Source organism: Nocardioides panacisoli (assembly GCF_019448235.1).
In the GTDB taxonomy this organism is placed as follows: domain Bacteria; phylum Actinomycetota; class Actinomycetes; order Propionibacteriales; family Nocardioidaceae; genus Nocardioides; species Nocardioides panacisoli_A.
In genome coordinates this window covers 1,015,519-1,242,468 of record NZ_CP080409.1, presented here as the reverse complement: position 1 = coordinate 1,242,468, position 226,950 = coordinate 1,015,519, and the positions used below count along the sequence as shown (strand labels likewise).

At 71.1% G+C, this 226,950-nt stretch carries 215 protein-coding genes, 5 tRNA genes, 3 rRNA genes and 2 riboswitches (1 of these 225 only partly in view); of the genes, 164 read left to right on the top strand and 59 right to left on the bottom strand.

Annotation, left to right across the window (positions count from 1 at the left end; genetic code table 11):
• Positions 1-104 precede the first annotated feature (104 nt).
• Together KUV85_RS06100 and KUV85_RS06095 are read right to left on the bottom strand one after the other, a co-directional pair.
• Positions 105-719 (bottom strand): recombinase family protein, encoded by a 615-nt coding sequence (locus KUV85_RS06100; RefSeq protein ID WP_219962319.1) that lies wholly within the window; start codon positions 717-719, stop codon positions 105-107.
• A gap of 292 nt (positions 720-1,011) precedes the next feature.
• Positions 1,012-1,335 carry a DUF2511 domain-containing protein gene (locus KUV85_RS06095; RefSeq protein WP_219962318.1) on the bottom strand — a complete coding sequence of 108 codons (324 nt, stop codon included), beginning with the start codon at positions 1,333-1,335 and terminating at the stop codon, positions 1,012-1,014.
• Positions 1,336-1,643: 308 nt separating this feature from the next.
• Here KUV85_RS06095 and nhaA point away from each other — a divergent pair, with 308 nt between their 5' ends.
• The 6 genes from nhaA to KUV85_RS06065 all read left to right on the top strand — a co-directional run bounded on the left by nhaA (position 1,644) and on the right by KUV85_RS06065 (position 8,182).
• Positions 1,644-2,864, top strand: a complete 1,221-nt coding sequence (gene nhaA, locus KUV85_RS06090; RefSeq protein WP_219962317.1) for a Na+/H+ antiporter NhaA — start codon at positions 1,644-1,646, stop codon at positions 2,862-2,864.
• 309 nt (positions 2,865-3,173) lie between these two features.
• The gene (locus KUV85_RS06085) at positions 3,174-3,764 is read left to right on the top strand and encodes a hypothetical protein (RefSeq protein WP_219962316.1); all 591 of its coding nucleotides are present in this window, start codon (positions 3,174-3,176) and stop codon (positions 3,762-3,764) included.
• On the top strand, positions 3,764-4,474 hold the full coding sequence (locus KUV85_RS06080; protein ID WP_219962315.1) for a hypothetical protein: 711 nt from the start codon (positions 3,764-3,766) through the stop codon (positions 4,472-4,474). The genes KUV85_RS06085 and KUV85_RS06080 overlap by 1 nt, the downstream gene beginning before the upstream one ends.
• Positions 4,475-4,959: 485 nt before the next feature.
• Positions 4,960-7,620 carry a MobF family relaxase gene (mobF, locus tag KUV85_RS06075; protein WP_219962314.1) on the top strand — a complete coding sequence of 887 codons (2,661 nt, stop codon included), beginning with the start codon at positions 4,960-4,962 and terminating at the stop codon, positions 7,618-7,620.
• Positions 7,621-7,752: 132 nt separating this feature from the next.
• Positions 7,753-7,959 carry a hypothetical protein gene (locus KUV85_RS06070; protein WP_219962313.1) on the top strand — a complete coding sequence of 69 codons (207 nt, stop codon included), beginning with the start codon at positions 7,753-7,755 and terminating at the stop codon, positions 7,957-7,959.
• A gap of 1 nt (position 7,960) precedes the next feature.
• Complete coding sequence (locus KUV85_RS06065) at positions 7,961-8,182, top strand: helix-turn-helix domain-containing protein (RefSeq protein ID WP_219962312.1); 222 nt, start codon at positions 7,961-7,963, stop codon at positions 8,180-8,182.
• A 174-nt stretch (positions 8,183-8,356) separates the two neighbouring features.
• Here KUV85_RS06065 and KUV85_RS06060 read toward each other — a convergent pair.
• From KUV85_RS06060 to KUV85_RS06050, 3 genes are all read right to left on the bottom strand, one after another.
• Positions 8,357-8,431 (bottom strand) — tRNA-Val (locus KUV85_RS06060).
• A 32-nt stretch (positions 8,432-8,463) separates the two neighbouring features.
• Positions 8,464-8,534, bottom strand: a tRNA-Cys gene (locus KUV85_RS06055).
• Positions 8,535-8,594: 60 nt separating this feature from the next.
• A tRNA-Gly gene (locus tag KUV85_RS06050) sits at positions 8,595-8,667 on the bottom strand.
• 126 nt (positions 8,668-8,793) lie between these two features.
• On the opposite strand from KUV85_RS06050, the gene KUV85_RS06045 reads away from it, so the two are divergent.
• On the top strand, positions 8,794-9,612 hold the full coding sequence (locus KUV85_RS06045; protein WP_219962311.1) for an aminotransferase class IV: 819 nt from the start codon (positions 8,794-8,796) through the stop codon (positions 9,610-9,612).
• Here the strand turns inward: KUV85_RS06045 and KUV85_RS06040 are convergent.
• Entirely contained in the window at positions 9,601-10,776 is a 1,176-nt protein-coding gene (locus KUV85_RS06040) for a GAF domain-containing protein (RefSeq protein ID WP_219962310.1), read from the bottom strand. The two genes, KUV85_RS06045 and KUV85_RS06040, sit on opposite strands and share 12 nt — an antisense overlap.
• 120 nt (positions 10,777-10,896) lie before the next feature.
• On the opposite strand from KUV85_RS06040, the gene KUV85_RS06035 reads away from it, so the two are divergent.
• From KUV85_RS06035 to pdxS, 8 genes are all read left to right on the top strand, one after another.
• Positions 10,897-12,714 carry a flavin-containing monooxygenase gene (locus KUV85_RS06035; RefSeq protein ID WP_219962309.1) on the top strand — a complete coding sequence of 606 codons (1,818 nt, stop codon included), beginning with the start codon at positions 10,897-10,899 and terminating at the stop codon, positions 12,712-12,714.
• A 66-nt stretch (positions 12,715-12,780) separates the two neighbouring features.
• A tRNA-Val gene (locus KUV85_RS06030) sits at positions 12,781-12,852 on the top strand.
• 93 nt (positions 12,853-12,945) lie between these two features.
• Positions 12,946-15,006, top strand: a complete 2,061-nt coding sequence (thrS, locus tag KUV85_RS06025; protein ID WP_237690216.1) for a threonine--tRNA ligase — start codon at positions 12,946-12,948, stop codon at positions 15,004-15,006.
• Position 15,007: 1 nt separating this feature from the next.
• Positions 15,008-15,976: a hypothetical protein gene (locus KUV85_RS06020; RefSeq protein WP_219962308.1), complete on the top strand. Its 969-nt coding sequence runs from the start codon at positions 15,008-15,010 to the stop codon at positions 15,974-15,976.
• Positions 15,977-16,053: 77 nt separating this feature from the next.
• Entirely contained in the window at positions 16,054-16,770 is a 717-nt protein-coding gene (locus tag KUV85_RS06015; RefSeq protein ID WP_219962307.1) for a TetR/AcrR family transcriptional regulator, read from the top strand.
• Positions 16,763-17,284, top strand: a complete 522-nt coding sequence (locus tag KUV85_RS06010; protein ID WP_219962306.1) for an HIT family protein — start codon at positions 16,763-16,765, stop codon at positions 17,282-17,284. The genes KUV85_RS06015 and KUV85_RS06010 overlap by 8 nt, the downstream gene beginning before the upstream one ends.
• A 53-nt stretch (positions 17,285-17,337) precedes the next feature.
• On the top strand, positions 17,338-17,976 hold the full coding sequence (gene pgsA / locus KUV85_RS06005) for a phosphatidylinositol phosphate synthase (protein ID WP_219962305.1): 639 nt from the start codon (positions 17,338-17,340) through the stop codon (positions 17,974-17,976).
• Between the two features lie 31 nt (positions 17,977-18,007).
• The gene (pdxS, locus tag KUV85_RS06000) at positions 18,008-18,901 is read left to right on the top strand and encodes a pyridoxal 5'-phosphate synthase lyase subunit PdxS (protein ID WP_219962304.1); all 894 of its coding nucleotides are present in this window, start codon (positions 18,008-18,010) and stop codon (positions 18,899-18,901) included.
• On the opposite strand, the gene KUV85_RS05995 is transcribed toward pdxS, so the two are convergent.
• Positions 18,902-19,681 carry a hypothetical protein gene (locus tag KUV85_RS05995; protein WP_219962303.1) on the bottom strand — a complete coding sequence of 260 codons (780 nt, stop codon included), beginning with the start codon at positions 19,679-19,681 and terminating at the stop codon, positions 18,902-18,904.
• On the opposite strand from KUV85_RS05995, the gene KUV85_RS05990 reads away from it, so the two are divergent.
• From KUV85_RS05990 to KUV85_RS05935, 12 genes are all read left to right on the top strand, one after another.
• Positions 19,680-20,435: a class I SAM-dependent methyltransferase gene (locus KUV85_RS05990; protein WP_219962302.1), complete on the top strand. Its 756-nt coding sequence runs from the start codon at positions 19,680-19,682 to the stop codon at positions 20,433-20,435. The two genes, KUV85_RS05995 and KUV85_RS05990, sit on opposite strands and share 2 nt — an antisense overlap.
• A gap of 46 nt (positions 20,436-20,481) precedes the next feature.
• Complete coding sequence (pdxT, locus tag KUV85_RS05985) at positions 20,482-21,060, top strand: pyridoxal 5'-phosphate synthase glutaminase subunit PdxT (RefSeq protein WP_219962301.1); 579 nt, start codon at positions 20,482-20,484, stop codon at positions 21,058-21,060.
• Positions 21,061-21,095: 35 nt separating this feature from the next.
• Positions 21,096-21,869 (top strand): YebC/PmpR family DNA-binding transcriptional regulator, encoded by a 774-nt coding sequence (locus KUV85_RS05980; RefSeq protein WP_219962300.1) that lies wholly within the window; start codon positions 21,096-21,098, stop codon positions 21,867-21,869.
• 87 nt (positions 21,870-21,956) lie between these two features.
• Positions 21,957-22,532 carry a crossover junction endodeoxyribonuclease RuvC gene (ruvC, locus tag KUV85_RS05975; protein ID WP_219962299.1) on the top strand — a complete coding sequence of 192 codons (576 nt, stop codon included), beginning with the start codon at positions 21,957-21,959 and terminating at the stop codon, positions 22,530-22,532.
• Positions 22,529-23,131 (top strand): Holliday junction branch migration protein RuvA, encoded by a 603-nt coding sequence (gene ruvA / locus KUV85_RS05970; protein ID WP_219962298.1) that lies wholly within the window; start codon positions 22,529-22,531, stop codon positions 23,129-23,131. Before ruvC ends, ruvA begins: the two co-directional genes overlap by 4 nt.
• Before the next feature lie 17 nt (positions 23,132-23,148).
• Complete coding sequence (gene ruvB / locus KUV85_RS05965; protein ID WP_219962297.1) at positions 23,149-24,213, top strand: Holliday junction branch migration DNA helicase RuvB; 1,065 nt, start codon at positions 23,149-23,151, stop codon at positions 24,211-24,213.
• 124 nt (positions 24,214-24,337) lie between these two features.
• Positions 24,338-24,631, top strand: coding sequence for a preprotein translocase subunit YajC (gene yajC, locus KUV85_RS05960; RefSeq protein WP_219962296.1), 294 nt, complete (start codon positions 24,338-24,340; stop codon positions 24,629-24,631).
• On the top strand, positions 24,631-26,394 hold the full coding sequence (gene secD / locus KUV85_RS05955; protein WP_219962295.1) for a protein translocase subunit SecD: 1,764 nt from the start codon (positions 24,631-24,633) through the stop codon (positions 26,392-26,394). The genes yajC and secD overlap by 1 nt, the downstream gene beginning before the upstream one ends.
• Positions 26,394-27,641, top strand: coding sequence for a protein translocase subunit SecF (secF, locus tag KUV85_RS05950; RefSeq protein ID WP_219962294.1), 1,248 nt, complete (start codon positions 26,394-26,396; stop codon positions 27,639-27,641). Before secD ends, secF begins: the two co-directional genes overlap by 1 nt.
• Positions 27,638-28,192 carry an adenine phosphoribosyltransferase gene (locus tag KUV85_RS05945; protein ID WP_237690215.1) on the top strand — a complete coding sequence of 185 codons (555 nt, stop codon included), beginning with the start codon at positions 27,638-27,640 and terminating at the stop codon, positions 28,190-28,192. The genes secF and KUV85_RS05945 overlap by 4 nt, the downstream gene beginning before the upstream one ends.
• 55 nt (positions 28,193-28,247) lie before the next feature.
• Positions 28,248-30,572, top strand: a complete 2,325-nt coding sequence (locus KUV85_RS05940; protein ID WP_219962293.1) for a RelA/SpoT family protein — start codon at positions 28,248-28,250, stop codon at positions 30,570-30,572.
• A gap of 206 nt (positions 30,573-30,778) precedes the next feature.
• Positions 30,779-31,738 (top strand): hypothetical protein, encoded by a 960-nt coding sequence (locus tag KUV85_RS05935; RefSeq protein WP_219962292.1) that lies wholly within the window; start codon positions 30,779-30,781, stop codon positions 31,736-31,738.
• Between the two features lie 104 nt (positions 31,739-31,842).
• Here the strand turns inward: KUV85_RS05935 and KUV85_RS05930 are convergent, their stop codons facing one another.
• Positions 31,843-33,069, bottom strand: a complete 1,227-nt coding sequence (locus KUV85_RS05930) for a DUF349 domain-containing protein (RefSeq protein ID WP_219962291.1) — start codon at positions 33,067-33,069, stop codon at positions 31,843-31,845.
• A 147-nt stretch (positions 33,070-33,216) separates the two neighbouring features.
• Here KUV85_RS05930 and KUV85_RS05925 point away from each other — a divergent pair, with 147 nt between their 5' ends.
• The 22 genes from KUV85_RS05925 (at position 33,217) to nusB (ending at position 55,978) form a co-directional block, all read left to right on the top strand.
• Positions 33,217-33,930, top strand: coding sequence for an MBL fold metallo-hydrolase (locus KUV85_RS05925; protein WP_219962290.1), 714 nt, complete (start codon positions 33,217-33,219; stop codon positions 33,928-33,930).
• Positions 33,931-33,933: 3 nt separating this feature from the next.
• Positions 33,934-35,229, top strand: a complete 1,296-nt coding sequence (gene hisS / locus KUV85_RS05920) for a histidine--tRNA ligase (protein ID WP_219962289.1) — start codon at positions 33,934-33,936, stop codon at positions 35,227-35,229.
• Positions 35,226-37,007: an aspartate--tRNA ligase gene (gene aspS, locus KUV85_RS05915; protein WP_237690214.1), complete on the top strand. Its 1,782-nt coding sequence runs from the start codon at positions 35,226-35,228 to the stop codon at positions 37,005-37,007. The genes hisS and aspS overlap by 4 nt, the downstream gene beginning before the upstream one ends.
• A 104-nt stretch (positions 37,008-37,111) precedes the next feature.
• Positions 37,112-38,122, top strand: coding sequence for an ABC transporter permease (locus tag KUV85_RS05910; RefSeq protein ID WP_219962288.1), 1,011 nt, complete (start codon positions 37,112-37,114; stop codon positions 38,120-38,122).
• A gap of 154 nt (positions 38,123-38,276) precedes the next feature.
• Entirely contained in the window at positions 38,277-39,965 is a 1,689-nt protein-coding gene (locus KUV85_RS05905; RefSeq protein WP_219962287.1) for an ABC transporter substrate-binding protein, read from the top strand.
• Between the two features lie 157 nt (positions 39,966-40,122).
• Positions 40,123-41,139: an ABC transporter permease gene (locus tag KUV85_RS05900; protein ID WP_219962286.1), complete on the top strand. Its 1,017-nt coding sequence runs from the start codon at positions 40,123-40,125 to the stop codon at positions 41,137-41,139.
• A gap of 14 nt (positions 41,140-41,153) precedes the next feature.
• Positions 41,154-42,173 carry an ABC transporter ATP-binding protein gene (locus tag KUV85_RS05895; protein ID WP_219962285.1) on the top strand — a complete coding sequence of 340 codons (1,020 nt, stop codon included), beginning with the start codon at positions 41,154-41,156 and terminating at the stop codon, positions 42,171-42,173.
• A complete protein-coding gene (locus KUV85_RS05890) occupies positions 42,170-43,372 on the top strand; it encodes an ABC transporter ATP-binding protein (RefSeq protein ID WP_219962284.1) in 1,203 nt (400 codons plus the stop codon). The genes KUV85_RS05895 and KUV85_RS05890 overlap by 4 nt, the downstream gene beginning before the upstream one ends.
• 40 nt (positions 43,373-43,412) lie before the next feature.
• Positions 43,413-44,777, top strand: coding sequence for a replication-associated recombination protein A (locus tag KUV85_RS05885; RefSeq protein WP_237690257.1), 1,365 nt, complete (start codon positions 43,413-43,415; stop codon positions 44,775-44,777).
• Between the two features lie 10 nt (positions 44,778-44,787).
• Positions 44,788-45,300, top strand: a complete 513-nt coding sequence (locus tag KUV85_RS05880) for a hypothetical protein (protein ID WP_219962282.1) — start codon at positions 44,788-44,790, stop codon at positions 45,298-45,300.
• 103 nt (positions 45,301-45,403) lie between these two features.
• Positions 45,404-45,694 carry a DUF6167 family protein gene (locus KUV85_RS05875; RefSeq protein ID WP_219962281.1) on the top strand — a complete coding sequence of 97 codons (291 nt, stop codon included), beginning with the start codon at positions 45,404-45,406 and terminating at the stop codon, positions 45,692-45,694.
• Between the two features lie 8 nt (positions 45,695-45,702).
• On the top strand, positions 45,703-48,396 hold the full coding sequence (gene alaS / locus KUV85_RS05870; RefSeq protein WP_237690256.1) for an alanine--tRNA ligase: 2,694 nt from the start codon (positions 45,703-45,705) through the stop codon (positions 48,394-48,396).
• The gene (ruvX, locus tag KUV85_RS05865; RefSeq protein ID WP_219962279.1) at positions 48,393-48,869 is read left to right on the top strand and encodes a Holliday junction resolvase RuvX; all 477 of its coding nucleotides are present in this window, start codon (positions 48,393-48,395) and stop codon (positions 48,867-48,869) included. Before alaS ends, ruvX begins: the two co-directional genes overlap by 4 nt.
• 4 nt (positions 48,870-48,873) lie before the next feature.
• On the top strand, positions 48,874-50,043 hold the full coding sequence (gene mltG, locus KUV85_RS05860) for an endolytic transglycosylase MltG (RefSeq protein WP_219962278.1): 1,170 nt from the start codon (positions 48,874-48,876) through the stop codon (positions 50,041-50,043).
• 9 nt (positions 50,044-50,052) lie between these two features.
• Positions 50,053-50,862 carry a shikimate dehydrogenase gene (locus KUV85_RS05855; RefSeq protein WP_219962277.1) on the top strand — a complete coding sequence of 270 codons (810 nt, stop codon included), beginning with the start codon at positions 50,053-50,055 and terminating at the stop codon, positions 50,860-50,862.
• Entirely contained in the window at positions 50,859-51,572 is a 714-nt protein-coding gene (locus KUV85_RS05850) for a prepilin peptidase (RefSeq protein WP_219962276.1), read from the top strand. The genes KUV85_RS05855 and KUV85_RS05850 overlap by 4 nt, the downstream gene beginning before the upstream one ends.
• Positions 51,573-51,648: 76 nt before the next feature.
• A complete protein-coding gene (gene aroC, locus KUV85_RS05845; protein WP_237690213.1) occupies positions 51,649-52,827 on the top strand; it encodes a chorismate synthase in 1,179 nt (392 codons plus the stop codon).
• Positions 52,824-53,333, top strand: coding sequence for a shikimate kinase (locus KUV85_RS05840; protein WP_219962275.1), 510 nt, complete (start codon positions 52,824-52,826; stop codon positions 53,331-53,333). Before aroC ends, KUV85_RS05840 begins: the two co-directional genes overlap by 4 nt.
• Complete coding sequence (aroB, locus tag KUV85_RS05835) at positions 53,330-54,448, top strand: 3-dehydroquinate synthase (RefSeq protein ID WP_219962274.1); 1,119 nt, start codon at positions 53,330-53,332, stop codon at positions 54,446-54,448. Before KUV85_RS05840 ends, aroB begins: the two co-directional genes overlap by 4 nt.
• Positions 54,445-54,876: a type II 3-dehydroquinate dehydratase gene (locus KUV85_RS05830; protein WP_219962273.1), complete on the top strand. Its 432-nt coding sequence runs from the start codon at positions 54,445-54,447 to the stop codon at positions 54,874-54,876. Before aroB ends, KUV85_RS05830 begins: the two co-directional genes overlap by 4 nt.
• A 116-nt stretch (positions 54,877-54,992) precedes the next feature.
• On the top strand, positions 54,993-55,556 hold the full coding sequence (efp, locus tag KUV85_RS05825; RefSeq protein WP_219962272.1) for an elongation factor P: 564 nt from the start codon (positions 54,993-54,995) through the stop codon (positions 55,554-55,556).
• On the top strand, positions 55,553-55,978 hold the full coding sequence (gene nusB / locus KUV85_RS05820) for a transcription antitermination factor NusB (protein WP_219962271.1): 426 nt from the start codon (positions 55,553-55,555) through the stop codon (positions 55,976-55,978). The genes efp and nusB overlap by 4 nt, the downstream gene beginning before the upstream one ends.
• 13 nt (positions 55,979-55,991) lie before the next feature.
• On the opposite strand, the gene KUV85_RS05815 is transcribed toward nusB, so the two are convergent.
• Positions 55,992-56,885 carry a hypothetical protein gene (locus tag KUV85_RS05815; RefSeq protein WP_219962270.1) on the bottom strand — a complete coding sequence of 298 codons (894 nt, stop codon included), beginning with the start codon at positions 56,883-56,885 and terminating at the stop codon, positions 55,992-55,994.
• 298 nt (positions 56,886-57,183) lie between these two features.
• Here KUV85_RS05815 and pyrR point away from each other — a divergent pair, with 298 nt between their 5' ends.
• The 18 genes from pyrR to ligD all read left to right on the top strand — a co-directional run bounded on the left by pyrR (position 57,184) and on the right by ligD (position 76,844).
• On the top strand, positions 57,184-57,771 hold the full coding sequence (gene pyrR, locus KUV85_RS05810; protein WP_219962269.1) for a bifunctional pyr operon transcriptional regulator/uracil phosphoribosyltransferase PyrR: 588 nt from the start codon (positions 57,184-57,186) through the stop codon (positions 57,769-57,771).
• Positions 57,768-58,706 carry an aspartate carbamoyltransferase catalytic subunit gene (locus KUV85_RS05805; protein ID WP_219962268.1) on the top strand — a complete coding sequence of 313 codons (939 nt, stop codon included), beginning with the start codon at positions 57,768-57,770 and terminating at the stop codon, positions 58,704-58,706. The genes pyrR and KUV85_RS05805 overlap by 4 nt, the downstream gene beginning before the upstream one ends.
• Positions 58,703-60,007, top strand: a complete 1,305-nt coding sequence (locus KUV85_RS05800) for a dihydroorotase (RefSeq protein WP_219962267.1) — start codon at positions 58,703-58,705, stop codon at positions 60,005-60,007. Before KUV85_RS05805 ends, KUV85_RS05800 begins: the two co-directional genes overlap by 4 nt.
• Positions 60,004-61,131 (top strand): glutamine-hydrolyzing carbamoyl-phosphate synthase small subunit, encoded by a 1,128-nt coding sequence (gene carA, locus KUV85_RS05795; protein ID WP_219962266.1) that lies wholly within the window; start codon positions 60,004-60,006, stop codon positions 61,129-61,131. The genes KUV85_RS05800 and carA overlap by 4 nt, the downstream gene beginning before the upstream one ends.
• On the top strand, positions 61,131-64,421 hold the full coding sequence (gene carB, locus KUV85_RS05790; RefSeq protein ID WP_219962265.1) for a carbamoyl-phosphate synthase large subunit: 3,291 nt from the start codon (positions 61,131-61,133) through the stop codon (positions 64,419-64,421). Before carA ends, carB begins: the two co-directional genes overlap by 1 nt.
• Complete coding sequence (locus tag KUV85_RS05785) at positions 64,418-65,497, top strand: quinone-dependent dihydroorotate dehydrogenase (RefSeq protein WP_237690212.1); 1,080 nt, start codon at positions 64,418-64,420, stop codon at positions 65,495-65,497. The genes carB and KUV85_RS05785 overlap by 4 nt, the downstream gene beginning before the upstream one ends.
• An 8-nt stretch (positions 65,498-65,505) precedes the next feature.
• Positions 65,506-66,339: an orotidine-5'-phosphate decarboxylase gene (gene pyrF, locus KUV85_RS05780; protein WP_219962264.1), complete on the top strand. Its 834-nt coding sequence runs from the start codon at positions 65,506-65,508 to the stop codon at positions 66,337-66,339.
• Positions 66,336-66,806 carry a hypothetical protein gene (locus tag KUV85_RS05775; RefSeq protein WP_219962263.1) on the top strand — a complete coding sequence of 157 codons (471 nt, stop codon included), beginning with the start codon at positions 66,336-66,338 and terminating at the stop codon, positions 66,804-66,806. The genes pyrF and KUV85_RS05775 overlap by 4 nt, the downstream gene beginning before the upstream one ends.
• Before the next feature lie 113 nt (positions 66,807-66,919).
• Positions 66,920-67,240: an integration host factor, actinobacterial type gene (gene mihF / locus KUV85_RS05770; RefSeq protein ID WP_219962262.1), complete on the top strand. Its 321-nt coding sequence runs from the start codon at positions 66,920-66,922 to the stop codon at positions 67,238-67,240.
• Positions 67,241-67,263: 23 nt separating this feature from the next.
• Positions 67,264-67,818 (top strand): guanylate kinase, encoded by a 555-nt coding sequence (gene gmk, locus KUV85_RS05765; protein WP_237690254.1) that lies wholly within the window; start codon positions 67,264-67,266, stop codon positions 67,816-67,818.
• A 50-nt stretch (positions 67,819-67,868) separates the two neighbouring features.
• A complete protein-coding gene (rpoZ, locus tag KUV85_RS05760; protein WP_219962260.1) occupies positions 67,869-68,219 on the top strand; it encodes a DNA-directed RNA polymerase subunit omega in 351 nt (116 codons plus the stop codon).
• A 24-nt stretch (positions 68,220-68,243) separates the two neighbouring features.
• A complete protein-coding gene (gene coaBC / locus KUV85_RS05755) occupies positions 68,244-69,494 on the top strand; it encodes a bifunctional phosphopantothenoylcysteine decarboxylase/phosphopantothenate--cysteine ligase CoaBC (RefSeq protein WP_219962259.1) in 1,251 nt (416 codons plus the stop codon).
• Between the two features lie 96 nt (positions 69,495-69,590).
• Positions 69,591-70,787: a methionine adenosyltransferase gene (metK, locus tag KUV85_RS05750; RefSeq protein WP_219962258.1), complete on the top strand. Its 1,197-nt coding sequence runs from the start codon at positions 69,591-69,593 to the stop codon at positions 70,785-70,787.
• Between the two features lie 135 nt (positions 70,788-70,922).
• Entirely contained in the window at positions 70,923-72,971 is a 2,049-nt protein-coding gene (locus tag KUV85_RS05745; RefSeq protein WP_219962257.1) for a primosomal protein N', read from the top strand.
• A gap of 48 nt (positions 72,972-73,019) precedes the next feature.
• Positions 73,020-73,565: a peptide deformylase gene (def, locus tag KUV85_RS05740; protein ID WP_219962256.1), complete on the top strand. Its 546-nt coding sequence runs from the start codon at positions 73,020-73,022 to the stop codon at positions 73,563-73,565.
• A gap of 74 nt (positions 73,566-73,639) precedes the next feature.
• Positions 73,640-74,566, top strand: coding sequence for a methionyl-tRNA formyltransferase (fmt, locus tag KUV85_RS05735; RefSeq protein WP_219962255.1), 927 nt, complete (start codon positions 73,640-73,642; stop codon positions 74,564-74,566).
• 1 nt (position 74,567) lies between these two features.
• Complete coding sequence (locus KUV85_RS05730; protein WP_219962254.1) at positions 74,568-75,902, top strand: RsmB/NOP family class I SAM-dependent RNA methyltransferase; 1,335 nt, start codon at positions 74,568-74,570, stop codon at positions 75,900-75,902.
• A 9-nt stretch (positions 75,903-75,911) separates the two neighbouring features.
• Positions 75,912-76,844 carry a non-homologous end-joining DNA ligase gene (gene ligD / locus KUV85_RS05725; protein WP_219962253.1) on the top strand — a complete coding sequence of 311 codons (933 nt, stop codon included), beginning with the start codon at positions 75,912-75,914 and terminating at the stop codon, positions 76,842-76,844.
• A gap of 1 nt (position 76,845) precedes the next feature.
• Here ligD and KUV85_RS05720 read toward each other — a convergent pair whose 3' ends face one another.
• Positions 76,846-78,003, bottom strand: coding sequence for a hypothetical protein (locus KUV85_RS05720; protein WP_219962252.1), 1,158 nt, complete (start codon positions 78,001-78,003; stop codon positions 76,846-76,848).
• Entirely contained in the window at positions 78,000-78,512 is a 513-nt protein-coding gene (locus KUV85_RS05715; protein ID WP_219962251.1) for a SigE family RNA polymerase sigma factor, read from the bottom strand. The genes KUV85_RS05720 and KUV85_RS05715 overlap by 4 nt, the downstream gene beginning before the upstream one ends.
• Positions 78,513-78,622: 110 nt before the next feature.
• Here KUV85_RS05715 and rpe point away from each other — a divergent pair, with 110 nt between their 5' ends.
• From rpe to KUV85_RS05675, 8 genes are all read left to right on the top strand, one after another.
• Positions 78,623-79,276, top strand: a complete 654-nt coding sequence (gene rpe / locus KUV85_RS05710; protein ID WP_219962250.1) for a ribulose-phosphate 3-epimerase — start codon at positions 78,623-78,625, stop codon at positions 79,274-79,276.
• Between the two features lie 66 nt (positions 79,277-79,342).
• A riboswitch (FMN riboswitch) is annotated at positions 79,343-79,472 on the top strand.
• Between the two features lie 108 nt (positions 79,473-79,580).
• The gene (gene ribD, locus KUV85_RS05705; protein ID WP_237690253.1) at positions 79,581-80,588 is read left to right on the top strand and encodes a bifunctional diaminohydroxyphosphoribosylaminopyrimidine deaminase/5-amino-6-(5-phosphoribosylamino)uracil reductase RibD; all 1,008 of its coding nucleotides are present in this window, start codon (positions 79,581-79,583) and stop codon (positions 80,586-80,588) included.
• Positions 80,588-81,244 (top strand): riboflavin synthase, encoded by a 657-nt coding sequence (locus tag KUV85_RS05700; protein ID WP_219962248.1) that lies wholly within the window; start codon positions 80,588-80,590, stop codon positions 81,242-81,244. Before ribD ends, KUV85_RS05700 begins: the two co-directional genes overlap by 1 nt.
• Complete coding sequence (locus KUV85_RS05695) at positions 81,241-82,488, top strand: bifunctional 3,4-dihydroxy-2-butanone-4-phosphate synthase/GTP cyclohydrolase II (RefSeq protein ID WP_219962247.1); 1,248 nt, start codon at positions 81,241-81,243, stop codon at positions 82,486-82,488. Before KUV85_RS05700 ends, KUV85_RS05695 begins: the two co-directional genes overlap by 4 nt.
• 1 nt (position 82,489) lies before the next feature.
• On the top strand, positions 82,490-83,005 hold the full coding sequence (gene ribH / locus KUV85_RS05690; protein ID WP_219962246.1) for a 6,7-dimethyl-8-ribityllumazine synthase: 516 nt from the start codon (positions 82,490-82,492) through the stop codon (positions 83,003-83,005).
• Entirely contained in the window at positions 82,989-83,252 is a 264-nt protein-coding gene (locus KUV85_RS05685) for a phosphoribosyl-ATP diphosphatase (RefSeq protein WP_219962245.1), read from the top strand. The genes ribH and KUV85_RS05685 overlap by 17 nt, the downstream gene beginning before the upstream one ends.
• Before the next feature lie 10 nt (positions 83,253-83,262).
• A complete protein-coding gene (hisG, locus tag KUV85_RS05680; RefSeq protein ID WP_219962244.1) occupies positions 83,263-84,111 on the top strand; it encodes an ATP phosphoribosyltransferase in 849 nt (282 codons plus the stop codon).
• Entirely contained in the window at positions 84,099-84,536 is a 438-nt protein-coding gene (locus tag KUV85_RS05675) for a PH domain-containing protein (protein ID WP_219962243.1), read from the top strand. The genes hisG and KUV85_RS05675 overlap by 13 nt, the downstream gene beginning before the upstream one ends.
• Before the next feature lie 7 nt (positions 84,537-84,543).
• On the opposite strand, the gene KUV85_RS05670 is transcribed toward KUV85_RS05675, so the two are convergent.
• Together KUV85_RS05670 and KUV85_RS05665 are read right to left on the bottom strand one after the other, a co-directional pair.
• The gene (locus tag KUV85_RS05670; RefSeq protein WP_219962242.1) at positions 84,544-85,086 is read right to left on the bottom strand and encodes a uridine kinase family protein; all 543 of its coding nucleotides are present in this window, start codon (positions 85,084-85,086) and stop codon (positions 84,544-84,546) included.
• Positions 85,070-86,296, bottom strand: a complete 1,227-nt coding sequence (locus tag KUV85_RS05665) for an amino acid deaminase/aldolase (RefSeq protein WP_219962241.1) — start codon at positions 86,294-86,296, stop codon at positions 85,070-85,072. The genes KUV85_RS05670 and KUV85_RS05665 overlap by 17 nt, the downstream gene beginning before the upstream one ends.
• Before the next feature lie 68 nt (positions 86,297-86,364).
• Between KUV85_RS05665 and KUV85_RS05660 the strand changes: the two genes are divergently transcribed.
• The 7 genes from KUV85_RS05660 (at position 86,365) to pheT (ending at position 93,030) form a co-directional block, all read left to right on the top strand.
• Positions 86,365-86,886, top strand: coding sequence for an SseB family protein (locus KUV85_RS05660; RefSeq protein WP_219962240.1), 522 nt, complete (start codon positions 86,365-86,367; stop codon positions 86,884-86,886).
• A 316-nt stretch (positions 86,887-87,202) separates the two neighbouring features.
• Positions 87,203-87,844 carry a translation initiation factor IF-3 gene (infC, locus tag KUV85_RS05655; RefSeq protein ID WP_237690211.1) on the top strand — a complete coding sequence of 214 codons (642 nt, stop codon included), beginning with the start codon at positions 87,203-87,205 and terminating at the stop codon, positions 87,842-87,844.
• Positions 87,845-87,865: 21 nt separating this feature from the next.
• Entirely contained in the window at positions 87,866-88,060 is a 195-nt protein-coding gene (gene rpmI, locus KUV85_RS05650; protein ID WP_219962239.1) for a 50S ribosomal protein L35, read from the top strand.
• Between the two features lie 44 nt (positions 88,061-88,104).
• Complete coding sequence (rplT, locus tag KUV85_RS05645; protein WP_219962238.1) at positions 88,105-88,494, top strand: 50S ribosomal protein L20; 390 nt, start codon at positions 88,105-88,107, stop codon at positions 88,492-88,494.
• A gap of 19 nt (positions 88,495-88,513) precedes the next feature.
• Positions 88,514-89,305: a TrmH family RNA methyltransferase gene (locus tag KUV85_RS05640; protein WP_219962237.1), complete on the top strand. Its 792-nt coding sequence runs from the start codon at positions 88,514-88,516 to the stop codon at positions 89,303-89,305.
• Positions 89,306-89,407: 102 nt separating this feature from the next.
• Positions 89,408-90,532, top strand: a complete 1,125-nt coding sequence (pheS, locus tag KUV85_RS05635) for a phenylalanine--tRNA ligase subunit alpha (protein ID WP_219962236.1) — start codon at positions 89,408-89,410, stop codon at positions 90,530-90,532.
• Entirely contained in the window at positions 90,529-93,030 is a 2,502-nt protein-coding gene (gene pheT / locus KUV85_RS05630) for a phenylalanine--tRNA ligase subunit beta (protein ID WP_219962235.1), read from the top strand. Before pheS ends, pheT begins: the two co-directional genes overlap by 4 nt.
• Before the next feature lie 4 nt (positions 93,031-93,034).
• Here the strand turns inward: pheT and KUV85_RS05625 are convergent, their stop codons facing one another.
• A complete protein-coding gene (locus KUV85_RS05625) occupies positions 93,035-93,598 on the bottom strand; it encodes a TIGR00730 family Rossman fold protein (protein WP_237690210.1) in 564 nt (187 codons plus the stop codon).
• Positions 93,599-93,617: 19 nt separating this feature from the next.
• Entirely contained in the window at positions 93,618-94,415 is a 798-nt protein-coding gene (locus tag KUV85_RS05620) for a maleylpyruvate isomerase family mycothiol-dependent enzyme (protein WP_219962234.1), read from the bottom strand.
• A gap of 83 nt (positions 94,416-94,498) precedes the next feature.
• Here KUV85_RS05620 and argC point away from each other — a divergent pair, with 83 nt between their 5' ends.
• The 15 genes from argC (at position 94,499) to KUV85_RS05545 (ending at position 110,961) form a co-directional block, all read left to right on the top strand.
• Entirely contained in the window at positions 94,499-95,536 is a 1,038-nt protein-coding gene (gene argC, locus KUV85_RS05615; protein WP_237690209.1) for an N-acetyl-gamma-glutamyl-phosphate reductase, read from the top strand.
• Positions 95,533-95,943: an ACT domain-containing protein gene (locus KUV85_RS05610; RefSeq protein ID WP_219962232.1), complete on the top strand. Its 411-nt coding sequence runs from the start codon at positions 95,533-95,535 to the stop codon at positions 95,941-95,943. The genes argC and KUV85_RS05610 overlap by 4 nt, the downstream gene beginning before the upstream one ends.
• 16 nt (positions 95,944-95,959) lie before the next feature.
• Complete coding sequence (gene argJ, locus KUV85_RS05605; RefSeq protein WP_219962231.1) at positions 95,960-97,111, top strand: bifunctional glutamate N-acetyltransferase/amino-acid acetyltransferase ArgJ; 1,152 nt, start codon at positions 95,960-95,962, stop codon at positions 97,109-97,111.
• The gene (gene argB / locus KUV85_RS05600) at positions 97,108-98,070 is read left to right on the top strand and encodes an acetylglutamate kinase (protein ID WP_219962230.1); all 963 of its coding nucleotides are present in this window, start codon (positions 97,108-97,110) and stop codon (positions 98,068-98,070) included. The genes argJ and argB overlap by 4 nt, the downstream gene beginning before the upstream one ends.
• Entirely contained in the window at positions 98,057-99,274 is a 1,218-nt protein-coding gene (locus KUV85_RS05595; protein ID WP_219962229.1) for an acetylornithine transaminase, read from the top strand. Before argB ends, KUV85_RS05595 begins: the two co-directional genes overlap by 14 nt.
• Entirely contained in the window at positions 99,271-100,203 is a 933-nt protein-coding gene (gene argF, locus KUV85_RS05590) for an ornithine carbamoyltransferase (RefSeq protein WP_219962228.1), read from the top strand. The genes KUV85_RS05595 and argF overlap by 4 nt, the downstream gene beginning before the upstream one ends.
• Positions 100,200-100,724: an arginine repressor gene (locus tag KUV85_RS05585; protein ID WP_219962227.1), complete on the top strand. Its 525-nt coding sequence runs from the start codon at positions 100,200-100,202 to the stop codon at positions 100,722-100,724. Before argF ends, KUV85_RS05585 begins: the two co-directional genes overlap by 4 nt.
• Before the next feature lie 29 nt (positions 100,725-100,753).
• Positions 100,754-102,184 (top strand): argininosuccinate synthase, encoded by a 1,431-nt coding sequence (argG, locus tag KUV85_RS05580; protein ID WP_219962226.1) that lies wholly within the window; start codon positions 100,754-100,756, stop codon positions 102,182-102,184.
• Positions 102,185-102,197: 13 nt separating this feature from the next.
• Positions 102,198-102,671 (top strand): NUDIX hydrolase, encoded by a 474-nt coding sequence (locus tag KUV85_RS05575; protein WP_219962225.1) that lies wholly within the window; start codon positions 102,198-102,200, stop codon positions 102,669-102,671.
• Positions 102,668-104,095, top strand: a complete 1,428-nt coding sequence (gene argH / locus KUV85_RS05570) for an argininosuccinate lyase (protein ID WP_237690208.1) — start codon at positions 102,668-102,670, stop codon at positions 104,093-104,095. Before KUV85_RS05575 ends, argH begins: the two co-directional genes overlap by 4 nt.
• A complete protein-coding gene (locus KUV85_RS05565) occupies positions 104,079-104,684 on the top strand; it encodes a DNA-3-methyladenine glycosylase (protein ID WP_219962223.1) in 606 nt (201 codons plus the stop codon). The genes argH and KUV85_RS05565 overlap by 17 nt, the downstream gene beginning before the upstream one ends.
• A gap of 400 nt (positions 104,685-105,084) precedes the next feature.
• Positions 105,085-106,614: ribosomal RNA gene (locus KUV85_RS05560) — 16S ribosomal RNA — on the top strand.
• A 372-nt stretch (positions 106,615-106,986) separates the two neighbouring features.
• Positions 106,987-110,110: ribosomal RNA gene (locus KUV85_RS05555) — 23S ribosomal RNA — on the top strand.
• 184 nt (positions 110,111-110,294) lie between these two features.
• A 5S ribosomal RNA gene (gene rrf / locus KUV85_RS05550) occupies positions 110,295-110,412 on the top strand.
• Together the 16S, 23S and 5S rRNA genes form the textbook arrangement of a ribosomal RNA operon.
• A 207-nt stretch (positions 110,413-110,619) precedes the next feature.
• Positions 110,620-110,961, top strand: a complete 342-nt coding sequence (locus KUV85_RS05545) for a single-stranded DNA-binding protein (protein WP_219962222.1) — start codon at positions 110,620-110,622, stop codon at positions 110,959-110,961.
• Here the strand turns inward: KUV85_RS05545 and KUV85_RS05540 are convergent.
• On the bottom strand, positions 110,921-112,060 hold the full coding sequence (locus tag KUV85_RS05540; RefSeq protein ID WP_219962221.1) for a DUF1015 family protein: 1,140 nt from the start codon (positions 112,058-112,060) through the stop codon (positions 110,921-110,923). The genes KUV85_RS05545 and KUV85_RS05540 overlap by 41 nt on opposite strands.
• Before the next feature lie 50 nt (positions 112,061-112,110).
• On the opposite strand from KUV85_RS05540, the gene KUV85_RS05535 reads away from it, so the two are divergent.
• From KUV85_RS05535 to gcvP, 39 genes are all read left to right on the top strand, one after another.
• Positions 112,111-113,124 carry an HAD-IIA family hydrolase gene (locus tag KUV85_RS05535; RefSeq protein ID WP_219962220.1) on the top strand — a complete coding sequence of 338 codons (1,014 nt, stop codon included), beginning with the start codon at positions 112,111-112,113 and terminating at the stop codon, positions 113,122-113,124.
• 9 nt (positions 113,125-113,133) lie between these two features.
• Positions 113,134-113,346: a hypothetical protein gene (locus KUV85_RS05530; protein WP_219962219.1), complete on the top strand. Its 213-nt coding sequence runs from the start codon at positions 113,134-113,136 to the stop codon at positions 113,344-113,346.
• Positions 113,347-113,363: 17 nt separating this feature from the next.
• The gene (locus KUV85_RS05525) at positions 113,364-114,182 is read left to right on the top strand and encodes a TlyA family RNA methyltransferase (protein ID WP_273544000.1); all 819 of its coding nucleotides are present in this window, start codon (positions 113,364-113,366) and stop codon (positions 114,180-114,182) included.
• Positions 114,179-115,147 (top strand): NAD kinase, encoded by a 969-nt coding sequence (locus KUV85_RS05520; protein WP_219962217.1) that lies wholly within the window; start codon positions 114,179-114,181, stop codon positions 115,145-115,147. Before KUV85_RS05525 ends, KUV85_RS05520 begins: the two co-directional genes overlap by 4 nt.
• Positions 115,144-116,910: a DNA repair protein RecN gene (recN, locus tag KUV85_RS05515; RefSeq protein WP_219962216.1), complete on the top strand. Its 1,767-nt coding sequence runs from the start codon at positions 115,144-115,146 to the stop codon at positions 116,908-116,910. The genes KUV85_RS05520 and recN overlap by 4 nt, the downstream gene beginning before the upstream one ends.
• 42 nt (positions 116,911-116,952) lie before the next feature.
• The gene (locus tag KUV85_RS05510; protein WP_219962864.1) at positions 116,953-118,674 is read left to right on the top strand and encodes a CTP synthase; all 1,722 of its coding nucleotides are present in this window, start codon (positions 116,953-116,955) and stop codon (positions 118,672-118,674) included.
• Complete coding sequence (locus KUV85_RS05505) at positions 118,671-119,255, top strand: NUDIX domain-containing protein (RefSeq protein WP_219962215.1); 585 nt, start codon at positions 118,671-118,673, stop codon at positions 119,253-119,255. Before KUV85_RS05510 ends, KUV85_RS05505 begins: the two co-directional genes overlap by 4 nt.
• A gap of 33 nt (positions 119,256-119,288) precedes the next feature.
• Positions 119,289-120,410, top strand: coding sequence for an alanine dehydrogenase (gene ald / locus KUV85_RS05500; protein ID WP_219962214.1), 1,122 nt, complete (start codon positions 119,289-119,291; stop codon positions 120,408-120,410).
• Positions 120,407-121,390 (top strand): site-specific tyrosine recombinase XerD, encoded by a 984-nt coding sequence (xerD, locus tag KUV85_RS05495; RefSeq protein ID WP_219962213.1) that lies wholly within the window; start codon positions 120,407-120,409, stop codon positions 121,388-121,390. The genes ald and xerD overlap by 4 nt, the downstream gene beginning before the upstream one ends.
• A complete protein-coding gene (locus KUV85_RS05490; protein WP_219962212.1) occupies positions 121,390-123,903 on the top strand; it encodes a DEAD/DEAH box helicase in 2,514 nt (837 codons plus the stop codon). Before xerD ends, KUV85_RS05490 begins: the two co-directional genes overlap by 1 nt.
• A gap of 445 nt (positions 123,904-124,348) precedes the next feature.
• The gene (locus KUV85_RS05485; protein ID WP_219962863.1) at positions 124,349-125,164 is read left to right on the top strand and encodes a ParA family protein; all 816 of its coding nucleotides are present in this window, start codon (positions 124,349-124,351) and stop codon (positions 125,162-125,164) included.
• Between the two features lie 2 nt (positions 125,165-125,166).
• Entirely contained in the window at positions 125,167-125,511 is a 345-nt protein-coding gene (locus KUV85_RS05480) for a hypothetical protein (protein WP_237690252.1), read from the top strand.
• Positions 125,501-126,427, top strand: a complete 927-nt coding sequence (locus KUV85_RS05475) for a segregation and condensation protein A (protein ID WP_219962210.1) — start codon at positions 125,501-125,503, stop codon at positions 126,425-126,427. Before KUV85_RS05480 ends, KUV85_RS05475 begins: the two co-directional genes overlap by 11 nt.
• Entirely contained in the window at positions 126,420-127,007 is a 588-nt protein-coding gene (scpB, locus tag KUV85_RS05470) for an SMC-Scp complex subunit ScpB (protein WP_219962209.1), read from the top strand. The genes KUV85_RS05475 and scpB overlap by 8 nt, the downstream gene beginning before the upstream one ends.
• Positions 127,004-127,756: a pseudouridine synthase gene (locus tag KUV85_RS05465; protein ID WP_237690207.1), complete on the top strand. Its 753-nt coding sequence runs from the start codon at positions 127,004-127,006 to the stop codon at positions 127,754-127,756. Before scpB ends, KUV85_RS05465 begins: the two co-directional genes overlap by 4 nt.
• Before the next feature lie 58 nt (positions 127,757-127,814).
• Positions 127,815-128,879 carry a prephenate dehydrogenase gene (locus tag KUV85_RS05460; RefSeq protein ID WP_219962208.1) on the top strand — a complete coding sequence of 355 codons (1,065 nt, stop codon included), beginning with the start codon at positions 127,815-127,817 and terminating at the stop codon, positions 128,877-128,879.
• 11 nt (positions 128,880-128,890) lie between these two features.
• Positions 128,891-129,571 carry a (d)CMP kinase gene (gene cmk / locus KUV85_RS05455; RefSeq protein ID WP_219962207.1) on the top strand — a complete coding sequence of 227 codons (681 nt, stop codon included), beginning with the start codon at positions 128,891-128,893 and terminating at the stop codon, positions 129,569-129,571.
• Entirely contained in the window at positions 129,568-130,326 is a 759-nt protein-coding gene (locus KUV85_RS05450) for a lysophospholipid acyltransferase family protein (protein ID WP_219962206.1), read from the top strand. The genes cmk and KUV85_RS05450 overlap by 4 nt, the downstream gene beginning before the upstream one ends.
• On the top strand, positions 130,326-131,681 hold the full coding sequence (gene der / locus KUV85_RS05445) for a ribosome biogenesis GTPase Der (RefSeq protein WP_219962205.1): 1,356 nt from the start codon (positions 130,326-130,328) through the stop codon (positions 131,679-131,681). The genes KUV85_RS05450 and der overlap by 1 nt, the downstream gene beginning before the upstream one ends.
• 46 nt (positions 131,682-131,727) lie before the next feature.
• Positions 131,728-132,309 carry a hypothetical protein gene (locus KUV85_RS05440; RefSeq protein WP_219962204.1) on the top strand — a complete coding sequence of 194 codons (582 nt, stop codon included), beginning with the start codon at positions 131,728-131,730 and terminating at the stop codon, positions 132,307-132,309.
• A complete protein-coding gene (locus tag KUV85_RS05435; RefSeq protein ID WP_219962203.1) occupies positions 132,306-133,898 on the top strand; it encodes a DNA polymerase Y family protein in 1,593 nt (530 codons plus the stop codon). Before KUV85_RS05440 ends, KUV85_RS05435 begins: the two co-directional genes overlap by 4 nt.
• A gap of 80 nt (positions 133,899-133,978) precedes the next feature.
• Positions 133,979-134,563 (top strand): GTPase domain-containing protein, encoded by a 585-nt coding sequence (locus KUV85_RS05430; protein WP_219962202.1) that lies wholly within the window; start codon positions 133,979-133,981, stop codon positions 134,561-134,563.
• Between the two features lie 52 nt (positions 134,564-134,615).
• Positions 134,616-135,992 (top strand): hypothetical protein, encoded by a 1,377-nt coding sequence (locus KUV85_RS05425; protein ID WP_219962201.1) that lies wholly within the window; start codon positions 134,616-134,618, stop codon positions 135,990-135,992.
• 2 nt (positions 135,993-135,994) lie between these two features.
• Positions 135,995-139,264, top strand: a complete 3,270-nt coding sequence (locus tag KUV85_RS05420; protein ID WP_219962200.1) for an error-prone DNA polymerase — start codon at positions 135,995-135,997, stop codon at positions 139,262-139,264.
• A gap of 82 nt (positions 139,265-139,346) precedes the next feature.
• Positions 139,347-139,420, top strand: a tRNA-Pro gene (locus tag KUV85_RS05415).
• 114 nt (positions 139,421-139,534) lie between these two features.
• Positions 139,535-140,962, top strand: a complete 1,428-nt coding sequence (locus KUV85_RS05410; protein WP_219962199.1) for a phytoene desaturase family protein — start codon at positions 139,535-139,537, stop codon at positions 140,960-140,962.
• Positions 140,963-140,986: 24 nt separating this feature from the next.
• Positions 140,987-142,924, top strand: a complete 1,938-nt coding sequence (locus tag KUV85_RS05405; RefSeq protein ID WP_219962198.1) for an acetoacetate--CoA ligase — start codon at positions 140,987-140,989, stop codon at positions 142,922-142,924.
• 17 nt (positions 142,925-142,941) lie between these two features.
• Complete coding sequence (locus KUV85_RS05400) at positions 142,942-144,288, top strand: hemolysin family protein (protein ID WP_219962197.1); 1,347 nt, start codon at positions 142,942-142,944, stop codon at positions 144,286-144,288.
• A complete protein-coding gene (locus KUV85_RS05395; RefSeq protein ID WP_219962196.1) occupies positions 144,281-145,324 on the top strand; it encodes a hemolysin family protein in 1,044 nt (347 codons plus the stop codon). The genes KUV85_RS05400 and KUV85_RS05395 overlap by 8 nt, the downstream gene beginning before the upstream one ends.
• Positions 145,325-145,382: 58 nt before the next feature.
• The gene (locus tag KUV85_RS05390) at positions 145,383-145,982 is read left to right on the top strand and encodes a CDP-alcohol phosphatidyltransferase family protein (protein WP_219962195.1); all 600 of its coding nucleotides are present in this window, start codon (positions 145,383-145,385) and stop codon (positions 145,980-145,982) included.
• Positions 145,975-146,823 carry a DUF881 domain-containing protein gene (locus KUV85_RS05385; RefSeq protein ID WP_219962194.1) on the top strand — a complete coding sequence of 283 codons (849 nt, stop codon included), beginning with the start codon at positions 145,975-145,977 and terminating at the stop codon, positions 146,821-146,823. The genes KUV85_RS05390 and KUV85_RS05385 overlap by 8 nt, the downstream gene beginning before the upstream one ends.
• Positions 146,820-147,152, top strand: coding sequence for a small basic family protein (locus KUV85_RS05380; protein ID WP_219962193.1), 333 nt, complete (start codon positions 146,820-146,822; stop codon positions 147,150-147,152). The genes KUV85_RS05385 and KUV85_RS05380 overlap by 4 nt, the downstream gene beginning before the upstream one ends.
• Complete coding sequence (locus tag KUV85_RS05375; RefSeq protein WP_219962192.1) at positions 147,145-147,906, top strand: DUF881 domain-containing protein; 762 nt, start codon at positions 147,145-147,147, stop codon at positions 147,904-147,906. Before KUV85_RS05380 ends, KUV85_RS05375 begins: the two co-directional genes overlap by 8 nt.
• 38 nt (positions 147,907-147,944) lie before the next feature.
• The gene (gene gcvH, locus KUV85_RS05370) at positions 147,945-148,334 is read left to right on the top strand and encodes a glycine cleavage system protein GcvH (protein WP_219962191.1); all 390 of its coding nucleotides are present in this window, start codon (positions 147,945-147,947) and stop codon (positions 148,332-148,334) included.
• 91 nt (positions 148,335-148,425) lie between these two features.
• Positions 148,426-148,926 carry an FHA domain-containing protein gene (locus KUV85_RS05365; protein ID WP_219962190.1) on the top strand — a complete coding sequence of 167 codons (501 nt, stop codon included), beginning with the start codon at positions 148,426-148,428 and terminating at the stop codon, positions 148,924-148,926.
• A gap of 52 nt (positions 148,927-148,978) precedes the next feature.
• A complete protein-coding gene (locus KUV85_RS05360; RefSeq protein ID WP_219962189.1) occupies positions 148,979-149,674 on the top strand; it encodes a MerR family transcriptional regulator in 696 nt (231 codons plus the stop codon).
• A gap of 55 nt (positions 149,675-149,729) precedes the next feature.
• The gene (locus KUV85_RS05355) at positions 149,730-150,197 is read left to right on the top strand and encodes a bifunctional nuclease family protein (RefSeq protein WP_219962188.1); all 468 of its coding nucleotides are present in this window, start codon (positions 149,730-149,732) and stop codon (positions 150,195-150,197) included.
• A gap of 182 nt (positions 150,198-150,379) precedes the next feature.
• The gene (locus KUV85_RS05350; protein ID WP_219962187.1) at positions 150,380-150,964 is read left to right on the top strand and encodes a MerR family transcriptional regulator; all 585 of its coding nucleotides are present in this window, start codon (positions 150,380-150,382) and stop codon (positions 150,962-150,964) included.
• 29 nt (positions 150,965-150,993) lie between these two features.
• Positions 150,994-151,093, top strand: a riboswitch (glycine riboswitch).
• 67 nt (positions 151,094-151,160) lie between these two features.
• On the top strand, positions 151,161-153,980 hold the full coding sequence (gene gcvP, locus KUV85_RS05345) for an aminomethyl-transferring glycine dehydrogenase (protein WP_219962186.1): 2,820 nt from the start codon (positions 151,161-151,163) through the stop codon (positions 153,978-153,980).
• A gap of 17 nt (positions 153,981-153,997) precedes the next feature.
• Here gcvP and KUV85_RS05340 read toward each other — a convergent pair whose 3' ends face one another.
• Positions 153,998-155,344 carry a DNA recombination protein RmuC gene (locus tag KUV85_RS05340; RefSeq protein ID WP_219962185.1) on the bottom strand — a complete coding sequence of 449 codons (1,347 nt, stop codon included), beginning with the start codon at positions 155,342-155,344 and terminating at the stop codon, positions 153,998-154,000.
• A 61-nt stretch (positions 155,345-155,405) separates the two neighbouring features.
• Positions 155,406-156,155, bottom strand: a complete 750-nt coding sequence (locus tag KUV85_RS05335) for a peptidylprolyl isomerase (protein WP_219962184.1) — start codon at positions 156,153-156,155, stop codon at positions 155,406-155,408.
• A gap of 177 nt (positions 156,156-156,332) precedes the next feature.
• Between KUV85_RS05335 and KUV85_RS05330 the strand changes: the two genes are divergently transcribed.
• From KUV85_RS05330 to KUV85_RS05310, 5 genes are read left to right on the top strand one after another with little or no spacing between them, the layout of a single operon-like run.
• Entirely contained in the window at positions 156,333-157,757 is a 1,425-nt protein-coding gene (locus KUV85_RS05330; RefSeq protein WP_219962183.1) for a pyridoxal phosphate-dependent decarboxylase family protein, read from the top strand.
• Positions 157,754-159,070, top strand: coding sequence for a lysine N(6)-hydroxylase/L-ornithine N(5)-oxygenase family protein (locus tag KUV85_RS05325; RefSeq protein WP_219962182.1), 1,317 nt, complete (start codon positions 157,754-157,756; stop codon positions 159,068-159,070). Before KUV85_RS05330 ends, KUV85_RS05325 begins: the two co-directional genes overlap by 4 nt.
• Entirely contained in the window at positions 159,067-161,355 is a 2,289-nt protein-coding gene (locus KUV85_RS05320) for a GNAT family N-acetyltransferase (protein WP_219962181.1), read from the top strand. Before KUV85_RS05325 ends, KUV85_RS05320 begins: the two co-directional genes overlap by 4 nt.
• Positions 161,352-163,349, top strand: coding sequence for a penicillin acylase family protein (locus tag KUV85_RS05315; protein WP_219962180.1), 1,998 nt, complete (start codon positions 161,352-161,354; stop codon positions 163,347-163,349). The genes KUV85_RS05320 and KUV85_RS05315 overlap by 4 nt, the downstream gene beginning before the upstream one ends.
• On the top strand, positions 163,346-163,918 hold the full coding sequence (locus KUV85_RS05310; RefSeq protein ID WP_219962179.1) for a GNAT family N-acetyltransferase: 573 nt from the start codon (positions 163,346-163,348) through the stop codon (positions 163,916-163,918). The genes KUV85_RS05315 and KUV85_RS05310 overlap by 4 nt, the downstream gene beginning before the upstream one ends.
• On the opposite strand, the gene KUV85_RS05305 is transcribed toward KUV85_RS05310, so the two are convergent.
• On the bottom strand, positions 163,851-164,654 hold the full coding sequence (locus KUV85_RS05305; protein WP_219962178.1) for a thioesterase family protein: 804 nt from the start codon (positions 164,652-164,654) through the stop codon (positions 163,851-163,853). The two genes, KUV85_RS05310 and KUV85_RS05305, sit on opposite strands and share 68 nt — an antisense overlap.
• Before the next feature lie 120 nt (positions 164,655-164,774).
• Between KUV85_RS05305 and KUV85_RS05300 the strand changes: the two genes are divergently transcribed.
• Both KUV85_RS05300 and KUV85_RS05295 read left to right on the top strand, forming a co-directional pair.
• On the top strand, positions 164,775-166,160 hold the full coding sequence (locus KUV85_RS05300) for a cytochrome ubiquinol oxidase subunit I (protein WP_219962177.1): 1,386 nt from the start codon (positions 164,775-164,777) through the stop codon (positions 166,158-166,160).
• Positions 166,157-167,158 carry a cytochrome d ubiquinol oxidase subunit II gene (locus KUV85_RS05295; protein WP_219962176.1) on the top strand — a complete coding sequence of 334 codons (1,002 nt, stop codon included), beginning with the start codon at positions 166,157-166,159 and terminating at the stop codon, positions 167,156-167,158. The genes KUV85_RS05300 and KUV85_RS05295 overlap by 4 nt, the downstream gene beginning before the upstream one ends.
• On the opposite strand, the gene KUV85_RS05290 is transcribed toward KUV85_RS05295, so the two are convergent.
• Positions 167,127-168,131, bottom strand: coding sequence for an asparaginase domain-containing protein (locus KUV85_RS05290; protein WP_219962175.1), 1,005 nt, complete (start codon positions 168,129-168,131; stop codon positions 167,127-167,129). The genes KUV85_RS05295 and KUV85_RS05290 overlap by 32 nt on opposite strands.
• A gap of 57 nt (positions 168,132-168,188) precedes the next feature.
• On the opposite strand from KUV85_RS05290, the gene KUV85_RS05285 reads away from it, so the two are divergent.
• Genes KUV85_RS05285 through KUV85_RS05275 form a run of 3 tightly spaced genes read left to right on the top strand, consistent with a single transcriptional unit; the run spans position 168,189 to position 170,268 of the window.
• Entirely contained in the window at positions 168,189-168,929 is a 741-nt protein-coding gene (locus KUV85_RS05285; RefSeq protein WP_219962174.1) for a sortase domain-containing protein, read from the top strand.
• A gap of 10 nt (positions 168,930-168,939) precedes the next feature.
• Positions 168,940-169,380 (top strand): SRPBCC family protein, encoded by a 441-nt coding sequence (locus KUV85_RS05280; protein ID WP_219962173.1) that lies wholly within the window; start codon positions 168,940-168,942, stop codon positions 169,378-169,380.
• Positions 169,381-169,389: 9 nt separating this feature from the next.
• Complete coding sequence (locus tag KUV85_RS05275) at positions 169,390-170,268, top strand: LLM class F420-dependent oxidoreductase (protein WP_219962172.1); 879 nt, start codon at positions 169,390-169,392, stop codon at positions 170,266-170,268.
• A 6-nt stretch (positions 170,269-170,274) separates the two neighbouring features.
• On the opposite strand, the gene KUV85_RS05270 is transcribed toward KUV85_RS05275, so the two are convergent.
• Genes KUV85_RS05270 through KUV85_RS05255 form a run of 4 tightly spaced genes read right to left on the bottom strand, consistent with a single transcriptional unit; the run spans position 170,275 to position 173,793 of the window.
• Positions 170,275-171,150, bottom strand: a complete 876-nt coding sequence (locus KUV85_RS05270) for a biotin-dependent carboxyltransferase family protein (RefSeq protein ID WP_219962171.1) — start codon at positions 171,148-171,150, stop codon at positions 170,275-170,277.
• The gene (gene pxpB / locus KUV85_RS05265) at positions 171,147-171,758 is read right to left on the bottom strand and encodes a 5-oxoprolinase subunit PxpB (RefSeq protein ID WP_219962170.1); all 612 of its coding nucleotides are present in this window, start codon (positions 171,756-171,758) and stop codon (positions 171,147-171,149) included. Before pxpB ends, KUV85_RS05270 begins: the two co-directional genes overlap by 4 nt.
• Complete coding sequence (locus tag KUV85_RS05260) at positions 171,758-172,522, bottom strand: LamB/YcsF family protein (protein ID WP_219962169.1); 765 nt, start codon at positions 172,520-172,522, stop codon at positions 171,758-171,760. The genes pxpB and KUV85_RS05260 overlap by 1 nt, the downstream gene beginning before the upstream one ends.
• 32 nt (positions 172,523-172,554) lie before the next feature.
• On the bottom strand, positions 172,555-173,793 hold the full coding sequence (locus tag KUV85_RS05255) for an NRAMP family divalent metal transporter (RefSeq protein WP_219962168.1): 1,239 nt from the start codon (positions 173,791-173,793) through the stop codon (positions 172,555-172,557).
• Positions 173,794-173,933: 140 nt separating this feature from the next.
• Here KUV85_RS05255 and KUV85_RS05250 point away from each other — a divergent pair, with 140 nt between their 5' ends.
• Complete coding sequence (locus KUV85_RS05250) at positions 173,934-174,635, top strand: GntR family transcriptional regulator (RefSeq protein ID WP_219962167.1); 702 nt, start codon at positions 173,934-173,936, stop codon at positions 174,633-174,635.
• A gap of 26 nt (positions 174,636-174,661) precedes the next feature.
• Positions 174,662-175,144: a DoxX family membrane protein gene (locus tag KUV85_RS05245; protein WP_219962166.1), complete on the top strand. Its 483-nt coding sequence runs from the start codon at positions 174,662-174,664 to the stop codon at positions 175,142-175,144.
• Between the two features lie 65 nt (positions 175,145-175,209).
• Here KUV85_RS05245 and KUV85_RS05240 read toward each other — a convergent pair whose 3' ends face one another.
• Positions 175,210-175,713 carry a hypothetical protein gene (locus KUV85_RS05240; protein ID WP_219962165.1) on the bottom strand — a complete coding sequence of 168 codons (504 nt, stop codon included), beginning with the start codon at positions 175,711-175,713 and terminating at the stop codon, positions 175,210-175,212.
• Between the two features lie 202 nt (positions 175,714-175,915).
• On the opposite strand from KUV85_RS05240, the gene KUV85_RS05235 reads away from it, so the two are divergent.
• Entirely contained in the window at positions 175,916-177,565 is a 1,650-nt protein-coding gene (locus KUV85_RS05235; protein ID WP_219962164.1) for a hypothetical protein, read from the top strand.
• A gap of 68 nt (positions 177,566-177,633) precedes the next feature.
• Positions 177,634-178,101 (top strand): VanZ family protein, encoded by a 468-nt coding sequence (locus KUV85_RS05230; RefSeq protein ID WP_219962163.1) that lies wholly within the window; start codon positions 177,634-177,636, stop codon positions 178,099-178,101.
• A 21-nt stretch (positions 178,102-178,122) separates the two neighbouring features.
• On the opposite strand, the gene KUV85_RS05225 is transcribed toward KUV85_RS05230, so the two are convergent.
• The 5 genes from KUV85_RS05225 to KUV85_RS05205 all read right to left on the bottom strand — a co-directional run bounded on the left by KUV85_RS05225 (position 178,123) and on the right by KUV85_RS05205 (position 185,690).
• On the bottom strand, positions 178,123-178,353 hold the full coding sequence (locus KUV85_RS05225) for a hypothetical protein (protein WP_219962162.1): 231 nt from the start codon (positions 178,351-178,353) through the stop codon (positions 178,123-178,125).
• 1 nt (position 178,354) lies between these two features.
• Entirely contained in the window at positions 178,355-179,869 is a 1,515-nt protein-coding gene (locus KUV85_RS05220) for a glycosyltransferase family 2 protein (RefSeq protein WP_219962161.1), read from the bottom strand.
• Positions 179,866-182,898 (bottom strand): sensor domain-containing protein, encoded by a 3,033-nt coding sequence (locus KUV85_RS05215; RefSeq protein WP_219962160.1) that lies wholly within the window; start codon positions 182,896-182,898, stop codon positions 179,866-179,868. The genes KUV85_RS05220 and KUV85_RS05215 overlap by 4 nt, the downstream gene beginning before the upstream one ends.
• 110 nt (positions 182,899-183,008) lie before the next feature.
• Entirely contained in the window at positions 183,009-185,363 is a 2,355-nt protein-coding gene (locus KUV85_RS05210; RefSeq protein WP_219962159.1) for an ATP-binding cassette domain-containing protein, read from the bottom strand.
• A 48-nt stretch (positions 185,364-185,411) separates the two neighbouring features.
• Complete coding sequence (locus KUV85_RS05205; RefSeq protein ID WP_219962158.1) at positions 185,412-185,690, bottom strand: hypothetical protein; 279 nt, start codon at positions 185,688-185,690, stop codon at positions 185,412-185,414.
• 200 nt (positions 185,691-185,890) lie between these two features.
• Between KUV85_RS05205 and KUV85_RS05200 the strand changes: the two genes are divergently transcribed.
• A complete protein-coding gene (locus KUV85_RS05200) occupies positions 185,891-186,055 on the top strand; it encodes a hypothetical protein (RefSeq protein ID WP_219962157.1) in 165 nt (54 codons plus the stop codon).
• Between the two features lie 48 nt (positions 186,056-186,103).
• Positions 186,104-187,060, top strand: coding sequence for a 2-hydroxyacid dehydrogenase (locus KUV85_RS05195; RefSeq protein ID WP_219962156.1), 957 nt, complete (start codon positions 186,104-186,106; stop codon positions 187,058-187,060).
• Positions 187,061-187,063: 3 nt separating this feature from the next.
• Here the strand turns inward: KUV85_RS05195 and KUV85_RS05190 are convergent, their stop codons facing one another.
• A complete protein-coding gene (locus tag KUV85_RS05190) occupies positions 187,064-188,008 on the bottom strand; it encodes a succinylglutamate desuccinylase/aspartoacylase family protein (protein WP_219962155.1) in 945 nt (314 codons plus the stop codon).
• Positions 188,009-188,021: 13 nt separating this feature from the next.
• Positions 188,022-188,513 (bottom strand): ATP-dependent zinc protease family protein, encoded by a 492-nt coding sequence (locus tag KUV85_RS05185; RefSeq protein WP_219962154.1) that lies wholly within the window; start codon positions 188,511-188,513, stop codon positions 188,022-188,024.
• Between the two features lie 20 nt (positions 188,514-188,533).
• Here KUV85_RS05185 and rimK point away from each other — a divergent pair, with 20 nt between their 5' ends.
• The gene (gene rimK / locus KUV85_RS05180) at positions 188,534-189,727 is read left to right on the top strand and encodes a 30S ribosomal protein S6--L-glutamate ligase (protein WP_219962153.1); all 1,194 of its coding nucleotides are present in this window, start codon (positions 188,534-188,536) and stop codon (positions 189,725-189,727) included.
• Between the two features lie 29 nt (positions 189,728-189,756).
• On the opposite strand, the gene KUV85_RS05175 is transcribed toward rimK, so the two are convergent.
• From KUV85_RS05175 to KUV85_RS05165, 3 genes are read right to left on the bottom strand one after another with little or no spacing between them, the layout of a single operon-like run.
• Positions 189,757-191,334, bottom strand: coding sequence for a cation:proton antiporter family protein (locus KUV85_RS05175; RefSeq protein ID WP_219962152.1), 1,578 nt, complete (start codon positions 191,332-191,334; stop codon positions 189,757-189,759).
• 7 nt (positions 191,335-191,341) lie between these two features.
• Positions 191,342-192,388, bottom strand: coding sequence for an alpha/beta hydrolase (locus tag KUV85_RS05170; protein ID WP_219962151.1), 1,047 nt, complete (start codon positions 192,386-192,388; stop codon positions 191,342-191,344).
• Positions 192,385-192,861 carry an SRPBCC family protein gene (locus KUV85_RS05165; protein WP_219962150.1) on the bottom strand — a complete coding sequence of 159 codons (477 nt, stop codon included), beginning with the start codon at positions 192,859-192,861 and terminating at the stop codon, positions 192,385-192,387. The genes KUV85_RS05170 and KUV85_RS05165 overlap by 4 nt, the downstream gene beginning before the upstream one ends.
• Before the next feature lie 101 nt (positions 192,862-192,962).
• Between KUV85_RS05165 and ectA the strand changes: the two genes are divergently transcribed.
• Genes ectA through KUV85_RS05150 form a run of 3 tightly spaced genes read left to right on the top strand, consistent with a single transcriptional unit; the run spans position 192,963 to position 195,215 of the window.
• Positions 192,963-193,484, top strand: coding sequence for a diaminobutyrate acetyltransferase (ectA, locus tag KUV85_RS05160; RefSeq protein ID WP_219962149.1), 522 nt, complete (start codon positions 192,963-192,965; stop codon positions 193,482-193,484).
• Positions 193,485-193,535: 51 nt separating this feature from the next.
• On the top strand, positions 193,536-194,786 hold the full coding sequence (gene ectB / locus KUV85_RS05155; RefSeq protein ID WP_219962148.1) for a diaminobutyrate--2-oxoglutarate transaminase: 1,251 nt from the start codon (positions 193,536-193,538) through the stop codon (positions 194,784-194,786).
• 33 nt (positions 194,787-194,819) lie between these two features.
• On the top strand, positions 194,820-195,215 hold the full coding sequence (locus tag KUV85_RS05150; protein ID WP_219962147.1) for an ectoine synthase: 396 nt from the start codon (positions 194,820-194,822) through the stop codon (positions 195,213-195,215).
• Positions 195,216-195,314: 99 nt separating this feature from the next.
• Here KUV85_RS05150 and KUV85_RS05145 read toward each other — a convergent pair whose 3' ends face one another.
• Positions 195,315-196,331 carry a zinc-dependent alcohol dehydrogenase family protein gene (locus KUV85_RS05145; RefSeq protein WP_219962146.1) on the bottom strand — a complete coding sequence of 339 codons (1,017 nt, stop codon included), beginning with the start codon at positions 196,329-196,331 and terminating at the stop codon, positions 195,315-195,317.
• 101 nt (positions 196,332-196,432) lie between these two features.
• Here KUV85_RS05145 and KUV85_RS05140 point away from each other — a divergent pair, with 101 nt between their 5' ends.
• The 4 genes from KUV85_RS05140 to KUV85_RS05125 are packed head-to-tail and all read left to right on the top strand — an operon-like array spanning position 196,433 to position 200,639.
• Entirely contained in the window at positions 196,433-197,968 is a 1,536-nt protein-coding gene (locus KUV85_RS05140) for a UDP-N-acetylglucosamine 1-carboxyvinyltransferase (RefSeq protein ID WP_237690250.1), read from the top strand.
• A gap of 41 nt (positions 197,969-198,009) precedes the next feature.
• Positions 198,010-198,810, top strand: coding sequence for a glycerophosphodiester phosphodiesterase (locus KUV85_RS05135; RefSeq protein ID WP_219962144.1), 801 nt, complete (start codon positions 198,010-198,012; stop codon positions 198,808-198,810).
• 9 nt (positions 198,811-198,819) lie between these two features.
• On the top strand, positions 198,820-200,193 hold the full coding sequence (locus tag KUV85_RS05130; RefSeq protein WP_219962143.1) for an MFS transporter: 1,374 nt from the start codon (positions 198,820-198,822) through the stop codon (positions 200,191-200,193).
• A gap of 56 nt (positions 200,194-200,249) precedes the next feature.
• A complete protein-coding gene (locus KUV85_RS05125) occupies positions 200,250-200,639 on the top strand; it encodes an RNA polymerase-binding protein RbpA (RefSeq protein ID WP_219962142.1) in 390 nt (129 codons plus the stop codon).
• A 6-nt stretch (positions 200,640-200,645) separates the two neighbouring features.
• Here KUV85_RS05125 and KUV85_RS05120 read toward each other — a convergent pair whose 3' ends face one another.
• From KUV85_RS05120 to lnt, 3 genes are read right to left on the bottom strand one after another with little or no spacing between them, the layout of a single operon-like run.
• On the bottom strand, positions 200,646-201,155 hold the full coding sequence (locus KUV85_RS05120; protein ID WP_219962141.1) for an FxsA family protein: 510 nt from the start codon (positions 201,153-201,155) through the stop codon (positions 200,646-200,648).
• Between the two features lie 29 nt (positions 201,156-201,184).
• Positions 201,185-201,907, bottom strand: a complete 723-nt coding sequence (locus tag KUV85_RS05115) for a polyprenol monophosphomannose synthase (protein WP_219962140.1) — start codon at positions 201,905-201,907, stop codon at positions 201,185-201,187.
• Between the two features lie 31 nt (positions 201,908-201,938).
• A complete protein-coding gene (lnt, locus tag KUV85_RS05110) occupies positions 201,939-203,540 on the bottom strand; it encodes an apolipoprotein N-acyltransferase (protein ID WP_219962139.1) in 1,602 nt (533 codons plus the stop codon).
• A gap of 436 nt (positions 203,541-203,976) precedes the next feature.
• On the opposite strand from lnt, the gene KUV85_RS05105 reads away from it, so the two are divergent.
• Positions 203,977-204,906: a 5'-3' exonuclease gene (locus KUV85_RS05105; RefSeq protein ID WP_219962138.1), complete on the top strand. Its 930-nt coding sequence runs from the start codon at positions 203,977-203,979 to the stop codon at positions 204,904-204,906.
• Here the strand turns inward: KUV85_RS05105 and KUV85_RS05100 are convergent, their stop codons facing one another.
• Together KUV85_RS05100 and KUV85_RS05095 are read right to left on the bottom strand one after the other, a co-directional pair.
• The gene (locus KUV85_RS05100; RefSeq protein WP_219962137.1) at positions 204,907-207,327 is read right to left on the bottom strand and encodes a DEAD/DEAH box helicase; all 2,421 of its coding nucleotides are present in this window, start codon (positions 207,325-207,327) and stop codon (positions 204,907-204,909) included.
• Positions 207,324-208,196 carry a diacylglycerol/lipid kinase family protein gene (locus KUV85_RS05095; protein WP_219962136.1) on the bottom strand — a complete coding sequence of 291 codons (873 nt, stop codon included), beginning with the start codon at positions 208,194-208,196 and terminating at the stop codon, positions 207,324-207,326. Before KUV85_RS05095 ends, KUV85_RS05100 begins: the two co-directional genes overlap by 4 nt.
• Positions 208,197-208,229: 33 nt before the next feature.
• Here KUV85_RS05095 and KUV85_RS05090 point away from each other — a divergent pair, with 33 nt between their 5' ends.
• Positions 208,230-210,032 carry an alkaline phosphatase D family protein gene (locus tag KUV85_RS05090; protein WP_219962135.1) on the top strand — a complete coding sequence of 601 codons (1,803 nt, stop codon included), beginning with the start codon at positions 208,230-208,232 and terminating at the stop codon, positions 210,030-210,032.
• Here the strand turns inward: KUV85_RS05090 and KUV85_RS05085 are convergent.
• From KUV85_RS05085 to KUV85_RS05020, 14 genes are all read right to left on the bottom strand, one after another.
• Positions 209,945-210,337 carry a hypothetical protein gene (locus tag KUV85_RS05085; RefSeq protein ID WP_219962134.1) on the bottom strand — a complete coding sequence of 131 codons (393 nt, stop codon included), beginning with the start codon at positions 210,335-210,337 and terminating at the stop codon, positions 209,945-209,947. The two genes, KUV85_RS05090 and KUV85_RS05085, sit on opposite strands and share 88 nt — an antisense overlap.
• Positions 210,334-211,179, bottom strand: a complete 846-nt coding sequence (tatC, locus tag KUV85_RS05080; RefSeq protein WP_219962133.1) for a twin-arginine translocase subunit TatC — start codon at positions 211,177-211,179, stop codon at positions 210,334-210,336. The genes KUV85_RS05085 and tatC overlap by 4 nt, the downstream gene beginning before the upstream one ends.
• Before the next feature lie 18 nt (positions 211,180-211,197).
• Positions 211,198-211,467: a twin-arginine translocase TatA/TatE family subunit gene (gene tatA, locus KUV85_RS05075; RefSeq protein ID WP_237690205.1), complete on the bottom strand. Its 270-nt coding sequence runs from the start codon at positions 211,465-211,467 to the stop codon at positions 211,198-211,200.
• A complete protein-coding gene (locus KUV85_RS05070; RefSeq protein WP_219962132.1) occupies positions 211,464-212,516 on the bottom strand; it encodes a helix-turn-helix transcriptional regulator in 1,053 nt (350 codons plus the stop codon). The genes tatA and KUV85_RS05070 overlap by 4 nt, the downstream gene beginning before the upstream one ends.
• The gene (locus KUV85_RS05065) at positions 212,513-213,484 is read right to left on the bottom strand and encodes a helix-turn-helix transcriptional regulator (RefSeq protein WP_219962131.1); all 972 of its coding nucleotides are present in this window, start codon (positions 213,482-213,484) and stop codon (positions 212,513-212,515) included. The genes KUV85_RS05070 and KUV85_RS05065 overlap by 4 nt, the downstream gene beginning before the upstream one ends.
• Positions 213,485-213,493: 9 nt before the next feature.
• Entirely contained in the window at positions 213,494-214,492 is a 999-nt protein-coding gene (locus KUV85_RS05060; protein WP_219962130.1) for an FKBP-type peptidyl-prolyl cis-trans isomerase, read from the bottom strand.
• A gap of 127 nt (positions 214,493-214,619) precedes the next feature.
• Entirely contained in the window at positions 214,620-215,981 is a 1,362-nt protein-coding gene (pafA, locus tag KUV85_RS05055; protein ID WP_219962129.1) for a Pup--protein ligase, read from the bottom strand.
• A 37-nt stretch (positions 215,982-216,018) separates the two neighbouring features.
• A complete protein-coding gene (gene prcA, locus KUV85_RS05050; protein ID WP_219962128.1) occupies positions 216,019-216,792 on the bottom strand; it encodes a proteasome subunit alpha in 774 nt (257 codons plus the stop codon).
• Complete coding sequence (gene prcB, locus KUV85_RS05045) at positions 216,789-217,640, bottom strand: proteasome subunit beta (RefSeq protein WP_219962127.1); 852 nt, start codon at positions 217,638-217,640, stop codon at positions 216,789-216,791. Before prcB ends, prcA begins: the two co-directional genes overlap by 4 nt.
• Before the next feature lie 3 nt (positions 217,641-217,643).
• Entirely contained in the window at positions 217,644-217,850 is a 207-nt protein-coding gene (locus KUV85_RS05040) for a ubiquitin-like protein Pup (protein ID WP_219962126.1), read from the bottom strand.
• Between the two features lie 47 nt (positions 217,851-217,897).
• Positions 217,898-219,406 (bottom strand): depupylase/deamidase Dop, encoded by a 1,509-nt coding sequence (gene dop / locus KUV85_RS05035; RefSeq protein ID WP_219962125.1) that lies wholly within the window; start codon positions 219,404-219,406, stop codon positions 217,898-217,900.
• A gap of 24 nt (positions 219,407-219,430) precedes the next feature.
• Positions 219,431-220,669: a sugar ABC transporter permease gene (locus tag KUV85_RS05030; RefSeq protein WP_219962124.1), complete on the bottom strand. Its 1,239-nt coding sequence runs from the start codon at positions 220,667-220,669 to the stop codon at positions 219,431-219,433.
• Entirely contained in the window at positions 220,666-221,469 is an 804-nt protein-coding gene (locus KUV85_RS05025; protein ID WP_273543999.1) for an ATP-binding cassette domain-containing protein, read from the bottom strand. The genes KUV85_RS05030 and KUV85_RS05025 overlap by 4 nt, the downstream gene beginning before the upstream one ends.
• A 10-nt stretch (positions 221,470-221,479) precedes the next feature.
• Positions 221,480-222,550 (bottom strand): sugar ABC transporter substrate-binding protein, encoded by a 1,071-nt coding sequence (locus tag KUV85_RS05020; RefSeq protein ID WP_219962123.1) that lies wholly within the window; start codon positions 222,548-222,550, stop codon positions 221,480-221,482.
• A gap of 169 nt (positions 222,551-222,719) precedes the next feature.
• Between KUV85_RS05020 and KUV85_RS05015 the strand changes: the two genes are divergently transcribed.
• Together KUV85_RS05015 and KUV85_RS05010 are read left to right on the top strand one after the other, a co-directional pair.
• Positions 222,720-223,907, top strand: coding sequence for an ROK family transcriptional regulator (locus tag KUV85_RS05015; RefSeq protein WP_219962122.1), 1,188 nt, complete (start codon positions 222,720-222,722; stop codon positions 223,905-223,907).
• Positions 223,908-224,057: 150 nt separating this feature from the next.
• Complete coding sequence (locus tag KUV85_RS05010; RefSeq protein ID WP_219962121.1) at positions 224,058-224,678, top strand: class I SAM-dependent methyltransferase; 621 nt, start codon at positions 224,058-224,060, stop codon at positions 224,676-224,678.
• A 13-nt stretch (positions 224,679-224,691) separates the two neighbouring features.
• Here the strand turns inward: KUV85_RS05010 and KUV85_RS05005 are convergent, their stop codons facing one another.
• The 4 genes in view from KUV85_RS05005 to arc are tightly spaced (at most 36 nt apart) and all read right to left on the bottom strand, a layout consistent with a single transcriptional unit that may run on beyond the window.
• The gene (locus KUV85_RS05005) at positions 224,692-224,883 is read right to left on the bottom strand and encodes a hypothetical protein (RefSeq protein ID WP_219962120.1); all 192 of its coding nucleotides are present in this window, start codon (positions 224,881-224,883) and stop codon (positions 224,692-224,694) included.
• A 6-nt stretch (positions 224,884-224,889) separates the two neighbouring features.
• On the bottom strand, positions 224,890-225,081 hold the full coding sequence (locus KUV85_RS05000; RefSeq protein ID WP_219962119.1) for a hypothetical protein: 192 nt from the start codon (positions 225,079-225,081) through the stop codon (positions 224,890-224,892).
• Positions 225,081-225,299 (bottom strand): hypothetical protein, encoded by a 219-nt coding sequence (locus tag KUV85_RS04995; protein ID WP_219962118.1) that lies wholly within the window; start codon positions 225,297-225,299, stop codon positions 225,081-225,083. Before KUV85_RS04995 ends, KUV85_RS05000 begins: the two co-directional genes overlap by 1 nt.
• 36 nt (positions 225,300-225,335) lie before the next feature.
• Positions 225,336-226,950 carry the 3' portion of a proteasome ATPase gene (gene arc, locus KUV85_RS04990; protein ID WP_219962117.1) on the bottom strand. Its footprint extends 146 nt past the window's final position, so the window shows 1,615 of its 1,761 coding nt (coding positions 147-1,761); the start codon falls outside the window, past its right edge; it ends in the stop codon at positions 225,336-225,338.

Sequence of the window (226,950 nt, the reverse complement as noted above, 5' to 3'; positions counted from 1 at the left end):
GAACCGCAATCGGCGAGCTGGACCGAGCGGTCGGCTCTTGTGGCGGCATGATCTGCCGCCGTCCCGCAGAGGTGTCGGTTGCGGGACGCCGGCGAGATCCGCGATCAGCGACGTAGCGCGGTGTCCGCGACTTCGGCTTTCGCGGCCAGACGTTGGCGCTGGATGGCGCGGTAGACGGTGGAGCGGCCGACGCCGAACAGCTCGGCGATCTCGAGGGTGCTGTACTGCCCGCTGTGGACGAGTGAGACAAGGTGCGCTTCCTGCCTCCGGCTGAGCTTGGGCTGCTTTCCCTTGAGCCGACCCTTGGCCTTGGCGACCTTCATGCCCTCGACGGTCCGCAGCCGGATCAGGTCGGACTCGAACTCCGCGACCATGGCCAGCACGTTGAACAGCAGCCGCCCAACGGCATCAGTCGGGTCGTAGACCGACCCGCCGAGGGAGAGGCTGATCTCCCTGGTGGTGAGCTCGTCGGCGATCGCCCGCGCATCTGGCAGGGACCGGGCCAGCCGGTCGAGCTTGGTGACGACCAGGGTGTCGCCGGCGCGACACGCGGCCAGGGCCTCACGAAGCCCTGGGCGTTCGCGGTTGGTGCCGGTCAAGCCGTGGTCGACATAGATGCGTTCGGCCTCGACGCCGAGGCCGCGCAGCGCGTCGCGTTGCGCGGTGAGGTCTTGCTGATCAGTGGAGCATCGGGCGTACCCGACAAGTAGTGCGCTCATGGCGCGTCTCCCAAGGGATGGGCCCGGCCTCGCGCCGGGTGCGGGCGGCTCAGGCATCGGGCAGGAGCCCGACGTGACCAGCCAGCGCCCACTTCCTCACCTCGCGCAAGGCCAGCGAGAGGCTCCGCTGGGCGAGATGCTCACGGTCTTTACGAATCGACGATCCGTAACAAGGCGTACCCCCCCCCGGGGGGCCACCTCCGAGGCGACCCGCAACCGGAACCAACAGCGGGCACGCTCCGCCGTTGACTGCAATGGAAAGACGCACGAACCGGAGCAGGTCCGGGCGTCATCACTCGCAGAGTTCGCGAGCGTCCTCAATGAGTGGGACGAGATCCATCCGCTCGCCGCCATTGCCCGGGTTCGCAGCCCAAACACGACGGAAACCGGGATCGGCGTCCTCCACGGTCGCGGTGTTCAGGCCGAAGGCTCGTCCGTTGATCTGGACGAACAGGTCGCCCTCAGGGCTGCAGCTCAGGATCGCCGACTCGACGGTGAGCGGCCAGTCCGAGCCGTAGTCCTCGGCCTCAACCTCCCGCGATTCCCCGAAGCCCTTGTCTGGCGAGCACGCGAACGTCATGAACACGGCGGCCATCAGCAGGGGCACTCGATGCACGAGCCGCACTGTACGGCCCGGCACCAGCGCCCACTTCCTCACCTCGCGCAAGCCAGCGAGAGGCTCGGCTCGGCGAGATGGTCACGGTGTTTACGGATCGACGATCCGTAACAAGGCGTAAGCCCCGCACCACCTCGGGGCGACCCGGAACGGGATCGTTCATCCGGACGTCCGCCACTGGGGCGAGACATCCCATCATGCCGGGCGGTGTGCGGACGTACGCACAGACCCTGGGCTGCGCTACGGCCTCTGCGAGACTGAAGGCGGCCCGACGCCCCGACCGCACCACGGCGACGGAAGGACTCTGAATGTCCAACCAACGAGCCCCCAAGCGTGCCTTCAGCGCCCTGCAGGACTTCCTCCACGACGAAGCTGCTGGCGGGATCGCACTCGTGGTCGCCGCGCTCATCGCCGTGATCTGGGCCAACACTCCCGTATCCGAGTCCTACACGCAGCTCTGGGGGCAGTACCTCACTCTCGGTTGGGGTCCCGCCGCGATAACCGAAGACCTGCAGCACTGGGTCAACGACGGCCTGATGGTCATCTTCTTCTTCGTGGTGGGCCTTGAGATCAAACGCGAGTTGGCCATCGGGGAACTACACGACCCACGTGCGGCCGCGCTGCCTGCGGCGGCAGCCGTGGGTGGGGTTGTCGTACCGGCGTTGATGTTCGTGGCCCTTACGAGCGGCGACGCGGGTGCCGGGTGGGGAATCCCGATGGCAACCGACATTGCCTTCGCCGTCGGGGTGCTCGCGCTTCTAGGCGACCGGGTTCCGGCGGGCGCGAAGTTGCTCCTGCTGTCGGCAGCCATCGTGGACGACATCATCGCGATTACCGTGATTGCGTTGTTCTACACCGACTCGGTGTCATTGGCCTGGCTTGGTAGCGCCGTCGCCGGACTTGCGCTTGTGGTGCTGTTGCGCAGGCTCGGCGTCACCGCCATGTGGCCCTACGTCGTCGTGGGCATCGGCGTTTGGGTCGCCACTTTGGAGTCGGGGGTCCACGCCACTATCGCCGGGGTGGCGCTGGGACTGCTGACCCCGGCGGGACAGGTGGGCGGTCGCAACGTTCTGGCGACACTGGAGCACCATCTGCACCCGTGGTCGGCCTTCGTGGTGGTGCCGTTGTTCGCACTCGCCAACGCAGGCGTGTCCTTCGGCGGCGGTGTGCTGGGTGAAGCCGCACGTTCAGCCCTGCCCTGGGCCATCGCCGCCGGACTGGTGGTCGGAAAGATCGTCGGCATCAGTGCCGCTGTATGGCTGGCCGTTCGCACCGGACTCGGGAGACTTCCTCAGGGCGTCGGAGCGCTGCACGTGGGCTCGGTCGCGGCGTTAGCAGGCATCGGGTTCACCGTGTCGCTGTTCATCGCTGACCTCGCCTACGACGACCCAGCACTGACCGAAGCCGCCAAGATCGGCATCTTCGCCGGTTCCTTGCTCGCCGCCCTCATCGGTTCAGTGTTGATGATGGCCGCCGGTGGTCAGCCGCCGAGCGCGGACAAGGTCGGGCGAGCGACTTCGAAGTCATGACGCTCATCGCAGCCCGGCGCTCACGCAGGCATCCGTGCGCGCGGTCCATCCGGAGCAGCAGCCGCGATCCGAGCGTCCGCAGCTCAGGGTCATCTGCGGCTGTCCCGAGAGCCGATCGACAATCGGGACATCTCCTGACATCAACAACGGTTTGATGCTCGGTCGCTAACCGATGACACGACGGATGCGCTGGGGAACAAAGTGCTGTACGGTTCCCGACCCCCATCGCGAGCGCGGTACGCGTGGCACGGACCGAGGGGCGGGTCATGAGCGTTGACCCTGCGGTGCGCCGCGCGTACCGTCGAGAGCATGAGGGGTCGTCGGCTCCGCGTTGGGCTCATCGTCGCGCTCATTGGTGTGCTTTTGAGTCCGGCACCGGCGAACTCAGCCTTCGGATCCACAACAAACGACAACTGCGGTGGATACAACTGCCAAGTCAACTTGGCCAACAACACCCACCATAGAGTCGACTTCCACGACACCATTGGCGCGACGGGCAACATGATCAGCTGGGCTCTCGACAACCAATTTCCCAGATTTGGATTCACGTGGCAGTGGGTGGACAGCAACAGCAACTATGACGTCCGCATCCGCGATTGGCACATCGCCAACGGCTTTTACGGATGGGTCAACTGCCCGAACTCGGCACAGACCGGGGGATCTCATCCGGACCGCTGGTGCTATGGGCAGAAGCTGACCATCAACCTCACCTACGACGGCGGGTTCTCGACGTGGTACGGCAAGCGTGCCTTGGCGTGTCACGAACTGGGGCACACCGTCGGCCTTCGACACCCGAATGTTTCCGGCCGCAACACCTGTATGTATACCGGCGCCCCGGACAACGCGACCTCGTACACATATTCCAGCAACGAAGTCAATCGCCTGAACCAGGAGTACTGATGCGAAGCATCGGGACGCCCGCCAGCGCCGCGCTGGCCGCCATTGTGTTGGCAGGTTGCGGAACCTCTGCACCCACGGCAGACGCCCCATCCGCAGGCGGCGAGCCGTCCCCGTCTCGCACCTCCACCACGTCTGAGGGGGAACATGGCGAGAGCGTGACGAGCCCTTGGACCGTATTCCGCACGGCAGGCAACGAGGTCGAGCATTACGACTCCCTCCGCGGGATGATCGGCAAGGCAAACGCAACCGCCCTCGGCACTGTCGAGGACGTCGAACCGATCGTGCTGGGCGAGGAACGCGAAGGCAATGCGGTCGAGACCTACGTCAACGTCTCCTACACGGTCCGCATCGATGAGTTCATGGGAGGCGAGTTGGCGTCCGCCGAAGACGGCACGTTCCGGCTCGAGTTCGGCCCGGTCGATCCCGCCGACTACGACGCCATCGCTGAACAGATGGTCGGCGACCAGGCATGGTTCGCGCTCCGCCGGTGGGGCAGCGACGTCCCACGAGACGTTTGGAGCGAAGCCGACCGTGCAGCGCACGAGCGCGGGGCCTACCGCATCGTCAACAGCCAGGGCTTGGTCGACGACGCCGGCTCGGCCGCGAGCTTTGCCGTCAATGGCGATAGACCCGAACCGTGGATGGCCGACATCGAGTCCGAGGGCTTCGATGAGTTCCTCGCGATGGCCCGGGACCTCGCAGACCGGTAGTCCACCGACCCCGGCACCCTCCCCCGGTGACCTCGGGAACCGTCGACGAAGCATCGCCGTGTCCGAAGCCCCAACGTCCAAAAAATCTCGGAGTAGGCGGAGCCTGGTGGGAGGCGCTTCGGCGGTGGTTGTTCCGTATGACCTGTCCGGGTGATGGTGCCGGGACCGGGGCGTGCTGTGGGACGCGTCGTTTCGGTAGATAGTTGGCTGCGGTCCCCGCGTCGACACCGCCCTCCACGATCGCCCGCAGCATCGCCATCCGAACGCCTGTCGGGCTGCTTCCGTGCTCGATCAGACAGCTCGAGTGACGTCCATTGACGACCCTTGAAACAGGCGCCTCGAATGCGCCTTGATCGCTCACCAAACGGGCGGCACGCATGCTACGAAGGTTCGTAGAAGGTCCGCCCGGTTGGGCGGGCCGTTCGTCGTTTCAAGGGGTCTTTGACGAGTAGTGACGGGCGGTGATGTGGCCGGTGCATGGTGGGGTGAAGTTCTACCGCGGCAATCCTGCTGCAGCGCGCAACTATGTCGAGGCCGACCGCTCCCGCGCTGATGACTACTACTTGGCCGAGGGCACCGGACTCGCCACGCACCAGGTCGCTACCCGTAGCGATGCGGGAGTGGCGGTCCACCAGGCCGGTGAGCTCGACGGTCCGGCGTACGAGTCCTGGGTCGCTGGGTACGACGTTGCGACCGGTGCGGCCAAGGGCCGGCTACGGAGGGACGATCAGGCGCTGCGGTTCGTGGAGGTGGTGGTCAACGGGCCCAAGACCTGGTCCCTGGTCGCGGCGCTTCATCCGGACATTGCCGAGGCGTACGACGCGGCGCAGGATCGTGCGGCGGAGGAGATCATCGGATGGGTGGCCGAGCACGCCACGACACGTGTCGGTCCTCGGGGTCGGCAGGTGCAGGTCCCGGTGGAGGAGATGGAGGCGGCCGTGGTGCGGCACTACACCTCCCGTGCCGGTGACCCGCACCGACATCTCCACCTCCAGATCAACGCCCGCGTGTTCACCCAGGGGCGCTGGCGTGGTCTGCATTCGGTGGGTGTGGTGGACAGCATCGAGGCGCTGAACGGGATCGGGCATGCGGCGGTGATGTGCGACCCGCAGTTCCGGGCAGCGCTCGCGGCACACGGGTACACCCTCGACGAAGATGGTGAGGTCCACGAGCTCGCGCCGTTTGCCGGTGGGTTCAGCCAGCGTGCCGCACAGATCGGACGCCACGTCGACCGCTACGAGGCCGACTGGCGCACCGAGCATCCGGATGAGGAGCCCGGACCACGACTCCGCCGTGCCTGGGACCGGCGAGCGTGGGCAGACGCGCGCCCCGACAAGGTCGTGCCCAAGGATGGTGCCGACCTCGTCGCGGCCTGGAACCACGAGCTGGACGAGCTCGGCTTTGAGGCTCCCGATCTGCCCGTACTGCAGCCGGGGATGCCGATCGGACTGTTCAGCCGGGACGCCGCCGCCGACCTCGCGCTCACTCGACTCGGTTCCCGCCGGTCGGCATGGAACGCCGCCGACATCCGTGGCGAGGTCGAACGGATCGTCGCCTCCGCCGATGTCGTGACCGAACGTCCAGTCCGGCAGGAGCTGGTCGAGGACGTGACCCATCGCGCCATGGATCGGTGCGTACCGCTGCTCGAGCGGGAGGACGTCCCGGAGCACGTCCGCAGCCTCACCTCCGAACGGGTCCTCGCGGTCGAGTCGGATCTGGTGGACCGCATCGTCACGCGGGCAGCGCGACCCGTCATCGATGGGGCAGCGCATCGGGGGCTCGGCCATTTGGACCCGGCCCAGCAGCGGGTCGTCCGAGCGCTCACCGGTGATGCTGGACTGCTGGTGGTCGAGGGCGCTGCCGGGACCGGGAAGACCACCACCCTTGCCGCCGCACGCCAAGCACTGGCCACCAACGACCACCGACTCGTCGTTGCAACGCCGACGCTCAAGGCGGCCCAAGCAGCTCGACGGCAGGTCGGCACCCACGCGTTCTCGGCCGCGTGGCTTGTTCATCAGCACGGCTATCGTTGGGACGAGGATGGCCACTGGTCCCACACCGACGCGGTGCCGGACGTTGGTGCACGGCTGCGGCCCGGCGACGTGCTGCTGGTCGATGAGGCCGGGATGCTCGACCAAGACACCGCCCGCGCCCTGCTCGCCATCGCCGACCACGCCCACGCGAGAGTGGCGCTGGTGGGGGATCGGCATCAGTTGCCGGCGGTCGGTCGTGGCGGTGTCCTCGACCTCGCGGCACGCTGGACACCGCCCGATGCATGTCTCGACCTGGACGGCGTGCATCGGTTCGCTGATGTCGAGTACGCCGAGTTGAGTCTGTTGATGCGTGCTGGTGAGCAATCTGGTGAGGTCTTCGACGCACTCGTAGCGCGTGGTGAGGTCGTCGTGCATGGCTCCGAGGTGGAGCGCACCGCGGCCCTGGCGCAGACCGACGACGCGTTGGTCATTGCCGACACCCGTGAGCAGGTTAGCGACCTCAACGCCGCGATCCGCGACCACCGGAACGGCACTAGTGAGCGAACTGGTGAGCGGTTTGGTGAGCGAAACGGTGAGCGGAGTGTGGCCACCGCACGCGGTGAACAGGTCGGGGCAGGTGACCGGGTCGCGACGCGGCGCAACGACCGCGACCTGGCCGTGGCCAACCGCGACACCTGGACCGTCACCGCCGTCGAGGCCGACGGCGCACTCACCATCGACGGCACCAACGGAGTACGACGCCTGCCGGCCTCCTACGTCCAGCAGCACGTCGAGCTCGCCTACACCACCACCGTCCACGGCGCCCAGGGCGAGACCGTCGACACCGCCCACTTCGCCGTCGGCGAGGCCACCACCGCGGCCGCGGCCTACGTCGCGCTGACCCGCGGACGCACCCACAACGTCGCACACCTGGTCGCCGACACCCACGACGACGCCCGCCAACAGTGGGTCGAGATGTTCAGCCGCGACCGCGCCGACCTCGGACCCGCCCACGCCGCCGAACGCGCCGCCGACGACATCGAACAGTACGGGCCCAACGCCCCGTCGCCGGTTGGCCTGCAGGCCGCCATGCTGCGTACCAAGCCCAAGCCGCGCCGCGAACCACCGCCGATGCCGCCCACCGGACCGAAGACAAACGTGATCACGCCCTGACCTCACCCGTCAGATCCGAAGCGATCTCGACAAACGTGCCCAGTACGTGTCCGAAATGCCCGTCGTGATGTTGCTTCTCTCCAGCAACGGGCCGACGCACCCGGCGGTGGCCACCGACGAGAGGTAGTCGCGATGACACCCATCACCATCCCCGAAGAGTGGGACGACAACGGCATCATCTTGTTTGAGGAGTTCTGCCACTTCATCCGCACCCGACCCCGAACGGTGCGGGACTGGAGACGACGTGGCGTGGGGCCACGCTGGTGGCGCTTCAACGGCACCGGCCGGCTCTACACCACCGTCGCCGAACTGCGACGCTTCTTCCGAGCTGGTGAGTGACATGGCCACCACCACGTCGATCGAGGAGCCCAGCGAGCCCCGGTGGCTGACCCTGGCCGCCGCAGCACGACGCGTGGACGTGTCAGTCAAGACCATCCGACGCCGCATCGCCACCGGCGAACTGCCCGCCTACACCTGCGGCAAGACCCGAAGGCCAAACCTGCGGGTCAAGCCCGAAGATGTCGACGCCCTCATGCGACCAATCCCCAGTGCGCGGTCGTGACCGCGATGACCAGTGTCGCGCAGGAGTAGCGGGTCTGACCGAGCAACCGAGGTCGGCCGCGCCGGCCTGCCCCAACGGTTGGTCTTTTCGACGAACGCTTGAAAGCTAGTTGCACGTATGTTGCACGACGGCCCGGCTTCCACGCGGAAAACCGGGCCTGACCTGCGAAAACGTTGGTGGGCGATACTGGGTTTGAACCAGTGACCTCTTCCGTGTCAAGGAAGCGCGCTACCGCTGCGCCAATCGCCCCGGATTGAGTTGTGGGAGGGTGTCCCGTCTCGAGGTGGGTACGGGATTCGAACCCGTGTAGACGGATTTGCAGTCCGTTGCCTCGCCTCTCGGCCAACCCACCATGGATTGCAGGCCGGCCGTGACACCGACCGTTGGTCGGCCAGTGGTTCTGACCTCTCCGAGCGGACGACGAGGCTCGAACTCGCGACCTCAACCTTGGCAAGGTTGCGCTCTACCAACTGAGCTACGTCCGCTTGCGATCTCCCGTTCGTGCTGACCGGGCGATGCGTGAAGGAACACTAGCCCAGCGTCGCGGGCCGTACAAAACCGGGGGGTCCTGCGTGTCGGAGGAGGGGTTCGGGACTCGCTACGGTGAGGCCGTGCGCGCATGGATCAACGGCCGAGTCCTGTCCGACCCCACCGCTCCCGCGGTGCCCGTCACCGACCACGGGGTGACCGTCGGCGACGCGGTCTTCGAGGCCGTCAAGGTGGTCAACGGGCAACCGTTCGCGCTCGCCGCGCACCTCCAGCGCCTCGAACGCTCCGCCGAAGGCCTGGGCCTGCCGCGGATAGACATCGCCGCCATCCGGCAGGGCGTCGCGGAACTGCTCGAGGGCTACGTCCTGCCGCTCGGGCGCATCCGCATCACCGTCACCGGCGGCGACGCACCGCTCGGGTCCGGTCGCGGCGATGCCGACCTCACCTCGATCGTCGTCGTCGCCCCCATGGCGCCGCATCCGGAGAGCACGGCCGTCGTCACCGCTCCGTGGCCGCGCAACGAGCACGGCGCCCTCGCCGGGCTCAAGACCACGTCGTACGCCGAGAACGTGATGGCGCTCGACCGTGCCAGCCGCCACGACGCCTCGGAGGCGATCTTCGCCAACGTCGCGGGCAACCTGTGCGAGGGCACCGGCACCAACGTCTTCTACGCCGTCGACGGCGAGCTGCGTACGCCGACACTCGCCAGCGGGTGCCTGCCCGGCATCACGCGTGCCCTGGTCCTGGACTGGTGCGGCGCACGTGAGGTCGACGAGCCGATCGCGGTGGCGCGGGAGGCCGACGAGGTCTTCCTCGTCTCCACGACCAGGGACGTCCAGCCGGTGCACCGGTGGGACGACCGGGAGTGGAGCGTCCCCGGTCCGCTCACCGAGCAGGCGATGGCGACGTGGCGTCGCCACGAGCCCCAGCTACTCGGCTGAGGTCACCACGCTGACCTCGACGCCGTCACGGATCCGGTAGGGGTTGGTCGCCACCAGCGCGCCCAGCGTGCGCCGCATCCGGGAGATCTCCGCCCGCACCGACACCTCGTGGTCGCCGTCACCGAACAGGCTGCGGCTGAGGTCGGCCGCCGTCGCGCCACTCGGTCCGACTGCCACGAGCAGGGTCAGGATGTCGGCGTGCCGCGGCGTCAGCGTCCGCACCCACGGCTCCTCGCCGTGGTGGATCACCAGCGTCGCCTGTCCGGCGCCCCGCTCCAGTCGCGCCGTCAGCTGCTGGGGCGCACTCGGACGGATCAGCCACCCGCCGTGGAGGCGCTCGGGCACGCAGAGGCCGAGTCCGGGCACTGCGACGGTCCGCTCGGCCTGCGGCGCCTCGATGCGGTCGCGTCCACTCACGCCGTGCTCCGCGGCGACCCAGCCGTGGTCGTCGACGACCAGCAACGGACCGTTCGCCCCGCCGAGCAGGGGAGCGGCGGCGCGACGCAGGTCGTCGAGCCGCTCCTCGTGGCGCCGCCAGAGCTGAGCCTCGGCGAGCCGGACGGCCGTGGTCACCAGCGCCCGCACCGTCGGGTGCAGGCTGAGCGCGGGGCCGCTGACGTCGACCACGCCCAGCAGGCTGCCGTCGGCCGGGTCGTGCACCGGTGCCGCAGTGCAGTACCAGGGGTGCTGCGCGGACTCGAAGTGCTCGGCGGAGAACAGCTGCACCGGAGCCGCCTCGGCCAGGGCGGTGCCGATCGCGTTGGTGCCGACCGTGCCCTCGGTCCAGGTCGCCCCCTCGGCGAACCCCAGCCGGTCGGCGTGACGGCGTACGGCGGCCGAGCCGTCGCGCCACAGCACCACGCCGTCGGCGTCGGTCACCACGACGAGGTAGCGCGAGGCGTCGGCGGCACTGGCCAGCACCAGTCGCAATTCCTCGATGACCAGCGACAGGCGCGAGCGTCGCCGCCGCGCCTCGAGCTCGGCGGGCGTCAACGGGTTGCGGTCGTTGCGCGCCGAAGGGTCCAGCCCGAGGTCGAGCATCCGCGACCACGAGCGGGCGACCAGGGCGCGTGGCTGCTGCGGGGGCGTGGCCCCGGTCAGTACGGCGTCGTGGATGCGCACCAGATCACGGGCCAACGCCGCCAGGTCCGGCGAGGTGGCCATGCCCCGGAGTGTAGGCGAGCCAGTGTGACGTCGGCCACGTTGCAATCCGCTGCAACCCTTGGGGCGGTCGCTCGCGCGGAGTGTGCTGGGGGTCACACCCGACCGAGAGGACGACCCCCGATGACCCAGACCCAAGAGCGGCCACGCACCGCCACCGACCCGGCCGCCGACTGGCTGGCCTCCTTCGAGAACGCCTGCGCCGCCGGCGACGTCGACGCTGCCGCCGGTCTCTTCGCCACCACCAGCTTCTGGCGCGACCTCATCGCGTTCTCGTGGAACCTCACCACCGTCGAGGACCGTGCCGGCGTGGCCGACCTCCTCGGATCCACCCTCACTCGGGTACAGCCCCACGGGTTCACCCTGACCGAGCCCTCGGAGGAGGCCGACGGCGTACGCACCGCGTGGTTCGAGTTCGAGACCTCCGTCGGTCGCGGCCGCGGCCTGGTGCGCCTGGTCGAGGAGGACGGCCCCCGGGCCTGGACGTTCCTCACCACGCTGCACGAGCTCAAGGGCCACGAGGAGCCACTCGGGCACCGCCGCCCCATGGGGGCCGAGCACGGCGTCAACCCCGACCGGGCGAGCTGGCTCGAGCGCCGCGAGGCCGAGGACGTCGCCTGGGGCAAGGACGCCCAGCCCTACGTGCTGGTGGTCGGCGGGGGACAGGGCGGCATCGCGCTCGGCGCCCGGCTGCGCCAGCTCGGGGTGCCCTCGCTGGTGATCGACAAGCACCCGCGACCGGGCGACCAGTGGCGCAACCGGTACAAGTCGCTGTGCCTGCACGACCCCGTCTGGTACGACCACCTGCCCTACCTGAAGTTCCCGGAGAACTGGCCCGTCTTCGCACCCAAGGACAAGATCGGGGACTGGCTGGAGTTCTACACCCGGGTCATGGAGGTGCCCTACTGGACCAGCACCGAGGCCCACTCGGCGTCCTATGACGAGGCGACCGAGTCCTGGACCGTCGAGGTGGTCCGCGATGGTGAGCCCGTCACGCTGCGGCCGACCCAGTTGGTGATGGCGACCGGCATGTCGGGCAAGCCGAACGTGCCGTCCTTCCCCGGGCAGGAGGTCTTCGCCGGTGAGCAGCAGCACTCCAGCCAGCACCCCGGCCCTGATGCGTACGCCGGCAAGCGGGTCGTGGTCGTCGGCAGCAACAACTCCGCCTTCGACATCTGCGGCGCGCTGTACGAGCACGGCGCGGACGTGACCATGGTGCAGCGGTCCTCGACCCACATCGTCAAGAGCGACACGTTGATGGACATCGGTCTCGGCGACCTCTACTCCGAGCGCGCCCTCGCCGCCGGCGTGACGACGGAGAAGGCCGACCTGATCTTCGCCTCGCTGCCGTACCGGATCATGCACACCTTCCAGATCCCGCTCTATGACCAGATGCGGGAACGGGACAAGGAGTTCTACGACCGGTTGGAGGCCGCCGGCTTCGACCTCGACTGGGGCGACGACGGCTCCGGGCTGTTCATGAAGTACCTCCGCCGCGGCTCGGGCTACTACATCGACGTCGGCGCCGCCGAGCTCGTCGCGGACGGCTCGGTGGCGCTCGCCAAGGGCCAGGTCGACCACCTCACCGAGGACGCCGTGGTGCTCGGCGACGGGACGACGCTGCCGGCCGACCTGGTGGTCTACGCCACCGGCTACGGGTCGATGAACGGCTGGGCGGCTGACCTGATCAGCCAGGAGGTCGCCGACAAGGTCGGGAAGTGCTGGGGCCTGGGGTCCGACACCACCAAGGACCCCGGCCCGTGGGAGGGCGAGCAGCGCAACATGTGGAAGCCGACCCAGCAGGACAACCTCTGGTTCCACGGCGGGAACCTGCACCAGTCGCGGCACTACTCGCTCTACCTGGCGCTGCAACTCAAGGCCCGCCACGTCGGCATCGACACCCCCGTCCACGGCCGGCAGGAGGTCCACCACCTGTCCTGACCCGGGTCCGGGCCGGATGTGATTCCCCGCCTGCCCGTGCGCTAGAGTCTGCCCCGCTGATCACGAGGGCGTTTGGCGCAGTGGTAGCGCGCTTCGTTCACACCGAAGAGGTCACTGGTTCGAACCCAGTAACGCCCACCCGCGAGCACTGAGGCCGGTCCGGAAATGGACCGGCCTCAGTTGTTTGTGGACCGATAGCATCGACCCACCCGAGCCCAAGGAGCATCACCCGTGTCCGAGATCAAGGTCACCGTCCTGTCCGCCGACGCACGTCGGGACACCACGGTGACCACGGGCACGAAGGCGTGGGAGCTCTTCACCGACGACACCGACGTCATCGCGGCGCGGGTCTCGGCGGGTGCGGGCGACGGCGTACTGCGCGACCTCGCCCACGAGCTGGCCGACGGCGACGTCGTCGAGGGTGTCGCGATCGACAGCCCCGACGGCCACGACATCCTGCGCCACTCCTGCGCCCACGTCATGGCACAGGCCGTGCAGGACCTGTTCCCCGACGCCAAGCTCGGGATCGGTCCGCCGGTCACCGACGGCTTCTACTACGACTTCGACGTCGCCGAGCCCTTCACGCCCGAGGACCTCGACAAGATCGAGTCCCGGATGCGCAAGATCATCAAGGCCAACCAGCGCTTCTCGCGCCGGGTCACCACCGACGCCGACGCGCGGGCCGAGCTCACCGAGGAGCCCTACAAGCTCGAGCTCATCGGCCTCAAGGGGGCCTCGACGGGCTCGACCGACGGGGAAGGCGCGACCAGCGAGATCGACGCGGTCGACGGTGCCTCGGCCGAGGTCGGCTCCGGCGAGCTGACGATCTACGACAACATCGACCGCAACGGCGAGGCGGCGTGGTCCGACCTGTGCCGCGGGCCCCACCTGCCCACCACCAAGCGCATCCCTGCCTTCAAGCTCATGCGGTCGGCGGCGGCGTACTGGCGCGGCGACGAGAAGAACAAGCAGCTCCAGCGCATCTACGGCACCGCCTGGGAGTCCAAGGACGCGTTGGCGGCGTACCTCCACCGCCTCGAGGAGGCCGAGAAGCGCGACCACCGTCGCCTCGGCCGCGAGCTGGACCTGTTCAGCTTCCCCGACGAGGTCGGTTCGGGACTCGCGGTCTTCCACCCCAAGGGCGGCGTACTGCGCAAGGAGATGGAGGACTACTCCCGGCGGCGCCACGAGGAGGAGGGGTACGAGTTCGTCTACACCCCCCACATCACCAAGGGCGAGTTGTTCGCGACGTCTGGCCACCTGGACTGGTACGCCGACGGCATGTACCCCGCGATGCACCTCGACGAGACGCGGGACGAGGACGGAGCACTGGTCAAGCCGGGCCAGGACTACTACCTCAAGCCGATGAACTGCCCCTACCACTGCCTGATCTTCCGCTCCCGCGGACGCTCCTACCGCGAGCTGCCGCTGCGGATGTTCGAGTTCGGCAGCGTCTACCGCTACGAGAAGTCCGGCGTGGTGCACGGCCTCACCCGGGTCCGGGGGATGACGCAGGACGACGCGCACCTCTACGTCACCCGCGACCAGATGCACGAGGAGCTCTCCCGCACGCTCTCCTTCGTCCTCGGGCTGCTGCAGGACTACGGGCTGGAGGACTTCTACCTCGAGCTGTCGACCAAGAACCCCGAGAAGTACGTCGGTGAGGACGAGGTGTGGGACGAGGCCACCCGGACCCTCGAGGACGTCGCGCGCTCCTCGGGCCTCGAGCTCGTGCCCGATCCCGGGGGAGCGGCGTTCTACGGACCCAAGATCTCGGTGCAGGCGCGCGACGCGATCGGGCGGACCTGGCAGATGTCGACCATCCAGCTCGACTTCAACCTGCCCGAGCGATTCGAGCTCGAGTACACCGCGGCCGACGGCTCGCGCCAGCGCCCGGTGATGATCCACCGCGCGCTGTTCGGCTCCATCGAGCGGTTCCTCGGCGTGCTCACCGAGCACTACGCCGGCGCCTTCCCGCCGTGGCTCGCGCCCGTCCAGGTCACCGGCATCCCGATCGCCGAGCGCCACAACGACTACCTCGCCGAGGTCGCCGCCCGGCTGCGCGCGCAGGGGATCCGCATCGAGCTGGACGACTCCGACGACCGGATGCAGAAGAAGATCCGCAACGCCCAGCTGGCCAAGGTCCCGTTCATGCTGATCGCCGGCGACGACGACCAGGAGTCCGGCGCGGTCTCGTTCCGCTACCGCGACGGCCACCAGGACAACGGCGTGCCGATCGACGAGGCCATCGAGCGGGTCGTCGACGCCGTGCGCTCGCGTGTGCAGGTCTGAGATGCGCCTCCGGGTGACGGCGGTGCTCGCCACGCTCCTCGTGCTGGCCGGGTGCGGCCCGGCCGCGACGGAGGAGGGCACCGTGCCGGCCACGCCGGAGGAGACCAGCGAGGCCGCGCCTCTGCCCTCCGCGGCGCCGTCGGGCAGCCCGCGGGCCGAGGCCGATGCCCGGGCCAGCGACCTCGCCGGACTCGCCGAAGAGCTCGCGGGCGACCAGCCCACCGACCAGTCGGTGGCGCCGCGCAACGGGCCGGTGCTCGGTGCGGACATCAGCTGGCCGCAGTGCCCGAAGGGGATGGGGATCGAGCAGCGCCCCACCTTGGGGATGCCGATGCCGGTCCCGGAGGCGGAGTACGTCGTCATCGGCCTGACCAACGGCCCCGGCTTCACGCCGAACCCGTGCCTGGCCGACCAGGTCGACTGGGTCGCCGAGCGCGGACTGCTCGTGTCGGCGTACTCGGTGCTGAGTTATCCCACGGACCAGCAGCTCGCCGAGTACGGCGCGACCGGGCCGCACGACAGTGACGACCGGCTCGGCCGGCTGCGCAACGTTGGTCACCAGCAGGCGGCGTACAACCTCGCCACGATGCAGCGCGCGGGCCTGCAGACGCCGATCGTGTGGCTCGACGTCGAGCCGGTGCGTGACTGGGAGTGGAGCGCGGACAAGGTCGCCAACGCCGCCGTCGTCGAGGGTGCCGCGCGCGCCTACCGCGAGGAGGGCTACGAGATCGGCGTCTACTCCACGCCCTACATGTGGGACGAGATCGTCGGCGGCTTCGAGCTGGGCGTGCCGGAGTGGCGCGCCGCCGGCCAGACGTCGCGCGCGGAGGCCGCGAGCCGGTGTGGCGAGGACTGGTCGATCCAGGGTGGACGCGCCGTCTTCGGCCAGTGGGTCGCCGACCGCCGCGACCACAACATCACCTGCCCGGGCATCGCGGCCGACCTCGGGCGCTGGTTCCACGCCAACTGAGCCGGTCGGGCCCACCGGACGGCGCGGCGAGCGCCGCCGGATAGGTTGGCCGGCGTAGGCCAGCAGAAGGAGGCACCATGGCGGCGAGCCGCAACAAGCGCGTCGACGGACGCCAGTTGCGCTGGCAGCAGCACAACGAGGAGCGCCGCCAGGTCATCCTCGACGCGGCCGTGGCGGTGCTGGGCCGGCACGCGCCGGGCGAGGACATCCACGTGCAGGAGATCGCCGACGAGGCGGGGCTCAGCCGCACCGTCGTCTACCGGCACTTCGAGGACCGCGGTGACCTCGACCTCGCCGTCCAGCGCGACATCTGTCGCCGTGCGACCGAGGTGCTCATCCCCGCGCTGGAGCTGCGGGGGACCCCCTTCGACATCATCCGGCGGATCCTGGACGCCTACGTCGGCTGGGCACTGCACAACCCGGCGCTCACTCGGTTCGCCGAGCGCGACCTGCCCGGCAACCACGAGAAGCCGATGGACGAGGAGATCCTGCGGATCGCGGGCCACATCGACGAGCTGATGGTCTCGGTGGTGTCCCTGCTGGGCACCGAGCTCAGCCCGCACGAGCGCAGTGCGCTGGTGCCGTGGATGTTCGGCGTCGTCGGCGGCTGCTTCCAGTCCGTGCGCTACTGGAGCGGACGCGGCGAGCTGCGGCCGCCGCCGGCTGAGTTCGTGGACATGATGACCGAGACGATCTGGTACCAGATCGACGGTCTCGCCCGTGCCCGCGACATCGTGCTGCCCGACGGGCCGGTCGAACAGCTGCTCGCGGGCCTGGAGCCCGAGGATGACTGACCCCGACGGACTCGAGCGGCTCTGGACGCCCTACCGGATGAGCTACATCCGCGGCGAGGAGACCAGCGACGACCCGGACCTGCCGGCGTGCCCGTTCTGCCGCATCACGTCCGACCCGGCCACCTCCCGCGACGACGCGTTGGTCGTCGCGCGCGGCCGGACGACGTACGCCGTCCTCAACCTCTACCCCTACAACCCGGGTCACCTGATGGTGCTGCCCTACCGCCACGTCCCGGACCTCACGGACCTGGACGAGCAGGAGTCCGACGAGCTGACCGCGATGACCAAGCAGGCGCTGCGCGCCGTGCGCAGTGTCGCGCAGCCGCACGCGTTCAACGTCGGGCTCAACCTCGGCGGCCCGGCCGGTGGATCGCTCGCGGCGCACCTGCACCAGCACGTCGTACCCCGGTGGTCCGGTGACGCCAACTTCCTCACCGTCATCGGCGACACCAAGGTGCTGCCCCAGTTGCTCGGCGACACCCGGGACCTGCTCGCCGACGCCTGGGGCCGCTGAGCGAGGAGCCGCAGCGGGCGCGCAAGTGCGGCGGCGTATAGGGTCAGCGCGACATGTTGGACCGGTTCAAGGACTTCTGGCAGGGCGTCGTGCTGATGCCCTTCGTCCGTCTCTTCATCAAGCTCGGCATCAGCCCCGATGCGGTCACCCTCGTCGGCACCCTCGGTGTCGCGGCGGGCGCACTGGTCTTCTTCCCGCAGGGGGAGCTGCTCATCGGCGTCCTGGTCATCACTGCGTTCGTCTTCAGTGACCTCATCGACGGCAAGATGGCGCGTGAGACCGGCCGCAAGTCCACGTTCGGCGCTTTCTGGGACTCCACCCTCGACCGCATCGGCGACGGCGCCATCTTCGGTGGTCTGGCTCTCTACTTCGCCGGCCCCGGCGACGACTACCTCTACCTGTGCGTCACGCTGTGGTGCCTGGTCATGGGATCGGTGACGTCCTACGCCCGGGCGCGTGCGGAGTCGCTGCAGATGGACGCCAAGGGGGGCCTCGCCGAGCGGGCCGACCGGCTCGTGGCGATCCTGGTGATGACCGGCCTCGGTGCGATCTTCGGGCTGCCGATCCTGATGGAGGTCACACTGTGGGTGCTCGCGTTGGCCAGCACCTACACGGTGGTCTTCCGGGTGATGAAGGTGCGCCGGCAGGCGCTCGCCCTCGACGCCGCTCGTGCGGGCGGGACCGATGCGTGAGCAACGTCGTTGACGGCCTAGTGTTGGCAGCATGAACGAGTCGCACGAAGTGGGCACCACCCGCGTGAAGCGGGGCATGGCCGAGATGCTCAAGGGCGGCGTGATCATGGACGTGGTCACCCCCGAGCAGGCCAAGATCGCCGAGGACGCCGGAGCCGTGGCCGTGATGGCACTGGAGCGCGTCCCCGCGGACATCCGGGCCCAGGGCGGCGTGTCGCGCATGAGCGACCCCGACATGATCGACGGCATCGTCGAGGCCGTCTCGATCCCGGTGATGGCGAAGGCCCGCATCGGGCACTTCGCCGAGGCGCAGGTCCTGCAGAGCCTGGGCGTGGACTACATCGACGAGTCCGAGGTCCTCACGCCCGCCGACTACGCCAACCACATCGACAAGTGGGCCTTCACCGTCCCGTTCGTGTGCGGTGCGACCAACCTCGGTGAGGCGCTGCGCCGGATCACCGAGGGCGCGGCGATGATCCGCTCCAAGGGTGAGGCCGGCACCGGTGACGTCTCGAACGCCGTGACGCACATGCGTACCATCCGGGCCGAGATCCGCCGTCTCGGCGCGCTCGAGCCCGACGAGCTGTACGTCGCCGCGAAGGAGCTGCAGGCGCCGTACGAGCTCGTCGCCGAGGTGGCACGCAGCGGCAAGCTGCCCGTGGTCCTGTTCACCGCCGGCGGCATCGCGACCCCGGCCGACGCGGCGATGATGATGCAGCTCGGCGCCGAGGGCGTCTTCGTCGGGTCCGGCATCTTCAAGTCGGGCAACCCGCAGCAGCGCGCCGAGGCGATCGTGAAGGCGACGACCTTCCACGACGACCCCGACGTCGTGGCCAAGGTCAGCCGCGGCCTGGGTGAGGCGATGGTCGGGCTCAACGTCGACGAGATCCCCGAGCCGCACCGCTTGGCCGAGCGCGGCTGGTAGTCAGGAGTTCGTGCGGTTCCGCAGTTCGGGGCAGTCGAGCCGGTCCCGGTCCTCGGCGCTGAGTGCGTCGTGGTCCGCGACGAGTTCGGTGACCGTGCCCCGGAGGTCCAGGTAGGCGCGGAAGTCGTACGGCCCGGCGGCCCACCACAGTTGCGGTTCGCCGCCGTTGGCCACGGTGTACTCCCCGCTCGGCGTGCCCATTGCCTCGATCACCTCGCCGCGGTCCGCGCCGACCTCGAGGGAGCACCAGGCGTCCAGCCACCGCTCGGGCCCGGCCTCGCGCGGAGTGGTGGACTCGACATACCAGCTGCCGTAGCGGTTGACCATCCGCACGGTCTGGTCGGCCCCGGGGAAGTCGACGGCGAGCAGCGCGTCCTCGGCCGTCTCCTGGGTGACCTCGATCGACATTGGCTCGGTCTCCACGTCGGGCGACTCCCACAGCAGTGCGACGAAGTCCTCACACGGGTCGCCCTGCTGGGCACGGCCCTCGATGATCGCTCGCTGGCGCAGGTCGATGGTGAGCGCCGGCGCGTGCTGGTCGCAGGTGGCCATCGCGTTCTCGGTGGCGAGCCCCGCCAGCCAGGTCGTGTACGCCGTCACCACGGGGGAGGCGGGATCCGTGGTGGCGGGCAGGGTGGTCGGGGCGGACGGCTCCGCCGTGGGTTTGGACAGGCTCGCGAGACCGGACGGATCGGTCGCCGGGGCGTCCTCACCGCAGGCGCTGAGGAGCATGGTCAGGAGCAGCGCGAGGATCCCCGCCGGAACGTAGGGTCGAGTCATGGCTCGGATTCCTTCTGCTCGTAACTCCCGCACGCTGCGTGGCCTGCGCGAAGACCTGCGGATGGTGCGTGGCCTCCTCGGCGGCGGCGAACCGGCGGCGATCGACCCCGTCGATCCTACGAGTGATCCCGACGAGCTGGTCAGCCGCTACCTGGCCACCCATCCGGTGCGCAAGGTCCAGCTGGGTGCGGGCCTGACACAGCTCGACGGCTGGCTCGCGACCGACGTCAGTCCGCGGCGCGACGACGTACTCGCGGTCGACGCGACGCGTCTGCTGCCGTTCCCGGACGCCAGCATCGACTACATCGGCGCGGAGCACGTGATCGAGCACGTGCGCTACCGGGCCGGACAGCGCCTGCTGCGCCACTGCCTGCGCGCGCTGAGACCGGGCGGCGTCCTGCGCGTCGCGACGCCGGACCTGGCACGGCTCGTTGCGGCCTACCGCGGTGAGGAGGGCGAGGAGGGCCGACGGTTCGTCGAGCTGATGGGGCGGCGCTACCTCCGCGGCCGCGAGGACCCCGTCGGCGTGCTGAACCTCGCGATGCGCGCCTGGGGCCACCAGTACCTCTACGACGAGCCCGCCCTGCGCGCCCTGCTCACCGAGGCGGGCTTCACCGACCTCACCCGGTGCGCGTTCGGGGAGTCCGGCGACCCGGAGCTCCGCGACGTCGAACGTCACGGCGTCGAGACCGGCATCCCGCGGGAGGTCGTCCACTTCGAGACGATGGTGCTCGAGGCCACCAAGCCACGCTGACGGCCCGGGCCGGCGCCCGGATGACCGGTCGCACTACCCTCGGGCCGTGCCCCGGATCGGAGTCTTCGCCCTGCAGGGTGACGTGCGCGAGCACCTCGCCGCGCTGACGTCGCTCGGCGCCGACGCCTTCCCCGTACGTCGCCCCACCGAGTTGGCGCAGTGCGACGGACTGGTGCTGCCCGGCGGGGAGTCGACGACGATGATCAAGCTCGCGGCGACCTTCGACCTGCTCGAGCCCCTGCGGGAGCGGGTGCGCGACGGGATGGCGGCCTTCGGCACCTGCGCGGGGATGATCCTGCTCGCGGACCGGCTGCTCGACGCGGCCGAGGGGCAGCAGACGATCGGTGGCATCGACATGACGGTGCGGCGCAATGCCTTCGGCCGCCAGGTCGACTCCTTCGAGGGCGCGTTGGACGTCGTCGGTGTCGCGGGGCCCGTGCCCGGCGTCTTCATCCGCGCACCCTGGGCCGAGGAGGTCGGTCCGGGGGTCGAGGTGCTCGCGGAGGCCCGCGGTCACGCCGTCGCGGTCCGGCAGGGTCCGTTGCTCGCCACGGCCTTCCACCCCGAGGTCGACGGCGACGGCCGGCTGCACCGCCTGTTCCTTGACGGATTGGCCACGGCATAGAATCGACGTGCTGTCTGCCGAGAGAAGAGGGATTGATGTCAGGCCACTCCAAGTGGGCGACCACCAAGCACAAGAAGGCGGTCATCGACGCCCGGCGCGGCAAGTTGTTCGCCAAGCTGATCAAGGGCATCGAGATCGCGGCCCGGCAGGGCGGTCCTGACCCCGACGGCAACCCGACCCTCTACGACGCCATCCAGAAGGCGAAGAAGAGCTCGGTCCCCAACGACAACATCCAGCGCGCGGTCAAGCGCGGCGGCGGTCTCGAGGCCGGCGGCGCCGACTACGAGACGATCCAGTACGAGGCCTACGGCCCGCAGGGCGTCGCGTTCCTCATCGAGTGCCTGACCGACAACAAGAACCGGGCCGCCATGGAGGTCCGCACCACGACGACCCGCACGGGCGGCACGATGGCCGACCCCGGATCGGTGTCGCGGCTGTTCAACCGCAAGGGCGTCGTGATGGTGCCCAAGTCGCAGGAGCGCGACGGCGAGACCGTCCAGATCACCGAGGACGACCTGCTCGAGGCGACGCTGGAGGCGGGTGCCGACGACGTCAACGACTTCGGTGAGAGCTTCCAGGTGCTCTCCGAGGCGACCGACGTGGTCGAGGTGCGCACCGGCCTCCAGGCGGCCGGCATCGACTACGACTCCGCCGAGGTGCAGTTCGTGGCCGAGCTCGACATCCCCGTCGACTCCGACGCGGCGGAGAAGGTCTTCAAGCTCGTCGATGCGCTCGATGACCTCGACGACGTCCAGAACGTCTACACCAACGTCCAGGTCTCCGACGAGGTGATGGCCGAGCTCGGCTGAGCCGGCCGGTCCCGCCCCCGCGTGTCGGGCTGACCCGTGGGGGAGCGGCGCGCTAGCCTGCGAACACATGTTCGACAGGAGGTGGCCATGCGGGTGCTCGGCATCGACCCGGGGCTGACGCGGTGCGGCCTCGGCGTGGTCGACGGAGCGCTCGGCCGGCCCGTGACGATGGTCGACGTGGGCGTCGTACGCACGTCCTCCCACGTGCCCGTCCCGGAGCGACTGGTCACCATCGAGAAGGGCATCGACGCCTGGCTCGACGAGCACCGGCCCGACGCCGTGGCCGTCGAGCGGGTCTTCGCCCGGTCCGACTCCAGCACGGTGATGGGCACCGCGCAGGCGAGCGGCATCGCGATGGTGTGCGCCGCACGGCGGGGCCTCCCCGTCGCGCTGCACACCCCCAGCGAGGTCAAGGCAGCCGTCTCTGGCAACGGCCGGGCCGACAAGGCCCAGGTCGGTGCGATGGTCACGCGCATCCTGCGGCTGGAGAAGGCGCCGAAGCCGGCTGATGCCGCCGACGCGCTCGCACTGGCGATCACGCACCTGTGGCGCGGAGGCGCCCAGTCACGCATCGAGGACGCACTCGCGCGTTCGCGACAGGCTCGACCGGCAGCGACCGCCCGTCGGCCCTCGAGACCACCACGTACGACGGGAGCACGATGATCGCCCATGTCCGCGGCCGCGTGGCCGAGGTGACCCTGTCCAGCGCCGTCGTCGAGGTCGGCGGTGTCGGGCTCGAGGTGATGTGCACGCCCGGCACCCTCGCCGGCCTCCGCGCCGGAGGCGAGGCGACGGTGCCCACCAGCCTCGTGGTCCGGGAGGACTCACTGACGCTCTTCGGGTTCGCCGACGCCGACGAGCGGGACGTCTTCGAGCTGGTGCAGACCGCCTCCGGTGTCGGGCCGAAGCTCGCCCAGGCGATGCTGGCCGTCCTCGACCCGGACCAGCTCCGTACGGCGGTCGCCGGCGATGACACCAAGACGCTCACCAAGGTGCCCGGGATCGGCCAGAAGGGCGCCCAGCGCATCGTGCTGGAGCTCAAGGACCGCATCGGTGCGCCCGCCGGCGGTGGCACTGCGCCGGCGCCGTCCGCCCCGGCCGCGCCCTGGCGCGAGCAGGTGCACCAGGGCCTCGTCGGACTCGGGTGGCCGGCCAGGGACGCCGACCGTGCCGTGGACGCGGTGGCACCCGTGGCCGACCAGGGTGAGAGCGACGTCGCCACGCTGCTGCGCGCTGCCCTCCGTTCGCTGTCCAAGAGCTAGTCCTAGGGTCGGAGTCGATGCACGAGGACGAGCTGGCCGCCGCCGAGGAGGAGTACCTCGGCTCGTTGACGACTGCCGAGGCCGAGGGCGACGACCGCGCCGTCGAGGCGGCCCTGCGCCCGCGCACGCTGGACGAGGTGGTCGGCCAGGACCGGGTCTGCGACCAGCTCGGCCTGGTCCTCGAGGCCGCCCGCCAGCGGGGCCGCACCCCGGACCACGTGCTGCTGTCCGGGCCACCGGGCCTGGGCAAGACGACGCTGGCGATGATCATCGCCAGCGAGATGAGCGCGCCGCTGCGGGTGACCAGCGGCCCCGCCATCACCCACGCCGGCGACCTGGCCGCCATCCTGTCGGCCCTCAACGAGGGCGAGGTCCTCTTCGTCGACGAGATCCACCGCATGTCGCGGCCGGCGGAGGAGATGCTCTACCTGGCCATGGAGGACTTCCGTGTCGACGTGGTCATCGGCAAGGGCCCGGGCGCCACGGCGATCCCGATCGAGATCCCGCCGTTCACGCTCGTCGGTGCCACCACCCGGGCGGGGCTGCTCCCGAGCCCGCTGCGTGACCGGTTCGGATTCACCGCGCAGCTGGAGTTCTACGAGGCCGACGACCTCGACTTGATCGTGCGGCGGTCGGCCGGGCTGCTCGAGGTCGAGACGACGCCGGACGGCTCCCGCGAGATCGCCTCGCGCTCACGGGGGACGCCCCGGATCGCCAACCGACTGCTCCGGCGCGTCCGTGACTACGCCCAGGTGCGCTCCGACGGCGTCGTGAGCCAGCCCAACGCGGCGGCCGCCCTGGACCTCTACGAGGTCGACCCGCTCGGCCTGGACCGCCTCGACCGCTCCGTGCTCGATGCACTGTGCCGCCGCTTCGGCGGGGGACCGGTCGGCATCTCCACCCTTGCGGTCGCGGTCGGTGAGGAGCGGGAGACCGTGGAGGAGGTGGCCGAGCCGTTCCTGGTCCGCAACGGCTTCCTCGCGCGTACGCCGCGCGGTCGGATCGCCACCCCGGCGGCGTGGGAGCACCTCGGCGAGACCCCGCGGGAGGTATCCCCGGACGCCACGCTCTTCGACGACTGACACGGCACCTCCCGATGCGGTGTTCGTCACGGGCCCGTGGCTACACTGGCCCGTCGGCGCATCCCTGAGCCGTCGTGGGCGCGTGCGGTGCCCCAACGTCCCAACCCGCAGGAGAGGTCGCTTCGTGCAGGATTACGCGTGGCTGGTGTGGCTGGCCGCCATCGTGGTGGTGTTCTGGCTGCTCATCATCCGACCCAACCAGCAGCGCCAGAAGGCGGCAGCACAGTTGCAGGCCTCGCTGACGATCGGCGACCAGGTGATGCTCACCTCGGGCATCTACGCGACCGTCGCCGAACTGGGTGAGGACTTCGTGGTGGTGGAGGTCGCTCCCGGCACCTCGCTGAAGGTGGCTCGCGGTGCCGTCGGTGCCAAGCTCGACCCCGAGCCGTCCGGTGACGCCACGCCCGAGGAGGGCTGATGGCCTCGCGCAAGAGCTCCCCGGGGCGCACGCTCGCGATCTTCTTCATCGGCGTGGCCATCATCTTCGGCCTCGTCGCGCTGGCCGGTGACTGGAAGCCGCGTCTGGGGCTGGACCTGCAGGGCGGCACCCGCATCACGCTGACCGCCGCCGGCGAGCCGTCCGAGGAGAACCTCGAGGAGGCGCGCCGCATCCTCGACCAGCGCGTCAACGGCAGCGGCATCGTCGAGGCCGAAGTGGTCACCCAGGGCGACAAGTTCATCGTCGTCGAGGTCCCCGGCAGCGTCGACGACCGCGCCCAGCTCGAGGAGACCGTCAGTCGTACGGCGCAGCTGCGGTTCCGACTCGTGGCCTGCACCGACCGTGGTGACCAGTCGCTGTGCCAGTCCGGGCAGCAGCAGAGCCCGCTCGGCCTGAACCGCCCCGCCCCCGACTTCGACGCCGCCGCCGATCCGACCGGCGACCCGTCCGGCACCCCGAGCGAGGCGCCCTCGGACCAGCCGAGCGCACCGGACGAGCAGCCGACCGGCGGGCAGTCCGGTGGCGGCGGTCCGTGGGACCCCGACGCCGAGCGCACCGTTGACGACGAGCTCGCCTGGATGAAGCAGCCCGACCAGCGCTCGATCGAGCTCTACAACCGCTACGAGTGCAACGACGAGGGCACCCTCGTCGAGGCGCAGGGTGAGCGGCAGGGTGAGCCCGCCAACCTGGAGGACGAACCGGACCAGCCGCTCGTGGCCTGCCAGTTCGACGAGATCAACGGCGAGTCCGGCTCGTTCAAGTACCTCCTGTCGCGCTCGGTCATCGAGGGCACCGAACTCGACGACGCCTCCGCCGGCATCCCGCAGAACGACGTGCAGTGGGTGGTCAACCTCGAGCTCGGCAACGACGAGAGCAAGGCGCGTCCGGCCGACTCGCAGGGCGCCACGCAGGACTTCGAGGCGATCTCACGCGACCTGGTCGGTTCCGAGCGGCTCTTCGCCATCGTGCTGGACGGCAAGGTGCTCTCGGCCCCGACGATGCAGGCGGTCATCAGCAACGGCCGATCGCAGATCAGTGGTGACTTCACCGAGACCACTGCCAACGACCTCGCCAACAGCCTGAAGTTCGGTGCGCTGCCGATCTCGTTCCCGGAGAACCAGATCAGCACCGACGACATCGGCCCGACCCTGGCCGGTGACCAGCTCCAGACCGGCCTGCTGGCCGGCGGTGCGGGCCTGGCCCTGGTGATGCTGTTCTGCCTGTTCTACTACCGCGGTCTCGGCGCCGTGGTGGTGTCGTCGCTGTTCATCGGAGCGGGCATCACCTACGCGATGGTGCTGCTGCTCAGCGAGACGGCGGGCTTCACGCTCACGCTGCCGGGCATGGCCGGCTTCATCATCGCGGTGGGTGTGGTCGCCGACTCCTTCATCATCTACTTCGAGCGCATCCGTGACGAGATGCGTGAGGGCAAGTCGATGCGCGTCGCGGTCGAGACCGGATGGGCGCGTGCGCGCGTCACCCGGATCGCGGCCAACACCGTCCAGCTGCTCTCGGCGATCGTGCTCTACGTCTTCGCGACGGGAGCGGTCAAGGGCTTCGGCTTCGCGCTGGGCCTGAGCACGCTCATCGACCTCGCCGTGCTGTTCTGGTTCACCAAGCCGGCGATGTCCTACCTGGCGACGTACCGCTTCTTCAACGCCGGCACGAAGGCGTCCGGCCTGAGCAAGTCCTCGCTGGGCATCGACGCACCGGCCACGGCGCCGGCGGGAGGTAAGGCCTGATGGGCAAGATGTCGCGTGCCGGGTACGACCTCTACACCGGCGACCGGTCCTTCAACTTCGTCGGCAACCGTGCGCTCTGGTACGGCATCTCGTTGCTCGTCGTCGGGCTCGCGTTCGCCGCGGTGATCATCAAGCCGCTCAACTTCGGCGTCGAGTTCGTGGGCGGTGCCGAGTTCACCATCAGCCCGCCGGCGAGCGAGGTCACCCAGGCCAACGCCGACGCGTTGCGCGAGGAGGTGGCCGACTCGGGCATCGAGAACGCCGAGAACCCCTCCGTGACGACCGCCGGCACCGCCCTGGTGCTGCAGACCGAGGCGATGGACGCCGACCAGGAGGCCGCCGTCCGGGAGGTCATCACCGGCGAGTTCGAGGGCCTCACCCCGCAGGACGTGTCCCTGCAGGAGATCGGCCCGAGCTGGGGCCAGGAGGTCGCCAACCGCGCCCTGCTGGGCATCGCCATCTTCCTGACCCTCGTGGTGCTCTTCATCTGGGCCTACTTCAAGGAGTGGAAGATGTCGGTGGCGGCGCTCGCCGCGCTCTTCCACGACGTGGCGGTGACCATCGGCGTCTACGCAATCTCGGGCTTCCAGGTGACGCCGGCCGCGGTCACCGGCGTCCTCGCCATCCTCGGCTTCTCGCTCTACGACACCGTGGTCGTCTTCGACAAGGTGCGGGAGAACACCACCAAGCTCCGCAAGAACACCCAGTCCTACGCGGACGCGGCCAACCTGGCCGTCAACCAGACCGTGGTGCGCTCGATCAACACCTCGATCGTGGCGCTGCTCCCGATCGGCGGCATCCTGCTCGTGAGCGGGCTGTACCTCAGCACGAGCTCGCTGCAGGACCTGGCGCTCGCCCAGTTCGTCGGCATGGCGGCCGGTGTGTACTCCTCGGTCATGCTCGCCCCGCGCCTGCTGGTGCACATGAAGTCGGGCGAGGCAGAGGTCCGGGACCAGGAGCGTCGCGCCCGCGCCAAGGCCAAGGCCATCGCCGCCGACCCCTACCACTCGGTCCCGGCCTTCGCCGACGACATGGCCGTCGGTGACGGAGGGTCCGAGCTCTCCGATGACCAGGACGACGATGACTCCGCGCGCGAGCGGGAGCCGGCCCGCCGGTCCACGCCGCACCGTGAGGACGCCGTCGGCAAGGGCCGCGTGGTGCCGGAGAGCTCGCGGCCGGTCAGCGAGAGCACCAGCTCGGGCCGCCAGCAGCCCAAGCGTCAGCCGCGATCGCAGCGTCGCAAGTGAGCGGCGAGGTGGGTGCCGCGGCCACGGCCGCGGTCGAGCGACTGGTGCGCGACGTACCGGACTTCCCCGAGCCGGGGATCGTGTTCAAGGACATCACCCCGCTGCTGGCCGACTCGGCCGGTTTCGGTGCCGTGATCGACGGTCTCGCGCAGGCGGGGCGTGACGATTCCGGCGCACCGGTGGTGGACAAGGTCCTCGGCATGGAGGCCCGCGGGTTCATCTTCGCGGCACCGGTCGCCCTCGCGCTCGGGGTCGGCTTCGTCCCGGTGCGCAAGGTCGGCAAGCTCCCCGGGGAGACCCACGAGGTCTCCTACGAGCTGGAGTACGGCGAGGCCACGCTCGAGCTGCACCGCGACGGCATCGGCGACGGCGAACGGGTGCTGCTCGTCGACGACGTGCTCGCCACCGGCGGCACCGCCCGGGCGACCCACGACCTGGTCCGCCAGTGCGGCGGCACCCCGGTCGGCCTGGCCGTGCTGCTCGAGCTCGGGTTCCTCTCCGGTCGCGACGCGATCGGCGACCTCCCGCTGACCTCGCTCAGCGTCGTGTGAGGTCGACGGGCACGTACCTCGTCCGGTGGGGAGCAGCACTCCCTAGACTGGTCAGATGAGCGAGGAACGCACGACGCCCCCCGGGGGCGCCGAGCCCGCCTCGATGCAGCCGGCGCCCGCGGCCGGTGACGGCGGGCCGGGCCGGCGCGTCCGGGCGCGTCTCGCGCGCATGGGCCGTGGTCAGCCCTCGACGAACCCGGTGCTGGAACCGCTGTTCCGCGCCGTGCGGCAGAACCACCCCAAGGCCGACCTCGCGCTGCTGCAGCGCGCGTACCACACCGCCGAGCGCCTGCACGAGGACCAGATGCGCAAGAGCGGCGATCCCTACATCACCCACCCGCTCGCGGTCACCACGATCCTCGCCGGCATCGGCATGACCGAGCCCACCCTGGTCGCCGCGCTGCTCCACGACACGGTCGAGGACACGCCGTACACCCTGGAGGAGTGCCGTCGCGACTTCGGCGACGAGGTCGCCCGACTGGTCGACGGCGTCACCAAGCTCGACAAGGTGCAGTACGGCGACTCGGCCAACGCCGAGACGATCCGCAAGATGATCGTGGCGATGTCGCGCGACATCCGGGTCCTGGTCATCAAGCTCGCCGACCGGCTGCACAACATGCGCACGCTGCGGTTCGTGAAGCAGTCCACGCAGGAACGCAAGGCCCACGAGACGCTCGACATCTACGCGCCGCTGGCACATCGGCTGGGCATGAACACGATCAAGTGGGAGCTGGAGGACCTGGCGTTCGCGACGCTGCACCCCAAGCTGTACGACGAGATCGTGCGGATGGTCGCCGAGCAGGCCCCCTCGCGCGACCAGTTCCTCGCCGAGGTGATCAGCCAGGTCGAGGGCGACCTGCGCGAGGCGCGGATCAAGGCGACGGTGACGGGACGTCCGAAGCACTACTACTCGATCTACCAGAAGATGATCGTCGGAGGCCGGGAGTTCTCCGACATCTACGACCTGGTCGGCATCCGGATCCTCGTGGAGGAGGACCGCGACTGCTACGGCGTGCTCGGCGTGCTGCACTCGCGGTGGAACCCCGTGCTGGGGCGGTTCAAGGACTACGTCGCGATGCCGAAGTTCAACATGTACCAGTCGCTGCACACCACGGTGATCGGCCCGCAGGGCAAGCCGGTGGAGATGCAGATCCGCACCTTCGGGATGCACCGACGTGCGGAGTACGGCGTCGCCGCGCACTGGAAGTACAAGGAGGACGGCCGCGCCGGCAAGGACACCGAACGGCTCGGGGACATGGACGACATGTCCTGGGTGCGGCAGCTGCTGGACTGGCAGAGCGAGGTCGAGGACCCCGGCGAGTTCCTGGAGTCGCTGCGGTTCGAGATCAACCGGGCCGAGGTCTACGTCTTCACCCCGCGCGGCGACGTGATCGCCCTTCCCACGGGTGCCACGTCGGTGGACTTCGCCTACGCGGTCCACACCGAGGTCGGCCACCACACCATCGGCGCGCGCGTCAACGGTCGGCTCGTGCCGTTGGAGTCGAAGCTGGAGAACGGCGACGTCGTGGAGGTGTTCACCTCCAAGGCGGCCAACGCGGGGCCCTCCCGCGACTGGCTGGAGTTCGTGAAGTCCCAGCGGGCGCGGTCGAAGATCCGGCAGTGGTTCACCAAGGAGCGGCGCGAGGAGGCGATCGAGCGCGGCAAGGACGAGATCGCCAAGCAGATGCGCAAGGAGGGGCTGCCCTTCAAGCGACTGCTGAGTCACGACACCCTCACCCAGGTCGCCGAGCAGCTGCACACCAGCGACGTGAGCGCGCTCTACGCCGCCGTGGGCGAGAGCAACATCGGTGCCCAGACCGTCGTCCGCAAGGTCATCGAGCTGCACGGCGGCGACGAGGGCGCCCAGGAGGACCTCGCCGAGGCCGTCCGCATCGACACCCGCCGCGGCCGTGGCGGCATCGCGCCCGGCGGCGACGCCGGCGTCATCGTCAAGGACTCACCCGAGGTGTGGGTCAAGCTCGCCAAGTGCTGCACCCCGGTGCCCCCGGACCCGATCCTGGGCTTCGTCACCAAGGGCGGCGGGGTCTCGGTCCACCGCACCGACTGCACCAACGCCGCGAACCTCCTCCAGCAGCCCGAGAAGGTGCTCGAGGTCGAGTGGGCGCCGACCGGCCAGTCGACGTTCTTGGTCAACATCCAGGTCGAGGCACTCGACCGTGCCCGGCTGCTCTCCGACATCACCATGGTGCTCTCCGACGCCCACGTGAACATCATGTCCGCCCAGCTCACCACCTCCCGCGAGCGCGTCGCCAAGGCCCGCTTCACCTTCGAGATGGGCGACGCCAAGCACCTCGACACCGTCCTGAAGACGGTCCGCGGCGTACCCGGCGTCTTCGACGCGTACCGCGTCACCCAGTGAGGCAGGAGTGGGTCGGGGATCCCCGGTTGACCGGGGATCCCGCAACTTGCATGGGTTTGCAAGACCTCAGAAGTACCAGCAAACCCTGATCAGTGCCGCTCGCAGGGTGGGTGGCGCGGCCCCGTCGCCCACCGGTGAGGGGCGCTCGTCCACAGGCCGGCGTAGGACGGTCGCGCATCGGGCCCGACTCGACGCAGCCTTGGCACATGGTCACGATCGACGACTCCTTGCTCACGCCGGTGCGGTTGCGTCGCGATCTGCTTGCCGAGGGCGAGACGGATCAGTCATTGGCGCGCGCCGTGCGGCACGACGTGTTGGCGCGGCCCCGCCGGGGCGCCTACGTCGACGCAGGTGTGTGGCACTCGCTCGGGTCGGAGGGGCGCTTCGCGGTGAGGTCGCGCGCGGCGTACTTGCAGGCGCGGGCCCCGGTGGCGCTCTCGCACGCATCGGCGATGCCGTTCTACGACGGCCCGTTGTGGGGAGCCGACCTGGACGACGTCCACTTCACTCGGCTCGACGAGCATGCGGGCCGCCGCGAGGCCGGGGTCAGACAGCACGCCGGCACGCTGGAGGACGGTGACGTGGTGACCGCGCACGGGCTGACGCTCACCAGTCCTGCGCGTACGGCGCTCGACGTGACCTTCACCCAGGGCGTCGACTCGGCACTGGCGGCGGTCTGTCACCTGCTGCGCGAACGGCTCGTCGACATGGAGACCCTGCGGGCACGCTACGACCGGCGGATGGATCACTGGCCGCACTCGCTGCGCACCGACCTCGTGCTCCGGCTGGCCGATCCGCGTCTCGCGTCCGTGGGAGAGGTCCTGACGTATCTGGTCTTCTGGCGACAGCACCTGCCGCGTCCGCACCTCCAACTCGAGATCCGCGACGCTGACTTCCTCGCCTACCTCGACTTCGCCCTGCCCGACCACGGGGTGTGGGTGGAGTTCGACGGCAGGGCGAAGTACGAGAAGCACCGTCGGACGGGGGAGTCGGTCACCGATGCCGTCCTGCGCGAGAAGCTGCGCGAGCAACGCATCAGTGAGCTCACCGGGTGGCGCTGCCTGCGCCTCACTTGGGCCGACCTGGCCCACCCGGAGCGAGTGGCTGCCCGGCTCAGGAGGCTGATCGACTCAGTCGCGACGTCCCGGCGGCGTGCCGGCGCCTAACGGCGGTGCGCGGCGTACTGGCATGGGTTTGTTGGTACTGGTCAGGTCTTGCAAACCCGTGGAAGTGAGGGGATCCCCGGTTGACCGGGGATCCTTGGGACCTTTCAGCTGAAGTCCGAGGCGGCCTTCTGCGCCATCTCCAGGAACGTACGGCGACCGGCGAGGTCGTCCTCGAGCCGTCGGACTGCCTTGTCGTCGCCGGCCGAGCGGGCCTTGTCCAGCTTGGTCTCGAGGTCGGCGATGGCGGCCTGGAGCTGGCCGACCATGTCGTCGGCGCGGGCGGACTTCTCGGGGTCGGAGGAGTCCCACTTCTCGTCCTCGACCTTGCGGATGGCCTGCTCGACCGCGCGCATCCGACCCTCGAGTTCCTTGATCCGGGCGCGGGGGACCTTGCCGGCCTCGTCCCAGCGCTCGGCGATCTCGCGGAAGGACCGCTTGGCGGCCGCGACGTCGGTGACCGGCAGCAGTGCCTCGGCCTCGACCAGGATCTGCTCCTTGACCTCGGCGTTCGCGGCGTACTCCTGGTCCAGCTGGGCGTTGGCCTCGTCGCGCGCTCCGAAGAAGACGTCCTGCGCACCGCGGAACCGCTTCCACAGCTTCTCCTCGACGTTGCGCGGAGCGGGCCCGGCGGCCTTCCACTCCTGCATCAGGTCGCGGTACTTGCGCGAGGTCGGGCCCCAGTCGGTGGAGCCGGAGAGCGCCTCGGCCTCGACGCAGAGACGCTCCTTGACCGCCTTGGCCTGGTCCCGCTTCTGGTCCATCTCGGCGAAGTGGGCCTTGCGGGCCTTGGTGTAGGCCGACCGGGCGGACGAGAACCGCTTCCACAGCGCGTCGTCGGAGGCCTTGTCGATGCGGGGGAGCTGCTTCCACTGCTCGAGGAGGTCGCGGAAGCGGTTGGCACCGTTGCGCCAGTCCTTGCCGGTCGCGATCTGCTCCGCCTCCGCGGCGAGCTTCTCCTTCTCCTGCTTCGCCTCGGTCGTACGCCGCTGCTTCTCCTCGCGTCGGTTGGCACGCTGGGTGGCCAGCACCGGCCCGAGGAGGTCGAGCTTGGCACTCAGCGCGGCGAGGTCGCCGACCGCGTGGGCGTCCTCGATCTGGGAGCGCACGAGCTCGATCGCCTTGGCGGCCTCGTCGGGGGAGACGACGCCGGAGTTGACGCGCTTGGTGAGCAGGTCGACCTCCAGCGCCAGGTTGTCGTAGCGCTGGGTGTAGAAGGCCAGTGCCTCCTCGGCGGTCGCGTCGGGCATCTGGCCGACCTCGCGCTCGCCGTCGGCGGTCTTCACGTAGACAGTGCCGTCGTCGGCGACGCGGCCCCAGTCGTTACTCGTCACAACGATCCATCCTCTGGGTCAACGGGCAGTGCTCATGCTAGTCACTGTGGGCTGCTCGGCGGTGGCGGCGCCTGCCCCGCGTGCCCTTGCCGCCCCCGGACCGGAACTGATTGGGGCGGCGCCCGCGCCGGCCGATAGGCTGGCGCGGTGCTGATCGCAGGCTTTCCCGCAGGACCGTGGGGCACCAATTGCTACGTCGCGGCGACGGCCCCCGGCGCCGAGTGCGTCGTCATCGACCCGGGCAAGGACGCCGCCGACGGCGTGGCCGAGGTCGTCCGCGAACACAAGCTCAAGCCGGTCGCGGTGCTGCTCACCCACGGCCACGTCGACCACATGTGGAGCGTGACCCCGGTGGCGGGCACCTACGACGCCACGGCCTGGATCCACCCCGGCGACCGCCACCTGCTCGCCGACCCGATGGCCGGGATGTCCCCGGAGACCGCCCAGATGATGCTGGGCGGCAGCTACGAGTTCACCGAGCCAGAGGACGTCCAGGAGCTCGGCGACAGCCAGACCATGGAGCTGGCCGGTCTCGACTTCGTCGTGGACCACGCGCCCGGCCACACCGAGGGCTCGGTGACCTTCCGTACGCCGTACGCGCAGCAGGACATCAGCGAGGTCATGTTCTCCGGCGACCTGCTCTTCGCGGGTGCGATCGGCCGCACCGACCTCCCCGGCGGCGACCACCCGACGATGTTGCGCAGCCTCACCGACAAGGTGCTGCCGCTGGCCGACGACATCGTCGTGCTGCCCGGGCACGGCGAGCAGACCTCGATCGGTCGGGAGCGCGCGACCAACCCGTTCCTGCTCCAGCTGCTCGACGAGCAGTCCGGCGCGGGTCGCCCCCACCGGGGTCGGTGAGCCGTGCCCGACAAGCTCTCCGCGCCCAAGGGCGTGCCCGAGTACCTGCCCCCGGAGTCCGCGGCCTGGCAGGCGGTCCGCGAGGCACTGCAGCGGCCCGCGACCAACGCCGGCTACGGCTACATCGAGCTCCCGATCTTCGAGGACACCGCGCTCTACGTGCGGGGCGTGGGGGAGTCGACCGACGTGGTCAGCAAGGAGATGTACACCTTCGCCGACCGCGGCGGCCGCTCGCTGACGTTGCGGCCCGAGGGCACCGCCGGTGTCATGCGCAGCGTCATCGAGCACGGCCTGGACCGCGGCCAGCTCCCGGTCAAGCTCTGGTACGCCGGCCAGTTCTTCCGCGCCGAGCGTCCGCAGAAGGGGCGCTACCGGCAGCTGCAGCAGTTCGGCATCGAGGCCATCGGAAGTGACGACCCGGTGCTCGATGCCGAGGTCATCACCATCGCCGACGACGGCTACCGCTCGCTCGGCCTGACCGGATTCCGCACCGAGCTGACCTCGTTGGGGTGCGGCGAGTGCCGTCCGGCCTACCGCGAGCGGCTCACCGACTTCCTCACCGGTCTGGACCTCGACGAGGCGACGCGCGAACGGGCCCGTCTCAACCCGTTGCGGGTGCTGGACGACAAGCGACCCGAGGTGCGCGACCAGCTCGCCGATGCCCCGTTGATGGTCCACCACCTGTGCGCGGAGTGCGCGGAGCACTACGCGGCGGTCAAGGCGGCGCTGGATGCCAACGGCACGGCGTACGTCGAGAACCCGTGGCTGGTGCGGGGGTTGGACTACTACACCCGCACCACGTTCGAGTTCGTCCACGACGGGCTCGGCGCCCAGTCGGGCATGGGCGGCGGCGGTCGCTACGACGGGCTGATGTCCGAGCTCGGCGGACAGGAGCTCTCGGGCATCGGGTTCGGGCTCGGGCTGGACCGCACCCATCTCGCCTGCCAGGCCGAGGGCCTGCAGGTCGGGCCGACGCGCACGCTGGACGTGTACGTCGTCCCGCTCGGCTCGGCGGCTCCGCGCGCCGCTGCCCTGGCCACCGAACTGCGTCGCGCGGACCTGCGCACCGACCTCAGCTACGGCGGCCGGGGCGTCAAGGGCGCGATGAAGGCAGCCGACCGCTCCGGCGCGGCGTACGCCGTCGTGCTGGGGGAGCGGGACCTCGAGGCCGGGGTCGCGCAGGTCAAGTCACTGGAGACCGGCGAGCAGGAGTCGGTGGCGCTGGACGAGGTCCGCGCCCACCTGCGGTCCAGGCTCGCCGCGCCTCCCACCGCAACCATCGAAGGGAACATCACGTGATCCGCACCCACGACGCCGGCGCCCTGCGCGCCGAGCACGTCGGCCAGACCGTCACCCTCGCCGGCTGGGTGGCGAGCCGTCGCGATCACGGGGGCGTCACCTTCATCGACCTGCGCGAGGCCAGCGGCGTGGTGCAGGTCGTCATCCGTGAGGACGAGATCGCGCACCGCCTGCGCAGCGAGTACTGCCTGCAGGTGACCGGCGAGGTCACCGAGCGCGACGCGCACAACGTCAACCCCAACCTCCCCACCGGGTCGGTGGAGGTCGTCGCCGCCGGCGGCGGCGTGGAGGTGCTGTCGGCGGCGGCGCCGCTGCCGTTCCCGATCGACGAGCACGTGGAGGTCGGTGAGGAGGCCCGCCTCAAGCACCGCTACCTCGACCTGCGTCGTCCTGCGCCGGCGGCAGCGATCCGGCTGCGCAGCAAGGTCAACAAGGCGGCGCGCGACGTGCTGGACCGCCACGACTTCGTCGAGATCGAGACCCCGACGCTGACCCGCAGCACGCCCGAGGGCGCTCGCGACTTCCTCGTCCCGGCCCGCCTCCAGCCGGGCAGCTGGTACGCCCTGCCGCAGAGCCCGCAGCTGTTCAAGCAGCTGCTGATGGTCGCGGGCATGGAGCGCTACTTCCAGATCGCCCGCTGCTACCGCGACGAGGACTTCCGCGCGGACCGTCAGCCGGAGTTCACCCAGCTCGACGTCGAGATGAGCTTCGTCGACCAGGACGACGTCATCTCGCTGACCGAGGAGCTGCTGTCCGCGATCTGGCAGCTGATCGACGTCGAGCTCGCGCCGCCCTTCCCGCGCATCACCTACGCCGAGTCCATGGCCCGCTACGGCACCGACAAGCCGGACCTGCGGATGGGTCAGGAGCTGGTGGAGTGCACCGAGTTCTTCGCCGACACCGAGTTCCGGGTCTTCCAGCAGTCCTACGTCGGGGCCGTGGTGATGCCCGGAGGGGCGAGCCAGCCCCGCAAGCAGCTCGACGCGTGGCAGGACTGGGCCAAGCAGCGGGGCGCCAAGGGCCTCGCCTACGTCCTGGTCGGCGAGGACGGGCAGCTCGGCGGTCCGGTCGCCAAGAACCTCACCGACGCCGAGCGCGCCGGCCTCGCCGACCACGTCGGTGCCGCGCCCGGCGACTGCATCTTCTTCGGGGCGGGGGCGGCCAAGTCCAGTCGCGCGCTCCTGGGGGCCGCACGCCTGGAGATCGGCCGTCGCTGCGGCCTGATCGACGAGGACGCGTGGGCCTTCTGCTGGGTGGTCGACGCGCCGCTCTTCGAGCCCGCCGACGACGCGACCGCCGCCGGTGACGTCGCCGTCGGCAGCGGCGCCTGGACTGCGGTGCACCACGCCTTCACGAGCCCGCAGGAGCCCGAGACCTTCGACCAGGACCCGGGCGGTGCGCTGGCGTGGGCCTACGACATCGTCTGCAACGGCAACGAGATCGGTGGCGGGTCGATCCGTATCCACCGCGAAGACGTGCAGAAGCGGGTCTTCGACGTGATGGGCATCGGCGCGGAGGAGGCCGAGGAGAAGTTCGGCTTCCTGCTCGAGGCGTTCGCGTACGGCGCCCCTCCGCACGGTGGCATCGCCTTCGGTTGGGACCGGATCTGCGCGTTGCTCTCGGGCAGCGACTCCATCCGCGACGTGATCGCCTTCCCCAAGTCCGGTGGCGGCTTCGACCCGTTGACGGCGGCTCCGGCGCCGATCACCGAGGCCCAGCGGGCCGAGACCGGAGTGGACGCCGAGCCCGCTCCGGAGGGCGACGAGGTCGAGACCTGATCGTTACCGCTTGGTGACCCCAACCATGGTCCACGTCACCTAAAGTCGCATCGGCGTCGGTAGACCACTGATGTCCCCTGCACGAACCGAACGACGAGGTGAGGATGACCGGCAGCGACCTCGAGAGCCATCTCGCTGATCACGCTGACCACGCCGACGAGGTCGCAGAGGCTGACCGGACGGCCGTCAAGAGCAAGTCGCCGACGCAGCTGGCCATGGCCCGCTTCCGCAAGGACAAGCTGTCGATGGCCGCCGCGATCGTGGTGCTGACCTATACCCTTGCCGCGATCGCCGCGCCGTTCCTGGTGTGGTTCGGGGTGATCGACCCCTACACCTCCAACCAGGACCTGACGGACTCCTTCGGCCTCCCGACGGGCGACTGGGGCGGCATCTCCGGTGACCACTGGCTGGGTGTGGAGCCCGGCATCGGCCGGGACACGCTGGCGCGGGTCTGGTACGGCATCACCTTCTCGCTGGTGATCGCGTTGACGGCGACGTTCATGGCGATGTTCATCGGGGTGGTCCTCGGCATCGTCTCCGGTGCTGCCGGCGGCTGGGTCGACACCATCATCGGCCGCCTGATCGACCTGACGCTGTCCTTCCCCCAGGTGCTGCTCCTGCTGGCGCTCTCCTCGATCGCCTACGAGTTCATCACCACCGTGCTCAACGTTCCCGAGGGCGCGGTCGGGTGGGGCTTCTACGTCATCGTCATGCTCGGCCTCTTCGGGTGGACCGGCATCGCGCGCATCGTCCGGGGCCAGGTGCTCTCGATCCGTGAGCGCGAGTTCGTCGCCGCCGCACAGATGGCCGGCGCATCCAGGTTCCGGGTCTACTTCCGCGAGATCCTGCCCAACGTGTGGGCGCCGATCCTGGTGACCTTCACGCTGATCATGCCGGTGTTCGTCTCCGCCGAGGCGGCGTTCAGCTTCCTCGGCGTGAGCGTGCCGCCGCCGACGCCGACGCTGGGCAACGTGCTCTACGACGGGCTGCGCTACGCCGACACGGCCCCGATCTACTTCTTCGTCCCGGCCATCATGATCGCGATCATCGTGCTGTCCTTCAACCTGCTCGGCGACGGGCTGCGTGACGCCCTCGACCCGAAGAGTGATCGCTGAGTCCCGTGACCACTCGGGACCACAACCAGAGTTTCGTCGACACCGCGTCGACGATCGTGCCGGTGCGTCGTGGCACCCGGCACAACCAAGGAGGAGACAAATGGGTATGAAACTGAGGAGGACCGCGGCGTCGACTGCTGCTTCGGTCCTGGGGTTGACCCTCCTGGCTGCCTGTGGCGGCGGGGCAACCGACGACGGCTCCGGCGGCTCGGCCGAGGGCGAGAAGGGCGGCACCCTGAAGGTGCTGCAGCACTTCCCCTACGAGGCCACCGACCCGCAGCGGATCTACTACGGCGTTCAGCTCTCCTGGTTCCGGCGCCTGATGTACCGCGGCCTGGTCGCATTCCCGATGTCGGAGGACGCCGAGGAGGGCACCACCCCGGTCGCCGACCTCGCCACCGACACCGGCACGCCGAACGAGGACTTCACCGAGTGGGAGTTCACCCTCAAGGAGGGTGTCACCTGGGAGGACGGCTCGGAGGTCACCTGTGAGGACGTCCAGTACGGCACCTCGCGCGTGTTCGCCAACGACCTCATCACCGGTGGCCCGAACTACACCCTCAGCTACATCGACGTCGAGGACTACCCCGGCCCGTACAAGGCGAACGAGAAGCAGCAGGCTGCCTTCGAGGACGCCGTCAGCTGCGACGGCCGCACCATCACCTTCCGCATGAACAAGCCGTGGGTGGACTTCCCGCAGGCCGCGGCCGGCATGATGATGACCGACCCGTACAAGGAGTCCTTCGACGAGGGCGCCAAGAGCCAGTGGAAGGTCCTCTCCAACGGTCCCTACAAGGTCGAGGGCGGCACGTGGGACAAGAACTCGGGCGCGACCCTGGTCCGCAACGAGGCCTACGACGCCGAGACCGATGACCCGGAGGCGCTGCGCATGGCGCTGCCGGACACCATCGAGGTCGACATCGACCCGTCCGACACCGCGGGCGAGCTCTTCAACGACCGCCTGATCCAGGACTCGGCCGACGTCAAGAACGCGATCACGACCGCTCGCGTGGCGCCGTCGCAGTTCCCGAGCATCACCGGCCCCGTCGAGGAGCGCTACGTCAACGTGCTCTCCCCGTACGTGTCTTACTTCACGCCCAACCAGAACAGCCCGAAGATGAAGGATGCCGCGGTGCGCGAGGCGCTCTCCGTGGCGCTCGACGTCAACGGCTACGTCAAGGCGCTGGGTGGCGAGGTCGCGGCCGAGGCTGCCGAGACGATCATCAACCCGGCCGTCTCCGGTTCGGAGCCGAACCCGGCGTTCGACCACGGCGCCGACAACGACGGTGACCCCCAGGCGGCCCAGGCGCTGCTGGAGGAAGCCGGCGTGAACACGCCGCTGAAGATCACGCTCGGCTACCCGAAGTCGCCGACCGCTGACAAGTCGATGGCGATCGTCAAGGAGAGCTGGGACGCTGCCGGCTTCGACGTGACCCTGTCGGGCCAGAGTGACACCTATTACGACGTCATCTCCAAGCCCGACGACGACTTCGACGTCACCTGGGCCGGCTGGGGTGCTGACTGGCCGTCGGCCATGACGGTGCTGCCGCCGCTGTTCGACAGCCGCCCGAACTTCTCGCCCACCACCTGTGGCAACAACTACGGGTGCTACCAGAGCGACGAGTTCGAGTCGAAGATCGACGAGGCCGCCAACGCCGGCTCCCCCGAGGAGCAGGTCGCGGCGCTGCAGGAGGCCGACAAGATCCTCGGTGAGGACTACGCCTACATCCCCACGGAGGTCACGAAGTTCAACTGGCTCCGTGGCTCCGAGGTGACCGGGTTCACCACGACCCCGGCGTCCTCCTCCTACCCGGAGATCGGTCTCATCGGCGTCCAGGAGTGACGTTCGGCTGAGGCCAACCGCACAACACCGGACGGTGGGTGGGTGCTCGGGCACCCACCCACCGGCCTGCGGGGTCGGGGGACCCGCACAGCACAACTCTCCCCGCCGGCACGCCAGCAGGCTGCCGAGCCCGATCAACGAAGGTGTGAACTGACCGATGTGGGCATACGTCGTACGCCGCAGCATGGTGGGCATCGTGCTGCTGCTCGCGGTGACGTTCGTGACGTTCTTCCTGTTCTTCGCGAGTCCCGTGGATGCTGCCCGTTATGCGTGCGGCAAGAACTGCACCGAGGCGCAACGGGACCAGGTGCGCAAGGCGCTCGGCTACGACAAGCCGTGGTACGAGCAGTGGGGGAGCTTCGTCAAGGGCACCGTCACCGGTCGCGAGTACCCGGCTGACCCCGAGCTGCGCGCGGCGGCCCCCGAGGTCGTCACCGAGTGCGACGCCCCCTGCATGGGCTACTCGCACCTCAACTCCACGACCGTCAACGAGCTCATCACCGAGTACGCCCCGATCACGATCGCGCTGGGCCTGGTGGCGATGGTGATGTGGCTGGTCGGCGGCGTGCTCTTCGGCATCATGGCCGCGGTCTTCAAGGGATCCTTCCTGGATCGCGCCATCGTCGGTGCCACGCTGATCGCGTTCGCGTTCCCGACGTTCTTCATCGGTGTCTTCTTCCTGAAGTACCTCGCGGTGAAGTGGCAGATCATCCCGTTCCCGAGCTACGTCTCCATCGAGGAGGGCGGTCTCTGGACGTGGCTGGTGAACCTGCTGGCGCCGGCGTTCACGCTCGCGCTCGTCTTCACGGCGGGCTATGTCCGGATGACGCGTGCCTTCGTCATCGAGTCGATGACCGAGGACTACATCCGCACGGCCCGGTCCAAGGGCCTCCCGGGACGCGTGGTGCTCTTCAAGCACGGGCTGCGTGCCGCGTTGACGCCGATCGTCACGATGACCGGCCTGGACCTCGCGACGCTGCTCGGTGGCGCGATCATCACCGAGACGGTGTTCGCCTACCCGGGCCTCGGCCTGCTCACCGTCCAGGCGAGCAACGCGTGGGACCTGCCCACCATCATCGGGATCGTGGTGCTCTCGGCCGCCTTCGTGGTGGTCGCGAACATCCTCGTCGACATCTCGTACGCATTCATCGACCCCCGGGTCCGGCTCGGGTAGGAACGGCGACTCTCATGGACAAGTTCCTCACCGTCGACGACCTCAAGGTCCACTTCCCGACGCCGGACGGCATCGTGAAGGCGACCGACGGGTTGTCCTACACCCTCGAGCGGGGCAAGACGCTGGGCATCGTGGGGGAGTCCGGCTCGGGCAAGTCGGTCTCCAGCTCGGCGATCCTCGGCCTGCACCGCGGCACCAATGCCCAGGTCAGCGGCGAGATCCGCCTCGACGGCACCGACCTGCTCGCACTGTCGAACGAGGAGATGCGTCAGCTGCGCGGCAAGGACGTCGCGATGATCTTCCAGGACCCGCTCTCGGCGCTGCACCCCTTCTACACGGTCGGCAACCAGCTCAGCGAGGCCTACCGGGTGCACCACGACGTGTCCAAGAAGGCGGCACGGACGCGGGTGGTCGAGATGCTCGAACTGGTCGGCATCCCGCAGCCCGACCGTCGAGTGGACGACTACGCGCACCAGTTCTCCGGCGGCATGCGGCAGCGCGCGATGATCGCGATGGCACTGATCAACGACCCCAAGCTGGTCATTGCCGACGAGCCCACGACCGCGCTGGACGTGACGGTGCAGGCCCAGATCCTGGACCTGCTCCAGCGCCTGCAGAAGGAGTTCGACACCGCGGTCGTCATCATCACCCACGACCTCGGCGTCGTGGCGGAAATGGCCGACGACGTGCTGGTGATGTACGCCGGCCGCGCCGTCGAGTACGGCACGACGAAGCAGATCATGACCCACCCCGAGATGCCCTACACGTGGGGCCTGATGGAGAGCGTGCCCGACTTGCACTCCAGCGTGGACGAGCCGTTGATCCCCATCAAGGGAACGCCGCCCAGCCTGCTCAACCCGCCCCCGGGGTGTGCGTTCCACCCCCGATGCCCGCACACCGAGAAGGTCGGTGGCGACCTGTGCCGCACCGAGCTGCCCGAGCTGCTCCCCGGGCAGCAGGGCGGTGGCCACCTCAAGCGGTGCCACCTCGACAACCCCGAGGCCGTGCGCGCCGAGGCGGTGACGCAGCGATGAGCACTCCGCAGACCGCAACCCAGACGACGACGAACGGCACCGGCAGCGACCCGCTGCTGCGCGTCAACGACCTGCGGATGTATTTCCCGGTGAAGTCCTCCGGGGTCATCCGCAGGACGGTGGGGCACGTCCAGGCCGTGGACGACGTGAGCTTCCAGATCGGCGCCGGCCAGTCGCTGGGCCTCGTCGGCGAGTCCGGGTGTGGCAAGTCGACGACCGGTCGCCTGGTCACCCGGCTGGACAAGCCGACCAGCGGCTCGATCGAGTTCGAGGGTCGCGACATCTCCCAGCTGGCGCCGCGCGCGTTGAAGCCGCTGCGCCAGGACATCCAGATGATCTTCCAGGATCCCTACAGCTCGCTGAACCCGCGGCACACGGTCGGCGCGATCGTCGGCGCGCCGCTGGCGATCCACAAGGTCGTGCCCAAGGACAAGATCCTGCCGCGCGTGCAGGAGCTCCTCGAGATCGTCGGGCTCAACCCCGAGCACTACAACCGCTATCCGCACGAGTTCTCCGGCGGCCAGCGGCAGCGCATCGGCATCGCGCGGGCGCTCACGCTCCAGCCGAAGCTGTTGGTGGCCGACGAGCCGGTCTCGGCGCTGGACGTGTCGATCCAGGCGCAGGTGATCAACCTGCTGCAGGACATCCAGCGCGAGTTCAACGTCGCGTTCCTCTTCATCGCCCACGACCTGGCCGTCGTACGCCACTTCTGCCCGGAGATCGCGGTGATGTACCTCGGCAAGATCGTCGAGGTCGGCGAGCGCGAGCGCATCTACCACCACGCCCACCACCCCTACACGCAGGCGCTGCTGTCGGCGATCCCCGACGTGAAGCAGGCCGAGGTGGGTGGTCGACGCGACCGCATCGAGCTGCAGGGTGACGTACCGAGCCCGATCAACCCCCCGTCGGGGTGCCGGTTCCGCACGCGGTGCCCGATCGCGCAGGACATCTGCGCCGCCGTGGAGCCCCCGCTGGTGCAGATCGGCGAGCGGCACAAGGTCGCCTGCCACTTCGCCGGCGAGATCGGCCACCACCCGGCGGCCCCGGTGACGGCGCCGCTGCTCGGCGTGGACAACCACGGCGAGGCGGTCCCCGGGGCCACTCCGGCGGAGGGGCTCGAGACCGGTCCCGGCTACAGCAGCACCTGGCACGACTTCCAGGGCCGTCGCACGGTGCACGCCGACCGCGACGACTCCTGAGCCGCGACGTAGATTGGGGCAGGTGGACGGCCTGTTCGAGATGGGAGCGCCGCCGAGTGTCGGCGGCGGCTCCCTCGCCTCGGCGGACCACGCTGCGACGCCGCTCGCGGTCCGAATGCGGCCGCGGACGCTGGACGAGCTGGTCGGCCAGGCGCAGCTCAAGCGCGCCGGGTCGCCGCTGCGGCAGCTGATCGAGGGGGACCAGTCCCTCTCGATCCTGCTGTGGGGACCTCCCGGCACCGGCAAGACAACGATCGCCTCGATCATCAGCCAGCAGACCGGTCGGCACTTCGTGGAGGTCTCCGCCGTCTCCGCCGGCGTCAAGGACGTCCGGGAGGCCATCCAGGCCGCCCGGTCGCGACTGGTGGGCGCCGGGGAGGAGACGGTGCTGTTCGTCGACGAGGTGCACCGCTTCAGCAAGGCCCAGCAGGACGCGCTGCTGCCCGGCGTGGAGAACCGGTGGGTCACGCTGGTCGCCGCGACGACGGAGAACCCCAGCTTCAGCGTGATCTCCCCGCTGCTCTCCCGCAGCCTGCTGCTCCGCCTGGAGTCGCTGACCGACGCCGACATCGGGTCCGTGCTGGACCGGGCGGTCACCGACGAGCGCGGCCTCGGTGGCCGCGTCACCCTCGCCGAGGACGCCCGCGACCACGTGCTCCGCCTCGCGGGAGGGGACGCCCGCCGAGCGCTCACCTACCTGGAGGCCGCCGCGGCAGCCGCCGGCTGGTCCGCGACGGGGCCGGCCATGGACGGTACGCCGGACGCGCCGGTGGTCATCGACCTCGCCACCGTCGAGGCGGCCGCGGACCAGGCAGCGGTCCGCTACGACCGCGACGGCGACCAGCACTACGACGTGATCAGCGCCTTCATCAAGTCGGTCCGGGGCTCTGACGCCGACGCGGCGCTGCACTACCTGGCCCGCATGATCGAGGCGGGGGAGGACCCGCGGTTCCTCGCACGTCGGCTGGTGATCTCGGCCAGCGAGGACATCGGCCTCGCGGACCCCACCGCCCTGCAGACCGCCGTCGCCGCTGCCCACACCGTCCAGCTCATCGGCATGCCCGAGGCGCGCATCGCGCTCGCCCAGGCCACCATCGCGCTGGCCACCGCCCCCAAGTCCAACGCCGTCATCACCGCCGTCGACGCCGCGATCGCCGACGTACGCGCGGGCAGGATCGGGCAGGTGCCCGCGCACCTGCGCGACGCCCACTACGCCGGGGCGGAGCGGCTCGGCCACGGCACCGACTACGTCTACAGCCACGACGCGCCGTACGGGATCGCGACCCAGCAGTACGCGCCCGACGCGATCGGCGACGCCGCCTACTACCGGCCCACCGAGCACGGGGCCGAGGCGGGCGTGAAGGAACGCTGGGAGCGGATCCGCCGGCTGATCCGTGGCAGATAGGGTCGGGGTCGTGACTGGAGAGTTCGCCGTCCCCGCATGGCTCGCCGTGCTGGTGCTGCTCGCGCTCCTCGGGCTGGTCGCCGCGACCGTCGCGCTGCTGGTCGTCGTACGCCGTGTGCGCCAGCACACCGAGGAGGTCGTGGCGGCCGCATCGGTGCGTGCTGACGAGTTGGGGCACCACCTCGCCGAGATCGAGGAGCGGCTCGACGCGAGCGAGCCGGCCACGTCGGTCCCTGCGCGCGAGGAGGACCCGGAGTACCTCATCACCGAGCTCGGCAAGCCCAGGCCGGCCGCCCCGATGCTGCCCGGCCCGGCCTTCGCCGACCAGGTGGTGCGGGAGTCGATGGTGCGTGCCGCCTCCCTCGTCGCCGGCCTGCGCCGAGCCCTGGCGCCGGAGACCCGCAACCGCATCCGGTTCGAGATGAAGCGGGAGGTGAAGCGCTCCCGCAAGCAGCGTCGCGCCGACGTGAAGCAGGCGGTGCGCGAGTGGGAGGCGCGGCAGCGAGAGAGCGTCGACGCATGAGTGCGAGGAGCCCCCGCGGAGGTGGGGCGAGGAACGAGGCCCGCCGGAGCGAGGCACCGCAGTGCTCGTGCAGGAGGAGACGCATGAGCGCGAGGAGCGCCACATGATCAGGGCCGGCTTCTTCTTCGCCGCCGGTGCCGCGGCCGGCGTGTACGGCAGCCTGAAGGCCAAGCGGTTCGCCGACGAGTTCACCGCCGAGGGCGTGCGTCATCGTGTCAAGGCCGCCAGCCTCGGTGCGCGCCTGTTCCGCGAGGAGGTCGCCCGGGGACAGGCCGAGGCCGAGGTGGAGCTGCGCGAGCGCTACGAGCTCGGCGACGAGAACCGCCGTGCGCTCCCCGGCCCCGATGCACCAGACTCACCCCGACCGATCCCACCGCAGGAGGACACCGACTGATGGACCCCATGAGCACCGCCGAGATCCGCCGCCGCTTCGTCGCACACTTCGAAGCCGCCGGTCACACGGCTGTGCCCTCGGCGTCGCTGCTGCTGGAGGACCCGAACCTGCTGTTCGTCAACGCGGGGATGGTGCCCTTCAAGCCGTTCTTCCTCGGTCAGGAGACCCCGCCGTACGATCGCGCCACCAGCGTGCAGAAGTGCATCCGCACCCCCGACATCGAGGACGTCGGCAAGACCACGCGCCACGGCACGTTCTTCGAGATGTGCGGCAACTTCTCCTTCGGGGACTACTTCAAGGAGCGCGCCATCGAGCTGGCGTGGGAGCTGTGCACCAAGCCGGCCGCCGACGGCGGGTGGGGGTTCGAGGAGGGGCGCCTCTACCCGAGCGTGTACGCCGAGGACGACGAGGCGGTCGCGCTGTGGAAGAAGGTCACCGGCCTGCCCGACGAGCGCATCCTGCGGCTCGGCCGCAAGGAGAACTACTGGTCCATGGGCGTGCCCGGACCCGGCGGCCCGTGCTCGGAGATCCTCTACGACCGCGGCCCGGAGTACGGCCCCGACTTCGACCCCTCGCGCCTGGGTCCGGACATGCCGACCGACCTGGAGGACCGGCTGCTGGAGTTCTGGAACCTGGTCTTCATGCAGGACGAGCTGTCCGCGGTCCGTGCCAAGGACGACTTCGACATCGCCGGGTCGCTGCCGAGCAAGAACATCGACACCGGCATGGGCCTGGAGCGGGTCGCCTTCCTCACCCAGGGCCGCGAGAACATGTACGAGATCGACGTCATGTTCCCGGTCATCGAGAAGGCCCAGGAGCTCAGTGGCAAGCGGTACGGCGCCAACCCCGACGACGACGTCCGCTTCCGCGTCGTGGCCGACCACGTGCGCTCCTCGATGATGCTCATCAGCGACGGCGTCACCCCGGGCAACGAGGCGCGCGGCTACGTGCTGCGCCGGCTGCTGCGCCGCGCGGTCCGCTCGATGCGGCTGCTGGGCTGTGAGGACCGCGTGCTCCCCGAGCTGCTGCCCGTCAGCCGGGACAAGATGGGGGAGACCTACGAGGAGCTCCACCGCGACTGGGAGCGCATCTCCACCGTGGCGTTCGCCGAGGAGGACACCTTCCGGCAGACGCTGCGCACCGGCACCCAGATCTTCGACAACGCCGCCGGCGAGGTGAAGCAGACCGGTGGCACCCAGCTCTCGGGCGACAAGGCCTTCGCGTTGCACGACACCTACGGCTTCCCGATCGACCTGACGCTGGAGATGGCCGCGGAGCAGGGCCTCTCGGTGGACGAGGACGGCTTCCGGCGCCTCATGGCCGAGCAGCGCGACCGGGCCAAGGCCGACGCGAAGGCGAAGAAGGGCGGCCACCGCGACGCGGCGGCGTACCGCGAGATCGCCGACGGGCTGCAGCGCGCCGTGGACTTCACCGGCTACGACACGGTGGTCGACGAGGGCACCGTCCGCGGGATCGTCCGCGACGGCGGCGTGGTCCCGGCCGCCGAGTCCGGCGACGAGGTCGAGCTCGTGCTCGACCGCACCCCGTTCTACGCCGAGGGTGGCGGCCAGCTCGCCGACCACGGCATCATCGAGCTCGCCAACGGCGCCCGGGTCGAGGTCAGCGACGTCCAGTCGCCCATCACCGGGATGATCGTGCACCGCGCGAAGGTCCTCGAGGGGGAGGTCACCACCGGCCTGCTCGCCCAGGCGCACGTCGACACGGCACGGCGCCTGTCGATCTCGCGGTCGCACACGGCGACGCACATGGTGCACAAGGCCTTCCGGGAGGCGCTCGGCGAGACCGCCACGCAGGCGGGGTCGGAGAACTCGCCCGGCCGCTTCCGGTTCGACTTCTCCGCCACCGGTGCCGTGCCCGAGTCGGTCATGGCCGACGTGGAGGCGCGGGTCAACGAGGTCGTCCTCGACGACCTGGCCGTCGAGGCGGAGGTCATGAGCCAGAAGGAGGCGGTCGCCTCCGGTGCGATGGCGCTGTTCGGCGAGAAGTACGGCGACGAGGTCCGCGTGGTCTCGGTGGGGGACTGGGCGCGCGAGCTGTGCGGTGGCACCCACGCCCACAACACCGGACGGCTCGGCGTCATCAAGCTGCTCGGGGAGTCCTCGATCGGCTCCGGCGTACGCCGTGTGGAGGCGCTGGTGGGCTCCGACGCCTACCAGTTCCTCGCCCGCGAGCACGTGCTCGTCGCGCAGCTCGCCGACACCCTCAAGACCCGGCCCGAGGACCTGCCCGAGCGGGTGAACGACCTGGTCGAGCGGCTCCGCACCGCGGAGAAGGAGATCGAGAAGGTCCGCCTGGACAAGCTGCTGGCCAGCGGTGGCGAGCTCGCCACGGGTGCCGAGGACATCGCCGGCATCAAGCTGGTCGCCCACCGTGTCGACGGGGCCACGGGCGGGGACGTCCGCACGCTCGCACTCGACGTCCGCGGTCGGCTGCCCGCCGGCACTCCCGGTGTCGTGGTCGTCATCGGCGCGGCCGAGGGCAAGGTCGCCGTCGTGGCCGCCCTCAACGACGCCGCGCGCGACCGCGGACTGTCGGCCAACGACCTGGTGCAGACCGTCGGCCCCTACGTGGGCGGCAAGGGCGGCGGCAAGGCCGACGTCGCGCAGGGTGGTGGCAGCGACACCTCCCGCATCGACGAGGCACTGGCCGCCGTGTCCGCCGCTGTCACCGAGGCCCGATGAGGCACGGCGTACGGCTCGGCGTCGACCCGGGGGATGCCCGGATCGGCGTCGCGCGGTGCGACCCGAGCGGCACCCTCGCCACGCCCGTCGAGACGGTGCGGCGCGGGCGTGGCGACCTGTCCCGCATCACCCGTCTGGTGCGCGACGAGGAGGCCGTCGAGGTGATCGTCGGTCTGCCCCGCTCGTTGCGCGGTGACGAGGGACCTGCTGCTGCCAAGGTACGGCGCTTCGCCCGGCTGCTGGCCCGGCGTGTCGATCCCGTCCCGGTCCGGCTCTATGACGAGCGCCTCACCACTGTGACGGCAGAGGCTATGCTCCGAGGCCAACGCAAGGGGTCGGATCGGCGTGCGGTCGTGGACCAGGTCGCCGCCGTGGTGATCCTCCAACATGCCCTCGACGCGGAGAGGGCGACCGGGGAGCCCGCGGGCGAACTGGTGACCACCGACTCGGACGATTCCGATGGAGAGGCCTGAGCCGATGAGCGAACCGCTGTTCCCGGGGGATGACCAGCCGCAGGAGGCGGCCGAGGACCGTCCTGCACCGGGAGCGCGGCGCGGGAAGCGGCGGCGGGGCAGGGGCTGCCTGCCGGTGCTGCTGGTGCTCGTCGTCTTCGCCGTGGCCGGCTGGTGGGCCGTCAACGCCGGGATCGACCAGGTCCGTGAGCGGTTCTCGGGTCCGGAGGACTACTCCGGTGCGGACGCCAGCGGGGAGGTGGTCTTCACCGTGGAGTCGGGACAGTCGGTCGCCTCGATGGGCAGCGCCCTGGCGGAGTTGGACGTCGTCGCCTCGAGCGAGGCCTTCGTCGACGCCGCGCGGGCTCGCTCCGACGAGACCCGCGGCATCCAGGTCGGCAGCTACCTGATGCAGGAGAAGATGACCGCGGACGACGCCGTCGGGGTGCTGGTGGACCCGGCGAACGTCGTGCAGACGATGGTGACCATCCCCGAGGGGCTCCGTGTCAGCGCGATCGTCGAACGGCTGGGCAAGGAGACCGAGTTCTCCCAGCAGCGGTTCCAGAAGCTGCTGGACAACCCCGAGCGGATCGGGCTGCCCGAGCAGGCCGGCGGCAACCCCGAGGGCTACCTCTTCCCGGCGACGTACGCCGTCAGCCCCACCGACACGCCGCGCACGATCCTGACAGCGATGGTCGAGCGCTGGCAGCAGGCGGCGTCGGACGCGGACCTCGAGGCCCGCGCGGAGGAGCTGGGCTACTCGCCGCACGAGATCATGACCATCGCCTCGCTGATCGAGGCGGAGGCCCCGCCGGAGTACATGACCCGCGTCTCGCGGGTGATCTACAACCGGATCGAGCGGACGGACCAGGGCACCAACGGTCTGCTGCAGCTCGATGCCACGGTCAACTACGCCCACGGTGACGGGCTCGGCGCCCGGACGACGGCCGAGGACCGCGAGATCGACTCGCCGTACAACACCTACAAGAACACCGGCCTGCCGCCGGGGCCGATCGAGTCCCCCGGGGACGAGGCGATCAAGGCCGCGGTGGAGCCGGCGGACGGTGACTGGTTCTACTACGTGACGGTCAACCTCGACACCGGCGAGACCAAGTTCGCCGAGACCCTGTCCGAGCACAACGGCAATGTGGACGAGCTGAACCAGTACTGCCGCGACGAGTCCGAGCGCTGCTGAGCGGCCGCGGTGAGGTGCGCGGTCCTGGGCGATCCGATCGCCCACTCACTGTCCCCGGTGCTGCACCGGGCCGGCTACGACGCGGTGGGCCTGGACTGGACCTATGAGGCCCATCGCGTGGCCGAGGGCGGCCTGGCCGACTTCGTGGCGACGCTGGACGAGGCCTGGTGTGGGCTGTCGCTGACGATGCCGTTGAAGCGCGAGGCGCTCGACCTCGCCGACCGGGTCAGCGACGCCGCCCGGCTCGCCGGCGCGGCCAACACGTTGCTGCTGGTCGACGGTGCGGTCCACGTCGACAACACCGACCTGCCCGGCGCGGTGTCGGCGATCCGTGAGCGCTTCGAGAGCTCCGTCACCAGTGCGAGCATCCTCGGGGCGGGCGCGACCGCGGCGTCGACGGGACTGGCGCTGGCAGAGCTCGGGGTGACCACCCTGCAGGTGCACGCCCGCAACGCGGAGCGGGCCGCCCCCACCGTGGCCGCGATCGGTGCCCACCCGACCGCTCCGGAGGTGACGGTGCGGGGCCTGGCCGAGGCCACGACGGGTGAGGTCGTCGTCTCCACCGTCCCGGCCGGCGCCCAGGACGCCGCGACGGTCGAGCGCACCGCCGGGGCCGCGGTCGTGTTCGAGGTGATCTACGACCCCTGGCCCACGCCGCTCGCAGCCGCTGCGACACAGCGGGGCCAGGTGCTGGTCACCGGCCTGGACCTGTTGGTGCACCAGGCAGCGCTGCAGTTCACCGCGTTCACCGGGCACGCTGCGCCGCTCGCGGAGATGCGCGCCGCGGGGGAGGCCGCCCTGGTGGCGCGGTCGACATGACGTGGCCGGTCGCGCTCGCCGGAGCGGTCGCCTGCGGTGCGGGCGGGGCACTGGTGCCCGCTCTCGTACGCCGGCTCCCCGAGCCCCCACACGAGCCGCCGGTGGAGGGCGAGCCGCCGAAGCCGGCGTACGCCGACCTGGGCGCGCGGCCGCAGCTCCTGCCGTTGGCCGTCGTTTCCTCGGCCGCGGTGGGCACCTCGCTCGGGGCACTGCTGGGCTGGGACTGGTGGCTGCTGCTCCTGTGGCCGTTGGTTCCCGTGGGCGTGCTGCTGGCCTGGGTCGACTGGCACACCCGGCTGCTGCCACGGGTCGTGGTGCTGCCGGCGACGGCGTACGCCCTGGCCTTCGGCCTGGTGCGATGGCCGTTGACGGGGGACCACGCCGAACTCCTGCGGGGGATCGTTGCCCTCCTGGCCGTGCGCACCCTCTTCTGGCTGCTCTGGCGCGTGCGGCAGGCCGGCATGGGGTTCGGCGACGTGCGGCTCTCGGCCCTGCTGGGGCTGGTGCTGGGCTACGCCGGCTGGGCCGAGGTCGTGGTCGGGCTCTACGCCGCCTTCCTGGGCTTCGCGCTGCCGTTCCTGCTCCTCGCGGTGGTACGCCGCGACCGCGGCTTGATGCGGCGCTCCCATCCGTTCGGGCCCTTCCTCGTCGCCGGTGCCTGGGTCGGCCTGCTGGTCGGGTCCCCGGTGGCGACCGCCCTGGGCTACTGACGGCGCCGGTGAGCGTGCCGTCTCGGGGGCGGATGCCTCGTCGTGGGTCGGGTGGTCGTGATGAAAGACTGGCGCCATGTTGCGCTGGCTGACCGCAGGGGAGTCGCACGGTCCCTCCCTGGTGGCGACCCTCGAGGGCCTGCCCGCCCAGGTCGCGGTGACGACCGAGGACATCGCCGACTCGCTCGCCCGCCGACGGCTGGGGTACGGCCGCGGCGCCCGGATGAAGTTCGAGGCCGACGAGGTGCGCTTCATCGGCGGCGTCCGCCACGGCCTGACCCAGGGCGGTCCGGTCGCGATCGAGGTCGGCAACACCGAGTGGCCCAAGTGGGAGAAGGTGATGGCGGCCGACCCCGTCGACCCGGCCGAGCTCGAGGGCATGGCCCGCAACGCGCCCCTCACGCGGCCCCGTCCCGGCCACGCCGACCTCGTCGGCATGCAGAAGTACGGCTTCGACGACGCGCGGCCGATCCTGGAGCGGGCGTCGGCCCGCGAGACGGCGGCGCGGGTCGCACTCGGTCGCGTGGCGACCAACTTCCTCGGCCAGGCGCTCGACGCGCACGTCGTGTCCCACGTCATCGAGCTGGGCGGGGAGCGCACCACCAGCCGCGACGTCCCGCTGCCCGAGGACGTGGCACGGCTCGACGAGGATCCGGTCCGCTGCCTCGACGCGGACTCCTCGCGGCGCATGGTCGAGCGGATCGACCAGGCGCACAAGGACGGTGACACGCTCGGTGGCGTCGTCGAGGTGGTCGTGCACGGCCTGCCGCCCGGTCTCGGCTCCCACGTCCACTGGGACCGCCGGCTCGACTCCCGGCTCGCCGGCGCGCTGATGGGCATCCAGGCCATCAAGGGTGTCGAGGTGGGCGACGGCTTCGAGACGGCCGCAACGCCCGGCAGCGCTGCCCACGACGAGATCGAGCAGACCACCGGCGGGCTGCGTCGTGCGACCGGCCGCTCCGGTGGCACCGAGGGCGGCATGTCCACCGGTGAGGTCCTGCGCGTACGGGCGGCGATGAAGCCCATCGCGACGGTGCCCAAGGCCCTGCGCACCGTCGACGTCGCCACCGGTGAGGAGACGCGCGCCCACCACCAGCGCTCCGACGTGTGCGCCGTGCCCGCCGCGGGCATCGTCGCCGAGGCGATGGTCGCGCTCGTCCTCGCCGATGCGGTGACCGAGAAGTTCGGTGGCGACTCGCTGCCGGAGGTACGCCGCAACGTCGGCTCCTACCTCGACACGCTGCGGTACCGATGAGCCCGCGCGTCGTCCTGGTCGGCCCGATGGGCGCCGGCAAGACCACCGTGGCGGCGTTGCTCGCCGCCCACTGGGGTCTGGAGGTCCGCGACACCGACACCGACATCGAGCAGGCGGTCGGCATGACCGTCCAGGAGCTCTTCGTCGACTCCGGTGAGGCGGAGTTCCGACGTCTGGAGGAGGAGGCGGTCGCCGCAGCCCTCGCCGAGCACCGCGGTGTCCTCGCGCTCGGCGGCGGCGCGGTGCTGTCCGCGGACACCCGCGGCCTGCTCCAGGGCCACACGGTCGTGCACCTCGACGTCGGTCTCTCCGACGCCGTGCAGCGGGTCGGGCTGGGGGAGAGCCGCCCCGTGCTCAACCAGGCGTTGGGCGGCGTACGCGCTCGCATCAAGCAGTTGCTGGACGAGCGGGGACCGCTCTACCGCGAGGTCGCCACCCACACCGTGGACACCGGTGGCCGCATCCCCGAGGACGTGGCGGCCGAGATCGAGGAGCGCCTGGGATGACCGACACCGTGCTGCCCGTGCGGGGCGCCGCCCCCTACGACGTGGTGATCGGCCGCGGCCTCGCCGACCGCCTCCCCGCACTCATCGGTGACGCCCGGCGCGTCGCCTTCCTCCACGCCGCCGACCTGCAGCAGCTCGCCGAACCGGTCCTCGCGGCGATCCGACCGCACTACGACGTCCTCGCGCTCGGCCTGCCCGACGGCGAGCAGGCCAAGACCGCCGACGCGGTGCACCAGTGCTGGGAGGCGCTGGGCGAGGCCGGCTTCACCCGCTCCGACGTCGTCGTCACCTTCGGCGGTGGCGCCACCACCGACGTGGGGGGCTTCATCGCCGCGACATGGCTGCGCGGTGTCCGCGTCGTGCACGTCCCCACCACGCTGCTGGCGATGGTGGACGCCGCCGTGGGGGGCAAGACCGGCATCAACACCGGTGCGGGCAAGAACCTCGTGGGGTCGTTCCACGAGCCGTCGGGGGTCCTGGTCGACCTCGACACCCTCGCCACGCTCCCGCGCGAGGAGCTCGTCGCCGGCATGGGCGAGGTCGTCAAGTGCGGCTTCATCGCCGACACCGGGATCCTCGACCTGGTCGAGGCGGATCCGGCGGCGTCGACCGACCCCGGCGGATCGGTGCTCCCCGAGCTGGTGCGGCGCGCGATCCAGGTCAAGATCGACGTGGTGGTCGAGGACCTGCGGGAGACCGCGGGCACCAGTGCCGGCGAGGGCCATCCCGGGCGCGAGGCCCTGAACTACGGCCACACCCTCGCGCACGCGATCGAACGCGCCGAGGACTACCGCATCCGGCACGGCGAGGCCGTCGCGATCGGCTGTTGCTACGTCGCCGAGCTGGCACGGCGCAGCGGACTCCTCGCCGACGACGCTGCCGATCGCCACGCGCGGGTGCTCGCGGCGATCGGGCTGCCGGTGACCCACACCGGCGCGGACTTCGATGCGCTGCTCGCGACGATGCGGGTCGACAAGAAGGCCCGCGGCAACGTGTTGCGCTTCGTCGTACTCTCGGAGCCGGGCCGTCCACGGGTGCTGGAGGGGCCCGACGAGACCGACCTGCGAGCGGCGTACGCCGCCCTCGCACCGTCTGCCGGAGGAGACCACGGATGAGCCGCGTGCTGGTGCTGAACGGCCCGAACCTGGGGCGCCTGGGCCGACGTCAACCCGAGATCTACGGCCACACCACCCACGACGAGCTGGCCTCGCGCTGTGTCGGGTGGGGGCGTGCCCTCGGGCTCGACGTCGAGGTGCGCCAGACCAACCACGAGGGTGAGTTGCTGGACTGGCTCAACGACGCCGCTGACGAGCAGTGCCCGGTGGCGCTCAACGCCGCCGCCTGGTCGCACTACTCCTGGGCGTTGTACGACGCCTGTGCCCAGCTGACCGCGCCGCTGGTCGAGGTGCACATCTCCGACCCGTCCCAGCGACCCGAGGAGTTCCGGCACACCTCGGTCATCGCCCCGCACGCCGCCGAGGTCATCGCCGGCGCCGGCATCGACGGCTACCGGCTGGCGCTGGAGTTCCTCGCCGACGCCTGAGGTCCCGGCAGGAGATTCGGCGTGGCCGGCGGCCCGACGATAGACTGACCCGTCGCTCCCGACTCGGGACGCGACTCCCGAGCACACTCCCGACGAAGAAGGCGAACGCGCACGCGATGGCAACCTCGAACGACCTCAAGAACGGCATGGTGCTGAACCTGGAGGGCCAGCTCTGGTCCGTGGTCGAGTTCCAGCACGTCAAGCCCGGCAAGGGCCCGGCGTTCGTTCGCACCAAGGTCAAGAACGTCGAGTCCGGCAAGATCGTCGACAAAACGTTCAACGCCGGTGCGAAGATCCAGACCGAGACCGTGGACCGCCGTCCGTACCAGTACCTCTACAACGACGGCACCAGCTTCGTCTTCATGGACAACAGCACCTACGACCAGATCGACGTCCCGCCCGAGCTGGTCGGCAACGCCAAGAACTTCCTCCTCGAGACCGCCGAGGTGACGCTCGCGATGCACGAGGGACGCGTCCTCTTCGTCGAGATGCCGCCGTCGGTCGAGCTCGAGATCACCTACTCCGAGCCGGGCGTCGCCGGGGACAGCGCGACCGGGCGCACCAAGCCCGCGACCCTGGAGACCGGGCACGAGATCCAGGTGCCGCTCTTCATCGAGCAGGGCGAGCGGGTCAAGGTCGACACCCGCGACTCCAGCTACCTCGGACGCGTGAAGGCGTGACCCAGCGGACCATGGGTGCACGGTCGAAGGCCCGCAAGCGGGCGCTGGACCTCCTCTACGCCGCCGACCTGCGCGGCGAGACGGGGGAGGAGGCGCTGGCGCGGGTCACCGACGACGACGCGGCGCCCCACAACCCCTACACCGCCGAACTGGTCCGGGGGGTCTCGGAGCACCTCGAGCGCATCGACGACGTGCTGCGCCAGTTCGCCCAGGGGTGGTCGCTGGCACGGATGGCGACCGTGGACCGCAACGTGCTGCGGCTGGGCGTGTTCGAGCTGCTCTACGTCGAGGACGTGCCCGACCACGTGGCGATCACCGAGGCCATGGCGCTGGTCAAGGACCTCTCCACCGACGAGTCGCCGCAGTTCGTCAACGGCGTCCTGGGTGCCATCGAGCGCGAGAAGCCTGCCCTGACCTCCTGACGAGCAGCTCGGCTCACCAGCCCCAGCGAATCCCGAACTCGCCGGGACCGTCGCGGTGCCACGAGCCGTGGACCGAGGTGGCCTGCGGTACCACCGGTTCGACCAGTTCGGTCTCGTCGACGATGGAGAACCGCTCGATCCATCCCGGCGGCTCGACCGCGTCGAAACGAACCCACACCAAGATCTCGTTGATCGGCCGAGTGGTCGCATGCGAACAGGCCTGCGCGCGGCGGAACCCGGGGGGAAAGTCGACGCCGAACTCGATCACGGCGGTCTGGCGTGGGGGGACCGGATGGTCGAGCTCGAACACCGCGCCGAAGGCGCGCCCGGATTCGTGGGCGTGACTGCGCCCCTTCCGGCAGCCGGACTGGGCCGTGAAGGTCGGGGCAACGCTGCTGGCCGCGGCGGCGACCTCGACGACGGGCATCTCGGTGATGACGTCGTCGCCGGCTCGGAAGAGGATTCGATAGCGCTGGGTGGTGACGCGCCCGTCCGCGTCGACCTCGGCCACCAGGTGGGTGGAGATCTCGTGGAACTGTTCCTGTGGTGTCGACCCGAGCCTCCCGAGGACCTCGGAGCCGAGCGCCCACGGCAGGGTAGACGATGCCGGTGGATGTGTGGGCGAGGCCAGACGGGGCAATTGGTGGCGTGGCTCGATCAGCCCCACCAACTCGCCGGCCGAGAGGTCGAGCAGTCGTTCGATCTCCTCGACGGCTGCCACCGACGCCGCGCCCCGTGGCTGGCTGCGCCCGGAGCGCCAGTAGCTCAGCGTCGCGAGCGCCACCGGGTTGCCGCTGGCGACCAGGCGCTCACGCAGCCACGCCAAGGTGACGCCACGGTGCTCGACGGCCCGTGCCAGCGCGTCGGCGAGGTCCGTCCCGCCCGACGATCGTGCCGCTCCGCCCATGCTGTGCCCCCCGAGTACCGCGTGGACGAGACAGTACCGTCCGTGAATCCCCGTTCCGGGTGCGGGTACGCCGTGTGTCGGCGGAGTTTCACAGCGCGGCGACCGGTGTGAAGCCGGGGTCACTAGGGTTGTCGTCGGTGGGGCCGAACACTCGTGGGGGGCGGCCCCACCCACGTGCCCACCTCCCGACGCGCCCCGCCCCGCGGTGGCACCGGTGAGGTACGGACGCTAGGCTGCAGGCGATCGACATCCTTTAACGAACCGTCCCGTGAGGCGGAGAAGGAGGTCCGGCGCGCCGATGCCTGCCGCCACGCCCTCGCCCCGGCCCGACGGCCCCCGGGGTCGCACCGTCCTCGACGCCGATGACATCGCCCGGGCACTCACCCGGATCGCGCACGAGATCATCGAGCGCAACAAGGGGGCCGACTCCGTCGTCCTGCTCGGCATCCACAGCCGCGGCGTACCGCTCGCACGCCGCATCGCCGAGCGCATCTCGGCCGTGGAGTCCGCGTCCGTCCCGGCGGGGGCGCTCGACATCACGCCCTACCGAGACGACCTGCGCCTGAACCCGACTCGCACCCTCCAGCGCACCGAGATCCCCACCGACGGGATCGACGACAAGGTCGTGGTGCTGGTCGACGACGTGCTCTTCTCCGGTCGGACCATCCGCGCCGCACTGGACGCGCTCAACGACGTCGGTCGCCCCCGAGCGGTGCAGCTCGCCGTGCTGGTCGACCGCGGCCACCGCGAGCTGCCGGTCCGGGCCGACTTCGTCGGCAAGAACCTCCCGACCTCCCTCGCCGAGCGCGTCAGCGTCCGCGTGGCCGAGGTCGACGGTGAGGAGGCCGGCGACGAGGTCGCCATCGAGGGCGAGGAGGGTCGATGAAGCACCTGCTCAGCGCTGGCGACCTCAGCCGCGACGAGGCCGAGCTCGTCCTCAGCACGGCCGCGGAGTTCCGCGAGCTCGCCGACCGACCCATCAAGAAGCTGCCCGCACTGCGCGGGCGCACCGTGGTCAACCTCTTCTTCGAGGACTCCACCCGCACCCGGATCTCCTTCGAGGCCGCCGAGAAGCGGCTCTCGGCCGACGTGATCAACTTCCAGGCCAAGGGATCCAGCGTGTCCAAGGGCGAGAGCCTCAAGGACACGGCACTCACGCTGGAGGCGATGGGCGCCGACGCCGTCGTGGTCCGCCACGGCGCGAGCGGCGCGCCCTACCGGCTGGCCCACTCCGGGTGGGTCGACTCCCACGTGGTCAACGCCGGGGACGGCACCCACGAGCACCCGACGCAGGCGCTCCTCGACGCGTTCACGCTCTGGCGCCACCTCGGCGTCGGCGGCGGCCTCGACGGTCGCAGGGTGGCCATCGTCGGGGACGTCCTCCACAGCCGCGTCGCGCGCTCCAACGCCCTCCTGCTGCAGACGCTCGGTGCCGAGGTGACCCTCGTCGGGCCGCCCACGCTGCTGCCCGTCGGCGTCGACGGCTGGGGAGTGGAGACCGCCTACGACCTCGACGCGGTCCTGCCCAAGGCCGACGCGGTGATGATGCTGCGGGTCCAGCGGGAGCGGATGCTCGGCGGGTTCTTCCCGACCGAGCGGGAGTACTCCCGTCGCTACGGCCTCGACGCGCGGCGCATGGCGCGGCTGGCCGACCACGCCATCGTCATGCACCCCGGGCCGATGGTGCGCGGCATGGAGATCACCGCCGACGTCGCCGACTCCGACCGGTCGGTGATCGTCGAGCAGGTCACCAACGGCGTCGCGGTGCGCATGGCGGTGCTGTACCTCATCCTCGGTGGAATCGGAAGCGAGAACGCGTGAGTACGACGTACCTGATCCAGCACGCCCGGGTCCTGGGTGGCGATCCGGCCGACATCCTCGTCCAGGACGGTGTGATCGTTGACGTCGGAAAGGGCCTCGACGCGTCGTCGGCCGATGGCTCCGGTGTCGAGACCATCGACGCCACCGGGCTGGTCGCACTGCCCGGCCTGGTGGACCTGCACACCCACCTGCGCGAGCCCGGGCGCGAGGACGCCGAGACCGTGCTCACCGGCACCCGCGCGGCGGCCCGCGGCGGCTTCACCGCCGTGCACGCGATGGCCAACACCGACCCCGTCGCGGACACCGCCGGCGTCGTCGAGCAGGTGTGGCGGCTGGGCCGGGAGTCGGGCCACTGCGACGTCCGTCCCGTCGGCGCCGTCACCGTCGGCCTGGCCGGCGAGCAGCTCGCCGAGCTGGGAGCCATGGCCGACTCCGCGGCCGGCGTACGGGTCTTCTCCGACGACGGACGCTGCGTCAGTGACTCCAAGCTGATGCGTCGCGCCCTGGAGTACGTCAAGGCCTTCGACGGCGTCGTGGCCCAGCACGCCCAGGACCCGCGGCTCACCGAGGGCGCGCAGATGAACGAGGGCGAGCTCTCCGGTCGCCTCGGCCTCGCCGGCTGGCCGGCCGTGGCCGAGGAGGCGATCATCGCCCGCGACTGCCTGCTGACCGCCCACGTCGACTCGCGCCTGCACGTGTGCCACGTGTCCACGGCCGGCTCGGTGGAGATCGTGCGCGACGCCAAGCGCAAGGGATGGAACGTCACCGCCGAGGCCTGCCCCCACCACCTGCTGCTGACCGACGAGCTCGCCGCGACCTACGACCCCATCTACAAGGTCAACCCGCCGCTGCGGTCGCGCCGGGACGTGGAGGCACTCCGGGAGGGCCTGGCCGACGGCACGATCGACGTGGTCGCCACCGACCACGCACCCCACCCGCACGAGGACAAGGACTGCGAGTGGGCCGCGGCGGCCTTCGGCATGCTCGGCCTCGAGACCGCCCTGTCGATCGTGCAGCACACCATGGTCGACACCGGGCTGCTCGACTGGGCCGGCGTCGCCGAGCGCATGTCGACCGCTCCCGCACGCATCGGTCGCATCGCCGACCAGGGCCAGGGCCTGCGCCCCGGCGCGCCGGCGAACCTGGTCCTCCACGACCCCGCCGCCTCCGGGCCGGTCGACCCCACCGCGTCCGCGTCCCTGTCGCGCAACACGCCCTACCGCGGCATGGACCTGCCCGGCCGCGTCGTGGCGACCTTCCTGCGTGGCAACCCCACCGTGCTGAACGGAGAACTCCAGTGACACCAGCCCTGTTGGTCCTCGAGGACGGCCGCGCCTTCCACGGCGAGGCCTACGGCGCCGAGGGCGAGACCTTCGGCGAAGCCGTCTTCAACACCGGGATGACCGGCTACCAGGAGACCCTGACCGACCCGTCCTACCACCGTCAGGTCGTGGTGATGACCGCGCCGCACGTCGGCAACACCGGCATCAACGACGAGGACCCCGAGTCGGGCCGGATCTGGGTCTCGGGCTACGTCGTCCGGGACCCCGCGCGCATCCCCAGCAACTGGCGCTCGGCGCGCAGCCTGGACGACGAGCTGCGTGCGCAGGGCGTCGTCGGGATCTCGGGCATCGACACCCGGGCGCTCACGCGGCACCTGCGGGAGCGCGGCGCCATGCGGGTCGGCATCTCCACCACCGAGACCGACGCCGACAAGCTGCTCACCCGGGTGCGCGAGTCCGCTGCCATGGCCGGGGCCAACCTCTCCGAGGCCGTCAGCACCGCGGAGGCGTACGTCGTACCCGCGGCCGGGGAGGCCCGCTTCCGGGTCGCGGCGCTGGACCTGGGCATCAAGGCCAACACCCCCCGGATGATGAGCGAGCGCGGCATCGAGGTGCACGTGCTGCCGGCGACGGCGACGCTCGAGGACGTGCTCGCCGTGCAGCCCGACGGGCTCTTCTTCTCCAACGGCCCCGGGGACCCGGCCGCCACCACCGGCCAGATCGAGCTGCTCCAGCGAGCGCTGGCCCACGGACTGCCGTACTTCGGGATCTGCTTCGGCAACCAGCTCTTCGGGCGCGCGCTGGGGCTGGACACCTACAAGCTCACCTACGGGCACCGGGGCATCAACCAGCCGGTCATGGACCGCACCACCGGCAAGGTCGAGGTCACCGCCCACAACCACGGGTTCGCGGTGGCCTGGCCCGACGGCACCGGTCTCGACCAGCCCGTGACCACGCCGTACGGCGTCGCCTCGGCCAGCCACGTCTGCCTCAACGACGACGTGGTCGAGGGCCTCGAGCTCCGCGAGGACGACCGGCTGAGGGCGTTCTCGGTCCAGTACCACCCGGAGGCCGCGGCCGGGCCGCACGACGCGGCGTACCTGTTCGACCGGTTTCTCTCATTGATGGAAGGCACCGCCTGATGCCGAAGCGCACCGACATCGAGTCCGTCCTGGTGATCGGCTCCGGGCCGATCGTCATCGGTCAGGCCTGCGAGTTCGACTACTCCGGCACCCAGGCGTGCCGGGTGCTGAAGGCCGAGGGCCTCCGCGTGGTCCTGGTGAACTCCAACCCGGCGACGATCATGACCGACCCCGAGTTCGCCGACGCGACCTACGTCGAGCCCATCACGCCCGAGTACGTCGAGAAGGTCATCGCCAAGGAGCGCCCGGACGCCCTGCTGCCCACGCTGGGCGGACAGACCGCCCTCAACGCCGCCATCGCACTCCACGAGAACGGCGTGCTGGAGAAGTACGGCGTGGAGATGATCGGCGCCAGCTTCGATGCCATCAACCGCGGCGAGAACCGCGAGCTGTTCAACGGCATCGTGGACAAGGTCGGCGGTGAGGTCGCCCGCAGCCGCATCTGCCACACCATGGACGACTGCCTCGGCGCCGTCGAGGAGCTCGGCTTCCCCGTCGTCGTCCGCCCCAGCTTCACCATGGGCGGTGCCGGCTCCGGCATGGCCTACGACGAGGACGACCTGCACCGCATCGCCGGCACCGGCCTCTCGCTCAGCCCGACCACCGAGGTGCTCCTGGAGGAGTCGATCCTCGGCTGGAAGGAGTACGAGCTGGAGGTCATGCGCGACAAGGCCGACAACGTGGTGATCGTGTGCTCGATCGAGAACTTCGACCCGATGGGCGTGCACACCGGCGACTCCATCACCGTCGCCCCTGCGATGACGCTGACCGACCGCGAGTACCAGCGGCTGCGCGACCTCGCCATCGACATCATCCGCGAGGTCGGCGTCGACACCGGCGGCTGCAACATCCAGTACGCCGTCAACCCCGACGACGGGCGGATCATCGTCATCGAGATGAACCCGCGGGTCTCCCGGTCCTCGGCCCTGGCCTCGAAGGCCACCGGCTTCCCGATCGCCAAGATCGCGGCCAAGGTCGCCGTGGGCTACACCCTCGACGAGATCCCCAACGACATCACCGCCGAGACGCCGGCGTCCTTCGAGCCCTCGCTGGACTACGTCGTGGTCAAGGTCCCGCGGTTCGCCTTCGAGAAGTTCCCCGGCGCCGACCCGACGCTGACGACCCACATGAAGTCGGTCGGTGAGGCGATGGCGATCGGGCGCAACTTCACCGAGGCGCTGCAGAAGGCGCTGCGGTCGCTGGAGTCGAGGTCGGCGCCCTTCGACTGGACCAAGGACCACGTCGACCTCGACCGGTCGACCCTGCTGGAGCAGGTCCGCACCCCGCACGACGGCCGGCTGCGGCTGGTCATGGACGCCCTGCGTGCCGGCGCGACCGCCGAGCAGGTCCACGAGGCGACCGGCATCGACCCCTGGTTCGTCGACCAGCTGCTGCTGATCAACGAGGTCGCCCAGGAGCTCATCGCCGCCGACGAGCTCTCCCCGGCGCTGCTGCGGCGCGCCAAGCGGCATGGCTTCTCCGACACCCAGCTGGGACGGATCCGGGGCATGGAGGCCGACGTCGTGCGCGGCGTACGCCACGCCCTCGGGGTGCGGCCGGTCTACAAGACCGTCGACACCTGCGCGGCGGAGTTCGCGGCGCAGACGCCCTACCTCTACTCCTCCTACGACGAGGAGACCGAGGTGACGCCGCGGGAACGCCCGGCGGTGATCATCCTGGGCAGCGGTCCCAACCGGATCGGCCAGGGCATCGAGTTCGACTACTCCTGCGTCCACGCCTCGCTCGCACTGAGTGAGGCCGGGTACGAGACCGTCATGGTCAACTGCAATCCCGAGACCGTCTCCACCGACTACGACACCTCCGACCGGCTCTACTTCGAGCCGCTGACGCTGGAGGACGTGCTCGAGGTGGTCCACGCCGAGCAGCAGGCCGGCCCGGTCGCCGGCGTGGTGTGCCAGCTGGGCGGCCAGACGCCGCTCGGCCTGGCGCAGGGACTGAAGGATGCCGGGGTGACGATCGTCGGCACCGCGCCGGAGGCCATCCACCTGGCCGAGGAGCGCGGCTCCTTCGGTCGGGTGCTGGGGGAGGCCGGCCTGATGGCACCGCAGCACGGCCTCGCCACCAGCTTCGAGGAGGCCCGGGTGGTCGCCGAGCAGATCGGCTACCCGGTGCTGGTGCGCCCGTCCTACGTGCTGGGCGGGCGTGGCATGGAGATCGTGTACGACGACCCCTCGCTCGCCGACTACATCTCGCGTGCCACCGAGGTCACCCCCGAGCACCCCGTGCTGGTCGATCGGTTCATCGACGACGCGGTGGAGATCGACGTCGACGCGCTCTACGACGGCGAGCAGCTGTACCTCGGCGGCGTGATGGAGCACATCGAGGAGGCCGGGATCCACTCCGGTGACTCCTCCTGCGCCCTGCCGCCGATCACCCTGGGCCAGGACGAGATCGACCAGATCCGCACCGCGACCGAGGGCATCGCGCGCGGCGTCGGCGTACGCGGCCTGATCAACATCCAGTTCGCGCTCGGTGCCGACGTGCTCTACGTGCTCGAGGCCAACCCGCGCGCGAGCCGGACGGTGCCGTTCGTCTCCAAGGCCACCGGCGTGCCACTGGCGAAGGCGGCGGCGCGGCTGATGATGGGGGAGTCGATCGCCGAGCTGCGCCGTGTCGGCGTGCTGCCCGCGGAGGGCGACGGCGGCACGCTGCCGCCGGACCAGCCGATCGCGGTCAAGGAAGCGGTCATGCCGTTCAACCGGTTCCGGACCCCGGACGGGTTGCAGGTCGACACCGTCCTCGGTCCCGAGATGAAGTCCACCGGCGAGGTCATGGGCCTCGACGCCGACTTCGGTGCGGCATTCGCCAAGGCCCAGGCAGGCGCCTTCGGGCCGCTGCCCACGCAGGGCAAGGTGTTCGTGTCGATGGCCAACCGGGACAAGCGGCACATGGTCTTCCCGCTCAAGGTCCTCTCGGAGATGGGCTTCGAGGTCCTCGCGACCCAGGGCACCGCCGACGTGCTGCGCCGCAGCGGCGTGTCGGCCCGCGTGGTGCGCAAGCACTTCGAAGGCGCCGGTCCCGACGGGGAGCCGACCACCATCGACCTGATCAACGCCGGCGAGGTGGACCTGATCATCAACACCCCCCACGGCACCAGCAGCGGGGGAGCGGTCCGCATCGACGGCTACGAGATCCGCACCGCGGCGGTGCGCAACAACGTCCCCTGCATCACCACGGTGCAGGGACTCGGGGCGGCCGTGCAGGGCATCGAGGCGCTGCGCCGGGGCGACGTCGACGTCCGCTCGCTGCAGGACTGGGGAGTGCGGTGATCTACGAGCGGCTCTTCCGGCACGCACTGACCCGGGTCGACGCCGAGCGGGCGCACCACCTGGGCCTCGGTGCGATCCGCACCGCGGGTCCGGCGTTGCGCGGGCTCGACCGGATCGACCGGCGCGGCGCCGCCGGCCGGTCCGCGGTGGGCCGCCCGGTCGAGGCGCTCGGACTGCGGTTCCCCAACGCGCTCGGCCTCGCGGCGGGATTCGACAAGAACGCCGTCGGCCACCGGGACCTGGCCGCGCTCGGCTTCGGCCACGTCGAGGTCGGCACCGTCACGGCGCTCGCGCAGCCGGGCAATCCCCGGCCACGGCTCTTCCGGCTGCCGGCCGACCGGGCCGTGGTCAACCGCATGGGCTTCAACAACGACGGCGCGGCGGCCGTCGCGGAGCGCCTCGCCGCTGACCGCGCCCGCCACGGCGAGCGTGAGCGCACCTCGGGTCCGAGGCTGGGCGTCAACATCGGCAAGTCCAAGGTGGTCCCCGACGAGGACCAGGCCGCGGTCGAGGCCGACTACGCGACCTCCACGCGGCTGCTCGCGCCGCACGCGGACTACTTCGTGGTCAACGTCAGTTCGCCCAACACGCCGGGGCTGCGCAACCTGCAGGCGGTGGAGAAGCTGGCGCCGCTGCTGCGACGGGTCCGCGAGGAGGCGGACCGGGCCCGTGAACGGTCGGGTGGCCCGCACCTGCCGCTGCTGGTCAAGATCGCCCCGGACCTCGCCGACGCGGACGTGCTGGCCGTCGCCGACATGGTCGGTGAGCTCGCGCTGGACGGCATCATCGCGACCAACACCACGATCTCGCGCGAGGGACTCCGCTCCGACGCCGCTGCCGTCGCCGAGGTCGGCGCAGGTGGGCTCTCCGGTGCGCCGCTGCGCGAGCGCTCCACGGAGGTCCTGCGGCTGCTGCGCGGTCGGGTGGGACCCGAGCTCACGCTCATCGGCGTGGGCGGCATCAGCACTCCTGCGGACGCCACGGAGCGCCTTGCCGCGGGTGCCACGCTGGTACAGGCCTACTCCGGCTTCATCTACGGCGGTCCGCTGTGGCCGCGTCGGGTCCTGAAGGGGTGATCGGTGGCGTGACCGAGCCGTTCGGCGTCCGCTACGCGGCCGCACTGGCCGAGCGCGGCCACCTGTGTGCCGGCATCGACCCGCATCCCGGCCTGCTCCGGGCCTGGGGGTACGACGACACCCCCGCCGGTCTCGAGCGCTTCGCGCTCGGTGCTGCCGAGGCGATGGCGCCGTACGCCGCGCTGGTCAAGCCGCAGTCGGCGTTCTACGAGCGCCACGGCAGCCGGGGCGTCGCCGTGCTGGAACGGGTCGTGGCCACCTGCCGCGAGGCCGGCGCCCTGGTACTGCTCGACGTCAAGCGCGGCGACATCGGCTCCACCTCGCGCGCGTACGCCGAGGCCTACCTCGACCCGGCGGCCCCGCTCGCCGTGGACGCGATCACCGTCAGCCCCTACCTCGGGTTCGGCTCGCTGCAGCCCTTCGTGGACCTCGCCACCGAGCACGGTCGCGGGCTGTTCGTGCTGGCGGCGACCTCCAACCCGGAGGGACCCGAGGTGCAGCAGGCGACGAGCGACGACGGGGCCACGGTCGCGGCCGGCGTCCTCGCCCGGCTGCGGGACCTCAACCGTGGCGCCGGTCCCGTCGGCTCCTTCGGCGCGGTGGTCGGCGCCACGGTGGGCACCGGCACGGGCCTGGACCTCGACTTCGGTGGCCCGGTCCTCGCGCCGGGCTACGGCGCACAGGGCGGCACCGTCGCCGACCTCGCGGCGATCTTCGGCGCGCGTGCGCGATGGGTCGCGGCCGCCTCGTCGCGCGGCCTGCTCGAGGCGGGCCCGGACGCGACCGCGCTGCGCAGCGCGGTCGAGCGCGCCAACGACGAGCTCCGGGCGCTGTCGTCGTGACGCCGCGTCGGTGGGCCGTCCTCGGTGTGCTGGCGGCGCTCGTGGTCGCCGGTGCCGTCGTCGCGTGGCGGCTGGGAGCCGAGTCCGACCCGTTCGAGGCCTACTGCGCGGAGGTCACCGAGCACCAGCAACCCCTCGGCGAGGTGCTGTCCGACGGCGAGGACAGCACCGGCTTCCTCGACGCGCTTCCGGCCTTCCGGCAGCTGGCCGACGCGGCCCCCCGGGACATCCGCGACGAGTGGGCCATCGTGGTGGAGCGGATCGAGGGGCTGGAGGCCGCCGTGGCCGAGGCGTCGGTGGACCCGGCGACCTATGACCGTGCCGACCTCCCCGAGGGGGTCACCGAGGAGGACCGGCAACGCATCGACGCCGCCGCCAACGCGCTGTCGGCGCCGGAGTCGCGCACCGCGTTCTCGGCGGTCGCGCAGCACGCGCGCGACGTGTGCCACACCCCGCTCTACCTCTGACCCGCCCGGCCCGCGGGGTCCTGCCACGACGGAGGGGGTGCCGTTGCCGGTCGCCGCTCGCTCTGGCTAGATTGGCCCCGGTCGCCCCCGCGCCGAGAGAAGGATCGCCTGACGTGGCTCTGCCCCCGCTCACCCCAGAACAGCGCCAGGCTGCGCTGGAGAAGGCCGCCGCCGCCCGCCGGGAGCGGGCCGCGGTCAAGAACCGGCTCAAGCACTCCGGCGCCTCCATCGCCGAGGTGCTGCACGAGGGGCGTGCCAACGAGGTCGTCGGCAAGATGCGGGTGCTGGACCTGTTGCAGTCGGTGCCGGGGCTCGGCAAGGTGCGCGCTCGACAGCTGATGGAGCGGCTCGGGATCGCCGAGTCGCGCCGGGTGCGGGGGCTGGGCGCGAAGCAGATCGCCGCGCTCGAGCGCGAATTCGCCCCGGGCGAGTGACCGGCGGCGAGGGGAGCGGTCGGCTGGTGGTGCTCGCCGGCCCCACCGCGGTCGGCAAGGGCACCGTGGCGGCCGTCGTACGCGAGTCCCATCCCGAGGTGTGGATGTCGGTCTCGGCCACCACCCGTGCCCGTCGGCCGGGCGAGGTCGACGGGGTGCACTACTGGTTCGTCGACGATGACCGCTTCGACCAGATGCTGGCCGCCGACGAGCTGCTGGAGTGGGCCGTCGTGCACGGCACGCACCGCTACGGCACGCCGCGCCGCCCCGTCGAGGAGGCACTGGCCCAGGGGCGGCCCGCGCTGCTCGAGATCGACCTGCAGGGGGCGCGCCAGGTCCGGGAGTCGATGCCGGAGGCGCTGTTCGTCTTCCTCAAGCCCCCCTCGTGGGAGGAGCTGGTACGCCGCCTGGTCGGGCGGGGCACCGAGACCGAGGAGGAACGCACCCGACGGCTCAGCACCGCCGAGGACGAGCTCGCCGCCGAGCCCGAGTTCGACGAGGTCATCGTCAACCATGAAGTTCACGATGCCGCCGAGCAGTTGGTAACCTTGATGACGGCCGGTTGTGACGTCCCCTGACCGACGCGCTGACCGGCCCCTCGATCCCGACCCAATGTGAGGCTATTCGCGTGTCTGCGCCCAACATCGCTGCCGAGGGTGTCACCAACCCTCCGATCGACGACCTGCTGTCTAAGACCGACAGCAAGTACCGCTTGGTCCTCTACAGCGCCAAGCGTGCGCGCCAGATCAACGCCTACTACTCCCAGCTCGGCGAGGGCCTGCTGGAGTACGTCGGTCCGCTCGTGGAGACCCACGTGCAGGAGAAGCCGCTCTCGATCGCACTGCGCGAGATCAACGAGGACCTGCTCGAGTGCGAGGAGGTCGACCCCGCGGTGCTGGCCGCCGAGGAGCAGGCAGCCCAGGAGGCCGCTGCCGCCCGGCAGCCCGCCGAGGACGAGACCGACGTCGCGTCCGAGTGATCCACGGCTGAGCACCTCGTGACCATGACCACGCCGGCCGTCCCGACCGAGTCGGGGCGGCCGCGGGTCGTCCTGGGGGTCTCCGGCGGCATCGCGGCCTACAAGGCCTGCGAGGTGCTGCGCCGCTTCACCGAGTCCGCCCACGACGTCACCGTCGTCCCCACCGCCGCGGCGCTGGAGTTCGTCGGAGCCCCCACCTGGGCGGCGCTGTCGGGCCACCCGGTGAGCACCGAGGTCTGGGACGAGGTGCACCAGGTGCCGCACGTGCGGATCGGCCAGGAGGCCGACCTGGTCGTGGTGGCCCCGGCCACCGCCGACCTGCTCGCCAAGGCCGCGCACGGACTCGCCGACGACCTGCTCACCAACACCCTGCTCACCGCCCGGTGCCCGGTGGTGATGGCGCCGGCCATGCACACCGAGATGTGGGAGCACCCGGCGACCCAGCACAACGTCGCCACGCTGCGCGAGCGCGGCGTCCTCGTGATCGACCCGGCCGAGGGCCGCCTCACCGGCGCCGACACCGGCCGTGGCCGGCTGCCGGACCCGGCCGAGATCTTCGCGGTCTGCGGCGACGTGCTCGCCCGCGGCGCCGGGGACGGCGTACGCCTCGACCTCGCGGGACGCCACGTGGTCGTCTCCGCCGGCGGCACCCGCGAGCGGCTGGATCCCGTGCGCTACCTGGGCAACCGGTCGTCCGGACGCCAGGGCTACGCGCTCGCCCGCGCCGCCGTCGCGCGGGGCGCGGAGGTCACGCTCGTCTCGGCCAACGTCGCCCTGCCCGACCCCGCCGGGGTCAAGGTGGTGCGCGTGGAGTCGACCGCCGACATGCGCGACGCCGTGGTGGCTGCGGCCAGCAGTGCCGACGCGGTCGTGATGGCCGCGGCGCCGGCCGACTTCCGGCCGGTCAACCTCTCCGCGGTCAAGATCAAGAAGGACCTCGACGGCTCGGCCCCGAGCATCGAGCTGGAGCAGAACCCCGACATCCTCGCCGAGATCGCCGCCGACCGGACCCGTCCGGGCAGCGTCGTGGTCGGCTTCGCCGCCGAGACCGGCGACGACACCGGCTCGGTGCTCGACCTCGCACGGGCCAAGCTGGCGCGCAAGGGCTGCGACCTGCTCGTCGTCAACGACGTCAGCGAGGGTAAGGTGTTCGGCCAGGAGCACAACGAGGCGGTCATCCTCGGCTCCGATGGGTCCGCGCTCGACGTGCCCCGCGCCACCAAGTCGGTGCTCGCCCACCGCATCTGGGACCGGGTCGCGGCGCGACTCGGTTGAGATGACTGCCCATCACCTGAGTCGGACCTCTATCGTTGAGGACCGCGGCGCGACAACCGCGTCGCGACGCCACGAGCCAAGAGCAGGAGATCATCAGTGACCGGACGCCTCTTCACCTCCGAGTCCGTGACCGAGGGACACCCGGACAAGATCGCCGACCAGATCAGCGACTCGGTCCTGGACGCGATGCTCGCCCAGGACTCCCACAGCCGGGTCGCCGTCGAGACACTGCTCACCACCGGCCTGGTCGTCGTCGCCGGTGAGGTGACCACGACCGGGTACGTCGACGTCAAGCAGGTCGTGCGCGACCGGATCGCCGAGATCGGCTACGACAGCTCCGAGAAGGGCTTCGACGCCGCCACCTGCGGCGTGATGGTCGCCATCGGCGGGCAGTCCGGCGACATCGCCCAGGGCGTCGACACCGGCTACGAGGCCCGGGCGGAGTCCTCGGTCGACGCCATGGACAAGCAGGGCGCGGGCGACCAGGGCCTGATGTTCGGCTACGCCTGCGACGACACCCCCGAGCTCTTCCCGCTGCCGATCAAGATCGCGCAGACCCTCGCCGAGCGCCTCACCGCGGTCCGCAAGGACGGCACGATGGACTACCTGCGTCCCGACGGCAAGACGCAGGTCACCATCGAGTACGACGAGGACGCCAATCCGGTGCGCGTCGACACGGTGGTGCTGTCCACCCAGCACGCCGACGAGATCCACCTCGACGACACGCTGGTGCCCGACGTCAAGAAGCACATCATCGACCCGGTGCTGGCCGACTTCGACATCCCCTCCGACGACTACCGGCTGCTGGTCAACCCGACCGGACGCTTCGTCGTCGGTGGCCCGATGGGCGACGCGGGCCTCACCGGCCGCAAGATCATCGTCGACACCTACGGCGGCATGGCCCGCCACGGTGGTGGCGCCTTCTCGGGCAAGGACCCCTCGAAGGTCGACCGCTCCGCGGCGTACGCCATGCGGTGGGTCGCCAAGACCGTCGTCGCGGCCGGCCTGGCGCGGCGCTGCGAGGCGCAGGTCGCCTACGCGATCGGCAAGGCCGCCCCGGTCGGCGTCTTCATCGAGACCTTCGGCACCGGTGAGGTCTCCAACGAGGCCCTCCAGAAGGCCGTGCTGGAGGTCTTCGACCTCCGCCCGGCCGCCATCATCGAGGACCTCGACCTGCTGCGCCCGATCTACGCCCAGACCGCGGCGTACGGCCACTTCGGTCGCGAGCTGCCCGACTTCACCTGGGAGACCACCGACCGCGCCGACGCGCTGCGCAAGGCGGTCGGGCTGTAGGTCCCGAGGATCCCCGGTCAACCGGGGATCCTGGTACTGATCAGGGTTTGCAAGACCTCAGGAGTGGAGGTTTCCCCGGTTGACCGGGGAAACCTCCACTCTGCTCGTGTCGGGCACCGCTGGTAGAACAGCGCCATGGCCGACGACGAGCACCTCGAGCTCCCGGGGCTGGTGCGCGACAAGGTCCGCGAGGGCCAGGCCAAGGCGCGGGCGACCCGGGCGCGCAAGGACGCCAACGCCGAGATCGCGGCGACGGCACCCGTCGCGCGGGTGAGCGTGGACGTCCCGCTCGCGCACCTGGACCGCACCTTCGACTACGCCGTGCCGGCGAGCATGGCCGAGGCGGCGCAGCCCGGGGTCCGGGTCAAGGTCCGCTTCGCGGGCAAGGACGTCGACGGATTCGTGGTCGGGCGGAGCGAGACCAGCGACCACGACGGCCGGTTGGCGCCGTTGCGGCGCGTCGTCAGCGCCGAGCAGGTCCTGACGCCCCAGGTCCGAGACCTGTGTCGGTCGGTGGCCGACCACTGCGCCGGCGTCGCGGCCGACGTACGCCGCCTCGCGGTGCCGCCGCGCCACGCCACGGTGGAGAAGCAGGACTCGCCACCGGCCGCGCCGCTCCCGACGGTGCCCGACCCGGTGGCCACCGACGCGCCGTGGGCGGCGTATCCCGAGGCCGAGGCGTTCGTGCACCACCTGAGGGCCGGGGGAGCGCCCCGCGCGGTGTGGGGTGCGGCGCCGGGCGAGGACTGGCCACGACGCCTCGCCGAACTCGCCGCGACCGCCCTGGACGCCGGTCGCGGCAGCCTGCTGTGCGTCCCGGACAACCGCGACGTCGACCGGCTCGACGCCGCCCTGCGGGCGGTCGTGGGGGAGGACCAGCACGTCGTGCTCCGCGCCGACGTCGGGCCGGGCCCCCGCTACCGCGACTTCCTCGCCGTGCTGCGCGGCACCCGCCGCATCGTCATCGGCACGCGTTCTGCGGCGTTCGCCCCGGTGCAGGACCTCGGCCTGGTCGCGATCTGGGACGACGGCGACGACCTCCACGTCGAGCACCGGGCGCCCTATCCCCACACCCGCGACGTGCTGGTGCTGCGCTCGCGGGAGGAGGGAGCTGCCGCCCTCATCGGTGGCTTCGCCCGCAGCGTCGAGGCGCAGCAACTGCTCGGCACCGGCTGGGCCCGGGAGATCGCACTGCCCCGTGACCGGGTGCGCGAGCGTGCCCTCATCGCCATCAGCGGCGCCAGCGAGTTCGCGTTGCGTCGCGACCCGGACTCACCGGCCGCGCGGTTCCCCCTCGAGGCCCGCGACGCGATCCGCTGGGGCCTGGAGCGCGGGCCCGTGCTGGTCCAGACCCCCCGCGCCGGCTACGCCCTGCGCCTGGCCTGCGACCGGTGCCGTACGCCGGCGCGCTGCGCGACCTGTGCCGGGCCACTTCAGCTGCAAGGCCCGACCGACCCGCCGCAGTGCCGGTGGTGTGCGGCCGAGGCACCGGGCTGGACCTGCGGCGAGTGCGGCGGCCGGGGCCTGCGCGCTCCCGTGCTGGGCGATGCCCGCACCGCCGACGAGCTCGGCCGCACGTTCCCCTCGGTGCCGGTGGTGACCTCGTCGGGCGACCGCATCCGCGCCTCCGTGCCGTCCCGGCCCCAGATCGTCGTCGCGACACCCGGTGCCGAGCCACCGGCCGCCGATGGCTATGCCGTCGTCGTGCTGCTCGACACCTGGCTGCTGGTCGGGCGTGACAGCCTCCGGGCGGGGGAGGAGGCGTTGCGCCGCTGGTGCAACGCCGTCGGGCTGCTGGCGCCGGGGGGCCGCGCGCTCGCGGTCGGCGAACCCGGGTTGCCGGTACTGCAGGCCTTGGTGCGCTGGGACCCCGCTGGCTTCGCCGCGCGCGAGGCCGCCGACCGCGCCGAGGCGCGGATGCCGCCCGGCGCACGACTGGCGACGGTGACCGGCGAGCCCGGCGCCGTGGACGACGCCGTGACCCTCCTCGGGCTGCCCGAGGGAGGAGAGGTGCTGGGGCCGCTGCCGCTGCCGGACACCGACCCGCCCGAGGACCGGGTGGTGGTGCGGACTCCCCGCCAGCACGGCGCCGCGTTGACGCGGGCCCTGCAGGAGATGCAACGTGTGCGCTCGGCACGCAAGCTCGACGCCGTCCGGGTGCGGATGGACCCGGTCGAGGTCTGAGGCCGCTCACTAGACTGGATCCCCCACGAGCCCAGGAGGAACCGCACCGTGGCCGTCCGCCCCATCCGCCTCTTCGGCGATCCCGTGCTGCGCCAGCGCGCCAGCGAGGTCGTCGACTTCGACGCCGAGCTGCGTCGCCTGGTCAGCGACCTGACCGACACCATGCTCGACGCTCCGGGCGCAGGGCTCGCCGCACCCCAGATCGGCGTCGGGCTCCGGGTCTTCACCTGGTCGGTCGGCGGCGAGGTCGGCCACCTGATCAACCCGCGCCTCACCCTGTCCGAGGCGACCCAGTTCGGTCCCGAGGGCTGCCTGTCGTTGCCGGACCTGGAGATCGACTGCCTGCGGGCGCAGCACGTCGTGGCCGCCGGCTTCGACCTGCACGGTGAGCCGCTGGTCGTGGAGGGCTCCGACCTGCTGGCGCGTGCCATCCAGCACGAGACCGACCACCTCGACGGCGTGCTGTTCATCGACCGCCTCGACAAGGCGGCGCGCAAGGAGGCCATGCGCCAGGTCCGCGAGGCGGAGTGGTTCGGTCTCGAGCAGCCCACCGTCAAGGTGTCGCCGCACCCCACCGGCGGGTTCGGCATCTGAGCCGCACCGCGCGTCGACCAGCACCGGGCCGTCAGCCGGCCCACCCACCAGCACCTCACGAACAAGGAGCACCATTGCGCGTCGTCTTCGCCGGCACCCCCGAGGTGGCCGTGCCCGCCCTGGAGGCGGTGGCCGCCTCCGACCACGAGCTGGTCGGGGTCGTCACCCGTCCCGACGCCCCGTCCGGCCGAGGCCGCAAGCTCCGCGAGAGCCCGGTCGCCGAGCGTGCGCGCGAGCTGGACGTGCCGATCCTCAAGCCCGCCCATCCCCGCGACGAGGAGTTCCAGGCCGAGCTCCGCGGGCTCGCGCCCGACTGCTGCCCGGTCGTGGCGTACGGCGCCCTCATCCCGCGCAGCGCGCTCGACATCCCGCGCCACGGGTGGGTCAACCTGCACTTCTCGCTGCTGCCCGCCTGGCGCGGTGCCGCACCGGTCCAGCACGCACTGTGGGCCGGCGACGAGGTCAGCGGCGCCACGACCTTCCGCATCGTGGAGGGTCTCGACGCCGGCCCCACCTTCGGCATGATGACCGAGACGGTCCGCCCGACCGACACCTCCGGAGCGCTGCTGGAGCGACTGGCCGACGGCGGCTCCGAGTTGCTCGTGGCGACACTCGACGGCATCGCCGACGGCAGCGTCGAGGCGCGCGAGCAGCCCGAGGAGGGCGTGAGCCTCGCCCCCAAGATCACCACCGAGGACGCGCGGATCGACTGGACCGAGTCCGCGGTCGCGGTCGACCGGCGCATCCGCGCCTGCAGCCCCTTCCCGGGCGCCTGGTCGACGCACGAGGGTGAGCGGATCAAGGTCGGTCCGGTCCGGATCGATCCCGACAAGCAGCTCGAGCCCGGCGTCGTCGAGGTCGGCAAGAACTCCGTCCACGTCGGCACCGCCACCCATGCGGTGCGCCTGGGCGAGGTCAAGGCGTTCGGCAAGAAGCAGATGGAGGCCGCCGCCTGGGCACGTGGCGCCCAGCTCGGGGACGCGCCCCGGTTCGGCGACTGAGGTGGCCGGCCCCTCCCGTCGCCGCAGCCGGGTCGACCCGCCGCGCCGGGCGGCGTACGACGTGTTGCGCGCGGTGCGCGTCGACGCGGCCTACACCAACCTCGTGCTCCCCGCCGTGTTGGCAGAGCACGGCCTGACGGGGCGCGACGCGGCGTTCGTGACCGAGCTGACGTCCGGCACCATCCGGATGCAGCGGACCTACGACGCCGTCCTCGACGCCTGCATCGACCGGCCGCTGCGCAAGGTGCAGGCCAAGGTGCTCGACTGCCTGCGGCTGGGCACGCACCAGCTGCTCGCGATGCGGGTCCCCGACCACGCCGCGATCGACACCACCGTCGACCTCGTCCGCGACCGCGCCGACCGCGGCGCCGCGGGGTTCGCCAATGCCGTGCTGCGCAAGGTGGCCGTCGACGACCTCGACACGTGGCGGCAGCGCATCGGCCCCGACCCGGGCGTCGTGCACAGCCATCCGGAGTGGGTGGTGGCCGCGTTGCGGGAGGCCGTGGGCGAGGCGGAGCTGGCGGACCTGCTCGCCGCCGACAACGTGCCGCCGCGCGTGACGCTCGTGGCCCGACCCGGTCGCTCGACGCGCGAGGAGCTGCCCGGCGAGCCCACCCGGTACTCGCCGTACGGCGTCGTGTTCGAGGGTGGCGTGCCCGGCGAGGTGCCGGCCGTGGCCGAGGGGCGTGCCGCGGTGCAGGACGAGGGCTCCCAGCTGGTCGCCCACGCGCTGGCCTCGGCTCCGTTGGCCGGCCGCGACGAACGGTGGCTGGACCTCTGTGCCGGCCCCGGGGGCAAGGCGGCGCTCCTGGCGGCCCTCGCGGGGGAGCGGGACGCCGCCCTGGTGGCGGTCGAGCAGCACGCGCACCGCGCGGCGTTGGTACGTCGTGCGCTCGACGGCGCGGGCACGGTGCTGACGGCCGACGGCACGGCGCCACCGTTGGAGGCGGAGAGCTTCGACCGGGTCCTCGTGGACGCACCCTGCACCGGCCTCGGCGCGCTGCGGCGCCGCCCCGAGGCACGGTGGCGACGACAGCCGGGCGACGTGCCCGAGCTGGTGGTGCTCCAGCAGCGCCTGCTGGCCTCCGCCCTCGACCTGGTCCGCCCGGGCGGCCTGGTGCTCTATGCGACCTGCTCGCCGGTGCTGGCCGAGACCCGCGACGTCGTGGCGGCCGCCACGGGCGCTGAGGTGGTCGACGTCCGCCAGCACCTGCCCGGCCTGGACGATGCCGAGGGCCCGCTGCCCGGCACGGCCCAGCTGTGGCCGCACCGGCACGGCACCGACGCGATGTTCCTCGCGCTCCTGCAGCGCTCCGGGGAGCCCACGACCCGCTAGCGTGGCCGCATGGCGAGTCCCTTCGTGGAGATCGAGGTCGACGACCGGGTCGTGAAGGTGACCAACCCGGAACGGGTCTACTTCCCCGACCTCGGCGCCACGAAGCTCGACCTCGTCGAGTACTACCTCGCGGTCGGACCGGGGATCGTCAACGCACTCTGGGAGCGACCGTGCATGCTGCACCGCTTTCCCAAGGGCCTCGCCGGCGACAAGGTGCACCAGAAGCGGCTGCCGCAGGGTGCGCCGGCGTGGGTGGAGACGGTCGAGCTGACCTTCCCGCGCTGGAACCGCACCGCCGACGAGCTCTGCGTGACCGAGCTCGGCGCCGTCATCTGGGCGGTGCAGATGTCGACCGTGGAGTTCCACCCCTGGAACAGCCGCCGCGGCGCGGTGGAGGAACCCGACGAGTGGCGCATCGACCTCGACCCCGGACCGGAGGCGCCGTACGCCGCGGTGCGCGAGGCCGCGCACGTCGCGCACGAGGTGCTCGACGACCTGGATGCGGTGGGATTCCCGAAGACCAGCGGCAGCAAGGGGCTCCACGTCTACGTCCGGGTCCGGCCCGACCACGGCCACCAGGTCGTCCGGCGCGCGGCGCTCGCCTTCGCCCGCGAGTGCGAACGACGCGCCCCCGACGTCATCACCACCGCCTGGTGGAAGAAGGACCGCGACCCGGCCCACGTCTTCGTCGACTACAACCAGAACGCACGCGACCACACCATCGCCGCGGCGTACTCGGTCCGGGGCCTGCCCGACGCCCGTGTCTCGACGCCGATCCGGTGGGACGAGGTCGACGACGTCGACCCCCACGACTTCACCATCGAGACGGTGCCGGACCGCTTCGCCGAGCTCGGCGACCTGCACGAGGCGATCGACGAGCACGTCTTCGACATCGCACCGTTGCTGGAGTGGGCCGACGCCGCCGAACTGCCCGAGGACTGACTCAGTCCTCGAGCTCCTGCCAGGTGGCGCCGCCGTCGGTCGACTCGTGGATGCCGCGTGCCGTTGCGAGGTAGAGCCGGTCACCGTGCTGGGCTCCGCCACGGATGGCGAAGGCGTCGAAGCCGAGGTCTGCCTCCGTGACGCCGTCCGGACCACTGACCAAGGCGCCATCGTTCAGGGCGAGGATCGTGTGGTCCGGTCCCACCGGCCAGGACTGGAGGGCATCGGGGAGACGTTCCCGCAGCTCCCAGGTCACCATGTCGTCGCTGCGGTGGACCGCCACCTCGTCGGAGTCGGCGACGTCGCAGTAGGCGAACGCGCCGGACGTGCGGAACTCGTAGCCGGGGGTCGTGTCGGAGCGGCAGGGCCAGGACTGCTCCTGCCAGGTGCTGCCGTCGTCGTCGGAGACCAGCGGGGTCGTCTCGCCGTCCGACGAGCGTACGGCCACGAGCCGGTCGCCGGTCGATCCCATGCCCTCGATCGCCCGCGGACGGTCCACATCTGGGAGCTCCACGGGCTCCACGGTGTCCCCGCCGACCGGGCCGAGCCAGACGTTGAGCACGTCACGCGGGAGCGTGGAGCCGTCACTGGTGAAGCCGGCCTCCACGAGCCAGTAGTGCTCACCGGTCGCCCAGGCACCGATCTCGCCGCCCTCGGTGTCCTCCGGCGTCGGTCCGCGCACGGTCAGTGCGGTCCACGTGGAACCGCCGTCGTGGGTGACGTCGATCCCCGCGGCGTACTCGCCGCGCAGCATGATCCCGTCCCTGCCGTTTGGTGCCATCGACAGCCACAACGAGGTCTGCGGCACTGAGCGGAGCCGCTCCCACCCGGTGCCGTCGCGTTGCCAGAGCACCGAGCACTCGCAGTCGGGCTCGTAGGACGCGACCAGGGGCCCGGAGTCGCTGGTGGTCATGGTGCGGATATGGGTCGGCGAGGACGCCGGCGAGCTGTTGGCCGGGTCGGGGCCGTCATCGGTGAGGAGTCGTGCGGCCCCGAAGGAGCCGACGGCGACGAGGGCTGCGGCGGCGCCGGCCATGGTCGCGCGGCGCCGCTGGCGTCGCCGGCGGGCGCCGCGGCGTACGGCGGCGACGGTGGCGTGGGTGTCGGTGGCGACGTCCTCGTCGAGGGCGGTGCGCAGGTCGGTCTCGAAGTCGGTCATGGCGTGTCCTCGGATGCGTCGAAGGTGGCGGCGTCGGCCCGGAGCGTGGCCATGGCGCGGCTGGCCTGGCTCTTGACGGTGCCGACGGAGCAGTTCAGGAGCTCGGCCGTCTGGACCTCGGTGAGGTCCTCGTAGTAGCGCAGTGCGATGACCGCGCGCTGGCGTGGTGAGAGACGCCGCACCGCCGACCACAGGTCCTGGTCCGCGGGTCGGTCCACCCGCGTCGGTTCGGGTGCCGCGTCGAGCGGTCGTTCGCGGCGCACCTTGCGCCACACCGAGATGCTGCGGTTGACCATGAGCCGCCGCACGTAGGCCTCGGGCTCCCGCACGGTCGCCCAGTGGAGGAACGTCTTCTCCAGGGCGTCCTGCACCAGGTCGGCGCCCCGTTGCTCGTCACCGGCCAGCGCGCGGCCCAGCTTGGTGAGGTGGCCCAGCCGGGCCGCCACGAAGTCGGTGAACGACGCGTCCTCGCGTCGTCGGTCGTGCTCAGCGGCGTCCGGCGCCCTCACGACGCCTCCGCGTGTCCCAAGAATCCGCTCCATGCCCCGATGACGTGCGACCCGCCCCGATGGTTGCACGCGAGTGACGGCCGGAGCAGCGCCATCCCTAGGATGACGCCGTGGGCATCCAGATCACGCCGTCGATCCTCAACGCCGACTTCGGCCACCTCGCCGACGAGGTCGCCCGCATTCCGAGCGCGGACTGGATCCACGTCGACGTGATGGACAACCACTTCGTGCCGAACCTGACCTTCGGGCCGGGCATGGTCGAGGCGCTGGCCCGCAGCACCGACACCCCGTTGGACGCGCACCTGATGATCGAGGACGCCGACCGCAACGCACCGGCGTACGTCGAGGCCGGCTGTGGTTCGGTGACCTTCCACGTCGAGGCGACGAAGGCGCCGGTGCGGCTCGCCCGTGAGATCCGCGCCGCCGGCGCACGCGCCAGCATGGCGCTCAAGCCCGCGACGCCGATCGAGCCCTACGAGGACCTGCTCGCCGAGCTCGACATGGTGCTGATCATGACCGTCGAGCCCGGCTTCGGGGGACAGAAGTTCCTCGACCTGTGCCTGCCGAAGATCCGGCGGGCGCGCGCGATGATGGACAAGCACGGTGTCGAGACCCGGCTGCAGGTCGACGGCGGCGTGTCCCTGGAGACCATCGAGCGCTGCGCCGATGCCGGGGCCGACACCTTCGTCGCCGGATCCGCGGTCTACTCCGCCGCCGACCCCGACGCCATGGTGGAGCAGCTGCGCGCCCACGCGACCGTGTGACGACGACCACTCCGAGACGGCTGCACGTTCGGGCCTGGGGTGTGGCAGGCTGGTGGCCACAAGAGCTTGCGTGCTCTGGGGTCGGTGAAACTCCGAACCGGCGGTAACAGTCCGCGACCCGGTGACAGCCAGTTGCCGGTTGACCAGGTGGAACTCCTGGACCGACGGTCACAGTCCGGATGGGAAGTGCACGCAGGGTGAGCGACCGTCGCGAGCGCGACGCCGCGCGCCACGCCCGAGCCCCGGAGTCCGCACTGGACCCGAGGAGATGGACGCCGTGGCCGGTCAGGCGGAGGACGCCGCGATGCAGCGCGCGCTGCACCTCGCCGCGACCCCCGACGTCCCGCACCACCCCAACCCTCGCGTCGGTTGCGTGCTGCTGGACGACGACGGACGCACCGTCGGTGAGGGCCACCACCGCGGTGCCGGTACGCCGCACGCCGAGGTCGCCGCGCTCGCCGACGCAGGTGAGGCTGCCCGCGGCGCCACCGCCGTGGTGACGCTCGAGCCGTGCAACCACACCGGCCGCACCGGCCCGTGCGCGCAGGCCCTCATCGAGGCGGGCGTACGCCGCGTCGTCGTGGCCCAGCGTGACCCGAACCCGGTCGCCGCCGGCGGCGTCGCCACGCTGGAGGCGGCCGGCATCGAGGTCGAGGCCGGCCTCCGGGCCGCCGAGGCCCGCGCACTCAACGCGAGCTGGACCTTCGCCCACGAACGCGGCCGCCCCTACGTGACCTGGAAGTTCGCCGCCACGCTGGACGGCCGCAGCGCCGCCGCCGACGGCACGTCCCGCTGGGTGTCCTCCCGGCCGGCTCGCCTGGACACCCACCGCCTGCGCGCTGCCTGCGACACCATGCTCGTCGGCACCAACACCGTCGCGGTCGACGACCCCCGGCTCACCGTGCGCGACGAGCAGGACCAGCCCCTCGCCACCCAGCCGCTGCGGGTGGTGATGGGGGAGCGGGACCTGCCTGCTGACAGCGCGATACTCGACGACGCCGCGCCCAGCCTGCACCTGCGCACCCGCGACCCGCTCGTCGCGCTGCAGACGCTCCGGCGTGACCACGACCGCCACCACGTCTTCCTCGAGGGCGGGCCCACACTGGCCGCCGCCTTCCTGCGGGCCGGGCTCGTCGACGAGGTCGTCACCTACGTCGCCCCGATGCTGCTCGGCACCGGACGCAACGCGGTCGGTGACCTGGGCATCACCACCATCGCCGACGCCCGCCACCTGTACCTGCGCGACGCCACGGTCCTCGGCAGTGGTGCCGAGGCGAACGTCCGCCTGACCATGACCCCGGAGGAGACCTGATGTTCACCGGCATCATCGAGGAACTCGGCACCGTCGCCGCGATCGAGGACCAGGGCGACGCCGTCCGGCTGGCGATCTCGTGCGAGACCGTGCTGACCGATGCGGCGCTGGGCGACTCCATCGCCGTCAACGGCTGCTGCCTGACCGTCGCCGGCATCGACGACTGCGACCAGCGCATCGGCACCTTCACCGCCGACGTCATGGCCGAGACGCTGCGCCGCACCTCCACGGGGCAGCTGTCGGTGGGGGACCGGGTGAACCTGGAGCGCGCCGTCACCGCGGAGAAGCGACTCGGCGGCCACATCGTGCAGGGCCACGTCGACGGTGTCGGACGGATCGTCTCCCGCGAGCCCAGCGAGCACTGGGACGTGGTCGAGATCGCCCACCCCGACGAGGGGGACCTGGGCCGCTACCTGGTCGACAAGGGCTCGATCACTGTCGACGGCACCTCGCTCACGGTGGTGGAGGCGCGACCGACCTCCTTCACCGTGAGCCTGATCCCCGAGACCCTGCAGCGGACCACCCTGGGGTTCCGCCGCGCCGGCGACCCCGTCAACCTCGAGGTCGACGTGCTCGCCAAACATGTCGAGAAGCTCGTTCGCGCCTACTCGGCCGCCCCGGCCGCGCAGCGCGACGTGGAAGGGAACGACCGATGACCGTGCGCCTGGACTCCGTCGAGCGGGCGATCGAGGACATCGCGGCCGGCAGGGCCGTGATCGTCGTCGACGACGAGGACCGAGAGAACGAGGGTGACATCATCTTCGCGGCCAGCAAGGCCACGCCGGAGCTGATGGCCTTCACCATCCGCCACAGCAGCGGCGTCATCTGCGTCCCGATGCCCGGCGACATGCTCGACCGGCTCGAGATCCCACTGATGACGCCGCACAACCGCGACGCCTACCGGACGGCGTACACGATCTCGGTCGACGCCCGCGACGGCGTCACCACCGGGATCTCCGCCGCCGACCGCGCGCACACCGCGCGGGTGCTGGCGGACTCGGCGACGGAGCCGTGGGACCTCACCCGTCCCGGGCACGTCTTCCCGCTGCGCTACCGCGAGGGCGGCGTCCTGGTGCGGCGCGGCCACACCGAGGCGGCCGTCGACCTGGCCAACCTCGCCGGCCTCACGCCGGCCGGCGTGCTGGTGGAGGTCGTCAACGAGGACGGCACGATGAAGCGCTCGCCCGAGTTACGCGAGTTCGCCGACGAGCACGGCCTGGCGATGATCTCCATCGAGGACCTGGTGCGCTACCGGCGCCGCCACGAGGTCCACGTGGTCCGGGAGGCCGAGACGCGGCTGCCCACGCGCCACGGCGACTTCACCGCGGTGGGCTACACGATCACCGTCGACGGCAGCGAGCACGTCGCGCTGGTGTACGGCGACCCCGCCGACCTGGCCGACGGCGAGCCGGTGCTGACCCGGGTGCACTCGGAGTGCCTCACCGGCGACGTCTTCGGCAGCAACCGCTGCGACTGCGGACCCCAGCTGGAGGAGGCGATGGCCCGCATCGTGGAGGAGGGCCGCGGCGTGGTCGTCTACCTGCGTGGCCACGAGGGCCGCGGCATCGGCCTGGTCGCGAAGCTGCAGGCCTACCAGCTCCAGGACGGCGGCCGCGACACCGTCGACGCCAACCTCGAGCTGGGCCTGCCCGCCGACGCCCGCCACTACGGGGCCGCGACCCAGGTGCTGCGCGACCTTGGCGTGGGCAGGGTGCGGCTGCTGACCAACAACCCCGACAAGATCAGCAACCTCGAGGAGTACGGCGTCACCGTCACCGAGCGCGTGCCGCTCACGCCGCACCCCAACGATCACAACCTGTCCTACCTGCTGACCAAGCGCGACCGGATGGGGCACGAGCTGCCCGACCTGGCCACCGCCGACGAGACCCGAGGAGCCTGACATGGCTGGACACGGCGCCCCCTCCACCGAGCCGGTCGACTGCGGTGACCTGCGGGTCGCCGTGGTGGCCGCGAGCTGGCACACCGAGGTCATGGACGGCCTGCTCGCCGGCACCCGGCGTGCCCTGGCCGACCACCGGGTCGTCGACGCCGAGGAGGTCCGCGTGCCGGGGACGTTCGAGCTGCCCGTCGTGGCGGCCGAGCTGGCCGCGACCCACGACGCGGTGATCACCCTCGGCGTCGTCATCCGCGGCGGTACGCCGCACTTCGACTACGTCTGCTCGGCCGCCACCGACGGGCTCACCCGGGTCGGGCTGGACACCGGCACGCCGATCGGCTTCGGCGTGCTCACGTGCGACACCGAGCAGCAGGCACTCGACCGCGCCGGCCTCGCCGGCTCCCGGGAGGACAAGGGGTACGAGGCCACCGCTGCCGCACTCGCGACCGCCCGGCTCCTGTCGGGTCTCCGGGCGTCCGGGACGACCGGTAGGCTGAGCGCCCGTGAAGACGTTCGATGAGCTCTGGGTCGAGCTGAAGGGCCGGGCGGCCGCCCGCCCCGAGGGCTCCAGCACCGTCGCGCTGCTGGACGCCGGCGTCCATGGGGTCGGCAAGAAGCTGGTCGAGGAGGCCGCCGAGTCCTGGATGGCGGCCGAGCACGAGGGCAAGGAGCGCACGGCCGAGGAGATCAGCCAGCTGCTCTACCACGCCCAGGTGCTGATGCTCGCCAGCGGCATCGAGCTCTCCGACGTCTACGACTACCTCTGAGGACCACCGCATGACCCGCCTCAAGATCGCGATCCCGAACAAGGGATCGCTCTCCACCGCCGCGACCGAGATCCTGCGCGAGTCCGGCTACAAGCAGCGCAGCGACGCCAAGGAGCTGCGCCTGCTCGACGTCGAGAACGATGTGGAGTTTTTCTACCTGCGCCCGCGCGACATCGCGCTCTACGTGGGCGAGGGCACCCTCGACGTCGGCATCACCGGCCGCGACCTGCTGCAGGACTCCGGCGCCCACGCCGAGGAGATCATGCCGCTGGAGTTCGGTCGCAGCACCTTCCGTTTCGCCGGCCCGCAGGGTGCGTTCACCGACGTGGCCGACCTCGCGGGCAAGCGCATCGCGACCTCCTACACCGGCGTCGTGCGCAGTCACCTGGCCGAGAAGGGCATCGAGGCCGAGGTCATCCGGCTCGACGGTGCCGTGGAGACCAGCATCCAGCTCGGCGTCGCCGACGCCATCGCCGACGTCGTCGAGACCGGCGGCACGCTCCGCCGCGCCGGGCTCGACATCTTCGGCGAGCCGATCCTGGAGTCCGAGGCCGTGCTGATCGCCCGCTCCGGCGACCACGCACCGGCGTTCGAGGTGTTCAAGCGCCGCCTGGACGGCGTCCTGCTGGCGCGCGGCTACGTGATGATGGACTACGACATCCGCGAGTCCGACGTCGAGCGAGCGGTCGCCCTCACCCCGGGCATCGAGGCCCCCACCATCTCGCCGCTGGGCAAGCCGGGCTGGGTCGCCGTCCGCGCGATGGTGCGACGCAGTGGCTCCCAGCGCCTCATGGACGAGCTGTGGGAGGTCGGCGCCCGCGCCATCCTGCTGACCGACATCCACGCATGCCGGCTCTGAGCGTGCAGCCCCGCACCTGGCGCCCGCTCGGGCCGCGGATCGCCGCCGCGGTGTTCTCCGCGGTCCTGGTCGGTGCGTTCGCCTACCTCTGGCTCAGCTTCGACCAGGAGACCAAGGAGGAGGTCAACCTCGTCCAGCGGATCACCGTGGTCGTCATGGTCGGGGTCGGCGTGGCGCTGCTCCACGCCCTCGCGCGCTCGAAGGTCGTCGCGCGCGACTCCGGACTGGTGCTGGTCAACGGCTACCGACGTCGCGAGTACGAGTGGGCCGAGATCATCGCGATCCGGATGCCACCCGGAGCACCGTGGCCCACGCTGGACCTCGCCGACGGCACGACCGTCTCGGTGCTGGGCATCCACGGCTCGGACGGTCGGCGCGCGACCGAGGCGGTGCGCGAGCTCAAGGGGCTGCTGGACCCGGGCTGAGCACGCCTCAGGTCCGAAACACCAGGTCGGCGCGCTGTTCGGTGCCGTCGGTCGCGAAGTGCGCCTCCTCGTCGCGCCGCCACCCCTCCCAGCGGTACGTCGACCCCTCCCGAGCGACCCAGCGGCGGTGCCGTTCCGGCACGGGCGCGGTGAGCCAGACCAGCACCGTGTGCAGTTCGGCGAACCGGCGGTGACCGGCGCCGACGCCCTCGAGCACCAGCCAGCGGCACGGCGTGACGGTGACCTCCTCGGCCGGGGCCGCGGCGTACCAGTCGTAGCGGCGGTAGTGGCCCGCGAGGCCGGCCGCCAACGGCTCCAACAGCGTCGCGAGCTGCCGGTCGACGGTGGGCAGGCCGGCCCAGCCGTCGTAGAGGTCGTCCATGTGGAGCACGCGTGCTGTCGGCTCCTGTTCGGCGAACGCCGCCGCGACCGTGGTCTTGCCCGCGCCCGCGGGGCCGTCGATGCAGACCAGCCGCGTCGCCCCGAGGGTGGGCGCCCGCTCGGCCGCCTCCGCGCGGACGGCGGCGGCGATGTCAGAAGGCGAGGCCATGGCCCCGGTAGGTCGGCACGGTCTCGACCACGGTCTCCCCACTGACCAGGTGCACCGCAGCGGTGTGCTCGAACGGCTCGCCGGACTTCGCGTGGCGGAACCACACCCGGTCGCCGATGCGCAGGCGGGCCGCGCCGCGCCCGGTCAGTGGCGTCTGCACCTCGCCGGCTCCCTCCAGTCCGGTGAGGTGCAGGTCGGCGGGTGCCCAGGGGAGCGGCAGCCGGTCCTTGCCGGCCGCCCCCGACGCGATGAGCCCGCCGCCGTGCACGGTCGCCACCTCGGCGGAGGGCCGGCGGGTCACGGGGAGGCCGAAGAAGGACGCGGGTCGGGGGTCGAAGGACTGGTAGTGGTCGAACAGCGCGGGGACGAGGAGCCCGGACCCGGCGGTGACCTCGGTGACCGAGGGGTCGCCGGCGGAGACCTCGATCGAGCCCGAGCCGCCGGCGTTGAAGAACTCCAGGTCACCCACCCGGGCCAGGGCGCGGGTCAGCTGCTCCCGACGCACGCGGAGCTGCGCGACCGAGGCGTCCTTGACGCGGCGGACCAGCAGCGACTTCGCGCGCTGGTGCGGCACCTCGTCGGGAACGCCCGCGACCTGCCCCTCGTAGGTCATCACCCCGACCAGGCTGAACCCCGGCCGCTCGGTCACCGTCCGCGCCAGGCGGACGACGTCGACGGTGTCGTGCAGCGGGGAGCGCTTCGGGCCGACCACCTGGTTGCCCCAGTGCAGGCCCGCGTCGACGTCGACGGCGACCCGCACCGGCACGGCCGCCGAGGACCGCACGGCGTCGACCAGGTCCAGGTGGGCGGGGTCGTCGACCATCAGCGTGATGCGCGACGCGGCCCGCGGCGAGGCGACGAGGCGCGCGAGCGCGTCCCGGTCCACGCTCGGATAGGCGACCACCAGGTCGTCGCTGACGCCCTCCTCTTCCAACCACAGCGCCTCCGCGAGCGTGTAGGCGAGCACGCCGGCGAAGCCCGGGTGGGCGAGGGCACGGCGGACCAGTGCCGGCACGCGCAGTGACTTCGACGCGACCCGGATCGGTACGCCGGCAGCACGGCGGGCGAGGTCGTCGGCGTTGGCGTCGAACGCATCGAGGTCCACCACGAACGGTGGCCCACCCATGGGCGTCGGGATCGTGGCGAGCGCGGCGTCGAGCCGACGGGCGAGACGGTCCCGACCGGCGGGGTCACGGGTGGTGGCAGGCACGGCGACATCGTGGCACGCGCACCTGCGGCGATGCCGGGTGGCGAGCCGAGGGATGGGACCATGACGCCGTGACCGAATCCGCGCGCCGCCTGCAGGGCTCGGCCTACACCGACGACGACGGCTCCGCCGATCCCGTGCTCGGCGCCGCCCTCGCGAGGCAGGCCGCCGACGACGCGGCGTACCCGGTGGCGCTCGCGGCCCTGGCGGGTGCCCGCGTGCTGGTGCCCGTGGTGGCGGTCCTCGGCGAGGTGGAGTACGACGACCGCGGCCTCGCGCGGGACAAGTCCAGCGACATGGCCGCGGTCCTGATGACCGGCGCCGACGGCCGCCGAGCCCTGCTCGCCTTCACCGACACCGCGGCGTTGGCGACCTGGGACCCCGACGCGCGACCGGTACCCGTCTCCGCGGTGCTCGCCGCGCAGACCGCGGCCCAGGAGGGCGCCGACGCATTGGTGGTCGACGTCGCCGGCCCCCACCGGTTCGTGGTGAGCGGCCCGGACCTGCACCGACTCGCGGCCGGATGGCGTCCCGTGCGTCTGGCCGACGGCGGCTGGGGCTGGCTCACCGAGGATTCGGCGCCGGCGGAATGAATCCGCTACGCTCGGGCGTTGACCGATCAGTGGTCGTCGACTGAGGGGACTCAGGCAGCGATCGCCGATCCACAAGCGGAGTCACCAGCACCATCGTCTCCCACCCGCATCGACCGCCCGCTCCGGCGGGTCACCAGGTCGTCGGGTCCGGTCCCACGGTTGGTCGTACCTCACCAGAGGTGCGGGTGACGGTGTCCAGACTGGCTTCCGCTTGGCACAGGGCGGAGGCCGTTTCTCGTTTTCGGGGGGATGGTCCGCTACCGACGAACTTGGAGGACACATCAGCAACGAGCTGCGCATCAACGAGCGGATCCGGGTGCCCGAGGTCCGACTCGTGGGCCCCAACGGCGAGACGGTCGGCATCGTGCCGACCGACCAGGCCTTCAAGCTGGCCCAGGAGGCCGACCTGGACCTGGTCGAGATCGCGCCGATGGGCAAGCCTCCCGTCTGCAAGCTCATGGACTACGGGAAGTTCAAGTACGAGAACGCCCAGAAGGCCCGTGAGTCGCGACGGAACCAGACCAACGTGGTCATCAAGGAGATGAAGCTCCGGCCCAAGATCGACACCCACGACTACGAGACCAAGAAGGGTCACGTCGTGCGGTTCCTCCAGGCCGGGGACAAGGTCAAGATCACCATCATGTTCCGCGGTCGCGAGCAGCACCGTCCCGAGCTCGGGTTCCGGCTGCTGCAGCAGCTGGCCGAGGACGTGGAGGAGCTCGGCTTCGTCGAGTCCCGTCCCAAGCAGGACGGCCGCAACATGACGATGGTGCTCGGCCCGCACAAGAAGAAGTCCGAGGCCAAGGCCGAGGCGAAGGCGGCCAAGGCCGCGAAGGCGGCCGAGCAGGCCGAGCACGACGCCGACGACACCGCCGAGCGTGCCGAGCGCAAGCAGCGGGCCGCCAAGAAGAAGGCCAAGAAGCGCAACGAGGCCCTCGACCCCGACATGGACCTCTAGGTCAAGGAAGAGAGAACGACAATGCCGAAGAACAAGACGCACTCCGGAGCCAAGAAGCGGTTCAAGGTGACCGGCTCGGGCAAGATCCGCCGGGGCAAGGCCGGCATGCGACACAACCTCGGCCACAAGTCCTCGCGGGTCAAGCGCCGGATGAGCGGCACCACCGAGGTCGCGGCCAACGACACCGCCCAGGCCAAGAAGCTGCTCGGCCGCTGAGCGGCAGCACCTGAACCCCACTCAGCACCGAAGGAGCCACGAACATGGCACGTGTCAAGCGCGCAGTGAACAGCCACAAGAAGCGCCGCACCACCCTGGACCGCGCGAGCGGCTACCGGGGCCAGCGGTCGCGCCTCTACCGCAAGGCCAAGGAGCAGGTCACCCACTCGCTGGTCTACTCCTACAACGACCGCCGCAAGAAGAAGGGCAACTTCCGCAAGCTGTGGATCCAGCGGATCAACGCCGCTGCCCGCGCGGAGGGCCTGACCTACAACCGCTTCATCCAGGGCCTGAACCTGGCCGGCGTCGAGGTCGACCGCAAGGTCCTGGCCGACCTCGCCGTCAACGAGCCGGCTGCCTTCAGCAAGCTCGTCGCGCAGGCCAAGGAGGCCCTGCCCGCGGACGTCAACGCGCCGTCCGAGGCCTCGGCCTGATCATCGCCGACACGTCGCGATGACACTCCTGGGCGCGGGCAACGCCCGCGTGAAGGAGGCACGGAAGCTCAGCCGCCGCTCGGTCCGATCCGAGCGGCGGCTCTTCCTTGCCGACGGTCCGAAGGCCGTGGAGGGCGCGCTCGGCGTCCCCGACTGCGTCGTGGAGGTCTACGCGACACCCGACGCTGCCGCGCGGTACGCCGACCTGCTGGCCGGCACGGAACCGGTCCTGGTCGACGACCGCGCCCTCGCCTCGCTCAGTGACGCCACGACCCCCGCCGGCATCGTGGCGGTCTGCCACCACCTGGACCGGCCCCTGTCGCAGGTGCTGGCTCCCGACGGCCGCGACGACTCCCGGCTGGTCGCGATCTGCGCCGACGTGCGCGACCCCGGCAACGCCGGCACCGTCGTACGGACGGCCGACGCCGCCGGTGCCGGTGGCGTCGTGCTGGCCGGCGACTCCGTCGACGCGCACAACCCCAAGACCGTCCGGGCCAGCGTCGGCAGCGTGTTCCACGTCCCGTTCGCGCTCGAGCGTGACCCGGGCGCCGCCGTCCGTGCCGCGCAGCGGGCCGGACTCACGGTGCTGGCCGCCGACGGTGGGGGAGAGGTCGACCTCTTCGAGGCGGACGAGCTGTTGGCGGGTCCGACCGCGTGGCTGTTCGGCAACGAGGCCTGGGGGCTCCCAGCCGACCTCGCCGGTCTCGCCGATCACCGCGTCCGGATTCCGATACACGGGCTCGCGGAGAGCCTCAACCTCGCCACCGCTGCCGCGTTGTGCCTGTACGCCTCCGCGCGGGCACGGCGCTGAGGGGCCACGACGGGGAGCGCCACCGACAACCCGTTCGCAGCCTGCGCGGTCGGGTTCCTAGACTTGGCCCGCACCGACCCACCGCACGAGCAGAGGACACCCATGTCCGGTCCCAACACCGACTACGACCCGGTCGAGGTCGCCCAGCTGCAGCCCGAGGCGGTCGACGCCGCCCGGGAGGACGCCCTTGCCGCGATCGCAGCCGCCACCGACCTGGACGCGTTGAAGCAGGTGCGCACCGATCATGCCGGTGACCGCTCGCCGCTGGCCCTGGCCAACCGGGAGATCGGGGCCCTGCCGCCACAGGCACGCAAGGAGGCCGGCCAGCGCGTCGGCAAGGCCCGAGGCGAGGTCAAGCAGGCCCTGGCGTCGCGGGAGGAGCAGCTCACCGCCGAGCACGAGGCCCGCATCCTGGTCGAGGAGACCGTCGACGTCACCCTCCCCACCGACCGGCAGCCCCTCGGCGCCCGGCACCCGTTGACCACCGGCGCCGAGCTGATCGCCGACATCTTCGTCGCGATGGGCTGGGAGGTCGCCGAGGGTCCCGTCATCGAGGCGGAGTGGCTCAACTTCGACGCCCTCAACCTCGGCGCCGACCACCCGGCCCGGACCATGCAGGACACCTTCTGGACCGCCAACTCCGACGCCGAGGACGACCTCGACGGTGGCGGGTCCGGCGTCGTCCTGCGCACCCACACCTCGCCGGTGCAGGCCCGCACGATGCTCTTCCAGGAGCCGCCCATCCACGTCGTGTGCCCCGGTCGGGTCTTCCGCACCGACGAGTACGACGCCACCCACAGCCCCGTCTTCCACCAGGTCGAGGGCCTGGCGATCGACGAGGGCATCACCATGGCGCACCTCAAGGGCACCTTGGACCACTTCGCGGCCCAGATGTTCGGCCCTGGCAGCCGCACCCGCTTCCGCCCGTCGTACTTCCCCTTCACCGAGCCCTCGGCCGAGGTCGACCTGATCTGCTTCGTGTGCAACAACGTCGACCCCGCCGAGTGCCGCACCTGCCGCGGCGAGGGCTGGATCGAGTGGGGCGGCTGCGGCGTGGTCAACCCGCGCGTGCTCACCGCCTGCGGTGTCGATGTCGAGCGCTACACCGGCTTCGCCTTCGGGATGGGCATCGACCGGACCCTGATGTTCCGACACGGACTGGAGGACCTGCGCGTGCTCTTCGAGGGCGACGTCCGCTTCACCACGGCCTTCGGGAGCGAGCTGTGAAGACACCCGCGTCCTGGATCCACGACTACGTCGACCTCCCGGCCGAGGTCACCACCGAGGGACTGGCCGACGCCCTGACCGACCTCGGCCTGAAGCTGGAGTCGATCGAGAGCGCCGCCGCCGGCATCACCGGCCCGCTGGTGATCGGGCGGGTCCTGACCGCCGAGGCCGAGCCCCAGAAGAACGGCAAGACCATCAACTGGTGCACCGTCGACGTGGGGGAGGCCAACGGCACCGGCCAGCCGCAGGGCATCGTCTGCGGCGCCCACAACTTCGGCCCCGGGGACCTCGTCGTGGTCGTCCTGCCCGGCGGCGTCCTGCCCGGCGGCTTCGCGATCTCCGAGCGCAAGACCTACGGCCACCTCAGTGCCGGCATGATCTGCTCGGCCGCCGAGCTCGGCCTGGGGGAGGACCACGACGGGATCATCGTCCTGCCGGCCGACGCCGGGAGCCCCGGCGAGGACGCCCTGGGCGTGCTCGGGCTCGACGAGGAGGTCATCGAGCTCGAGGTCAACCCCGACCGTGCCTACGGGCTGTCGCTGCGCGGCATCGCCCGCGACGCGGCCCTGGCCTACGACGCCCCGTTCCGCGACCCCTGCGAGCGCCAGACCCCCGCCCCCGACGACGCGGGGCACCCGGTCACCGTCGACGACCCGACGGGCTGCCCCGTCTTCGTCGCCCGCACGGTCACCGGCTTCGACCCGGCCGCGCCGACGCCGGAGTGGATGGCGCGCCGCATCCGCCTGGCCGGCATGCGGCCCATCTCGCTGGCCGTGGACATCACCAACTACGTGATGCTCGAGACCGGTCGGCCGATCCACGGCTACGACCGCGACAAGGTCACCGGCCGTCTCGGCGTACGCCGCGCCGCGGCGGGGGAGCAGCTCACCACCCTGGACGGCACCCGCCGCACGCTGTCGGAGGAGGACCTCGTCGTCACCGACGAGTCCGGGATCATCGGCCTCGGCGGCGTCATGGGCGGGGAGACGACCGAGATGTCGGGCACGACGTCCTCGGTCATCGTCGAGTCCGCCCACTGGGACCCGGTGTCGATGTTTCGCACCGGGCGTCGCCACCGCATCACCTCCGAGGCGGGCAAGCGCAACGAGCGGGGCGTCGACCCGACCATCTGCGAGGCCGCGGCCGACCGCGTGGTGGAGCTGATGGTCGCCCACGGCGGCGCCACGGCGGAGCCCGGCGTGACCGTCGTCGGCACGCCTCCGGCGGTCCCGGCGATCACGATCGCCGCCGACCTACCAGCACGCGTCACCGGCATCGACGTCGCCGCCGCGACGACCGTGGCCCATCTCGAGGCCGTGGGGTGCACCGTCGCCAGCCATGCAGCGGAGGATGGTGCCGCCGCGACCCTGCAGGTCACACCCCCGCCCTGGCGTCCGGACATCACCGACCCGTTCGACCTGGTCGAGGAGGTCGCTCGTGTCGTCGGCTACGACGAGGTGCCCTCGATCGTGCCGCGCGAGGCGGCTGGCCGCGGCCTGACCCGGCCGCAGCGGCTGCGCCGACGCGTCGGCCGGGCCCTCGCCGGGGCCGGCTGCGTGGAGGTCATCAGCTTCCCCTTCGTCGGGCCGCGGACCTTCGACGCCCTCGGCCTGCCCGAGGACGACCCGCGCCGCCACACGGTGCCACTGGCCAACCCCATCTCCGCGGAGGAGCCCGGCTACACGACCACCCTGCTGCCGGGACTGCTCCACGCCGCCGGTCGCAACCTCGGTCGCGGGGCCAACGGCGTGGCGCTGTTCGAGACCGGCACCGTCGCGTTCCCCGCCGACCGCGGTCCGGCACCGATCCACGGCGTGGACCGGCGACCCGACGACACCGAGCTGGCCGCCCTGTTCGACGCGCTCCCGCGGCAGCCGCTCCACCTGGGCATCGTCCTGGCCGGCGAGCGGGAGCGCACCGGCTGGTGGGGCGAGGGTCGCGCCGCGGGGTGGAGTGACGCGATCGACCTGGTGCGACGCCTCGGCCTCGAGCTCACGGTGCCGGTGGCGCCGGTCCAGGCCACGCAGGCGCCGTGGCACCCGGGCCGGTGCGCGGCCGTCACCGTCGACGGTGAGGTCATCGGCCACGCCGGCGAACTGCACCCCAAGGTCTGCGAGGAGTTCGGCCTGCCGGTCCGCGGTGCCGCGGTCGAGTTGGACCTCGACGCGCTGCTCGCGGCGGCGCCCACGGTCGTGCCGGGGCCGGCGTTCTCCGCCTACCCGGTGGCCAAGGAGGACGTCGCACTCGTCGTGGACGCCGAGGTGACCACGGCCGCGGTGCAGGACGCCCTGCTCGAGGGGGCGGGTGACCTGCTGGAGTCGGTGCGGCTCTTCGACGTCTACGACGGCGCACAGATCGGGGAGGGCAAGAAGTCCCTGGCCTTCGCCCTGCGCTTCCGTGCCGAGGGCCGGACCCTCACCGAGGCCGAGACCGGCAAGGCCCGTGACGCCGCCGTCGCTCGGGCCGCCGAGCTCACCGGGGCGGTCCAGCGCGCCTGACCGATCAGGCCCGCTGGCCCCTCCGCGCCTCTAGGCCGGCCAGCACGTCCTCGAGTTCCGGGGCCACCACCAGCTCGTCGACCGTACGACGGTCGGCGAAGCCGGCCTCGACGATGCGGTCGAGCGTCGCCAGCAGTGGGTCCCAGAAGCCCCCCGGGTTCAGCAGTCCCGAGGGCTTCTCGTGCACGGCGAGGGTCTGGTGCGTCCAGAGCTCGAAGAACTCCTCGAGTGTGCCGAGTCCGCCCGGCAGGGTGAGGAAGGCATCGGCACGGGCAGCCATCAGGGCCTTGCGCTCGTGCATCGACTCCACGACGACCGACTCGATCCGGTCCCCGGCGGGGCGGCCCCACTCTCGGTCCACCATGAAGCGCGGGAGGACGCCGTACACCCGGCCGCCGTGGGCGAGGACCGCGTCGGAGAGGTGTCCCATGAGCCCGCCGCCACCGGCCCCGTAGACCAGCTCGATGTCGCGTTCGGCAAGGGCCCGACCCACGTCGTTTGCCAGGGTGACATGGGCCGGGTCGTGTCCGTCGCGGGAACCGAGGAAGACGGCGAGTCGGGTGATCACCCGCCGCAGGCTAGTGGGGTCAGTCGAGCGGTTGGTCGACCGCGGCCCGGAAACGGGCACGGGCCGCGGGGTCACCCGTCACCCGGATCCGACGGTCGTCGCCCCGCCGCCACAGCCACGTGTCGAGGTCGCCCGCCGTCCCGGCGATCGTGGTGTCCGCATCCTCGGTCGTCTCGACGCGGACGAGGTGGGGGCCCGTGACGTCGGTGCCGTCCGCGGGGTCGACGCCGTCGAGGTGGCCCGGCTGGACCTTGATGCGTACGTCGACATCGACCAGGTGCAGCGCGACCAGACCTCCCTCGGGGGTGAAGCGGGACCAGGTCGGGGGCGTGCCGCCGTACATCACCTCCATCAGCTCCGCGACGCCGTCGGCGGCGAGGTCCGGATCGAGCGGAGTGGTGCATCCCGCGGTCTGCTCGGCGTCGAGGCGGTGGATCAGCGCCTCGTGCGCCTGCCGGCGGAAGGTGAAGCCCACCGTCTGCTCAGGTGCCCACGACCACGCGGTCCCGGACGGGGCGGCCTCCTCGAGGGAGTCGGTCAGGCGCTCGGAGCACTCGTCGAAGCGGGCCAACAGCCCGGGTACGTCCGGCGGCCGGCTCGGCGGTTGCCAGGTCTCGTTCGGACCGGCGGGGCGCTCCGCGATCACCCGGCCCCAGAACGCCTGCACCTCGGCGAGGTGCCAGAGGAGGTCCGCAGCGTTCCGGTCGGGGCAGGCGGGTACCGGTGCGGCCGGGTCGCAGTCGGCCACCACGTCGCGGAAGCGCCGTGAGTCCGCGCGCAGGTGGCTCAGGTAGGTGACGAAGTCGAGGCGCGTCATGCGGGGAGGCTACGGCGACGTGCTGCGGTGCTCCAGCGGATTGCACGCCGAGTGGTAATGACGTTGCAGAGGTCTGTATAGTGATGCACATGAGCAAGGTCAGTGTCGCCGTTGCGGGCGCGAGCGGGTACGCCGGAGGTGAGGTGCTGCGGCTCCTCCTCGGCCACCCCGAGGTCGAGATCGGCGCCCTCACCGGCGCCAGCAACGCCGGCCAGTCGCTCGGTGCCCTGCAGCCGCACCTGACGCCGCTGGCCGACCGGGTGCTGTCCGAGACCACGGTCGACAACCTCGCCGGACACGACGTGGTCGTCCTGGGCCTGCCGCACGGTGAGTCCGGCCCGATCGCGGCCGAGCTCGGCGAGGAGGTCCTCGTGATCGACTGCGGCGCCGACTTCCGGCTCGCCGACGGCGAGGACTGGGAGAAGTGGTACGGCTCCGCCCACGCCGGGACCTGGCCGTACGGGCTGCCGGAGATGACCGGCCAACGTGAGCGCCTCGCCGGCACCCGGAGGGTCGCGGTCCCGGGGTGCTACCCAACGGTGACGACGCTGACGATCGGTCCCGCGATCGAGCAGGGCCTGGTCGACAACGACGTCGTGGTGGTTGCCGCCACCGGCACAAGCGGCGCCGGCAAGTCCGCCAAGCCCCACCTCATCGGGAGCGAGGTCATGGGCAGCGCGACGGCCTACGGGGTCGGCGGCGCCCACCGCCACACGCCCGAGATCCGGCAGAACCTCACCGCGCTCGCCGAGGAGGAGGTGCGGGTGAGCTTCACCCCGATCCTCGCCCCGATGGCGCGCGGCATCCTCGCGACCGTCTCCGCGCCGCTCCGGACACCGCTGAGCACCGAGCAGGCCCGCGAGGCCTACGCCGCGGCGTACGACGCGGAGCCGTTCGTGCACCTGCTCCCCGAGGGGCAGTGGCCCCAGACGCAGTCCGTCCTGGGCTCGAACGCGATCCACGTCCAGGTCACCGTCGACCCCGAGTCGGACCGCCTGGTCGCCGTCGGCGCGATCGACAACCTCGCCAAGGGCACCGCCGGCGCCGCCGTGCAGTGCCTCAACCTCGCCCTGGGACTGCCCGAGCAGACCGGCCTGTCCGCGGTGGGGGTGGCCCCGTGAGCGAGAGCGTCGCGCGCACCCTGCTGCGCTACCCCGAGACCCTGGCCGTCGTCCGGCTCGGCCCCGGTTCGGAGATCCCGCCCTGGGCCGAGTCGTCCTCGATCTTCTCCGTCACGGCCACCGCGACGGAGACCTCGCTGGTCTGCGCCGGCCGCAACGTGCCGAAGAAGGCACGCCACCAGGGCGACTTCGTGGCGTTCTGCGTCGAGGGCTCGTTGGACTTCGCCGAGACCGGGATCCTGGCCGGCCTGCTGGCGCCACTGGCGGAGGAGGAGATCAGCGTCTTCACGCTCTCGACCTTCGACACCGACTGGATCCTGGTGCCGCGCAGCGCCGCGGACCGTGCCGAGGAGGCGTGGCGACGATCGGGCCACGACACCCGCCCCGCCGAGCCAGTCCAGCCCTGAGCATTCCGAGGAAACCATGAGCATCACCCACCCGAGTGGCTTCCGCGCCGCCGGCGTGCCGATCGGCCTGAAGTCCACCGGCGCGCGTGACCTGGCCCTGGTCGTCAACGACGGCCCCCACCACGACTCCGCGAGCGTCTTCACCGCCAACCGGTGCAAGGCCAACCCCGTGCTGTGGAGCGAGCAGGTCGTGCGCGACGGCACCGTCCGCGCGATCGTGCTGAACTCCGGTGGTGCGAACTGCTACACCGGCGCCGAGGGCTTCCAGACCACGCACGCGGTCGCGGAGCGGGTCGCCGACGTGCTCGACATCGGTGCGCTCGACGTCGTCGTGTGCTCCACCGGCCTGATCGGCCTCCGCAACGACCGGGACACCCTGCTGGCCGGCGTCGACACGGCGTACGCCGCGCTCTCCGGTGACGGCGGCGCCGACGCGTCCCGGGCGATCATGACCACCGACACCGTCGCCAAGCAGGTGCTCGTGGAGCGCGAGGGCTGGTCCGTGGGCGGCATGGCCAAGGGTGCCGGGATGCTCGCGCCGCAGCTGGCGACCATGCTGGTCGTGCTCACCACCGACGCGGTGGTGCCGGCAGCGGACCTGGACCGGGCACTGCGCGCCGCCACCCGGGTCAGCTTCGACCGCCTCGACTCCGACGGGTGCATGTCGACCAACGACACCGTCAGCGTGATGGCCAGCGGCGCCAGTGGCGTGACCCCCGACGTCGCCGACTTCACCGCCGCCCTCACCGAGGCCTGCACCGACCTGGCCCGGCAGCTGCTGGCGGATGCCGAGGGCGCCGACCACGAGATCGCGATCACCACCCGCAACGCGGCCTCCGAGGACGACGCGGTGGAGGTCGGGCGCAGCGTGGCCCGCAGCAACCTGTTCAAGGCCGCGGTGTTCGGCAACGACCCCAACTGGGGCCGGGTCCTGGCGAGCATCGGCACCACGCAGGCCGCCTTCGACCCCGCCGACCTCGACGTGGCCATCAACGACGTGTGGGTCTGCCGCAACTCCGGCAACGGGGAGGACCCCGCGACCATCGACCTGACCCCGCGGCAGGTCACCGTGACCATCGACCTGAAGGCGGGCGACCAGCAGGCCACCGTCTGGACCAACGACCTGACCCACGCCTACGTGCACGAGAACAGCGCCTACAGCTCATGACCGACGACACCGCCCCCACCGAGACCGCACCCGGCAAGCCCGACCCGGCCAAGGCCCGCGTCCTGGCCGGCGCCCTGCCGTGGCTGAAGAAGTACCACGACAAGATCGTGGTGGTGAAGTACGGCGGCAACGCCATGACCGACGACACCCTGAAGCGGGCCTTCGCCGAGGACATCGCCTTCCTGCGCTTCGCCGGGTTCAAGCCGGTCATCGTCCACGGTGGCGGGCCGCAGATCTCCACCATGCTGGAGCGGCTCGGCATCGAGTCCGAGTTCCGCGGCGGCCTGCGGGTGACCACGCCCGAGGCGATGGACGTCGTCCGGATGGTGCTCACCGGCCAGGTGCAGCGCGAGCTGGTCGGGCTGATCAACGAGCACGGCCCCCTCGCGGTGGGACTGTCCGGCGAGGATGCCGGCCTCTTCACCGCCAAGGCCGCCAACACCGTGGTCGACGGCGAGTACGTCGACCTCGGCCTGGTCGGCGAGGTCGACCGGGTCAGCCCCGAGGCGGTGCGCGACATCATCGACGCCGGCCGCATCCCGGTCGTCTCCAGCGTCGCTCCCGACGAGCGGGGCGTGGTGCACAACGTCAACGCCGACGCCGCCGCCGCGTCCCTGGCCGTGGCCCTGGACGCCCACAAGCTGCTGGTCCTCACCGACGTCGAGGGGCTCTTCCTGCAGTGGCCCGACCCCCAGGACGTCATCGGTGAGATCAGCCCGGAGGCGCTGGAGGACATCCTCCCCACCCTCGCCTCGGGGATGATCCCCAAGATGGGGGCCTGCCTCCAGGCCGTCCGCGGGGGCGTGAGCCGCGCGACGGTCGTCGACGGCCGTGAGGAGCACGCCGTCATCCTGGAGCTGTTCACCGACGAGGGCGTCGGCACCCAGGTCGTGCCGGGTGCCGTGACCAAGACCCGCAAGACGCGGGCGTTCGCGGAGGTGCGCGATGACGTGGAGTGACCGCTACGCCGGATCCCTGATGAACGCCTTCGGTCCGCCCAAGCTGGTGCTGGCCCGCGGCGAGGGCGCCCACGTCTGGGACGTCGAGGGACGCGAGTACGTCGACCTGCTCGGTGGCATCGCCGTCAACGCCCTGGGTCACGCCCACCCGCGGCTCGTCGCGGCGGTGAGCGACCAGCTCGCGACGCTGGGGCACATCTCCAACTTCTTCGCGAGTACGCCGCAGATCGAGCTGGCCGAGCAGCTCAACACCCTGCTCAACGCCGGCCTCGCTGCGCACACGCCCGGGCTCGGGCCGATCGAGACCCGCGCGTTCTTCACCAACTCCGGCGGGGAGGCCAACGAGGCCGCCTTCAAGCTGACCCGGCGCACCGGTCGCACGAAGATCGTCGCGACCGAGGGCGCCTTCCACGGCCGCACCATGGGCGCGCTCGCGGTGACGGCCAAGGCCGCCTACCGCGAGCCCTTCGAGCCGTTGCCGGGCGAGGTCGAGTTCGTGCCGTTCGGTGACGCGGCCGCCCTCGCGGGTGCCGTCGACGACGACACCGCCGCGGTCGTGCTGGAGCCGATCCAGGGCGAGGCCGGTGTGATCGTGCCGCCGGCCGACTACCTGCCCGAGGCGCAGCGCATCGCGCACGAGCACGGCGCCCTGTTGTGGCTGGACGAGATCCAGACGGGGGTCGGTCGGACCGGCTCCTGGTTCGCCCACCAGCACCCGGACCTGGTCGCAGGGCCGGTGGTCCCCGACGTGGTGACCCTGGCCAAGGGGCTCGGTGGTGGTTTCCCCATCGGCGTGTGCCTGGCGACCGGGGGAGCGGGCAAGCTGTTCGACCCCGGCAACCACGGCACCACCTTCGGCGGAAATCCACCGGCCGCGGCCGCGGGCCTCGCGGTCCTGGAGGTGCTGGAGGAGGAGGCGCTGCTGCCCCATGCCGCCCGCATGGGCGAACGCCTGCGGGAGGGGCTGGCCGCCGACCCGCGCGTCGGCGAGGTCCGCGGCGCCGGACTCCTGATCGGCCTCGACCTCGTCGGGCCACAGGCGCCGGACGTGGTCGCCGCGGCGCAGGGTGCCGGCTTCCTCGTGAACGCGCCCGCCCCGCACCGGCTGCGGCTCGCACCGCCGCTGGTGCTCACCGAGGCCGACGTCACCGCCTTCCTCGATGCCTGGCCCGGCATCCTCGACACCGCAGGAGTGGCTCGATGAGACATTTTCTCCGCGACGACGACCTGTCGCCCGAGGAGCAGGCCGAGGTCCTGGCCCTCGCCGCCCGGATGAAGGCCGCCCCCCACGACCACGTCCCGCTCTCGGGCCCGCAGACGGTCGCGATGATCTTCGACAAGCCGACCCTGCGGACCCAGGCGTCCTTCGCCGCGGGCATCGCCGAGCTCGGCGGCCACCCGATGCTGGTCGACGGGACGCTCGCCGGCATCGGTGAGCGCGAGTCGGTGGCCGATGTCGCACGGGTGCTGGGCCGGCAGGCCAGCCAGATCGTGTGGCGCACCTACGAGCAGGCACGGCTGGCCGAGATGGCGGCGTACGCCGGCGTCCCGGTGGTCAACGCGCTCACCGACGACTTCCACCCCTGCCAGCTGCTCGCCGACCTGCTGACGATCCGTGAGCACAAGGCGACCCTCGCCGGCCTGACGGTCGCCTTCCTCGGCGACGGGGCCTGCAACATGGGCAACTCCTGGCTGGTGGCGGGTGCGATGGCCGGCATGCACGTCCGCATCAGCGCGCCCGAGGGCTACCGGCCGGCCGAGTCGATGTTCGACCGCGCCTACGAGATCGGCCGCGGCACCGGCGGGACCGGACGCAGCGTGCCCGACCCGATCGAGGCGGTGATCGGCGCCGACGTCGTCGTCACCGACACCTGGATCTCGATGGGCAAGGAGGCCGAGGCCGCGCAGCGTCTCGAGACCTTCGGGCCGTACGCCGTGACCGAGGAGCTGCTCGCCAACGCCCGCCACGACGCGGTCGTCCTGCACTGCCTGCCCGCCTACCGGGGCACCGAGATCTCCGCCGAGGTCCTCGACGGTCCGCGGAGCCTGGTCTGGGACGAGGCGGAGAACCGTCGCCACGTGCAGAAGGCCGTCATGGCGTGGCTGCACGAACGGCGTGGGAGCCGGCCGTGAGCGAGAGCGCCCTCACCCCGCTGACCAAGAGCGCACGGCAGCAGCTGATCGCCGACCTGCTGGCGGCCCGTGAGGTGCACTCCCAGGGCGAGCTCGCCGAGCTGCTCGGCGGGCGCGGCGTCCACGTGACCCAGGCGACGCTGAGTCGCGACCTGGTCGACCTGGACGCGGTGAAGGTGCGTGTCGCCTCCGGCCAGTTGGCGTACGCCGTCCCGGCGGAGGGCGGCAACCGGGTGCTGGTGGCGGGGGAGAGCGCCGCCGCCTCCCAGCGGCTGTCCCGCATCTGCGCCGAGCTCCTCGTCAGCGCCGAGAGCAGCGCCAACCTGACCGTGCTGCGCACCCCGCCCGGTGCCGCGCAGTACCTCGCCAGTGCCGTGGACCGCGCGGAGATGCGCGACGTCCTCGGCACCATTGCCGGCGACGACACCATCGTCGTCATCAGCCGGGATCCCGACGGGGGAGACGAGCTCGCCCGACGACTGACCGCGCTGGCCGACGGCCAGCCCCATGACGTGTCCTGACCACCCGAGAAGAAGGAAGAGATCCCACCGTGAGCAAGGTCCTCACCAGCCTGCCCGAGGGAGAGCGCGTCGGCATCGCGTTCTCCGGCGGACTCGACACCTCCGTGGCCGTCGCCTGGATGCGCGACCGCGGCGCCGTGCCGTGCACCTACACCGCTGACATCGGCCAGTACGACGAGTCCGACATCGCCGGCGTGCCCGACCGGGCGCGCGAGTACGGCGCGGAGATCGCCCGTGCGCTCGACATCCGCCGCGAGCTGGTGGAGGAGGGGTTCGCCGCGATCGCGTGCGGCGCCTTCCACATCCGGTCCGGCGGACGGGCCTACTTCAACACCACCCCGCTGGGGCGTGCCGTCACCGGCACCATGCTGGTCCGCGCGATGGCCGAGGACGACGTCAACATCTGGGGTGACGGGTCGACCTTCAAGGGCAACGACATCGAGCGGTTCTACCGCTACGGGCTGATGGCCAACCCCGAGCTGCGGATCTACAAGCCCTGGCTCGACGCCGAGTTCGTCGGGGAGCTGGGCGGCCGCACGGAGATGAGCCAGTGGCTCGCCGCACGCGACCTGCCCTACCGCGACAGCGAGGAGAAGGCTTACTCCACCGACGCCAACATCTGGGGCGCCACGCACGAGGCCAAGAGCCTCGAGCACCTCGACGTCTCGCTCGAGACCGTCGAGCCCATCATGGGCGTGAAGTTCTGGGACCCGGCGGTCGACATCGCCAGCGAGGACGTCGTGGTCGGGTTCGAGGCCGGACGCCCCGTCAGCATCAACGGCCAGCGCTTCGACGACCCGGTCGCCCTGGTGCTCGAGGCCAACACCATCGGTGGCCGCCACGGACTGGGGATGTCGGACCAGATCGAGAACCGGATCATCGAGGCCAAGTCGCGCGGCATCTACGAGGCGCCGGGCATGGCGCTGCTGTGGACGGCGTACGAGCGGCTGCTCAACGCGGTCCACAACGAGGACACCATCGCCAGCTACCACAGCGAGGGACGGCGCCTGGGTCGCCTGATGTACGAGGGGCGGTGGCTGGACCCGCAGGCCCTGATGATCCGCGAGTCGATCCAGCGCTGGGTCGCCTCCCTCGTCACCGGCGAGGTCACCCTGCGGCTGCGTCGCGGCGAGGACTACACGATCCTCGACACCCGCGGCGAGCACTTCTCCTACCACCCCGAGAAGCTCTCGATGGAGCGCGTCGAGCACGCGGCGTTCGGGCCGACCGACCGCATCGGCCAGCTCACCATGCGCAACCTCGACATCGCCGACTCACGCGACAAGCTCGAGCTCTACGCTGGCCAGCCGCTGGACCAGGGGCAGCTCATCGTCGAGAACGGCACGCTGTTCGGCGACCTGCCCGCCGGAGGCGCCGACCGCATCACCACCAACCCGTCGGTGACGGGCGAGGAGGAGTCGGTGCTCGACGAGGCCGCCATGGAGTCGGGCAACGACTGATGGACGCCCCGGCATGACACGCATCCGCCGCACCGCCGGACGCGCCCTCCCGGTGGGTCCCGACGGGAGGGTCCTCCTGCTGCAGGCGCAGGACCCCGCCCGTCCCGGCGACCTCCACTGGGTGTCGGTCGGCGGTGCGGTGGAGCCGGGCGAGACGCCGCGCGCCGCCGCGGTGCGCGAGATGCGCGAGGAGACCGGGATCGCCGTCGACGAGCACGACCTGGCCGGACCCGTCCACCGCGGCGAGTACCCGTTCTCCTGGGCCGGCCGGCACTACCTGAGCGACAACCACTTCTACGCCGTGGCGATGTCCTCCGACGTCGAGATCGACTTCTCGGGGCTCGAGCCCGGAGAGGTGGGGAACCTCCTGCAGGTCGACTGGTGGCACCCGCACGACCTCGCGGCCACCGGCACGGCCGCCCACCCGGACCTGCCTGACATCATGACCACGGCGATCGACGCGGTGACGAAGGGGAGTTGGACGTGAGCAACGGCACGAATGCCGGCAAGCTGTGGGGAGGCCGGTTCGCAGGGGGACCGTCCCCCGAGCTGGAGGCGCTGTCGGTCTCGACGCACTTCGACTGGCGGCTCACCCCCTACGACCTCGCCGGGTCGCGCGCGCACGCCAATGCGCTCCACCGTGCCGGCCTACTCACCGAGGCCGACCATGCCGAGCTGCTCCGCGGACTGCGCGTGCTGGGGGAGCGGTTCGAGGCGGGCACGCTCGCGCCCGACCCCAGCGACGAGGACGTGCACGGTGCGCTCGAACGCCTCCTGCTCGAGGAGGTCGGGCCGGACGTCGGCGGCCGGCTGCGTGCCGGTCGCAGCCGCAACGACCAGATCGCGACCCTGCTGCGGATGTTCCTGCGTGAGCACGGCCGCACCCTGCGCCACCTCGTGCTCGACCTCGTCGGTTCGCTGGCCGACCAGGCCGCCGACCACCTCGGTGAGAAGCCGGCGGTGATGCCGGGTCGCACGCACCTGCAGCACGCCCAGCCGGTCCTGCTGTCCCACCACCTGCTCGCCCACGCCTGGCCGCTGCTGCGCGACGTCGACCGGCTCGCGGACTGGGACGCCCGCGTGGCGGCGGACTCGCCGTACGGCGCGGGCGCGCTGGCCGGTCAGACGCTCGGCCTGGATCCCACGGCGGTGGCGTCGGAGCTGGGCTTCACCGGCTCCAGCGCGAACTCCATCGACGGCACCGCAGCCCGTGACTTCGTCGCCGAGTTCAGCTTCGTGTGCGCCCAGGTCGGCGTGGACCTGAGCCGGCTCGCCGAGGAGGTCATCGTGTGGACCACCAAGGAGTTCGGCTTCGCCACGCTGCACGACGCCTGGTCCACGGGGTCGAGCATCATGCCGCAGAAGAAGAACCCCGACATCCCCGAGCTGGCCCGCGGCAAGACCGGCCGCCTCATCGGCAACCTCACCGGCCTGCTCGCCACGCTCAAGGCGCTGCCGCTCGCCTACAACCGGGACCTGCAGGAGGACAAGGAGCCGGTCTTCGACTCCGTGGACACCCTCGAGGTGCTGCTGCCCGCGGTGACCGGCATGGTCGCGACCCTGACCTTCGACACCGACCGGATGGCGGAGCTGGCACCGCAGGGGTTCTCGCTCGCGACCGACGTCGCGGAGTGGCTGGTGCGCCAGGGGGTCCCGTTCCGCATCGCGCACGAGGTCGCGGGTGCGTGCGTCCGGCGGTGCGAGGAGCTCGGCATCGAGCTCGACGAACTCACCGACGAGCAGTTCGCCGCCATCTCGCCCGAGCTCACCCCGGCGGTGCGCGAGGTCCTGGTGGTGCCCGGATCGGTCGCCTCGCGTGACGGGCGCGGCGGCACGGCGCCCTCCCGCGTCCGCGAACAGCTCGCGGAGGTCCACGCCGCGGTCGAGCGGGGTCGTGCCCGGCTCGCCTGACCCCACCGACCTCGCTGCCACGCTGGCCGGACCCGTGGCGGAGGTCGCGCCACGTCTGCTGGGCGGAGTGCTGCGCCACGGTGACGTGGTGGCCCGCGTGGTCGAGGTGGAGGCGTACGCCGGCGCCGACGACCCCGCGTCGCACGCCCATCGCGGCCCGACGCCGCGCAACGGCGTCATGTTCGGGCCGCCGGGTCGGCTGTACTGCTATCTCAGCCACGGGATCCACGTCTGCGCCAACGTGTCCGCGGAGGCCGACGGCGTCCCGGCGGCGGTCCTGCTGCGTGCCGTGACGGTCGTCGAGGGCGACCGGATCGTCCGTGAGCGCCGCGGGTCCCGTGTTGCCGTCCGGGACCTCGCGCGTGGTCCCGGACGACTGACCGAGGCGCTCGGCATCGGGCTGGGCCACGACGGGCAGGACCTCGCTCACGGTCTGCTCACGCTGGCGCCTGCGCCGGCACAGGTCGCCTTCGAGGCCGGTCCTCGCATCGGCGTACGCCGCGCCGCCGACCGGCCGTGGCGCTTCTGGGTGCCGGGCACCCCGGTCTCCTCCTACCGCCGCCATCGGGGGGCCGACCAGGAGTGGTGACCCCCCGGTTTGCGTCCCCGGGGAGGCATGGTGCTAATGTTCTACATGTCGCAGCGAGCGGCCCTCACCGCCCGGTTCCGGGCGGGTTCCGGAGGGTTCAACGCAGCGGCCACCGGCCCATCAGGGTCCGCCACCTCGAGGTTCGCCCCGAGTTGACGTGCCCGGGCGGGATCGGTAAGGTTTCACAGGTTGCCCCGCGGGAGACCGAGAGGTCGAAGCGGGAGCGTGTGATGTTTGAGAACTCAACAGTGTGTCATGCAATAGTGATTTGTTGTTTGTGTGTTTGTTTTGCGCTGGCTGCCCTGTTTGGGGTGGTTGGTGTGATTCGGCAAGTCAATGAATTCTGGCGATTTACGTCTAGGGTTTGTTTGTTTGCTGGGTTTGAGGTTTCTGTAGTTTTTGTACGGAGAGTTTGATCCTGGCTCAGGACGAACGCTGGCGGCGTGCTTAACACATGCAAGTCGAGCGGAAAGGCCTCTTCCTTTGGTTGGGGTACTCGAGCGGCGAACGGGTGAGTAACACGTGAGTAATCTGCCCTCCACTCTGGGATAAGCCTTGGAAACGAGGTCTAATACCGGATATGACCCATCCCTGCATGGGGTGTGGGTGGAAAGCGTTTAGCGGTGGTGGATGTGCTCGCGGCCTATCAGCTTGTTGGTGGGGTAATGGCCTACCAAGGCTTTGACGGGTAGCCGGCCTGAGAGGGTGACCGGTCACACTGGGACTGAGACACGGCCCAGACTCCTACGGGAGGCAGCAGTGGGGAATATTGGACAATGGGCGGAAGCCTGATCCAGCAACGCCGCGTGGGGGATGAAGGCCTTCGGGTTGTAAACCTCTTTCAGTACCGACGAAGCTTTTTGTGACGGTAGGTACAGAAGAAGCACCGGCCAACTACGTGCCAGCAGCCGCGGTAATACGTAGGGTGCGAGCGTTGTCCGGAATTATTGGGCGTAAAGGGCTCGTAGGCGGTCTGTCGCGTCGGAAGTGTAAACATCTGGCTCAACCGGGTGCTTGCTTTCGATACGGGCAGACTTGAGGCATGCAGGGGAGAATGGAATTCCTGGTGTAGCGGTGAAATGCGCAGATATCAGGAGGAACACCGGTGGCGAAGGCGGTTCTCTGGGCATGTCCTGACGCTGAGGAGCGAAAGTGTGGGGAGCGAACAGGATTAGATACCCTGGTAGTCCACACCGTAAACGTTGGGCGCTAGGTGTGGGGTCCTTTCCACGGATTCCGTGCCGTAGCTAACGCATTAAGCGCCCCGCCTGGGGAGTACGGCCGCAAGGCTAAAACTCAAAGGAATTGACGGGGGCCCGCACAAGCGGCGGAGCATGCGGATTAATTCGATGCAACGCGAAGAACCTTACCTGGGTTTGACATACACCAGAAGCCTGCAGAGATGTGGGTCTCTTTGGACACTGGTGTACAGGTGGTGCATGGCTGTCGTCAGCTCGTGTCGTGAGATGTTGGGTTAAGTCCCGCAACGAGCGCAACCCTCGTTCCATGTTGCCAGCATTTGGTTGGGGACTCATGGGAGACTGCCGGGGTCAACTCGGAGGAAGGTGGGGATGACGTCAAGTCATCATGCCCCTTATGTCCAGGGCTTCACGCATGCTACAATGGCCGGTACAGAGGGCTGCGATCCAGTGATGGTGAGCGAATCCCAAAAAGCCGGTCTCAGTTCGGATTGGGGTCTGCAACTCGACCCCATGAAGTCGGAGTCGCTAGTAATCGCAGATCAGCAACGCTGCGGTGAATACGTTCCCGGGCCTTGTACACACCGCCCGTCACGTCACGAAAGTTGGCAACACCCGAAGCCCACGGCCCAACCCCTTGTGGGGGGGAGTGGTCGAAGGTGGGGCTGGCGATTGGGACGAAGTCGTAACAAGGTAGCCGTACCGGAAGGTGCGGCTGGATCACCTCCTTTCTAAGGAGCACACCCGTGATGGGTCCCTCACAGTGGGGGGCCTGCGTAGTGGGGTGTTCACTAGTGGAAACACGGATGGCTTATTGCTTTGTGTGGCACGCTGTTGGGTGTCTGAGGCATCAGACGCTTGATACCTCTGGCACTCCTGGGTGCTGGGTCTCCTTGGTGGGGGTCCGGGTCTGGGGTGTGCGGGTTGTTTGATTATTGGATAGTGGACGCGAGCAGGCACCTGCTGCTGACCGGTTTGGTTGGTGGTTGGTGTTTGTAGTGTGAATGTTTGTGTCTTTGATTGTTTTGTGTGTCTGAAACCTTTGTGGTCGCAGCGAGTCTGCTGGCATGCGCGTGTTTGTTGTGTGTGTTGGTGGTTTGTTGTGGCAAGTTGGTAAGGGCGCATGGTGGATGCCTTGGCATCGAGAGCCGATGAAGGACGTAGGAGCCTGCGATAAGCCCTGGGGAGTTGGCAACCGAGCGTTGATCCGGGGATGTCCGAATGGGGAAACCCAGCTGGAGTTGTGTCCAGTTACCTGCACCTGAATGAAATAGGGTGTTGGGAGGGAACGCCGGGAAGTGAAACATCTCAGTACCGGTAGGAAGAGAAAACAACAGTGATTCCGTTAGTAGTGGCGAGCGAACGCGGATGAGGCCAAACCGCCTCCGTGTGATACCCGGCAGGGGTTGCGGTGGCGGGGTTGTGGGGCCGTTGGTGGTGCATCTGCCGGTGTGCCGCAGCTGGTGTGTGTGAAGTCGAAGTCCGTTGGAAAGCGGCGCCGTAGACGGTGAGAGCCCGGTAGACGTGAGCAGGCATCGGTTGTTCGACGTGTTCCCAAGTAACATGCCACTCCTGGAATGGTGTGTGAATCTGGCGGGACCACCCGTTAAGCCTAAATACTTCTCGATGACCGATAGCGGACCAGTACCGTGAGGGAAAGGTGAAAAGTACCCCTGGCGGGGAGTGAAATAGTACCTGAAACCATGCGCCTACAATCCGTCAGAGCCTGCCTTGTGTGGGTGATGGCGTGCCTTTTGAAGAATGAGCCTGCGAGTTTGCGTTGTGTGGCGAGGTTAACCCGTGTGGGGAAGCCGTAGCGAAAGCGAGTCCGAACAGGGCGTTCGAGTCGCACGATCAAGACCCGAAGCGGAGTGATCTATCCATGGGCAGGTTGAAGCGTCGGTAAGACGACGTGGAGGACCGAACCCACCTAGGTTGAAAACTGGGGGGATGACCTGTGGATAGGGGTGAAAGGCCAATCAAACTTCGTGATAGCTGGTTCTCCCCGAAATGCATTTAGGTGCAGCGTTGCGTGTTTCTTGCCGGAGGTAGAGCACTGGATAGCCGATGGGCCCGACCAGGTTACTGACGTTAACCAAACTCCGAATGCCGGTAAGCCAGAGCGTGGCAGTGAGACTGCGGGGGATAAGCTTCGTAGTCGAGAGGGAAACAGCCCAGACCATCGGTTAAGGCCCCTAAGAGGCGGCTAAGTGGAAAAGGATGTGGAGTTGCACGGACAACCAGGAGGTTGGCTTGGAAGCAGCCACCCTTGAAAGAGTGCGTAATAGCTCACTGGTCAAGTGACTCCGCGCCGATAATGTAGCGGGGCTCAAGCCGCCCGCCGAAGCCATGGCAGCCACATGCCCGTTTGGGCAACCCGAGCCTTCGTGGTTCAGGGGTGTGGCTGGGTAGGGGAGCGTCGTGCCACGAGTGAAGCAGCCGAGTGATCGAGTTGTGGATGTGGCACGAGTGAGAATGCAGGCATGAGTAGCGAATCACATGTGAGAAACATGTGCGCCGAATGATCAAGGGTTCCAGGGTCAAGCTAATCTTCCCTGGGTAAGTCGGGACCTAAGGCGAGGCCGACAGGCGTAGTCGATGGACAACCAGTTGATATTCTGGTACCGGCTACACGACGCCCATGACGAATCCGGTGATGCTAACCACCCGAACCATGCCTGACCGAGCCCTTCGGGGTGAGGCAGGCGATGGGGAGCGTGGGACCCGAACCGGTAGTAGTCAAGTGATGGGGTGACACAGGAAGGCAGCCCAACCACGCCGATGGTAGAGCGTGGGCAAGCACGTAGCCCGCACCGTCAGGTAAATCCGTCGGTGCACACGGGTGAGATGTGACGCCGACCCCGTAGGGGGGAAGTGGGTGATCCTATGCTGTCGAGAAAAACCTCTAGCGATGTCGTGTGCCGCCCGTACCCCAAACCAACTCAGGTGATCAGGTAGAGAATACCAAGGCGATCGAGACAACCATGGTTAAGGAACTCGGCAAAATGCCCCCGTAACTTCGGGAGAAGGGGGGCCCGATCCGTGAACCCACTTGCTGGGGGTAGCGGTGAGGGCCGCAGAGACCAGGCCCGAGCGACTGTTTACTAAAAACACAGGTCCGTGCGAAGAAGCAATTCGATGTATACGGACTGACTCCTGCCCGGTGCTGGAAGGTTAAGAGGACCCGTCAGCCCCCTCGTGGGGTGAAGCGGAGAATTTAAGCCCCAGTAAACGGCGGTGGTAACTATAACCATCCTAAGGTAGCGAAATTCCTTGTCGGGTAAGTTCCGACCTGCACGAATGGAGTAACGACTCGGGCGCTGTCTCAACCATGGACTCGGCGAAATTGCACTACGAGTAAAGATGCTCGTTACGCGCGGCAGGACGGAAAGACCCCGGGACCTTTACTATAGTTTGGCATTGGTGTTTGGTTCGGTTTGTGTAGGATAGGTGGGAGACTGTGAAGCACACACGCCAGTGTGTGTGGAGTCATCGTTGAAATACCACTCTGGTCGTACTAGACATCTAACCTCGGGCCATTATCTGGTTCAGGGACAGTGCCTGATGGGTAGTTTAACTGGGGCGGTTGCCTCCCAAAGAGTAACGGAGGCGCTCAAAGGTTCCCTCAGCCTGGTTGGCAATCAGGTATCGAGTGTAAGTGCACAAGGGAGCTTGACTGTGAGACAGACATGTCGAGCAGGGACGAAAGTCGGAACTAGTGATCCGGCCACGGCATGTGGAAGCGTGGTCGCTCAACGGATAAAAGGTACCCCGGGGATAACAGGCTGATCTTCCCCAAGAGTCCATATCGACGGGATGGTTTGGCACCTCGATGTCGGCTCGTCGCATCCTGGGGCTGGAGTAGGTCCCAAGGGTTGGGCTGTTCGCCCATTAAAGCGGCACGCGAGCTGGGTTTAGAACGTCGTGAGACAGTTCGGTCCCTATCCGCCGCGCGCGTAGGAAACTTGAGAAAACCTGTCCCTAGTACGAGAGGACCGGGATGGACGAACCTCTGGTATGCCAGTTGTACCGCCAGGTGCACCGCTGGTTAGCTACGTTCGGAAGTGATAACCGCTGAACGCATCTAAGCGGGAAGCACGTTTCAAGATGAGGTTTCCCCCACCCCAGAGGTGGTAAGGCCCCCAACAGACGATTGGGTTGATAGGCCAGAAGTCGACAACCGTGAGGTAGAGCTGACTGGTACTAATAGGCCGAACACTTGCCACACAAACCCCCAACACAACCAACAACCACCCAACGGTTCACGGTCTGTGAAAGCCGGGGAAAGTACACAGCACACGAACCACCACTGCACACGCACCACACCACACACAACCCCCGAACACACCCGGGCCACATGTGTGAACGCGTCCACAATCCAACCCCACCACACACGATGGGGTACAAGAGTTACGGCGGCCACAGCGACAGGGAAACACCCGGACCCCATACCGAACCCGGAAGTTAAGCCTGCCAGCGCCGATGGTACTGCAACCCCACGGTTGTGGGAGAGTAGGACGCCGCCGGACAAACATTGGCGATGGGCCACCAGCATTCGTGCTGGTGGCCCATCGTGCTTTTTCTCGTGGTGCGCCGTTTCCGCTCCACAGGCGTGACCGCTCGGTGCCCTCTCCACAGGATGCGGTCCGCGGCACGGCTCGTTGTCGCCGGTGGTCGCGAGGCTGGGTCTTCCGAACTGAGGAGGTACCCGAATGTCGAACGAGGGTTCGAGCCCGATGAACGAGAACGCCGTACGCCTGGTCGGTCAGGTGTCCGGCGAGTGTGTGGAACGTGAGCTGCCCAGCGGCGACCTGGTCGCGGTGGCGCGCCTGGTGGTCTCACGCGACGAGGTGCGGGTCCGGGAGGACGGCCGTCGCGGCCAGAGCGTCGATGTCGTGGACTGTGCTGCGTGGTCCCCGCGGACACGACGCTCGGTGTCGGGGTGGTGTGCCGGTGACACCGTGTTGGTGGAGGGCGCGCTGCGCCGACGGTTCTTTCGCTCCGGGGGCCGCACGGCCGCCCGGGTGGAGGTGGAGATCAGGCGCTGCCGCGTGGTGCGTCGGGGATCGGGCGGATGAGGACGCCGAGGCTCGGCTTGGGCTGGAACGATGTGGCCTTCTCGGGGAGCAGCCGGTCGTCCGCCGCGATCCGGTGGACGAGCTCGACGGTCGGTGCCGGCATCAGGACGGCGAGCGTTCCCGACGCGCGGGTCGCTTTGAGCGCGTGGTCCACGGTGTGGTGGTAGTTGACCGCCGACGGGCCGTGTGGGAGGGCCGGTACGACCGCGGCGTGGAGCATCTCCACTGCGGCCTGGTCCTCCTCGACGGGGAGAGCGACGCTGGCCCATCGGTCGCCGTCGGTGGCGACGACGTGACGCGAGTCGAGCGCAGCGAGCGCGCCCGTGCGGGGGTGCTCGCCGTAGGGCAGGCCCAACGCCGCGGCCGCGTCACGGAGGTCGTCCAGGGCGGTGCCGGCGAAGGATCGGTGGACCGCTCCCAGGAACAGCGGCGTCTCGACCTGGTCCACCAGCATCGCGAGCCCGGTGTCGAAGCCGGTGCCGGGGTGGCGGCGCTGCAGGCGCAGGTACGCCGCGTAGCGGTGGTGGCCGTCGGCGATGAGTGCCCGGGACGACGCGATCTCGGTGTTGAGCTCCGCGACGAGGTCCGGGTCGGTGACGGCCCAGATCCGGTGGTGCTGCCGCGAGCGATCGGTGAACTCGTGGTCCGGTGCCAGGTCGACGACCTCCGACCGGATCGCACGACCCCGGTCGGTGTCGCGGTGGACGAGCAGGATCGGCGCCGGGTTGATCCGCATGTCCTCCATGCGGTCGGCCAGGTCATCGGCCTGCGCGGGATGGATGCCCTCGTGGGGGAGGACGGCACGATCGGCCGCACGGGTGGCGCGATGGGAGACGTCCAGCGCGCCGACCAGGCCACGCACGGTGATGCCGTTCGCGGAGTACTCGTGGAGGTAGAGCGCTGCGGTGTCGTCGCGGTGCAACCGACCCCGCTCCTGCCACCGCGCTAGGCGGGCCGCGACCCCGCGGTAAGGGCGTGCGAACGCGCGGCCGGTGGAGGGGTCGCCCACACGTTGGGGGCGCAGCCGCATCGCCGCGAACGGTGCGAGTCGGAGGGGACCCGCAACGTGGGGCGGCGTGACGACGGCATGCGGATCCATTGGTCCCATGCTACGGACGAGACGAAGGTCGGGACTGGCACAGTGGTGCCGTGTTCACCACCACCGACGGCCCGCTGGCGGAGCGCTACGACGTCGCCCTCCTCGACCTCGACGGCGTCGTCTACGTGGGCGGTGAGGCCGTGCCCGGTGCGCCCGCCCACCTCGCCGACGCTGCCGGCCACGGGATGCGGTTGTCCTACGTCACCAACAACGCCTCACGACCCCCCGAGCGCGTGGCACGCCACCTCACCGAGCTCGGCGTCGATGCCGGCCCGGCGGACGTCGTCACCTCCGCGCAGGCCGCCGCGCGGGTGCTGCGCGAGCGCGTGGGTGCCTCCGCGCGCGTGGTCGCTCTCGGCGGGGAGGGCCTCGTGGCAGCCCTGGCCGAGGCCGGCCTCGAGCCCGTGGGCGTCGACGACGACGCGGCCGCGGTGGCGACCGGCTACGGCCCGGACGTGCGGTGGCGCGACATCATGCACGTCGCGGTGCGGGTGCGTGACGGCCTGCCCTGGGTCGCGAGCAACACCGACCACACGATCCCGACGGCGTTCGGGGTGGCCCCGGGCCACGGTGTCCTCGTCGACGCCGTGAGCCGTTTCGCCGGCATCGCCCCGACCGTCGCCGGCAAGCCGGCGCCACCGCTGCTGCAGGAGACGATCCGGCGTACGAGCGCTGAGCGCCCCCTGATGATCGGGGACCGGCTCGACACCGACATCGAGGGTGCCCACCGGGTCGGGATCGACTCGCTCCTGGTCCTGACCGGCGTCACCGGGCTCGCCGAGCTCGTCGCAGCCGCCCCGGAGCAGCGACCACACCACCTCGCGCCCGACCTCGCCGGGTTGCTGGAGCGCCACGTCGCACCGGAGCCGACAGGGGACGGGTACGACCTCGCCGGATGGCAGGGACGGGTGCGTGACGGCGTACTCCGCGTGGCGGGGGAGGGCACCACGGCGGACTGGTGGCGCGTCGCGGCCGCCACCGCATGGGACCACCGCGACCGCCACGGCGCACCGCCCGACATCCGCGACCTGGCGGTGCCGAGCGCCACGTCCCGCGCGGGGTAGCCTGCGGACATGACTGACGAGGCTGCCTTCGCCACGCCTGCCGCGACGGCACCGCCCACCACGGGCATCGCGTCGCTGGATGCGGTCCTGGCCGACGTGGCGGCCCTGGCAGACCGCCCGGTGGCCGAGCACCCGGCGACGTTCGAAGCCGCGCAGCGTGAGCTGCGGCGCCCGCTCGACGACCCGCCGGCCGAGCTCGACCAGCCCGATTCCCCCGCCTGACCGTGCCGCCTCGCCGGTTGCGGCTCGACCGTGAGCTCGTACGCCGTGGTCTGGCCGACTCGCGCGAGCGGGCAGCGCGGCTGATCGCCGACGGTCGCGTACGTGCCTCGGGAACGATCGCGACCAAGGCGGCCACACAGGTCACCACCGACGTCCCGATCGTGATCCTCGACGCCGAGAGCGGGCCCGACTACGTCTCCCGAGGCGCGCACAAGCTCCTCGGTGCCCTCGCATCGTTCGGGCCCGCGGGACTGCGCGTCGAGGGCCGACGCTGCCTCGACGCCGGCGCGTCGACCGGCGGGTTCACCGACGTGCTGCTTCGCGCCGGGGCGAGGGAGGTCGTGGCCGTCGACGTCGGCTACGGCCAGCTCCACTGGTCGCTGCGGTCAGACGAGCGAGTACGGGTGCACGACCGGCAGAACATCCGCGCCATCGACGCCGACCTGCTCGGCGGACCGGTCGACCTGGTGGTCGGCGACCTCTCCTTCATCTCCTTGACCCTGGTCCTGGAGGCGCTGCTCGGTGTCACCGCACCGGACGGCGACCTCGCGTTGATGGTCAAGCCCCAGTTCGAGGTCGGCAAGGACCGTGTCGGCAAGGGCGGCGTGGTGCGCGAGCCCGCGTTGTGGGTCGAGTCGGTGCACACCGTGGTCGCGGCAGCGGCCGCACACGGCTGGGGCGTGCAGGCGGTGGCCCCGAGCCCCCTGCCGGGACCGTCGGGCAACGTGGAGTTCTTCGTCTGGCTGCGTCGTGCGCCCGCCACGATGGGCGAGGACGAGGTCGCCGCCGTGGTGCGCCGAGGAGTGACGGACGAGGATGAGAAGGTGACGCCATGACCGAGGCAGCAGCGGAGTCGCCCGACGACGCCGCCCTCCGGCACGTCCTGGTGCTGGCCCACATCGGTCGGCCCGACGCCCGGGACGTGGCACGCACGTTCGTGGAGGCGCTCGCGGGCCACGGGCTGGTGGTGCGGCTGCTCGCCGACGAGGCGGCGGCGCTCGAGATCGACCCGGCCGCGTTCGAGCCGCGCATCGAGCTCACCGAGTCCGAGACGGACGCGAGCCACGGCTGCGAGCTGACGGTGGTCCTCGGCGGCGACGGCAGCATCCTGCGCGCAGCCGAGCTGACCCACGAGAGCCGGACGCCGGTGCTGGGGGTGAACCTAGGCCACGTCGGCTTCCTCGCGGAGGCGGAGTACGAGGACACCGCGGCGACGATCGAGGCGATCGTCGACAAGCGCTACACCACCGAGGAGCGCCTGACCCTCGACGTCCACGCCTACCGCGACGGGGAGCTCGTCTACCAGACCTTCGCGGTCAACGAGGCCAGCGTGGAGAAGGCCGCCCGGGAACGCATGCTGGAGGTCGTCCTCGAGATCGACGACCGTCCGCTCTCGCGCTGGGGGTGTGACGGGGTCGTGTGCGCGACGCCGACCGGCTCCACGGCGTACAACTTCAGCGCCGGTGGTCCCGTCGTCTGGCCCCAGGTCGACGCGATGTGCGTGGTCCCGCTGAGTGCCCACGCCCTCTTCGCCCGCCCGATGGTGGTCGACCCCGGGTCCTTGGTCGCCATCGAGGTGATCGCCGGCTCCGAGGGTGTCGGTGTGCTCTGGTGCGATGGCCGTCGCAGCGTGGACCTGCCGCCGGGCGCCCGGATCGAGGTACGACGGGGCACGACGCCCGTGCGCCTGGTGCGGCTGCACGAGGCACCGTTCACCGACAAGCTCGTGGCGAAGTTCGACCTGTCCGTGGCCGGCTGGCGTGGCTCGGCTGCACGACGACGAGAGGAGGGCCGCACATGATCGAGGAGCTGCGGATCAGCTCGCTGGGCGTCATCGACTCCTCGACGCTCGAGCTGGGTCCCGGCCTCACCGTCATCACCGGTGAGACCGGCGCCGGCAAGACGATGGTCGTCACGGCGCTGGGCCTGTTGCTCGGTGGTCGCGCCGACAGCGGCGCGGTCCGCTCGGGTGCCACCCGTGCGCGGGTCGAGGGCATCGTGCGCGCGGCGGGGCTGCCCGACTTCGCCGATGCGGTGGAGGAGGCCGGCGGCGAGGTCGAGGACGACCACGCCGTGCTCGCCCGCAACATCGCGGCCGAGGGGCGTTCCCGCGCCTACGTCGGTGGCGCGAGCGTCCCCATCGCCACCCTGGCCGGCGTCGCGGCGCCGCTGGTGGCCGTGCACGGCCAGTCCGACCAGCACCGGCTGCTCCAGGCGCAGACGCAGCGCGAGGCGCTCGACCGGTACGCCGGTGCCGAGGCCGCCGACCTGCTCGACCGCTACCGGTCGGTCCACCGCGAGCTCCACGACGTCGAGGCCCACCTCGCGGACCTCGTGGAGAACGCACGGGAGCGTGCCCGGGAGGCCGACCTGCTGCGGTTCGGGGTCGAGGAGATCACCGAGCTCGCACCCCGGGCCGGTGAGGAGGACGAGCTCGCCCGTGACGAGGCCCGGCTGGGCAACGCCGACAACCTGCGCGGTGCCGCCGAGCAGGCCCGCGAGGCCCTCTCCAGCGAGGAGGGCGCCCCGGACGCACTCGCGGCGGTCGCCGCGGCACGGGCCGCCCTGGACGGCGTGCGCGAGCACGACGAGGAGGCGAACGGACTCGCCGACCGGGTGGCCGAGGTCACCTACCTGCTGTCCGACCTCGCGGCCGACGTCGCCTCCTACGCCGCCCGGATCGAGGTCGACCCCCAGCAGCTCGCCACCATCTCCGAGCGCCGCGCGGCCCTGACCGGACTCACCCGCAAGTACGGCGAGACGCTCGCCGACGTGCTGGCCTGGGCCGAGGAATCCTCGGCCAAGCTCCTCGACCTCGACTCGACCGACGACCGCATTGAGGAGCTGCGGACGCGGCGCCGCGCCCTGCGGGAGGACCTCGGCACGGTCGCGGCCGAGCTGAGCGCGGTCCGCACCGCCGCCGCCGAGCGCCTCTCCACGGCGGTGAGCGAGGAACTGACGCTGTTGGCCATGCCGCACGCCCGCGTCAGCGTGGCGGTGGAGCAGACGAGCGTGGACGCTCCCGAGGATCCCGACCGACCACCCGCCGATGCCGTCCGCGTGGGGGAGCGGTGGTGCCGGTTCGGCCGGAGCGGCATCGACGAGGTCGACTTCCGGCTCGCCGCCAACGCCGACAGTGAGCCCCGCCCACTGCACAAGGGCGCCTCCGGCGGTGAGCTCTCCCGCGTGATGCTCGCGGTCGAGGTGTGCCTCGCCGACACCACGCCGGTGCCGACCTTCGTCTTCGACGAGGTCGACAGCGGCGTCGGTGGCGCCGCCGCGGTCGAGATCGGCCGCCGCCTCGCCGCGCTCGCGCGCCACGCGCAGGTGTTGGTCGTCACGCACCTGCCGCAGGTGGCGGCGTACGCCGACCGGCACGTGGTGGTGCTCAAGTCCTCCGACGGGACGGTGACGTCCTCGGGACTGACCACGCTCGACGACAGCGGACGGGAGCGTGAGCTCTCCCGCATGCTCGCCGGCCTGGAGGACTCCGGGACGGCGCTGGCCCACGCCCGCGAGCTGCTCGACGTCGCACGACCCGATCGGGCTGCGGCGCGCCGATGATGCGAGGGGCCGCCGGAGGCCCTAGGGTGGAATCCCGTGAAGATGGCGCCCGGTAGTGGTCAGACAACGCACCTGTTCGTCACCGGAGGTGTCGCCTCCTCGCTGGGGAAGGGACTGACGGCCTCCAGTCTCGGCCGGCTGCTCCGCAGCCGTGGTCTACGGGTGACGATGCAGAAGCTCGATCCGTACCTCAACGTGGATCCGGGGACGATGAACCCGTTCCAGCACGGGGAGGTCTTCGTCACCGACGACGGGGCCGAGACCGACCTCGACATCGGTCACTACGAGCGGTTCCTGGACACCAACCTCAACCAGATCGCCAACGTGACGACGGGTCAGGTCTACTCCTCGGTGATCGCCAAGGAGCGCCGCGGCGACTACCTCGGCGACACCGTCCAGGTGATCCCCCACATCACCAACGAGATCAAGGAACGCATCCTGCAGATGGGGCGCGGCACCGGTGACCAGGCGGTGGACATCGTCATCACCGAGATCGGCGGCACCGTCGGCGACATCGAGTCGTTGCCCTTCCTCGAGGCGGCACGGCAGGTGCGCCACGACATCGGCCGCGACAACTGCCTGTTCCTGCACGTGTCCCTCGTGCCCTTCATCGGGCCCTCGGGGGAGCTGAAGACCAAGCCGACGCAGCACTCCGTCGCAGCGCTGCGCCAGGTCGGCATCCAACCGGACGCGATCGTGTGCCGCTCGGACCGTGAGCTCCCCGAGTCGATCAAGCGCAAGATCTCGCTGATGTGCGACGTCGACGAGGAGGCCGTGGTCAACGCCGCGGACGCGCCCTCGATCTACGACATCCCCAAGGTGCTGCACCGCGAGGGCCTCGACGCCTACGTCGTACGCCGGCTCACGTTGCCCTTCCACGACGTCGACTGGACCGAGTGGAACGACCTGCTGCACCGCGTGCACCACCCGCGCGAGGAGGTCACTGTCGCACTGGTCGGCAAGTACGTCGACCTGCACGACGCCTACCTCTCGGTGGCCGAGGCGCTGCGTGCCGGTGGGTTCGCCCACGAGGCCAAGGTCACCCTGCAGTGGGTGCCCTCCGACGAGTGCGAGACGCCCGCCGGCGCGGCACGCCACCTCCAGGACGTGGACGCGATCTGCGTGCCCGGTGGGTTCGGCATCCGCGGCCTGGAGGGCAAGCTCGGAGCCCTGACCTACGCGCGCACCCACGGCATCCCGACCCTCGGCCTGTGCCTGGGCCTGCAGTGCATGGTGATCGAGTACGCCCGGACCGTCGCCGGCCTCACCAAGGCCGCCTCCACCGAGTTCGACCCCGACGCACCGGAGCCGGTCATCGCGACGATGGAGGAGCAGAAGTCCGTCGTCGAGGGGGAGGGCGACCTGGGCGGCACCATGCGGCTCGGCCTGTACCCGGCCGACCTCGCCGAGGGCTCGGTCGTGCAGGAGGCGTACGCCGCCACTGCGGTCTCGGAGCGGCACCGGCACCGCTACGAGGTCAACAACGCCTACCGGGACCAGCTCGGCGAGGCCGGCCTGGTCTTCTCCGGCACCAACGCCGAGCTCGACCTCGTCGAGTTCGTCGAGCTGCCGCGCGAGGTGCACCCCTACTACGTCGGCACCCAGGCCCACCCCGAGCTGCGGTCGCGGCCCACCCGGCCGCACCCGCTGTTCGCCGGCCTGGTCGGGGCCGCACTGGCACGCCAGCGCGAGCTGCGGCTGGAGATTGACGAGTCCAGCCTGCACGCGGCCGTGGTCGACGAGGACGACGAGACCGGCGCGTGAGCCTCGCCGACCGCCCCGGGAGCTGGCCGGTCCTCTCCAACACCGACCTGCACCGCGACGACTGGGTGGTCGCGCTGCGCCGCGACCGGATCCACCCGCCGGGCGAGCCCGACCACGCCTTCGACCGGCTGGTGGTCGAGCACCCCGGCGCGGCCATCGTGCTGGCGCTGGACGCCGAGGAGAACGCCTGCCTGCTGCGGCAGTACCGCCACGCCTCGGCCGGGACGTTCGTCGAGCTGCCCGCCGGGCTGTGCGACGTCGCGGGGGAGGACCCGGTGGAGACGGCCCGCCGCGAGCTGCGGGAGGAGGCCGGACTCGATGCCGCGTCGTGGCGCCACCTGCTGACGACCGTGCCCTCGGCCGGCATCACCAGTGAGCGCCAGCACCTCTACCTCGCCCGCGAGGTCACGCCGGCCGAGGACGTGGACTTCACCCCCGCCCACGAGGAGGCGCGGATGGAGGTCCACTGGGCCCCGCTGGCGGAGTTGTACGAATCGGTGTTGGCTGGTCGGGTGAGTGAAGGCCCGCTGGCGGTCGCGGTGCTCGCCTACGTGGCGCTGCGCGACCGTGGTGAGTTGTAGAGTCCGCAGCAGTCGCGAGGAGGGATCGGTCCAGTGAAGGTCGGCGTACCCACCGAGGTGAAGGTCCACGAGTACCGCGTGGCGATCACGCCCATCGGTGTCCACGAACTGACGGGGCAGGGGCACGAGGTCGTCATCCAACAGGGGGCCGGAGTCGGCTCGGCCATCAGCGACGAGGACTACGTCGCGGCCGGCGCGCAGATCCTCCCAGATGCCGACGCGGTCTGGGAGAGCGCTGACATGGTGCTCAAGGTGAAGGAGCCCATCGCCGAGGAGTACGCCCGGATGCGGGAGGGGCAGACGCTCTTCACCTACCTGCACCTCGCGGCCGACGAGGCGCTCACCCGCGAGCTCCTCGACCGCAAGGTCACCGCCCTCGCCTACGAGACGGTGCAGCTCCCCTCGGGGGCGCTCCCGCTGCTCTACCCGATGTCGGAGGTGGCCGGCTGCCTCGCACCCCAGGTCGGGGCGCACTCGTTGATGAAGGCCCACGGTGGACGCGGCGTGCTGATGGGCGGCGTCGGTGGCGTCCACAACGCCAAGGTCGTGGTCATCGGTGCCGGCGTCGCCGGGCAGAACGCCGCGAACATCGCCCTGGGCATGGGGGCCGACGTCACCCTGCTCGACACCGACCTGGACAAGCTCCGGATGTCGTTCTGGCGCTACCACAACGCCGTGCACGGCCTCGCCTCCACCTCGCTCACCATCCAGGAGCAGGTCACGCAGGCGGACCTGGTCATCGGTGCGGTGCTGATCCCCGGCGCGAAGGCGCCGAAGCTGGTGACCAACGACCTGGTCTCGCGGATGAAGCCGGGCTCGGTGCTGGTCGACGTCGCGGTGGACCAGGGGGGCTGCTTCGAGGACTCCCGGCCCACCACCCACGACGACCCCACCTACACCGTGCACGGGTCGACGTTCTACTGCGTGGCCAACATGCCGGGTGCGGTGCCCAACACCTCCACCTACGCGCTGACCAACGCCACGCTGCCCTACGTCATCGCGTTGGCGGGCAAGGGGTGGCGCCAGGCCTGCAGCGACGACCAGAGCCTCGCGCTGGGCCTCAACACCCACGCCGGACAGCTCACGAACGCGCCGGTCGGCGCGGCCGTGGGCATCGACGCGATCGGTCTCGAGGAGGCACTGGCCCCGTCGTGACCGAGACCCACGCCGGTCCCGGGCCGATCGACCGGGCGGTCCGGACCTATCTGGACCACCTCGGCATCGAGAAGGGGCTGGCGAAGAACACGCTGACCTCCTACCGCCGCGACCTCCGCCGCTACCGGCAGTTCCTCGCCGACGCCGGCATCGGCGACCTCGACGGGGTCACCGAGACCACGGTCACCGACTTCCTGGTGTGGCTGCGCGAGGGCGACGCCGAGCACCCCGCCCTGAGCGCGTCCTCCGCCGCGCGCACGGTCGTGGCGGTGCGGGGCTTCCACAAGTTCGCCGTCGCCGACGGCCTGGCCGCGGCCGACCCGGCTGCCGCGGTCAAGCCGCCCTCGCCGGCCAAGCGGCTGCCGAAGGCGCTGCCGCTGTCCGACGTCGAGGCGATCCTCGATGCCGCGGGCGCTCCCGACACCACGCTGGCACTGCGCGACCGCGCCCTGCTGGAGGTCCTCTACGGCACCGGTGCCCGCATCTCGGAGGCGGTCGGGCTCGACCTCGACGACGTCGCCGACCTCACCGGTGAGGACAGTGACCACGGTGCGGCCGGCACCGTCCTGCTGCGGGGCAAGGGGAGCAAGGAGCGGATCGTGCCCATCGGGTCCTACGCCCGCGACGCGCTCTCGGCGTACGTCGTCCGCGGACGCCCCGCACTCGCCGCCGCGGCGACCAGCAGCACGGCCGGGGGAGCCCTGTTCCTCAACGCCCGGGGCGGCCGGCTGTCGCGACAGTCGGCCTGGTCGGTGCTGGTGAAGGCGGCGGACCGCGCCGGCGTCACCCGGGACGTGTCGCCGCACACGCTCCGCCACTCCTTCGCGACCCACCTCCTCGACGGGGGCGCTGACGTGCGGGTGGTGCAGGAGCTCCTGGGCCACGCGTCGGTGACCACCACGCAGGTCTACACCCTGGTCACCGTGGACAACCTCCGCGAGGTCTTCGCCACGGCCCACCCGCGGGCGCGGGAGGACTGATGTCGGAGGCCTACGACCGGTTCCTCGCCCACACCGAGGCACGCGGGCTCGACCTCTACCCCCACCAGGAGGAGGCGGTCCTCGAGCTGCTGTCGGGCAACAACGTCGTGCTCGCCACCCCGACCGGCTCCGGCAAGTCGCTGGTCGCGCTGGCCGCGGTGATGGGGGCGATGGCCGAGGACCGGGTCGCGTTCTACACCGCTCCGATCAAGGCGTTGGTGAGTGAGAAGTTCTTCGAGCTCATCGACGTGCTGGGCGCCGACGACGTCGGCATGCTCACCGGCGACGTCGCCGTCAACGCGGACGCCCCGGTCATCTGCTGCACCGCCGAGGTGCTGGCCAACATCGCGCTGCGCGAGGGCGATGCCGCCGACGTGGGCCTCGTGGTCATGGACGAGTTCCACTTCTACGGCGAGCCCGGCCGGGGCTGGGCCTGGCAGGTCCCGCTGCTGGAGCTGCCGCAGGCCCAACACCTGCTGATGTCGGCCACCCTGGGCGACACGACCGCGCTCGCACGGGACCTGACCCGGCGCAACGGGCGCGAGACCGCGGTCGTCGACCGCGCCGAGCGGCCGGTGCCGCTCAGCTTCGACTGGTCCCTCACGCCGCTGCCGGACAAGCTCGAGGAACTGGTGACCGAGGGCGAGGCGCCCGTCTACGTCGTCCACTTCACCCAGGCGGCCGCCGTCGAGCACGCAACGTCGCTGCTCAAGAGCGGCTTCGAGGGGCGCAAGCTCGCACCGGGCGTGGACGGCGCCGCGACCAAGGACGAGATCGCGGCCCGACTGGCCGGCGTACGGTTCGCCGCTGGGTTCGGCAAGACCCTGTCCCAGCTGCTCCGTCGCGGCATCGGGGTGCACCACGCCGGGATGCTGCCGCGCTACCGACGCTTGGTCGAGCAGCTCGCCCAGGCCGGCCTGCTCACCGTCATCTGCGGCACCGACACCCTGGGGGTGGGCATCAACGTGCCGATCCGCACGGTGCTCTTCACCGGGCTGGCGAAGTTCGACGGCCGAAAGCAGCGAGTGCTGCGCACGCGGGAGTTCCTGCAGATCGCCGGGCGCGCCGGCCGCGCCGGCTACGACACGCGCGGGACGGTGGTCGTCCAGGCACCCGAGCACGTCATCGACAACGAGAAGGCCAAGGCCAAGGCGGCCGCCAAGAACGCCAAGGGCGGCAAGAACAAGTCCAGGGCCAACCTGAAGAAGCCGCCCGAGGGCACGGTGGTGTGGACCGAGGCGACCTTCGAGAAGCTGGTGCGGGGCGAGCCGGAGCGCCTCTCGTCGCAGATGAAGGTCGACAACGCGATGCTGATCAACGTCGTCTCCCGCGAGGAGGACGCCTTCCCGGTGCTGCGGCGCATCCTCACCGACAACCACGAGGACCGGCGCAGCCAGCGGCGTCTGGCCACGCGCGCCGTACGCCTCGCGCGCACGCTCGTCGCCTCCGGCGTCCTCACCCGGCTGGAGGAGGTGGACGAGCACGGGCGGCGCTACGTGCTGACCGAGGCGCTGCCGGAGGACTTCGCACTGAACCAGCCGCTCGCGCACTTCGCGCTCGAGGTCTTCGACCTGCTCGACCCGGAGTCCGCGACCTACACCCTCGACCTCGTCTCGGTCGTCGAGGCGGTGCTGGAGGCCCCGCGGCCCCTGCTGATGGCACAGCGGCACGCGGCACGGGGCGAGGCGATCGCCGAGCTGAAGGCCGACGGCGTCGAGTACGACGAGCGGATGGAGATCGTCGAGGAGATCAGCTGGCCCGAGCCCCTGGCCGAGCTGCTCGACCCGCTGTTCGAGACCTACCGCGAGACCCATCCGTGGATCCCACCCGAGGCGCTCTCGCCGAAGTCGGTCCTGCGCGAGATGTGGGAGCAGGGGATGGGGTTCACCGACCTCGTCTCCCGCTACCAGGTCGCGCGGTCCGAGGGCCTGGTGCTGCGCTACCTCACCGACGCCTACCGCGCCCTGCGCCAGACGGTGCCGGAGTCGCGCCGCACCGAGGAGCTGGACACCCTCGTGGAGTGGCTCGGGGAGACCGTCCGGCAGGTCGACTCCTCGCTGCTGGACGAGTGGGAGGCCCTCCTGGATCCCACCCACGCCGGGCGCGCGGTGGCCGCCCACGAACCGCCGCCCCCGCCGCGGCCGCTCTCGCAGCAGGGGCGCGTGTTCGAGGTGATGGTCCGCAACGCCCTGTGGCGCCGGGTGGAGCTCGCCGCCCGCGACGACGTCGACGGTCTCGCCGCACTGGAGGAGGACCCCACCTTCACCCGCGACCAGTGGGACGCCGCACTGGAGGAGTACTACGCCGAGCACGACGAGGTCCGCACCGATGCCGACGCCCGCGGCCCCGACCTGTTCCGCCTCGACCGCGACACCTGGGAGGTCGTGCAGACCCTGCACGACCCCGAGGGCCACCACGACTGGGTGATCGAGGCCGTCGTCGACCCCGACGCATCGGACCTCGCGGGCGAGGCCGTCGTCCGCACCACCGCGCTGCGGTGCCTGGGCGGCTGAACCCGCCGGACCTCGTCCCTCGCTCCGACTCCGCAGCCGCTCCTCGGCGTGTCTGCGCTGGTTGGTGCCACGCCGTGCGGTGCGTTGCTCCGCCGGACCTCGTCCCTCGCTCCGACTCCGCAGCCGCTCCTCGGCGTGTCTGCGAAATGTCGACACGGCGACATAGTTGACTCGCCCCTGACAGCAACCCGCACACGAGGTGAGGCAGATGATCGGCGGATACTTCTCAGGCTCCCACGCACCCGACATGCCCCCACGGACGCCGACCCCGTCGGCACCGGGGGCCGACGAGCCGGGAGCCCCGCTGAAGTTCCCCACGCCCACTGCCGACCGGGTCGAGGCGCCGGCGCCGGCCGAGCCCGCCGCGACGACCGAGGTCGAGGACCACGCGGGCAGCGAGGCACCGGCCGACTCGGAGGTGAAGCTCGGGCCGACCGGGCGCCCGATGCCCGACCTGCCCGTCCCGCCGCCGCTGACCGAGCACGGTCCCGCCCGCATCATCTCCATGTGCAACCAGAAGGGCGGCGTGGGCAAGACCACGACGACCATCAACCTGGGGGCGTCGCTGGCCGAGTACGGCCGCAAGGTGCTGCTGGTCGACTTCGACCCCCAGGGGTCGCTCTCGGTGGGGCTGGGCCTGAACCCCCACGAGATGGACCTGACGATCTACAACCTGCTCATGGACCGCGAGGTGACCATCGACGACGTCGTGGTGCCCTCCGGTGTCGAGGGCGTGGACCTGCTGCCCTCCAACATCGACCTCTCGGCGGCCGAGGTGCAGCTGGTGCACGAGGTCGCACGCGAGCAGACCCTGCAGCGGGTGCTGCGCAAGGCCTCCGCGGACTACGACGTCATCCTCATCGACTGCCAGCCCTCGCTCGGCCTGCTGACGGTCAACGCCCTGACGGCGTCCCACGGCGTCATCGTGCCGCTGGAGTGCGAGTACTTCGCGCTGCGTGGCGTGGCGCTGCTGAAGAACACCATCGACAAGGTGACCGAGCGCCTCAACCCCGACCTGGAGATCGACGGCGTCCTGGGCACCATGTTCGACGGACGCACCCTCCACGGCCGCGAGGTGCTCGAGCGACTCGTCGACGCCTGGGGCGACAAGGTCTTCCACACCGTCATCCGCCGGACGGTGAAGTTCTCCGACTCCACCGTTGCCGGCGAGCCGATCACCACCTACGCGGGCACGTCGGCGGGCGCCGACGCCTACCGCGACCTGGCGAAGGAGGTGTCCCTGCGGTGCCTCGACGCGTGAGCATGCCCACGGCCGACGACCTGTTCCGGCCCACCGGCGGCGCCGACGGCGAGCAGCCCGCCCCGGCGCGGGTGCGCGCCGTCCCCGACGAGCCCGCACCGGCCGAGGAGACGTCCACCGCGAAGAAGCGGGCCAGCGGACGGATCCGCCACGACGAGAAGATGACGGTCTACGTCACCTCCGCCGAGCTGATGGAGATCGAGCAGACCCGCCTCCAGCTGCGTGGGGGCCACGGCCTGACCGTGGACCGCGGACGCCTGGTGCGCGAGGCGCTGCACCTGGTGCTGGAGGAGTTCGAGGCGCACGGGGAGGACTCCGCGCTGGTCAGGCGACTGCGTGAGCAATGATGCTGCGGTGACCACCGAGCCGCCACCCCTGCCTGAGGGGGACCAGCCTCCCGCCGAGGAGCACAGCGGCTTCGCCGTACGCCTGGACAACTTCGAGGGCCCCTTCGACCTCCTGCTCAGCCTGATCTCCAAGCACAAGCTGGACATCACCGAGGTCGCCCTCTCCAAGGTCACCGACGAGTTCATCGCCCACGTGAAGGCACGCGGGACCGACAGCGACGAGGGCCTGGAGGAGACCACCAACTTCCTCCTCGTCGCGGCCACCCTGCTCGACCTCAAGGCGGCCCGGCTGCTGCCCGCGGGCGACGTGGAGGACGAGGAGGACCTCGCGCTCCTCGAGGCGCGCGACCTCCTCTTCGCGCGACTGCTGCAGTACCGCGCCTACAAGGAGATCGCGGCGGTCTTCGACGAGCGACTGGTGGCCGAGGGCCGACGCCACCCCCGCTCGGTCGGGCTCGACGAGCGGTTCGCCGGGCTCCTGCCCGAGGTGCTCATCGGCATCGGCCTGGACCAGTTCGCCGACCTGGCGGCCAACGCGCTCGCGCCCAAGCCCGAGGACCCCTTCACCCTCCAGCACCTGCACGCGCCGGCCGTCAGCGTCCGCGAGCAGGGCGTGGTCGTGATGGACCGGTTGCGCCGGCAGGGCACGATGACCTTCCGTGCGCTGTGCGGCGACTCACCGGACACCTTGACCACGGTGGCGCGCTTCCTCTCCCTGCTCGAGCTCTTCCGGGAGGGCGCGGTCGCCTTCGACCAGGTCTCCGCCCTGGGCGAGCTCACCGTCCGGTGGACCGGTGGCGAGGACCAGGAGATCGAGATCACCGACGAGTTCGACGGGACGCCCGCGCCCGACGACGCCCCCGCACCCGACGACGTGCCCACGCACGACCCCGAGCAGGAGAACCACGATGACTGAGGAAGCCCTCGCCGTCCCCGTCGCCGACCTCCGTCCCGCGCTGGAGGCGATCCTGATGGTGGCCGACGAGCCGTTGGACGACCTGGCACTGGCCTCGGCGGTCGGCTACCCCGAGCCCGAGGTCACCGAGGCGCTGCACGCCCTCGCGACCGAGTACGACGACCAGGGGCGCGGCTTCGAGCTGCGCAAGGTCGCCGGAGGCTGGCGGTTCTACACCCGCGAGGAGTTCTCGCCGGTCGTGGAGGCCTTCGTGCTGGAGGGACAGCAGGCCCGGTTGACCCAGGCCGCGCTGGAGACGCTCGCCGTCGTCGCCTACCAGCAGCCCGTCTCCCGTGCCCGGGTCTCGGCAGTGCGCGGGGTGAACGTCGACGGCGTGATGCGCACGCTGCTCAACCGCGGCCTGCTGGAGGAGGCCGGCGAGGACGGCGAGCACGGCGCGACGCTGTACCGGACCACCACCTACTTCCTCGAGCGCATCGGCATCCAGTCGCTCGACGAGCTCCCCGAGCTGGCACCCCACCTGCCCGACCTGGACGAGATGGAGCCGCCCCAGGCCGACGCCGGGCAGGACCAGACGTGAGCCCGGACATCCCCACCGACGACGAGGGCCTGGTGCGGCTGCAGAAGCTGCTCGCCCAGTCCGGCGTCGCCTCCCGCCGCAAGTGCGAGGAACTGATGCTGGCCGGTGAGGTCGAGGTGGACGGCGAGGTCGTCACCCGGCTCGGCACCAAGGTCGACCCGCGCACCGCGGTGGTGAAGGTGTCGGGCGAGCGCCTGCCACCGGCGTCCCCGCACGCCTACCTGGTGCTCAACAAGCCCCAAGGCGTCGTGTCGACGATGTCGGACCCCCAGGGACGCCGCACCCTCTCCGACCTCGTCGCGGACCGTCCCGAGCGGCTCTTCCACGTGGGCCGGCTCGACACCGACACCTCCGGGCTGCTGCTGCTCACCAACGACGGCGAGTTCGCCCACCGGATGGCCCACCCGTCGTACGAGGTCGAGAAGACCTACGTCGCCCAGGTCAGCGGCCGGGTCGCCGACGGCACGCTCGCCGACCTCCTCACCGGCGTGGAGCTCGAGGACGGTCCGGTCGTCGTACGCCGTGCCCGGCTGCTCACCACCACCGGCGACAAGTCGATCGTCGAGCTGGTCATCCACGAGGGACGCAACCGCATCGTGCGGCGACTGCTCGACCACGTCGGTCACCCCGTGCAGCAGCTGGCGCGCACCCGGTTCGGGCCGGTCGACCTGGGCGAGCTCCAGGTCGGCACGCTCCGCGACCTCGACCGCAGCGAGCTGGGTGCCCTGCTGGAGATCGTCGGGCTCTGACCGCAGCGCCCCCGACACCGCACTCTCGCGGTCATGGCGCCCCGGATAGCCTTGCCCGGTGCCACTCAACGGACCCGTGGAGATCGTCGGTGCGGGGCTGATCGGGACCTCGATCGCCCTGGCCTGCCGTCGCGCCGGGCTGGAGGTGATCCTCACCGACACCGAGGCGCGCCACCTGCGCACGGCCTCGGGCCTGGGGGCCGGCCGGCTCCGGGAGCCCGGCGACGTGCCCGAGCTCGTCGTCGTCGCCGTGCCGCCGGACCATCTCGGCGCCGCGATCCGGGAGGCGCTCGACACGGCCGGCCCGACGACGGTCGTCACCGACGTCGGCAGCGTCAAGCAGGCACCGCTGGACGCCGTGTCCGACCACCCGGCCGTGTCCCGCTACGTCGGCAGCCACCCGATGGCCGGGAGCGAGCAGTCCGGACCGTTGGCGGCCTCGGCCACCCTCTTCGACGGACGGCCGTGGGCCGTCGTCGCCGGCCCGTCGGCGATCCCGGACGCGGTGCACGTGGTGGAGTCGCTGGTCGAGGCCTGCGGTGCGTTGACCGTGCGGCTCGGCCCGGGCGACCACGACAAGGCGGTCGCACGGACCTCCCACGTCCCGCACCTGGTCGCCTCGGTCATCGCCGGCACGCTGGCCGGAGCAGCGCCGGGCCACCTCGCGCTGTCGGGACAGGGCGTGCGTGACGTGACGCGCATCGCCGGTGGCGACCCCGGCCTCTACAGCCAGATCATCGGCGGCAATGCCGGAGCGGTCGCCGAGGTGCTGGCGCAGGTGCGGCAGCGGATCGACCTCGCGCTCGATGCGCTGGGCAGCGAGGACCGCGTCGGACTGGAGTCGCTGTTGGTGCACGGACTCTCCGGCACGCGGGCGATCCCCGGCAAGCACGGTGGCGCGCCGCAGGCGACCGAGACCGTCTGGGTCCAGGTCCCCGACCACCCGGGCGAGCTCGCACGGCTGTTCGGCGACGCCGGTCGCAGCAGCGTCAACATCGAGGACGTGCGCATCGATCACGACCCGGGGCGGCCGGTGGGTCTGGTCGAGCTCGACGTGGCCGAGGGGAGCGCCGGCACGCTGTTGGAGGCGCTCGACTCGATGGGTTGGACCGCTCACCGGTAACCTAACGCCCCGTGAGTGCAACGGGTCTGGTCATCGCGGTCGATGGCACGTCGGGGTCGGGCAAGTCCAGTACCTGCCGCGGCGTGGCCGAGCGCCTCGGCCTGCGCTACCTCGACACCGGTGCGCAGTACCGCGCGATGACGTGGTGGATGCTGCAGCACGGCGTCGACGTCGACGACGCGGCCGCCGTCGCCGCAGCCTCGGCCCGGCCCGACATCGTCTCCGGGACCGACCCGCGCGACCCCACGATCGTGGTCGACGGGCGCGACGTCTCGGTCCAGATCCGCTCCGACGAGGTCAACCGTGCGGTCTCCCCGGTGAGCGCCGTGCCCGCGGTCCGCGAGCGGCTCGTCGCCCTGCAGCGCGACGTCGTCGGTGACGGTGGCATCGTCGTCGAGGGCCGCGACATCGGCTCGGTCGTCTGCCCCGACGCCCACGTCAAGGTCTTCCTCACCGCCGATCCCAGCGCCCGTGCCGAGCGCCGGGCCGCCGAGGAGGGCGGCAGTGACATCGCCTCCACCCAGGAGTCGTTGCTCCACCGGGACCGCATCGACTCCGGCCGGGCCGTCGCACCGCTGGTGCAGTCCGACGGCGCAGTGGAGATCGACAGCACCCATCGCTCGCTCCACGACGTGATCGACCTGGTCGTCGGGCTCGCCGACCAGTCGCCGAGCACCGCGTCGGAGCGATGACCCACGCCCTCCCGGGGGCGCACCGCGACCGGCCGCGCAGCGACGCCGTCCCCCATCCCCGGCGCGGTCTGCTGCACCGTGGCCGCCCCGCGTCGCGCTGGCTCATCCGGCGGTGGTACGACGTGCGGGTCCACAACGCGGAGCGGTTCCCGAAGGCGGGACCCGTGGTGGTGGCGGCCAACCACGTGGGGTTCGTCGACGGTCCGCTGCTGGCGATCTTCGCGCCGCGGCCGGTACACGCCCTGACCAAGGAGGAGATGTTCGTCGGCCCGCTGGGAGGTTTCCTGCGGGCCGCCGGGCAGATCCCGCTGCAGCGCCGCTGGGTCGACCCGCGCGCGGTGCGCACCAGCCTGCGTGTCCTGCGCGAGGGTGGCGCGGTGGGGGTCTTCCCCGAGGGGAGTCGCGGCGCCGGCGAGCTGCGACGCTTCCACCGGGGTGCGGCGTACCTGGGCATGGTCGGCGGCGCACCGGTCGTGCCGATCACCTTCCTGGGGACCCGGGAGCCCGGCGGCACGTCCGGCTCCCTGCCCGGACGTCGTGCGAGGATCGACATCGTGGTGGGTGAGCCGATCACGCTGCCGGCGACGGGCTGGCCGCGGAAGAAAACCGAGGTGGCACGACGTTCCCTCCTCCTGCGTGACCACATGCTGCACGAGTTGCGGCGCGCGAAGGCCGAGACCGGGCGGGAACTGCCGGGTCCACTCTCCGAGGGCGATTTCGAGCCATTGCCCGGCAACCTCCTGGAAGGGCACTGATGAGCGAGTACGACGAGCACGAGGCGGTCGCGAGCGGGCCGATCCCGGTGCTCGCGGTGATCGGCCGCCCCAACGTGGGCAAGTCCACGTTGGTCAACCGGATCCTGGGCCGCCGCGAGGCCGTCGTCGAGGACATCCCGGGTGTCACCCGTGACCGGATCTCCTACGACGCCCACTGGAACGGACGGGCCTTCACCCTCGTCGACACCGGCGGGTGGGACCCCGACGCCAAGGGGATGGCCGAGCGCATCCGGGAACAGGCCGAGATCGCGGTGTCCCTGGCCGATGCGGTGCTCTTCGTCGTGGACGCCGTCGTGGGCATCACCGACGCCGACGCCGAGGTCGTCAAGGTGCTGCGCCGCGCCGGCAAGCCCGTCGTGCTGGCGGCCAACAAGGTCGACGACGAGCGCACCGAGGCCGAGGCACACGCGCTGTGGAACCTGGGACTGGGAGAGCCGCACCCCATCTCGGCGCTGCACGGTCGCGGCTCGGGTGACCTGCTCGACGTGATCCTCGAGGCGCTGCCCGAGCCGCCGACGGAGGAGGACCCCGTCGACGCCGGACCCCGCCGCGTGGCGATCGTGGGACGCCCCAACGTGGGCAAGTCCTCGTTGCTCAACAAGCTGGCCGGTGCCGAGCGCGTGGTCGTCGACAACGTCGCGGGGACCACCGTCGACCCGGTCGACGAGCTGGTCGAGCTCGGCGACCGGACGTGGCGCTTCATCGACACCGCGGGCATCCGCAAGCGGGTCAAGGAGTCCTCCGGCCACGAGTACTACGCCTGGCTGCGGACCTCCACGGCGATCGACCGGGCCGAGGTCGCGGTGCTGGTGCTCGACGCCGAGGAGTCCATCGCCGAGCAGGACGTGCGGATCCTGCAGGCGGTCAGGGACGCCGGCCGCGCGCTGGTCATCGCGTTCAACAAGTGGGACCTGGTCGACGAGGAGCGGCGCTTCTACCTCGAGCGCGAGGTGGAGCGCGACCTGGTGCAGGTGCGCTGGGCGCCCCGCATCAACATCACCGCCCGGACCGGGTGGCACATCGACCGACTGGTCCCCGCACTGGACAAGGCGCTGGAGGGCTGGGAGACCCGCGTGGGCACCGGTGCCCTGAACTCCTTCCTCGGCCGCCTGGTCGCCGAGCGGCCGCACCCCGTGCGCGGTGGCAAGCAGCCCAAGGTGCTCTTCGGCACGCAGGCGTCCACGGCGCCACCGACGTTCGTGCTGTTCACCTCGGGCAAGCTCGACCAGGGCTACGAGCGGTTCATCGAGCGGCGGCTGCGCGAGGAGTTCGGCTTCGTCGGGACGCCGATCGCGCTGCAGCAGCGCGTGCGGGAGAAGCGCAAGCGCAGGTAGCGGACCTCACCTTGACGCGTTCGAACACCTGTTCGATCATGGGTGGGTGAGTGCCCAGGTCGTCGAGGAGCTGCGCGAGCGGATCTCCGCGCTGGAGGGCGGCCCCGCGCGGGTGCCGATCCCCACCCATCCGCTGCTCGTGGGCCTGCTGCAGCTGCACGCCGGTGGCACCTACGTCGTCGACTCGGCCTCGCTGGCGCTGACACTGGCCGCGGGGGCCTCGCGTGCGGGGGAGTGGGTCGGGTTCGCCGGCTGGCAGGAGTTCGGGGCCGAGGCCGCGACGCAGTGGGGCGTCGCGCTCGACCGCACCGTCCTCGTGCCGCACCCCGGTGAGCACTGGCTGGAGGTGACCGCGGCGCTGGTCGACGTGCTCACCGTCGTCGTGCTGCGACCAGCGGGAACGGTCGACCCGAAGTCCGCCTCGGTGCTCCAGGCACGACTGCGCGCGCGGTCGGCCGCGCTGGTGGTCTGGGGTGACTGGCCGCGGCCAGATGCCCGGATCACGACCCGCCAGGTGCGCTGGCAGGGACTCGAGCGGGGCCACGGTCGGCTCCGTGAGCGACAGGTGCGGGTCGACGTACGCCGCGGCGGGCCGCCGCTGTCGGGCGAGTTGGTCTACCCCTCATGAGTGCGCGACGGACCCTGGTCCTGTGGTGTCCGGACTGGCCGGTGGCGGCAGCCCTCGCCGAGGCGGCCGAGGACGGTTCGACGGTGTCGTCACGGGAGCCCGCCGCGGTGCTCGTGGGCAACCTCGTCGAGGTCTGCAACGCCCCGGCGCGGGCGGAGGGAGTCCGGCGTGGCCAGCGTCGACGCGACGCACAGTCGCGGTGCCCGGACCTCCGGCTCCTCGCGGCCGGTGAGGAGCGCGATGCGCGGTACTTCGAGCCGGTCCTGGCGCTGGTCGAGGACCTGCGTCCCGGTGTCGCTGCCCTGCGTCCCGGGCTCCTGGCCGTCCCGGCGCCCGGTCGCTACCACGGCGGCGAGGAGGCCGCAGCCGCGCAGATCGCCGAACAGGTCGTGGCGGCGGGGGTGTGGGACTGCCGCATCGGTGTGGCCGATGACCTCTACGCCGCGGAGCGGGCTGCACGCCGGGCGGAGCCCCAGGGTTGGGAGGTCGTGCCGGTCGGAGGGTCCGCGGCGTACCTGCGCTCCCTGCCGGTGGCGGTGCTGGGTGACGACGGTCCCGAGGGTCGCGCGCTGGCCGACCTGCTGCGACGCCTGGGGCTGGTGACGCTGGGGGACGTCGCCGCATTGGAGCCCGGTGCGGTGAGCAACCGGTTCGGCGACTACGGGTTCGACGTGTGGCGCCGCGCCTCCGGTCGGTCCGAGGCGCGTGCCGGTCCGCGAACCCCACCGGCTGACCTGGACTGCGAGGTCAGTTTCGAGCCTCCGTTGGAGTCCGCCGAGGCGGTCTGCTTCAGTGTGCGCACCACGGCGGAGCGCTTCGTCGCCGGGCTCGCGGAGCGACAGCTGGTCGCCACGGCGGTGCACGTGGAGGCGACGTACGACGAGTTCGGCGGCGGGGGCGTCTCCTCGCGCACCTGGGTACATCCGCGGTGCTTCACCTCGCGAGACCTCGTCGACCGGGTCCACTGGCAGCTGCAGGCATCCAGTGGTCTCAGGAGCCGGCGGGACGCCGGGGCGGTGCGGGCACCGGTCGAGCGGGTGCGGTTCCTTCCCGAGACCGTCGAGTCCGCCGCCGACCATGCCGACGGGCTGTGGGGTGGTGGTGCGGCAGAGCAGGTCGTGCGTGGGGTGGCGCGCATCCAGGCGATGCTCGGCTACGACGCCGTGCGCGTGCCGGTTCTCCAGGGTGGACGCAGTGCGGCAGACCGCCAGGCCAGTGTCACGTGGGGCGAACGCGCCACCGGTCACCGGCCGGTCGACCGCCCGTGGCCCGGACGGATCCCCGGTCCGGCGCCGGTCCGTGTCTTCGATGCGCCGCTTCCGGCGGAGGTCCACGACCCCGCGCACCACCGGGTCGGCGTGACCGAACGAGGGGTCGTGACCGGCGAGCCCGTGCGGTTCCGGATCGACGGCGCGTGGCAGCCCGTCGCGACCTGGGCCGGCCCCTGGCCGCTGGACGATGCCTGGTGGTCCGGCGACGAGGAGCAGGGCGGGAGGTCGGCACGCTTCCAGGTGGTGGGGGTGGACGGACGGGCGTGGCTGCTGGTGTGGCGCCCGCGCGGCTGGCTGGTGGAGGCGGCGTACGACTGAGCGGGAGCGGACCGTCGGCGGCCGGGGCGCGGGGCGCGGGTAGCCTCGTTCGCGGATCGACCGGACCCGAGGAGCAGCCCATGCCCGGACCACTCGTGGTGGTTCCGCTGGCCGTCGGCGGTGCCGTCGTCGCGCACCGTGTCCGGCATCGTCTCGACCGCAAGCACGTACTCGTGGTCGGGCCACGCGACGCCGGCAAGACGCTGCTGTTCTCGCTGCTCACCCGTGGCGAGCGGGCGCTCGCCGACCGGGCACACCGCGGGGAGACGCTCGACTTCATCCGCCGACCGGTCAGGATGAAGCACCTGAACTGGAAGGTCAGCTACGTCGACACCCCGACCGACCGGGTCACCGATGCCGACGACGTCCGTGCCCGACTCGAGGGTGCCGACCTCGTGGTCTTCGTCGTCGATGCCAGCCGCATGGCTGACGAGGCCTACCGCGCCGAGGCCGGACTGCTGGCGATGGGGGTCCGGCTCAACGCCGACGATCACACGCGTCGGGTGCTGGTGCTGACCCACGCCGACCGGATCGGCTCGGCGGAGGTGGCGGGGCAGGACGAGCTCGCCGAGATCGTCGGTGACGACGCTCCGGACCTGGTCGACCTCACCCGGTGGCGGTCGGCCTCGCAGGTCGTACGACGGGTGGTGCGGGAGTTGCTCTGAGGACCTGTCCGTGACCACTTGTTCGTCGAACACGTGTTCGATAGAGTGAGGCATGAGCAACCCAGCCACTCCCGATCGACGCGAGGTCCTCGCGTCGATCGAGCGGCGGGTGCGGGTTCGTCGACGCAACGACGTGGCCGAGTTGACCGACGTGCTGGCGTGGGCAGATGCCCATTCGGGGGATCCCCGGGACCAGCCGGGTGCGGTCCCGGCGTCCCACGGCGGTCCCCGGCTGGTCACGGTCGGCGGCGAGGGCACGCCCGCGGTGGTGGACCTGTGCTGCGCCGAGCTCGCCATCGCCCGACAGGCAGGCGTGGTGGCCACCGAGCACGTGATGGCCGACGCCTTGGACCTGCGTCACCGGTTGCCGTTGACGTGGAGCGGGGCACAGGGGTTGCTGTGCGAGGTCTGGGTGGTGCGCAAGGTGGCACGACTGTCCCGGGGCCTGTCACGTGTGGCCGCCGGGCTCGTCGATGCCGCGGTCGCGGCCGCACTGCACGAGACGCCGAGCCGGATCCTGACAATCGCGGAGGCGAAGGTCATCGAGACCGACGCGGCTGCCCACCGTGCACGCCTGGCGGCCAACCTGGCCCGGCGCGCGGCACGGCTGGACGAAGCCGACGCCCTGGATCTGGTCCGAGCCGTCGAGGACCTGGCCGATGTCGTGGCCAGCGAGACGGACCACGACCCCGACGCGCCGCCGACGCGTGACCAGCTGCGCGCCGATGCGCTCGGGATGCTCGGGCGTCCTGCGGAGGTGCTGCGGCTGGTGGACGGGGCGGGAGGTCTCGACCCGGCGTCGCACGTTCCTCGCGACCCCGGCCCGACCGGCAAGGATCCGGCTCACGTCCCTGGCCCGGCCGGCACGCGCGGGCCACGCCGCGTCGCGATCCTCCACGTCCACCTGTCCTCGGATGCGGTTGCCGAGGCTGACGGGAGTGGAGCGATCGCGCGGGTCGAAGGCGTCGGTCCCCGACTGGTGGACGAGGTCGCCCGGTTGGTGCGCCACCACGAGATCCACCTCCAGCAGGTCCTCGACCTCACCCAGGTCCACGCCGTCAACGGCTACGAGCACCCCACGCTGGTGCGGCAACGCACCGAGCAGCGAGTCCGCGGTGACGCCTTCCCGCACACCACCGTCGCCTCGACCGCGACCTGCGGGACGCGTCAGGTCGACCACGACCATCCCGTCCCGTACGACAGGGACGGGCCACCAGGCCAGACAGGGGACCTCGACGATGCCCCCCTGACCAGACGACATCATCGCGCCAAGACCCATCTGGGCTACGGCACCGATCAGCTCGCGCTCGGGACCTACCGCTGGCGCACGCCCCACGGCCTGGGACGGGTGGTGACCCCGTCCGGCGCCCGGCGGGTCGACCTGCTCACCGCCAGCGAGAGCACCGTCATCGGCGAGACCTACGACTAGCGATGGGATGGAACAACCCGCCGGTCCCGTGGCAGGAGCTGGAGCGACGCCTCTCCGGACGCCCGCCGGGGGAGGAGGACGCGCCGATCTCGCGTCGTCGGCAGCGCGCCGCGAGCACCGGAGACGTCGCGCGACCGGCCACGGCGACGCCGTACGCCGAGCTGCACTGCCACAGCCACTTCAGCTTCCTCGACGGCGCCAGCTCGCCTGCGGACCTCGTCGCCGAGGCGACGCGCCTCGGCCTGTCCGCGTTGGCACTGACCGACCACGACGGGTTCTACGGCGCCCCCCTCTTCGCCGAGCACGCCGCGGCACACGACCTGCCGACGGTGTACGGCGCCGAACTGTCCCTCGGCCTCACCGCACCCCAGCAGGGCATTCCCGACCCCGAGGGGGAGCACCTGCTCGTGCTGGCCCGCGGCGTCGAGGGCTACCACCGGCTCTCCGCAGCGATGACCGATGCCCACCTGCGAGGGGACGAGAAGGGCAAGCCCGCCTACGACCTCGACGAGTTGGCAGGCCGTGGCCGCGACCACTGGGTGGTGCTGACCGGCTGCCGCAAGGGGAGCGTGCGGACGGCGCTGCGACGCGGTGGTCCCGCGGCCGCGGCAGGAGCCGTCGATGACCTGGTGGATCGGTTCGGCAGAGGCGCCGTGGTGGTCGAGCTGGGTGGCGCCGGCCGTCCGGATGACGACGAGGTCAACGACGTGCTCGCGGGCATCGCGGCCGAGCGACACCTCCCGACGGTCGCGACGGGCAACGTCCACCACGCCACCCCGGACCGGCGCCGACTCGCCGCGGCCATGGCAGCCATCCGTGCCCGCAGCAGCATCGCCGAGCTCGACGGCTGGCTCGACCTCTCCGGTGCTGCCCACCTGCGCAGCGGGGAGGAGATGGCGCGCCTCTTCGCCCGCTACCCCGGTGCGGTCGAGTTCAGCGTCACCCTCGCCGAGGAGCTCGCTTTCGACCTCAGCAAGGCGACTCCCCGCCTGCCCAAGCACCGCATCCCCGAGGGCCACACGACCGACAGCTGGCTGCGGGTGCTCACCGAGCGTGGCTTCGCCGAGCGGTACGCCGGCACCCCGCTGGAGGAGGAGGCCAGGGCCAGGGTGGAGGCAGAGCTCGACGTCATCACGCGCAAGGACTTCGCTGGCTACTTCGTCATCGTCCACGACATCGTGGCCTTCGCCCGCAGCAGGGGGATCCTCTGCCAGGGGCGGGGCTCCGCCGCCAGCTCGGCGGTCTGCTACGCCCTGGGCATCACCGCGATCGACTCGGTCTACTACCGGTTGCCCTTCGAGCGGTTCATCTCCGAGCACCGCGACGAGGAGCCCGACATCGACGTCGACTTCGACTCCGACCGGCGCGAGGAGGTCATCCAGTGGGTCTATGACACCTACGGCCGCCACAACGCCGCCCAGGTCGCCAACCAGATCAGCTACCGACCACGGATGGCGATCCGTGACGCGGCCAAGGCGTTGGGGCACTCCCCGGGACAGCAGGACGCCTGGTCCAAGCAGGTCGACGGCTGGCACGGCGAGATCTCGGAGGAGCTCGAGATCCCGCGTGCCGTGGTCACCCTGGCCGAGGAGCTGCTCTCCGCGCCGCGCCACCTGGGCATCCACTCCGGTGGCATGGTGCTGACCGAGCGACCCATCGGCGAGGTGTGCCCGATCGAGCGGGCGCGCATGGATCGTCGCACCGTGCTGCAGTGGGACAAGGACGGCTGCGAGTCGATGGGGCTGGTCAAGTTCGACCTGCTCGGCCTGGGCATGCTCGGCGCACTGGACCACAGCCTGCGACTCGTGGCGCAGCACAAGGGACAGCAGTGGACCCTGGAGACGATCCCCAAGGAGGAGGCAGCGGTCTACGACATGCTGTGTCGCGCCGACTCCATCGGTGTCTTCCAGGTGGAGAGTCGGGCCCAGATCGGCACCCTGCCGCGGCTGAAGCCCCGCTGCTTCTACGACCTGGCCATCGAGATCGCCCTGATCCGTCCCGGACCGATCCAGGGTGGGGCCGTCCACCCCTACATCCGTCGCGCCACCGGCAAGGACCCGGTCACCTACGCCCACCCGTCGCTGGAGCCCGTCCTCGGACGCACGCTGGGGGTGCCGCTGTTCCAGGAGCAGCTGATGGCGATGGCGGTGACGCTGGGCGACTGCACCCACGACGAGGCCGACCTGCTGCGTCGCGCCATGGGGTCCAAGCGCGGCATCGAGCGCATCGAGCGGATCAAGGAGTCGCTCTACGCCGGCATGGCGCGGCGGGGGCTGGTGGGGGAGCAGGCGGACGCGATCTACACCCAGATCCTCTCGTTCGCGAACTTCGGCTTCGCCGAGTCCCACGCCCTGAGCTTCGCGCTGCTGGTCTACGCCTCCTCGTGGGTCAAGCTGCACCACCCGGCAGCGTTCCTGGCCGGACTGTTGCGCAACCAGCCGATGGGCTTCTACTCGCCGCAGTCACTCGTCGCGGACGCCCGCCGCCACGGCGTGGCGGTACGTCGTCCCTGCATCGTGCACTCGCAGGCGCAGGCCGACCTGGAGGATGCCGGCACCTCGGTGCGGCTCGGCCTGGACTCGGTGCGCGGCATCGGCACCGACCTCGCCGAGCGCATCGTGGCTGAACGAGAGGTCGCGGCGTACGTCGACATCACCGACCTCTCCCGCCGCGTCGGCCTCACCAGCACCCACCTCGAGGCACTGGCCACCGCCGGGGCCTTCGACGGGTTCGGCCTCGACCGGCGCAGTGCGCTGTGGATGGCCGGGTACGCCGAGACCGACGCCCAGCTGCCGGGCAGCACGCCGCGCCCGGCCTCCCCGGAGCTCCCCGGCCTGAGCGGGGAGCAGCTGACCCTGGCCGACCTCTGGGCCACGAACATCTCCCCGGAAGTCCACCCCATGGAGCACCTCCGCGAGGACCTGGCCACCGCAGGCGTGCTCTCGGTGGCGGACCTGCAGCACACCGAGGCCGGCAAGCGGGTGCGGGTGGCCGGCATGGTCACCCATCGCCAGCGACCGGGCACCGCCATGGGGATCACCTTCCTCAACGTCGAGGACGAGACCGGCATGCTCAACGTCGTCTGCTCGGTCGGCGTGATGAGCGTGCACCGGCAGGCGGCACGCAACCGGGTCGCGGTGGTGGTCCGCGGCAAGCTCGAGCGCGAGGAGGGGGTCGTGAACCTGGTCGCCGACCGCGTCGACCCCATCGAGTCGGTGGTGACCGGTGCCAGTGGCACGCTGCAACAGCAACGCTCCCGCGACTTCCGATGACACCGGCGGGCCGATTCGGGGGCGCTCGTCGCGCTGCGGTACTGTTCACCCGGCTCCGGACGGCGATCCCGCACGGAGCTTTCGGGCTGTGGCGCAGTTTGGTAGCGCACGTGACTGGGGGTCACGGGGTCGCAGGTTCAAATCCTGTCAGCCCGACCGATCCGAAGAACCCTTCCCGACCCGGTCAGGAAGGGTTCTTCCGTTCTCGGCGCCTCCACCGGCCGGTACCGTCACCGGCATGGTCACCGGCAACGGCACCGTGCGGCGCACATGACGACCGCCGTCGTCGTCGGCAGCGGCCCCAACGGACTCGCCGCTGCCATCCGTCTCTCGCAGGCCGGCGTCGCGGTCACCGTCCTCGAGGCAGCGGACCGCCCGGGTGGTGGCACCCGGACCACGGAGCTGACCGAGCCCGGGCTCCTGCACGACGAGTGTTCCTTCGCCCACCCGATGGGCGTGGCATCGCCGTTCCTCGCCTCACTCGGTCTCACCGACCACGGGTTGGACTGGGCATGGCCCGAGGTCGACCTGGCCCATCCGCTCGACGACGGACCGGCCGGGGTGCTGTCGCGCGACATGGACCGGACCCTGGACTCCCTCGACACCGTCGACCGGCCACGCTGGCGGCGCACCTTCGGGCACCTCGCGACCGGGTTCGACGACCTCGTCGAGGACCTCTTCCGACCGGTCGTCGGCAGGCCGCGCCACCCGCTCACCCTCGCCCGGTTCGGGACGAGCGCGTTCCAGTCCGCCACGAGGCTGGCCCGTCGCTTCGACGGCGACGCGGCCCGTGCCCTCTACGGCGGTTCGGCCGCCCACGTCTTCGGTCGGCTGGACGGTCCGATGAGTGGCGCGGTCGGGCTGCTGCTGACCGCCGCCGGCCACGCGGTCGGCTGGCCGGTCGCCCGGGGCGGCAGCCAGGCGATCACGACCGCGATGGTCGGGGTGCTGGAGTCACACGGTGGCACCGTCCGCACCAGCACGCCGGTCTCCTCCCTGGGCGAGGTGGACGAGCTCGTCGGGGCGCGTCCGGACGTCGTACTCCTCGACACCAACCCGACCGACGCCCTCCGGATCGCCGGTGACGCCGTGGCACCCCGCATCCGTCGTGCCCTGCAGCGCTACCGGTACGGGCCGGCGGTCCACAAGGTCGACTACGCGATCCGGGGCGAGGTGCCCTGGACCAACCCCGAGTGCGCACGGGCAGGGACCGTCCACGTCGGCGGCTCGTGGGAGGAGATCGTGGCCGCCGAGGCAGCCACCGCACGCGGCGAGATGCCCGAGCGACCGTTCCTGCTCGTCGGCCAGCAGTACGTCGCCGACCCGTCGCGCTCCGTGGGCGACCTGCATCCGTTCTACGCCTACGCCCACGTGCCGCACGGCTACGACGGCGACGCCACCGAGGCCGTCACCGCACAGGTGGAGCGGTTCGCTCCGGGGTTCCGGGACCTGATCGTGTCCACGCACTCGCGCACGGCCATGCAGATGGCGGCGTACAACCCCAACTACCGCGGCGGCGACATCGGCGCGGGCGCCAACGGGTTCCCCCAACTGCTGCTGCGGCCCCGCCCGGCCCTCCACCCCTACCGGCTGGCCGAGCGGAGGCTCTACCTCGCCTCCTCGGCCACGCCGCCGGGCCCCGGCGTCCACGGCATGTGCGGCTTCCACGCGGCGCAGGCCGCCCTCGCGGACCTCTGAACCGGCGCGGCTAGGGTCGGGCCCATGGCTGCACCGGATTGGGTCCCGCCCGTCGACGACCGTCACCGTCCGTACCGCATCGAGGAGTTCGCCCGGCTCGCCGAGCAGCGCACCGGCCGCACCCTCGTCGCCGATGGTGACGACCTGGCCACCTACGACGCGCTCTGGCAGTGGTCGGTGGAGGACCTGGAGGCCTTCTGGCAGGCCGTGGCCGCGTTCCTCGACCTCGACCTCGCCGGGACGGCACTCGCCGCGGAGCAGATGCCGGGGGCGGAGTGGTACCCCGACGCGACGGTGAACTACGCGGCCACCGCGCTGCGCAACCGCCCCGCGGGCGAGGTGGCGGTGCTCGGCCTGACCGAGGATCCCGATGCGGTGCGGCAGCTCACCTGGGGCGAGCTGCGCCAGCAGGTCGCCGGACTCGCTGCGACGCTGCGCGAGCTCGGCGTCCGGCCCGGTGACCGCGTGGTCGGATTCCTGCCCAACGCCCCCGAGACGGTCGTGGGCATGCTCGCCTCCGCCAGCCTCGGGGCCGTCTGGGCGGTCTGCGGGATGGACTACGCCGCCTCGGCCGCACTCGCCCGCTTCTCCCAGCTCGAGCCCACGGTCCTGCTGCACGGCCGCCGCTACCGGCACGGCGGCAAGGAGCACGACCGCAGCGACGTCGTCGACGCGCTCGGCTCGGAGCTGACCTCGCTGCAGGCGACGATCGAGATCGGCACGGACGCCTGGGACGCCGCGGTGGGGCGCGAGGCCGAGTTCGCCCCCGAGCCGGTGCCGTTCGGCACACCGTTGTGGGTGCTCTTCTCCTCGGGCACCACCGGCATGCCCAAGGGCATCGTGCACAGCCACGGCGGTGCGCTGCTGGAGCAGGCCAAGGTGGCCGCCCTGCACTTCGACCTCGGGCCGGGGGAGCGGCTGTTCTGGTACACCACGCCGTCGTGGATGATGTGGAACTTCGTCGTCGGAGGCCTGCTCACCGGAGCCTCGGTCGTCACCTACGACGGCAGTCCCGGCGCCCCGGCGGTCGACCAGCTCTGGGCCCTCGCCGCCCGCCACGACGTCAGCGTGCTCGGCATGAGCCCGGCGTACGTCGCGGCCTGCCAGAAGGCAGGCTCCGGCCCGGCCGACCACGACCTCACCCACCTGCGCCGCGTCGGCATCTCCGGGTCCACCTTCCCGGCCACGAGCCACCGCGAGCTGGCCGCGGACCTGCCGCCGAGCGTGCAGGTCGCCTCCATCAGCGGTGGCACCGACGTGGTCAGTGCCTTCGTCGGGCCGGCCCCGACGACGCCCGTCTGGGCCGGCGAGCTCTCGCGCCCCTGCCTGGGCGCGGCCGTCGACGCGTTCGACCCCAGTGGCGCCCCGGTGCGCGACGAGGTCGGCGAGCTCGTCATCACGCGCCCGATGCCCTCGATGCCGGTGAAGTTCTGGGCCGACCCCGACGGCGAGCGCTACCGCGACTCCTACTTCGACACCTACGACGGGATCTGGCGCCACGGTGACTGGATCACCCTCACCGGCCACGGCTCGGTGCAGATCCACGGCCGCTCCGACGCCACGCTCAACCGCAACGGCATCCGCATGGGCAGTGGCGACATCTACGAACCCGTCGAGGCCATGGAGGAGGTGCAGGAGGCCCTGGTGATCGGCCTCGAGCAGAGCGACGGCACCTACTGGATGCCGCTGTTCGTCGTCCTGACCGACGGCGTCGAGCTCGACGAAGGCCTGCGGGACCGGATCAACCAGGCGATCCGCACCCATGCCTCACCGCGCCACGTGCCCGACGACGTCATCGCGGCCCCGGGCGTGCCCCACACCCGGACCGGGAAGAAGCTGGAGGTGCCGATCAAGAAGCTCCTCGCCGGCAAGGACCTCAGCGGCGCGCTCGACCCGGGCAGCGTCGACGCGCCGGAGCTGTTGGACTGGTACGCCGAGGTGGCACGGGAGCGTCACGGCTGAGGACATAGGCTCACTGCGTGGATCCATGGGTGTTGCTGGCGATCTCGCTGTTGCTGGTCGCCGCGTGCGGACTCTTCGTCGCCGCGGAGTTCTCCTTCGTGACCGTCGACCGCGGCCAGGTGGAGGCAGCGGTCGCCAGCGGTGACCCCACCGCACAGGGCGTCGACCGCGCCCTCCGCAGCCTCTCGACACAGCTGTCCGGTGCCCAGGTCGGCATCACGGTGACCAACCTGGGGATCGGCTTCCTCGCCGAGCCGGCGTTCGCGGAGCTGCTCCGTCCGCTCCTCACCGACCTCGGCGTGGCGGCCGGTGCCGTCAGCCCGATCGCGGTCACCTCGGGCCTGGTCCTCAGCACCGTGCTCACGATGCTGATCGGGGAGCTGGTGCCCAAGAACGTCGCCATCGCGCTCCCCATGACCACGGCCCGGCTCACCCAGCTGCCGATGCGCTGGTTCACCGCGATCAACCGCATCCCGATCCGGTTCCTCAACGAGTCCGCCAACACCGTCGTCCGCCGGATGGGGATCGAGCCGCAGGAGGAGCTCCGTTCCGCGCGCAACTCCCGGGAGTTGGCCTCGCTGGTGCAGCGCTCGGCCGACGTCGGCACCCTCGACCCGGACACCGCCGAGCTGATGGAGCGCTCGGTGGAGTTCGGGACCCGCACGGCCAGCGAGATCATGACGCCGCGGGTGCACACCGAGACCTTGGAGGAGGGGGACCGCGCGGCCGCGGTCATCGCGTTGGCCCGCGAGACCGGTCACTCCCGGTTCCCGGTGCTGGACCATGACGACGCCGTCATCGGCACGGTGCACGTCAAGAACGCCGTCGCCCTGCCACACCACGAGCGCGCCACCACCAAGGTCAAGCACCTGATGGCCAAGCCGATCGTGGTGCCCGACACCCTCCGGCTCGACCCGCTGATGGCGCTGCTGAAGAAGGACGGCTTCCAGATGGCCATCGTGCTGGACGAGTACGGCGGCCACGCGGGCATCGTGACCATGGAGGACGTGGTCGAGGAGATCGTGGGCGACATCGCCGACGAGCACGACCGACGCGGGTCGCGCAGCCGCATGCGGCGCGACGGCACCTGGTCGCTCTCGGGCCTGCTGCGTCCCGACGAGGTCGAGGACCTCACCAGCGTGGCGCTGCCCGAGCACGAGGACTACGACACCCTGGCCGGGCTCGTCCTGCGCGAACTCGGCCGCGTGCCGGACGTCGGTGACGAGGTCGAGGTGGCGGTCCCGCTGGAGACCGAGGACGACCGGGAGGCCACCGGCGTGGCGACCCTCCGCGTCGAGCGCATGGACGGCCTGCGCATCGACCGGGTCGTGCTGCAGCTGACGGAGGGCGAGGACGATGAGTAGCACCGTCGCCCTGGCCGTCGCGGTCCTCCTCCTGGCGGCCAACGCCTTCTTCGTCGGTGCCGAGTTCGCCCTCATCTCGGCCCGGCGCAGCCAGATCGAGCCTCGCGCCGAGGCCGGATCGCGCGGCGCGCGGACCACGCTGCGGGCGATGGAACAGGTCTCGCAGATGATGGCCGGCGCCCAGCTGGGGATCACCGTGTGCTCGCTCGGCCTCGGTGCGGTGGGCGAGCCTGCCGTGGCCCACCTGATCGAACCCGGGCTGGATGCGCTCGGGGTCCCGCACGGCCTGGTGCACCCGATCGCCTTTGCCATCGCGCTGGTGATCGTCGTGTGCCTGCACGTGGTGCTGGGGGAGATGGTGCCCAAGAACATTGCCATCGCCGGGCCGGATCGTGCGGCGCTCGTGCTCGGCCCGGCGATGTTCACGATCGTCACCGTGCTGCGACCGGTGATCGTGACCATCAACGCCCTCGCCAACGGCATCCTCCGCCTGCTCGGGATCGAGCCCAAGGACGAGGTGAGCAGCAGCTTCACCCGCCAGGAGGTCGCGGCGCTGGTCGAGGAGTCGCACGGGGAGGGGCTCATCGCCGAGGACGAGTACGACCGCCTCTCCGGTGCGCTGACCTTCACCGAGAAGACCGTCGAGGCCGTCACCATCGCCCCCGAGGACCTGGCGACGCTGCCGCGCGGCGCCACGCTGCGCGAGGTCGAGGACCTGTGCGCCGCGACGGGATTCAGCCGCTTCCCGATCCTGGACGGCGGCAAGCTCATCGGCTACCTCCACATCAAGGACGTGCTCGAGGACGATCCCCGCCAGCGGGCCCGTCCGGTGACCGACCGCGGCGTACGGCCGTTCGCGTCGGTGCGGCTGGACACCCCGCTCCACGAGGTCCTCGAGGTGCTGCAGCGACGAGGTGCCCACCTCGCGCGGGTGGTGGACGACGCCGGCACCACGGTCGGTGTCGCCGCCCTCGAGGACGTCATCGAGGAACTGGTGGGCGAGATCCGTGACGCCGCGCATTCTGCCGACACGTGACCGCGGCGCTGCGCGGGGCCACCCCCCGGACAACTAGGCTGATCCCGTGGCCGGCCCGATGACTGACAGCACGCGCGTGCTCACCGTGCCGAACGTCCTGAGCGCGCTGCGCCTGGCTGGCGTCCCCCTGTTCCTGTGGCTCGTCCTCGGCCCCGAGGAGGACGGGTGGGCGCTCGCGGTGCTCATGGTCTCGGGGCTCACCGACTTCCTCGACGGGTGGCTCGCGCGTCGGCTGAACCAGACCTCGGTGGTCGGTGAGTTGCTCGACCCGATCGCCGACCGGCTCTACATCCTCGCCGTGGTGGTCGGCCTCGCCCTGCGCGACGTGATCCCGTGGTGGCTGGCCGCCTCGTTGCCGCTGCGGGACCTGCTGATGTGGGGGCTGGTGCCCCTGCTCCGCTCCCGTGGCTACAGCGCCCTCCCCGTCCACTTCCTCGGCAAGGCGGCGACGTTCAACCTCCTCTACGCCTTCCCGCTGCTGCTGCTCGGCGACGGCACCGGCACCGGGCCCGAGCTGGCCCGCGTCTTCGGCTGGGCCCTGGCGGTCTGGGGCATCGCGCTCTACTGGTGGGCCGGCGTGCTCTACGCCTGGCAGGTGCGCAAGCTGATGGCGGCCACGGAGCCACGTCGACTCCGGGAGGCGATGGCCGATGAGTGAGGCCCCGCCGACCCCGCGTGCGCTCACCCCGTTGCTGGACCTGGTCCGCGACGACGCGCTGGAGCGCGAGTACCACGAGGTCGCGACGCGCGGCGGCACCGTCGAGCCCGAGCGGCACCCGGCCGCGCGGGTGATCGCAGCGAGCGTGATCGCGGTCTTCGGCCTGCTGGTCACCCTCGCTGCGGTGCAGACCTCCCGCAACGCCGACGTCACCGAGGCCAGTCGCGCGCAGATCCTCGATCGCATCGAGAGCACCGACCGATCCCTGGACTCCGCCCAGGCCGCGTTGGCGGACCTGCAGGCCGCCAACGCCGCCGCGGAGAACAACCTCGTCGACCTGGGTGGCAGCCTCGCCGAGACCAGTGCCCGCTCCCGCACGCTCGGTGGGCAGACCGGGTCGACGGCGGTCACGGGGCCGGGCATCCGCATCACCTTCGAGCACCTGCCCTCGGCCGACCCCGCCACCGAGTGGGTGCGTGACTCCGACCTGGCAGCCCTGGTCAACGGACTCTGGGCCGCCGGTGCCGAGGCGATCTCGATCAACGGCCAGCGCATCAACGCACGGGGTGGCATCCGCAACGTGGGCAACAACGTCGAGATCAACAAACGGGTCGTCGGGTCGCCCTACACGGTGCTCGCGATCGGCAACCCGGACACCCTGGCCGCGAACCTGCTCGAGACCACCGGGGGCAACGAGTTCTTCGCCCTGGCCCAGCAGTTCGGTTGGAACCCCGAACCCCGCAACGCGCCGGAACTCCGCATCCCTGCCGCGCCGCTGGGGGGACAGGCACTAACGTCTGCGGAGCGTCTCGACGATGCACGGAGAGGGGAGGCGCAGTGATCGCGATTCTCGGGCTCCTGGTCGGCGTCGTCCTCGGCCTCGTGCTGCAACCCGACATCCCGCTCACCTTCGAGCGCTACCTGCCGATCGCGGTGGTCGCCGCGCTCGACGCGGTCTTCGGCGCGCTGCGTGCCTACCTGGACGGGATCTTCGACGACAAGGTGTTCGTCGTCTCCTTCCTGAGCAACGTGGTGATCGCGGCGGGCATCGTCTACCTCGGTGATCGCCTGGGCGTCGGCTCGCAGCTCTCGACCGGGGTCATCGTGGTGCTCGGCATCCGCATCTTCACCAACGTCGCTGCCATCCGGAGACACTTGTTCCATGCCTGAGCCGGAGGAGACCGAGGACCGTGCACCGGCACGGCCCGGACAGTCCCGCCTCTTCGCCGCCATCGCGCGTCCCTCGCGACGCCAGGCCGTGGTCGCCGTGCTGCTGGGGCTGCTCGGGTTCATGGCGGTCACCCAGGTCAGCGTGACCGCCAACGAGAACGACTACTCGGCTCTGCGGCAGCAGGAGCTGGTCGACGTCCTCGACGGCCTCGCCGGCGCCCGGCAGCGCGCCCAGGGCGAGATCGACCGGCTCGAGTCGACGCGGGAGGAGCTGCGCAGCTCCACGAACCAACGCCAGGCCGCGATCGACGCCGCCCGTGAGGAGATCGACAACCTCACGATGCTCGCCGGCCTCGTGCCCGTCACCGGACCCGGCATCCGCGCCACCATCACCGAGGAGGGCGAGGGGCGCGTCGACGTCGGTTCGCTCATCGACGTCATCCAGGAGCTGCGCACCAACGACGCCGAGGCCATCCAGGTCAACGGCACGGTCCGGGTGGTGGCCGACACGGCGATCACCGATGCGCCGGGCGGGTTCGAGCTCGACGGACAGCTGGTCGAGCCGCCGTACATCATCGAGGCGATCGGTGAGCCCTCCGCACTCGCCGGTGCCCTGGACACCCGGGTCGGCGCCGGCATCGGGCTCGTCGACGACGGCGCGCAGGTCGAGGTGGCCGAGCTGAACTCACTGGACATCACCGCGGTCCAGGAGCCCGAGGAGTCGCGGTGGGCAGAGCCCGCCGAGGGCCAGTAGCCTTCCCCCGGACAACCGACCAGCCGACGGAGGACCACGTGGACATCCCCAGCGACCTGAAGTACACCGACGAGCACGAGTGGGTGAAGTCACCGGGGGAGAGCGAGGGGTCGGTCCGCATCGGCATCACCGACTACGCCCAGGACGCGCTCGGCGACATCGTCTTCGTGTCACTGCCCGAGGCCGGCACCGAGCTCTCCGCGAGCGACGCCTGCGGCGAGCTGGAGTCCACCAAGTCGGTCAGCGACGTCTACGCCCCCCTGTCCGGCGAGGTCACCGCGGTCAATCCCGCCCTGGAGGACCAGCCGGAGCTGGTCAACACCGCGCCGTACGCCGAGGGCTGGCTGTTCGAGATGCGCCCCGCCTCCGCGGCCGATGTCGACGATCTGCTCGACGCCGACGTGTACCGGTCCCGCGTCGAGGAGTGAGGGGGTAAGGTCTCGTAGCGAGCCTCACCGTGAAGTTGAGGGTTCGGTGAGGCTCGGAGTCAGCACGTGGTCCCGACAGCGAGGAGTTGTGATGCCGTTCTGCACCGCCTGCGGCCGGCAGAACCCCGATGACGCACGGTTCTGTGCCCAGTGTGGGACGCGTCTGCTCACCGCCGACTCCGGCGCCATGGACAGCGACACGATGCAGATCGGTGTCGGTGACCGCCTGGAGACCGGCGACCGGCAACTGAGCGCGGTCGACGCCGCCGCGGTGGACGCGCTCCCGGTCGGCCACGCGCTCCTCGTCGTCCAGAAGGGCCCGGGAGCGGGCAGCCGCTTCCTGCTCGACCAGGACCAGGTGCAGGCGGGCCGCCATCCCAAGAGCGAGATCTTCCTCGACGACGTGACGGTCTCGCGGCGGCACGCGATCTTCGATCGCACGCCGGAGGGCTTCACGGTGAGCGACGTGGGCAGCCTCAACGGCACCTACGTCAACCGCGACCGGATCGAGAAGGTCGCCCTGCAGGACAGCGACGAGGTCCAGATCGGCAAGTACCGCCTGGTCTTCTACGCCGGACACGAGGGCGCCTGACGTGGGAGCCCCGCGACCCGATCGGGCCGGGCCGGCGGACGCACCCGCGCTGATGACGATCGGGCAGGTGCTCGAGCAGTTGCGCGCGGACCACCCGAGCGTCACGATCCCCAAGATCCGGTTCCTGGAGGACAAGGGGCTCATCAAGCCGCAGCGGACCCCGGCGGGCTACCGCAAGTTCTCCGAGGAGGACGTCGACCGGCTCCGCTACGTCTTGCGGATGCAGCGTGACCACTACCTCCCGCTGAAGGTCATCGGCGAACACCTCGACGCGATCGACCGCGGGATGGAGCCGCCGCCGATCGAGCCGACCGTGCCGACCGTGCCGACCGTGGCACTCAGCGCCGACGGCCTCCCGGCCCCCGAGTCGTTCCGCCGCAGCGACAACCTGCGGATCTCGCGCAAGGAGCTGGTGAAGATCGCCGAGGTGCCCGAGGAGCTGCTGGACCAGCTCGAGGAGTTCGGCCTGGTCCGGCCCTTGACGACCGGGCACTACGACACCGATGCCCTCGTCATCGCCCAAGCTGCGCGGGACCTCGCCGACTTCGGGCTCGAACCCCGCCACCTCCGCGCCTTCAAGACCGCTGCGGATCGCGAGGTCGGTCTCGTCGAGCAGGTCGTGACGCCGGTGCGCCGCAGCCGTGACACCTCCGCCTCGGCCCGTGCCGAGGAGGCGGCGAGCGAGATGGCCGCGCTGGCGGTCCGGCTGCACGCCACCCTGGTCAAGACGGGCCTGCGTCGGCTCTGAGGCTGGGGGCTCCCACCCCTGCGGCCCGACACCCCTGCCGGAGTAGGGTGGAGGCGTGCGTGAGGTCGACGTCATGGGAGTACGGGTGGAGATGCCCTCCAACCAACCGATCGTGCTCCTGCGCGAGGTGACAGGCGATCGGTACCTGCCGATCTGGATCGGTGCCGCGGAGGCGACGGCGATCGCCTTCGCCCAGCAGGGTGTGGTGCCACCCCGGCCACTGACCCACGACCTGATGAAGGACATCCTCGCGGCCGTGGGCAGTGAGTTGGAGCAGGTCCAGATCGTCGACGTCCGTGACGGCGTCTTCTACGCGACGCTGGTCTTCGCCGACGGCGCCGAGGTGAGTGCGCGTCCCTCCGACTCCATCGCCCTGGCGCTGCGGATGGGCACCACGATCTACTGCGCCGACGGCGTCCTGGACGAGGCGGGGCTGGCGGTGCCGGCCGAGGAGGAGGACGAGGTCGAGCGGTTCCGGGAGTTCCTCGACCACGTCTCCCCGGAGGACTTCGAGTCGGACTGACCGACCGCGAGTCCCCTGACCCTCATCTGGAGGGTGAGAGTTGCGACACGCCGGGCGGGCCTCTTTGACGGGTGGCTCACATCGCCGTAGTTTGGTCATGACTTCGCTGTGGTGATGATTTCCCCGAGACGACACCCGTCACCGTCACCACGCAGCGGCGGAGGAACACCCGGAGGACGCCTGTGAACGAGCACCAGCAGGACTCGGCGAACCTCGACGCCGCCGACGCTGCCGAGGAGCAGGGCCTCCTCTTCACCGACGACGTCTCGCCGCTTCCCAGCGATGCCGGCTACCGCGGTCCCACGGCATGCAACGCCGCCGGGATCACCTACCGCCAACTGGACTACTGGGCACGCACCGGGCTCATCGAGCCGACCGTGCGCAACGCGTCGGGGAGCGGTTCCCAGCGCCTCTACAGCTTCCGGGACATCTTGATCCTCAAGGTCATCAAGCGACTGCTGGACACCGGTGTGTCGCTGCAGCAGATCCGCACCGCCGTCACCCACCTGCGCGAGCGCGGCACCGACGACCTGACCCAGGTCACGCTGATGAGCGACGGCGCCTCGGTCTACGAGTGCACCAGCAACGACGAGGTCATCGACCTGCTCCAGGGCGGCCAGGGCGTGTTCGGCATCGCCATCGGTGGCGTGTGGCGCGAGATCGAGGGCACGCTCTCGGAGCTTCCGAGCGAGCGTGCGGTCGCCGAGGGCGAGGACGTCCCCGGCGACGAGCTGGCGGCGCGCCGTGCCGCCCGCAGCGCCGGCTGAGCGACCCGCTGGTAGCCTGACGGGGCTGACGATCCCACGCGGGAGAGTCCTCCGGGCAGTGCGGCCCGGGGGCGCCGAAGGGGCAATTCCTCCCCGGAACCTCTCAGGCAGCCGGACCGCGTGGACCAGGCAACTCTGGAGCCGACGGCGGTGACAGAGGGGGAGGCTTCGTCCCCGTGATCCTGGAGCCCACCCGATGTCCGCACCCTTCACCCGCCGCCACCTCGGTCCCGACGAGTCCGACGTCGCCACCATGCTCGACCGGTTGGGGCACTCCTCGCTGGAGGAGCTGATGGACGCCGCGGTGCCCCGCCAGATCCGGGACCGCCGGCCCCTGGCGCTGCCGGCGCCCGCGAGCGAGGAGGATGCGGTCCGCGAGCTCACCGAGATCGCGGACCAGAACCGCCCCGGTGAATCGCTCATCGGGCTCGGGTACCACCCCTGCCACACTCCGGGCGTCATCCGGCGCAACGTCCTGGAGGACCCCAGCTGGTACACCGCCTACACGCCGTACCAGCCCGAGATCTCCCAGGGGCGCCTGGAGGCCCTGCTCAACTTCCAGACCATGGTCGCCGACCTCACCGGCCTGCCCACGGCCGGCGCGTCGCTGCTCGACGAGGGCACCGCGGCCGCCGAGGCGCTGGTGCTCGCGCACCGGGCCAACCGCAAGGCCGCCGGCCCGTTCGTCATCGACGCCGACGCGCTGCCCCAGACCATCGACGTGGTGCGCACCCGCGCGGCCGCACTCGGGCTCGAGGTGTGCGTGGCCGACCTCGCCGCGGGGCTGCCGGACGGCGACGTCGCCGGTGTGCTCGTGCAGTACCCCGGGGCCTCGGGACGGGTGAGCGACCCGCGCGCCGTGATCGAGGCGGTCCACGAGCGGGGTGGCCTGGCCGTCGTGGCCGCCGACCTGCTCGCGCTGACGCTGCTCGAGGCGCCGGGCGCGATGGGCGCCGACGTCGTCGTGGGGTCGGCGCAGCGCTTCGGCGTCCCGCTGTTCTACGGCGGCCCGCACGCCGGCTTCATGAGCGTGCGCTCCGGACTCGAGCGGCAGCTGCCCGGTCGCCTCGTCGGGGTGTCGGTCGACGCGGAGGGCCAACCCGCCGTACGACTGGCCCTGCAGACCCGTGAGCAGCACATCCGGCGCGATCGGGCGACGTCGAACATCTGCACCGCACAGGTGCTGCTCGCGGTGATCGCCGGTCTGTACGCGGCCTACCACGGACCGGACGGCCTGCGCGCGATCGCACAGCGCACGCACGACCTGGCTGCCCGAGCAGCGGCCTCGCTGCGGGCTGCTGGCCTGACGGTCCCCGAGGACGGCTTCTTCGACACCTTCTGCGTGGCGGTGCCGGGTCGTGCCGACGAGGTCGTCGCCGCCGCACGGGAGCGGGGCCTGCAGGTCCGGCGCGTCGACGCCGACACCGTGGGCCTGTCCTTCTCCGAGGTCAGCACCGTCGAGACCGTGCGCGCGGTCGAGGCGGCCTTCGGTGCGTCCCCGGCGCCGGAGGGGGCGCCCCGTGCCCTGCCGACGGCGCTGGAGCGCACCACGCCGTACCTCACCCACCCGGTCTTCACCAGTCACCACAGCGAGACCTCGATGCTGCGTTACGTCACCCGGCTGGCTGCGCGCGACTACGCGTTGGACCGCGGCATGATCCCGCTCGGCTCCTGCACGATGAAGCTCAACGCCACCGCCGAGATGGAGCCCATCGGGCTCCCGGGCTTCGCGAACCTGCACCCCTTCGCCCCTGCCGAGGACGCGGGCGGCTACCGCCGGCTGATCGAGGAGCTGGAGGGGTGGCTCGCCGAGGTGACCGGCTACGACCGGGTCTCGGTCCAGCCCAACGCCGGCGCGCAGGGGGAGTACGCCGGGATGCTGGCGATCCGCAGGTACCACGACGCGCGGGGCGAGGGCCAGCGCGACGTGTGCCTCATCCCGTCCTCCGCCCACGGCACCAACCCAGCCTCGGCCGTGCTGGCCGGGATGCGGGTGGTCGTCGTGAAGGCCGACGAGCACGGTGCCGTCGACCTGGACGACCTCCGGGCCAAGTGTGCCGAGCACGCGGACACGCTCGCGGCGATCATGATCACCTACCCCTCGACCCACGGCGTCTACGAGGAGACGGTGACCGAGCTGTGCGAGGTCGTCCACCAGCACGGCGGCCAGGTCTACATCGACGGCGCGAACTTCAACGCGCTGCTCGGACACGCGCGCCCGGGTGAGTTCGGCGGCGACGTGTCCCACCTCAACCTGCACAAGACCTTCTGCATCCCGCACGGCGGGGGAGGGCCGGGCGTCGGCCCGGTCGCGGTGCGGGAGCACCTCGCCCCCCACCTCCCGACCCACCCGCTGCACCCCGACGTCGAGCGGCGCGAGGGGCTCGGCGCGATCAGCGCCGCTCCCTACGGCTCCGCCGGCATCCTGCCGATCTCCTGGGCCTACGTGCGGATGATGGGCGCCGAGGGGCTCGCGCGGGCGACCGCGGTCGCGGTGCTGTCGGCGAACTATCTCGCGGCCCGGCTCGGCGAGCACTACCCGGTGCTGTACCGCGGCGACTCCGACCTCGTCGCGCACGAGTGCATCCTGGACCTGCGCGAGATCACCAAGCGCACCGGCGTGAGCGTCGACGACGTCGCGAAGCGGCTCATCGACTACGGCTTCCACGCCCCGACGATGAGCTTCCCCGTCGCGGGCACGTTCATGGTCGAGCCGACCGAGTCCGAGGACCTGGCCGAGCTCGACCGGTTCTGCGAGGCGATGATCGCGATCAAGGCCGAGATCGACCGGGTCGCGGACGGCGAGTGGGACCTCGCGGAGTCACCGCTGCGGCACGCGCCGCACACCGGTCGGGCCCTGGTCGGGCCGTGGGACCGTCCCTACGACCGCGAGCTCGGCGCCTACCCCAGCGGCGTGGACCCGGACAAGTACTGGCCACCGGTCGCCCGGATCGACCAGGCACACGGCGACCGGAACCTGGTCTGCTCCTGCCCGCCGGTGGAGGAGTACGCCTGACCGGACCCGCGCGGGCCTCAGCCCGCGGCGGAGTCGGGGTCCTCGACCACCTCGGCGTCGACGGTGTCGGCGGTGGTCCCGAGGCCGAGGTCCAGCTCGGGTCGGTCGAGGTCGGCCAGCGCCTCGAAGTCGCCGCTGGTCAGTGCCCGCGGCGCGGCATCGATGGTCTGGGGCGTCGGCAGCAGCGCGGACTCGTCGGTCCGGTCGAGCTTGCGGGCGGTGACCATGACCCGCGACTCCAGTGAGTTCGCGAAGGAGTTGTAGCTGTTGACCGTGCGCTCGAGCGAGCGCCGCAGCTTCTCCGCGTGCTCGGCCAGGGTGCCCAGACGGCGGTAGAGCTGCCGGCCGAGGTCGAAGACCTCCTGTGCATCCTCGGTCAGCGCCTCCTGGCGCCAGGTGAAGGCGACCGTCTTGAGGATCGCCCACAGGTTCGCCGGGGTCGCCAGCACGATCCCCTTGCCGAAGGAGTAGTCCAGCAGCGAGGGGTCCGTCTCCAGTGCGACCGAGAGCAGCTGGTCGTTGGGGATGAAGGCCACCGTGAACTCCGGGCTGACCGCCAGCCCGCTCCAGTAGCTCTTCTGCGACAGCGCGTCGACGTGGCGGCGCACCTGCTTGGCGTGCTCGCCCAGCAGGCGCTGGCGCTCCTCGGGGTCGATGCCGGAGCGGTGGGCGTCGATGAAGGAGCTGTAGGGCACCTTGGCGTCCACGGCCATCTGCTTGCCGCCCGGCAGGTTGACCACCATGTCGGGACGTCGCGCCCCGGAGTCAGCCTCGATCGAGGCCTGCAGGTCGAAGTCCACCCGCTGGAGCAGACCGGCGGTCTCCACCAGCGTCCGCAGCTGCGTCTCGCCCCACACGCCCCGGACGGCGTTGTTGGACAGGGCCGAGGCGAGCGTCTCGGCAGCGCGCTTGGACTCGGCCACCGAGCTCTGCGTGTGGCGCAGCTGCTCGGCCAGCGCGCCGTGCTGCTCGGACCGCTGCTGCTCCAGCTCCTCCACGCGTCGCTGCATGGCCTGCAACTGCTGCGCCACCGGGGTGAGCGTCTTGAGGACCTGCGTGTGGCCGGCCTCGGACCGCTCGCGCTCGGCGGCGGCCTCCCGGCGCTGGGTGGCGTCCTGGTCGTACTGCTCGCGTGCGGCCGCCAGCGCGGCCCGGAGCTCCTCGACGGAGGCCGTGGCGGCGGCGAGCCGGGCGGCGACCTCGGCACGCGCCTGCTCCTCCTCGCGACGCACCTCGGTGACGACGGCGTCCTGACGGGCCTGGAGCTCGTCCGCCGAGGGCGGGCGAGGAGCGGTTGCGTGACGGGCCGACCACCCCACGGCGACACCGGCGAGCAGGCCCACGAGCAACAGCAAGATCTCCATGGCGCCAGTCAAACAGCGGGAGCCGACACAACCCGGCTGCCCACGCCGGGGGAGCGGACCGTCACGGCGTGACGGACGCCTCCTCGACCGTCACGGTCGTGTTGGGCGCACCGTCGGTGGGCGGGTTCGAGCCGTCCTTCGCGACGTCGGCGACCGCACGGATCGTGGCGCGGTCGACGGTGCCGAAGACGGTGTAGTCCGGCGGCAGCGCGGAGTCGTCGTAGACGATGAAGAACTGCGAGCCGCCGGAGTCGGGCATGCTGGTCTTGGCCATCGCCAGCGTGCCGGCGGGATAGGTCTCCTCGCCGGTCAGCTCATCGGGGATCGTGTAGCCGGGACCGCCGGCGCCGCTGCCCGTCGGGTCACCGCACTGCAGCACCTTCAGGCCGGCCTGGCCGCCCGAGGCCTTGTAGTCGGTGAGCCGGTGGCACTGGGTGCCGTCGAAGTAGTCCTGTTCGACCAGCGAGACGAAGGAGTTGACGGTGCACGGGGTGCCCTCCGCGTCGAGGGTGAGACCGAACTCCCCGACCGACGTGGTCAGGGTGGCGGCGACGTCCCCGGACACGGACGGCTCCTCGGGCGGCGGCTCGACGCCCTCGACGGCAGGGTCGCCGGCCGTCGGGTACTCGCAGGCGCCGCCCTGCGTGGCGTCGTCACCCGCATCCGTGTCCGTGGTCGGTGACTCGCTGGTGGGGTCGGCAGCGCTCGCGGGGTCGCTGGCCTCCGGTTGGGCGTCGTCACCACAGGCGGCCAGCAGGAGCGCGGCGGAGGCGAGCAGGGCGGCCAGGGTGCGGGGGAGCGCGGTCGACATGGCGCACATCGTAGGCAACCGACGATGTGAGCCACGCGACAGTGCCGGACCGGGCAGGTGTGATTAGGTAATGCAGCCCTAAGTTAGGTTACCCTCATCAGCATGTCTCGGAAGGCTCCCGTGTCAGACCATCGCCATCTCTTCCATCCCGACAACGCGGCCCACTATGCCAGCGCCATGTCGGAGGCCCTGCGCACCGTCATCGACCAGCTGGGAGCGGTGAACGGCCCCGTCTCGGGCCTGACGCCCTCCCAGGCGGCTCCGCCGGTGGGGGAGGTGGACCTCGACCACCCGCTGGGGTCCACGGCCGCCGCGGTGGAGGAGGTGACCCGGCTGTGGATGCGCGACGCCGTCTGGTTCCACGAGCCGCGGTACGCCGCGCACCTCAACTGTCCGATCGTGATCCCGGCGCTGGCCGCCGAGGTGCTCCTCACGGCGGTCAACAGCTCCCTGGACACCTTCGACCAGAGCGTCGGCGGGACCTTCATCGAGCGCCACCTCATCGACTGGACCGCCGCGCGGATCGGCTTCGAGGGCGCCCACGCCGCGGGTGACGGCCCCGTGGCGGACGGCGTCTTCACCAGCGGTGGCTCCCAGTCCAACCTGCAGGCACTGGTGTGCGCCCGGGGCCGTGCCGAGCGGCGGGGGGTGACCGCCGACCGGATGCGGATCCTCGCCTCCGGTGACGGCCACTTCTCGGTGCAGAAGTCGGCACGGCTGATGGGGTTGCCCGACGCCGCGGTGGTCCCGGTGCCGGTGGACCACGACCGACGCATGGACGTCGTGGAGCTCGGCCGCCTGCTGCAGCGGCTCCACGAGCAGGGCGAGGTGCCGATCGCGGTGGTGGCGACTGCGGGGACGACGGACTTCGGTGCGATCGACGACCTGCGCTCCATCGGCGCGCTGTGCCGCGCCGCCGAGACCTGGTGCCACGTCGATGCGGCGTACGGCGGCGGCCTGCTCACCTCGGCCCGTCACCGCCACCGCCTGGCCGGCATCGAGCTGGCCGACTCGGTCACCGTCGACTACCACAAGACGTTCTTCCAGCCGGTGTCCTCCAGTGCCGTCCTCGTGCGCGACCGCGACGACCTCGCCGCGGTGAGCTGGCACGCGGACTACCTCAACCCGGCGGACTCCGATCGTCCCAACCAGGTCGACAAGAGCCTGCAGACCACGCGCCGCTTCGACGCGCTGAAGCTCTGGCTCACCCTGCGGACGATGGGGGCCGACACGATCGGCGAGTACCTCGACGCGGTGATCGCGCTGACCGGGCAGCTCCACGAGGCGGTGCGCGACCTCGCCGACGTGGAGGTCGCTGCTCCGCCGCAGCTGAGCACGCTGGTGTTCCGCTACGCACCACCGGGCCTGGGGGAGGAGGCGACCGGTGAGCTGAACCGGCGGATCCGGTCGGTGCTCTTCCACCGCGGCAGCGCCGTCGTCGCGGCCACCCGGGTCGACGGCCGCCAGTTCCTGAAGATGACCCTGCTCAACCCCAAGGCCACCTTCGACGACCTGATCGGGATCATCGACGAGGTCCGCGTGGTGGGGGAGGACCTCCACAGCCGGGACGGCAACGCCGTCGGTGTGGGAGGTGCCCGATGACCACGACCCACGACTTCGTCGCCATCGGTCTCGGCCCGTTCAACCTGGGCCTCGCGTGCCTGACCGAGCCCGTGGACGGCCTCGACGGCGTCTTCCTGGAGGCCCGCGACCACTTCGACTGGCACCCCGGGATGATGCTGCCGGAGGCCACCCTCCAGGTGCCGTTCCTCGCCGACCTGGTGACGATGGCCGACCCGACGTCGCCGTACTCGTTCCTCAACTACCTCAAGGAGACCGGGCGGCTGTACTCCTTCTACATCCGGGAGTCGTTCTACCCGTTGCGGCGCGAGTACAACCAGTACTGCCAGTGGGCCGCGTCACGGCTCGCCACCGTCCGCTTCGGCCGGCCGGTCGTGCGCGTCGAGCACGACGGGAGCACCTACGTCGTCACCTCGGCCACGGGGGAGGTGTTCCGTGGCCGGCGCCTCGTCCTGGGCACCGGCACGACGCCCCACGTGCCCGACGCCCTCACCGGGGTATTGGACGACGACGCCGTCGTCCACTCGGCGTCCTACCTCGACCACAGGGCCACGCTGCAGCAGTGCGACTCCATCGCGGTCGTGGGCAGCGGCCAGTCCGCCGCCGAGGTGTACGCCGACCTGCTGGGTGGGATCGACGAGTGCGACTACCAGCTGACCTGGCTGACGCGCTCGCCGCGGTTCTTCCCGATGGAGTACACCAAGCTCACCCTGGAGATGACCTCCCCGGAGTACACCCGTTACTTCCAGGGCCTCGACCCGACCACGCGGCGCGAGCTGCTGCGCGACCAGCGCAGCCTGTACAAGGGCATCAGTGCCGACACCGTGGACGAGATCTTCGACCAGCTCTACGCCCGCGACGTCTCCGGTGGCACCGACACCACGTTGCTCACGGCGACGGAGGTCGTCGGGGCTCGGCGCGACGGCGACCGGATCCGGCTCGACCTGCACCACGTCGAGGCCGACCGGGACTTCGAGATCTCCGCCGAGGCGCTCGTGCTCGCCACGGGCTACCGCGCGGAGGTGCCGGCGTTCCTCACCCCGATCAGCGACCGCATCCGCTGGGACGCTGAGGGCCGCTACCGGGTGAGCGAGGGGTACGCCGTCGACCACGGCGGCGAGGAGGTCTACGTCCAGAACGGTGAGGAGCACACGCACGGCTTCGTGGCGCCGGACCTGGGCATGGGCGCCTTCCGCAACTCGGTGATCATCAACCAGCTGGCGGGTCGCGAGGTCTACCGGGTCGAGGAGCGCATCGCGTTCCAGGAGTTCGGGGTCCCCGAGCGCTTCCGCACCGATGCTGGGGACCGCGCCACGGTGGAGGTGGGCCGATGAGCCGCTTCACCCTGGAACCGGTCGACGTCGACCGTGACACCGCGCTGCTGCACCGCTGGCTGACCCACCCGCGATCGGCCTTCTGGATGATGCAGGACTGGTCGGCGGCCGACGTGCACGCCGAGCAGTCCGCCATCCGCGACGACCCCCACCAGCACGCCTGGCTGGGTCGCGACCGTGGCCGGCCGGCCTTCCTGGTCGAGACCTACGACCCGGCGCACTCACCGCTGGCCGACCTTCCCGAGCTGCGGACGGGCGACCTCGGCATGCACGTGCTCGTCGCACCGCCGGAGGGGGAGCCCGAGCGGGGCTACACCAGCGAGGTGTTCCGCGCCGTCATGGAGTTCTGCTTCGCCGACACCTCCGTGCGACGCGTCGTGGTCGAACCCGACGCCGACAACCGACCGATCCGGGCCAAGAACGTGGCCGCGGGCTTCGTCGAGGTCCGCGAGGTGGCCCTGCCGGACAAGACCGCGATGCTCTCCACCTGCACCCGGGAGGACTTCGCCGACGCCGCGGCCGTCGACCATCTCACGCCGTACGCCCTGGAGCAGGCGCAGCGGCACCTGGTCGCCAAGGCGATCGCCGAGTACGCCCACGAGCGCCTCATCGCGCCCACCCCCGTCGGCGACGGGACCTTCGTGCTGCAGACCAGCCGGGCGGAGTACGAGTTCACCGCGCGGCAGCACGCGTTGGAGCACTGGGTCGTCGACGCCGCCTCGCTCGTCCGACGGGTCCGCGGGGAGGAGTCCCCGCTGGACGCCCAGGCGCTGGTCGCGGAGCTCGCCCCGACGCTCGGCATCCCCGACCAGCTGCTGCCGGTCTACCTCGAGGAGATCGCGGCCACGCTCGCCGCCGCGGCGTGGAAGCACACCCGCTCCACCCGCACCACCGCCGACCTCGTCGCCGCGGTCGGACCGGCCGCCGACACCGCCGTCGGATTCCAGGTCGTCGAGTCGTCGATGACCGAGGGACACCCGGCGTTCGTGGCCAACAACGGGCGCATCGGGTTCGGCGTCGACGACTACCACCGCTACGCCCCGGAGACCGCCGCACCGGTGCACCTGGAGTGGCTCGCCGTACGTCGCAGCCTGGGTCACCTGACCACCGGTGACGGCGTCGCGGAGGACGACCTGGTCGAGGCCGAGCTGGGTGCTGCCCGGGTCGAGCAGTTCCGACGCCGGCTCGAGGCGCTCGGGCTGCCTCCGCAGGAGTACCGCTTCCTGCCGGTGCACCCCTGGCAGTGGCGCGACAAGCTGGCCATCAGCTTCGCCCCCGACGTGGCCCGCCGCGACCTGGTCCACCTGGGTCGCGGCGAGGACGAGCACCAGGCGCAGCAGTCGATCCGCACCTTCTTCAACGCGACGCGGCCGACCCGGCACTACGTGAAGGTCGCCCTGTCCATCCAGAACATGGGGTTCATGCGTGGCCTGTCACCGGCCTACATGGAGGCGACGCCGGCCATCAACGACTGGGTCGCCGCGACGGTGCACGACGACCCCGTGCTGCGGGAGCTGGGGGTGGACGTGCTGCGGGAGGTCGCCGCGGGCGGCTACACCGGGGACGCCTTCCACGCCCACGGCCAGCGGTCGGCCCACCAGAAGATGCTGGCGGCGCTGTGGCGCGAGAGCCCCGTCGCCAAGGTGGCACCGGAGGAGGGACTCGCCACGATGGCGTCGCTGCTCCACCGCGACCGCCACGGCTCCGCGTTCGCGACGGGGCTGGTGAAGGCCTCCCCGCTCAGCGCCCAGGACTGGGTCCGCACCTACCTGCGGGCATACCTGGTCCCGCTCGTGCACTGCCTCTACGCCTACGACCTCGCGTTCATGCCCCACGGTGAGAACCTGGTCATGGTGCTGCGCGACCACGTGCCGGTGCGGATGTTCCTCAAGGACATCGGGGAGGAGGTGGCGGTCATGGGTGACCTGCCGCTGCCCGCCGAGGTGGAGCGGATCCGGGCCGACGTGCCCGAGGAGATGCGTCCGCTCGCGATCCACACCGACGTGCTCGACGGCTTCCTGCGCCACCTCGCGGCCATCCTCGACGAGGACGGCGTGCTGCCGGCGACCGAGTTCTGGGCCATCGCCCGGACCCTGGTCCGCGAGCACGCCGAGCAGCACCCCGAGCTCGCCGACGCCGCGGCGCGCTACGACCTGTTCGCCCCGAGGTTCCGGCACAGCTGCCTCAACCGACTGCAGCTGCGCAACACCCTGGAGATGGTCGACATCACCGACCAGGCCGACTCCCTCCTCTTCGCCGGCACGCTCGCCAACCCGCTCGCATGATCACCCGCAACGAGCACGGCATCCCGTGGATCCGCGCCGACTCCCTGACCGCGGTGGCCCGGGAGCAGGGGCGAGCGATCGCCCGCGACCGGGCGTGGCAGCTGGACCTCGAACGGCGGCGCGGCGAGGGACGCGTCGCGGAGCTGCTCGGGCCGGCGGCCGTGGAGTGGGACACCTTCGCCCGCCGTGCCGCGCTGGCCGACACCGCCCGACGGGCCCACGACGGACTGGCCGAGGAGCCGCAGGCCTTCGTGGCGGCGTACGCCGAGGGCGTCAACGACGCGATCGCCGAGGGCGTCGTGGCCCCGGAGCTCGATGCGCTCGGCGTCGCCCCGGGCACGTGGCAGCCCTGGACGCCGCTGGCGGTCTTCTGGGTGCAGCACGTGATGTTCGGCTCCTTCCCCAGCAAGCTCTGGCGCCACCACGTGCGCAGCGTGGTCGGCGACGACCCGTTGCGGCTGCTCCGGCACGAGGGCCTCCTGGGTGGCAGCAATGCCTTCGTGCTCGGTGGTGGGCGCACGGCGACGGGGATGCCGTTGGTCGCCGGTGACCCGCACCGGGTGATCGAGGACCCGGGGATCTACGCCCAGGTGCGGCTGACCTGCACCGACCCCGATGACGCCTTCGACGTGGTGGGTCTCGCCTTCGCCGGGGTGCCGGGCGTCCAGCACTTCGGTCATGCCGGCGACGTCGCGTGGGCCATCACCAATGCGGTCGCCGACACCCACGACCTCTACGTCGAGGCTGGAGAACCCATGCGGGAGCACGCGGAGGAGATCGCAGTGGCCGGTGCCGCCCCGGTGCGGATCACGGTGGCCCGCACGGACCGGGGCCCGATCGTGGTCGACCGTCGCGGGGAGCGACTGAGCCTGCGGACACCCGCGGACGTCCTCGGGGACCTGGGGGCCGCTGCCTTCCCCGCCCTGCTGCGCGCCCGGAGCGTGGCCGACGTCGAGTCCGCCTTCGCCGCCTGGGTCGACCCCGTCAACAACGTCCTCGCCGCGGACCGCTCGGGCGGTGCCGCGCACTTCGTGGCGGGCCGGGTCCCCGACCGCGGGAGGTCGCTGCGACGGGCGCCGCGAGCGGGGGAGGGCGGCCACGGCTGGCACGGTTGGGTGGACACGCTCCCGCACCGGACCGTCGGACCGGAGGAGGCGGCCGTCACCGCGAACCAACGCTCCGGGCCGGGGTACGAGGTGCTGGGTGAGGAGTTCGCACCGCCCTTCCGCGCCGACCGGATCGAGGCCCTGCTGCGCGCCGGTACCCACACCGCGGCGGGCGCTGCGGCCGTGCTCGGCGACGTGCGACAGAACGCGGCCGACCGGCTCCTCGAGCTCGTCGGCGACCTCACCGCGCTGCCGGCGGAGGCCATGCTGCTGCGCCGGCGGCTGCTGGACTGGAACCGTCAGATGACCGCCGTCAGCCGGGACGCGGCGGCGTACGTCGCGCTCCGCGAGGCCGTCGTGCGCCGGGTGTGCGAGGCGCCGGCGCTGGCCGGCCTGGCGGGCGGGTCGCCCTACGGGCAGATGTACGCCGCGTGGTTCGACCTCGCCGGCCGCGTGCAGCTCGCGTTGCCCACGATCCTGGCGGCGGAGCGGCCCTTCGGGCTGGACCTGCCCGCAGTGGTGCGCGACGCCGTCGTCGAGGTCGCCGAGGACGTCCCGCCGCCCCCGTGGGGTGAGCGCCACCGGTTCCATGCCCTCCATGGCACGGCGCAGGTCGGGTTGGAGGGTCCTCCGGGACCGGCGACTCCGATGCCGGGGGACACCGAGTGCGTGCTCGCCGCGGCCTCCGCCCCCGGGAGCGGAGTGACCGCGCGCGGACCGGTGGCCCGCTACGTGTGGGACCTCGCGGACCGTGACCGCAGCCGTTGGGCGGTCCCGCTCGGTGCCAGCGGCCTGCGAGCAGACCCGCACCATGCCGACCAGCACGACACCTGGGCCGCGGGCGGGACCTTCCCGATCACCTGGCCCGACACCGAGGAGGAGCCATGAGCACCATCCGGATGCGCGAGGTCGACCCCGAGGCCGACGCCGACCTGCTCCACGCCTGGGTGACGGCCGACCGCGCCCGCTTCTGGGGCATGCAGGAGGAGACGCGCGACGGCGTTCGCGACATCTACACCTACATCGGGTCCCAGCCGCACCTCTCCGCCCACTTCCTCGAGGTGGCGGGAGAGGACCGGCCGCTGGCGCTGCTGCAGACCTACGACCCCGCCGTGGAGGAGATCGGCCGGTTCTACGACCGGCGCCCCGGGGACCTCGGCATCCACGCCCTGCTGCCCGACGACCCGGCGCGGTCGGGACGCACGCCGGAGCTGGTGGCCTTCGCCATGGAGGCACTCTTCGCACGCGACGGCGTACGCCGCATCGTGCTGGAGCCGGACGTCGCCAACGAGAAGTCGGTCGCTCTCGCCGAGGCGCTCGGTGCCGAGCGGGGACCACGCACGCGCGTGGTGACGTCGTACCTGGACAAGGAGGCCCAGTTCTTCTTCCTCACCCTCGAGGCGTGGCGGGCGACGGCGGAGCGCTGGGCGACGGGCGGACCGTCAACGTCTGGTTGACCACGCCGAAGGGACCCTCGAGGTCGTGCAGCACGCTGCTGGTGAGCCCGAGCCCGTCGGCGCCGAAGGTCACGGTGGTGTCGAAACCCAGCCAGCCCGGCGTGGGCACGCGATGGAGGTGCGCGGTCAGGTCGAGGTTGGGGAAGGCCACGACGGCCGGGTTCTCGCGCACCGTCATGCCGTTGGCGATGTCGAACAGGCCCGCCACCCGCGCGACGGGCGACACGTCGCCGTCCACGAGGGGCACCTCGGTGCGCGCCCAGTAGGTCGCGCGCCCCGGCGCCACCTGGGCGCGGCGCACCTCGATGGAGGCGATGAAGCCACCGGGCCAGACGGTGGTCGGGTCCCAGGGCGCCATCGCGTCCGGACCGGGCAGGGGGGTGGGGTCGGGGCCGGCGACCGCCGTGGTGTCGCGCGGTTGGAGCAACCACGCCCGGAGCACCAGCACGTCGCGACCGGCGTGCGCCATCCTCGCCTCGACCAGCTCGATGCTGCGTCCCGGGCGGACGGTCCGGACGCTGGTCTCCACGGGCGCCACGGGCACGGGGCCGAGGATGTCGAAGCCGAGCCGTCCGAGCACGAGGTCGTCGCGTCCGCGGGCCCGTCGGTCCTCCTCGACCAGGTGGGTGAGCAGCCCCATCGCGGGGGCGATGTGCTGCTCGTCGACCTGCCAGGCGCCACCGGTGGCGGTGGTCGCGGTGAAGGCGTGGTCACCGGTGCGCTCGAAGTAGGCCATGCCTGATTGATACGCCATGCCGAGCGTTCGCCGCGAGGCGGGGGAGCCCGGCGCGGAGCAGTACGTGAAAAGTTTCACAAAGTGTCGGATCGGGCGTTCCGGCGACGTAGGTTTTCAGGCGTGATCAGCCCGGACCTCCTCAGTCTCGTCGCCGAACCGGGCGGGTTGCTGCCCGCCCGTCAGCAGATGGCGTTGTCGTTGGGATCGCACATCGTGCTGGCCTGCTTCGGCGTCGCCTTCCCGGCCATGATCTTCGTGATGCACCTGCGGGGAGTGCGTCACGACGACGAGCGCGCGCTGCGCCTGGCCCAGCGGTGGGCGAAGGCCTCGGCCGTGCTGTTCGCGGTGGGGGCGGTCTCCGGCACGGTGCTCAGCTTCGAGATGGGGCTGCTGTGGCCGGGCCTGATGGGCACCTACGGCGACGTCCTCGGCCTCCCGTTCGCCTTCGAGGGCCTCGCGTTCTTCATCGAGGCGATCTTCATCGGGATCTACCTCTACGGCTGGGGGCGGATGCCCGCCCGCCAGCACCTCCTGATGTTGGTCCCGATGGCGATCGCCGGCGTGGTCGGCACCTACTGCGTGCTCGCGGTCAACGCCTGGATGAACGTTCCCGTCGGGTTCCGACTCGTCGACGGGGAGGTCACCGACGTCGACCCCTGGGCCGTGCTGTTCAACTCCCAGGCACTGATGCAGATGCTCCACATGTGGCTCGCGGCCTACATGGTGGCCGGCTTCTGCGTCGCCGGTGTGTACGCCGTCGGCATGCTCCGCGGGCGCCGCGACGAGCACCACCGGCTCGGTTTCGTCGTCCCGTTCGCCTTCGCCACCGTGGCGGCGCTGGCCCAACCCTTCGTCGGCCACCTGCTCGGCGACGGCCTCGCGGAGCGCCAGCCGGCGAAGCTGGCGGCCTTCGAGCTCGCCGAGACCACCGAGAGCCCCTCGCCGCTGCGGATCGGCGGGATCTACGTCGACGGCGAGGTGCGGGGCTCGATCGACGTACCCGTGCTCGGCTCGGTGCTGGCCAACAACTCCCTCTCCGAGCCGGTGCCCGGGTGGGACACGATCCCTGAGGAGGACCGGCCGCCGATCAACCTGACCCACCTCTCCTTCCAGGCGATGGTGGGCATCGGCTCGCTGCTCGCCGGCGGGGTGGCGCTCTACTGGGTGCTGCGCTGGCGCGGTCGCGACCTGTTGCGGCACCGCTGGTTCCTGCGGGCGGTCGCAGTGTCGGGCCCGCTCGCCGTGGTGGCGATGGAGGCCGGATGGATCGCCACCGAGGTCGGACGTCAGCCGTGGATCGTCTACGGCGTCATGCGCACCTCCGAGGCCGCCGGCGACAACTCCGGCCTGTGGTGGCTGCTGGGGGCGACGACCGCGCTCTACACCGCGATGGGAGTCGGCGCCGCGGTCGTGCTGCGCTCGATGGCCCGACGGTGGCGCGAGGGCGAGGAGTCACTGCCCTCGCCCTACGGCCCGGACCGCGTTGATGCGGAGGGCGCACGATGAGCCTCGAGGTCGCGGTCGCCGCGGCGCTCTTCGTCGGCGTCGTCGCCTATGCCGTCCTCGGGGGAGCGGACTTCGGGTCCGGCTTCTTCGACCTCATCGCCGGCGGTGACCGCTCCGGCGCCCGCGTCCGGACGCTGGTCGACCACAGCATCGGTCCGGTGTGGGAGGCCAACCACGTGTGGCTGATCTACGTCCTGGTGACGTGGTGGACCGGCTTCCCGGAGTCCTTCGCCGCGGCGATGGACGCCCTCATCCTCCCGCTGCTGTTCGCGTTGCTCGGCATCGTGCTGCGGGGTGCCAGCTTCGCCTTCCGCAAGTACGCCGAGACGCTGGGCCAGGCGCGCCTCTTCGGCGTTGTGTTCGCGACCTCGTCGGTGATCACACCGTTCTTCCTCGGCACGGTGGCCGGCGGGATCGCCTCGGGCCGCGTGCCGGCCACGGGACGCGAGGACCTGTGGAGCGCGTGGGTGAACCCGACCTCGCTGTTCGGCGGCGTGATCGCCGTCGGCACGTGCGCGTTCCTGGCGGGGGTCTTCCTGACCGCCGACGCCGAGCGCGGCGGCGAGCCCGACCTGGCCGACTGGCTCCGGACGCGGGCGCTGGGCGTCGGAGTCGTGACCGGGGCGGTGGTGTTCGCGGCCCTGGTGCCGCTGACGCGCGACGCCCCCACGCTCGCCGAGGGGCTCGCGGGTCGGGCGGCGCCCCTGGTCCTGGCGTCCGGCCTCGCGGGCACCGCGACACTCGTGCTCCTCGCCCGGCGGCGCTACGAGGTGGCCCGCATCGCGGCCGTCGTCGCAGTGGCGGCCGTCGTCTCCGGGTGGGGCGTCGGGCAGTACCCGTGGCTGCTGGTGGACGAGGTGACGATCTCCGCCGGCGCCGGGGCACCGGCCACGCTGCAGGGACTGCTCATCGCGGTCGGCCTGGCGGCGGTGCTGGTGCTCCCGGCCCTGGTCTACCTGCTGCGGCTCACCCAGTCGGAGGAGTGGACCCGGCACTGAGACCGGGGGAGAAGGCCTCCCGCACGGTGGCGCGGTCCGCGCCGCCCGCCAGCAGCACGGCGAGCAGGATGCGGGCCTGGCTCGGACGGAGTGCGCCTGCCAGCTCGGCACCGGCGGCGAGCAGGTCCACCCCGCCGCCACCGCCGCCGTAGACGGCGCGGACGTCCCCGGCGTGGACCCGGGTCGAGGTGACCACGACGACACCGGCGGCGACGTGCTCGGCAACGGCCGCCACCATCGCCGGACTGGTGTTGCCCGTGCCGGGCGCCTCGAGGACGATGCCGGCCGCGCCGGCGGCCACCACCGCGTCGAGTGCCGTGCGGTCGACACCGGGGTAGCAGGGCACCACGTCGACGCGGGTGCCGGAGATCGCCGTGCGCGGACGGCGTACGCCGCGGGGCCGGCGGGTGTGCACCCGCACCGTGCCGTCCACCACGGTGCCGACGGGACCGCGGTCGGGGTCGGCGAAGGCCGCGCTGGCCGCGTTGTGCACCTTGCGGGTGCCGGCCGCCTGGTGGATCTCGCCCGCGAAGCAGACCAGGGCACCGAGGTCGCGGGTCTCCTCGCTGGCGGCGGCCGCCACCGCCGCCGCGAGGTTGGCGGGACCGTCCGGGTCGGGGTGCTCGGGACCGCGCTGGGCGCCGGTGAGCACGACCGGTCGGGGGTCGTCGTGCTGGAGGTCGAGCAGGAGGGCGGTCTCCTCCATGGTGTCGGTGCCGTGGGTCACCACGACGCCCCGGGTGGTGGGGTCGGCCAGTGCCTCCGCCACGGCGCCGGCGACCTCGTCGAGGTCGGCGAGGCCGAGGGCCGCACTGTTGATCCGGAACAGGTCCACGGCACGCAGCGTCGTGCCGGGCGGGGGAGCGAGGTCGCCGAGCACCTGGTCGGCGGAGGCCGACGCCGCTTGGCCGCCGGTGCCGTCGCTGGTGGAGGCGATGGTGCCCCCGGTGGTGATGACGACGATGGTGTCCACCGCGCAACCGTGGCAGCAGGACGGCCTGCGGTCCAACCCCCGACGTAGGCTCGGGACATGACGGGACCGGGCCGGTGGCTCGCGGCGGCGATGGCGCTGCCCGGCCTGGTGCTGGCCGGCTGCACGAGCGAGGGCCGCGACGGCGCTCCCGCAGGCGCGGCCGCCACGGCCGCGACGAGCAACCCGACCGGCGACGCGGCGGGGCCGACCAGTCCCTCGCCGACCTCGTCCGCACCGGCAACGACGCCCTCCGCGACGCGTGAGCCGCACCCGGCCAGTGACGGCCGGCCGCGCCGGGCGGAGCTGAGCATCCCGGCGCTGGACATCGCCGACCTCACCGTCGTGCCCTACCGCGGGCGCACCGACGACGCGCCGGGGACGCGCATCCAGGACCGCGGTCTGGCCGCCAGTCCCCACGGACCTCGCGGCGGCGTGGGGCCGGGCGGCATCGGCAACTACCAGGTCACGGCGCACCGACTGTCCTCGACGCAGGCCTTCCTGGACCTCCCCGCGCTGCGCCACGGGCAGCGCGTGGTTGTCCGCGCCGGCGGCACCGAGTTCGTCTACCGCGTCGTGGAGACGCGGGAGACGTCGTTCCGGTCGCCGGCCTCGCTCCGGCGCCAGCGGGCGGCCGTGCCGGGACGTCCGGGGGCCACGCCGACGCGGGCGATGATCACGCTCTCCACCTGCGCGACGCCGGAGGACCGTGCCGCGGGGAACTACTGGTCCGACGAGTTCGGCAATCCCGAGCACCGCATCGACAAGATCGGGGTGCTGGTGCGCCGGCGTGCCGTGTGAGGATGGCCCGGTGCCGACGGTGCAGGAGCGGGTGGAGATCGACGCCCCGGTGACGGAGGTGTTCGCCTACGTCGACGACGCCAGCCGTGCCCACGAATGGCTGGTGGGACTGACCCGGATCGAGCCGGTCGGCTCGGTCCGTCACGGCGTCGGAGCCCAGTACGACGGCACCGTCCGCGTCGGTGTCGCGCTCGACTCCCGGATCGAGTGCACGGCGTGGGAGCAGGACCGGTTGATCGTGCTGCAGTCGGTGGACGGCATCGAGAACACCCAGCGGTGGGAGTTCGCGCCGCTGGGCGAGGACCGGTGCGAGGTCCGTGCCTGCATCAGCTTCGAGTTCCCGGGCGGCCCGGCGGGACGCGCGATCGCCCGTGTCGTCCGCCCACTGGTGGGCGGTGCCGTGCAGCGCACCGCCGCCAACCTCGTCGGACGGTTCGCCCGGGCTCGGTAGCGTGGTGCCATGGACATCGGGATCCACTACGCCAACTTCACCCACCCGGAGTGGCCGGACCGGCTGACCGAGCGGCTGGTGGACACCGCGCGCGCCGCGGAGGCCGGCGGTGCCGAGCTCTTCACCGTGATGGACCACTGGTTCCAGATGGAGCAGCTCGGCGGCCCGGACGAGCCGATGCTCGAGGCCTACACCACCTTGGGGCACCTCGCCGCCGTGACCGAGCGGATCCGGCTGAGCGCGCTGGTGACCGGCGCGACGTACCGGCACCCGGGCCTGCTGGCCAAGACCGTCACCACGCTGGACCGACTCTCCGGCGGTCGGGCGCTGCTGGGCATCGGTGCTGCGTGGTACGAGCGCGAGCACGACGGCCTGGGCGTGCCCTTCCCACCGTTGGCCGAACGGTTCGAGCGACTGGAGGAGACCCTCCAGATCTGCCGGCAGCTGTGGAGCGACGACGACGGCGCCCACCGGGGCCGGCACTTCCACCTCACCGAGACCGCGGGCGTGCCCGCCCCGTTGGCGCGGCCGCACCCCCCGATCCTCATCGGCGGGTCGGGCGAGCGCAAGACGCTGCGGCTCGTGGCGGAGTACGCCCAGTGGTGCAACATCTTCGGTGAGGAGCCCGACGCCGTCGCCCACAAGCTGGAGGTGCTGCGGGGCCACTGCGACCGCGCCGGCACCGACTACGACGCGATCACCAAGACCGCCATCCGCATGGACGACCCCGTGGCCGACCCCGACGGGTTCCTCCGGCTCATGGAGGAGTACGCCGCCCTCGGGATCGAGCTGGTCACCCTGATGCCGCCCACGCCGGACCCGGTCGGTTGGACCGAGCAGGTGTGCCGGGACGTGCTGCCGCGGCTGCAGCAGTTGGGCCCGGCCTGAGGGCCCTCAGGTCTCCCACCCCGGCACCGTCCGGAATCGGATCCGCTGCCCGGGCCGCGCCTGCGCGGCGCGGTCGACGTCGCCGTCGACGACCACCCCGATGACCGGGTAGCCGCCCGTCACGGGGTGATCGGCCAGGAACAGCGTGGGCTGCCCCGAGGGCGGCACCTGGAGCGCTCCGAGCGCCATGCCCTCACTCGGGAGCTCGGCGTCGTCGCGACGACGCAGCTCCGGACCGGCGAGCCGGATCCCGACGCGGTTGCTGTCCGCGGTCACCTCGTAGGGCTCGGCGCACAGCGAGGCGAGGGCGTCCTCGACGAACCAGTCCGCGCGGGGACCGGGCGCCACGCGCAGCTCGACGTCGCCCTCGGCGGGAGCCGCGACCGGAGCCTGGTCGACGTCGGGCAGGGGCGCGGCGGGGGTGCCGACCCCGAGGTGCTGGTCCGCGGCCAGGACCGGCGGTCCGAGCCCGGCCAGCACGTCGGTCGAGCGCGATCCCAGCACCGGCGCGACGTCGATGCCACCGCGCACCGCGAGGTAGGTGCGCAGGCCGGAGGTCGGCGCGTCGAGCACGAGCTCGGCCCCGTCCGGGACGGTGGTGGGTGCGTTGCAGCCGATGCCGCGGCCGTCGACCCGGGCCGGGCACGGGGCGCCGGTGAGGGCGACGACGAGGTCGCCGTGGGCGCGCACCCGCAGCCCGCCGAAGGTCACCTCGACCGCGGCGGCGCCCGGGTCGTTGCCCAGCAGCCGGTTGGCCAGCCCGAGCGCGCCGCGGTCGGCGACGCCGCTGTGACCGACGCCGAGCGAGGCGTGCCCCGGGCGACCACGGTCCTGCACGGTCGCCAGCGCCCCGGTCTCGAGCACCTCGATGCCGCGCCTCATCGGGCCGCCACGAAGGTCACCCGCGTCCCGGGCGTGAGCAACGCCGGGGGAGTGCGGTCGAGGTCGAACAGGGTGAGGTCCGTGCGCCCGATCAGCTGCCAGCCGCCGGGCGACTCGCGGGGGTAGACGCCGCTGAACTCGCCGGCGAGCGCCACCGAGCCGGTCGGCACGCGGGTGCGGGGCGTCGTACGCCGGCTCACGCGGAGGCGGTCGTCCTCGCCGACGAGGTAGCCGAACCCCGGCGCGAAGCCGCAGAACGCCACCGTCCACGTCTGGCCGGTGTGGGCGGCGACCACCTCGTCGGGGGAGAGGCCGGTGAGGCCGGCCACGTCCTCGAGGTCCTCGCCGTCGTAGACCACCGGGACCTCGACGTGGCCGCCGGCGTCCTCGGGCGCCGGCGCGGTGTCGAGCGTCGCGAGGGCGCGGGCGAGCGTGGGCCCGTCGGTGAGCGCGGGATCCAGGTGGACCAGCAGGGTGCGCGCCGCGGGCACGAGGTCGACGACGCCCTCCGGCGGGGCAGCGGACACCTGTGCGTAGGCGGCCATGGCGGCGTCGAGGTCGTCGTACTCGAGCAGGACCGCCCGCTCCCCGCAGGGACGCGCCTGCATCACGCCGCCCCGGTGAAGGGGCCGACCTCGACCCCCGCGTCGAGGAGCGCCGCGCGGACGCGGTCGGCGACGGCGACGGCACCCGGGGTGTCGCCGTGCACGCACAGCGAGGCGGCCGGCGTGGCCACCGTGCTGCCGTCGACGGCCTCGACGGTGCCCTCGGTGGCCATCTGGACGCACCGCCGCGCGATGGCCTCGGGGTCGTGCAGGACCGAGTCCGGCTCCCGCCGGGGCACCAACGTGCCCTCGGGCGTGTAGGCCCGGTCCGCGAACGCCTCCGGCACCGTGGCCAGACCGACGTCGTCGGCGATCCGCAGCCAGGCCGAGCCGGGGAGCCCGAGCACCGGCAGCGTCGCGTCGTACGCCGCCACGGCCGCCGCGACCGCGGCTGCCTGCTCCTCGTGGCGCACGATGGCGTTGTAGAGCGCACCGTGGGGCTTCACGTAGGCCACGCGGGTGCCGGCGACGCGTGCGAAGGCCTCCAACGCACCGACCTGGTAGAGGACGTCGTTGGTGAGGTCCTCGGGCGCGACGTCGATGAACCGACGACCGAACCCGGCGAGGTCGCGGTAGCCGACCTGGGCCCCGATCGCGACGCCGCGTTCCGCGGCACGCTCGCAGGCGCGGCGGAGCACGGACGGGTCGCCGGCGTGGAAGCCGCACGCCACGTTGGCGCTGGTGACGACCTCCAGCAGTGCGTCGTCGTCGCCGAGGGTCCACTGGCCGAAGCTCTCGCCGAGGTCGGCGTTGAGGTCGATGCGCATCGGGCTGCCTCCTTGGGGGCTCGTCGGGTCCGTCACTGCCACAGGTCGGCGATGCCGCCCAGGGACTCCCACCCGAGGTAGAGGGTGAGGACCCACGTGGCGAGGCCGGCCAGGGCCAGCCACACCGGGTAGCGGTAGCCCTGCAGCAGGTCGCGGCGGCGCAGCGCCACCCAGATGATCACCCCGAGGCCGACCGGGAGGATCAGGCCGTTGAGGGCGCCGGCGAGCACCAGCAGCGTGACGGGCGCCTGGCCGAGTGAGACGTAGATGATGGTGGAGAAGGCGATGAAGGCGACCACGACCCAGTTGCGGTTGCGGCCGAGCCAGTCCGAGAAGGTCGCGAGGAAGGACACCGAGGTGTAGGAGGCGCCGATGACGCTGGTGATGCCCGCGGCCCACAGGATGACGCCGAAGATGATCACGCCCACCTCGCCGAGGGCGTACTCGAACGCCGATGCCGGGGGATTGGACTCCGCGAGCGCGGCGCCGCCGCTGACCACGCCGAGCACGGCCAGGAACAGCAGCGCCCGCATGACGCCGGTCATCAAGATGCCCGAGACCGACCCGCGGCTGATCCGGCGCAGGTGCTCGGGCCCGGAGATGCCGGAGTCGATGAGCCGGTGCGCCCCGGCGTAGGTGATGTAGCCGCCGACGGTGCCGCCGATGAGCGTGGTGATGATCAGGAAGTCGACGTTGTCGGGCAGCACGGTCTGTTGCAGGGCCTCACGCACCGGCGGGTCGGAGGTGACGGCCACGTAGGTCACCATCGCGACCATCACCGCGCCGAGCACGACGACGATCCGGTCCATGGCGACGCCGGCCTTCTTGCTGACGAAGATCGCGATCGCGATCAGTGCCGAGACCGCGCCACCGACCTTGGGGTCGGCGTCGAGCATGGCGTTGGCACCGAGCGCAGTGCCACCGATGTTGCCGATGTTGAAGACCAGGCCGCCGAAGACGACGAGGGCGGCGAGCAGGTAGCCGGCACCGGGGAGGACGCGGTTGGCGAGGTCCTGGGCGTGGAGCCCGGAGACACCGATGACGCGCCAGACGTTGAGCTGGACCGCGACGTCGACCACGACCGAGACCAGGATCGCGAACGCGAACGCCGCGCCGAGCTCGGCGGTGAAGACGGTGGTCTGGGTGATGAAGCCGGGGCCGATGGCGCTGGTGGCCATCAGGAACATCGCGCCCAGCAGCGCGCCCTTGCCCGAGTCGGTCAGGGACCCGGGGCGTCGGGTGGTGCCCTCGGTCGAGTCTGGTCGTTCCATGGTGACGCTCTCCTGGGGTGTCGGGTCGTGCGTCGTCCTGTGACAGCGATCACCACGGTAGCGATTGTTCAACAATCCTGCAATCAGACGTTTCAGCTAGAGTGGCGGCGACCACATCGGACGATCGAGGGGAGCAGCGCATGGCGACGACGTCGGCATGGTTGGACGCACTGACGCAGGAGCGGCCCGCGATCGGTCGTTCCAGCACGGCGGACCGGGTGGCCGACGTCCTGCGCACCCAGATCACCGAGGGCGCCCTGCGACCGCGCACGCGCCTGTCCGAAGCGCAGATCGGGGAGGCGCTGGGGGTCTCGCGCAACACGCTGCGCGAGGCCTTCCGGCTGCTCGGCTACGAGCGCCTCGTCGTCCACGAGTTCAACCGCGGCGTGTTCGTCCGCTCCCTGACCGCCGCCGATGTGCGTGACCTGTACGCGTTCCGTCGTGTCGTCGAGGTCGGCGCGGTCGCGCAGTACGACGTCGAGCGGGCCGACCTCTCCGACGTCCGCCGCGCGGTCGAGGACGGCGACCGCGCCGCACGGGACGGGGAGTGGGTGCGACTCGGGACCGCCGACATCCACTTCCACCGTGCCATTGCGGCACTGGGCGGGAGCGCGCGCGTCGACGAGGCGATGGGCCAGGTGCTGGCCGAGTTGCGGCTCGTGTTCGGCGTCATGGTGGACCCGCGGGCCTTCCATGAGCCGTACCTGCCACAGAACCGGGAGATCCTCGGGCTGCTGGCCGCCGGCGAACGGGGTGCCGCGGGCGACGCACTGGTCGGCTACCTCGACCGGGCCGAGCGCCAGTTGCTCGACGCCTTCGACGAGGGCGGCCGGGGTCGGTGACTGGACGCACCACCTAGGGTGGGTGCATGAACCTCACGCATGTTCCGCTGCGCGTCGCCACCGGCGCCTTCATCCTGAACTCGGGCCTGACGAAGTTGAAGGCCGACGACGAGGCCGCCGAGGGCCTGCACGGCTTCGCCGCGACGGCGTACCCCACCGTGGAGACGGTGCCGCCGAAGACGTTCGCGCGGCTCCTCGGCGCCGGCGAGATCGCGCTGGGTGGCGCACTGCTCGCGCCGATGGTGCCCTCCGTGGTCGCCGGTGCCGGCCTGACCGGGTTCGGGATCGGCCTGATGGGTCTCTATGCACGGACGCCGGGCCTGCGCCAGGAGGGCAGCATCCGGCCGACCGAGCAGGGCGTGCCGATCGCCAAGGACGCCTGGCTGGTGGGCGCGGGCGCCACGATGACGCTGCAGGGCATCTTCGGCAGTGCGCGCAAGGCCGGCAAGAAGGCCAAGAAGAAGGTCAGCTCGGCCACCGAGTCGGCACACGACGCGTTGCCGTTCTGATCGGCGCGGGGGACGGCGGTCGAGAGCTCCGCTGCCGTCCCACCGCAACGTTACATGACATAATGTCACTTATCGGCGACATTCTGACGAGTGGCGAGTGAGGCACCGGTCCACGCCTCGTCGTCGGTGACCTCGACCTGTACGCCCAGCCACGCTGGTGGCTCGACGGGCTCCTCGTCGCCGTCGTCGATCTCCGCGAGCAGCGTGCCGTCGGCGAGCTCGTCGACCACGACGCGTACGCCGTCACGGACGACGACGTGTCGGGTCTTGGCGAGGTCGTCGCCCGGCAGTGCGCTGAGCAGCGCCCACTCGACGTCGTCCAGGGGCACGCTCGTGCAGGCGATCTGCCGCACGGATCCTGCGAGGCGCACCTTGTGGGTCAGCTTGCGTACGACGACCCCGTCGTCGCCGACGACCTGGCGCAGTCGCAGGTGGGTGTCGTGGAGGTAGCGGTCGGTGATGGTGCGCCGCTCCACGACGCCGTCGGGCACGGCGGCCACGAGGAACCGGCGCTCGCGCTCGATCCGGGCGTACTTGGGACCGGCTCCCGGGTCGTCGTTGCTTGACATAACTCCTCCGGCCCTCGGTGCGGTGGTGTCGTCCCTGCACGGCAGCCTGACATCGCAGGTGTCCTCCACCGCGCGCCGCGCCGTCTCCCCAGGTTTGGGGATCGAGGCCCGCTGCCGGGGCGGCAGGTGGTGTAGGACTGTGGGCCACGCGCGACCATGGGGCGAGGACGGAGCGCGCTGAGACATCCACGAGGAGTTCGGCTTGTACCCCCACCACCCCACCGGCAGTCACCGCGCGCCCCGCAGGAGGAGCCGTCCACGGCGACTGGGACGACCACTGCGTGCGCCGGCCCTGGCTGCCGTCGTCGTCACTCTCGTCGTCGGTCTGGCCGGCACGGCCATCGGCGGCTCCGGGAACCCGGAGCGGGAGGACCGGGCGGCCGCAGGCACGTCGCTGCACGCCGCCAACGACACCACGTGGATCTGGGGCCAGCGCGGTCGTGGCCGTGAGGGTGGTGACGCCACGGTCGCGACGTCGTGGTTCCGCAGCCCGTTGGCGGTGCGGTCCGACCGTGTCGAGTCCGGCGACGGCGACCATGTGGGATCGGCGTGGGTCCGCCCGTTGTGGTCCTCCGGTGACGCCGTGCTTGAGGTGCGTGAGTACCGCGGCGAGGAGGTCGTGGCGCGCCACCGCACCGATGCCACCCGGCTCCCCCGGCGTGACTGGACGCAGCTGGAGGTGCCCGTCGACTCCCCCGGCGCGGGCAACCGGCTCGAGCTGCGCATCACCGTGGACGGCGGCGGCTTCTGGCAGACCGCGGTGATCGACGACGTCACCCTCGAGCCGGTGTCCGGTGCGATGCCCCCGACGCCGCCCGACTCCCCCGCGACCACGGCCCCGGAGCCGTCGGCACCGACCACACCGACGACGGACCCCACGCAGGAGCCCACGTCGGCGCCGACCAGCGAGACCACCACGGCGCCCACCGAGCCCGCCACCACCGCGACGTCGGAGCCGACGCAGGAACCGACGACCACGGCCCCGACCGGCGACCAGGTGCTCAGCAACGGCTGCGCCTACAGCGACCGCGGCATCCCCAGTTGCGGGATGTACGTCGGTGCCTCCCACGGCGGCAACTCCGACCCCGCGTCACGTGAGGAGGAGGTCGGCTCGCGCCTCGGCGTACGCCGCACCTTCTACCGCGCCGACCAGGTCGACTACGCGTTGTCGATCGTGCGTGAGGACCACGAGGCGGGACGCCTGCCGTGGATCTCGTTCAAGATGCCGCACTCCTGGGCCGACATGGCCGACGGCCGTGGTGACGCCTGGGTGCGCGACCTCACCCAGCGGCTGGCCGCGACCGACCACCCGGTGTGGCTGGCGTTCCACCACGAGCCCGAGGGCGACGGCGACATCACCGCGTGGACGCGGATGCAGGAGCGGTTGGCGCCGATGGTGCGCAGTGGCGCGAGCAACGTGGCCTTCACGGTGATCCTGACCGGTTGGAACCAGTTCTACGGCGAGGACCAGCACTCGCTGGAGAACCTCTGGCCACGGGGCGTCACCGTCGACATCGCCGGCTTCGACATCTACCAGCGCTACGGCCAGGGCGACAAGGGCTGGACCGACCTCGACGGCGACTACTTCTCCCGGATCGAGCCCTGGGCACGCTCGCAGGGCGTGGAGTGGGCCATCGCCGAGACCGGTGTCACCGACGAGGCCGCGCAGGTCCGGCCCGACGTCATCGAGCGCTCCGCGAACCAGGTCCGCGAGCACGGCGGCATCGCCTACACCTACTTCGACAGCGGGCTGAACTCCGCGGCGAACTGGGTGCTGTCGACGGCCAACAAGGTCGAGTCCTTCTCCGACACCGTCGTCGGCTCCCCCATGCTGCCCGGTCCGGACTCGTGAGCGACTGAGGAGAGCGACGCCACACCGGGCCTCCGCGGCCGTGGCCACCGGTCGGTCAGACTGGACCGATGCTGCACCGCCACCCGTTCCTGTCCCTGGTCACGAGCGCCTACCTGGCATTCGTGGGCTGGCTGACGCTGACGCCGCAGCCCCTGGACGCCGGAGACCGGGCGTTCATCCTCCGGGTGCTCGCGGCGCTGCACCGGCGGGGGTACGTCGAGTGGCTGGACTACGACCGACTGGAGTTCCTCGCCAACATCGCCCTGTTCGTGCCGATCGGGATGTTCCTGCTGCTCTTCGTCGGCGCCGGCGGGTGGTGGATCGCCGCACTCGGCTCGATGGCGATGACGGCGTTCATCGAGACCGTCCAGCACCGGATCCCGGGGCGGTTCCCCGACGACCGTGACCTGTTCGCCAACACCGTGGGCGCGCTGATCGGGATCGCGCTGGCGCTGCTGCTGACGCTGCCCGCGACGCTGCGCCGACGACGGCACCGCCGCGAGGCGCGCGCCACCGCTGGCGACCGCGCCCCGTAGACCCGGGTTGGCCGATCAGGCCTAGTCGACCGGGCCGTCGGGGTGGATGCTCCGCGTCTCGGCGCGCCGCCGTCGCCGCGGGTCGTAGTCGGTGATGTAGACCTTGGGCAGCATCTTTGCGATCGCCAGGCCGGTGTACATCAAGGTGTTGATCGCGACGAACGCGGCCAGCGCCGCGAACCACCCCGACTGCACCACCGAGGACGGCAGCAGCAGGCCCTGGGCGATCACGAGCGGATCGATGAGGCCCATGTCAGTCCTCCTCCACCACGACGACGCGGCCGCCGACGGTGGTGACGTGCTTCCACGACGCCTGGCGACGCAGGGTGATGTCGAGGACACCCTTGATGAACACGACGTTGAGGAAGAGTGCGTAGCCCATCTCCGGGAACAGCGTCGCCCCGAGGATGCGTGCGCGCCAGCCGCCCTTCCACACCGTCAGGACGCGCTCCATGGTGAACACCAGGCCGATCCCCACCCAGAACGGGAACCAGATCCACACGTCGAGCGCGAGCAGCATGAGCAGGATGAGGATCAGGTAGGTGCTGACCGCGATCGAGCCGTAGGCAATGCCCAGCTGCTGGGACCAGTAGCGGAACGTCTGCGGTGTCATGCCGTAGGCGCCGAGGTTCTCCAACGCACCCCGCTGCCACCGCAGCCGTTGGTTCCACAAGGCGCGCCACGACGGCATCACCTCGGTCACCACGGTGCACCCCGGCGGCGAGACCATCAGGCCGCCGAGCGACTTCAGCGCGATGGTCAGCTCGTTGTCCTCGGTGAGCGCGACGGTGTCGTAGACCTCGCCGTGGTGCCCCGGGATCAGGACGCCGCGGCTCGCCGCCACCGTCCGCAGGGCCCGGGGGCGGAAGATCGACGCGGTGCCGGTCAGCACGAACACCCGACCGCGCCGGCGGCCCAGCTCCCGGGCGTAGCGGGTGTACTCGTTGCGCTGGAACTGGCCCAGCACGCCCTTGCCGTCCTCGCCGTAGAACAGGCCCCCGACGGCCATCAGCGCGCGGTCGGCGGTCATCCGCCGCGCGGCCTCGGCGAGGAAGCCCGCGTCGAGCACGGTGTCGGCGTCCATCACCATCAGCAGGTCGTTGTCGCCCTGGCCGGGCAGCATCTGCTCCAGCGCCTGGTTGAGCGCGCCCGCCTTCTTGTGCGTGTTGCCGACGGTCTCGAAGACCTCGACACCGGCCTCGCGGGCGATGCCCACCGTGCCGTCGGTGCAGTTGTCGGCCACCACGACGATGCGGTGCGGCGGCGGCTCCTGCGACTCCAGCGACGCGATGGTCGCGCCGATGCAGTCCTCCTCGTTGTGGGCCGGGATCAGCACTGTGATGGTGACCGGGCCGGCGAACTCGTTACGGGTGGCCTCCATGACGATCCGCGGCGCGAGTGGGGTGGCGATCCGGTCGTAGGAGCGGCGGTAGCGGTTGGCGATGCGCCGCTCCAGGACGGCCACGCCGGCGGCGATCAGCAGCGCGAACGCGACGGCGGCGAGCACGGAACGGTACGACGGCGCCTGGGTGTCGTAGAAGACCTCCCAGATCCCGACCGACACCTCACGTGCCCGCGACTGCAGCGGCGGCGTCGCCTCCGGGGCGACGGCGATCGCGAGCAGGGCCGCCGCCAGGACCGAGGACCCGAGCACGAAGATGCCCACCACTCGGTTCCACGCACTCGGCGGGCGGTGGGGGACGTCGTCGCGGAGCAGCTCGCGCTCCTCCTCGTCTCGATCGATGCCGGCGTTGCCGGACGAGGTCATTCCGTCGCTCCTGTCGAGGTCGTGGCAGAGCGATCGAGGACGCTGACGAACTCGTCGTACGGGACGGGCTTGCCGATGTGGAACCCCTGGGCGAGGTCGACGCCTTCGGCGCCGACCACCTCGAGGATGTCGGGATCGGCCACGAACTCGGCGACGGTCTGCTTGCCGAGGTCATGGGCAATGCCCACGATCGAGTGCAGGATAAGCCGGTCGACCGCGGAGCGATGGCAGTTTGCGACGAATTCCCCGTCGATCTTGACGTAGTCGAACAACAGGTGCTTGAGGTAGTAGAAGGACCCGAACCCGGCGCCGAAGTCGTCCAGGGCGAACTTGCAGCCCAGGGCGCTCATCCGCTCGGCGAACGCGCGTGCCATCTCCACGTCGGCGACCGCGGCCGTCTCGGTGATCTCCAGGATCAGCGAGGAGGGGTCGACCCCGAGCCGCGTCAGCTCGTCGGTGATGGTGCGCTCGATCAGTGGTTCGCCGATCGAGTGCCCGGACAGGTTCACCTCGAGGGCGAAGTCGGGGACGATCGCGCGCAGCCGCTGCAGCAGCGGCAGGCTGTGGCGGATGACCCAGGCGTCCAACGCGGGCGCCAGTCCCGCACGCTCGGCGATGTAGAGGAAGCGTCCCGGCGGGACGAGCTCGTCGCTGTCGGCCAACCGGATGAGCACCTCGGCCGACCGGATCCCGCCGTGGTGCAGGTCCTGGATCGGTTGCAGGTGGAGCGCGAAGTCGTCGTTCTCCAGCGCCCGTTCGATCCGGGAGCGCCACTCCATGCGGGCACCCATCCGGGGTTGGGCGTAGCGCGAGCGATCGAAGACCAGGCAGCGGTTGCGGCCGTCCTCCTTGGCGTCGTACATCATCATGTCGGCCAGCGAGAGGATGTCGGCGTCGCTGTCGGCGGCGTCGGCGAAGGTGACGCCGCCGATGCTGACGGTCACGTTGCGACGGGTGCTGTCGAGAGTCGCGGTGTGGCTGCCGATGCGGTCGACCAGCTTGGCGCCCACCGTCGCTGCGGTCTCGCGGTCGCCCTCGGTGAGGAGGACCGCGAACTCGTCGCCGCCGAGCCGCGCGACCACGTCGGTCCCCCGGACCGAGGTGCGCAGCAGGGCTGCGGTGGAGATGATCAGCTGGTCGCCGGCACCGTGCCCCAGGGAGTCGTTGACCTCCTTGAACTGGTCCAGGTCGAGCAGCAGGATCGCGCCGGTCGCGCCGTAGCGGTCGCAGAACTCGTGGTGGCGCTGCAGCTCCTCGTCGAACTTGCGCCGGTTCGCCAGGCCCGTGAGCGGGTCGTGGTCGGCCAGGTGGGCGAGTCGTTGCTCGTAGCGCAGCCGCTCCGAGACGTCGACCACGTTGACCACGACCAGGTCCTCGTCCCCGTCGGCGACACCGGCCAGTCGGCGGCCGCTGATCGCGACGTGGATGGTCTCGCCCTCGGTGGTGCGCAGGCTCCAGTCGGCGGTGATGAGCGCGGGGCTCCGCCGCACCGCCTCGTGGAGGTGCGGCGCGATCGACTCGGCGCCGGGGCCGGCGTACTCGTCCATCGGCTGTCCGACCAGGGTCGCGGCCTCGCGGCCCAGGAGGTGGCCCATGGACTGGTTGGCGCGGACCACGGTGCCGTCGGGACGTACGACGGCCACGCCGTGCGGTGCGTCCGCGAACAACCCCTCGGCGCGCTCGCGCGCCTCCTCGGCCTCGCGCGCCCGGGCGCGCTCCCGGCTCACGTCACGCGCCACCAGCAGGATCGCGCCCTCGACGGTGCCGTCGGGCAGCGGGGAGACGAGCACCTCCTGCTCGGACCCGTCCGAGGTCGCGACGAGCTCCGCGTGGCCCTCGTGGCCCTCGAGCGCATCCGCGGTCAGCTGCCGCAGCACGGCCATGTTCTCCGGCCGGGAGAACTCGGCCAGGTGACGCCCGATGGCCTGCTGCTGCAGGCCGTGCTTGGTCGCCGACTGCCCACCGACCGCGCGGATCACCAGGTCCTCGTCCAGCATCATCACGACCGTGTCGGGCAGGTGCTCCAACAGCGTCCGCCACCGGCCCTCGGCCTCGGCGAGCTCGCGCTCCGCGCGCTCGGCGGCCGTCACGTCGATGGCCACACCCAGGTAGCCGGTGCGCTCCCCCGCCGCGTCGACCAGCTCGGTGACCACCAACTGCATGAAGAGCGTCTCCCCCGTGGCGGTGCGGTAGGTCCACACCCGTCCCGGGGCACGGGTCTCCGCGAGGGTCCGGAAGACGGCGAACCCCGGCTCCACGCCGAGCTCCGCGGCGACCCGCGCCACCTCGTCCGGGTCGTGCAGGAACTCGGGTCCCTGCTTGCCGATCAGGGTCTCGGGGGCGTAGCCCAACAGCTCCTGCGCCCCCGCGCTGTAGGAGCGGATGATCCCGTCGAGGTCGTAGGAGATGATCTTGGTCTGGCGTGCCCCACGCAGGATGGCCTCGTTCTCCGAGCTCGCCTCCTCGGCGAGGGAGCGATGGCGTGCCAACTCGGCCACGAGCCGCTGGATGACCGGTGCGATGAGCGCTGCGACGGCAGTCCAGAGCACGGCGCGCCGCCACTCGCTGTCGGGGTACGCCGGCGCGCCGATGAGCAACAGCGGAAGGCCCAGCACGCACGCGGTGAGGACGGCACTGACGATCAGGTCCCGCCGGGTGCCGGTGAGGGCCAGCCAGAGGATCGGCAGCACGATGATGGGCGCGATCCCCGAATCCGCGCCTCCCCCGGCGTCCCGGGCGGCGGCGTAGATGAGGAAGAACAGGAACGCGGGCGCCGGATCCACCCACGATCGCTCGTCACGACTGATCGCGACCGCGAGCAGGCCGAGTGCGACGAAGAAGCCGACCGCCACGATCACCAGCTCGACGGCCTTGTCGCTCTCGTACGGCGGCAGGAAGACGCTGCCGAGGCCGGCGATCGCCACCAGGACGAACGGAAGCGCGGTCTGCCAGCTGGGCCGCGTCGGTGCGGACTCCGCCGGCCGCATCTGGTGGAGCAACGACGAACTCCGCGGAAGCAATGCGCTCATGGTGTCCTGTGCTGCTCGGGTCCCCGGTCACCACGATCCTAGTCGACGCCGGTCCCGCGGGCGCTGCACTGCGCCTCGACGGCGGGCCGTGCGAGGGCGTGATGGTGGTCTCAGTCCTCGGTGCCCACGTAGCGGGCGAGGTGCTCCCCGGTGAGCGTCGACCGGTCCGCCACGAGGTCGGTGGGCGTGCCCTCGAAGACCACGGTGCCACCGTCGTGCCCCGCACCGGGGCCGAGGTCGATGATCCAGTCCGCGTGGGCCATGACCGCCTGGTGGTGCTCGATCACCACCACCGACATCCCGTCGTCGACCAGGCGGTCCAGCAGGGCGAGGAGCTGGGCGACCTCGGCCAGGTGGAGCCCGACCGTGGGCTCGTCGAGCACCAGGACCTGGCCGCCGCTGCCGCGTCCGGTGCTCATCGCCAACCGGACGCGCTGCCGCTCCCCTCCCGAGAGCGTGTTGAGCGGCTGGCCCAGGGTCAGGTACCCGAGGCCGACGTCGGCGAGCCTGGCCAGGATGGTGGCGGCGGCCGGCGTACGTGCCTCGCCCTCGGCGAAGAACGCATGGGCGTCGGCCACGGGGAGCGCGAGCACCTCGGCGATGTTGAGCCCGGCCAGGCGCAGGTCGAGCACCTCGGCCTGGTAGCGCTTGCCGCCGCAGTCCTCGCACGGCGTGGACACGGTGTCGGTGAAGCTGAACTCGGTCACGATGACGCCACTGCCCCGGCAGGTCGGACAGGCGCCCTCGGAGTTGGCGCTGAACAGTGCGGGCTTCACCCCGTTGGCCTTGGCGAAGGCCTTCCGGATCGGTTCCAGCAGGCCGGTGTAGGTCGCCGGGTTGGACCGGCGCGAGCCCTTGATCGGCGCCTGGTCGACGGTGACGACGCCGTCGCGGCCGGCGACGGAGCCGCTGATGAGGGAGCTCTTGCCCGAGCCCGCGACACCGGTGAGGACCGTCAGGACGCCGAGCGGGATGTCGACGTCGACCGAGCGCAGGTTGTGGGTGTCGGCGCCGCGCACCTCCAGCGCGCCGGATGCCGTGCGGACCGTGTCCTTGAGGGAGGCCCGGTAGCTCAGGTGCCGGCCGGTGTGGGTGTCGCTGCCGCGGAGGCCGGCGAGGTCGCCCTCGTAGACCACTTCGCCGCCGGCGGTGCCCGCACCCGGCCCCATGTCGACCACGTGGTCGGCGATGGCGATGGTCTCGGGCTTGTGCTCCACCACCAGCACCGTGTTGCCGTTGTCCCGCAACTGGCCGAGCAACTGGTTCATCCGCGCGACGTCGTGGGGGTGCAGGCCGATGGTGGGCTCGTCGAAGACGTAGGTGACGTCGGTGAGCGCGGAGCCCAGGTGGCGCACCATCTTGGTGCGCTGCGCCTCGCCTCCCGACAGCGTGCCGGAGGGGCGGTCGAGCGAGAGGTAGCCGAGGCCGATCTCGACGAAGGAGTCCAGCAGGTGCAACAGCTTCTCCAGCAGCGGTGCGACGCTGGGCTCGTCGAGGGTGCGGAGCCATGCAGCGAGGTCGGTGACCTGCAGGGCGCACGCCTCGCCGATGTGCCGGCCGCCGATCGTGGAGGAGCGTGCGGACACGTTGAGGCGGGTGCCGCCGCACGCGCTGCAGGTGTCGAAGACCGCGGCGGCCTCCACGAACCGCTTGATGTGGGGCTGCAGCGAGTCGGGGTCCTTGCTGAACATCGACTTGCGGATCTTGGGGATGAGCCCCTCGTAGGTCACGTTGATCTTCTCGACCTTGACCTTGCGGGGCTCGGCGTGGAGCAGGTCGTCGCGCTGCTTGGCGGTCAGCTCCGCGATTGGGCGGTCCGATGGCACCTGGGTCTTGTACGGCGCCACCATCCACCCGTCCGCGGTGTAGCCGGGGACCAGGATCGCGCCGTCCTCGAGCGACTTCGACTCGTCGATGATCTGTGAGAGGTCGAGGTCGGAGACCGTGCCGCGGCCCTCGCACATGGGGCACATTCCGCCGAGGTAGACCTGTTGCTTGATGACGTTCTTCTTGCCCGACTCGGTGACCGAGGCGCCCCCGACCGTGGTGGTGGGGATGTTGAAGGAGAACGCCGTGGCGCCCCCGATGTAGGGCTTCCCCAGTCGGCTGAAGAGCGTGCGGAGCATGGCGTTGGCGTCGGTGACGGTCCCCAGCGTCGAGCGAGGGTTGGACCCCATCCGCTCCTGGTCCACCAGGATCGCCGTGGTGAGGCCCTCGAGGACGTCGACCTCCGGCCGTGGCAGGGTCGGCATGAACCCCTGCACGAACGTCGAGTAGGTCTCGTCGATCAGTCGTCGGGACTCGGCCGCGATGGTGCCGAAGACCAGTGAGCTCTTGCCCGAGCCCGACACTCCGGTGAAGACGGTGAGTCGGCGCTTGGGGATCTCGACGTCGATCCCCTTGAGGTTGTTCTCGCGCGCGCCGTGCACGCGGATCACGGGGTGGGTGTCGGCCGGGTGGGTCATGCCTGCTCCTGCAACACAGCAGGATGGTGCCACACCCGGCCGTCAGGCTCAGGCCTGCTGCTCACCCAGGGCGAACTGCACGCCGCCGTTGTCGTCGACGCCGGCGTCGAGCACCTTGTCGTCGAGCTGCTCGGCAGCGGTCGCGTCGAGGTAGACGGTCGCGCCGTCCTGCTCGACCACGGTGTCCTCGTCGGTCGCCTCGGCGGAGGTGGCGATCGCGAGGCCGGGCTCCGGCTCGGTCTGGCCCGTGATGCGGATACCGGCAGTCTCGGACTGCTCGGCGATCGTCTTCACGATCGTGGTGGCGTTCTCGGTCAGCGTCAGCATGGAAACGGGCCTTCCCGTCGTTGGGTTCGTGACTCCCTCGACGGTGCCGTCTCGCCGTGGTCGCGTCAACCTGAGGACGCCCTCCCCCGCCCGCGCCGCCGACCCGTCACGACACGCCGGCGCAAGATCGCGAATCACCGGACGTGACGCGTCTCACGACCTATCGTTGAACCATCAACGAACGATCGGATGCAACGCTCATGTGGGACACCGTCATCAGCACCAGCCAGCGCCTCACGCACGACCGCCCGTGCGGACACTGCGGCCACGCTCCCCACCACTACCTCCCCTGCGACCACGGCTGCCACTGCCCCGGCACGCTCTCGGCGGCCGGCACCGACGACGCGAGCGCCGTCCTGGCCTGATCCGGCCTGACGCGGGCCGGCGCCCGCGCCGGTGAGACGGTGGACGACATGCCTCGCGTCCACATCACCTTCCCGCCACCGGACGGCGTACGCCGCCGCCTCGCCGAGGAGCAGTGGGACCTCACCTGGTCCGACACGCCCGACGGGCAGCCCCGCAGCGACATGCTCGCCGACGTCGCCGGCTGCGATGCGGTCATCACCCTGCTGACCGACCGCGTGGACGAGGAGTTCCTCGATGCCGCCGGCCCGCAGCTGCGCGTCGTCGCCAACGACGCCGTCGGCACCGACAACCTCGACCTGCCCGCACTGCGGCGCCGCGGCGTGGCGGCCTCGAACACCCCGGAGGTGCTCGACGCGGCCACCGCCGAGATCGCGCTCGGCCTGGTGCTCGCCACCTCGCGGCGCATCGCCGAGGCCGACCGCTTCGTGCGCACCGGGACCCCCTGGCAGTGGCGCACCGACCTCTTCGTCGGGCGTGACCTCGCCGGGGCCACGCTCGGCATCGTCGGTCTGGGGCGGATCGGGCTCGCGGTCGCGCACCGTGCGGCGGCGTTCGGCATGCGCGTGATCGCCACGCCGACCCGGTCCGGCGCCGCGGAGGCGGCACGACGCGGGATCGACCTGCTGCCGCTGGAGGAGCTGCTGGGTGCCGCCGACGTGGTGAGCCTGCACTGCCCGCTCACCGAGGAGACCCGCCACCTGATCGGCGCCCGCGAGCTCGCGTTGATCGGCCCGGAGGGAATCCTGGTCAACACCGCCCGCGGCCCGGTCGTGGACGAGCAGGCACTCGTCACCGCCCTCACCGACGGCACCCTGGGTGCGGCGGGCCTCGACGTCTACGAGGACGAGCCGCGGGTCCCGGCACCGCTGCGCGAACTGCCGAACGTGGTGGCACTCCCCCACATCGGCAGCGCCGGGCGGACCACGCGTGAACGCATGGCCCAGCTGGCCGTCGACAACGTCCGGGCCGTCCTCGGCGGCGGTGACCCCGTCACGCCGGTCTGATCATCACTGGGCGATGTGCACGATCGCGTCGCCGGAGTTGACCAGCGGCGCGGTGTTGAGGCCGATCACCGTGCCCGACTGGTCGGCGTGGACCAGCCGGACGCGCCGGCCGAAGGTGTCGGAGAGCCCACCGAGGCGCTGTCCGCGTTCGACGGCGTCCCCCAGCTTCACGTCCATGTGGAGCACCCCGGTGCCCCGGGCCCGCACCCACTTGCTGTCGCGGCAGTGCACGCTGGGCACCTCGGCCGGCTGCACCTCGTCGATCATGTCCAGTGCCGCCAGCACGCGGCGTACGCCGGCCACCCCGGCGTCGATGGCGAAGGCGTCGAACCGCAGGGCCTCGCCGCCCTCGTAGAGCAGCACGGCCGCCCCCTGCTCGCGAGCGGCCTGCCGCAGCGACCCGTCACGCAACTTGGCGTGCAGCATGATCGGCGCCCCGAATGCCTCGGCGAGACCCACGGTGCGGTCGTCGTCGAGGTCGGCGCGGACCTGCGGCAGGTTGGTCCGCCGATCGGCGCCGGTGTGCAGGTCGATGCCGACCTCGCACTTGGCCACCACCTCCTGCATGAACAGGTGGGCGATCCGGCTCGCCAGCGAGCCGCGGGGTGAGCCCGGGAACGACCGGTTGAGGTCGCGACGGTCCGGGAGGTAGCGGTCCCCGGTCATGAACCCGAGGACGTTGACGACCGGCACCGCCATCACGGTGCCCCGCAGCTGCTTGGGGTCGATGGCGGCCAGGACCTGCCGGATCACCTCGACCCCGACGACCTCGTCGCCGTGGATCGCAGCGCTGATCCACACCACCGGCCCGTCCTCGCGACCGTGCACCACCCGCACCGGCAGGCTCACGTCGGCGCCCGTCACCAGCTTGGTGATGGGCAGCTCGACCTCCTTGCCCGATCCGGCCCGCACCCGATAGGGGCCGATCGGGAACGACTCGCGTACCACGTGGCGCTACTCCTCAACGTCCTCGGTTGCGGCGACGGACCTCGCGCTCGGGGCGTCCGCCCAGGTAGGAGCGGCCCGGGTCCACGAGGAACCCCTGGCGCAACGCCTCCCGCCCGATGAGCATGCGGAAGCCCATCTGGTCGCGCCGACTCAGCGTCATCTCCGCCGTCACGGTGCGACCCAGCAGCGAGACGTCCATCAGCACGACGTAGCGCTCCTGCTGGTGACCGGTCGAGCTGCGGATCAGTCGGCGGTCGTGCACGGGCAGCTCGGCCCAGCTCTGGTCGGCCGCGGACCGCTGCCACGGGTGGATGGAGAACCGCACCCAGGGCACGCCGTCGCGCTCGAAGTCCTCGACGTGGAAGGCGTGCAGCGCCGAGGTGCGCGCCCCGGTGTCGAGCTTGGCCTTGACCCAGTCCACCCGCACCTGCGGCAGGCGCACCCATTCTCGCCAGCCTGCGACAGTGCTTGAATGGGTAGTGCTTGAATGGGTACTCACAGCCATCCATCCAATCAGGTCAGGGAATGAAGCTCGCGATCCTCTCACGCGCGCCGCGCTCCTACAGCACACGGCGCCTCCGTTCAGCCGCCCTCGATCGGGGCCACCAGGTGAAGGTCCTCAACACCCTTCGCTTCGCCATCGATCTCTCCGACGTGGAGCCAGACCTGCAGTACCGAGGCAAGCAGCTCACCGACTACGACGCGGTGCTGCCCCGGGTCGGCAGCTCGATCACCTACTTCGGCACCGCCGTCGTGCGGCAGTTCGAGCAGATGGACGTCTACACGCCCAACACGGCGTACGGCATCACCAACTCCCGCGACAAGCTGCGGGCGACCCAGATCCTGTCCCGCCACCACATCGGCATGCCCGCGACGACGTTCGTGCGTGACCGTGCCGACGTGATCCCCGCGATCGAGCGCGTGGGCGGTGCGCCAGTCGTCATCAAGCTGCTGGAGGGCACCCAGGGCATCGGCGTGATCCTCGCGCCCGACTTCAAGGTGGCCGAGGCGATCATCGAGACGCTGCAGAGCACGCGCCACCAGGTGCTGGTGCAGCGGTTCGTGAAGGAGAGCAAGGGACGCGACATCCGTGCGCTCGTGGTCGGCGACCGCGTGGTCGCCGCGATGCGGCGCACCGCCAAGGGCGACGAGTTCCGTTCCAACGTCCACCGCGGCGGCACCGTGGAGGCCGTGACGCTGGACCCCGAGGCGGAGCGGGTCGCGGTCCGCTCCTCGCAGATCATGGGCCTGCGGGTGGCCGGTGTGGACATGCTCGAGAGCGACGACGGACCGTTGGTGATGGAGGTCAACTCCTCCCCCGGGCTGGAGGGCATCGAGGCGGCGACCAAGCTCGACGTCGCGGGCGCGATCATCGACTACATCGACAACCAGGTCGCGTTCCCGCAGATCGACATCCGCGAGCGGCTCAGCATCTCCACCGGGTACGGCGTCGCGGAGATCGTCGTCCACGGCGACGCGGAGATGGTCGGCAAGCAGCTGGGCGACTCCGGCCTGCGCGAGCGTGACATCAGCGTGCTCACGCTGCACCGCGGCACCTCGGTCATCCCCAACCCGTACTCCTCCCACGTGCTGGAGGCCGAGGACCGGCTCCTGTGCTTCGGCAACCTGGAGGAGATGCGCGGGATGATCCCCACGCGGTCCCGGCGCCGCAAGCGGGTCAAGCGCCTGCCCAAGACGCCCCTCACCGACGACGACTGAGTCGACGTGACGGCCGCGGCCGGCGCCGCTCAGGCGGAGTCCTCCTCCTCCAGGACGGTGTCGGCCAGGGCGGTGCCGGCGCCGCTGTAGAGCTGGAAGACCGACTCCGCGCCGAGTCGCTGCAGCTCGTCGACCTCCTCGTCGTAGCGCGCGACCGCCGCGACGCGGCCGTGGAAGCGGCACGCGCGCAGCATCTCGTAGGCCTCGAGGTTGGAGCCGTGGAACGGCATGGCCAGCACCGCGACGTGCACCTCGCCCGCCCGGCCGACGCGGAGCCAGAAGTCGCGGTCGGTGGCGTCCGCGCGGACCACGCTGAGACCGGCTGCCACCAGCTCGTCCACCCGGGCCTGGTTGTGCTCGACACCGAGCACGGGCAGCCCCTTCTCCTCCAGGCGCTGGTACGCCGTCCGGCCGACGCGGCCCATGCCCAGGACGAGCGCGCGGACGTCACCCACGTCGATCGGTCGGTCGGCCGGGAGCAGCTGCTCGGGGTCCTGCTCGGGCAGCCGGTCGGAGATCCAGGAGGCCACGTCGATCCCGCGCCGGTTGACCGCGGCCGAGACCAGGAAGCTCAGTGCGACCGCCAGGGCCAGCACGACCAGCCACTGGTCGTCCAGCCAGCCGATGCCGGCGCTGAGGGAGACCACGATCAGCCCGAACTCGGAGTAGTTGGTCAGCGCCAGTGCCGCGAGGACGGAGTTGCGGTGGCGCAGTCGCATCAGCGACAGGATGACGGCGTACGCGATCCCCTGCAGCGGGAGCAGGACGACCAGCAGCACGGCGACGAGGATGCCCTCCAGCGAGGGCAGGCCCTCCAGCCCGATGGAGACGAAGAAGCCGACCAGCAGCAGCTCCTTGAGGTTCCACAGCGTCTGGGAGAGCTCGTTGGCGGCCGGGTGCGAGGCGAGCAGGATGCCCATCACCAGGGCGCCCAGGTCGCCCTTGAGGCCGACGGTCTCGAAGAGCCAGTAGCCGGGGACCAGCGCCATCAGCACGCCGAACAGTGCCTGCATCTCGCCGTGGCCCAGTCGGCTCCAGATGCGCCGCATGACCCAGGCGGCCGGCAGCAGCAGCACCAGTCCGAACGCCCACGGACTCGGCACCTCGCCGGTGGAGCTGGTGATGAAGGCGACCGCGGCCAGGTCCTGCATCACCAGCACGCCGATGGCCACGCGGCCGTACAGGGTGGTGGCGTCGCTGCGCTCGTCGAGGACCTTCACCACGAACACGGTGGAGGAGAACGACAGCGCGAAGCCGAGCAGGGCGAGGCTGGCGAAGGACTCGCGGGCGACCATCGACACCCCGGCAGCGACCAGCAGCCCGAACCCGCCGAGCGCGAGTCCCACGCTGAGCGCCATGTGCGAGACCGCGGTGAACCAGATCTCGGGGCGGATCAGGGTGCGGACGTCGAACTTCAGCCCGATGCCGAACAGCAGCAGGGTGACGCCGAGGTCGGCCAGCGGCTCGATGACAGGGAGGGGCTCGACGCCGGTGCCGTGGAGCACGAAGCCCGCGGCCAGGAAGCCGACCAGGGGTGGCAGTCGCACCGCGATCGCCACCAGGCCGGCGGCGAACGCGGTGACCAGGTAGATCGCTGCGGTGGTCATCGGTGCCTCAGGTCAGGGAACGCCCGAGGACGTCGCCGATCTGGTCGACGGCGGTGCGCGCGGAACGGCTGGCGCCGACGGCGTTGAAGAAGCTGTGGATGTGGCTCGGGTAGCGCACCGTCGTGCACTCGACCCCGGCCTCCTCCAGCTTGGCGGCATACGCCTCGCCCTCGTCGCGCAGCGGGTCGAAGCCCGCGGTCACCACGTGCGCCGGTGCGAGGCCGGCCGGCAGGTCGGCGAACAGCGGTGACGCTTCGGGCTGGTGCCGCTCCTGGTCACCCAGGTAGTTGGTCTCGGCCTGGTCCATCGCCTCGGCGGTGAGCAGGAACCCCTGCCCGAACTCGCTGCGGCTCGCCGTGCGGGCAGCCATGTCGGTGACGGGGTAGATCAGCAGCTGGTGCTTCAGCGGCCAGCCCGCGCGGGCGGCGCGGATGGCGACGACCGCAGCCAGGTTGCCGCCGGCGGAGTCGCCGCCGATGCCGAGTCGCTCCGGGTCCGCACCGACCTCGTCGGCGTGGTCCAGCACCCAGCGGTACGCCGCTGCGCAGTCCTCCACCGGTGCGGGGAACGGGTGCTCGGGCGCCAGGCGGTAGGCCACCGAGAGCACGCGGACGCCGGCACGTTCGGCGAGCACCCGGCAGGGGGCGTCGTGGCTGTCCAGGGAGCCCGTCACGAAGCCGCCACCGTGGAAGAACACCAGCAGGGGGTCCGCTCCCCCGCTGCGCACGAGGGCCTGGGGCACGTAGAGCCGCGCGGGAACGGCTCCCTCGCCGCCGTCGACGCGGAGCTCGCGGGTCTCGCCGATGGGCTGGTCGCCGCCGATCATCATCGAGTCCCGCTCGATGCTGGTGCGGGCGTCGGGCCCGAAGCTGAGGGTGTCACGTCCGGTGAGTCGCTGGAGCCGCAGCAGGAACTGCGTCTCCACCGACAGCGTCTGGCCGTCGCGCACCACGGGGCGGCCGGCGAGGCGGCGCAGCACCGTCGGCGGCAGGGCGAGCAGGCGGCGTACCAGCGCGGGCTCGACGCGGTGCAGCAGCGAGGCGACGTCGGTCATCGGGGGCCTCCCGCGACCTCGGCCTCGGCAACGGCCCTGATGCGCTCCAGGGTCTGGCGCATGCCGCGCTCGTTGGCGCGCTTGCGGTGCCATCCCAGCACCGTCCAGTAGATCCGCATCGGCGCGCTGCCGGCGAGGGTGAAGGACTCCGTCACGTTCGTGCCGCCGCCCTCGGCCGGGGTCAGCTCGTAGCGCCAGTTGTTGAGCCGCTTGCCGCCGCCGTAGACGGCGAACCCGAAGTCGCGCCCGGGCTCGCAGGAGGTGACCTTGCAGGCGGTCCAGTAGACCGGGCCCACCCCGTTGCGCCGCACGTGGCCGCGGAACTTCGCGCCGACCTGCGGGCCGCTCGCCCCGTCCACCCACTCCGCCTCGAAGGTCTCCGGGCTGAACTCGCCGATGCGGGTGACGTCGCTGACGACGTCCCACACGACCTCGGGCGGAGCGGACATGTGGACGGTCACGGATCCGTGCATGGGATCAGCCTAGAACGGCGTCCGGGGCCGCTGGACACGGACGGGCCCGTCCCGGGTGAGGATTTCCCCTACGGCGCGGACCGCGCTAACGTCGTCTCACGATGCCTGATCTCACAGAGAACAGCAGCAATCCGGCCTCCGGCACCGCCGGGGAACCGGCCCTACGACGACCGACGGTGGAGGACGGCGCCGCCATGTGGCGGATCGCCCGGGACTCCCAGGAGCTGGACCTCAACACCTCCTACGCCTACCTGCTCTGGGCGAGGGACTTCTCGGCCACCTCGGTCGTGGCGACCATCGACGACGAACCGGTGGGTTTCGTGAGCGGCTACGTCCGCCCCGACGACCCGCGCACCTTCATGGTGTGGCAGGTCGCCGTCGACGCGTCCGCACGCGGCAAGGGGCTCGCGCGCCAGATGCTCGACTTCCTCGTCGCCGACGGCGCCGTGGACGCACTGGAGACCACGATCACCGCCGACAACGAGGCGTCGATCGCGCTGTTCACTTCCTTCGGCACGGCGCACGGGGCGTCCGTCGACCGCAGTGACCTGTTCACGACGGAGATGTTCCCCGACGGCCACGACGCCGAGCTGCTCTTCCGCATCGCTCCCCTCTCCCACTGAGGTAACCCCAACGGGTCGGGCCAGGAGCCGCCGCGACCCCGGAAAGGAACCATGACCGACACCAGCATCTTCACCGAGATCGAGTCCTCGGTGCGCAGCTACTGCCGCAACTGGCCGGTGACCTTCGCCCGCTCCGAGGGCGACAGCCTCATCACCGAGGACGGCGAGGAGTACCTCGACTTCTTCGCCGGCGCCGGCGCGCTCAACTACGGGCACAACAACCCGGCCCTGATCGAGCCGATGATCGACTACATCCGCGGCAGCGGAGTGCTGCACGGCCTGGACATGTACACCACGGCCAAGCGCGACTTCCTCACCACCTTCCGCGACCTGATCCTGCAGCCGCGGGACATGGACTACAAGGTGATGTTCCCCGGCCCGACGGGCACCAACGCCGTCGAGGCCGCGCTGAAGATCGTCCGCAAGGTCAGCGGCCACCAGCACATCCTGTCCTTCACCAACGCCTTCCACGGCATGACGCTCGGATCGCTGTCGGTGACGGGCAACTCGATGAAGCGTCGTGGCGCGGGTCTGCCGCTGACCAACAGCTCCAAGATCCCCTACGACGACTACTTCTCCGGCGCCGTGGACGACTTCATCTGGCTCGAGCGGGTCCTGGAGGACTCCGGCTCGGGCGTGGACAAGCCGGCGGCCATCATCGTCGAGACCGTGCAGGGCGAGGGCGGCCTCAACGCTGCTCGCATGGAGTGGCTGCGTGCGCTCTCCGACCTGTGCCAGACCCACGGCATCTACCTCATCGTCGACGACGTGCAGGCCGGCTGCGGCCGCACCGGCACGTTCTTCAGCTTCGAGGAGGCCGGGATCAAGCCCGACATCATCACGCTGTCGAAGTCGATCTCCGGCTCCGGCCTGCCGATGGCGATCGCCCTGATCAGCCCCGAGCTGGACCAGTGGGAGCCCGGTGAGCACAACGGCACCTTCCGCGGCAACAACCCGGCGTTCGTCACCGCGACCGCAGCGCTGAAGAAGTACTGGGCCGACGACGTGTTCTCCAAGGAGGTCCAGCAGCGCGGCTACGAGCTGCACGGCGGGCTCTCCCGCATCGCGGCGAAGTACGACGGCACCGTCCGCGGCCGCGGGCTGCTGACCGGCATCCACTTCTCCGACCCCGAGGCGGCCGGCAAGCTCGCCGGTGCCTGCTTCCAGCGTCACCTCATGGTCGAGACCTCCGGTCCCGACGACGAGGTGCTCAAGGTGATGCCTCCGCTGACGATCAGCAAGGACCGCCTCGCGGAGGGCATCGAGCGGATCGAGGCCGCCGCGGCCGAGGTTCTGGCCTGACCTGCAGCTGACCACACCGGAGAAGGGAGCCCCATGAGGATCACCTACATCGAGGACCTGAACGACACCGACCGCGACGTCCACGCCGAGAACGGCAACTGGCGCAGTCGCCGGATCGTGCTGGCCAAGGAAGGGGTGGGCTTCTCCTTCCACGAGACCATCCTCTACGCCGGCACCACCACCGAGATGTGGTACGCCAACCACATCGAGGCCGTCTACTGCGTCGGGGGCACCGGCGAGCTCCTCAACCGGGAGACCGGTGAGAAGCACGAGGTCCGCGACGGCATGTGCTACCTGCTCGACGGCAACGAGAAGCACACGCTGACGGCCTACACCGACCTGCGGATGGCGTGCGTGTTCAACCCGCCGGTCACCGGCCGTGAGGTGCACGACGAGAACGGCGTGTACCCGCTGATCACCGAGGACTGATCGCCGCAGGCGGTCCCCGCAACGACGAGGGGCGCCCCACCACCGCAACGGTGGTGGGGCGCCCCTCGTCGTGGGTCCGCCGGAGCGGACGTCGGGCACCTAGGGCCGCAGCATGACCTTGATGGCGCGGCGCTCGTCCATGGCGCGGTAGCCCTCCGGCGAGTCCACCAGGTCCATCGTGGCGTCGAACACCCGGCCGGGTGCGATGCGGCCGGACTGCACCAGGTCGAGCAGCTCGGGCAGGTAGCGACGCACCGGGGCGATGCCGCCGCGCAGGCCCACGTTCTTGGAGAACATCCGCTGGACCGGCAGCTCCACGCCGTGGGGCACGCCGACGAACCCGACGGTGGATCCCGGGCGCGCGACCGAGAACGCCGTGCCCATCGCCTGGTCGGTGCCGACACACTCCAGCACGGCGTCGGCGCCCACGCCGTCGGTGATCTCCTTGACCGCCGCACTCCCCTCGCGGCCGCGCTCGGCGACCACGTGGGTGGCGCCGAACTCGCGCGCGATCGCCTGTCGCGGCTCGTGGCGCGACATCACGATCACCTTCTCCGCCCCCATGGCACTCGCGGCCAGTACGCCGCACAGGCCCACGGCACCGTCGCCGACCACCACCGCGGAGCCGCCCTGCTGCACGCCGGCCGAGACCGCTGCGTGCCATCCGGTGGGCATCACGTCGGACAGGGCGAGCAGCGAGGCCAGCTCGTCCTCGTCCTCGGTCCGCTCGGTGGCGACCAGGGAGCCGTCGGCCTGCCCGACACGGGCGTACTCGGCCTGGCCACTCGTGGTCATCGACATGTTGACGCACGCCGAGTGCGCCCCGGCGCGGCAGTGGGCACAGGTGTTGTCGCAGTGGTCGAACGGCACGACGACGAAGTCGCCGGCGCGGAAGCGGGTGACCTCGGCACCGACCTCCTCGACCACGCCGATGCACTCGTGGCCGATGGTGTCGCCGGCGGTGATGTCGTTCTCGCCGCGGTAGGGCCACAGGTCAGAGCCGCAGATGCAGCCGCGGACGACGCGGACGATGGCGTCGGTGGGTGCGGTGAGGGTGGGATCGGGAACGTCCTCGACGCGGATGTCGCCGGGGGCATGGATCGTGGTTGCACGCATGACCTCGATCCTGCCAGCCGCGGCCACGCCGGGGTGAGTCGGGAAGTCGGCCCGCGCGCCCCTTTGGACCTATCTCATATATGAGTTAGCGTCGCAGGATGATGTCGACGCGAGAGACCGATTTCAAGGGCCGGTTCGGCAACCTGATCCGGGACGCGCGCAACCACCGCGGCCTGACCCAGGCGCAACTGGCGACCCTGATCGGCACCTCCCAGAGTGCCATCAACCGGATCGAGAAGGGGCACCAGAACCTGTCACTGGAGATGCTCGCCCGCATCGGCGAGGCGCTGGACTCGGAGATCGTCGCGCTCGGTGCCGGTCCCATCCACCTGCGCGTCACGGGTCCCACGACCCTGTCGGGCAGCATCGACGTGAAGACGTCCAAGAACGCCGGTGTCGCGCTGCTGTGCGCGTCGTTGCTCAACAAGGGCCGCACGACCCTTCGCAAGGTCGCCCGGATCGAGGAGGTGCACCGGCTGCTGGAGGTGCTGGAGAGCCTCGGCGTCGAGACGACCTGGATCAACGAGGACAACGACCTCGAGATCGTGCCGCCCAAGGATCTCGACCTCACCAGCATCGACGAGGAGGCGGCGCGGCGTACGCGCTCGGTGATCATGTTCCTCGGACCGCTGCTGCACCGCTCGGCGCAGTTCCAGCTGCCCTACGCCGGTGGCTGCAACCTCGGCACCCGCACCGTGGAGCCGCACATGGCCGCGCTGCGGCCCTTCGGCCTCGAGGTCAAGGCGACCGACGGGTGGTACCACGCCCAGCTGGACGCGGACGTGGCGCCGCAGCGGCCGATCGTGCTGACCGAGCGCGGCGACACCGTCACCGAGAACGCGCTGATGGCCGCCGCCCTGCACCCGGGCACCACGGTCATCCGCAACGCCTCGTCCAACTACATGGTCCAGGACCTCTGCTTCTTCCTCCAGGAGCTCGGTGTGGGCGTCGAGGGCATCGGCACGACCACGCTGACCGTGACCGGCCGCGAGCACATCGACGTCGACGTCGACTACGCCCCCAGCGAGGACCCGATCGAGGCGATGTCGCTGCTGGCCGCGGCGATCGTCACCGAGTCCGAGATCACCATCACCCGGGCACCGATCGAGTTCCTCGAGATCGAGCTGGCCGTGCTGGAGGAGATGGGGTTCCGCTACGAGCTCTCCGCGGAGTACCTCGCCGCCAACGGGCACACGCGCCTGGCCGACATCCGCACGCTCCCCTCGCAGTTGGTGGCCTCGCGCGACAAGATCCACCCGATGCCCTTCCCCGGCCTCAACATCGACAACCTGCCGTTCTTCGCCGTCATCGCGGCCGTGGCGCAGGGACAGACGACGCTGCACGACTGGGTCTACGACAACCGCGCCATCTACCTCACCGACCTCAACAAGCTCGGCGGGCGGGTCAGCCTGCTCGACCCGCACCGGGTGATGATCGAGGGTCCGACCTCCTGGCGGGGTGCCGAGTTGATGTGTCCGCCGGCGCTGCGCCCGGCGGTCGTGATCCTGCTCGCCATGCTGGCGAGCAAGGGCACCTCGGTGCTCCGCGGCACCTACGTCATCCACCGTGGGTACGAGGACCTCGCCGAGCGACTGGGTTCACTCGGCGCCGACATCGAGACCTTCCGCGACATCTGAGTTCGACGACATCGCGTCCGGGGATCTGACAGGCTCACCACGTGCGTTCGGCCACGACGGGGTTCGGCTACCTCGATGACGTCCCGTCGGGTGCGGTGCTCGCATTCGCGCACCGCGGCGGGGCCCACCATCCCGACCTGACGGGCGTGGAGAACTCGCTGCGTGCGTTCCGTCATGCAGCCGACCTGGGCTACCGCTACCTCGAGACCGACGTGCACCTCACGCGCGACGGGGTCCTGGTGGCGTTCCACGACGAGTCGCTGGACCGGGTCACCGACCGGACCGGGCCGGTGGCCGGACTGACGCTCGCCGAGGTGCAGCAGGCACGCATCAACGGCGCCGAGCCGGTGCCGACGCTGGCCGAGCTCGTGGCGGCCTTCCCGGGGCTGCGGTTCAACATCGACATCAAGTCCGCGGCGGCGGTCGCCCCGTTGGCGCGCTTCGTGGCCGAGCACGACCTCTGGGACCGCGTGTGCGTCGGCTCCTTCTCCGTGCGGCGCACCCGGCGCTTCCGCCGGCTCACCGCCGGTCGGGTGCCGACGGCCGCCCACCTGGGCGAGATCCTCGCGCTCCGCCTCGTGCCCAGTGCGCGACTGGCCCGCATCGTGGGCGGCCGCGGGCGTGCGCTCCAGGTCCCGCACCGCCGGGGGCGCTTCCGGGTCGTGACCGCGGGGCTCGTCCGCCGCGCCCACGCCACGGGCCGCCAGGTGCACGTGTGGACCGTGGACTCCCCCGAGGAAATGCACGAACTGCTCGACCGCGGTGTCGACGGCCTCTTCACCGACCGCACCGACGTGCTGAAGGATGTGCTGCTGGAGCGTGACCAGTGGTGGAGCGGCTGAGGAGGCCACATGACCGGCAACACTGACCCGGTGGCGTCGACGACGCCCTCGCAGCGGACCTTCACCTGGCCCGTCGTCTCCTGGGGGCTGTGGGACTGGGGGTCGGCGGCGTTCAACGCGGTCATCACCACGTTCGTCTTCAGCGTCTACATCACCTCCGACGCCTTCGGCCCGGGCGCGTCCTCCAAGCTCGGCTGGGCGCTGGCCGGCGCCGGCCTGGTCATCGCCCTGCTCGCCCCCATCACCGGTCAGCGGGCCGACCGGACCGGGCGGCGTACGTGGTGGCTGGCGGTCAACACCGGACTGGTCATCGCGGCGTCCGCCGCCATGTTCCTCGTCCAGCCGTCCGCGGAGTACCTCTGGCTCGGCCTGCTGCTGCTCGCGGCGGGCAACGTGTTCTTCGAGTTCGCCTCGGTGAACTACAACGCGATGCTGGCCGACATCTCCACGCGCGAGACGGTCGGCCGGGTGTCCGGCTTCGGCTGGGGACTGGGCTACCTCGGCGGCATCGTGCTGCTGCTCATCGTCTACTTCGGGCTCATCAGCCCCGAGGTCGGCCTCTTCGGCGTGACCGACGAGGACGGCATGGACGTCCGCGTCACCATGCTGCTGTGCGCCGGCTGGACGCTGCTGTTCTCACTGCCCGTGCTGATCACCGGCCGCCAGCAGTCCGACCGCCGGCCCCGGGGAGAGCGCGTGGGCGTCGTGGGGGCCTACCGCGCACTGTTCGCCACCGTCGCCCGGTTGTGGCGCGAGGACCGCAACACGGTCTGGTTCCTGCTGTCCTCGGCCGTCTTCCGTGACGGCCTGGCCGGCGTGTTCACCTTCGGTGCCGTCATCGCGGCCCGCGTGTTCGGCTTCTCCGACAGTGGCGTGATCGTCTTCGGCATCGCCGCCAACGTGGTGGCCGGGCTGGCGACGATCGGGTTCGGCTTCCTCGACGACCGGCTCGGGCCCAAGCGCCTCATCCTCGGCTCGCTGACCGCGATGATGGTCTCGGGGCTGGTGATCTTCGTGCTCCACGACAGCGGCTCGACCGTGTTCTGGATCTTCGGCCTGCTGCTGGCCATCTTCGTCGGCCCGGCACAGTCGGCGTCGCGCACCTTCCTCGCCCGGCTGATCCCGCCGGGCAAGGAGGGCGAGGTGTTCGGGCTGTACGCCACGACCGGGCGTGCCGTGAGCTTCCTCTCCCCCGCCGGATTCTCCCTCGCCATCGCGCTCGGAGCGGTGCTCACCGGCGCCGAGAGCGTCGACGACACGCAATATTGGGGAATCCTCGGTATCCTCGTGGTGCTGCTGACCGGGATGCTGATGTTGCTGTTCCTGGTCCGGCCGGCCGAGACGACCGTGAGTGAGGACACAGCCGCGCAGCGCGCTGGTTGAAACCTTTCCGGTCCCCCACTCGTTGTAACCCTGACAGCCAACCCGAGGAGCTATCGATGGCGGAGCGCACACTGCGAGGTGCCCGACTGGGCGGCCAGTCCTTCGAGGACGAGCGCGGGATCGAGTTCGCCGCGCGCCAGCAGGTCGCCTACCGATGCCCGCAGTCCCACGAGTTCGAGATCACCATGTCGGTCGAGGCCGAGGTCCCGGCCATCTGGGAGTGCCCGCGCTGCGGCGCCGAGGCCGAGAGCGTCGAGGAGATCGAGCGCGAGGTCAAGCCCGAGAAGCCGCAGCGCACCCACTGGGACATGCTGCTGGAGCGCCGGTCCGAGGACGAGCTGGAGGAGATCCTCACCGAGCGGCTGGAGATGCTGCGTGGCGGCGAGATCGGCCCCGCGCACCTGCACCGGCCCAAGAAGCGCAAGAAGTCCTCGGCCAAGGGCTGAGCGACCTCACTCCGGGTCGTCGTCGACGACCTCGCCGCGCACGACCGAGTCGTCGCCGCGGTCGGTGGGTCGCGTCGTACGCGGTCCGGCAGCGCCGGGGTACGGCGCCCCGGCGCCGCCCGTGGTCATCACCGTCACGCGCGCCGCGGCGTAGGACGTCAGCGCCCGTCGGAACAGCGGACGGGTGACCGCCAGCACCAGGGCGAAGCCGATCGCGTCGGTCACGAAGCCGGGCGTCAGCAGCAGGGTGCCGCCGATGAGCACCAGGGCGCCGTCGGCGAGCTCGCGGCCCGGGATGCCGCCCCCGCGGAACTTCTCCTGCAGGGCTCGCCAGGCTCGGCCGCCCTCCCGGCGGACCAGCCACGCGCCGATGAGGCTGTCCACGACCAGGATCAGGATGGTCCACCAGGCGCCGATGAGTTGCCCGACCTGGATCACGGCGTAGATCTCGACCAGTGGCATCACGATGAACGCCACGAACAACACCAGGGGCAACGTGCGGCGGGTCCTGCTCACGGCGCCAGCCTACGCGTGCGGCGGTGGGCTCAGTCGCGGCGCAGGCGAGCCCGCAGCTGCTCGCGCCGGTTGCGCAGCCCCCACCGGGTGATCCGCCGCAGCGACTCCAGCGCGACCTCCCCGCTCATCTTGGAGTCGCCGCGCACCCGCTCGACGAACTCGATCGGCACCTCACGCACCGTGAGCCCGGCCCGCAGGCAGCGCTCGACGAGATCGGTCTGGAAGACGTAGCCGGTCGACTGGACCGAGGCGAGGTCGATCTTCTCCAGCGCCGCGCGGCGGTAGACCCGGAACCCGGCCGTGGCGTCCTTGACCGAGATCCCCAACAGGATCCGGACGTAGAGGTTGCCGCCGCGCGAGAGCAGCTCCCGGCGGCGGGGCCAGTTGACGACGCTCCCGCCCGGGATCCAGCGGGACCCGATGACCAGGTCCGCAGCACCGAGGGCGTCGAGCAGCAGGTGGAGCTGCTCGGGCTGGTGGGAGCCGTCGGCGTCCATCTCCCCCACCACGTCGTAGCCGCGGGCGAGGGCCCAGTCGAACCCGGCGAGGTACGCCGCACCGAGACCGCCCTTCGCGGTGCGGTGCACCACGTGCACCCCGGCGTCCTCGGCGGCGAGCCGGTCGGCGAGCTCACCGGTGCCGTCCGGTGAGGAGTCGTCGACGACGAGCACCTCCACGTCGGGGCGGGCGGTCCGCAGCCTCCCGACGATCCAGCCGAGGTTGTCGGCCTCGTTGAAGGTGGGGATCACCATCACGGTCCGCCCGAGATCGAGCGACGGTGTGTCAGGCAACGGGGTCCTCGCTTGGGTCGGCTCCGGTTCCGGCCGGCTCGGCCGACGGAGTGGTTCCATCATGCTCCGTGCGTGGCGAACGGGCCAGTGCGCGACGGTAGGCCAGCGAGCCCAACAGCAGGGAAACGAGCGAGGAAACCGTGAGGAAGCGCAGCGGCCAGGGACCCATCCGTACCGCGGGCGTGAGCGTGGTGGAGAGCCCCACGCGCTCCACCAGCACCTCCTGGGTGCGGTTCTCCGCAGCAGCGAGGATGGTGCCGTCCGCGGCGATGACGCCGGTGCGGCCGTTCGGGGAGGCGACGGCGAGCGCACGGCCGGTCTCGATCGCGCGCAGGCGGGTGATCGCGAACTGCTGCTCGATCTGGTCGGTGAAGATGAAGATCGCGTTGCTGGTCTGCACCGTCAGCAGCTCGGCCCCGTCGCGGACCTGGTCGCGCATCACCTCGTCGTAGGCGATGTCGAAGCAGATGGCGTCGCCGACCGGGATGCCCGCCACGTCCAGCGGCGCGGTGCGGGTGCCGGTCTTCATGTTGCGCTCGATCTCGGAGAGCCGGCCGAAGTTGGGCTCCCAGTACTCCCGGTAGGGGATGTACTCGCCGTAGGCGACCGGGTGCCGCTTGGTGTAGCGGTCCCCCGGTCCCGTGACGGGATCCCACACGATGCCTTGGTTCAGCACGTGGTCCGGCCCGTCGTCGACCAGTCCCCCGACGACGACCGGCCGGTCGATGGTCGCGACCGCGTCGCGGATCTCGGCGGTCACCTCGGTGTCGGCGAACGGGTCCACCGCGGTGGCGTTCTCGGGCCACAGCACGAAGTCCGGATCCGGCACCCGGCCCGCCGCCACGTCCGCGGCGAGCGTGCGCGTGGCGTCGGCGTGGTTGGCGGTCACCTGGCGATGGTCGAGCAGGATGTCGTCGCCCGCCCCCGGCACGTTGCCCTGCACGACCGCGACCGTCGCCTCACCGGACTCGGCCACGGGGTAGGGCCGCACCGAGGGCACCAGCAGCACTGCGAGCACCGCGATCGCGCCGGCCAGCGCCGCCCGCCGACGCAACGGGCCGCCCCGGCCGGGCACCGATCCCGGCAGCCAGGGCTCGACCCACGCGGCGAGCAGGAAGGCGACGAGGGCGAGGAGGAAGGACAGTCCCGTCAGACCGACGTACGCCGCCGCGTCGGCGACCGGGGTGTCGACGGCTGCGAAGGACACCCGGCCCCACGGCATCCCGCTGAAGGGCCACACGCTGCGCAGCACCTCCACGGTCGCCCACAGCGCCGCCAGCCACAGCGGCCATGCCGGGAGCCGGCGCAGCAGCGGGACGCAGGCGCCCACGAGCCCGTAGAAGGCGGCCTCGATCGCGGAGAGCGCCAGCCAGGCGTCGGTGCCGACGGCCTCGCGCATCCACCAGATGTGGCTGAAGTAGAAGCTCACCCCGAACGCGAGGCCCACGACGCCGGCGCGCGGGACCGTGAGCGGCGCCGTGGCCAGGGCGAACCCGAGGAGCCCCACCAGCGCCAGGGGCGCCCAGCCCCAGGGCTCGAACGCTCCGGTCAGCGCGAATCCCGCAGCGACGGCGAGCGGGAGACGGAGCAGCACGGGCCCAGCCTAGGGGGCGGCTCGAGCGCTCCGGTCGGCGCGGCCACGGAAGAACCCCGGCCGCCTTCGTGCCGCCCGGCACCACGGTGGCGGCGTGGGGACGAGCGTTGTCTAGGGGGACCGGGGTCCTTCCGTGTCGCTCTCACGGGCCGACTCGAGTCCTGCGCCCCGTGCCGGGAGGAGGTGGTGTGGCTCCCCCAGCCACCGGACGCCCAGACGCCGCGTCGGGAGCCGCGACCTGCGTGAGCGATGCCCGTACTGTGCTGAGGTCCGCTGTTGCCTGTCAACCACGCGATGACCTGCGACGATGCGCAAACCAGCAGGTCAGCGACCGGTCGGACGGCGAGAAAAAGTCCGCGAAAATCGTCTGTTGTCGGCGTGTCGGGCGCGACGCGCCGGGCCGGGGCACCTCGGGCGAGCGCCTACGATGCAGGTGATGAACGACTCCGCGAGCAGGCTGATGCTCCTCGACACCGCGTCGCTGTACTTCCGGGCCTTCTTCGGGGCCCCCGAGCACCTCGCTCCCGACGGCACGAACGTCAACGCGGTGCGCGGGCTGCTGGGCTACCTCACCCGGCTGGTCGAGGAGTACCAGCCGACCCACCTGGTCTGCTGCTGGGACGAGGACTGGCGCCCCCAGTGGCGGGTGGACCTGATCCCGACCTACAAGGCCCACCGCGTGGTCGAGGAGGTGCCCACCGGCACCGACGTGGAGGAGGTCCCCGACCCGCTGGAGGCGCAGGTGCCCATCATTCGCGACGTGCTGGCGGCGTACGGGATCGCCGTCGTTGGTGCGCCGGGCTACGAGGCCGACGACGTCATCGGCACCCTGGCCACCGGCGCGGGCATGCCGGTGGACGTGGTCACCGGAGACCGCGACCTCTTCCAGCTCGTCGACGACGCGGCCGGCGTGCGCATCCTCTACGTCGGCAAGGGCGTGGGACGCCACGAGCGCGTCGACGAGGCGTGGGTGGAGGGCAAGTACGCCGTCCGCGCCGACCAGTACGCCGACTTCGCCACGCTGCGCGGCGACGCCTCCGACGGCCTGCCCGGCGTGAAGGGCGTGGGCGAGAAGACCGCGGCCACGCTGCTGCAGCGCTTCGGCGACGTCGAAGGGGTCCGCGCCGCGGCCGCCGATCCCGACAGCGACCTCGCGCCGGGGCCGCGCAGCAAGATCGCCGCGGCCGGGGACTACCTCGCCGTCGCCCCGCGGGTCGTCGCCGTCGCGCGCGACCTGGACCTGCCCCGGTCCGGGGCGGAGCTGCCCCGGGAGCCGGTGGACCCCGACCGGTTGGCCGCCCTGACCGAGCAGTGGAGCCTGGCCTCCCCGACCGAGCGGCTCACCGCGCAGCTGGCCGCCCGCTGATCACTCCGCGGCGACGATGCCGCGACGGATCAGGTCGACCCCCTCGCGGGCGGTACGCCGCACCGGGCTGTCGCCGGCCGCGTCGGCGACCTGGCCGGTGAAGTCCACCAACTGCTTCATCTGGCGCACGAAGTCGCCCGCGGTGAAGCGACCGCGCTGCAGCAACTCGTCCACGGGGTCCCCCTCCGCCCAGCGGTAGGCGGTCCAGGCGAACCCGGCGTCCAGCGGGCGCAGGAAGTCCAGGCGGTGGTCCTTCTCGACGCGGTGCAGCTCCTCGGAGAGTCGAGCCATCTCCGCGATGCGGTCCGCGACCGCACCCCGCGGGAGGCGGGGCTCGGCGTCGTCGGGGCGTCGGGCCTCGAAGACCAGCACCGACAGCACCGAGACCAGCTCCGAGGGCGTCAGGTCGTCCCAGAGCCCGGTGCGCAACGCCTCGGCGGCGACCAGGTCCAGCTCGGAGTAGATCCGGGCGAGCGGGCGACCCAGCTCGGTCACCGTGTCGCCGTCGAGGTAGCCGAGCACGGTCAGCACCTCGCACACGCGGTCGAACTGGCGTGCGACGGTGTTGGTACGCCGTTCGATGCGACGGGCGAGGGTGCGGGTGTCCTTGTCGAGCCGGAACCACCGCTCGGCCCACCGTGCGTGGTCCTCGCGGTCCTCGCACTCGTGGCAGGGGTGGGCCTTCATCGTCCGGCGCAGCTTGGCGATGCGCACCGTCTGGGCCTTCTCGGCCTCCTTGCGCTTGCGGTCCTGGTGCTTGCCACCGGAGCGCGCCCGCTTGCCCGCCTTCTCCAGGTCGTTGATCTCGCGCCGCAGACCGGCGTACTCCATGAAGTCGCCCAAGTGGCACTCCGCGGCCTCGGCGTAGCCCGCCAGGGCGTCCTCGGCCCTGCGCAGGCGGCGTGCCAGCCCCACGACCGCGCGGTCGGCCTGGAACTGCGCGAAGGACTGCTCCAGCAGCTCGCGGGAGCGGTGACGGCCGTAGGAGTGCACCAGGTTGACCGCCATGTTGTAAGAGGGCCGGAAGGAGGACCGGAGCGGATAGGTGCGCGTGGAGGCCATGCCGGCGACCTCCTTCGGGTTCATCCCCGGCTGCCAGAGCACGACGGCGTGTCCCTCGGTGTCGAGGCCACGGCGTCCGGCACGGCCGGTGAGCTGGGTGTACTCCCCCGGCGTGATGTCGGCGTGGTTCTCGCCGTTCCACTTCGAGAGCTTCTCCAGGACCACGGTGCGGGCGGGCATGTTGATGCCCAGCGCGAGCGTCTCGGTCGCGAACACCACCTTGACCAGCCCACGGAGGTAGAGCTCCTCGACGCACTTCTTGAAGGCCGGCAGCATGCCCGCGTGGTGGGCCGCGACGCCCCGGCTCACCGCGTCGAGGAAGTCGGTGTAGCCCAGCACCTCCAGGTCGGCGCCCGGGAGCCTGCCGAGCGTCCCCTCGACGTGGTCGATCGCCTCGTCGCGCTCCTCGGGGGTGGTCAGCCGCAGGTTGGCGTCCAGGCACTGCTGCACGGCGCCGTCGCAGCCGGCGCGGGAGAAGATGAAGACCAGCGCCGGCAGCAGCCGGTGTCGTTCGAGCTGGTCGATGACGTCGATCCGTCCGGGGATCCACACCCGACGCCCGTTGCCGACGTTGCGCCGGTTGCCCGGGCCGCCCCGGCCGCGCTTGCCCTTCGGGGCGCGTCGGTCGCGCATCCGGCTGGCCGCCCAGTCGTCGCGGGCGATGCGCAGCAGCTCGTCGTTGACCGGCGCGTCCTCGCGCACGAAGCCGGCCGCGGCGTCGACGTCGGAGGAGGCGAACAGGTCCAGCAGCTTGCGGCCCACCATGACGTGCTGGAAGAGCGGCACGGGCCGCTTCTCGGCCACGATGGTCGCGGTGTCGCCGCGCACCTCGGCCAGCCATTCGCCGAACTCCTCGGCGTTGGACACCGTCGCTGACAGCGAGACCAGTGCCACCGACTCCGGGAGGTGGATGATGACCTCCTCCCACACCGCGCCGCGGGAGCGGTCGGCGAGGTAGTGGACCTCGTCCATCACCACGTAGCCGAGGTCGAGCAGCGTGCGCGACCCGGCGTAGAGCATGTTGCGCAGCACCTCGGTGGTCATCACCACGACGGGCGCCTCGCCGTTGATCGTGGTGTCGCCGGTGAGGAGGCCGACCTCGGCCTCGCCGTGAACCGCGACCAGGTCGGCGTACTTCTGGTTCGACAGCGCCTTGATGGGCGTGGTGTAGAAGCACTTGCGACCGGCGCGGCGTGCGAGATGGACGGCGAACTCCCCCACCACCGTCTTGCCGGCGCCCGTGGGCGCGGCCACCAGGACGCCCCGGCCGTCCTCGAGCTCACGGCAGCCCTGGAGCTGGTAGTCGTCGAGCGGGAAGTCGTAGGTCGCGGCGAACTCGTCGAGGACCGGATGGGTCATGCCAGCACCTGTACTGCGTCGGGAACGGAGTGGACGGTCAGTGGGAGCGGCCCCCACCGCTCCCCGTCGGCGTAGCCGACGACGCCGGGCGCGGCGACGGTCACCGTGCGTCCGCGGATCCGGCGGAACGCGGGATGGTGGACGTGGCCACCGGAGAACAGCTGCGGGTAGGTGCGCAGCAGGTCGGGACGGCTCACCGGGCCCATCACGACCACGTCGAGCAGGCCGTCGTCGATGACCGCGCCGTGGGCGATGCGCAGCCCGCCGCCGTACGACGGCCCGTTGCCGACCGCGACCAGCACCGCGTCGAGCCTGCTCACCTCGCCGTCGACGTCGATGAGGTAGGAGCGGGGACGGAAGGTCCGCAGCTCGGCGAGCGTGGCGAGGTTGTAGCGCATCTGGCCCCGCGGCCACGGCATCGCGTTGGCGCGCTCGTTGACGACGGCGTCGAACCCGGCCGCGAGCACCGTGGCGAAGTAGCGGTCCCCGCAGCGCGCGAGGTCCATCGGCCGCGGGCGCCAGGCCAGCAGGCGTTGCACCGCCGCGGGAGTGTCGTCGCGGGGCAACCCCAGGTAGCGGGCGACGTCGTTGCCGGTGCCGGCGGGCAGCAGGCCGAGGGGGACGTCGGTGCCCGCGACCGCCTGGAGGCCGATGTTGACCAGTCCGTCACCGCCGCAGACCACGAGGGCGTCGGCTCCCCGCGCGAGGGCGTCGCGGGCGAGGTCGCCCGCCTCGTCGGCGTCACGACCCTGCAGCTCGCGGGTGCGCCACCCGGCGCCGTGCAGTCGCGGCAGCGCGGCATCACGCACCCGCGCGGCGCGGCCACGGCCGGCGGCGGGATTGGTCAGCACAGCGATCTCACGACGCACGATCGCCCACCCTACGCGTGCCAGACTGTGGTCGTGTCCCCGCTCGTGCTCGGTCCGCTGGTGCGCTGTGTCGAGGCCACGTCGGCGGCCGTGTGGGTCGAGACCGCGGCCGCTGCACGGGTCGAGGTGCGCGCCGGCGACGCGACCGGCGAGGCCGCCACGTTCGCCGTGCACGGGCACCACTACGCGCTGGTGGTCGTCGACGGGCTGCCGATCGGCGCCGCCACGGCCTACGAGGTGCTGGTGGACGGCGTTCCCGTGTGGCCGGAGCCGGGCTCCCCCTTCCCACCCCCGGTCCTCACCACGATCGACGAGACCGAGCCGCTGCGGCTCGCCTTCGGGTCCTGCCGCACCAGCGTCCCCCACGACGCCGCGGGCAACGGCAGCCACGGTGTCGACGCACTGCGCGCCTACGCCATGCGCATGGCGGACCTCGTCCCGGCCGAGGCGGACCCCGACGGCGGCGCGCCGCGCTGGCCGGACCTGCTGCTCTTCCTCGGTGACCAGGTCTACGCCGACGAGACGACCGCCGAGATGCGGTCGTTCATCACCGCTCGGCGCGACATCGACGAGCCGCCGTGGGACGAGTTGCGCGACTACGAGGAGTACGCCGAGCTCTACCGGCTCGCCTGGTCCGACCCGGCGATCCGGTGGCTGCTCTCCACGCTCCCCACTGCGATGATCTTCGACGACCACGACATCCGCGACGACTGGAACACCTCGCTCACGTGGCGACGGGCGATGGAGGCGACGTCGTGGTGGCACGACCGGATCGTGGCCGGGCTGGCGTCGTACTGGGTCCACCAGCACCTGGGGAACCTCACCGCGACCGAGCGTGCCCTGGACCCGCTGTGGCGGCGCGTGCTGGACCACGAGGGTCCCGAGGAGCTGGATCTCAGCGAGGCGATCGACGCCTTCGCCGACCGTGCCGACCAGGACCCGACGTCGTACCGCTGGAGCTTCGTGCGTGACTTCGGCAACCAGGCACGACTCGTGGTCGTCGACTCCCGCGCGGCGCGCGTGCTGGAGCCCGGTCGCCGCTCGATCATCGACGACGAGGAGATGGCGTGGCTGGACGAGCAGGTCCGCGGCGGCTTCGACCACCTCCTGCTCGGGACCTCGTTGCCGTTCCTCCTCGCCAGCGGGTTGCACCACCTCGAGGCGTTCAACGAAGCACTCGCGGCCGGTGCCTGGGGGGACCGCGCCGCCCGGTTCGGCGAGCGCCTGCGACAGGGCGTCGACCTCGAGCACTGGGCCGCCTTCCAGGCCGGCTTCGCCGAGGTCAGCCGAATGGTCGTGGAGACCGCCAGCGGCCGCCGGGGGCCCGCCCCTGCCACGGTCACGTTCCTGTCCGGGGACGTGCACCACAGCTACGTCTCCGAGGCGCAGCACAGCCGCGCGCGTCGCCGGGCAGGCGCGCCGCCCCTGCAGAGCCGCATCGTGCAGGCGGTCTGCTCCCCCATCCGCAACCCACTCCCGCGCCCCGTGCGCTTCGCCACCGCGTTCCTGTCCTACGGCGTCGCGGGCGTGCTCGGTCGCGGCGTCGCGCTGCTGGCCCGGGCTCCCCGCCCGATCCTGCGGTGGAGCTACGTCCGCGGACCGTGGTACGACAACAACCTCGCGACCCTGGAGGTGCACGACCGCGACCTCCGCATGTGGTGGGCCCGCGGGGTCGTGGACGGCGACGACCACGCACGGCCACGCCTGGAGCAGGTGGCCGACTTCTCCCTCGACGCGCCCGAACGGTCTCAGCGACGCAGGAAGAGGCGCGCGGCGAACCGCTCGGGTGAGGCGCCCAGCGCCTTCGCCAGGCGCCGCAGCATCTCCAGCACCTGATCCACGCTCGGCTCGGTTCCGGGAGCGGCGACGGTCAGCCGCCCGTCGCGGCTGGCCAGCAGCACCTCGTCACGTGACCACGCCCGGTGGACCTCCACCCGGACGGACTCGGCAACCACCGGCACCGGGTGGGCGAGGTCCGCCGCGAGCAGGTCGCAGGGCAGCTGCTCGCCGGAGTCCTCGCTGGTCAGCGCGCCGAGGACCAGGCCTCCCGCCAGCCCCTCGTCCGGGCTCCAGGTGACCCGCTCCACCCCCAGCCACTCGGGCAGGTCGAACGGGTCGACCTCGCTCCACGCCGCGCTCACAGCGGGGAGGCCTCGTCCGGGGACAGTCCGGCGTAGGGGTCGTTGCGCGCGCGACGCTTGTCGTTCCAGCGTGCGACGATCTCGGAGATGCCGAACAGGACGAGCATCGGGACGGCCATGAAGGTCATGGTGAACGGGTCGCCGGACGGGGTGATCACGGCCGCGAAGACAAAGACGCCGATGATGATCCACGGACGGTGGGCGCCGATCGAGGCGCCCCGCAGGACGCCGGCGAAGTTGAGCATCACCACGAACAGCGGGATCTCGAAGGCGATGCCGAACGCCAGTAGGGTGCGGCTGAAGAAGGTCAGGTAGTCGTTGTACTCGACGAGGTTGGTCACGCCCTCGGGGTTGAACCCGATGAGGATCTCCAGTCCCTTGGGCAGGGTGATGTAGCCCAGCACGATGCCGACCATGAACAGCGGTCCGGCGATGGTGGTGAAGATACGGCTCCACCGGCGTTCGTTGGGGTGCAGGCCGGGGAGGATGAACGCCCAGATCTGGTAGAGCCAGAACGGGCTCGACGCGATCAGCGCTGCCAGCCCGCACAGTTTGAAGTAGAGCAGGAAGCCGCCGCCCGGTCCACCGGTCGTCGGGATGGTCTCGGCGCCCTGCTTGGCCTCGAGCACGTCGCGCGCGGTCTGGTACGGGCGGTCGACGATGCCGTAGATCTGGTCGAAGAGGAACAGCGCCACCACGAAGAGCAGCGCCATGAGCGCTGCGCTCTTCAGCAGACGGGCGCGCAGCTCACGCAGGTGGTCCGACAGCGCCATCTTGCCATCGGCGCCGATGGGGTGGTGCGGCTTGACGGAGAAGAGCGAGAGCAGGGCGGAACGGGCCACGGGGGTCGGGTGGACCGATCAGCGACCGTTGCCGTCGGCCTGCGACGGGTTGGACTCCGAGGAGGTGTCGGTCCCGGACGCGTCCGTCGACTGCGAGGGCGGGAGCTCGTCCCGCTTGTCGGAGTCGTCGTCGGTGAGGCCCTTGGTCTCGGCCTTGAAGATGCGGAGTGCCTGACCGGTGCCGCGCGCGAGCTCGGGCAGCTTGCGTGCGCCGAACAGCAACACGAGCACCAGCACGATGACGATGAGTTCCCAACCGCCGGGCATCGTGATGAGCGGTGTGATCATGATCCATCCTCGGGTCGTTGCTGCACGGGCACCATCGAGTCTACGCGTTCGTCGTAGAGGGCACGGGCTGCCCGTGCCGCGGAGAGGAACGAGTCGGTGAACTCTCGGGGGCGCACCACCGCCGCATGGGGCGCGAGCCGCAGGAGGAGCCGCGTGAGCCACCGCGGGTCGGCGACCACCAGATCCACCTCGGCGCCACCGTCCGGGAGGGGACGGAGGGCGGTCACGTCGTAGTAGTCGGTCATCCACAGCGCGGGCGGCGCCAGGTGCACCGTCACCGTCCGGGCCGTGGTCGCATCGCCCACCAGGGGACCTGTACTGAGGTCGCGGGGGGCGGCGGGCTCGGTCTCGACCGCGGCGTCGAGCACCTCCACCTCGGTGATCCGGTCGAGCCGGAACAGGCGTGGTCCGCCGGCCCGGTGGCACCACGCGTCGAGGTAGGCGTGCGCACCCTCGCGCACCACGCCGCGGGGGTCGACGCGCCGATCGGACACCTCGTCGCGGCTCGGGACGTGGTAGCGGAGCCGCACCTGGCGCGCGTCGTACGCCGCCTGCTCCAGGCGTGCGGCCAGCTCGGAGCGATCGGGCCCGGGGGCCTCCCCCGGCGTCACCGCGACCCGGTCGGCGGCGGCACCGACGTCGGCCGCGCCCTGCAGCTTCTCCACGACCCCGTCGACCAGCGCAGCCGTCTGCGGCGACGCCGACTCACGCAACAGGCGCAGCGAGAGGATGATCGCCGACGCCTCCACCGGGGTGAGGCGCAGCGGCCGGTCCAAGTAGTCGGCATTGGACACCCGGATGACCCCGTCGGCGCGCGGCTCCGCCCCGTCGGTCTCGATCGCGTCGAGGTCGACGTCGATCAGGTCGTCGGGCATCCCGCCCGGCAGGCCGCACAGGAAGAGCACCTTGAGGTCGTTGAGGACCTGCTGCGGCGTGGCGTCCAGCAACGCCGCGGCGTCGGCCAGTCGCACCTGGTCGTGGTGGTGGAGGAACGGCACCAGGGTCAGCAGCCGTGAGACCTGGGCCTGGGCCCCCGACGCGGCGCTCATGCCGGGCTCCCGGCCAGCGTCGCGTCCAGCCGGGCGACGATCCGCTCACGCAGTTCGACGGGCTCGACCAGCAGGACGTCCGCGCCGTGGGCGAGCACGTCCTCCACCAGGCCGTCGATCGGCTGGTCCAGCTCCACGCGGTCCCATCCGCTGGCCGCGTCGGGACCGGGCACGTCCTCGACCACGCGAGCCCCACGCCGGAGTACGTGGCCGGCCCCCTGCCGGACGAGCAGCACGGCGCGTTCGGCGACCGGCCGCGGGGCCATCCGGCGCGCGACCTCGCCGACGTCGACGTCCTCGGGGATGTCGTAGCTGCCGGGACGGCGGACCTTCACCACGTTCCCGTGGACCCGGGAGAGCCGGAACAAGCGCTCGGCGCCGCGATCGGTGTCGTGCCCGACGACGTACCAGCGGCCGCGGTAGCGCAGGACGCCCCACGGCTGCAGGTGCCGTCGCCGGACGGTCGTCTCACCCGAGCGCTGGTAGTCGAACTCGACCGGCTGGCGCTCGCACAGCGCCTCCCAGCAGGTCGCGAACAGCGACTCCTCGGCGCTGCCCGACGGCGTGGCCATGTCCAGCGCGCCGAGGTCGACCTCCACCCCGGCGGCGGTGAGCTTGCGGACCGCCGCCGACGTCGCCTGGGTCATGCCCGCGTTGTGCCACGTGCGGGTCGCCAGCCCGACCACGGCGGCCTCCTCCGCCGTCAGGGAGACCTCCGGCAGCGCGAACTCACCGGGTGGGATGCGGTAGCCGACCTCGTCGTCGAAGTACGCATCCAGTGGAGCCGTCTCGATCGGTACGCCGAGCGCGCGCAACTCCTCCTTGTCGCGCTCGAACATCTTCTCGAAGGCCTCGGCCCCCGAGCCCGGGTAGAGGTGCTCCCGGATGCGGTGCTTGCCCAGCGGGCGCCGCTGCACCAACAGCATGATGAGCAGCTTCATCAGCCGCTCGCTCTTGGGCACGGCCATCGCTGGGCCTCAGGCAGCGCCGAGGATGTCGACGAGGAAGTAGATGGTGTCGGTGCCGCCGATGCCGGCCTGCTGGTTGCCCTGGTCGCCGTAGCCCAGGCGCGGCGGGATCTGCAGGATGACCCGGCTGCCCACGGTGGTGCCCTCCAGGCCCTGGCTCCAGCCGGGGATCACGCCGGTCGAGGCGCCCGTGACATCCTCCCCGATGGCGGCGTCGAGCGCGCCGTCGCCGGAGAAGTTCTCGTCGAAGGGCTGACCGGCGCCGAACACCTGGCCGACGTACTTCACGGTGACGAAGTCGCCGGCGGCGACCTCCTCGCCGTCACCCTCGACGAGCGTCGCGGTGCGCAGGTCGTCCTTCGGGGCCGGCTTCTCGAGCCCGGAGAAGTTCAGGGCGCTCGGCGTGCCCTTCTTCGAGACCACCTCCGGTGCCCAGGCCGGCGCCTCTTGGTCGGTCCCCTGCGGGCCGTCGAGGGCCTTGCCGGCGATGTCGAAGATCATCACGAGGCCGTCCTCGTTGCCGACGCCGAACTCACCGAGGCCGTTGGCGAAGTCACCGAAGGCATCGGCGGCGTTGACGGTGAGCTGCTTGCGGGTGCCGACCTTGTCGCCGGCCGTGATCTCGGCAGCGACCGGCTGCAGCAGGAGGTCGACGGCCTGCTGGGGTTCGGCCTCCTCCCCCACGACGAGCGAGGCGCCGGCCTCCTCGGCACCGAAGGTGTCGAGGTTGGTGCGTTGCGTGAAGCCGTTGCTCAGCAGCACGTTGACCAGGACCCGGTCGCCCTCGGCGACCTCCGCCCCGTCGCCCTCACGCAGCACCGAGACGTCCTTCTCCTCCACGTCCATCACCGAGTCGAACTCGACGGCGGGTGCGTCACCCTCGGCGTCGGTCACCTCGAAGGCGTCGGTCCCCATCGCGGTGTCCCGCTCGGTGTCGCCGCAGGCGGCCAACGGGAGGAGCAGCAGGGGGACGAGCAGCGCCGCGGAGCGGCGGAGACGGAGAGACACGGATCAGTCCTTCGGTCGTGATTCGGCACGGATGAGGTTACAAGCCGGCGGCAACGCCCGCAGGGGCGCCTCCACAGTGTCCCGGACCGGTGGACCCCGGGCGGGAGCCGCGCGGTCGCGGATCGGCTCACATGCCGTCGATGAGCCGTTGGACCCGCTCGTCGTGGTAGCGGAACGGGTCCTTGCAGAGCACCGTGCGCTGGGCCTGGTCGTTGAGCTTGAGGTGGACCCAGTCGACGGTGAAGTCGCGCCGCCGCTCCTGGGCACGGCGGATGAAGTCGCCGCGGAGCTTGGCGCGGGTCTCCTGCGGTGGCACCGACTTGGCCTCGAACGTGCGCAGGTCGGTCGTGACGCGGTCCACCGCGCCCCGGTGCTCGAGCAGGTAGTACAGACCACGGTCGCGCCGGATGTCGTGGTAGGCGAGGTCGAGCTGGGCGACCCGCGGGTGCCCCAGCGGCAACCCGTGCTTGGCGCGGTAGCGGTCGATGAGCTTCCACTTGATGACCCAGTCGATCTCGCGCTCGACCAGGCCGAGGTCGTCGGACTCGACGGCCTTGAGTCCGCGCTCCCACAGGTCGAGCACCTGCTCGATGACCGGGGTACCGATCTCGCGGCGGTCGACGAAGTCGCGTGCCTTGGAGAGGTACTCCTTCTGGATCTCCAGGGCGCTGGCCTCGCGGCCGTTGGCCAGCCGGACCTTGCGGGTGCCGGTGACGTCGTGGGAGATCTCGCGGATCGCACGGATCGGGTTCTCCAGGGAGAGGTCCCGCATGACCACGCCCTCCTCGATCATGCGCAGCACCAGGTCGCAGGACGCGACCTTGAGCAGCGTGGTCGTCTCGCTCATGTTCGAGTCCCCGACGATCACGTGCAGGCGGCGGTACTTCTCCGCGTCGGCGTGCGGCTCGTCGCGGGTGTTGATGATGGGCCGGCTGCGGGTGGTCGCGCTCGAGACGCCCTCCCAGATGTGCTCGGCGCGCTGGCTGACCGAGTACGACGTGCCCCGCGGCGTCTGCACCACCTTGCCGGCGCCGACCACGATCTGGCGGGTGACCAGGAACGGGATGAGCACGTCCGCCAGCCGGCTGAACTCCCCGGCGCGGCCGACCAGGTAGTTCTCGTGGCAGCCGTAGGAGTTGCCGGCGGAGTCGGTGTTGTTCTTGAACAGGTAGATCTCGCCGGCGATGCCCTCGTCGTGCAGGCGCTCCTCGGCGTCGACCAGCAGTCCCTCCAGGATCCGCTCCCCCGCGCGGTCGTGGGTGACCAGGTCGACCACGTCGTCGCACTCGGGAGTGGCGTACTCCGGATGACTGCCGACGTCGAGGTAGAGCCGGGCGCCGTTGCGCAGGAAGACGTTGCTCGAGCGCCCCCAGCTCACGACCTTGCGGAACAGGTAGCGGGCGACCTCGTCGGGGCTGAGCCGCCGCTGGCCCTTGAACGTGCACGTGACGCCGTACTCGTTCTCGATCCCGAAGATCCGGCGGTCCATGCAGCGAGCCTAGGGCATGGGGCCTGATCGATCGGGCCTATTCCGGCGGTGCGACGGGCGGTTCGTCCGCGCCCGGACCGTCCACCGGCTCCGGGGGTGCGGACTCGGCGGGCCCGCGGGGACCGAGGAGGTCCGCGGCGTCCGGAGTCGCCACGCGGTCGAACTTGCGCCGTTGGTGGCGGGTCCGGTCGAGCACCGCGACCTCGAGGTCCTGCACCGGGATCACCCGGTCCTCGCCGGCCGAGTGGCCCAGGGCGGCCACCGCCACCTGCAGGGCGTCGGCGAGCGACGCCGTCGCGGTGTGGTGCTCGGCGAGGTAGGTCGCCACCGTGTCGGCGTCGCCACCCATGACGGCGTACCCCTGCTCGTCGGCGACGCGCCCCTCGTAGGTGAGGCGGTAGATCTGGTCCCCGGCGGGCTCCTCCCCCACCTCGGCCACGAAGATCTCGACCTCGTAGGGCTTCTCACCGCCGGCGGAGAAGATCGTGCCCAGCGTCTGGGCGTAGGCGTTGGCCAGGCCACGACCGGTCACGTCACCGCGGTCGTAGGAGTAGCCCCGCATGTCGGCGAGACGTACGCCGGCGATGCGGAGGTTCTCGAACTCGTTGTAGCGACCGACCGCGGCGAACGCGATCCGGTCATAGATCTCGGCGACCTTGTGGAGCGCCTGGGAGGGGTTCTCGGTGGCGAACAGGACCCCGTCGGCGTACTGGAGCGCCACCAGCGAACGGCCGCGGGAGATCCCCTTGCGCGCGAAGTCCGCCCGGTCCTTCATCAGCTGCTCGGGCGAGACGTACATCGGCATGCTCATCGGGCGTCCTCCTCCGGCGTGGTCAGGGCGGCGGCCGGGCCGTCGGGGCGGCGCATCCGGCCACCGACGATCCGGTCGGCCAGGGCGGAGACCTCGTCCTCGGGCAGCTGGAGCGCCCCCTCCTCGGTCACCGTCCACACCGCCGGGAAGATCTGCCGGGTGAGGTCCGGGCCACCGGTGGCCGAGTCCTCGTCCGCGGCGTCGTAGAGCGCCTGCAGGCAGGCCAGCACGCAGTCCTCGCGGGACAAGCCGTCGTCGTAGAACTTCTTCAGCGCACCGCGGGCGAACAGCGACCCGGATCCGACGCTGAGGAAGCGCTGCTCCTCGTCGCGGCCGCCGGTGACGTCGTAGCCGAAGATCCGGCCCCGGCCACTGCGCCGGTCGTAGCCGGCGAACAGCGGCACCACCGCGAGGCCCTGCATCGCGAGACCGAGGTTGCCGCGGATCAGGGCCGAGAGCCGGTTGGCCTTGCCGGCGAGCGAGAGGGAACTGCCCTCGATCTTCTCGTAGTGCTCCAGCTCGACCTGGAAGAGCCGGACCAGCTCCACCGCGATGCCCGCGGTGCCGGCGATGCCGACCACCGAGAACTCGTCGGCGGGGAACACCTTCTCGATGTCGCGCTGGGAGATGAGGTTGCCCATCGTGGCCCGCCGGTCACCGGCCATGACCACGCCACCGTCGAAGGTGGCGGCCACGATCGTGGTGCCGTGCGGTGCGAGCTCACCGGCGTTGCCCGGCGGGAGCGCTGCGTTGCCGGGGAGCAGGTCGGGGGCGTTCTCGCCCACGAAGTCGCTGAAGGAGGAGGTGCCGGGGCGCAGGTACGCCGCCGGGATGCGGGCGTCACCCAAGAGTCACTGACCGCCTTTCTGGATGAAGGACTTCACGAAGTCCTCGGCGTTGGTCTCGAGCACGTCGTCGATCTCGTCGAGGATCGCGTCGACGTCGTCGTCGAGCGCCTCCTTGCGCTCGGCGACATCGGACTCGGAGGTCGCTTCGACCTCCTCCTCGGGGGCGTCCTCGCTCTGCCCCTTGCGGGGCTGCTTTCGCTCTTGGGCCATGTCCCGAGCCTACCCACTTCGGGGGCGTTGCGCTGGCGTGGACACGATCAGCGGGAGAGGGCCGCCAGCAGTGCCTCGGCGGTGTCGGCACTGTCGAGCAGGTCGCCGACGTGGGAGCGGCTGCCCCGCAGCGGGTCGATCGTGGGCACCCGCTGCAGCGACTCCTTGCCCGGGAGGTCGAAGATCACCGAGTCCCAGGAGGCTGCCGCGACCACGTCGGCGTACTTCTCCAGGCAGCGGCCACGGAAGTAGGCACGCGTCTCCTCCGGCGGGTCGTGCATGGCCGACTCCACCTGCTCCTCGGTCAGCAGCCGCTCCATGCGGCCGGCGTGGACCAGCCGGTGGTAGAGCCCCTTCTCGGGCCGGATGTCGGAGTACTGGTAGTCGATGACCTGCAGCTTGGCGTCGTCCCACGCGAGCCCGTCGCGCTGGCGGTACTGCTCGAGCAGCTTCAGCTTCGCGACCCAGTCCAGCTCGCCGGCCAGCTGCATCGGGTCCTCCTCGAGGCGGTCGAGGACCGACTCCCACCGGGCCAGCACGTCGCGTGTCTGCACGTCGGCGTCGGCGCCGTAGCGGTCCTCGACGTACTTGCGGGCCAGGTCGAGGTACTCGCGCTGGAGCTGGACGGCGGTGAGCCGGCGACCGTCGGTGAGCTTGACCGTGTGCTGCAGCGTCGGGTCGTGGGAGACGGCCCGCAGCGAGGCGACCGGCGTCTCGGGGGTCAGGTCCCCGGTGAGGAACCCGTCCTCGATCATCGCCAGCACCAGCGAGGTGGTGCCGACCTTGAGGTAGGTCGACACCTCGGCCAGGTTCGCGTCGCCGATGATGACGTGCAGCCGGCGGTAGCGCTCGGGGTCGGCGTGCGGCTCGTCGCGGGTGTTGATGATGGGGCGCTTCAGCGTCGTCTCGAGGCCGACCTCGACCTCGAAGAAGTCCGATCGCTGGCTGATCTGGAACCCCTGCTCGCGGCCGTCCTGGCCGCGCCCGACCCGACCGGCGCCGCAGATGACCTGGCGCGACACGAAGAACGGGGTCAGGTGCTTGACGATGTCGGCGAACTGGGTGGACCGCCGCATCAGGTAGTTCTCGTGGGCGCCGTAGGAGGCGCCCTTGTTGTCGGTGTTGTTCTTGTAGAGCACGATCCCCGGATGGTCGGGCAGGTTCCCGGCCAGACGGGCGGCGTCGTACATCACCTGCTCACCGGCCTTGTCCCACTTGACGATGTCCAGCGGGGTCACGACCTCCGGGGTGGAGTACTCCGGGTGGGCGTGGTCGACGTAGAGCCGGGCGCCGTTGGTGAGGATGACGTTGGCCAACCCGAGGTCCTCGTCGGTGAGCTGGCTGCTGTCGGCGACGTCGCGGGACATGTCGAAACCACGGGCGTCGCGCAGCGGCGACTCCTCCTCGAAGTCCCACCGGGCACGCCGCGCGCGCACCGTCGCCGAGGCGTAGGCGTTGACCACCTGGGAGGAGGCGACCATCGGGTTGGCCGTGGGATTCCCCTGGACCGCGATGCCGTACTCGACCTCGGTCCCCATCACCCGACGAACACTCATGCCATCGAGCCTAGTGGTCCCTCCTCAGGCGCGACCGCTGGACGCCCGCGCCCGCCGGGAGATCGAGTCGACCATGACCGCCACCAGCAGCACCGCGCCCGTGGTCATGAACCGCACCGAGGAGTCCACGTTGACCTGGTTCAGGCCGGACTCGATCGACTGCAGGACGACGATGCCCAGCATCGCGGCGTACGCCGTGCCACGACCGCCGAACAGGCTCGCGCCACCGATGACCGCCGCGGCGATCGCGGTGAGCTCCAGGCCGTTGGTGCCACTGTTCTGCGACACGCTGCCCAGCACGCCGGCGGCCATCAGCCCGCCGAGTGCGGCGAAGGAGGAACACAGCACGAACACCGACACATACATCCGGTTCACCTTGATGCCGGAGCGCCGCGCCGCCTCCTCGTTGCCCCCGAGCGCGTAGACGTGGCGTCCCCAACGGGTACGCCGCAGCACGAGGTCGACGAGCACCACCAGCAGCGCGAAGAGCGCCCACACCTTCGGCCACCCGCGGTCGATGTGGAGGTAGTAGGTCAGGAAGAGCAGGCCACCACCGAGCACGACCGCCTTGGCGACGAACAGCGGGAGCCAGCTGTTCGGGAGACCTGCCCGTTGCCGGCGGGCGCGTCCCAGCAGGCCCGTGCCGACGTAGATCGCCACGATCACCACGACCAGCAGGTACGCCGTGGAGTCGGCGAGGTAGCCGAACTTGGCGAACTGCACCAGCCACGAGTCGTTGGGCAGGGTCACGGTGCCCTTGTCCCCCAGCACGAAGAACAACGCCCCCTGGAATGCCAGGAGTCCGGCCAGGGAGAACACGAAGCTCGGGACGCCGATGCGGGTGCGCAGCAGCCCGAAGCCGAGGCCGATGGCCGAGCCCACGGCGACGCCCGCGAGCACCCCGAGGACCATCGACTGGCCCTCGCGCACGACCAGCACCGCCATGGTGGCCGCGGTGAAGCCCGACACCGACCCCACCGACAGGTCGATCTCACCGACCAGCAGGACCAGCACGATCCCCAGTGAGATGAGACCGGTCGGCGCGGCGAACCGGGCGATGCTCACCAGGTTGTAGGAGGAGAGGAATCGGGGTTCGATGAGGTAGAAGACGGTGCAGATCACCAACAGGCCGACGATGACCGGCAGGTTGCCGAGCTCGCCACCCTTGAGCCGGTTCCAGAAGGCCGACAGCGTCGCGGCGGCGCTGCGCTGCTCGATGAGCCGCTCGTCGCGCAGGGCGCCGGCGGCGGGTTCGTCGGTCACTGGTCGCGCTCCTGTTCCTTGCGGCGGCGCCGCTCGGTGACGACGTTGTCCGAGGCGCCGGTGATGGCCGCCACCAACTCGTCGCTGGTGACCTCCTCGGTCCGGAACTCGGCGGCGTTGCGCCCCAGGCGCAGCACCATGATCCGGTCCGCGACGGCCTGCACGTCGGCCATGTTGTGGCTGATCAGGAGGACGCCGAGCCCGCGGTCGCGCAGCCGCTCCACGAGATTGAGCACCTCGGTGGTCTGGGCGATGCCCAGCGCGGCCGTCGGCTCGTCGAGCATGACGACCTTCGGGTCGCCCACCAGCGAGCGAGCGATTGCCACCGTCTGGCGCTGACCACCGGAGAGCCCGGCGACCGGGATCCGCACGGCGGGGATCTTCGCGCCGAGGCTGCTGAGCAGGCGCTGGGACTCGGTCTCCATCGCGATCTCGTCGATGAGAGCACCGTGTCCGATCTCCTGGCCGAGGAACAGGTTGGCGACGACGTCGAGGTTGTCGCACAGCGAGAGGTCCTGGAACACCGTCGAGATGCCCATGCCCTGCGCCTCCCGCGGGCCGGGCACGCGCACCGGCGTCCCCTCGACCTCGATGCTCCCGGCGTCGGGCTGGTGGACCCCACAGATGATCTTCACCAACGTGGACTTGCCGGCTCCGTTGTCCCCGACGAGCGCCACGACCTCCCCCGGGCGGACCTCGAGGTGGACGTCGCTGAGGGCCTGCACGGCTCCGAACCGCTTGGAGACGCCGGCGAGCGAGAGCACGCTCGCCGGCATCCCTTCGTCGACCTGCACACTCACCGCTGCGACGTCACTCGATGCCGGCGGCCGAGCAGGCCTTGGCGTAGGCGCCGGTGCAGATGTCGGCCACGGAGTAGAAGCCGTCGGCCACGACGGTGTCCATCACGTTGTCCTGGGTGACCACGATCGGGTCGAAGATGTAGGAGGCGATGCCCTCGTACTCGTCGGGCGCCTCCACGTCCTCGCCGGTCGCGAGCTGGACGGCCACCTCCGCGGCGGTCTCGGCCTCGATCTTGATCGGCTTGTAGACCGTCATCTGCTGCTCGCCGGCGACGATGCGCTGGATCCCGGCGAGCTCGGCGTCCTGGCCGGTGACCGGCGGGACGCCCTGGGGTGCGACACCGGCCCCGGTGAAGGCCGAGATCACGCCACCGGCCTGGCCGTCGTTGGCCGCGTAGACGCCGGCGATGTCCGCCGGCCGGTTCTTCGCCAGCTGGTCCGAGGTCCACTGCTGGGCGTTGTCGGGGCTCCAGTCGGGGTTGTCGTACTCCGCGAGCACGTTGAGGCCCGACTCGTCGATGACGTTGTGCGCCCCCTCCTTGAACTGGGCGGCGTTGGGGTCGGACGGGGCGCCGTTGAGCATCAGGATGTCGCCCTTGCCCCCGACGGCCTCGACGAGCGCCTCGGCCTGCTTCTCGCCGACGGTGACGTTGTCGAAGGACATGTAGTAGTCGGCGCCGTCGATGAAGCGGTCGTAGGCGATGACCGGAGCCCCGGAGTCCTGGACTGCCTGGACCATGCCGGTGGCACCGTCGCCGTTGACGGGGTCGAGCACCACGACGTCCGCGCCCTTGCCGATCGCGGAGTCCACCTGCTCGTCCTGCTTGGCCTCGTCCTGGTCGGCGTTGTAGTAGTCCACGCTGCACTCGCTGCACAGCTCGGCGACCTTGGCCTCGAACAACGGGCGGTCGAAGGCCTCGTAGCGGGTGGTCTTGGACTCGGGCAGCAGCAGCGCGATGGTCGCTCCCTCGCCGTCGCCGCCCCCTTCCTGGGCCTCGTTGGCCCCGCACGCGGCGAGACCGGTGGTGGCCAGGACCGTCGCGATGCCGGCGACGGCGAGACGGCGAGCTGCGTGGCTCATGGAGGTCCTCCTCAAGACGTGGGGCGGTGCGGTCACCGCCATGCCTCGAGTGTGGTCAGTCACATCAGTTGTCGTCAAGAGGTGAACACTACGAATGTGAGCGTGCCCCGCTGACGGCGTTTGTCGTGTTCTCTTGACGACAACTGGCCGGGTGGTCGAGAGTTCGACCATGGTCCTCGACCGCTCGGCTCCCCCGAGTCCCGGCTCCACGGCCGCGTTGCGCAGTGCGAACCAGCAACGCATCGTCACGGTGATCCGCCGCTGGCCGGGCGATGCGGAGGACGCCGCCGAGCCCCTCACCCAGGCGACGCTGGCGCGGCTCACCGGCCTCGCGCCGGCCACGGTCTCCAACATCGTCCGCGACCTGGTGGCGGAGGACCTCGTCGAGACCGAGCCGGGCAGCGGCCGTCGCGGGACGGTCGTCCGCCTCTCCCCCCGCGCCGGGCTGGTCGCGGGGATCGACTTCGGCCACAGCCACGTCTCGGTCGCCCTGGGTGACCTGGCCGGTGGGCTGCGCTCGGAGAGCCGGCGCCGGCTCGACCACGACCACCCCATCGAGGAGGGCCTGGGTCTGGCCGCGACCATGCTGGCCGACCTGGTGGCGGCCAACGGCGAGCGGTCCCCACTGCGCAGCATCGGCCTCGGCGTCCCCGCCCCGATCACCGACGACGTGGTCCGCTCCGCCGCGATCCTGCCGGGATGGGTGGGCGTCAACGCCCGCCGCGCGGCGGGTGCCCACTTCGGCGTGCCCGTGCACGTGGAGAACGACGCCAACCTCGGGGCACTCGCCGAGCAACGACTCGGCGCGGCCCGCGGGCACCGTGACGCGGTGTTCGTGAAGGTGTCCTCGGGTGTGGGCGGCGGCCTGATCCTCGGGGATCGCATGTTCCGCGGGTCCGCCGGCACGGCGGGCGAGATCGGCCACCTCACGCTGGACGAGCAGGGCCCCGTGTGTCGCTGCGGCAGTCGCGGCTGCCTGGAGGCCTATGCCTCGACCGCGACGATCCAGCAGCTGCTCGCCGACCAACTGCCGGACGCGAGCATCGACGACATCGTCGCGGCGGCTCGTGAGGGCCACGTCTCGGCGCTCCGGGCCCTCGAGGACGCGGGCCTGCACCTGGGCTGGGCGGCGGCCTCCGTGGTCAACCTGCTCGATCCCGGACTGGTCGTCGTCGGGGGTGACATGGCCCGGGCCGGCGACCTGCTGCTGGACTCGGTGCGGGTGGGGCTACGACGCCACGCACTCGACACCGCCGCCACCACCGAAGTCGTGGCCGGTCAGCTCGACGAGCGGGCGTCGCTGGTCGGCGCGGTGCTGCTCGCCGCCGACACCGTCGACCTGGCCGCACCGTCCTGAGCCGGCGCGACCCGGTCGAGCAGGGCGGTCAGCGGTCGCTGGCGACCTTCACCGCAGCGGCGACACCGAGGCCGATGAGGGCGGCAATGAGCAACTTCTTCACGAGCGAACTCCTTGGTCCTGATGGGGCCGGGCACTAGCGTCGTCATCATGGCAGGTGGCTGGTGGGAGGAGCGGGTGGTGCCCCGCATCGTCGACGCGTCGTTGCGCTCGCAACCGATCATGGCGATCCGCGCCGAGGCCTGCCGCGGCCTGGGCGGACGCGTGTTGGAGCTCGGCTTCGGTTCCGGTCTGAACCTCGCCGTCCTTCCGCCCGGCGTCGAGCAGGTCGACGCGGTCGAGCCCTCCGACACGGGCTGGTCGATGTCGGGCGCGCGGCGTGCCGCGGCGAGCGTGCCGGTGGCGCGTGTGGGGCTGGACGGCCAACACCTCGCGGTCGCCGACGACTCCTACGACGATGTGCTGTGCACCTTCACCCTGTGCACGATCCCCGACCCGGGCCTCGCCCTGGCCGAGGTACGCCGTGTCCTCCGACCCGGTGGTCGGTTCCACTTCGTCGAGCACGGGTTGGCGCCGTCGCCGCGGGTCGCGCGGTGGCAACGTCGCCTCGACCCGATCCAGCGGCGCTTCGCGGCCGGGTGCCATCTCTCCCGGGACGTGCCCGCCCTCGTCGGGGCCGAGCTCCGGATCGAGCGGATGCGCAGTGCCTACCTGCCGGGTCCACGGACACCGTGGACCTACGGCCACGCCGGGATCGCGACGGCCGCCTGAACCTCGGAACGGATCAGAAGCCGCCGGTGGCCCCCGGTGGCGTGCCGGGCTGCTGGTGGCCGGGCTCGGCGGCGCGGCGAGCGTGCCCGCGCGCCATCGCCTCCCGCATCCGGGTGCCGTCCACCCGGCTCCTGCGTCGCAGGTCGTAGAGCCAGACGGCCAGCAGGACCACGGCGAAGCAGACGCCGACGTAGAGCCAGAACACCGCCCGTCACCGCCACCCTGGGAAGCCGCCGCCCGACGGCGGCCCCATGTTGCGGCCCGATCCGGGCGAGCGACCCTCCGCTCGGCCGATCGAGTCCTTCAGCTTCGCAGGGTCGAGCCGGCCACCGCGGCGACGCTCGAAGAGCCAGAGGCCCGCGAGGATCACGGCGAAGCCGATGCCGACGTAGAGCCAGAACATCAGTCGGTCTCCTTCTTCCGGTCCAGTTCGGCCGCCGTGTGGGGATCGGCGTCCCCCGGCCCGAGGAGGGCCTGGAAGTACCACTTGCCGACAGTGCGGTCACGGGCGTGGAGGTGCCCGCCGTGGACGTAGGTGCGTCGACGGGCCCACCGGCGGTCCAGCAGCCAGATGCCGCCGTAGACCACCGCGACCACGATGCCGACGTAGAGCCAGAACATTTCCTACATCACCCCCGAGATGTGTGGTGGATCACCCTACAGGTACTGCCCCGTGTCGGACACCGTGTCGATCGACCGACCGGGCTCGGTGCCCTGCTTGCCGGTGATGAGGGTGCGGATGAAGACGATCCGCTCGCCCTTCTTGCCCGAGATCCGCGCCCAGTCGTCGGGATTGGTGGTGTTGGGCAGGTCCTCGTTCTCCTTGAACTCGTCGACGCAGGCCTGCAGCAGGTGCCCGACGCGGACACCCTTCTGCTCGTGGTCGATGAAGTCCTTGATCGCCATCTTCTTGGCGCGGTCGACGATGTTCTGGATCATCGCGCCGGAGTTGAAGTCCTTGAAGTAGAGGACCTCCTTGTCGCCGTTCGCGTAGGTGACCTCCAGGAAGCGGTTCTCGTCGGTCTCGGCGTACATCCGCTCCACCGCCGCGCGGATCATGCCCGCGACGCACTCCTCGGGATCACTTCCGAACTCGGCGAGGTCGTCCTCGTGCAGCGGCAACCGTGGGGTGAGGTACTTGCTGAAGATGTCGCGTGCGGACTCGGCGTCGGGGCGCTCGATCTTGATCTTCACGTCCAACCGTCCCGGGCGCAGGATCGCGGGATCGATCATGTCCTCGCGGTTGGACGCACCGATGACGAGCACGTTCTCCAGCGTCTCGACACCGTCGATCTCACTGAGCAGCTGCGGGACGATCGTGTTCTCCACGTCCGAGGAGACCCCGGAACCGCGGGTGCGGAACAGCGAGTCCATCTCGTCGAAGAACACGATGACCGGCGTGCCGGTGCTGGCCTTCTCCCGGGCGCGCTGGAACACCAGCCGGATGTGGCGCTCGGTCTCGCCGACGTACTTGTTGAGCAGCTCCGGGCCCTTGATGTTGAGGAAGTAGGAGCGCACGCCCTTGCCCTCGTTGCCGTTGCGCGCCGCCACCTTCTTGGCCAGGCTGTTGGCGACCGCCTTGGCGATCAGCGTCTTGCCGCACCCGGGCGGTCCGTAGAGCAGGATCCCCTTGGGGGGCTTGAGCTCGTGCTCGGCGAACAGGTCGGGGTACATGTAGGGCAGCTCGACCGCGTCCTGGATCAGCTCGATCTGGTTGCCGAGGCCCCCGATCTTCTCATAAGAGATGTCCGGCACCTCCTCCAGCACGAGCTCCTCGACCTCGGACTTGGGCACCCGCTCGTAGACGTAGCCGGCCCGCGAGTCGAGCAGCAGCGAGTCACCCGCCCGCAGCGGCACCCCCTGGAGCGGCTCGGCGAGCCGGACGACCTTCTCCTCGTCGGCGTTCGCGATCACCAGGACGCGCTCGCCGTCGGCGAGCAGCTCCTTGAACATCACGACCTCGCCGACGGTCTCGAACTCCATGGCCGCGACCACGTTGAGCGCCTCGTTGAGCATGACCTCCTGGCCACGCCGCAGCGCATCGAGGTCGACGTTGGGGCTCACGCTGACGCGTAGCTTGCGGCCCCCGGTGTGCACGTCGACGGTGTCGTCGTCGTTGCGCGCGAGGAACGTGCCGAACCCGGCCGGCGGCTGGGCGAGCCGGTCGACCTCCTCCTTCAGGGAGGTGATCTGGTCGCGCGCCTCCCGCAGCGTCTCGGCGAGGCGCTCGTTCTGCGAGGTCACGGCAGCGAGTGAGCGCTGTGCGTCGGCC

What these genes read in the sequence shown, in the direction of transcription:
- KUV85_RS06100 (WP_219962319.1), bottom strand. Translation starts at nt 719, where the DNA reads ATGAGCGCACTACTTGTCGGGTACGCCCGATGCTCCACTGATCAGCAA.
- nhaA (WP_219962317.1), top strand. Translation starts at nt 1,644, where the DNA reads ATGTCCAACCAACGAGCCCCCAAGCGTGCCTTCAGCGCCCTGCAGGAC.
- KUV85_RS06085 (WP_219962316.1), top strand. Translation starts at nt 3,174, where the DNA reads ATGAGGGGTCGTCGGCTCCGCGTTGGGCTCATCGTCGCGCTCATTGGT.
- KUV85_RS06080 (WP_219962315.1), top strand. Translation starts at nt 3,764, where the DNA reads ATGCGAAGCATCGGGACGCCCGCCAGCGCCGCGCTGGCCGCCATTGTG.
- KUV85_RS06070 (WP_219962313.1), top strand. Translation starts at nt 7,753, where the DNA reads ATGACACCCATCACCATCCCCGAAGAGTGGGACGACAACGGCATCATC.
- KUV85_RS06065 (WP_219962312.1), top strand. Translation starts at nt 7,961, where the DNA reads ATGGCCACCACCACGTCGATCGAGGAGCCCAGCGAGCCCCGGTGGCTG.
- KUV85_RS06040 (WP_219962310.1), bottom strand. Translation starts at nt 10,776, where the DNA reads ATGGCCACCTCGCCGGACCTGGCGGCGTTGGCCCGTGATCTGGTGCGC.
- KUV85_RS06035 (WP_219962309.1), top strand. Translation starts at nt 10,897, where the DNA reads ATGACCCAGACCCAAGAGCGGCCACGCACCGCCACCGACCCGGCCGCC.
- KUV85_RS06020 (WP_219962308.1), top strand. Translation starts at nt 15,008, where the DNA reads ATGCGCCTCCGGGTGACGGCGGTGCTCGCCACGCTCCTCGTGCTGGCC.
- KUV85_RS06015 (WP_219962307.1), top strand. Translation starts at nt 16,054, where the DNA reads ATGGCGGCGAGCCGCAACAAGCGCGTCGACGGACGCCAGTTGCGCTGG.
- KUV85_RS06010 (WP_219962306.1), top strand. Translation starts at nt 16,763, where the DNA reads ATGACTGACCCCGACGGACTCGAGCGGCTCTGGACGCCCTACCGGATG.
- pgsA (WP_219962305.1), top strand. Translation starts at nt 17,338, where the DNA reads ATGTTGGACCGGTTCAAGGACTTCTGGCAGGGCGTCGTGCTGATGCCC.
- pdxS (WP_219962304.1), top strand. Translation starts at nt 18,008, where the DNA reads ATGAACGAGTCGCACGAAGTGGGCACCACCCGCGTGAAGCGGGGCATG.
- KUV85_RS05990 (WP_219962302.1), top strand. Translation starts at nt 19,680, where the DNA reads ATGGCTCGGATTCCTTCTGCTCGTAACTCCCGCACGCTGCGTGGCCTG.
- KUV85_RS05995 (WP_219962303.1), bottom strand. Translation starts at nt 19,681, where the DNA reads ATGACTCGACCCTACGTTCCGGCGGGGATCCTCGCGCTGCTCCTGACC.
- KUV85_RS05980 (WP_219962300.1), top strand. Translation starts at nt 21,096, where the DNA reads ATGTCAGGCCACTCCAAGTGGGCGACCACCAAGCACAAGAAGGCGGTC.
- ruvC (WP_219962299.1), top strand. Translation starts at nt 21,957, where the DNA reads ATGCGGGTGCTCGGCATCGACCCGGGGCTGACGCGGTGCGGCCTCGGC.
- ruvA (WP_219962298.1), top strand. Translation starts at nt 22,529, where the DNA reads ATGATCGCCCATGTCCGCGGCCGCGTGGCCGAGGTGACCCTGTCCAGC.
- ruvB (WP_219962297.1), top strand. Translation starts at nt 23,149, where the DNA reads ATGCACGAGGACGAGCTGGCCGCCGCCGAGGAGGAGTACCTCGGCTCG.
- secD (WP_219962295.1), top strand. Translation starts at nt 24,631, where the DNA reads ATGGCCTCGCGCAAGAGCTCCCCGGGGCGCACGCTCGCGATCTTCTTC.
- secF (WP_219962294.1), top strand. Translation starts at nt 26,394, where the DNA reads ATGGGCAAGATGTCGCGTGCCGGGTACGACCTCTACACCGGCGACCGG.
- KUV85_RS05940 (WP_219962293.1), top strand. Translation starts at nt 28,248, where the DNA reads ATGAGCGAGGAACGCACGACGCCCCCCGGGGGCGCCGAGCCCGCCTCG.
- KUV85_RS05935 (WP_219962292.1), top strand. Translation starts at nt 30,779, where the DNA reads ATGGTCACGATCGACGACTCCTTGCTCACGCCGGTGCGGTTGCGTCGC.
- KUV85_RS05910 (WP_219962288.1), top strand. Translation starts at nt 37,112, where the DNA reads ATGACCGGCAGCGACCTCGAGAGCCATCTCGCTGATCACGCTGACCAC.
- KUV85_RS05900 (WP_219962286.1), top strand. Translation starts at nt 40,123, where the DNA reads ATGTGGGCATACGTCGTACGCCGCAGCATGGTGGGCATCGTGCTGCTG.
- KUV85_RS05895 (WP_219962285.1), top strand. Translation starts at nt 41,154, where the DNA reads ATGGACAAGTTCCTCACCGTCGACGACCTCAAGGTCCACTTCCCGACG.
- KUV85_RS05890 (WP_219962284.1), top strand. Translation starts at nt 42,170, where the DNA reads ATGAGCACTCCGCAGACCGCAACCCAGACGACGACGAACGGCACCGGC.
- KUV85_RS05885 (WP_237690257.1), top strand. Translation starts at nt 43,413, where the DNA reads ATGGGAGCGCCGCCGAGTGTCGGCGGCGGCTCCCTCGCCTCGGCGGAC.
- KUV85_RS05875 (WP_219962281.1), top strand. Translation starts at nt 45,404, where the DNA reads ATGATCAGGGCCGGCTTCTTCTTCGCCGCCGGTGCCGCGGCCGGCGTG.
- alaS (WP_237690256.1), top strand. Translation starts at nt 45,703, where the DNA reads ATGAGCACCGCCGAGATCCGCCGCCGCTTCGTCGCACACTTCGAAGCC.
- ruvX (WP_219962279.1), top strand. Translation starts at nt 48,393, where the DNA reads ATGAGGCACGGCGTACGGCTCGGCGTCGACCCGGGGGATGCCCGGATC.
- mltG (WP_219962278.1), top strand. Translation starts at nt 48,874, where the DNA reads ATGAGCGAACCGCTGTTCCCGGGGGATGACCAGCCGCAGGAGGCGGCC.
- KUV85_RS05850 (WP_219962276.1), top strand. Translation starts at nt 50,859, where the DNA reads ATGACGTGGCCGGTCGCGCTCGCCGGAGCGGTCGCCTGCGGTGCGGGC.
- aroC (WP_237690213.1), top strand. Translation starts at nt 51,649, where the DNA reads ATGTTGCGCTGGCTGACCGCAGGGGAGTCGCACGGTCCCTCCCTGGTG.
- KUV85_RS05840 (WP_219962275.1), top strand. Translation starts at nt 52,824, where the DNA reads ATGAGCCCGCGCGTCGTCCTGGTCGGCCCGATGGGCGCCGGCAAGACC.
- aroB (WP_219962274.1), top strand. Translation starts at nt 53,330, where the DNA reads ATGACCGACACCGTGCTGCCCGTGCGGGGCGCCGCCCCCTACGACGTG.
- KUV85_RS05830 (WP_219962273.1), top strand. Translation starts at nt 54,445, where the DNA reads ATGAGCCGCGTGCTGGTGCTGAACGGCCCGAACCTGGGGCGCCTGGGC.
- efp (WP_219962272.1), top strand. Translation starts at nt 54,993, where the DNA reads ATGGCAACCTCGAACGACCTCAAGAACGGCATGGTGCTGAACCTGGAG.
- KUV85_RS05815 (WP_219962270.1), bottom strand. Translation starts at nt 56,885, where the DNA reads ATGGGCGGAGCGGCACGATCGTCGGGCGGGACGGACCTCGCCGACGCG.
- pyrR (WP_219962269.1), top strand. Translation starts at nt 57,184, where the DNA reads ATGCCTGCCGCCACGCCCTCGCCCCGGCCCGACGGCCCCCGGGGTCGC.
- KUV85_RS05805 (WP_219962268.1), top strand. Translation starts at nt 57,768, where the DNA reads ATGAAGCACCTGCTCAGCGCTGGCGACCTCAGCCGCGACGAGGCCGAG.
- carB (WP_219962265.1), top strand. Translation starts at nt 61,131, where the DNA reads ATGCCGAAGCGCACCGACATCGAGTCCGTCCTGGTGATCGGCTCCGGG.
- coaBC (WP_219962259.1), top strand. Translation starts at nt 68,244, where the DNA reads ATGACCACGCCGGCCGTCCCGACCGAGTCGGGGCGGCCGCGGGTCGTC.
- KUV85_RS05745 (WP_219962257.1), top strand. Translation starts at nt 70,923, where the DNA reads ATGGCCGACGACGAGCACCTCGAGCTCCCGGGGCTGGTGCGCGACAAG.
- ligD (WP_219962253.1), top strand. Translation starts at nt 75,912, where the DNA reads ATGGCGAGTCCCTTCGTGGAGATCGAGGTCGACGACCGGGTCGTGAAG.
- KUV85_RS05720 (WP_219962252.1), bottom strand. Translation starts at nt 78,003, where the DNA reads ATGACCGACTTCGAGACCGACCTGCGCACCGCCCTCGACGAGGACGTC.
- ribD (WP_237690253.1), top strand. Translation starts at nt 79,581, where the DNA reads ATGCAGCGCGCGCTGCACCTCGCCGCGACCCCCGACGTCCCGCACCAC.
- KUV85_RS05700 (WP_219962248.1), top strand. Translation starts at nt 80,588, where the DNA reads ATGTTCACCGGCATCATCGAGGAACTCGGCACCGTCGCCGCGATCGAG.
- KUV85_RS05695 (WP_219962247.1), top strand. Translation starts at nt 81,241, where the DNA reads ATGACCGTGCGCCTGGACTCCGTCGAGCGGGCGATCGAGGACATCGCG.
- ribH (WP_219962246.1), top strand. Translation starts at nt 82,490, where the DNA reads ATGGCTGGACACGGCGCCCCCTCCACCGAGCCGGTCGACTGCGGTGAC.
- hisG (WP_219962244.1), top strand. Translation starts at nt 83,263, where the DNA reads ATGACCCGCCTCAAGATCGCGATCCCGAACAAGGGATCGCTCTCCACC.
- KUV85_RS05675 (WP_219962243.1), top strand. Translation starts at nt 84,099, where the DNA reads ATGCCGGCTCTGAGCGTGCAGCCCCGCACCTGGCGCCCGCTCGGGCCG.
- KUV85_RS05670 (WP_219962242.1), bottom strand. Translation starts at nt 85,086, where the DNA reads ATGGCCTCGCCTTCTGACATCGCCGCCGCCGTCCGCGCGGAGGCGGCC.
- rpmI (WP_219962239.1), top strand. Translation starts at nt 87,866, where the DNA reads ATGCCGAAGAACAAGACGCACTCCGGAGCCAAGAAGCGGTTCAAGGTG.
- rplT (WP_219962238.1), top strand. Translation starts at nt 88,105, where the DNA reads ATGGCACGTGTCAAGCGCGCAGTGAACAGCCACAAGAAGCGCCGCACC.
- KUV85_RS05640 (WP_219962237.1), top strand. Translation starts at nt 88,514, where the DNA reads ATGACACTCCTGGGCGCGGGCAACGCCCGCGTGAAGGAGGCACGGAAG.
- pheS (WP_219962236.1), top strand. Translation starts at nt 89,408, where the DNA reads ATGTCCGGTCCCAACACCGACTACGACCCGGTCGAGGTCGCCCAGCTG.
- KUV85_RS05620 (WP_219962234.1), bottom strand. Translation starts at nt 94,415, where the DNA reads ATGACGCGCCTCGACTTCGTCACCTACCTGAGCCACCTGCGCGCGGAC.
- argC (WP_237690209.1), top strand. Translation starts at nt 94,499, where the DNA reads ATGCACATGAGCAAGGTCAGTGTCGCCGTTGCGGGCGCGAGCGGGTAC.
- argJ (WP_219962231.1), top strand. Translation starts at nt 95,960, where the DNA reads ATGAGCATCACCCACCCGAGTGGCTTCCGCGCCGCCGGCGTGCCGATC.
- argB (WP_219962230.1), top strand. Translation starts at nt 97,108, where the DNA reads ATGACCGACGACACCGCCCCCACCGAGACCGCACCCGGCAAGCCCGAC.
- KUV85_RS05595 (WP_219962229.1), top strand. Translation starts at nt 98,057, where the DNA reads ATGACGTGGAGTGACCGCTACGCCGGATCCCTGATGAACGCCTTCGGT.
- argF (WP_219962228.1), top strand. Translation starts at nt 99,271, where the DNA reads ATGAGACATTTTCTCCGCGACGACGACCTGTCGCCCGAGGAGCAGGCC.
- KUV85_RS05575 (WP_219962225.1), top strand. Translation starts at nt 102,198, where the DNA reads ATGACACGCATCCGCCGCACCGCCGGACGCGCCCTCCCGGTGGGTCCC.
- KUV85_RS05545 (WP_219962222.1), top strand. Translation starts at nt 110,620, where the DNA reads ATGAACGAGAACGCCGTACGCCTGGTCGGTCAGGTGTCCGGCGAGTGT.
- KUV85_RS05540 (WP_219962221.1), bottom strand. Translation starts at nt 112,060, where the DNA reads ATGGATCCGCATGCCGTCGTCACGCCGCCCCACGTTGCGGGTCCCCTC.
- KUV85_RS05530 (WP_219962219.1), top strand. Translation starts at nt 113,134, where the DNA reads ATGACTGACGAGGCTGCCTTCGCCACGCCTGCCGCGACGGCACCGCCC.
- KUV85_RS05520 (WP_219962217.1), top strand. Translation starts at nt 114,179, where the DNA reads ATGACCGAGGCAGCAGCGGAGTCGCCCGACGACGCCGCCCTCCGGCAC.
- recN (WP_219962216.1), top strand. Translation starts at nt 115,144, where the DNA reads ATGATCGAGGAGCTGCGGATCAGCTCGCTGGGCGTCATCGACTCCTCG.
- KUV85_RS05510 (WP_219962864.1), top strand. Translation starts at nt 116,953, where the DNA reads ATGGCGCCCGGTAGTGGTCAGACAACGCACCTGTTCGTCACCGGAGGT.
- KUV85_RS05490 (WP_219962212.1), top strand. Translation starts at nt 121,390, where the DNA reads ATGTCGGAGGCCTACGACCGGTTCCTCGCCCACACCGAGGCACGCGGG.
- KUV85_RS05485 (WP_219962863.1), top strand. Translation starts at nt 124,349, where the DNA reads ATGCCCGACCTGCCCGTCCCGCCGCCGCTGACCGAGCACGGTCCCGCC.
- KUV85_RS05480 (WP_237690252.1), top strand. Translation starts at nt 125,167, where the DNA reads ATGCCCACGGCCGACGACCTGTTCCGGCCCACCGGCGGCGCCGACGGC.
- scpB (WP_219962209.1), top strand. Translation starts at nt 126,420, where the DNA reads ATGACTGAGGAAGCCCTCGCCGTCCCCGTCGCCGACCTCCGTCCCGCG.
- KUV85_RS05450 (WP_219962206.1), top strand. Translation starts at nt 129,568, where the DNA reads ATGACCCACGCCCTCCCGGGGGCGCACCGCGACCGGCCGCGCAGCGAC.
- der (WP_219962205.1), top strand. Translation starts at nt 130,326, where the DNA reads ATGAGCGAGTACGACGAGCACGAGGCGGTCGCGAGCGGGCCGATCCCG.
- KUV85_RS05435 (WP_219962203.1), top strand. Translation starts at nt 132,306, where the DNA reads ATGAGTGCGCGACGGACCCTGGTCCTGTGGTGTCCGGACTGGCCGGTG.
- KUV85_RS05430 (WP_219962202.1), top strand. Translation starts at nt 133,979, where the DNA reads ATGCCCGGACCACTCGTGGTGGTTCCGCTGGCCGTCGGCGGTGCCGTC.
- KUV85_RS05425 (WP_219962201.1), top strand. Translation starts at nt 134,616, where the DNA reads ATGAGCAACCCAGCCACTCCCGATCGACGCGAGGTCCTCGCGTCGATC.
- KUV85_RS05420 (WP_219962200.1), top strand. Translation starts at nt 135,995, where the DNA reads ATGGGATGGAACAACCCGCCGGTCCCGTGGCAGGAGCTGGAGCGACGC.
- KUV85_RS05410 (WP_219962199.1), top strand. Translation starts at nt 139,535, where the DNA reads ATGACGACCGCCGTCGTCGTCGGCAGCGGCCCCAACGGACTCGCCGCT.
- KUV85_RS05405 (WP_219962198.1), top strand. Translation starts at nt 140,987, where the DNA reads ATGGCTGCACCGGATTGGGTCCCGCCCGTCGACGACCGTCACCGTCCG.
- KUV85_RS05395 (WP_219962196.1), top strand. Translation starts at nt 144,281, where the DNA reads ATGAGTAGCACCGTCGCCCTGGCCGTCGCGGTCCTCCTCCTGGCGGCC.
- KUV85_RS05390 (WP_219962195.1), top strand. Translation starts at nt 145,383, where the DNA reads ATGACTGACAGCACGCGCGTGCTCACCGTGCCGAACGTCCTGAGCGCG.
- KUV85_RS05385 (WP_219962194.1), top strand. Translation starts at nt 145,975, where the DNA reads ATGAGTGAGGCCCCGCCGACCCCGCGTGCGCTCACCCCGTTGCTGGAC.
- KUV85_RS05375 (WP_219962192.1), top strand. Translation starts at nt 147,145, where the DNA reads ATGCCTGAGCCGGAGGAGACCGAGGACCGTGCACCGGCACGGCCCGGA.
- KUV85_RS05365 (WP_219962190.1), top strand. Translation starts at nt 148,426, where the DNA reads ATGCCGTTCTGCACCGCCTGCGGCCGGCAGAACCCCGATGACGCACGG.
- KUV85_RS05360 (WP_219962189.1), top strand. Translation starts at nt 148,979, where the DNA reads ATGACGATCGGGCAGGTGCTCGAGCAGTTGCGCGCGGACCACCCGAGC.
- gcvP (WP_219962186.1), top strand. Translation starts at nt 151,161, where the DNA reads ATGTCCGCACCCTTCACCCGCCGCCACCTCGGTCCCGACGAGTCCGAC.
- KUV85_RS05340 (WP_219962185.1), bottom strand. Translation starts at nt 155,344, where the DNA reads ATGGAGATCTTGCTGTTGCTCGTGGGCCTGCTCGCCGGTGTCGCCGTG.
- KUV85_RS05335 (WP_219962184.1), bottom strand. Translation starts at nt 156,155, where the DNA reads ATGTCGACCGCGCTCCCCCGCACCCTGGCCGCCCTGCTCGCCTCCGCC.
- KUV85_RS05330 (WP_219962183.1), top strand. Translation starts at nt 156,333, where the DNA reads ATGTCGGAGGCCCTGCGCACCGTCATCGACCAGCTGGGAGCGGTGAAC.
- KUV85_RS05325 (WP_219962182.1), top strand. Translation starts at nt 157,754, where the DNA reads ATGACCACGACCCACGACTTCGTCGCCATCGGTCTCGGCCCGTTCAAC.
- KUV85_RS05320 (WP_219962181.1), top strand. Translation starts at nt 159,067, where the DNA reads ATGAGCCGCTTCACCCTGGAACCGGTCGACGTCGACCGTGACACCGCG.
- KUV85_RS05315 (WP_219962180.1), top strand. Translation starts at nt 161,352, where the DNA reads ATGATCACCCGCAACGAGCACGGCATCCCGTGGATCCGCGCCGACTCC.
- KUV85_RS05310 (WP_219962179.1), top strand. Translation starts at nt 163,346, where the DNA reads ATGAGCACCATCCGGATGCGCGAGGTCGACCCCGAGGCCGACGCCGAC.
- KUV85_RS05305 (WP_219962178.1), bottom strand. Translation starts at nt 164,654, where the DNA reads ATGGCCTACTTCGAGCGCACCGGTGACCACGCCTTCACCGCGACCACC.
- KUV85_RS05295 (WP_219962176.1), top strand. Translation starts at nt 166,157, where the DNA reads ATGAGCCTCGAGGTCGCGGTCGCCGCGGCGCTCTTCGTCGGCGTCGTC.
- KUV85_RS05285 (WP_219962174.1), top strand. Translation starts at nt 168,189, where the DNA reads ATGACGGGACCGGGCCGGTGGCTCGCGGCGGCGATGGCGCTGCCCGGC.
- KUV85_RS05275 (WP_219962172.1), top strand. Translation starts at nt 169,390, where the DNA reads ATGGACATCGGGATCCACTACGCCAACTTCACCCACCCGGAGTGGCCG.
- KUV85_RS05270 (WP_219962171.1), bottom strand. Translation starts at nt 171,150, where the DNA reads ATGAGGCGCGGCATCGAGGTGCTCGAGACCGGGGCGCTGGCGACCGTG.
- pxpB (WP_219962170.1), bottom strand. Translation starts at nt 171,758, where the DNA reads ATGCAGGCGCGTCCCTGCGGGGAGCGGGCGGTCCTGCTCGAGTACGAC.
- KUV85_RS05260 (WP_219962169.1), bottom strand. Translation starts at nt 172,522, where the DNA reads ATGCGCATCGACCTCAACGCCGACCTCGGCGAGAGCTTCGGCCAGTGG.
- KUV85_RS05255 (WP_219962168.1), bottom strand. Translation starts at nt 173,793, where the DNA reads ATGGAACGACCAGACTCGACCGAGGGCACCACCCGACGCCCCGGGTCC.
- KUV85_RS05250 (WP_219962167.1), top strand. Translation starts at nt 173,934, where the DNA reads ATGGCGACGACGTCGGCATGGTTGGACGCACTGACGCAGGAGCGGCCC.
- KUV85_RS05245 (WP_219962166.1), top strand. Translation starts at nt 174,662, where the DNA reads ATGAACCTCACGCATGTTCCGCTGCGCGTCGCCACCGGCGCCTTCATC.
- KUV85_RS05240 (WP_219962165.1), bottom strand. Translation starts at nt 175,713, where the DNA reads ATGTCAAGCAACGACGACCCGGGAGCCGGTCCCAAGTACGCCCGGATC.
- KUV85_RS05230 (WP_219962163.1), top strand. Translation starts at nt 177,634, where the DNA reads ATGCTGCACCGCCACCCGTTCCTGTCCCTGGTCACGAGCGCCTACCTG.
- KUV85_RS05225 (WP_219962162.1), bottom strand. Translation starts at nt 178,353, where the DNA reads ATGGGCCTCATCGATCCGCTCGTGATCGCCCAGGGCCTGCTGCTGCCG.
- KUV85_RS05220 (WP_219962161.1), bottom strand. Translation starts at nt 179,869, where the DNA reads ATGACCTCGTCCGGCAACGCCGGCATCGATCGAGACGAGGAGGAGCGC.
- KUV85_RS05215 (WP_219962160.1), bottom strand. Translation starts at nt 182,898, where the DNA reads ATGAGCGCATTGCTTCCGCGGAGTTCGTCGTTGCTCCACCAGATGCGG.
- KUV85_RS05210 (WP_219962159.1), bottom strand. Translation starts at nt 185,363, where the DNA reads ATGACCCACCCGGCCGACACCCACCCCGTGATCCGCGTGCACGGCGCG.
- KUV85_RS05205 (WP_219962158.1), bottom strand. Translation starts at nt 185,690, where the DNA reads ATGCTGACGCTGACCGAGAACGCCACCACGATCGTGAAGACGATCGCC.
- KUV85_RS05200 (WP_219962157.1), top strand. Translation starts at nt 185,891, where the DNA reads ATGTGGGACACCGTCATCAGCACCAGCCAGCGCCTCACGCACGACCGC.
- KUV85_RS05195 (WP_219962156.1), top strand. Translation starts at nt 186,104, where the DNA reads ATGCCTCGCGTCCACATCACCTTCCCGCCACCGGACGGCGTACGCCGC.
- KUV85_RS05185 (WP_219962154.1), bottom strand. Translation starts at nt 188,513, where the DNA reads ATGGCTGTGAGTACCCATTCAAGCACTACCCATTCAAGCACTGTCGCA.
- rimK (WP_219962153.1), top strand. Translation starts at nt 188,534, where the DNA reads ATGAAGCTCGCGATCCTCTCACGCGCGCCGCGCTCCTACAGCACACGG.
- KUV85_RS05175 (WP_219962152.1), bottom strand. Translation starts at nt 191,334, where the DNA reads ATGACCACCGCAGCGATCTACCTGGTCACCGCGTTCGCCGCCGGCCTG.
- KUV85_RS05170 (WP_219962151.1), bottom strand. Translation starts at nt 192,388, where the DNA reads ATGACCGACGTCGCCTCGCTGCTGCACCGCGTCGAGCCCGCGCTGGTA.
- KUV85_RS05165 (WP_219962150.1), bottom strand. Translation starts at nt 192,861, where the DNA reads ATGCACGGATCCGTGACCGTCCACATGTCCGCTCCGCCCGAGGTCGTG.
- ectA (WP_219962149.1), top strand. Translation starts at nt 192,963, where the DNA reads ATGCCTGATCTCACAGAGAACAGCAGCAATCCGGCCTCCGGCACCGCC.
- ectB (WP_219962148.1), top strand. Translation starts at nt 193,536, where the DNA reads ATGACCGACACCAGCATCTTCACCGAGATCGAGTCCTCGGTGCGCAGC.
- KUV85_RS05150 (WP_219962147.1), top strand. Translation starts at nt 194,820, where the DNA reads ATGAGGATCACCTACATCGAGGACCTGAACGACACCGACCGCGACGTC.
- KUV85_RS05145 (WP_219962146.1), bottom strand. Translation starts at nt 196,331, where the DNA reads ATGCGTGCAACCACGATCCATGCCCCCGGCGACATCCGCGTCGAGGAC.
- KUV85_RS05140 (WP_237690250.1), top strand. Translation starts at nt 196,433, where the DNA reads ATGTCGACGCGAGAGACCGATTTCAAGGGCCGGTTCGGCAACCTGATC.
- KUV85_RS05130 (WP_219962143.1), top strand. Translation starts at nt 198,820, where the DNA reads ATGACCGGCAACACTGACCCGGTGGCGTCGACGACGCCCTCGCAGCGG.
- KUV85_RS05125 (WP_219962142.1), top strand. Translation starts at nt 200,250, where the DNA reads ATGGCGGAGCGCACACTGCGAGGTGCCCGACTGGGCGGCCAGTCCTTC.
- KUV85_RS05115 (WP_219962140.1), bottom strand. Translation starts at nt 201,907, where the DNA reads ATGGTGATCCCCACCTTCAACGAGGCCGACAACCTCGGCTGGATCGTC.
- KUV85_RS05105 (WP_219962138.1), top strand. Translation starts at nt 203,977, where the DNA reads ATGAACGACTCCGCGAGCAGGCTGATGCTCCTCGACACCGCGTCGCTG.
- KUV85_RS05100 (WP_219962137.1), bottom strand. Translation starts at nt 207,327, where the DNA reads ATGACCCATCCGGTCCTCGACGAGTTCGCCGCGACCTACGACTTCCCG.
- tatA (WP_237690205.1), bottom strand. Translation starts at nt 211,467, where the DNA reads ATGATCACACCGCTCATCACGATGCCCGGCGGTTGGGAACTCATCGTC.
- KUV85_RS05070 (WP_219962132.1), bottom strand. Translation starts at nt 212,516, where the DNA reads ATGAGCGCCGCGTCGGGGGCCCAGGCCCAGGTCTCACGGCTGCTGACC.
- KUV85_RS05065 (WP_219962131.1), bottom strand. Translation starts at nt 213,484, where the DNA reads ATGGCCGTGCCCAAGAGCGAGCGGCTGATGAAGCTGCTCATCATGCTG.
- pafA (WP_219962129.1), bottom strand. Translation starts at nt 215,981, where the DNA reads ATGGACCGCCGGATCTTCGGGATCGAGAACGAGTACGGCGTCACGTGC.
- prcA (WP_219962128.1), bottom strand. Translation starts at nt 216,792, where the DNA reads ATGAGCATGCCGATGTACGTCTCGCCCGAGCAGCTGATGAAGGACCGG.
- KUV85_RS05040 (WP_219962126.1), bottom strand. Translation starts at nt 217,850, where the DNA reads ATGGCCCAAGAGCGAAAGCAGCCCCGCAAGGGGCAGAGCGAGGACGCC.
- dop (WP_219962125.1), bottom strand. Translation starts at nt 219,406, where the DNA reads ATGAGTGTTCGTCGGGTGATGGGGACCGAGGTCGAGTACGGCATCGCG.
- KUV85_RS05020 (WP_219962123.1), bottom strand. Translation starts at nt 222,550, where the DNA reads ATGAGCCACGCAGCTCGCCGTCTCGCCGTCGCCGGCATCGCGACGGTC.
- KUV85_RS05015 (WP_219962122.1), top strand. Translation starts at nt 222,720, where the DNA reads ATGGTCCTCGACCGCTCGGCTCCCCCGAGTCCCGGCTCCACGGCCGCG.
- KUV85_RS05010 (WP_219962121.1), top strand. Translation starts at nt 224,058, where the DNA reads ATGGCAGGTGGCTGGTGGGAGGAGCGGGTGGTGCCCCGCATCGTCGAC.
- KUV85_RS05000 (WP_219962119.1), bottom strand. Translation starts at nt 225,081, where the DNA reads ATGTTCTGGCTCTACGTCGGCATCGGCTTCGCCGTGATCCTCGCGGGC.
- KUV85_RS04995 (WP_219962118.1), bottom strand. Translation starts at nt 225,299, where the DNA reads ATGTTCTGGCTCTACGTCGGCATCGTGGTCGCGGTGGTCTACGGCGGC.